General features: G+C 65.4%; 209 protein-coding genes, 1 other RNA gene and 2 pseudogenes (1 of these 212 cut by a window edge). 80 read left to right on the top strand and 132 right to left on the bottom strand.

What is annotated here, in order from left to right; all coding sequences use genetic code 11:
- A protein-coding gene (locus ACVWW6_RS15840; RefSeq protein ID WP_060910280.1) for an AraC family transcriptional regulator crosses the window boundary here: on the top strand, positions 1 to 805 show its 3' portion. It extends 233 nt beyond the left edge of the window; only the last 805 of its 1,038 coding nucleotides appear in the window; the start codon falls outside the window, past its left edge; the stop codon is at positions 803 to 805.
- A gap of 2 nt (positions 806 to 807) precedes the next feature.
- On the opposite strand, the gene ACVWW6_RS15835 is transcribed toward ACVWW6_RS15840, so the two are convergent.
- The gene (locus ACVWW6_RS15835; protein ID WP_011089820.1) at positions 808 to 2,019 is read right to left on the bottom strand and encodes an NnrS family protein; all 1,212 of its coding nucleotides are present in this window, start codon (positions 2,017 to 2,019) and stop codon (positions 808 to 810) included.
- Between the two features lie 130 nt (positions 2,020 to 2,149).
- Between ACVWW6_RS15835 and ACVWW6_RS15830 the strand changes: the two genes are divergently transcribed.
- Positions 2,150 to 2,860, top strand: coding sequence for a Crp/Fnr family transcriptional regulator (locus ACVWW6_RS15830; protein ID WP_011089821.1), 711 nt, complete (start codon positions 2,150 to 2,152; stop codon positions 2,858 to 2,860).
- 120 nt (positions 2,861 to 2,980) lie between these two features.
- On the opposite strand, the gene ACVWW6_RS15825 is transcribed toward ACVWW6_RS15830, so the two are convergent.
- Both ACVWW6_RS15825 and hemN read right to left on the bottom strand, forming a co-directional pair.
- A complete protein-coding gene (locus tag ACVWW6_RS15825) occupies positions 2,981 to 3,178 on the bottom strand; it encodes a DUF1858 domain-containing protein (RefSeq protein ID WP_011089822.1) in 198 nt (65 codons plus the stop codon).
- Between the two features lie 257 nt (positions 3,179 to 3,435).
- Entirely contained in the window at positions 3,436 to 4,788 is a 1,353-nt protein-coding gene (gene hemN / locus ACVWW6_RS15820) for an oxygen-independent coproporphyrinogen III oxidase (RefSeq protein WP_028173044.1), read from the bottom strand.
- Between the two features lie 203 nt (positions 4,789 to 4,991).
- Between hemN and ACVWW6_RS15815 the strand changes: the two genes are divergently transcribed.
- The 4 genes and pseudogenes from ACVWW6_RS15815 to ACVWW6_RS15800 all read left to right on the top strand — a co-directional run bounded on the left by ACVWW6_RS15815 (position 4,992) and on the right by ACVWW6_RS15800 (position 8,243).
- A complete protein-coding gene (locus ACVWW6_RS15815) occupies positions 4,992 to 5,192 on the top strand; it encodes a hypothetical protein (RefSeq protein WP_028173043.1) in 201 nt (66 codons plus the stop codon).
- A 25-nt stretch (positions 5,193 to 5,217) separates the two neighbouring features.
- Positions 5,218 to 5,682 (top strand): annotated as a pseudogene (locus tag ACVWW6_RS15810) (copper chaperone PCu(A)C); the annotation flags it as partial.
- Between the two features lie 534 nt (positions 5,683 to 6,216).
- The gene (gene nirK / locus ACVWW6_RS15805) at positions 6,217 to 7,311 is read left to right on the top strand and encodes a copper-containing nitrite reductase (protein ID WP_028173042.1); all 1,095 of its coding nucleotides are present in this window, start codon (positions 6,217 to 6,219) and stop codon (positions 7,309 to 7,311) included.
- A 53-nt stretch (positions 7,312 to 7,364) separates the two neighbouring features.
- Entirely contained in the window at positions 7,365 to 8,243 is an 879-nt protein-coding gene (locus tag ACVWW6_RS15800) for an SUMF1/EgtB/PvdO family nonheme iron enzyme (RefSeq protein WP_456680990.1), read from the top strand.
- A 74-nt stretch (positions 8,244 to 8,317) separates the two neighbouring features.
- Here ACVWW6_RS15800 and ACVWW6_RS15795 read toward each other — a convergent pair whose 3' ends face one another.
- From ACVWW6_RS15795 to ACVWW6_RS15785, 3 genes are read right to left on the bottom strand one after another with little or no spacing between them, the layout of a single operon-like run.
- Positions 8,318 to 8,953 carry a GNAT family N-acetyltransferase gene (locus tag ACVWW6_RS15795; protein ID WP_404523820.1) on the bottom strand — a complete coding sequence of 212 codons (636 nt, stop codon included), beginning with the start codon at positions 8,951 to 8,953 and terminating at the stop codon, positions 8,318 to 8,320.
- Positions 8,954 to 8,975: 22 nt separating this feature from the next.
- A complete protein-coding gene (locus ACVWW6_RS15790; RefSeq protein ID WP_011089829.1) occupies positions 8,976 to 9,626 on the bottom strand; it encodes a 3-oxoacid CoA-transferase subunit B in 651 nt (216 codons plus the stop codon).
- 16 nt (positions 9,627 to 9,642) lie between these two features.
- Positions 9,643 to 10,350 (bottom strand): CoA transferase subunit A, encoded by a 708-nt coding sequence (locus ACVWW6_RS15785; RefSeq protein ID WP_011089830.1) that lies wholly within the window; start codon positions 10,348 to 10,350, stop codon positions 9,643 to 9,645.
- Positions 10,351 to 10,653: 303 nt separating this feature from the next.
- On the opposite strand from ACVWW6_RS15785, the gene ACVWW6_RS15780 reads away from it, so the two are divergent.
- The gene (locus tag ACVWW6_RS15780) at positions 10,654 to 12,582 is read left to right on the top strand and encodes an AsmA family protein (protein WP_028173039.1); all 1,929 of its coding nucleotides are present in this window, start codon (positions 10,654 to 10,656) and stop codon (positions 12,580 to 12,582) included.
- A gap of 26 nt (positions 12,583 to 12,608) precedes the next feature.
- Here the strand turns inward: ACVWW6_RS15780 and dctA are convergent, their stop codons facing one another.
- Both dctA and ACVWW6_RS15770 read right to left on the bottom strand, forming a co-directional pair.
- Entirely contained in the window at positions 12,609 to 13,994 is a 1,386-nt protein-coding gene (dctA, locus tag ACVWW6_RS15775; protein ID WP_456680989.1) for a C4-dicarboxylate transporter DctA, read from the bottom strand.
- A gap of 48 nt (positions 13,995 to 14,042) precedes the next feature.
- Positions 14,043 to 15,116: a 4-oxalomesaconate tautomerase gene (locus ACVWW6_RS15770; protein WP_456680988.1), complete on the bottom strand. Its 1,074-nt coding sequence runs from the start codon at positions 15,114 to 15,116 to the stop codon at positions 14,043 to 14,045.
- Between the two features lie 116 nt (positions 15,117 to 15,232).
- Between ACVWW6_RS15770 and ACVWW6_RS15765 the strand changes: the two genes are divergently transcribed.
- The 5 genes from ACVWW6_RS15765 to ACVWW6_RS15745 all read left to right on the top strand — a co-directional run bounded on the left by ACVWW6_RS15765 (position 15,233) and on the right by ACVWW6_RS15745 (position 20,911).
- Entirely contained in the window at positions 15,233 to 16,192 is a 960-nt protein-coding gene (locus ACVWW6_RS15765; protein WP_060910272.1) for a LysR family transcriptional regulator, read from the top strand.
- Between the two features lie 412 nt (positions 16,193 to 16,604).
- Entirely contained in the window at positions 16,605 to 17,990 is a 1,386-nt protein-coding gene (locus ACVWW6_RS15760; RefSeq protein ID WP_011089836.1) for an ABC transporter substrate-binding protein, read from the top strand.
- A 95-nt stretch (positions 17,991 to 18,085) separates the two neighbouring features.
- Complete coding sequence (locus tag ACVWW6_RS15755; RefSeq protein WP_092186871.1) at positions 18,086 to 18,958, top strand: carbohydrate ABC transporter permease; 873 nt, start codon at positions 18,086 to 18,088, stop codon at positions 18,956 to 18,958.
- The gene (locus ACVWW6_RS15750; RefSeq protein WP_011089838.1) at positions 18,955 to 19,806 is read left to right on the top strand and encodes a carbohydrate ABC transporter permease; all 852 of its coding nucleotides are present in this window, start codon (positions 18,955 to 18,957) and stop codon (positions 19,804 to 19,806) included. The genes ACVWW6_RS15755 and ACVWW6_RS15750 overlap by 4 nt, the downstream gene beginning before the upstream one ends.
- A gap of 64 nt (positions 19,807 to 19,870) precedes the next feature.
- Entirely contained in the window at positions 19,871 to 20,911 is a 1,041-nt protein-coding gene (locus ACVWW6_RS15745) for a hypothetical protein (protein ID WP_456680987.1), read from the top strand.
- On the opposite strand, the gene ACVWW6_RS15740 is transcribed toward ACVWW6_RS15745, so the two are convergent.
- From ACVWW6_RS15740 to ACVWW6_RS15720, 5 genes are read right to left on the bottom strand one after another with little or no spacing between them, the layout of a single operon-like run.
- On the bottom strand, positions 20,844 to 21,656 hold the full coding sequence (locus tag ACVWW6_RS15740; RefSeq protein ID WP_161536533.1) for an ABC transporter permease: 813 nt from the start codon (positions 21,654 to 21,656) through the stop codon (positions 20,844 to 20,846). The two genes, ACVWW6_RS15745 and ACVWW6_RS15740, sit on opposite strands and share 68 nt — an antisense overlap.
- Positions 21,657 to 21,660: 4 nt before the next feature.
- A complete protein-coding gene (locus ACVWW6_RS15735) occupies positions 21,661 to 22,575 on the bottom strand; it encodes an ABC transporter permease (protein ID WP_456680986.1) in 915 nt (304 codons plus the stop codon).
- Positions 22,572 to 23,744 (bottom strand): ABC transporter ATP-binding protein, encoded by a 1,173-nt coding sequence (locus tag ACVWW6_RS15730; RefSeq protein ID WP_456680985.1) that lies wholly within the window; start codon positions 23,742 to 23,744, stop codon positions 22,572 to 22,574. The genes ACVWW6_RS15735 and ACVWW6_RS15730 overlap by 4 nt, the downstream gene beginning before the upstream one ends.
- A 30-nt stretch (positions 23,745 to 23,774) precedes the next feature.
- Positions 23,775 to 25,274, bottom strand: coding sequence for a glycerol-3-phosphate dehydrogenase (locus ACVWW6_RS15725; protein WP_039186983.1), 1,500 nt, complete (start codon positions 25,272 to 25,274; stop codon positions 23,775 to 23,777).
- Between the two features lie 39 nt (positions 25,275 to 25,313).
- Positions 25,314 to 28,001, bottom strand: coding sequence for a sensor domain-containing protein (locus tag ACVWW6_RS15720; RefSeq protein WP_011089844.1), 2,688 nt, complete (start codon positions 27,999 to 28,001; stop codon positions 25,314 to 25,316).
- Between the two features lie 202 nt (positions 28,002 to 28,203).
- On the opposite strand from ACVWW6_RS15720, the gene ACVWW6_RS15715 reads away from it, so the two are divergent.
- On the top strand, positions 28,204 to 29,307 hold the full coding sequence (locus ACVWW6_RS15715; protein WP_028173029.1) for an NAD(P)/FAD-dependent oxidoreductase: 1,104 nt from the start codon (positions 28,204 to 28,206) through the stop codon (positions 29,305 to 29,307).
- A 222-nt stretch (positions 29,308 to 29,529) separates the two neighbouring features.
- On the opposite strand, the gene ACVWW6_RS15710 is transcribed toward ACVWW6_RS15715, so the two are convergent.
- Positions 29,530 to 29,712, bottom strand: a complete 183-nt coding sequence (locus tag ACVWW6_RS15710; RefSeq protein ID WP_008131172.1) for a YdcH family protein — start codon at positions 29,710 to 29,712, stop codon at positions 29,530 to 29,532.
- A 328-nt stretch (positions 29,713 to 30,040) separates the two neighbouring features.
- Here ACVWW6_RS15710 and ACVWW6_RS15705 point away from each other — a divergent pair, with 328 nt between their 5' ends.
- The 3 genes from ACVWW6_RS15705 to ACVWW6_RS15695 all read left to right on the top strand — a co-directional run bounded on the left by ACVWW6_RS15705 (position 30,041) and on the right by ACVWW6_RS15695 (position 30,862).
- A complete protein-coding gene (locus ACVWW6_RS15705) occupies positions 30,041 to 30,247 on the top strand; it encodes a YdcH family protein (protein ID WP_011089847.1) in 207 nt (68 codons plus the stop codon).
- Between the two features lie 128 nt (positions 30,248 to 30,375).
- Positions 30,376 to 30,588 carry a hypothetical protein gene (locus ACVWW6_RS15700; RefSeq protein ID WP_027545542.1) on the top strand — a complete coding sequence of 71 codons (213 nt, stop codon included), beginning with the start codon at positions 30,376 to 30,378 and terminating at the stop codon, positions 30,586 to 30,588.
- A gap of 22 nt (positions 30,589 to 30,610) precedes the next feature.
- A complete protein-coding gene (locus ACVWW6_RS15695) occupies positions 30,611 to 30,862 on the top strand; it encodes a hypothetical protein (RefSeq protein ID WP_161536535.1) in 252 nt (83 codons plus the stop codon).
- A 108-nt stretch (positions 30,863 to 30,970) separates the two neighbouring features.
- On the opposite strand, the gene ACVWW6_RS15690 is transcribed toward ACVWW6_RS15695, so the two are convergent.
- On the bottom strand, positions 30,971 to 31,678 hold the full coding sequence (locus tag ACVWW6_RS15690; protein ID WP_456680984.1) for a GGDEF domain-containing protein: 708 nt from the start codon (positions 31,676 to 31,678) through the stop codon (positions 30,971 to 30,973).
- Between the two features lie 142 nt (positions 31,679 to 31,820).
- On the opposite strand from ACVWW6_RS15690, the gene purE reads away from it, so the two are divergent.
- Both purE and ACVWW6_RS15680 read left to right on the top strand, forming a co-directional pair.
- Positions 31,821 to 32,309 (top strand): 5-(carboxyamino)imidazole ribonucleotide mutase, encoded by a 489-nt coding sequence (gene purE / locus ACVWW6_RS15685; RefSeq protein WP_011089851.1) that lies wholly within the window; start codon positions 31,821 to 31,823, stop codon positions 32,307 to 32,309.
- Positions 32,306 to 33,412: a 5-(carboxyamino)imidazole ribonucleotide synthase gene (locus tag ACVWW6_RS15680; RefSeq protein ID WP_011089852.1), complete on the top strand. Its 1,107-nt coding sequence runs from the start codon at positions 32,306 to 32,308 to the stop codon at positions 33,410 to 33,412. The genes purE and ACVWW6_RS15680 overlap by 4 nt, the downstream gene beginning before the upstream one ends.
- A 96-nt stretch (positions 33,413 to 33,508) precedes the next feature.
- Here the strand turns inward: ACVWW6_RS15680 and aqpZ are convergent, their stop codons facing one another.
- Positions 33,509 to 34,231, bottom strand: coding sequence for an aquaporin Z (gene aqpZ, locus ACVWW6_RS15675; RefSeq protein ID WP_011089853.1), 723 nt, complete (start codon positions 34,229 to 34,231; stop codon positions 33,509 to 33,511).
- 261 nt (positions 34,232 to 34,492) lie between these two features.
- Here aqpZ and rpsU point away from each other — a divergent pair, with 261 nt between their 5' ends.
- A complete protein-coding gene (rpsU, locus tag ACVWW6_RS15670) occupies positions 34,493 to 34,789 on the top strand; it encodes a 30S ribosomal protein S21 (protein WP_011089854.1) in 297 nt (98 codons plus the stop codon).
- A 237-nt stretch (positions 34,790 to 35,026) separates the two neighbouring features.
- A complete protein-coding gene (locus ACVWW6_RS15665) occupies positions 35,027 to 35,677 on the top strand; it encodes a tetratricopeptide repeat protein (protein WP_456680983.1) in 651 nt (216 codons plus the stop codon).
- A 21-nt stretch (positions 35,678 to 35,698) separates the two neighbouring features.
- Here ACVWW6_RS15665 and ACVWW6_RS15660 read toward each other — a convergent pair whose 3' ends face one another.
- From ACVWW6_RS15660 to ACVWW6_RS15605, 12 genes are all read right to left on the bottom strand, one after another.
- Positions 35,699 to 36,604 (bottom strand): hypothetical protein, encoded by a 906-nt coding sequence (locus tag ACVWW6_RS15660; protein WP_456680982.1) that lies wholly within the window; start codon positions 36,602 to 36,604, stop codon positions 35,699 to 35,701.
- 94 nt (positions 36,605 to 36,698) lie between these two features.
- Positions 36,699 to 36,983: a cupin domain-containing protein gene (locus ACVWW6_RS15655; protein WP_028173024.1), complete on the bottom strand. Its 285-nt coding sequence runs from the start codon at positions 36,981 to 36,983 to the stop codon at positions 36,699 to 36,701.
- Between the two features lie 90 nt (positions 36,984 to 37,073).
- Positions 37,074 to 38,171, bottom strand: a complete 1,098-nt coding sequence (locus tag ACVWW6_RS15650) for a calcium:proton antiporter (RefSeq protein ID WP_456680981.1) — start codon at positions 38,169 to 38,171, stop codon at positions 37,074 to 37,076.
- A 49-nt stretch (positions 38,172 to 38,220) separates the two neighbouring features.
- A complete protein-coding gene (locus tag ACVWW6_RS15645; protein ID WP_271552406.1) occupies positions 38,221 to 39,642 on the bottom strand; it encodes a sodium:proton antiporter in 1,422 nt (473 codons plus the stop codon).
- A 10-nt stretch (positions 39,643 to 39,652) separates the two neighbouring features.
- A complete protein-coding gene (locus ACVWW6_RS15640) occupies positions 39,653 to 40,450 on the bottom strand; it encodes an alpha/beta hydrolase (protein ID WP_271552405.1) in 798 nt (265 codons plus the stop codon).
- A gap of 22 nt (positions 40,451 to 40,472) precedes the next feature.
- Positions 40,473 to 40,643: a hypothetical protein gene (locus tag ACVWW6_RS15635; RefSeq protein WP_165448174.1), complete on the bottom strand. Its 171-nt coding sequence runs from the start codon at positions 40,641 to 40,643 to the stop codon at positions 40,473 to 40,475.
- A gap of 19 nt (positions 40,644 to 40,662) precedes the next feature.
- On the bottom strand, positions 40,663 to 42,060 hold the full coding sequence (locus tag ACVWW6_RS15630; RefSeq protein ID WP_456680980.1) for an NAD(P)(+) transhydrogenase (Re/Si-specific) subunit beta: 1,398 nt from the start codon (positions 42,058 to 42,060) through the stop codon (positions 40,663 to 40,665).
- A 39-nt stretch (positions 42,061 to 42,099) separates the two neighbouring features.
- Entirely contained in the window at positions 42,100 to 42,417 is a 318-nt protein-coding gene (locus ACVWW6_RS15625) for a proton-translocating transhydrogenase family protein (protein WP_011089862.1), read from the bottom strand.
- An 11-nt stretch (positions 42,418 to 42,428) separates the two neighbouring features.
- Positions 42,429 to 43,556 carry a Re/Si-specific NAD(P)(+) transhydrogenase subunit alpha gene (locus ACVWW6_RS15620; RefSeq protein ID WP_456680979.1) on the bottom strand — a complete coding sequence of 376 codons (1,128 nt, stop codon included), beginning with the start codon at positions 43,554 to 43,556 and terminating at the stop codon, positions 42,429 to 42,431.
- Between the two features lie 137 nt (positions 43,557 to 43,693).
- Entirely contained in the window at positions 43,694 to 43,846 is a 153-nt protein-coding gene (locus ACVWW6_RS15615) for an aa3-type cytochrome c oxidase subunit IV (RefSeq protein WP_008136857.1), read from the bottom strand.
- A gap of 141 nt (positions 43,847 to 43,987) precedes the next feature.
- A complete protein-coding gene (locus ACVWW6_RS15610; protein WP_456680978.1) occupies positions 43,988 to 46,954 on the bottom strand; it encodes a cell division protein in 2,967 nt (988 codons plus the stop codon).
- A gap of 149 nt (positions 46,955 to 47,103) precedes the next feature.
- Positions 47,104 to 49,086: a M3 family oligoendopeptidase gene (locus ACVWW6_RS15605; protein WP_456680977.1), complete on the bottom strand. Its 1,983-nt coding sequence runs from the start codon at positions 49,084 to 49,086 to the stop codon at positions 47,104 to 47,106.
- 127 nt (positions 49,087 to 49,213) lie between these two features.
- Here ACVWW6_RS15605 and ACVWW6_RS15600 point away from each other — a divergent pair, with 127 nt between their 5' ends.
- The 3 genes from ACVWW6_RS15600 to ACVWW6_RS15590 all read left to right on the top strand — a co-directional run bounded on the left by ACVWW6_RS15600 (position 49,214) and on the right by ACVWW6_RS15590 (position 55,157).
- A complete protein-coding gene (locus ACVWW6_RS15600; RefSeq protein WP_011089866.1) occupies positions 49,214 to 50,713 on the top strand; it encodes a sigma-54-dependent transcriptional regulator in 1,500 nt (499 codons plus the stop codon).
- A 347-nt stretch (positions 50,714 to 51,060) separates the two neighbouring features.
- Positions 51,061 to 53,268 carry a L,D-transpeptidase scaffold domain-containing protein gene (locus ACVWW6_RS15595; RefSeq protein WP_456680976.1) on the top strand — a complete coding sequence of 736 codons (2,208 nt, stop codon included), beginning with the start codon at positions 51,061 to 51,063 and terminating at the stop codon, positions 53,266 to 53,268.
- A gap of 272 nt (positions 53,269 to 53,540) precedes the next feature.
- A complete protein-coding gene (locus tag ACVWW6_RS15590; RefSeq protein WP_456680975.1) occupies positions 53,541 to 55,157 on the top strand; it encodes a DUF882 domain-containing protein in 1,617 nt (538 codons plus the stop codon).
- Between the two features lie 848 nt (positions 55,158 to 56,005).
- Here the strand turns inward: ACVWW6_RS15590 and ACVWW6_RS15585 are convergent.
- The 3 genes from ACVWW6_RS15585 to ACVWW6_RS15575 all read right to left on the bottom strand — a co-directional run bounded on the left by ACVWW6_RS15585 (position 56,006) and on the right by ACVWW6_RS15575 (position 57,434).
- Complete coding sequence (locus ACVWW6_RS15585; protein ID WP_271552397.1) at positions 56,006 to 56,431, bottom strand: DUF1801 domain-containing protein; 426 nt, start codon at positions 56,429 to 56,431, stop codon at positions 56,006 to 56,008.
- 179 nt (positions 56,432 to 56,610) lie between these two features.
- The gene (locus ACVWW6_RS15580; protein WP_008136868.1) at positions 56,611 to 56,883 is read right to left on the bottom strand and encodes a DUF2312 domain-containing protein; all 273 of its coding nucleotides are present in this window, start codon (positions 56,881 to 56,883) and stop codon (positions 56,611 to 56,613) included.
- Between the two features lie 245 nt (positions 56,884 to 57,128).
- Positions 57,129 to 57,434 (bottom strand): DUF1244 domain-containing protein, encoded by a 306-nt coding sequence (locus ACVWW6_RS15575; RefSeq protein WP_404523837.1) that lies wholly within the window; start codon positions 57,432 to 57,434, stop codon positions 57,129 to 57,131.
- 166 nt (positions 57,435 to 57,600) lie between these two features.
- Between ACVWW6_RS15575 and ACVWW6_RS15570 the strand changes: the two genes are divergently transcribed.
- Together ACVWW6_RS15570 and pyk are read left to right on the top strand one after the other, a co-directional pair.
- Positions 57,601 to 58,200 carry a DUF1036 domain-containing protein gene (locus tag ACVWW6_RS15570; RefSeq protein ID WP_060910255.1) on the top strand — a complete coding sequence of 200 codons (600 nt, stop codon included), beginning with the start codon at positions 57,601 to 57,603 and terminating at the stop codon, positions 58,198 to 58,200.
- The gene (pyk, locus tag ACVWW6_RS15565; protein WP_011089873.1) at positions 58,197 to 59,633 is read left to right on the top strand and encodes a pyruvate kinase; all 1,437 of its coding nucleotides are present in this window, start codon (positions 58,197 to 58,199) and stop codon (positions 59,631 to 59,633) included. Before ACVWW6_RS15570 ends, pyk begins: the two co-directional genes overlap by 4 nt.
- 151 nt (positions 59,634 to 59,784) lie before the next feature.
- On the opposite strand, the gene ACVWW6_RS15560 is transcribed toward pyk, so the two are convergent.
- Complete coding sequence (locus ACVWW6_RS15560; RefSeq protein ID WP_008136878.1) at positions 59,785 to 60,465, bottom strand: TetR/AcrR family transcriptional regulator; 681 nt, start codon at positions 60,463 to 60,465, stop codon at positions 59,785 to 59,787.
- A 287-nt stretch (positions 60,466 to 60,752) separates the two neighbouring features.
- Here ACVWW6_RS15560 and ACVWW6_RS15555 point away from each other — a divergent pair, with 287 nt between their 5' ends.
- The gene (locus ACVWW6_RS15555; RefSeq protein WP_060910254.1) at positions 60,753 to 62,240 is read left to right on the top strand and encodes a hypothetical protein; all 1,488 of its coding nucleotides are present in this window, start codon (positions 60,753 to 60,755) and stop codon (positions 62,238 to 62,240) included.
- 338 nt (positions 62,241 to 62,578) lie between these two features.
- On the opposite strand, the gene ACVWW6_RS15550 is transcribed toward ACVWW6_RS15555, so the two are convergent.
- Entirely contained in the window at positions 62,579 to 62,743 is a 165-nt protein-coding gene (locus tag ACVWW6_RS15550; protein WP_028173014.1) for a Flp family type IVb pilin, read from the bottom strand.
- Positions 62,744 to 63,031: 288 nt separating this feature from the next.
- On the opposite strand from ACVWW6_RS15550, the gene ACVWW6_RS15545 reads away from it, so the two are divergent.
- Positions 63,032 to 64,516, top strand: coding sequence for a hypothetical protein (locus ACVWW6_RS15545; RefSeq protein WP_456680974.1), 1,485 nt, complete (start codon positions 63,032 to 63,034; stop codon positions 64,514 to 64,516).
- A 96-nt stretch (positions 64,517 to 64,612) separates the two neighbouring features.
- Here the strand turns inward: ACVWW6_RS15545 and ACVWW6_RS15540 are convergent, their stop codons facing one another.
- Complete coding sequence (locus ACVWW6_RS15540) at positions 64,613 to 64,939, bottom strand: BA14K family protein (RefSeq protein WP_028173012.1); 327 nt, start codon at positions 64,937 to 64,939, stop codon at positions 64,613 to 64,615.
- A gap of 255 nt (positions 64,940 to 65,194) precedes the next feature.
- Here ACVWW6_RS15540 and ACVWW6_RS15535 point away from each other — a divergent pair, with 255 nt between their 5' ends.
- A complete protein-coding gene (locus ACVWW6_RS15535) occupies positions 65,195 to 66,064 on the top strand; it encodes an alpha/beta fold hydrolase (RefSeq protein WP_456680973.1) in 870 nt (289 codons plus the stop codon).
- A 187-nt stretch (positions 66,065 to 66,251) separates the two neighbouring features.
- Here the strand turns inward: ACVWW6_RS15535 and ACVWW6_RS15530 are convergent, their stop codons facing one another.
- From ACVWW6_RS15530 to tolQ, 11 genes and pseudogenes are all read right to left on the bottom strand, one after another.
- Positions 66,252 to 66,641 carry a DUF3052 domain-containing protein gene (locus ACVWW6_RS15530; RefSeq protein ID WP_231166636.1) on the bottom strand — a complete coding sequence of 130 codons (390 nt, stop codon included), beginning with the start codon at positions 66,639 to 66,641 and terminating at the stop codon, positions 66,252 to 66,254.
- Between the two features lie 40 nt (positions 66,642 to 66,681).
- Positions 66,682 to 68,604: an ATP-dependent zinc metalloprotease FtsH gene (gene ftsH / locus ACVWW6_RS15525; protein WP_011089881.1), complete on the bottom strand. Its 1,923-nt coding sequence runs from the start codon at positions 68,602 to 68,604 to the stop codon at positions 66,682 to 66,684.
- 242 nt (positions 68,605 to 68,846) lie between these two features.
- Positions 68,847 to 69,932, bottom strand: coding sequence for a tRNA lysidine(34) synthetase TilS (gene tilS / locus ACVWW6_RS15520; RefSeq protein ID WP_456680972.1), 1,086 nt, complete (start codon positions 69,930 to 69,932; stop codon positions 68,847 to 68,849).
- An 82-nt stretch (positions 69,933 to 70,014) separates the two neighbouring features.
- On the bottom strand, positions 70,015 to 71,061 hold the full coding sequence (ybgF, locus tag ACVWW6_RS15515; protein WP_456680971.1) for a tol-pal system protein YbgF: 1,047 nt from the start codon (positions 71,059 to 71,061) through the stop codon (positions 70,015 to 70,017).
- A gap of 189 nt (positions 71,062 to 71,250) precedes the next feature.
- Positions 71,251 to 71,739 (bottom strand): peptidoglycan-associated lipoprotein Pal, encoded by a 489-nt coding sequence (gene pal, locus ACVWW6_RS15510; RefSeq protein WP_028173008.1) that lies wholly within the window; start codon positions 71,737 to 71,739, stop codon positions 71,251 to 71,253.
- Positions 71,740 to 72,008: 269 nt separating this feature from the next.
- Positions 72,009 to 72,734, bottom strand: coding sequence for an N-acyl amino acid synthase FeeM domain-containing protein (locus ACVWW6_RS15505; RefSeq protein ID WP_161536551.1), 726 nt, complete (start codon positions 72,732 to 72,734; stop codon positions 72,009 to 72,011).
- A gap of 181 nt (positions 72,735 to 72,915) precedes the next feature.
- Positions 72,916 to 75,246 carry a putative bifunctional diguanylate cyclase/phosphodiesterase gene (locus ACVWW6_RS15500; protein ID WP_028173007.1) on the bottom strand — a complete coding sequence of 777 codons (2,331 nt, stop codon included), beginning with the start codon at positions 75,244 to 75,246 and terminating at the stop codon, positions 72,916 to 72,918.
- Between the two features lie 236 nt (positions 75,247 to 75,482).
- Positions 75,483 to 76,847: a Tol-Pal system beta propeller repeat protein TolB gene (gene tolB / locus ACVWW6_RS15495; protein WP_028173006.1), complete on the bottom strand. Its 1,365-nt coding sequence runs from the start codon at positions 76,845 to 76,847 to the stop codon at positions 75,483 to 75,485.
- A gap of 23 nt (positions 76,848 to 76,870) precedes the next feature.
- Positions 76,871 to 77,832 (bottom strand): annotated as a pseudogene (locus ACVWW6_RS15490) (cell envelope integrity protein TolA).
- Positions 77,833 to 77,835: 3 nt separating this feature from the next.
- Complete coding sequence (tolR, locus tag ACVWW6_RS15485; RefSeq protein ID WP_028173005.1) at positions 77,836 to 78,285, bottom strand: protein TolR; 450 nt, start codon at positions 78,283 to 78,285, stop codon at positions 77,836 to 77,838.
- 43 nt (positions 78,286 to 78,328) lie between these two features.
- Entirely contained in the window at positions 78,329 to 79,045 is a 717-nt protein-coding gene (gene tolQ / locus ACVWW6_RS15480) for a protein TolQ (RefSeq protein ID WP_018641591.1), read from the bottom strand.
- A 659-nt stretch (positions 79,046 to 79,704) separates the two neighbouring features.
- Between tolQ and ggt the strand changes: the two genes are divergently transcribed.
- Positions 79,705 to 81,411, top strand: a complete 1,707-nt coding sequence (ggt, locus tag ACVWW6_RS15475; RefSeq protein ID WP_456680970.1) for a gamma-glutamyltransferase — start codon at positions 79,705 to 79,707, stop codon at positions 81,409 to 81,411.
- Positions 81,412 to 81,481: 70 nt separating this feature from the next.
- Here ggt and ACVWW6_RS15470 read toward each other — a convergent pair whose 3' ends face one another.
- The 10 genes from ACVWW6_RS15470 to ACVWW6_RS15425 all read right to left on the bottom strand — a co-directional run bounded on the left by ACVWW6_RS15470 (position 81,482) and on the right by ACVWW6_RS15425 (position 86,884).
- The gene (locus ACVWW6_RS15470) at positions 81,482 to 82,192 is read right to left on the bottom strand and encodes an SDR family NAD(P)-dependent oxidoreductase (RefSeq protein WP_456680969.1); all 711 of its coding nucleotides are present in this window, start codon (positions 82,190 to 82,192) and stop codon (positions 81,482 to 81,484) included.
- Positions 82,193 to 82,217: 25 nt separating this feature from the next.
- Entirely contained in the window at positions 82,218 to 82,985 is a 768-nt protein-coding gene (locus ACVWW6_RS15465) for a serine O-acetyltransferase (RefSeq protein ID WP_456680968.1), read from the bottom strand.
- A gap of 52 nt (positions 82,986 to 83,037) precedes the next feature.
- Positions 83,038 to 83,187: a hypothetical protein gene (locus ACVWW6_RS15460; protein ID WP_456680967.1), complete on the bottom strand. Its 150-nt coding sequence runs from the start codon at positions 83,185 to 83,187 to the stop codon at positions 83,038 to 83,040.
- A complete protein-coding gene (locus ACVWW6_RS15455; RefSeq protein ID WP_231166635.1) occupies positions 83,184 to 83,438 on the bottom strand; it encodes a hypothetical protein in 255 nt (84 codons plus the stop codon). Before ACVWW6_RS15455 ends, ACVWW6_RS15460 begins: the two co-directional genes overlap by 4 nt.
- 70 nt (positions 83,439 to 83,508) lie before the next feature.
- Complete coding sequence (locus tag ACVWW6_RS15450; RefSeq protein ID WP_456680966.1) at positions 83,509 to 83,694, bottom strand: hypothetical protein; 186 nt, start codon at positions 83,692 to 83,694, stop codon at positions 83,509 to 83,511.
- A 235-nt stretch (positions 83,695 to 83,929) separates the two neighbouring features.
- Complete coding sequence (locus ACVWW6_RS15445; RefSeq protein WP_028173002.1) at positions 83,930 to 84,415, bottom strand: DUF2852 domain-containing protein; 486 nt, start codon at positions 84,413 to 84,415, stop codon at positions 83,930 to 83,932.
- Between the two features lie 121 nt (positions 84,416 to 84,536).
- Positions 84,537 to 85,277: a TetR/AcrR family transcriptional regulator gene (locus ACVWW6_RS15440; RefSeq protein WP_456680965.1), complete on the bottom strand. Its 741-nt coding sequence runs from the start codon at positions 85,275 to 85,277 to the stop codon at positions 84,537 to 84,539.
- Positions 85,278 to 85,442: 165 nt separating this feature from the next.
- On the bottom strand, positions 85,443 to 85,805 hold the full coding sequence (locus ACVWW6_RS15435) for a hypothetical protein (protein WP_011089897.1): 363 nt from the start codon (positions 85,803 to 85,805) through the stop codon (positions 85,443 to 85,445).
- 65 nt (positions 85,806 to 85,870) lie between these two features.
- Positions 85,871 to 86,275, bottom strand: a complete 405-nt coding sequence (locus tag ACVWW6_RS15430; RefSeq protein WP_456680964.1) for a YciI family protein — start codon at positions 86,273 to 86,275, stop codon at positions 85,871 to 85,873.
- Positions 86,276 to 86,518: 243 nt separating this feature from the next.
- On the bottom strand, positions 86,519 to 86,884 hold the full coding sequence (locus ACVWW6_RS15425; RefSeq protein ID WP_028173001.1) for a nuclear transport factor 2 family protein: 366 nt from the start codon (positions 86,882 to 86,884) through the stop codon (positions 86,519 to 86,521).
- A 219-nt stretch (positions 86,885 to 87,103) separates the two neighbouring features.
- On the opposite strand from ACVWW6_RS15425, the gene ACVWW6_RS15420 reads away from it, so the two are divergent.
- The 4 genes from ACVWW6_RS15420 (at position 87,104) to ACVWW6_RS15405 (ending at position 89,874) form a co-directional block, all read left to right on the top strand.
- Positions 87,104 to 87,892, top strand: a complete 789-nt coding sequence (locus ACVWW6_RS15420; RefSeq protein ID WP_304548251.1) for an SDR family NAD(P)-dependent oxidoreductase — start codon at positions 87,104 to 87,106, stop codon at positions 87,890 to 87,892.
- A 126-nt stretch (positions 87,893 to 88,018) separates the two neighbouring features.
- Positions 88,019 to 88,456, top strand: a complete 438-nt coding sequence (locus tag ACVWW6_RS15415; protein ID WP_011089901.1) for a hypothetical protein — start codon at positions 88,019 to 88,021, stop codon at positions 88,454 to 88,456.
- Positions 88,457 to 88,729: 273 nt separating this feature from the next.
- Positions 88,730 to 89,074 (top strand): hypothetical protein, encoded by a 345-nt coding sequence (locus ACVWW6_RS15410; protein WP_028172999.1) that lies wholly within the window; start codon positions 88,730 to 88,732, stop codon positions 89,072 to 89,074.
- A gap of 449 nt (positions 89,075 to 89,523) precedes the next feature.
- Entirely contained in the window at positions 89,524 to 89,874 is a 351-nt protein-coding gene (locus tag ACVWW6_RS15405; RefSeq protein WP_028172998.1) for a hypothetical protein, read from the top strand.
- Between the two features lie 101 nt (positions 89,875 to 89,975).
- Here the strand turns inward: ACVWW6_RS15405 and ACVWW6_RS15400 are convergent, their stop codons facing one another.
- From ACVWW6_RS15400 to ACVWW6_RS15385, 4 genes are all read right to left on the bottom strand, one after another.
- Positions 89,976 to 90,389 carry a VOC family protein gene (locus ACVWW6_RS15400; RefSeq protein ID WP_011089903.1) on the bottom strand — a complete coding sequence of 138 codons (414 nt, stop codon included), beginning with the start codon at positions 90,387 to 90,389 and terminating at the stop codon, positions 89,976 to 89,978.
- Positions 90,390 to 90,424: 35 nt separating this feature from the next.
- On the bottom strand, positions 90,425 to 90,964 hold the full coding sequence (gene kdpF / locus ACVWW6_RS15395) for a K(+)-transporting ATPase subunit F (protein WP_456680963.1): 540 nt from the start codon (positions 90,962 to 90,964) through the stop codon (positions 90,425 to 90,427).
- 166 nt (positions 90,965 to 91,130) lie between these two features.
- Positions 91,131 to 92,432: an RNA polymerase sigma factor gene (locus ACVWW6_RS15390; protein WP_456680962.1), complete on the bottom strand. Its 1,302-nt coding sequence runs from the start codon at positions 92,430 to 92,432 to the stop codon at positions 91,131 to 91,133.
- On the bottom strand, positions 92,429 to 92,797 hold the full coding sequence (locus ACVWW6_RS15385) for a YciI family protein (RefSeq protein WP_011089906.1): 369 nt from the start codon (positions 92,795 to 92,797) through the stop codon (positions 92,429 to 92,431). Before ACVWW6_RS15385 ends, ACVWW6_RS15390 begins: the two co-directional genes overlap by 4 nt.
- A 144-nt stretch (positions 92,798 to 92,941) precedes the next feature.
- Between ACVWW6_RS15385 and ACVWW6_RS15380 the strand changes: the two genes are divergently transcribed.
- Both ACVWW6_RS15380 and ACVWW6_RS15375 read left to right on the top strand, forming a co-directional pair.
- Positions 92,942 to 93,907, top strand: coding sequence for a 2-hydroxyacid dehydrogenase (locus ACVWW6_RS15380; protein WP_011089907.1), 966 nt, complete (start codon positions 92,942 to 92,944; stop codon positions 93,905 to 93,907).
- Positions 93,908 to 94,191: 284 nt separating this feature from the next.
- Entirely contained in the window at positions 94,192 to 96,159 is a 1,968-nt protein-coding gene (locus ACVWW6_RS15375) for a cache domain-containing protein (RefSeq protein ID WP_456680961.1), read from the top strand.
- Positions 96,160 to 96,358: 199 nt separating this feature from the next.
- Here the strand turns inward: ACVWW6_RS15375 and ACVWW6_RS15370 are convergent, their stop codons facing one another.
- A complete protein-coding gene (locus ACVWW6_RS15370; protein WP_456680960.1) occupies positions 96,359 to 97,021 on the bottom strand; it encodes a TetR/AcrR family transcriptional regulator in 663 nt (220 codons plus the stop codon).
- Between the two features lie 107 nt (positions 97,022 to 97,128).
- Here ACVWW6_RS15370 and ACVWW6_RS15365 point away from each other — a divergent pair, with 107 nt between their 5' ends.
- Complete coding sequence (locus ACVWW6_RS15365) at positions 97,129 to 97,773, top strand: glutathione binding-like protein (RefSeq protein WP_011089910.1); 645 nt, start codon at positions 97,129 to 97,131, stop codon at positions 97,771 to 97,773.
- Positions 97,774 to 97,824: 51 nt separating this feature from the next.
- Here ACVWW6_RS15365 and ACVWW6_RS15360 read toward each other — a convergent pair whose 3' ends face one another.
- The 8 genes from ACVWW6_RS15360 to ACVWW6_RS15325 form a co-directional block, all read right to left on the bottom strand.
- Positions 97,825 to 99,129 (bottom strand): TRAP transporter large permease, encoded by a 1,305-nt coding sequence (locus ACVWW6_RS15360; protein ID WP_011089911.1) that lies wholly within the window; start codon positions 99,127 to 99,129, stop codon positions 97,825 to 97,827.
- Between the two features lie 31 nt (positions 99,130 to 99,160).
- Positions 99,161 to 99,754 (bottom strand): TRAP transporter small permease subunit, encoded by a 594-nt coding sequence (locus ACVWW6_RS15355; protein ID WP_028172992.1) that lies wholly within the window; start codon positions 99,752 to 99,754, stop codon positions 99,161 to 99,163.
- 8 nt (positions 99,755 to 99,762) lie between these two features.
- Positions 99,763 to 100,761 (bottom strand): TRAP transporter substrate-binding protein, encoded by a 999-nt coding sequence (locus ACVWW6_RS15350; protein WP_271552346.1) that lies wholly within the window; start codon positions 100,759 to 100,761, stop codon positions 99,763 to 99,765.
- A gap of 30 nt (positions 100,762 to 100,791) precedes the next feature.
- A complete protein-coding gene (locus ACVWW6_RS15345) occupies positions 100,792 to 102,450 on the bottom strand; it encodes a hydantoinase B/oxoprolinase family protein (RefSeq protein ID WP_456680959.1) in 1,659 nt (552 codons plus the stop codon).
- 2 nt (positions 102,451 to 102,452) lie between these two features.
- Positions 102,453 to 104,537, bottom strand: coding sequence for a hydantoinase/oxoprolinase family protein (locus ACVWW6_RS15340; RefSeq protein WP_304566462.1), 2,085 nt, complete (start codon positions 104,535 to 104,537; stop codon positions 102,453 to 102,455).
- Positions 104,538 to 104,677: 140 nt separating this feature from the next.
- Positions 104,678 to 105,499, bottom strand: a complete 822-nt coding sequence (locus ACVWW6_RS15335; RefSeq protein WP_011089916.1) for an NAD-dependent protein deacetylase — start codon at positions 105,497 to 105,499, stop codon at positions 104,678 to 104,680.
- Between the two features lie 146 nt (positions 105,500 to 105,645).
- On the bottom strand, positions 105,646 to 106,050 hold the full coding sequence (locus ACVWW6_RS15330; protein WP_011089917.1) for a hypothetical protein: 405 nt from the start codon (positions 106,048 to 106,050) through the stop codon (positions 105,646 to 105,648).
- A gap of 45 nt (positions 106,051 to 106,095) precedes the next feature.
- Positions 106,096 to 106,875: a sensor histidine kinase gene (locus tag ACVWW6_RS15325; RefSeq protein WP_060910231.1), complete on the bottom strand. Its 780-nt coding sequence runs from the start codon at positions 106,873 to 106,875 to the stop codon at positions 106,096 to 106,098.
- 745 nt (positions 106,876 to 107,620) lie between these two features.
- On the opposite strand from ACVWW6_RS15325, the gene ACVWW6_RS15320 reads away from it, so the two are divergent.
- Positions 107,621 to 107,881, top strand: coding sequence for a DUF1488 domain-containing protein (locus ACVWW6_RS15320; RefSeq protein ID WP_456680958.1), 261 nt, complete (start codon positions 107,621 to 107,623; stop codon positions 107,879 to 107,881).
- Between the two features lie 53 nt (positions 107,882 to 107,934).
- On the opposite strand, the gene ACVWW6_RS15315 is transcribed toward ACVWW6_RS15320, so the two are convergent.
- Positions 107,935 to 108,771, bottom strand: a complete 837-nt coding sequence (locus ACVWW6_RS15315) for an SDR family oxidoreductase (RefSeq protein ID WP_456680957.1) — start codon at positions 108,769 to 108,771, stop codon at positions 107,935 to 107,937.
- A gap of 73 nt (positions 108,772 to 108,844) precedes the next feature.
- Positions 108,845 to 110,164: a solute carrier family 23 protein gene (locus ACVWW6_RS15310; protein WP_060910229.1), complete on the bottom strand. Its 1,320-nt coding sequence runs from the start codon at positions 110,162 to 110,164 to the stop codon at positions 108,845 to 108,847.
- 140 nt (positions 110,165 to 110,304) lie between these two features.
- On the opposite strand from ACVWW6_RS15310, the gene ACVWW6_RS15305 reads away from it, so the two are divergent.
- Positions 110,305 to 111,633, top strand: coding sequence for a dicarboxylate/amino acid:cation symporter (locus ACVWW6_RS15305; RefSeq protein WP_304566463.1), 1,329 nt, complete (start codon positions 110,305 to 110,307; stop codon positions 111,631 to 111,633).
- Positions 111,634 to 111,825: 192 nt separating this feature from the next.
- On the opposite strand, the gene ACVWW6_RS15300 is transcribed toward ACVWW6_RS15305, so the two are convergent.
- The 10 genes from ACVWW6_RS15300 to ACVWW6_RS15255 form a co-directional block, all read right to left on the bottom strand.
- Positions 111,826 to 113,439: an ABC-F family ATP-binding cassette domain-containing protein gene (locus ACVWW6_RS15300; protein ID WP_456680956.1), complete on the bottom strand. Its 1,614-nt coding sequence runs from the start codon at positions 113,437 to 113,439 to the stop codon at positions 111,826 to 111,828.
- Between the two features lie 163 nt (positions 113,440 to 113,602).
- Entirely contained in the window at positions 113,603 to 113,950 is a 348-nt protein-coding gene (locus ACVWW6_RS15295) for a RidA family protein (protein WP_027545617.1), read from the bottom strand.
- A gap of 15 nt (positions 113,951 to 113,965) precedes the next feature.
- Positions 113,966 to 115,087, bottom strand: coding sequence for an NAD(P)/FAD-dependent oxidoreductase (locus tag ACVWW6_RS15290; RefSeq protein ID WP_456680955.1), 1,122 nt, complete (start codon positions 115,085 to 115,087; stop codon positions 113,966 to 113,968).
- Positions 115,084 to 116,502 carry an FAD/NAD(P)-dependent oxidoreductase gene (locus ACVWW6_RS15285; protein WP_456680954.1) on the bottom strand — a complete coding sequence of 473 codons (1,419 nt, stop codon included), beginning with the start codon at positions 116,500 to 116,502 and terminating at the stop codon, positions 115,084 to 115,086. The genes ACVWW6_RS15290 and ACVWW6_RS15285 overlap by 4 nt, the downstream gene beginning before the upstream one ends.
- Positions 116,499 to 116,795 (bottom strand): (2Fe-2S)-binding protein, encoded by a 297-nt coding sequence (locus ACVWW6_RS15280; RefSeq protein ID WP_011089927.1) that lies wholly within the window; start codon positions 116,793 to 116,795, stop codon positions 116,499 to 116,501. Before ACVWW6_RS15280 ends, ACVWW6_RS15285 begins: the two co-directional genes overlap by 4 nt.
- Before the next feature lie 27 nt (positions 116,796 to 116,822).
- Complete coding sequence (locus ACVWW6_RS15275) at positions 116,823 to 117,959, bottom strand: NAD(P)/FAD-dependent oxidoreductase (RefSeq protein WP_404523865.1); 1,137 nt, start codon at positions 117,957 to 117,959, stop codon at positions 116,823 to 116,825.
- An 8-nt stretch (positions 117,960 to 117,967) separates the two neighbouring features.
- Positions 117,968 to 118,774 carry an ABC transporter permease gene (locus ACVWW6_RS15270; protein WP_011089929.1) on the bottom strand — a complete coding sequence of 269 codons (807 nt, stop codon included), beginning with the start codon at positions 118,772 to 118,774 and terminating at the stop codon, positions 117,968 to 117,970.
- Positions 118,771 to 119,670, bottom strand: a complete 900-nt coding sequence (locus ACVWW6_RS15265; RefSeq protein ID WP_011089930.1) for an ABC transporter permease — start codon at positions 119,668 to 119,670, stop codon at positions 118,771 to 118,773. Before ACVWW6_RS15265 ends, ACVWW6_RS15270 begins: the two co-directional genes overlap by 4 nt.
- Positions 119,667 to 120,704 carry an ABC transporter ATP-binding protein gene (locus ACVWW6_RS15260; RefSeq protein ID WP_060910221.1) on the bottom strand — a complete coding sequence of 346 codons (1,038 nt, stop codon included), beginning with the start codon at positions 120,702 to 120,704 and terminating at the stop codon, positions 119,667 to 119,669. Before ACVWW6_RS15260 ends, ACVWW6_RS15265 begins: the two co-directional genes overlap by 4 nt.
- 23 nt (positions 120,705 to 120,727) lie before the next feature.
- Complete coding sequence (locus tag ACVWW6_RS15255) at positions 120,728 to 121,762, bottom strand: ABC transporter substrate-binding protein (protein ID WP_271552329.1); 1,035 nt, start codon at positions 121,760 to 121,762, stop codon at positions 120,728 to 120,730.
- 276 nt (positions 121,763 to 122,038) lie between these two features.
- Between ACVWW6_RS15255 and ACVWW6_RS15250 the strand changes: the two genes are divergently transcribed.
- Positions 122,039 to 122,938: a LysR substrate-binding domain-containing protein gene (locus ACVWW6_RS15250; RefSeq protein WP_011089933.1), complete on the top strand. Its 900-nt coding sequence runs from the start codon at positions 122,039 to 122,041 to the stop codon at positions 122,936 to 122,938.
- A gap of 193 nt (positions 122,939 to 123,131) precedes the next feature.
- Here the strand turns inward: ACVWW6_RS15250 and ACVWW6_RS15245 are convergent, their stop codons facing one another.
- From ACVWW6_RS15245 to ACVWW6_RS15205, 9 genes are read right to left on the bottom strand one after another with little or no spacing between them, the layout of a single operon-like run.
- The gene (locus ACVWW6_RS15245) at positions 123,132 to 124,505 is read right to left on the bottom strand and encodes an amidohydrolase family protein (RefSeq protein WP_456680953.1); all 1,374 of its coding nucleotides are present in this window, start codon (positions 124,503 to 124,505) and stop codon (positions 123,132 to 123,134) included.
- Positions 124,502 to 126,085 carry an ABC transporter substrate-binding protein gene (locus ACVWW6_RS15240; protein WP_456680952.1) on the bottom strand — a complete coding sequence of 528 codons (1,584 nt, stop codon included), beginning with the start codon at positions 126,083 to 126,085 and terminating at the stop codon, positions 124,502 to 124,504. The genes ACVWW6_RS15245 and ACVWW6_RS15240 overlap by 4 nt, the downstream gene beginning before the upstream one ends.
- A gap of 22 nt (positions 126,086 to 126,107) precedes the next feature.
- Complete coding sequence (locus ACVWW6_RS15235) at positions 126,108 to 126,764, bottom strand: aspartate/glutamate racemase family protein (protein ID WP_028172975.1); 657 nt, start codon at positions 126,762 to 126,764, stop codon at positions 126,108 to 126,110.
- Between the two features lie 8 nt (positions 126,765 to 126,772).
- The gene (locus tag ACVWW6_RS15230; RefSeq protein ID WP_028172974.1) at positions 126,773 to 127,657 is read right to left on the bottom strand and encodes a polysaccharide deacetylase family protein; all 885 of its coding nucleotides are present in this window, start codon (positions 127,655 to 127,657) and stop codon (positions 126,773 to 126,775) included.
- Positions 127,644 to 128,459, bottom strand: coding sequence for an ABC transporter substrate-binding protein (locus ACVWW6_RS15225; protein WP_028172973.1), 816 nt, complete (start codon positions 128,457 to 128,459; stop codon positions 127,644 to 127,646). The genes ACVWW6_RS15230 and ACVWW6_RS15225 overlap by 14 nt, the downstream gene beginning before the upstream one ends.
- A 16-nt stretch (positions 128,460 to 128,475) precedes the next feature.
- Complete coding sequence (locus ACVWW6_RS15220; protein WP_456680951.1) at positions 128,476 to 129,240, bottom strand: amino acid ABC transporter ATP-binding protein; 765 nt, start codon at positions 129,238 to 129,240, stop codon at positions 128,476 to 128,478.
- Positions 129,237 to 130,094, bottom strand: a complete 858-nt coding sequence (locus tag ACVWW6_RS15215) for an amino acid ABC transporter permease (protein ID WP_161536578.1) — start codon at positions 130,092 to 130,094, stop codon at positions 129,237 to 129,239. Before ACVWW6_RS15215 ends, ACVWW6_RS15220 begins: the two co-directional genes overlap by 4 nt.
- Positions 130,091 to 130,918 (bottom strand): ABC transporter substrate-binding protein, encoded by an 828-nt coding sequence (locus ACVWW6_RS15210; protein ID WP_456680950.1) that lies wholly within the window; start codon positions 130,916 to 130,918, stop codon positions 130,091 to 130,093. The genes ACVWW6_RS15215 and ACVWW6_RS15210 overlap by 4 nt, the downstream gene beginning before the upstream one ends.
- A gap of 32 nt (positions 130,919 to 130,950) precedes the next feature.
- Positions 130,951 to 131,907, bottom strand: a complete 957-nt coding sequence (locus tag ACVWW6_RS15205) for an N-carbamoyl-D-amino-acid hydrolase (protein WP_074077758.1) — start codon at positions 131,905 to 131,907, stop codon at positions 130,951 to 130,953.
- A gap of 151 nt (positions 131,908 to 132,058) precedes the next feature.
- Here ACVWW6_RS15205 and ACVWW6_RS15200 point away from each other — a divergent pair, with 151 nt between their 5' ends.
- Both ACVWW6_RS15200 and ACVWW6_RS15195 read left to right on the top strand, forming a co-directional pair.
- On the top strand, positions 132,059 to 132,985 hold the full coding sequence (locus tag ACVWW6_RS15200; RefSeq protein ID WP_271552319.1) for a LysR family transcriptional regulator: 927 nt from the start codon (positions 132,059 to 132,061) through the stop codon (positions 132,983 to 132,985).
- A 43-nt stretch (positions 132,986 to 133,028) separates the two neighbouring features.
- The gene (locus tag ACVWW6_RS15195) at positions 133,029 to 133,748 is read left to right on the top strand and encodes a type 1 glutamine amidotransferase (RefSeq protein ID WP_456680949.1); all 720 of its coding nucleotides are present in this window, start codon (positions 133,029 to 133,031) and stop codon (positions 133,746 to 133,748) included.
- A 118-nt stretch (positions 133,749 to 133,866) separates the two neighbouring features.
- Here the strand turns inward: ACVWW6_RS15195 and ACVWW6_RS15190 are convergent, their stop codons facing one another.
- From ACVWW6_RS15190 to ACVWW6_RS15155, 8 genes are all read right to left on the bottom strand, one after another.
- Positions 133,867 to 134,334: a nuclear transport factor 2 family protein gene (locus ACVWW6_RS15190; protein WP_011089945.1), complete on the bottom strand. Its 468-nt coding sequence runs from the start codon at positions 134,332 to 134,334 to the stop codon at positions 133,867 to 133,869.
- A gap of 79 nt (positions 134,335 to 134,413) precedes the next feature.
- Positions 134,414 to 134,818: a tol-pal system-associated acyl-CoA thioesterase gene (gene ybgC / locus ACVWW6_RS15185; RefSeq protein ID WP_246740660.1), complete on the bottom strand. Its 405-nt coding sequence runs from the start codon at positions 134,816 to 134,818 to the stop codon at positions 134,414 to 134,416.
- A gap of 114 nt (positions 134,819 to 134,932) precedes the next feature.
- Positions 134,933 to 135,850, bottom strand: coding sequence for a metallophosphoesterase (locus ACVWW6_RS15180; RefSeq protein ID WP_060909132.1), 918 nt, complete (start codon positions 135,848 to 135,850; stop codon positions 134,933 to 134,935).
- A gap of 85 nt (positions 135,851 to 135,935) precedes the next feature.
- Positions 135,936 to 136,805, bottom strand: coding sequence for a DUF6869 domain-containing protein (locus tag ACVWW6_RS15175; protein ID WP_456680948.1), 870 nt, complete (start codon positions 136,803 to 136,805; stop codon positions 135,936 to 135,938).
- A 93-nt stretch (positions 136,806 to 136,898) separates the two neighbouring features.
- On the bottom strand, positions 136,899 to 137,930 hold the full coding sequence (gene ruvB / locus ACVWW6_RS15170) for a Holliday junction branch migration DNA helicase RuvB (protein ID WP_171901310.1): 1,032 nt from the start codon (positions 137,928 to 137,930) through the stop codon (positions 136,899 to 136,901).
- Between the two features lie 20 nt (positions 137,931 to 137,950).
- Complete coding sequence (ruvA, locus tag ACVWW6_RS15165; RefSeq protein ID WP_011084352.1) at positions 137,951 to 138,568, bottom strand: Holliday junction branch migration protein RuvA; 618 nt, start codon at positions 138,566 to 138,568, stop codon at positions 137,951 to 137,953.
- Between the two features lie 185 nt (positions 138,569 to 138,753).
- Positions 138,754 to 139,281 (bottom strand): crossover junction endodeoxyribonuclease RuvC, encoded by a 528-nt coding sequence (gene ruvC, locus ACVWW6_RS15160; protein ID WP_011084351.1) that lies wholly within the window; start codon positions 139,279 to 139,281, stop codon positions 138,754 to 138,756.
- Positions 139,282 to 139,520: 239 nt separating this feature from the next.
- The gene (locus ACVWW6_RS15155; RefSeq protein WP_011084350.1) at positions 139,521 to 140,267 is read right to left on the bottom strand and encodes a YebC/PmpR family DNA-binding transcriptional regulator; all 747 of its coding nucleotides are present in this window, start codon (positions 140,265 to 140,267) and stop codon (positions 139,521 to 139,523) included.
- Positions 140,268 to 140,472: 205 nt separating this feature from the next.
- On the opposite strand from ACVWW6_RS15155, the gene ACVWW6_RS15150 reads away from it, so the two are divergent.
- The 5 genes from ACVWW6_RS15150 (at position 140,473) to ACVWW6_RS15130 (ending at position 148,299) form a co-directional block, all read left to right on the top strand.
- Positions 140,473 to 142,221, top strand: a complete 1,749-nt coding sequence (locus tag ACVWW6_RS15150; protein WP_456680947.1) for a methyl-accepting chemotaxis protein — start codon at positions 140,473 to 140,475, stop codon at positions 142,219 to 142,221.
- Between the two features lie 119 nt (positions 142,222 to 142,340).
- Positions 142,341 to 143,765, top strand: a complete 1,425-nt coding sequence (locus ACVWW6_RS15145; RefSeq protein ID WP_404524296.1) for a methyl-accepting chemotaxis protein — start codon at positions 142,341 to 142,343, stop codon at positions 143,763 to 143,765.
- A gap of 552 nt (positions 143,766 to 144,317) precedes the next feature.
- Positions 144,318 to 144,782, top strand: a complete 465-nt coding sequence (locus ACVWW6_RS15140) for a (2Fe-2S)-binding protein (RefSeq protein ID WP_404524297.1) — start codon at positions 144,318 to 144,320, stop codon at positions 144,780 to 144,782.
- 8 nt (positions 144,783 to 144,790) lie between these two features.
- Positions 144,791 to 146,959: a xanthine dehydrogenase family protein molybdopterin-binding subunit gene (locus ACVWW6_RS15135; protein WP_404524298.1), complete on the top strand. Its 2,169-nt coding sequence runs from the start codon at positions 144,791 to 144,793 to the stop codon at positions 146,957 to 146,959.
- On the top strand, positions 146,956 to 148,299 hold the full coding sequence (locus ACVWW6_RS15130) for a c-type cytochrome (protein WP_456680946.1): 1,344 nt from the start codon (positions 146,956 to 146,958) through the stop codon (positions 148,297 to 148,299). Before ACVWW6_RS15135 ends, ACVWW6_RS15130 begins: the two co-directional genes overlap by 4 nt.
- Positions 148,300 to 148,507: 208 nt before the next feature.
- On the opposite strand, the gene ACVWW6_RS15125 is transcribed toward ACVWW6_RS15130, so the two are convergent.
- The 5 genes from ACVWW6_RS15125 to ACVWW6_RS15105 form a co-directional block, all read right to left on the bottom strand.
- Positions 148,508 to 149,332 carry a TIGR00282 family metallophosphoesterase gene (locus ACVWW6_RS15125; protein ID WP_028173440.1) on the bottom strand — a complete coding sequence of 275 codons (825 nt, stop codon included), beginning with the start codon at positions 149,330 to 149,332 and terminating at the stop codon, positions 148,508 to 148,510.
- A complete protein-coding gene (locus ACVWW6_RS15120; protein WP_028173441.1) occupies positions 149,310 to 149,906 on the bottom strand; it encodes a 5-formyltetrahydrofolate cyclo-ligase in 597 nt (198 codons plus the stop codon). The genes ACVWW6_RS15125 and ACVWW6_RS15120 overlap by 23 nt, the downstream gene beginning before the upstream one ends.
- Positions 149,907 to 150,113: 207 nt before the next feature.
- Positions 150,114 to 150,274, bottom strand: a non-coding RNA gene (gene ssrS / locus ACVWW6_RS15115) — 6S RNA.
- Positions 150,275 to 150,548: 274 nt separating this feature from the next.
- On the bottom strand, positions 150,549 to 150,932 hold the full coding sequence (locus ACVWW6_RS15110) for a cell division protein ZapA (protein WP_028173442.1): 384 nt from the start codon (positions 150,930 to 150,932) through the stop codon (positions 150,549 to 150,551).
- On the bottom strand, positions 150,929 to 151,249 hold the full coding sequence (locus tag ACVWW6_RS15105; RefSeq protein ID WP_020608063.1) for a DUF4164 domain-containing protein: 321 nt from the start codon (positions 151,247 to 151,249) through the stop codon (positions 150,929 to 150,931). The genes ACVWW6_RS15110 and ACVWW6_RS15105 overlap by 4 nt, the downstream gene beginning before the upstream one ends.
- Positions 151,250 to 151,615: 366 nt before the next feature.
- On the opposite strand from ACVWW6_RS15105, the gene tkt reads away from it, so the two are divergent.
- From tkt to ACVWW6_RS15065, 8 genes are all read left to right on the top strand, one after another.
- The gene (gene tkt, locus ACVWW6_RS15100; protein WP_404524300.1) at positions 151,616 to 153,631 is read left to right on the top strand and encodes a transketolase; all 2,016 of its coding nucleotides are present in this window, start codon (positions 151,616 to 151,618) and stop codon (positions 153,629 to 153,631) included.
- 149 nt (positions 153,632 to 153,780) lie between these two features.
- Positions 153,781 to 154,788: a type I glyceraldehyde-3-phosphate dehydrogenase gene (gene gap, locus ACVWW6_RS15095; protein ID WP_028173444.1), complete on the top strand. Its 1,008-nt coding sequence runs from the start codon at positions 153,781 to 153,783 to the stop codon at positions 154,786 to 154,788.
- A gap of 139 nt (positions 154,789 to 154,927) precedes the next feature.
- A complete protein-coding gene (locus ACVWW6_RS15090) occupies positions 154,928 to 156,124 on the top strand; it encodes a phosphoglycerate kinase (RefSeq protein ID WP_456680945.1) in 1,197 nt (398 codons plus the stop codon).
- A gap of 54 nt (positions 156,125 to 156,178) precedes the next feature.
- The gene (gene fba, locus ACVWW6_RS15085) at positions 156,179 to 157,246 is read left to right on the top strand and encodes a class II fructose-bisphosphate aldolase (RefSeq protein WP_456680944.1); all 1,068 of its coding nucleotides are present in this window, start codon (positions 156,179 to 156,181) and stop codon (positions 157,244 to 157,246) included.
- A gap of 240 nt (positions 157,247 to 157,486) precedes the next feature.
- Positions 157,487 to 158,512, top strand: a complete 1,026-nt coding sequence (locus tag ACVWW6_RS15080; protein WP_060909144.1) for a class I fructose-bisphosphate aldolase — start codon at positions 157,487 to 157,489, stop codon at positions 158,510 to 158,512.
- Between the two features lie 3 nt (positions 158,513 to 158,515).
- Positions 158,516 to 159,202 (top strand): thiamine phosphate synthase, encoded by a 687-nt coding sequence (locus ACVWW6_RS15075; RefSeq protein WP_456680943.1) that lies wholly within the window; start codon positions 158,516 to 158,518, stop codon positions 159,200 to 159,202.
- Between the two features lie 8 nt (positions 159,203 to 159,210).
- Positions 159,211 to 160,275: a tetratricopeptide repeat protein gene (locus tag ACVWW6_RS15070; protein ID WP_211433871.1), complete on the top strand. Its 1,065-nt coding sequence runs from the start codon at positions 159,211 to 159,213 to the stop codon at positions 160,273 to 160,275.
- A 98-nt stretch (positions 160,276 to 160,373) separates the two neighbouring features.
- Positions 160,374 to 161,165 carry an inositol monophosphatase family protein gene (locus tag ACVWW6_RS15065; RefSeq protein WP_028173448.1) on the top strand — a complete coding sequence of 264 codons (792 nt, stop codon included), beginning with the start codon at positions 160,374 to 160,376 and terminating at the stop codon, positions 161,163 to 161,165.
- Positions 161,166 to 161,297: 132 nt separating this feature from the next.
- Here the strand turns inward: ACVWW6_RS15065 and ACVWW6_RS15060 are convergent, their stop codons facing one another.
- From ACVWW6_RS15060 to ACVWW6_RS15040, 5 genes are all read right to left on the bottom strand, one after another.
- Entirely contained in the window at positions 161,298 to 164,450 is a 3,153-nt protein-coding gene (locus ACVWW6_RS15060) for a multidrug efflux RND transporter permease subunit (RefSeq protein ID WP_304550862.1), read from the bottom strand.
- 6 nt (positions 164,451 to 164,456) lie between these two features.
- Positions 164,457 to 165,650, bottom strand: a complete 1,194-nt coding sequence (locus tag ACVWW6_RS15055; RefSeq protein WP_304550861.1) for an efflux RND transporter periplasmic adaptor subunit — start codon at positions 165,648 to 165,650, stop codon at positions 164,457 to 164,459.
- A 420-nt stretch (positions 165,651 to 166,070) separates the two neighbouring features.
- The gene (locus tag ACVWW6_RS15050; RefSeq protein WP_028173451.1) at positions 166,071 to 166,478 is read right to left on the bottom strand and encodes a hypothetical protein; all 408 of its coding nucleotides are present in this window, start codon (positions 166,476 to 166,478) and stop codon (positions 166,071 to 166,073) included.
- Positions 166,479 to 166,826: 348 nt separating this feature from the next.
- Complete coding sequence (locus ACVWW6_RS15045; RefSeq protein WP_304550860.1) at positions 166,827 to 167,867, bottom strand: SAM-dependent methyltransferase; 1,041 nt, start codon at positions 167,865 to 167,867, stop codon at positions 166,827 to 166,829.
- Positions 167,864 to 168,016, bottom strand: a complete 153-nt coding sequence (locus tag ACVWW6_RS15040) for a hypothetical protein (RefSeq protein WP_162494056.1) — start codon at positions 168,014 to 168,016, stop codon at positions 167,864 to 167,866. The genes ACVWW6_RS15045 and ACVWW6_RS15040 overlap by 4 nt, the downstream gene beginning before the upstream one ends.
- A 185-nt stretch (positions 168,017 to 168,201) precedes the next feature.
- Between ACVWW6_RS15040 and ACVWW6_RS15035 the strand changes: the two genes are divergently transcribed.
- From ACVWW6_RS15035 to ACVWW6_RS15025, 3 genes are all read left to right on the top strand, one after another.
- Positions 168,202 to 169,221 (top strand): hypothetical protein, encoded by a 1,020-nt coding sequence (locus ACVWW6_RS15035; RefSeq protein WP_038965387.1) that lies wholly within the window; start codon positions 168,202 to 168,204, stop codon positions 169,219 to 169,221.
- A 4-nt stretch (positions 169,222 to 169,225) separates the two neighbouring features.
- Positions 169,226 to 170,254 (top strand): peptidoglycan -binding protein, encoded by a 1,029-nt coding sequence (locus ACVWW6_RS15030; protein WP_011084326.1) that lies wholly within the window; start codon positions 169,226 to 169,228, stop codon positions 170,252 to 170,254.
- Positions 170,255 to 170,381: 127 nt separating this feature from the next.
- Entirely contained in the window at positions 170,382 to 170,828 is a 447-nt protein-coding gene (locus ACVWW6_RS15025; protein WP_304550859.1) for a GNAT family N-acetyltransferase, read from the top strand.
- 196 nt (positions 170,829 to 171,024) lie between these two features.
- Here ACVWW6_RS15025 and ACVWW6_RS15020 read toward each other — a convergent pair whose 3' ends face one another.
- Positions 171,025 to 172,875, bottom strand: coding sequence for an ABC transporter ATP-binding protein/permease (locus ACVWW6_RS15020; RefSeq protein ID WP_271552292.1), 1,851 nt, complete (start codon positions 172,873 to 172,875; stop codon positions 171,025 to 171,027).
- Between the two features lie 201 nt (positions 172,876 to 173,076).
- On the opposite strand from ACVWW6_RS15020, the gene rpmE reads away from it, so the two are divergent.
- Entirely contained in the window at positions 173,077 to 173,304 is a 228-nt protein-coding gene (gene rpmE, locus ACVWW6_RS15015) for a 50S ribosomal protein L31 (RefSeq protein ID WP_011084323.1), read from the top strand.
- Between the two features lie 208 nt (positions 173,305 to 173,512).
- Here the strand turns inward: rpmE and rcdA are convergent, their stop codons facing one another.
- Complete coding sequence (gene rcdA / locus ACVWW6_RS15010; RefSeq protein ID WP_011084322.1) at positions 173,513 to 174,022, bottom strand: protease adaptor protein RcdA; 510 nt, start codon at positions 174,020 to 174,022, stop codon at positions 173,513 to 173,515.
- Positions 174,023 to 174,584: 562 nt separating this feature from the next.
- On the bottom strand, positions 174,585 to 174,776 hold the full coding sequence (locus ACVWW6_RS15005; protein WP_011084320.1) for a DUF1192 domain-containing protein: 192 nt from the start codon (positions 174,774 to 174,776) through the stop codon (positions 174,585 to 174,587).
- A 113-nt stretch (positions 174,777 to 174,889) separates the two neighbouring features.
- Here ACVWW6_RS15005 and ACVWW6_RS15000 point away from each other — a divergent pair, with 113 nt between their 5' ends.
- Positions 174,890 to 175,888 (top strand): NAD(P)H-quinone oxidoreductase, encoded by a 999-nt coding sequence (locus tag ACVWW6_RS15000; RefSeq protein ID WP_027544195.1) that lies wholly within the window; start codon positions 174,890 to 174,892, stop codon positions 175,886 to 175,888.
- A gap of 139 nt (positions 175,889 to 176,027) precedes the next feature.
- Positions 176,028 to 178,904 carry an EAL domain-containing protein gene (locus tag ACVWW6_RS14995; protein ID WP_028173457.1) on the top strand — a complete coding sequence of 959 codons (2,877 nt, stop codon included), beginning with the start codon at positions 176,028 to 176,030 and terminating at the stop codon, positions 178,902 to 178,904.
- A gap of 42 nt (positions 178,905 to 178,946) precedes the next feature.
- On the opposite strand, the gene ACVWW6_RS14990 is transcribed toward ACVWW6_RS14995, so the two are convergent.
- Entirely contained in the window at positions 178,947 to 179,213 is a 267-nt protein-coding gene (locus ACVWW6_RS14990; protein WP_028173458.1) for a DUF7662 domain-containing protein, read from the bottom strand.
- A 153-nt stretch (positions 179,214 to 179,366) separates the two neighbouring features.
- Here ACVWW6_RS14990 and ACVWW6_RS14985 point away from each other — a divergent pair, with 153 nt between their 5' ends.
- Positions 179,367 to 180,863 carry a sensor domain-containing diguanylate cyclase gene (locus ACVWW6_RS14985; protein ID WP_456680942.1) on the top strand — a complete coding sequence of 499 codons (1,497 nt, stop codon included), beginning with the start codon at positions 179,367 to 179,369 and terminating at the stop codon, positions 180,861 to 180,863.
- Between the two features lie 133 nt (positions 180,864 to 180,996).
- Here the strand turns inward: ACVWW6_RS14985 and ACVWW6_RS14980 are convergent, their stop codons facing one another.
- A complete protein-coding gene (locus tag ACVWW6_RS14980) occupies positions 180,997 to 181,872 on the bottom strand; it encodes a UTP--glucose-1-phosphate uridylyltransferase (RefSeq protein WP_011084315.1) in 876 nt (291 codons plus the stop codon).
- A 203-nt stretch (positions 181,873 to 182,075) separates the two neighbouring features.
- On the opposite strand from ACVWW6_RS14980, the gene ACVWW6_RS14975 reads away from it, so the two are divergent.
- Together ACVWW6_RS14975 and ACVWW6_RS14970 are read left to right on the top strand one after the other, a co-directional pair.
- Positions 182,076 to 183,458: a lytic murein transglycosylase gene (locus tag ACVWW6_RS14975; RefSeq protein WP_456680941.1), complete on the top strand. Its 1,383-nt coding sequence runs from the start codon at positions 182,076 to 182,078 to the stop codon at positions 183,456 to 183,458.
- Positions 183,459 to 183,639: 181 nt separating this feature from the next.
- Entirely contained in the window at positions 183,640 to 185,349 is a 1,710-nt protein-coding gene (locus ACVWW6_RS14970) for an SGNH/GDSL hydrolase family protein (protein WP_456680940.1), read from the top strand.
- A gap of 68 nt (positions 185,350 to 185,417) precedes the next feature.
- Here the strand turns inward: ACVWW6_RS14970 and ACVWW6_RS14965 are convergent, their stop codons facing one another.
- Complete coding sequence (locus tag ACVWW6_RS14965; RefSeq protein WP_060909155.1) at positions 185,418 to 185,792, bottom strand: CsbD family protein; 375 nt, start codon at positions 185,790 to 185,792, stop codon at positions 185,418 to 185,420.
- 72 nt (positions 185,793 to 185,864) lie between these two features.
- Positions 185,865 to 186,602, bottom strand: coding sequence for an SDR family NAD(P)-dependent oxidoreductase (locus tag ACVWW6_RS14960; protein WP_404524315.1), 738 nt, complete (start codon positions 186,600 to 186,602; stop codon positions 185,865 to 185,867).
- A 99-nt stretch (positions 186,603 to 186,701) separates the two neighbouring features.
- Here ACVWW6_RS14960 and ACVWW6_RS14955 point away from each other — a divergent pair, with 99 nt between their 5' ends.
- Together ACVWW6_RS14955 and ACVWW6_RS14950 are read left to right on the top strand one after the other, a co-directional pair.
- Entirely contained in the window at positions 186,702 to 187,481 is a 780-nt protein-coding gene (locus tag ACVWW6_RS14955) for an SDR family NAD(P)-dependent oxidoreductase (protein WP_456680939.1), read from the top strand.
- A 98-nt stretch (positions 187,482 to 187,579) separates the two neighbouring features.
- Positions 187,580 to 188,467, top strand: a complete 888-nt coding sequence (locus ACVWW6_RS14950) for a TauD/TfdA dioxygenase family protein (RefSeq protein WP_304550853.1) — start codon at positions 187,580 to 187,582, stop codon at positions 188,465 to 188,467.
- Between the two features lie 162 nt (positions 188,468 to 188,629).
- Here ACVWW6_RS14950 and ACVWW6_RS14945 read toward each other — a convergent pair whose 3' ends face one another.
- Entirely contained in the window at positions 188,630 to 189,274 is a 645-nt protein-coding gene (locus tag ACVWW6_RS14945; protein WP_011084308.1) for a YqgE/AlgH family protein, read from the bottom strand.
- A 142-nt stretch (positions 189,275 to 189,416) separates the two neighbouring features.
- On the opposite strand from ACVWW6_RS14945, the gene ACVWW6_RS14940 reads away from it, so the two are divergent.
- The 3 genes from ACVWW6_RS14940 to ACVWW6_RS14930 all read left to right on the top strand — a co-directional run bounded on the left by ACVWW6_RS14940 (position 189,417) and on the right by ACVWW6_RS14930 (position 192,885).
- The gene (locus tag ACVWW6_RS14940) at positions 189,417 to 190,259 is read left to right on the top strand and encodes a protein-disulfide reductase DsbD domain-containing protein (protein ID WP_011084307.1); all 843 of its coding nucleotides are present in this window, start codon (positions 189,417 to 189,419) and stop codon (positions 190,257 to 190,259) included.
- A 246-nt stretch (positions 190,260 to 190,505) separates the two neighbouring features.
- Positions 190,506 to 191,873, top strand: a complete 1,368-nt coding sequence (locus ACVWW6_RS14935) for a flippase (RefSeq protein WP_456683158.1) — start codon at positions 190,506 to 190,508, stop codon at positions 191,871 to 191,873.
- A gap of 187 nt (positions 191,874 to 192,060) precedes the next feature.
- Positions 192,061 to 192,885, top strand: a complete 825-nt coding sequence (locus ACVWW6_RS14930) for a sulfite exporter TauE/SafE family protein (RefSeq protein WP_011084305.1) — start codon at positions 192,061 to 192,063, stop codon at positions 192,883 to 192,885.
- Positions 192,886 to 193,012: 127 nt separating this feature from the next.
- Here the strand turns inward: ACVWW6_RS14930 and ACVWW6_RS14925 are convergent, their stop codons facing one another.
- The 12 genes from ACVWW6_RS14925 to cysG all read right to left on the bottom strand — a co-directional run bounded on the left by ACVWW6_RS14925 (position 193,013) and on the right by cysG (position 204,365).
- The gene (locus ACVWW6_RS14925) at positions 193,013 to 193,801 is read right to left on the bottom strand and encodes a 3-hydroxybutyrate dehydrogenase (RefSeq protein WP_011084304.1); all 789 of its coding nucleotides are present in this window, start codon (positions 193,799 to 193,801) and stop codon (positions 193,013 to 193,015) included.
- Position 193,802: 1 nt separating this feature from the next.
- Complete coding sequence (locus tag ACVWW6_RS14920; RefSeq protein WP_028173469.1) at positions 193,803 to 194,981, bottom strand: DUF3734 domain-containing protein; 1,179 nt, start codon at positions 194,979 to 194,981, stop codon at positions 193,803 to 193,805.
- 78 nt (positions 194,982 to 195,059) lie between these two features.
- Positions 195,060 to 195,563 (bottom strand): CAP domain-containing protein, encoded by a 504-nt coding sequence (locus tag ACVWW6_RS14915; protein ID WP_456680938.1) that lies wholly within the window; start codon positions 195,561 to 195,563, stop codon positions 195,060 to 195,062.
- Between the two features lie 208 nt (positions 195,564 to 195,771).
- Positions 195,772 to 196,806: a sulfate/molybdate ABC transporter ATP-binding protein gene (locus ACVWW6_RS14910; RefSeq protein WP_028173471.1), complete on the bottom strand. Its 1,035-nt coding sequence runs from the start codon at positions 196,804 to 196,806 to the stop codon at positions 195,772 to 195,774.
- A complete protein-coding gene (gene cysW, locus ACVWW6_RS14905; RefSeq protein ID WP_456680937.1) occupies positions 196,796 to 197,707 on the bottom strand; it encodes a sulfate ABC transporter permease subunit CysW in 912 nt (303 codons plus the stop codon). The genes ACVWW6_RS14910 and cysW overlap by 11 nt, the downstream gene beginning before the upstream one ends.
- Positions 197,708 to 197,718: 11 nt before the next feature.
- Positions 197,719 to 198,525, bottom strand: a complete 807-nt coding sequence (gene cysT / locus ACVWW6_RS14900) for a sulfate ABC transporter permease subunit CysT (RefSeq protein ID WP_028173473.1) — start codon at positions 198,523 to 198,525, stop codon at positions 197,719 to 197,721.
- A gap of 70 nt (positions 198,526 to 198,595) precedes the next feature.
- Positions 198,596 to 199,597 (bottom strand): sulfate ABC transporter substrate-binding protein, encoded by a 1,002-nt coding sequence (locus ACVWW6_RS14895; RefSeq protein ID WP_456680936.1) that lies wholly within the window; start codon positions 199,595 to 199,597, stop codon positions 198,596 to 198,598.
- A gap of 124 nt (positions 199,598 to 199,721) precedes the next feature.
- Complete coding sequence (locus ACVWW6_RS14890) at positions 199,722 to 200,453, bottom strand: phosphoadenylyl-sulfate reductase (RefSeq protein ID WP_456680935.1); 732 nt, start codon at positions 200,451 to 200,453, stop codon at positions 199,722 to 199,724.
- Positions 200,450 to 200,965 carry a DUF934 domain-containing protein gene (locus ACVWW6_RS14885; protein ID WP_011084296.1) on the bottom strand — a complete coding sequence of 172 codons (516 nt, stop codon included), beginning with the start codon at positions 200,963 to 200,965 and terminating at the stop codon, positions 200,450 to 200,452. Before ACVWW6_RS14885 ends, ACVWW6_RS14890 begins: the two co-directional genes overlap by 4 nt.
- A complete protein-coding gene (locus ACVWW6_RS14880; protein ID WP_456680934.1) occupies positions 200,952 to 202,607 on the bottom strand; it encodes a nitrite/sulfite reductase in 1,656 nt (551 codons plus the stop codon). Before ACVWW6_RS14880 ends, ACVWW6_RS14885 begins: the two co-directional genes overlap by 14 nt.
- 28 nt (positions 202,608 to 202,635) lie before the next feature.
- Positions 202,636 to 202,944, bottom strand: a complete 309-nt coding sequence (locus ACVWW6_RS14875; RefSeq protein WP_011084294.1) for a DUF2849 domain-containing protein — start codon at positions 202,942 to 202,944, stop codon at positions 202,636 to 202,638.
- Entirely contained in the window at positions 202,941 to 204,365 is a 1,425-nt protein-coding gene (gene cysG / locus ACVWW6_RS14870; RefSeq protein ID WP_456680933.1) for a siroheme synthase CysG, read from the bottom strand. The genes ACVWW6_RS14875 and cysG overlap by 4 nt, the downstream gene beginning before the upstream one ends.
- Positions 204,366 to 204,610: 245 nt before the next feature.
- On the opposite strand from cysG, the gene cysD reads away from it, so the two are divergent.
- From cysD to ACVWW6_RS14850, 4 genes are all read left to right on the top strand, one after another.
- Entirely contained in the window at positions 204,611 to 205,405 is a 795-nt protein-coding gene (gene cysD / locus ACVWW6_RS14865) for a sulfate adenylyltransferase subunit CysD (RefSeq protein WP_011084292.1), read from the top strand.
- Between the two features lie 20 nt (positions 205,406 to 205,425).
- The gene (cysC, locus tag ACVWW6_RS14860; RefSeq protein WP_011084291.1) at positions 205,426 to 207,342 is read left to right on the top strand and encodes an adenylyl-sulfate kinase; all 1,917 of its coding nucleotides are present in this window, start codon (positions 205,426 to 205,428) and stop codon (positions 207,340 to 207,342) included.
- Positions 207,343 to 207,890: 548 nt separating this feature from the next.
- Positions 207,891 to 210,056: a malate synthase G gene (locus tag ACVWW6_RS14855; RefSeq protein WP_304550846.1), complete on the top strand. Its 2,166-nt coding sequence runs from the start codon at positions 207,891 to 207,893 to the stop codon at positions 210,054 to 210,056.
- Positions 210,057 to 210,186: 130 nt separating this feature from the next.
- Positions 210,187 to 210,387: a CsbD family protein gene (locus tag ACVWW6_RS14850; RefSeq protein ID WP_027544225.1), complete on the top strand. Its 201-nt coding sequence runs from the start codon at positions 210,187 to 210,189 to the stop codon at positions 210,385 to 210,387.
- A gap of 75 nt (positions 210,388 to 210,462) precedes the next feature.
- On the opposite strand, the gene ACVWW6_RS14845 is transcribed toward ACVWW6_RS14850, so the two are convergent.
- Positions 210,463 to 210,618, bottom strand: a complete 156-nt coding sequence (locus ACVWW6_RS14845) for a Thivi_2564 family membrane protein (RefSeq protein ID WP_011084288.1) — start codon at positions 210,616 to 210,618, stop codon at positions 210,463 to 210,465.
- A 272-nt stretch (positions 210,619 to 210,890) separates the two neighbouring features.
- On the opposite strand from ACVWW6_RS14845, the gene ACVWW6_RS14840 reads away from it, so the two are divergent.
- On the top strand, positions 210,891 to 212,984 hold the full coding sequence (locus tag ACVWW6_RS14840; RefSeq protein WP_304550845.1) for a methyl-accepting chemotaxis protein: 2,094 nt from the start codon (positions 210,891 to 210,893) through the stop codon (positions 212,982 to 212,984).
- A gap of 262 nt (positions 212,985 to 213,246) precedes the next feature.
- On the top strand, positions 213,247 to 215,340 hold the full coding sequence (locus tag ACVWW6_RS14835) for a methyl-accepting chemotaxis protein (RefSeq protein WP_456680932.1): 2,094 nt from the start codon (positions 213,247 to 213,249) through the stop codon (positions 215,338 to 215,340).
- Positions 215,341 to 215,704: 364 nt separating this feature from the next.
- On the opposite strand, the gene ACVWW6_RS14830 is transcribed toward ACVWW6_RS14835, so the two are convergent.
- Together ACVWW6_RS14830 and ACVWW6_RS14825 are read right to left on the bottom strand one after the other, a co-directional pair.
- Positions 215,705 to 216,355: a DUF2865 domain-containing protein gene (locus ACVWW6_RS14830; RefSeq protein ID WP_028173482.1), complete on the bottom strand. Its 651-nt coding sequence runs from the start codon at positions 216,353 to 216,355 to the stop codon at positions 215,705 to 215,707.
- Positions 216,356 to 216,372: 17 nt separating this feature from the next.
- Positions 216,373 to 217,173, bottom strand: a complete 801-nt coding sequence (locus ACVWW6_RS14825; protein WP_456680931.1) for a L,D-transpeptidase — start codon at positions 217,171 to 217,173, stop codon at positions 216,373 to 216,375.
- A gap of 207 nt (positions 217,174 to 217,380) precedes the next feature.
- Here ACVWW6_RS14825 and ACVWW6_RS14820 point away from each other — a divergent pair, with 207 nt between their 5' ends.
- The 6 genes from ACVWW6_RS14820 (at position 217,381) to ACVWW6_RS14795 (ending at position 222,037) form a co-directional block, all read left to right on the top strand.
- Positions 217,381 to 218,493, top strand: a complete 1,113-nt coding sequence (locus ACVWW6_RS14820) for an AI-2E family transporter (RefSeq protein ID WP_028173484.1) — start codon at positions 217,381 to 217,383, stop codon at positions 218,491 to 218,493.
- 77 nt (positions 218,494 to 218,570) lie between these two features.
- Complete coding sequence (locus ACVWW6_RS14815) at positions 218,571 to 218,942, top strand: DUF883 family protein (RefSeq protein ID WP_028173485.1); 372 nt, start codon at positions 218,571 to 218,573, stop codon at positions 218,940 to 218,942.
- A gap of 77 nt (positions 218,943 to 219,019) precedes the next feature.
- Positions 219,020 to 219,475, top strand: a complete 456-nt coding sequence (locus ACVWW6_RS14810) for a hypothetical protein (protein WP_028173486.1) — start codon at positions 219,020 to 219,022, stop codon at positions 219,473 to 219,475.
- 257 nt (positions 219,476 to 219,732) lie between these two features.
- Entirely contained in the window at positions 219,733 to 220,875 is a 1,143-nt protein-coding gene (locus tag ACVWW6_RS14805; RefSeq protein ID WP_028173487.1) for an OpgC domain-containing protein, read from the top strand.
- Positions 220,876 to 220,959: 84 nt separating this feature from the next.
- Positions 220,960 to 221,568 carry a TetR/AcrR family transcriptional regulator gene (locus ACVWW6_RS14800; protein WP_161537176.1) on the top strand — a complete coding sequence of 203 codons (609 nt, stop codon included), beginning with the start codon at positions 220,960 to 220,962 and terminating at the stop codon, positions 221,566 to 221,568.
- Between the two features lie 109 nt (positions 221,569 to 221,677).
- Positions 221,678 to 222,037 carry a RidA family protein gene (locus ACVWW6_RS14795; RefSeq protein WP_011084278.1) on the top strand — a complete coding sequence of 120 codons (360 nt, stop codon included), beginning with the start codon at positions 221,678 to 221,680 and terminating at the stop codon, positions 222,035 to 222,037.
- 13 nt (positions 222,038 to 222,050) lie between these two features.
- Here ACVWW6_RS14795 and ACVWW6_RS14790 read toward each other — a convergent pair whose 3' ends face one another.
- Together ACVWW6_RS14790 and ureG are read right to left on the bottom strand one after the other, a co-directional pair.
- Positions 222,051 to 223,709: a CHASE domain-containing protein gene (locus ACVWW6_RS14790; protein WP_028173490.1), complete on the bottom strand. Its 1,659-nt coding sequence runs from the start codon at positions 223,707 to 223,709 to the stop codon at positions 222,051 to 222,053.
- A gap of 298 nt (positions 223,710 to 224,007) precedes the next feature.
- Positions 224,008 to 224,631, bottom strand: coding sequence for an urease accessory protein UreG (gene ureG / locus ACVWW6_RS14785; protein ID WP_028173491.1), 624 nt, complete (start codon positions 224,629 to 224,631; stop codon positions 224,008 to 224,010).
- Positions 224,632 to 224,724 lie beyond the last annotated feature (93 nt).

Below are 224,724 nucleotides of genomic sequence, written 5' to 3'. Positions count from 1 at the left end.
CTTCGGCGCGGTCGGCCTGATCGTGCGCGAACAGGCGACCGTCGGCGAAGCGATCGAGGCGTTTTCGCGTTTCATCCATATCCATCATGACGGCATGCGGCTTGACGTTGCACGCAACAAGCAGACCGTGACCGTCGCACTGCATCTGCGCGGACGGCAGCCGAGCGCGCCGCGCCAGTCGATCGACATGGCGCTCGGCAGCGTCCACCGCATCATCCAGTCGCTGTTCGGTCATGACTGGCGGCCGCAGGAGGTGCATCTGCATTATCCGCCGCCGCACGACCGCAAGCGCTACCGCGACTTCTTCGGCTGCCGCGTGACGTTCAACGCCGAGGACGACGCGATCCTGCTGTCGGTGCACGACATGGAGCGCCGGATCCCGAGCGCGCATCCGCTGATCGCGAGCTATCTGCGCAAGCGGATCGAGGCGATCGAGACGCGTCCGGCAAGCTGGGAGGAGAAGGTCGACGAGGTCGTGCGCCTGCTGCTCGCCAGCGGCGACTGCACGGTCGAGCGCGTGGCCGAGCATCTCGCCTGCACCCGCCGCACTATCCACCGCCACCTCGCCGCGTCAGGCACCAGCTTCTCGGCCATCCTCGACGCGCAGCGCGCCGATCTCGTCGTCAAATTGATCGACGACCCCGGCCGGCCGCTGGCCGATATCGCCGCGCAGCTCGGCTTCTCCGCGCAAAGCGCGATGGCCCGCTGGTTCCGCGGCCGCTTCGGCTGCACCATCACCGCATGGCGCAAGGGCGTGCGCCCGTTGGCCAAGCCGGCCGACGTGCCTTCGGCATCCGCGGCTTAGCTCTATCGTGCCGGAGCGGGCAGGCCCATGATGGCCAGTGCGCGCCGGCTGCTGCCGGCGAGCAGCGGGCCGAACGCAATCGCAAAGCCGAGGAAGGCGACGACCCAGCCGCAGGCGGCAATGTGCAGCAGTGCATCGGCATGCGCAGGCCACACCACGGCAGCAACCCGCGCCAGCGCCGCGGCGATGATCGCGACGTAGATACCTTGTGTCGCCGGCGAGGCCGTCAGGGTCTGTCCGGTGTGGCCGAGGCTCGCACGCGTCATCACCGCGAGCGTCATCGTTCCGGCAGCGCCCGCCATCCAGGCGTGAATCCCCGCGCTCGGCGGCAACGCACCGAACACGGCCAACGCATGCAGGAGGAAACCGAGCGGCACGAAGACATAGCCGACATGCAGGATCAGGAGCAGCCGCTCGCGCGAGGTGCGGTCGCCGGCCCAGCGCGCAAGCCGCACCAGATGCAGCACGCCGACGAGCGCCATCGCGGCACCGGTCACCACATTCAACGGCGCCACGATCCACGAGATCAGCGCCAACGCGCTCAATGCGATCACCGCGCCATCGAAGCGGCCGAACGGGACCGGCAGGCGGCCGGGATTGAACTTGACCAGCCAGTTGCGGGTGAAGCTCGGAATGATGCGGCCTCCGATCAGCGCGATCAGCAGCACGACCACGCCGATGCCGACGCGGATGCTGACATCGGCCGCGCCCGCGTAGTGCGCTTCGAGATGAAAGCCGACATTGCCGGTGAGCAGCACGAGCACCAGGATCACCACGGGAAGGTTGCGCCAATTGCCGCCCGCGATGATCTCGCGCGTCGCGGCGGCGACGACCAGCGCCAGGAACGCGGCATCGACGACAAGCGCGAACGCCCAGCCGACCTCGGCGGACAGCGTCACCGCGAGGCGGCCGGCCAGCCACACCGCCAGCAACGCGCCCAGCGACGTGCCCTGGATCGGCAGCCGCCCGGTCCAGTTCGGGATCGCCGTAAACAGGAACCCGGTGATGACCGCCGGCAGGAAGCCATAGAGCATCTCGTGGACGTGCCAGTCGCGCGGCGCGAAGGCCGACGTCACCGACAATTCGCCGTAGAACATCGGCAGCCAGGCCAGGATCGAGAGCCCTGCCTGGATGGCGGCGAGCAGGAAAAAGGGCCGAAAGCTGTTCGCGAACAGCGGCCAGCCCGCAAAGTTGCGGGATCGGGCGCCAGCCATGGGGGCAACTCCTGTAAATTCAGACCGTTGCTTGGAAAAATACTGCCGCCCCGGCCGGCGGGTTTTGCGCTATCGCAAACTACCGGACGATTGCAGGTGCCATCACACTCCAGAGCGCCAAGGAGGCAGAATGGCCAAGGTCGACACATCGCTGGTTGCGCATTTGCCGCTGTTTGCCGGGGTCACGCCGGAAGCCCTGGACGAGATCCTGCGCGAGGCCCGCTCGGCGCGCTATCCCAAGAACAGCGCCATCTTCGAGCAGGGCGCAGACGCGCAGTCCTTCTTCCTGCTGCTGCACGGCCATGTCCGCGCGGCCAAGACCACGCCGACCGGCGAGCAGATCGTGGTGCGCTACGTCGCGCCCGGCGAGACTTTCGGGCTCGCAATGGCGATCGGAGCCGGGCGCTACCCCGCGACTGCGATGGCTGTCGACGACAGCGTGGTGCTGATCTGGCCGACCTCGGCCTGGCCGCGGCTGGTCGAGCGGTTTCCGGCGCTCGCCGCCAACACGCTCCAGACCGTCGGCACGCGGCTCCAGGAGAGCCACACCCGCATCCTGGAAATGTCGACCCAGCAAGTCGAACAACGCATCGCGCATGCGCTGCTGCGCCTCGCCAAGCAATCCGGCAAGAAGCTCGACCACGGCATCGAGATCGACTTCCCGATCAGCCGCCAGGACATCGCGCAGATGACCGGCACCACGCTGCACACCGTGAGCCGCATCCTGAGCGGCTGGGAACAGCAGGGCCTCGTCGAGAGCGGCCGCCAGCGCATCATCCTGCGCGAACCGCACAGGATCGTCGTGCTGGCGGAGCGGAGTCCCGACAGCGGCGCGCCATGAGGGCTGCGCCGGCAGGTTCACCCTGCTCCCGAAGATTGGGGTGAGAGCCGCTTTCGCTTACGGCGAAAGCGCTCCCTCACCCGGGAATCCGCACGCGGCCCGCGCGAATTCCAGACCGTCTCACGCCGGCACGCAGTCGCAGAGCGCGGCGAGGAATTTGTCGCGGTCGATGCCGTGCTCGCGGCAGGCGTCTTCCACCGTGTGGAAGGTTGCGATCGGGCAGCCGACGCAGGCCAGCCTGAAAGCAAGAAACACGCGGATCGTGTGCGGCGCCGTGCGCATGATGTCATCGACCAGATCGTCGGATCCAAAAGGCATGGACAACTCCGTTCCGAAACGACGATAGCGGAGCGGGCTGTGGTTTCTTTGTTGGAGCGCAAGCTGTTGCCAGTTCCTCGGCTCGTCATTCCGGGGCGCGCCATCGAACCCGGGTTTACCCGAGTTCGGAAGACTCTAAGATCCAAGTCGGCAACAGCCGACTTGGATGGCGCGAACCCGGAATCCATCGGGCAGCAAGCTGTGCGGTGAAATGGATTCCGGGTTCGCGCCAAGCGGCGCGCCCCGGAATGACGCAGCTACACCGCCCGGCTGTGCAGCTGCTTGCCGGGATCCAGATGCGCGTCGAACGCAGCGGCGACGCTGCGGACCAGGAAGCGCGAGTCGTTCGCGACCGCGAGCCGGTCGCCGTCCAGCCTCACGACGCCGTCAGAAATCAGCGGTTTCAGACGCGACGCCGATTTGAGCATCGCCTCGGGCTCTGCGCCGTGGCGCGCGCAGATATCACCGAGATCGGCGCTGAACTCGCACATGATGCGCTCGATGATGTCGGCGCGCAGCCGGTCGTCGTCGGTGAGCCCATAGCCCTTCGCGGTGGCGAGGCGGCCGGCGCCGATGCTCTGCGCATAGGCGCCGATCTGCACCTCGTTCTGGACGTAACCCTGCGGCAGATGTCCGATGGCGCTCGCGCCGAAGCCGAGCAGGACCTCGCCTTGGTCGGTGGTATAGCCCTGGAAATTGCGCCGCAGCGTCCGCTCCTCGAAGGCCACGGCCATGGAATCGTCGGGTCGCGCGAAATGATCGAGCCCGATCTGCACGTAACCGGCCTCCTTCAGGGCATTCGCGATCGCACAGGCCTGGTCGTGACGCGCCGGGCCGTCGGGCAGCGCGCCCTGGTTGATCATGCGCTGGTGCTTCTTGAAATCGGGCACGTGAGCGTAGCCGAACACCGAGAAGCGATCGGGCGCGAGCAAGAGGCTGCGCCGCACCGTGTCCAGGCACGAGGCGACGGTCTGATGCGGCAGCCCGTAGATCAGGTCGAAATTGATTCCCGCGATGCCGGCATGCCGGAGCATGTCGACGACGGCAGCCGTCTGCTCGAAGCTCTGGATGCGGTTGATCGCACGCTGCACGATGGGGTCGAAACTCTGCACCCCCAGGCTGGCGCGATTGACGCCGGACAGCCGCATGGCCTCGACCATATCGGCGGTCAGCGTGCGGGGATCGATCTCGACGGCAATCTCGGCCGATGGCAGTACGAAGAACGCCTGGCGCATCGCCGCCATCAACTCGGCAAAAGCCTCGGGCGCCATGATCGTCGGCGTACCGCCGCCGAAATGGATATGCTCGACCTTGATGCGGCGACCGATGGTCTCGGCGACCAGCGCGATCTCACTGCGCAGCGTCCGCTGGTAGGCCGCAATCAGATCGTCGCGCCGGACGATCTGGGTATGGCAGCCGCAATACCAGCACATCTCGCGGCAGAACGGCACGTGCAGATAGAGTGACGCGCTGGCACCGGCCGGGAGCTCGGACAGCCAGCGGGCGTAGGTACCGGCGTCGATGACCGGCGAGAAGTGCGGCGCGGTCGGATAGCTCGTGTAGCGAGGCAGTCTTTCTTCGCCGTAGCTCACTGCGAGATCAGCTCTCATATCTTACCCATTCGTAAATTTCGGCCGCTTGCGGAGCCGCGGCAAATCACGGAATGCATTCAGCTAACCCGGATTTGCGGAAGCGACCTTGCGCTCGCGCAAAGTCGGACCGGGGCACCGCAAACATTGCGCTCGCGCAAAGCGCAGCGGACGGTTCCGCGCAATGATCACGGGCAATTCGCACGGCATCCGGAGCGTTTGCCATGAGGCTTCTCGCACTCGAACTGATTTTCTCCCTGCTCGACGTCCGCGGCCATATCCCGCGTTTCGACGACTTCCGGCCGGTTCCGGCCTCGCCGGCCCCGGCCGGTATCGTGCACACGCTGGCCGCCGTAATCGCCGTCCTCGCCGTCCTGTCGCTGGCGATCTGGGCCGCGGTCTGGGTTGCCATTCATTTGCTATAGCCGCGTCTTCGCGAAGGCCTCGATCATGATCTCATCCAAACGCGCATTTGCCGGCGCGGTCGCCCTGACATGCCTTGTCTGGCCGCCCGCCTTCGCCGCCGACACGACCAGCGGCGATCTCGTCATCACCAAGGCCTGGAGCCGGGCGACGCCCGGGGGAGCCAAGGTCGCCGGCGGCTATCTGACGATCGAGAACAGGGGCCACGCGCCGGAGCGGTTGCAGACCGCATCGGCCGCCCATGCGCTTCGAACCGAAATCCACGAAATGGCCGTCAACAACGGCGTCATGACCATGCGCCCGCTCATCGACGGGCTCGTCATCGCCCCCGGACAAATCGTTGAACTTGCCCCCGGCGGCGGACACCTGATGTTCATCGGCCTCGATGCTCCACTTCGTGTCGGCGACCAGGTACCGGTGACGCTGTCGTTCGAGCATGCCGGCGAAGTGAAAGTGACGCTCGACGTACAGGCTATCGGCGCGCAGGCGCCGGAGAAAACAGAGCGCACGGAGATCGCGCAGCCCGTGCACCACCCGGAGCCGGCGGCGGCCGCTCCGCCCGCGATGGTTTCCGAAGCCGACGAAAGTTTCTTCACCCATCTTCATGCCGAGAAGGCCATGGCGAACGTCACGGTCTCGCCCGGTCGTGCCGGTCCGGTCGAGATCGCAATCCAGCTCGAAGATGCGAACGAGTTGCCGCTGAGCGCCGACGCCGTTGCGGTCACGCTCGGCAACCCCGAGCACGGCGTGGCGCCGATGACGGCAAACGCCGAACGCGTCGGCAACGATCAGTGGAGAGTCAGGATGTCGGCGCCGCTGTCTGGCCGATGGTCGCTGGGCCTCGACATCCGCATCACGCCGTCGGACGCGGTCAACGTGGTGTCGCCGATCCTGCTCCGTTGAAGGATCTAAGTACTGTTGCGGAGGCGAATCCGGCGAAAGCTTGTTGCAGCGCAAACACTCTTGCCGTAACAGGCGCACACTGCATCCCGTCATCAAAACCATTTCAGATGAAGGATGCTTCCGATGTTCACCCGCAGAGCCGCATTGATCAGCGCCGCCGCGACCGCCCTGATGCTGGCGACACCCGCGCTGGCCGCCGACGATCTCAAACTGCCGCGCCAGAAAGTGGAGCTGGTGGCCCCGCCGTTCGTGCATGCGCACGAGCAGGCGACCAAGCAGGGCCCCAAGATCGTGGAGTTCAAGCTCACGATCGAGGAGAAGAAGGTCGTCATCGACGAGAAGGGTACCACCTTCCAGGCGATGACCTTCAACGGCTCGATGCCGGGCCCGCTGATGGTGGTGCATGAAGGCGACTACGTCGAAACGACGCTGGTCAATCCCGCGACCAACACCATGCCGCACAACATCGACTTTCACTCCGCGACCGGCGCGCTCGGCGGCGGCGCGCTCACCCTGATCAATCCCGGCGAGCAGGTCGTGCTGCGCTGGAAGGCGACCAAGACCGGCGTGTTCGTCTATCACTGCGCGCCGGGCGGCCCGATGATCCCTTGGCACGTCGTCTCCGGCATGAACGGCGCCGTGATGGTGCTGCCGCGCGACGGACTGAACGACGGCAAGGGCCACGCGCTGAAATACGACAAGGTCTACTATGTCGGCGAGCAGGACATGTACGTGCCGCGCGACGAGAAGGGCAATTTCAAGTCCTATGACTCGCCGGGCGAAGCCTTCACCGACACCGAAGAGGTGATGAAGAAGCTGATCCCATCCCATGTCGTGTTCAACGGCAAGGTCGGCGCGCTTACCGGCAAGAATGCGCTCACCGCCAATGTCGGCGAGAACGTGCTGATCGTGCACTCGCAGGCCAATCGCGACAGCCGCCCGCATCTGATCGGCGGCCATGGCGACTATGTCTGGGAGACCGGCAAATTCGGCAATGCACCCGAGGTCGGTCTGGAGACCTGGTTCATCCGCGGCGGCTCGGCAGGGGCTGCGATGTACAAGTTCATGCAGCCCGGCATCTACGCCTATGTCACGCACAACCTGATCGAGGCCGCCGACCTCGGCGCCACCGCGCACTTCAAGGTCGAAGGCAAGTGGAACGACGATCTGATGACCCAGGTGAAGGCGCCTGCGGAAATCCCGGCCAACACCAACTAGACGCGACAAGGGGCCGGTGGATCACCGGCCCCTTCTTCCTTTCGGGGGACAACATGCTGATCGCATTCAAGCTGAAACTGGTCCTGGCTTGCGCGGCCGGACTCGCAGGACCGATCGCGGTGGCGCCGCTGGTCTCGGACATGGCGGTCCGCGGCACGGCGACGGAGCCCGCGATCGTCAAGATCGCGCCGGGCAATCTGTCCTATCGCGAGGCGGGCGATTTCACGCGGGGCGGGCAGCAGGCGGAAGCGCCGCTGCGCGCGATGCGGTTCACGAGGCCGCTGCACGTCATGCGGCATCAGGTTTCGTCATCCGACTACCAGCTTTGCGTGCAGGACGGCGCCTGCCGCGCTCTCGATCGTGACGTGGCGATCGCCACAGATCGCCCCGCGGTGCAGGTGAGCTGGCACGACGCACAGGCCTATGCGGGCTGGCTCTCGCACCGGACCGGCAAGACGTGGCGCCTGCCGAGCGACGCGGAATGGGCGTTTGCGGCGGGCTCGCGCTTCAAGGACGATGGCGCGCCGGTGGACGCGGACAATCCTTCGAAGCGCTGGATCAGCCGCTATGAGCGGGAATCCGAACGCGACCTCTCCGACACGACGGCTTATCCGTTCGGCAAGTTCGGCGTGAACGAGCACGGCATCGAAGATCTCGCCGGCAACGTCTGGGAGTGGACCTCGACCTGCTTCGTGCGCTCGCGGACCGACGCGGCCGGCAATGCCGGCCGGGCGACCGTGAATTGCGGCGTGCGCATCGCGGAAGGCGCCCACCGCGCCTATGTCACCGATTTCATCCGCGACGCCCGCGCCGGCGGCTGCGCGCAGGGCGTGCCGCCCGCCAATCTCGGCTTCCGCCTGGTGCGCGAGGAGCCGTCGTGGGTCGCGAGCGTGTCGGCGCGGTGGAGCAAGACGTGGGCGGCGAGGTCGTAGCCGCGAAGGCGGGCAATCCGGTATTCCAAGCCTTCGCGGAGCATGACAGTGTCGAATGCGGAGACCAAGCGCGCTTAAATCGCGCGCGCAAACATGCGAAATCCCGGTGCGCCGATGATCGCCTCGAAAGCGGTATCACGCTTCTCCTCCGCAAGGACAAAGCCGGCCTTGGCGTAGGCGCGTTCAGCGGGCACGTTGCCGATCAGGAACGAGATCGTCGCCCGTCGAAACCCAGCCGCGCGCCCCTGATCCAGCGCGTGCGCGATCAGTGCCTGCACGAGGCCCCGGCCGCCATATGCAGGATCGGTTGCGACATGCTCGATCATCCAATCGCCCTCGCCGCCTTGAACCCAGCAGCCGCGCGCATAGCCACCGCGCTGGCGGATCGCTTCCAGCTCCGACGCGGCGAGCCCGATCGCGGCTGCGACTTCCTCGATCGCGCGCCAGGCCGCAGGACCGGTGCCGGCCGCTGGCACGGCGCATAGCGCCGCGCCCGGCGCACCATCAACCTCGGCAATCCAATACTGCGAGACATGCCACATCGACACCGCGCGCGTGGCCGCGACGCGCGCGATGAAATCGAGGCATTCCGCTTCCGGCCAGCCGAGCGCGACGTCGAACCAGCCGCGCGGCCGGTAGCCACGCATCGATCGCAGGATGGTTTGTGCGATGAAACCGGCGTCTTCGGGACGCGCAGACCGTATCGTCATGCGCGCCCTCTCTGCGACGACCTTATGTGTTCTTCAGCGCGACGCGGAATTCGGCCTCGGTCTTGGCCTTGACCTCGTCGAGCGAGACGCCGTCGGCGAGCTCGATCAGCGCCATGCCGCCGTCGCCGTGCTTGTCGATGGTGAAGACGGCGAGATCAGTGACGACCATGTCGACCACGCGCTCGCCGGTCAGCGGCAAATTGCACTTCTTCAGGAGCTTCGAGCCGTCCTTGGCGGAATGCTCCATCACAACGACGACGCGCTTGACGCCGGCGACGAGATCCATCGCGCCGCCCATGCCCTTGACCATCTTGCCGGGGATCATCCAGTTGGCGAGATCGCCGTTCTGGGCCACCTGCATGGCGCCGAGGATCGACAGATCCATGTGGCCGCCGCGGATCATGCCGAAGGAATCCGCGCTCGAGAAATACGAGGTCGAGGGCAGCTCGCTCACGGTCTGCTTGCCGGCATTGATGAGGTCGGCATCCACCTCGTCCTCATAGGGGAACGGGCCCATGCCGAGCATGCCGTTCTCGCTCTGGAGGCTGACGTCGACACCATCGGGGATGAAGTTCGAGACCAGCGTCGGGATGCCGATGCCGAGATTGACGTAGTAGCCGTCACGCAGTTCCTTGGCGGCGCGCGCAGCCATCTGTTCACGGGTCCAGGCCATGTGAGTCTCCTGACGCTTAAGCGGCGGTGCGCGGGCGGGTGTTGCGGAATTCGATGCGCTTCTTGGCCGTACCGACCTCGACGATGCGCTTCACGAAAATGCCGGGCGTGTGGATGTGGTCGGGATTGAGTTCACCGGCCGGAACCAGATGCTCGACCTCGGCCACCGTGATCTTGGCGGCGGTCGCCATCATCGGGTTAAAGTTGCGCGCGGTCTTGCGGTAAATGAGGTTGCCGGCGGTATCGCCCTTCCAGGCGTGCACGATGGCGAGGTCGGCGAACAGGCCGCGCTCCATCAGATACTTCTCGCCGTCGAACTCCTTCACTTCCTTGCCTTCGGCGATCAGCGTGCCGACGCCGGTCTTGGTGTAGAAGGCCGGGATTCCGGCGCCGCCGGCGCGGATGCGTTCGGCCAGCGTGCCCTGCGGGTTGAATTCGAGTTCCAGCTCGCCGGCGAGGAACTGCTGGGCGAACAGCTTGTTCTCGCCGACATAGGACGAGATCATCTTCTTGATCTGCCGGGTTTCCAGCAGGCGGCTGAGCCCGATGCCGTCGACGCCGGCATTGTTGGAGACGACCGTCAGCCCCTTGACGCCGGACTCCCGGATCGCGTCCGACAGCTCCTCGGCGATGCCGCAGAGGCCGAAGCCGCCCGACATGATCATCATGTTGTCTTTCAAAATGCCGTCGAGAGCCGACTTGGCGTCGGGATAGACCTTGTTCATGCAAAAACCTCGACTGAACCTTCGGCTTGCGGGCGTCGCGCCTTATTGGCGGCGATTATTAGGCGAAATCGTCCGAAGCCGTCAATGATACGGGGTTCTCCGCTCCGCGGGGCGGTGGTAGAAGCTGCCCACGCCGTGGGCAGGATCGCCCCCGGCCTTGAAAGCGACAAGAAAACCCATCAAGTTGCGGCACTTAACATAACAGGACTTGTGACGTAACAAGGCTTGGGCGTGGGGCGCGCGGGTTTCCCGGCCCGCCCCTTTGGCTCCAACGACCAACCCGATCAGGACACGCCATTGACCATGGCCCAAGGAATGAAGCGCCTCGGGACGCCGATCGCGGCGCTGCTCGGCGTCGCGCTGATCGCCCTGATCGCGACCTCCTGGCTCATCAACCGCGACGCGCTGCGCAAGGCCGTGGAAGCGCAGATCCGCGACGTCACCGGGCTCGAGCTCAGTGTCGCAGGCCCCATCGACATCTCGGTGCTGCCGGCGAGCTACATCTCCTTCCATGACGTCGGCCTGAAGGGCGGCGGCACCAGCGACCCCGCGCTCCGTGTCGACGTGCTCACCGCCAATCTGCGGCTGCTGCCGCTGCTGCTGCAACGGTTCGAGATCGCCGACCTGACGCTGCTGCGGCCGCGCATCCATGTCAGCCTGAAGCCGGACGGCGAGAGCAACTGGACGCCCTTCATCCAGACCATTGCGCGCACCATGAAGCCCGGCGCCGAAAATCAGGTCTCGTTCTCCGAGATCCGGATCCAGGACGGCGTGCTCAATTACGAGGACGCCGCCACGCACGCCACCGAGCAGTTCGACGACATCGACCTGTCGCTGGCCTGGCCCTCGATCTCGCGCTCCTTCGCCGCGACCGGCCAGTTCGACTGGCGCGGCGAACGCGTCGACGGCTCGATCAGCTTCGCCGACTTCGTCGCCGCCCTCTCCGGCGACCGTTCCGGCGTGAAGGCGCGGATCGCCAGCGCCCCGCTCAAGCTCGCCTTCGACGGCAGCGTCGCCAACCGCACCAGCCCGATGATGGAAGGCACGCTCACGATCGACAGCCCGTCCTTGCGCAACGCGCTGCGCTGGACCGGCCAGCCGCAGCCCGGCAGCGGCGGCTTCGGCCGTTTCGCGCTGAAGGCACGCGCCAATGTCGTCGGCGCCTCGATCGCGCTTACCAACGTCAATGTCGAGCTCGACGGCAACGCCGCCGAGGGCGTCATGACCTACGCCAACAACGGCCGGCAGACGCTCCAGGCGACGCTCGCCGCCGACGCGCTCGACTTCACGCCCTATATCTCGACCTTCCGCCTGCTCGCGAGCGGCGCGCGCGACTGGAACAGGCAGCTGTTCGATCTCAACGGGCTCTCGACCACCGACCTCGACATGCGCCTGTCGGCGGCGCGGCTGACGGTCGGGCCGTCGAAGCTCGGCCGCACCGCGATCGGTGCCAATTTGCGCAACGGCACGCTGGCGCTCTCGGTGGGCGAGGCCCAGGTCTATGGCGGTATCGCCAAGGGCTCGTTCGGCATCGCGCGCGCCGACACCGTCGCCGACATAAAGGCGCAATTCCAGTTCACCGACGTCGACCTCCAGGCCTGCGCCTCCGAACTGTTCGGCCTCAACAAGCTGTCTGGCCGCGGCAACATCAACGTCTCCCTCGTTGCCTCCGGCTCGAGCCCGTTCGGCCTCGTGCAGTCGCTCGATGGCAGCGCCACCGTCACCGGGCATGACGGCGCGATCTCGGGCTTCAATGCCGAACAGCTCCTGAAGCGGCTGGAGCGCCGGCCGCTGTCCGGTGGCGGCAATTTCCGCAACGGCTCGACGCCTTACGACAATCTCACCATCGCGGTGAAATTCTCCGACGGGGTCGCCACCGCCGAGGACATCCGCGTCGAAGGACCGGCGGCGAAGATCACGATGACCGGCACCGCCTCGGTGCCGACGCGCGAATACGACATGAAGGGCGTGGCGAGCCTCAACAGCGCCTCGGGCTTCGAATTGCCCTTCGTGGTGCAGGGCCCCTGGGATGATCCCCTGATCTTTCCCGATCCGGAAAGCCTGATCCGCCGCTCGCCCGCGTCCGCGCCCCTGCTCGACATGCTCAAGGACCGCAAGGCGGGCGACGCCGTGCGCTCCGCGATCGAGCGCATCACCGGCACCGCCAAGCGTCCCGCCCCGGCAGACTCGCCGACGGCGGAGAACGCCAAGGAAAACGCCAAGTCCAACTAGAGTGATCGGCGTCGCTCTCTTCGGGTTCAAGCGGCCGATTGCGTCGTCGAAATCCAGCTCTCGTTCTCCTGCACCACGGTTGCTCCGCCGATCGCCGTCCCCGCCCCGACCTCGCGCGTGACGCTCTGCCCCAGTTCACGGGCCAATACTTCGCGATCACAGGCATCCTCCCACAGCGAAATGGTGATGGCCGCGACACAGTTGCTGATCATGCTGGTCAGCGCCCGCGCTTCCGACATGAAGCGGTCGATGCCGACGAGCAGCGCCACGCCGGTCACGGGCAGATCCGGCATGACGGAGAGGGTCGCGACAAGCGCAACGAAGCCGCTGCCGGTGACACCTGCCGCCCCTTTGGACGTCAGCAGCATCAGGCCGAGCATCGCCGCGATCTGCCCCCACGACAGATGAATGTCGCAGGCTTGCGCGATGAAGATGGACGCCAGGGTGAGGTAAATGGCGCTGCCGTCCAGATTGAAGGAATAGCCCAACGGCAACACGAGCCCTGACACGCCTTTCCGGCATCCGAGCTGCTCCAGCTTGCGCAGCGCGCCCGGCAGCGCCGGCTCCGACGACGACGTGCCGAGCACGATCAGCAGCTCTTCTTTGAAGTAGCGGATCGTCTTCCACAGGCTGAAGCCGTTCAGCCGCGCCAGCGTCCCAAGCACGACGACCACGAAGACAGAGCAGGCGATATAGAAGGTCAGAATCAGCAGTCCGAGCGAGCCGATCGATCGGATGCCGTAGCGCCCCACGGTGAACGCCATGGCCCCAAAGGCACCGAGCGGAGCGAGCTTCATGATGAAGCCGAAGGACACAAACAGCACTTGTGAGAACGACTCGACCGCTTTCGCCACCACAACGCCGCCATCGCCGGCACGGCTCAGGCCAAAGGCGATCAGGATGGAGACGAGCAACACCGGCAGCACTTCGCCATCGGCGAACGCTCCAAAGAAGGAGTGCGGGATGATGTGCAGCATGAAGTCCGCAAATCCGGTCGCACCTGCCTGCTTGGTAAATTTCGCGGCCACCGACGGATCCAGCGTATTGACGGACACATGCATGCCAACGCCCGGCTGGATCTGTGACACGGCGATCAGCCCGGCCAGCAACGCGAGCACGGTCAGCAGGTAGAACAGCGCCATGGATTTCACCAGCGCGCGGCCGACCTCGCGGGAATCGCTGATGCTGTTGATGCCGCTCACGATGGTGCAGAATACGATCGGCGCGATCATCATCTTGACCAGCTTGACGAAGCCGTCGCCAAAGGGCTTCAGCGCGGCGCCGAATTCGGGCCAGAAATGGCCCGTGAAGACACCCAGCATGAGACCGATCAGCACCTGGACGTAGAGAATCCGGTAGAACGGCTTTCGCGGCTCGCTGCTCGCGGACCCAGCCGGCGCTCGCATCTGCATTCTCGTTTCTCCCTTGTGTTATTCTTGAGGTTTAAAAGCAGCCCGGCTTCAGGCCGCCAGCACCAAATGAGGCACGTGCGATCGACGGGCGAAGACGTGGCCCTCGAAGATTCGCCGGGCCGTCCGCAGCACCCGGGCAACCGGGCCGGGCTCCAGCCGAACCACGAGCTGGCCGGAGGGATGGGCGAGGGTGATCGGCACCGGCGGCGCCATGGGTCCGACCATCTCTGCCGCGATCGTCCCGGGCGTGACGCATGCCGTCGCGATCGCGACAGCGCCGGTCACCGCCAGCGCGTTATGGCAGTCATGCGGCATGAAATACCTGGTGCTCAACGTCGCCTCGCCTCCGCGCGCAATCAGAACCGGCTTCGGAATCACCATTGTCGCGGAATTTGGAAAGCCCATCCGGCATCCGGCCTCGATGCGCAAAGTTTCGAGGCGCGCGCGAAAGCCGCCGTCGGCGAAGTCCGAGGGAGCCTCACGGCCGGTCCACCCCAGATCCGCCGCGCGGACCAGCATAACGGGCATCGCCGCGTCGATGCAGGTCACATCGATCCCTTCGATGCGATCGACCGGTCGTCCGGTGGGCAGGAGACGACCAGTGCTTGCGCCGGCCGCGTCGGGGAACGACAGCTCGATCGGCGCGGCCGTTCCCGGTACGCCGTCGATCCGCGCCTCGCCGTCGTAAGTCACGCGCCCTGCGGGGGTCGGAACGGTCGCGTCAATCAGCTTGCCGGTGTTAACATTGTGGATCCGCACATGGGTGCGATCCGCGGCGGCGGCGACCAGGCCGGCTTCGATTGCGAATGGCCCCACCCCCGCGAGCATGTTTCCGCAGTTCGGGGAGGTATCGACGATGCCTTCACGAACACGCACCTGGGCGAACAGGTAGTCGACATCGGCGCCTGGCACCGATGCCGGTCCAACGATCGCGACCTTGTTGATAACGGCATTGCCGCCGCCGATCCCGTCGATTCCAAGATCGTGCCCCCCTCCCATCACAGATAGCAGGATCGCGTCGCGCAGTTTGGGGTCGGCCGGAAGATCGCGGGCCAGGAAGAACGGCCCGCGCGAGGTGCCCCCGCGCATGACCACACAGGGAATGGCAATCTGATCGTTCATGGAGCTGTTCCGTTCGCGACAACTTCGCTCGATCCGGAGCATCCCTCGACAGAACTCTTTTGTGAAATGCAAATATCTGATGTATTATTCCGATTATCGATACAATTGAGCTTGCCATGAACGCAGAACTTCTCGACCTCAAGGCGTTCATCACCGTGGCGGAGACGGGAAGCTTCGTGCGCACCGCCAGGGCGCTGAACCTGTCGCAGCCGGCGCTGAGCCGACGCATTCAGAAGCTGGAAGAAAGCCTCGGTGCGCCGCTGCTCGAACGCTCGACGCGTCACGTCAATCTCACCATGACCGGCCGTGATTTCCTGCCGAAGGTGCGCCGCCTCATCGACGAGTTCGAGACCTCGGTGCTCGCCATCCACGATATCGGCGCGCGAAGTTCGGGCCTGGTCTCGGTGGCTGCGGTGCCGACAGCGGTGTTCTACTTCCTGCCGCGTGCGATCGGCCGGTTTGCCGAAACGTATCCACGCATTCGCATCCGGATTCTGGACATCGGTGCCAATGAAGGATTGGAAGCGGTCGCGCGCGGAGAAGCCGACTTCGGCATCAATTTCATCGGTGCTTCGCATGCCGAGATCGAATTCGAGAAACTGGTTGAGGATCCCTTCGTCCTGGCCTGCCGTCATGACCATCCGTTGGCATCACGCAAACGGGTCAGCTGGTCAGAGATTGTGTCACACCGGGTCATCACCGTCGGTCGCAACAGCGGCAATCGCGCGCTGATCGACAATGCGCTCGCGCGACACGGCCTGCAGCTGAACTGGTCCTATGAGGTCGCTCACCTCTCCGGTTCGCTTGGCCTCGTCGAAGCGGGACTCGGCATCGCGGTGCTGCCGAAGCTTGCGACGCCCGCCGCCGGTCACCCCATCATTCACACCGTTCGGTTGATCGAGCCGGAGGTGTCGCGGACGATCGGAATCGTGCGCAGGCACGGGGCGACGCTATCTCCTCACGCGAGCCAGTTTCTCAAGATGCTTCTCGAGGCGTGGCACACGCCTTCCGGGACGCGCGGGCAAGACAAGCCGAAGCCCCGATCCGCTCAGGCAAACTCGATTCGGCGGGCCTGAAGAGGAAACGCTAATAGGTCGGCAGCGCAGCGCTGCAAGACCGTTCCCCTGTCGAACCGGAAGTTCCTCGGATCAGCCCCGCCGTGTTTTCAGAGGCATTTTGCGTCCTCCGGCCGCAGCACCATAGCGTGGCCAGCCGACTGCGTTGCGTTCAGTCCTCATACCGCTTACAAGGCCGGGCTTCGCCAGTCGCGAGCAGGTACGGATGCACATGGTCAGGCGATCAGAACGCAGAACCCGAATTGATTGCCGCTAATTGATGCGGCGATTGGATCGATGCGCACGTTAATCATCTCCACAGGCGCCGTCCCCACGACCTAGGTCTGACAACATGCCGCTAGATCGGCTGACGGCCATGCGCTAGTGTTTTATACGACCGGTTAAAAACACCGGCCGTTTGAGGGAGAAAAACGTGAGATCCAAGGTTATTGGCGCAGTCACACTGGCGGTCGCTGCGGCCGGGCTGTTCGCAGCCGCTGCACCCGCATTTGCGCAGCAGAAGACGATTACGGTCTGGTGGGGCAAGGGCTTCTACCGCTCCGAAGACGACGCGCTGATCGAGACGATCAAGAAGTTCGAAGCCAAGACCGGCATCAAGGTCGAATTGTCGCAGTACGCGATTCAGGACATGATTCCGAAGACGGTCGCCGCGCTCGATGCCGGCACCGTGCCCGATGTTGCCTATTCCGACTCTTATGACGTGCAGGCGCAGGGCAAGTGGGCCTATGAGGGCAAGCTCGAGGACCTCACCGATGTCATGGAGCCGATCAAGGATCGGTTCGTGCAGAACACGCTGGATGCGTCGATCCTCTATAACGACGTCACCAAGAAGAAGGCCTATTACGGCTTCCCGCTGAAGCAGCAGAGCATGCACGTCCAGATCTGGAACGACATGCTGGAGAAGGCCGGCTTCAAGCTCGCCGACATCCCGACCGACTGGGAAGGCTACTGGTCGTTCTGGTGCGACAAGGTGCAGCCGGGGATCCGCAAGGCCACCGGCCAGCGCATCTACGCCGTCGGCCAGCCGATGGGCGTGGAATCCACCGACGCCTTCCAGTCGTTCTACACCTTCATGGACGCCTACCACGTCAAGCTGGTCGACGACGACGGCAAGCTGCTGGTCGACGATCCCAAGGTCCGCGAGAACCTGATCAAGGCGATGAAGGACTACACCGACACCTACATCAAGGGCTGCACCCCGCCCTCGTCCACGACCTGGAAGGACCCGGACAACAACGTCGCCTTCCACAACAAGACCATCGTGATGACCCACAACTTCACGATCTCGATCGCGGCGAAGTGGTACGAGGACTCCCAGAACCAGGCGCTCACGCCCGAGCAGCGCGAGGCCGGCAAGAAGGCCTATGAGCAGGACATCGTCACGGCGTCCTTCCCGAAGGCGCCTGACGGGTCGACCATCCGCTACCGCTCCGACGTCAAGACTGGGCTGGTCTTCACCGCGGCCAAGAACAAGGCCGAGGCCAAGCAGTTCATCAGCTTCCTGCTCCAGGAAGACAACGTCCGTCCCTATATCGAGGGCGCGCTCGGCCGCTGGTTCCCGGTGACCAAGGAAAGCCAGGCCAGCCCGTTCTGGCAGGCCGACAAGCACCGCAAGGCGGTCTACGCCCAGTTCACCGGCGGCACCGCCGCGTTCGACTTCACCAAGAACTGGAAGTTCACGATCCTCAACAACGAGAACGTGTGGGCCAAGGCGATGAACCGGGTCGTCAGCGAGAAGGTCCCGGTCGACAAGGCCGTCGACGAACTGATCGCCCGCATCAAGCAGGTCGCGGGTTAATTCATCCTTTCCCTCTCCCCGCTTTGCGGGGAGAGGTATAAGAACAACACCGGCCGCGTTTCGCGGCCGGCAACTCTTTGAAGAGTCCGAAAAGAATGGCGATCACGCTCTCTGGCGATCAGGCAATCCCCGCGCCGCCCTTGTCGTCGCGGCTGACCCCGGCGCAGGTCTGGGGCATCGCGCTGCTCGCGCCCTATCTGCTGGTTTTCCTCGCCTTCGTCGTCTATCCCGTCTGCTACGGGCTGTGGCTGGCGCGGGCGCCGGCGAACTATGTCGCGCTCTACAACGACCCGATCTTCGCGCGCGCCGCGGTCAACACGCTGATCTTCCTGGTCATCGGCATCAACATCAAGATGCTGATCGCGCTGTTCCTGTCCGGCTTCTTCGCCCAGCAGCGCACCTGGATCAAATGGCTCTCGGTGATCTTCATCCTGCCGTGGGCGGTGCCGTCGATCCCGACCATCCTGTCCGTGCGCTTCATGCTCAATCCCGAATGGGGCGTGATCAACCACCTCATCTTCTCGTTCACCGGTGACGACGGCCCGAACTGGCTGAACGACCCGACGGTGGCGCTGACCATGGCGATCGGCGTCCACATCTGGAAGTCGCTGCCGTTCTGGACGCTGATCCTGATCACCGGACGCCTTGCGATACCGCACGATCTGTTCGAGGCCGCCGAGGTGGATGGCGCGAGCTGGTGGCAGAAGTTCCGCTTCATCACCTGGCCGTCGATGCAGACGCTCTACATCACCTGCACGCTGCTTTCGATGATCTGGACGCTCGGCGATTTCAACAGCGTCTACCTCCTCACCGGCGGTGGCCCGGCCGACCTCACGCATGTGCTGGCGACGCTCGGCATCCGCTATCTCCGGCTCGACCAGCTCTCGCTGGCAATGGCATCGATCGTCTGTGCGATGCCGTTCGTCCTGCCGCTCGTGTACTTCATGATGAAACGGTTGTCGCGATGAAGCTTCCCTCCTTGCGCGAAGTCGCGACCGAAGCGCGGTTGCTGCTGATCGGCATTCCCGTCTTCATCTGGACGATGGTGCCGATCTATCACATGTTCCTGTTCGCGATCTCCCCGAAGGAGGACGCGTTCTCGGGCAAGCTGTGGCCCGACCATCCGACGCTGCACAACTTCGAGATCGTGTTCAAGCAGCAGCACTACTTCCTGCGCGACTTCTATGTGCAGTTCTGGAACTCGCTGGTGATCGCGGCGTCGGTCGGCGTGCTGACGCTGTTCATCGCCACCGCCGCCGCGTTCTCGATCTCGCGGCTGCGGGTGCCCGGTGGGCGCATCGTGATGAACCTGGCGCTCTTCACCTATTTCATCCCCGCGGCGTTCCTCGCCGTTCCGATGTACCGCACCATGGGTAATTACGGCCTCCTGAACAATCACTGGTCGCTGATCCTGGCCATGGTGACGATCGCCAGCCCTTACGCGATCTGGGTGCTGAAGCAGGCCTCCGACAAGCTGCCGGTCGAGCTGGATGAAGCCGCCGTGATGGACGGCGCGACGACGCTCCAGATCTTCCGGCTGGTCTATCTGCCGCTGATGATGCCCTCGCTGGTCGCAATCGGCACCTATGCGGTGCTGCTCGCCTGGAACGAATATCTCTACGCGTTCCTGCTGCTCTCCAACGACCGCGAGATCACGCTGCCCGTCGCGCTCGGCAACTTCCTCGCCGCCGACGATTCGCCGTGGGAGCTGTTGATGACCACCGGCTTCATCTACGCGCTGCCACCGGCAGCGATCTACTACGCCTTCCGCCGCTACATGGTGGGCGGGCTCACCGCGGGTGCAGTGAAGTCCTGACGCGACAGGACGCATCCGGTCGCCGCAAGCAGCGCGTTCGAGCGACAACGTGGACAATTGAAGATTGTCCACGCCTGCTCTAACCTCGGAGCCCTGTCACGGGCTCGTCATCATGCGCGGCAACGACGCGATCCATCTCGGCCTGATGCTGCTCGCGCTCGCGGCAGCCTATCTGGTGCCGTTTGAGCTGTTGCTGCTGGCCTATGTCGTGCTCGGCCCGGCGCATTATTTCACCGAGATATCCTGGCTGCATGACCGCAGCTACTATCTGCCTCACCGCGGGATTGCCGTAGCCTTGGCAATCGTCGCCGTGGTCGCGGCGCTGATCGACAACGCCTCGTGGTTCGGCTTCGCGATGTGGGGCGCGCTGATCGTCTGCGCCATGCTGGCGGCGACCACATCCGCGGTCGAGAGCATGCTGCTGTTCATGGCGGCGATCGCCCTGTCCGCGATCATGTATTCGAGCGGATCGTCGCTCGCCGTGATCGGCATCCTGATCCCGACGCTCGTTCACGTCTCGCTGTTCACGCTGATCTTCATGGTGCTCGGCGCCTATCGGTCCGGCAGCCGCGTGCAGGCCACGCTGGTGGTCGTCTACCTCGCCGCAATTGCCACGATCCTGCTGCTGCCGCAGACCGCCGAAATCCGGATCGCGAGCTTTGCCCGGGTCGGCCAGGATTATTTCGGCAATGTCGGCCCGGCCCTGGGCCGGCTGTTCGGTGTGCCCGGCCTCGTCCTCGACACCAGGCTGACCAGCCTGCTCGCCTTCGTCTACACCTATCACTACCTCAACTGGTTCATCAAAGCCGACGTGATCCGTTGGACCGAGGTGCCGAAGGCCCGGCTGGCGGCGATGGCCGCCGCCAGCGCTGCATCCACCGCGCTTTATTTCTACGACTATGCGTTCGGCTTCACCTTCCTGCTGGCGCTGAGCCTGATCCACATCCTGCTCGAGTTTCCGCTCGACAGCCTCGCGCTGCGCCAGCTCGGCGCCGCAATACAAGGCTCGGCGCGTGGATGGCACGCTGCACGAACGGCTACAGCGGCGCCGCGCTCTCGCCCTGCGAGCTCGACAGCTTCGAAGCGAGCGAAGCAATCACGATGACGACCGCGATCAGGCCGATCACCAGCGTGCAGATCGCGTTGATCTCGGGCTTCACGCCAAGGCGCACCTCGGAATAGATCCGGATCGGCAAGGTGGCCGAGCCCGGACCGGTGGTGAAGCTCGCGATCACGAGATCATCAAGCGACAGCGTGAAGGCCAGCATCCAGCCGGCGACGATCGCGGGTGCGATCAACGGCAGCGTGACGGCCGCGAACGCGCGCACCGGATTGCAGCCGAGGTCCATCGCCGCCTCTTCCAGCGAGCGGTCCAGCGAGCCGAGGCGGGACTGCACGACCACGGCGACGAAGCACATCGTCAGCGTGGTATGGGCGATCGTCACCGTCCAGAAGCCGCGCTCGGCGTTCAGCGCGACGAACAAGAGCAGCAGCGACAGTCCGGTGATCACCTCCGGCATCACCAGCGGCGCATAAAGCATGCCGGAGAACAGTGTCCGGCCGCGGAACCTCTCGCCGCGCGACAGCGCCACGGCGGCGAGCGTGCCGAGCAGCGTGGCGATGCTCGCCGAGGAGACCGCGACCCGCAGGCTCATCCAGGCCGCCTCGATCATCGCGCGGTCATTGAAGAACTCGTGATACCAGCGCAGCGACCAGCCGCCCCACACCGTCACCAGCCGCGAGGCGTTGAAGGAATAGATGACGAGAATGAGGATCGGCAGATAGAGGAACGCCAGCCCCAGCGCGAGCGAGGCGATATTGAAGCGGGACAGGCGAGAGACCTTGCGCATCGGCTCACCGCCCCTGTTCCAGTTGTCGCTTCTGCAGCCGTTCGTACAGCAACAGCGGCACCAGCAGCACCACCAGCAGCACGATGGCCGCTGCGGAAGCGACCGGCCAGTCCTTGTTGGTGAAGAATTCGAGCCACAGGGTCTGGCCGATCATCAGCGAATTGGAGCCGGCCAGGAGGTCCGGAATCACGAACTCGCCGACGATGGGGATGAAGCACAAGAGCACGCCGGCGCCGACGCCGGGCAGCGACAGCGGGAAGGTGACGAGCCAGAACACCTGCCAGGGCGGCGCGCCGAGATCGGAGGCCGCCTCCTCCAGCGCCGGCTCCATCTTGGCGAGCGTGGCATAGAGCGGCAGGATCATGAATGGAAGATAAGAGTAGACGATGCCGATATACATCGCGGTATCGGTGGAGAGCCACACCACCGGCTGGCTGACCAGATGCAGCGCGAGCAGGATCTGGTTGAGCAGGCCGTCGTGCTGGAGGATGTTGATCCAGGCATAGATGCGGATCAGGAACGAGGTCCAGAACGGCACGATCACCAGCACCATCGCCACCGCCTGCCAGCGCTTCGGCAACCGCGCCATGCCATAGGCGATGGGATAGCCGATCAGGAGCAGCAGCGCCGTCGCCGTGACCGCGACGGTCAGGCTGCGCACATAGGCGTACACATAGATGTCGTCGGAACCGAGCAGCCTGAAATTGTCGAGCGACAGCGCGGCAAAGGCCGCCTTGAGCGATTCCCATCCCGCCGCCAGGTCAAACACCGGCTCGTAGGGCGGCTGCGCGATCGCGGTCTGCGACAGGCTGATCTTCAGCACGAAGGCGAACGGCACCAGGAAGAACAGCACCATCCAGACATAGGGGGCGATCGCGGCGAAGCGCGCCGGCCTCGCGAAGATCCGGCGTCCGCTCATGACGGCAGCACCACGCAGTCGTCGGGCGTGAACCAGGCGACCACGTGCTGGTTCAGGCTGTAGGCGTCGACGTCGAGGCGCGCGCTGTTGGCGACGGACGCCTGCACCATCCCGCCGGTGTCGAGCTTCACCTTGTAGGTGGTGGTGCCGCCGAGATAGCAGATGTCGGCGATCACGCCGTCCAGCCGGTTGATCGCCGTTTCATAACCTGCCTCGCTCACCGGGCCGCGGCGCGACAGCTTGACCTTCTCGGGACGGATCGCAACCGACAATTTTCCCGCGCCGACCGGCTCCCGCGGCTCGGCCACCACCAGCGTCCCCGCATCACGCGTGCCGACGACCAGACGATGGCCGTCGCGCAATCTGGACTCGGCGTCGAACAGATTGATGTCGCCGACGAACTCCGCGATCCAGCGCGAACGCGGCGCCTCGTAGAGCTCGCGGGGGCTCGCGACCTGGGCGAGCTTGCCGACCTTCATCACCCCGATCCGGCTCGCCATCGTCATCGCCTCTTCCTGATCGTGGGTGACGATGATGAAGGTCATGCCGAGCCGGCGCTGGAGCTCCATCAACTCGCCTTGCGTGCTCTCGCGCAGCTTCTTGTCCAGCGCGGCGAGCGGCTCGTCGAGCAGCAACAATTGCGGCCGGCGTGCCAAAGCGCGGGCCAGCGCCACGCGCTGGCGCTGGCCGCCGGAGAGCTGGTCGGGCTTGCGCTTCTCCAGGCCCTCGAGCTTCACCAATGCGAGCATCTCCGCAACGCGCGTGGCGATGTCGGCGCGCGCCAAGCCGGCGCGCTTCAGGCCGAAGGCGATGTTGTCGCGCACCGAGAGGTGCGGAAACAACGCGTAGTTCTGGAACATCATGTTGATCGGACGCTCATGCGGCAGCGCCTGCGCGATGTCCTTGCCGCCAAGCAGGATACGCCCCTCATCCGGCGCCTCGAAGCCGGCGAGCATGCGCAACAGCGTGGTCTTGCCGCAGCCGCTAGGCCCGAGCAGCGCGAAAAACTCGCCGGCCTTGATGTCGAGCGAGACACCGTCCACGGCCCGGAACGTCCCGAACGTCTTGGCGACGCCCTCGATGCGCAGCAACGGCTGACCTGCTACGGGAAATGCAGCTCCAGCGGCCGTATCCGCCGCGACGTCCGTTCCGGGCAACTCTTCCGCCATGGTCCCTGCCAACCCCGATTCCGCCGCACGCTAGCGGCCGATCGGCCTTTGCTCAACCGGTTCGGGGCGATCGTTCACATCCGCCATGAACGCGGCAAGCCGATCACGATCGGCCTTGGGCATGGTCAGACCGAGCTTGGAGCGACGCCACAAGACGTCCTCTGGAAAACGCGCCCATTCGTGGCTCATCAGATAACGCACCTCGGCGCCGGTCAGCTCAGGGCCAAAGGTTGGGCCAAGCTCATCGCGGCTCTTCACATCCCCCAGCACGACCGGCAGTCGCGAGCCGTAGGCCGCGACCAGGCGTTGGGCCTCCGGCTCCGAGAGAAAGCGCCAGCGATCGCGTGCGAGGTCGACTTCGGTGTCGAAACGGTCCCAGGCGAAATCGCCGCCGGGGAGTACCGCCCCGGCGGTCCAGGGCGGCGACATCGGATAGAACGGCGTCAGCCGCGTCACCCCCCGCTCCGCACGCAGGCGCGAAGTAGTGACATCGCCGCCAAACATCGTGATCAGCGGCGCCTTGCGCCGGCGCGCATGGAACAGCGCCGTGCCGTCGCGTCCTCGCGCGGACGCCAGCGTCAGGTTGACGCCCGAGACCGTCCGGACCACGTCGGTCGGGGCGACGCGCTCGCGGAAATAGCGGCTGGCCGCTTCGCAGAGATAGCTGACGTCGGCGCCCGGCATCGCGACGATCGCAGGATCGCCGGTGAAAGCGTGCGTGACCGTGCCGATCAGCGTGAAATCGCGCTCGAGGGGCCGGGCGAAGATCAGCCGTCCATCATTGTTCTGGAAGACGTAGACGTTCTCGGAATCGAACAGCCGCGGCACGATGATCTGGCTCATCTGCATCGCGGCCATGGCGGGCTGCGGCTCCCGCAGCACGGTATCCGCCACCATCGACGTCCAGCCACCGGTGGCGTTGGCCAGCGCCCGCGCCGTGATCGTGCGGCGGTGGCCGCGATCGACCACCGCGAGGCGCCATGTGTCGGTTCTGTCAGCGCGCACGCAGCGTGCCCCGGTATGGATCGCGGCGCCGCGTTCGGCGGCATCCAGCGCCGTGAGCACCACCAGGCGGGAATCGTCAACGACACAGTCCGAATATTCGAACGCCGTGCCGAACGGACGCTTCAGCGCGTTGCCGACCGGATGATGCGTAATGTCGAGGGTCGCTGATGGCGGCAGGCCACCCCGGTTCGTGAGGCCGTCATAAACATACAGGCCGGCCCGCAGCAGCCATGGCGGACGCTCCTCGGAATGGGCGGGAATCACGAAGCGCATCGGCCGGACCAGATGCGGCGCGATCCGGAGCCAGATCCGGCGCTCGGCGAGCGCCCGGCGCACCCGCCAGAACCCGCGGCGCTCCAGCACCGACAGATCGCCATGAATCAGCCGCGGCGTCGCCGACGAGGCGGCGCCGCCGAGATCGCCCTGTTCGAACAGAATGACCCGCAGGCCGCGGCCGGCCGCATCGCGCGCGAGGCTGACACCGTTCAGGCCGCCGCCGATGATCGCAAGGTCGTAATCCGCCATGAAGCCGTCGAGAGCGAGCGAAACGAAGCGCTCCCATCACTAGCCGGTCTTGAGCGCAAGCTCCATGGCTTCGGCGCGGCCGACGAGGCCGGCATACTTCCCGATCGGCAGTGGCTTGCCGAGCAGGTAGCCCTGCACGCCGTCGCAGCCCTCCTTGGCGAGGAAGGCGAGCTGGTCGAGCGTCTCGACGCCCTCGGCGATGATGGACATTTCGAGGCCGTGGCCGAGATCGATGACGGCGCGCACGATCGCCGCCGATTGCGGGTTGCGGCCGAGATTGATGATGAAGGCGCGGTCGATCTTGATCTTGTCGAACGGAAACGCCTGGAGATAGCTCAGCGAGGAATAGCCGCTGCCGAAATCGTCCATGGAGATGCGCACGCCGAGCGCCTTCAGCCGGCGCAGCAGCGCCAGGCCCCGGTCGAAATCCTCGATCAGCACGCCCTCGGTGATCTCGAGCTCGAGCCGGCCGGGCGCCAGGCCGGTTTCGATCAGGATCGAATGGACCAGCCCGACCACGTCGCCGTGCATGAACTGCGCCGGCGACAGATTGACCGCGACCTGGAGCGGCTTCGGCCAGGACGCCGCCTCGCGGCAGGCCTCGCGCAGGATCCACTCGCCCATCTCGACGATCAGGCCGCTCTCCTCGGCGATCGGGATGAATTCGGCCGGCGAGACCTGGCCACGCACCGGATGCTGCCAGCGCGCCAGCGCCTCGAAGCCGATGATCTCGCTCTCGGCGACGCTATGGCCGGCGGCCCCCTGCGGCTGGAAGGCGAGCGAGAGCTCGCCGTTCTTGATCGCCATCGACAGGTCCTGATGCAGCACGCGGCGATCGCGGATCTGCTGGTCCATCTCCGGCTGGTAGAGGCTGATCGTGCCGCGCGATTTCTGCTTGGCGCGGAACAGCGCCGCACCGGCATTGGCGAGCAACGAGGCGCCGTCGGCGCCATTGTGCGGGAAAATCGACATGCCGGTGGTGGCGCCGGCACGGACTGGCCGGCCGTCGATCTGGAATTCCCGCGCGACGGCTTCGCCGAGCTGCTGCGCCAGCGCAAGACCCGCCTCCGGCTGCTTGCCGTCGATGATCAGGCCGAACTCGTCGCCGGACAGGCGCGCCACCACGCCGCCGCGCGCGGAATCCTGGAGCCGCTGGGCCACCTCGATCAGGAGCTTGTCGCCGAGCGCATGGCCGAAGACGTCGTTGACCTCCTTGAGGCCGTCGAGATCAACGCAGAGGACGGCGAACTCCTCGCCGGTGCCTTCGCAGGCCTCGATCATCTGAGTCAGCGCCTGCAGGAAGGCGGCACGGTTCGGCAGATCGGTGAGGCCGTCGTGATAGGCCATGTGCGCCATGCGCGACTCGGTCTGCCGGCGGTCGGTGACGTCTTCGTGGGTCTTGATCAGGTATTGCGGCTCGCCGGCATCGCTGAGCACGGTGGCGCGCCGGGTCAGGAACAGCCGCAGGCCGTCCTTGGTGGAGATCGGGTGCTCCTCGGTGATCATCCCGCGCTTCTTGATCGCAGCCTCGTCGCGCGCGATGATCAGCTTGGCTTCCTTGGGATTGAAGATGTCGGACGCGGTCAGGCCCGTGGCTTCCTCGCGCCTGCGGTTGAGGATCGTCTCGGCGCTGCGGTTGGCGAGCAGATAGCGGCCGTCCTTGACCTGCTCGACGATCAGCGCCACCGGGATGTTGTCGACGACGAGCTCGAGGAATTTCTTGGTGCTCTCCAGCTCCTGCGACAGTGAGCGGCGGTCGGTGATGTCCTCGAACACGAGCATCAGGAATTCGGGCTTGTTGTTCTCGTTGCGGACCACGATCCGGATCGAGGCAACCATGCGCCGTTCACCGCCGCGGTCGACCTCGAACTCATTACGGAACTGGCCGTCCGGCGAATTGAGCGCCGCCCGGTCGGTCGCCTCGATGCTGGCCGCTGAGACGGGGGCAAACAGCTCGCGCGCGTTCTTGCCGACGACCTGGTCCCGCGTAAACCCCCAGAACCGCTCATAGGCGGTGTTGGCGAAGATGTAGCAGCCGTCCTCGATGTTCTTCGCGGCAACGCAGGCCGGCACGTTGTCGAGCACCGTTTCCAGGAACTGCTTGGTCGAGGCGAGCTGCCGCGACAGCCTGCGCTCCTCGCTGACGTCGAGATGCGTCGCCACCGAGCCGCCGTTCGGCAGCACGAAGTATTTTACCAGGATGGCCCGGCCGTCAGGCAGTTCGGTGATCAGACCGTTGCCGCTTGCCGCCTTCTCGTAGAATTCCTTATCGGAGACGCCACCAAGGACCCCGCGCTTGCGCCGCAGCTCGAGGATGTCGTGGCCGTTCATGTCGGCCCACAGATCCGACCGTGACAGGCCATAGATCTCGAGATAGCGGTCATTGCAGAAGATGACGCGCCGCTGCGCATCGGTCATCACCACGCCCTGGTTGAGATTGTTCATGGCGGAGGAGACGAAGGCGTTGCGCCGCAGCTGCAGCCGCCTGGTCCGGCGCAGCGCGGAGTGGATCCACAACGCGATTGCCACCAGGAACGCACAGACGACGATGCCCCCGATCAGGGCTTCCCAGATCAGGTTGGGATCGAGGTTGTCGAGCGAGCTCGGCGGGGCGAAGCTGTCCGACAGCGCAAAGGCACGCGCAGGCGCGACCGTGCCGGCCAGGCACACGACGGCCTGCACAGCAATCAGAATCGTGCTGTCCGCGTGCCAGTTCTTCTCAGCCATCAGCCACCCGCGATTTCAACGTCGGATTGTCTGGCTTCACGGGTTTGGATCGGGTAAACGCCTGTACGCGCAACAGAAAAATGTCACGTTAAATACGGCAATTGCCCTGACATGATAAATGCTTCCTTAACGGAAAATGACCCCGCGCCCTCGTTCCCGGGCTTGATGCCACCGGCGCTTCCAGCGGACCTCCTGCACAACCATGGATAGGGTCGACTGCATCGTCATCGGAGCCGGCGTGGTCGGGCTCGCGGTGGCTCGAAAGCTGGCCCAGGCCGGGCGCGAGGTCATCGTGCTCGAGGAAGCCGAGGCCATCGGCACCATCACCTCCTCGCGCAACAGCGAGGTGATCCATGCCGGCATCTACTACCGCGCCGGAAGCTGGATGGCGCGCATGTGCGTCAACGGCAAGCACGCGCTCTACCGCTACTGCGGCGAGCGCGGCATCCCGCACAAGAATTGCGGCAAGCTGATCGTCGCGACCAATGCGAAGGAAACCGAGAAGCTGCAATCGATCAAGGCGCACGCCGAGGCCAATGGCGTGCTCGACATGCAGTTGCTCACGGGCGAGGCCGCACGCGCGCTGGAGCCGGCGCTCGCCTGCGACGCCGCGCTGCTCTCGCCCTCGACCGGCATCATCGACAGCCACGCCTACATGCTCTCGCTGCGCGGCGAGGCCGAGGAAGCCGGCGCGGCCTTCGCGTTTCACACCCCGCTGATCCGTGCCAAGGCGGCCGCCGGCGTGATCGAGGTCGAGGCCGGCGGCGCGGCACCGATGGCGCTGCAATGCAGCCTCCTCGTCAACGCTGCGGGCCTCGCGGCGACAACGGTGGCGCGCAATATCGACGGCATGCCGCTGGACCGGATTCCGCCGGCCTATCTGGCCAAGGGAAATTACTTCAGCTGCAACGCCAAGGCGCCGTTCTCGCACCTGATCTATCCGGTGCCCGAGCCCGGCGGCCTCGGCGTGCATCTGACGCTGGACATGGCGGGGCAGGCCCGTTTCGGCCCTGACGTCGAGTGGATCGAGACGATCAACTACGAGGTCGATCCGTCACGCGCCGAGCGCTTCTATCCGGCGATCCGGAGATACTGGCCGACGCTGCCTGACGGCGCGTTGATGCCGAGCTATTCGGGCATCCGCCCGAAGATCGTGCCGCCGGCGGTCGCCACGCAGGATTTCCTGATGCAGGGTCCGCGCGATCACGGCGTGGCAGGCCTGATCAACCTGTTCGGCATCGAATCGCCGGGACTGACGTCCTCGCTCGCGATCGCCGATCACGTCGCCGAGCTCGCAAATATCTGAAGCGTCTTCAAGCGAAGCGGATACCACTTCGCGCAAAGAAGAAAACGCGTCCAAACAAGAAGCCGGAGCCATTTCCGTTCCGATTCCGTCGAAACGGAAATAGCTCCGGACGCCGCGCAAATGCCCTTGCGCGGCTTCGCATCTTCCAACAGGGATGAGCGCAACAGCACTCACCCCTGCCTGAAGGGGTACGATCAAACTTTACGCTGAATACGGGGTTTACTAGTGAAGCGTGTCGCCAGTGTGCTTCAGACGCTCGATCTGGTCCTTGACCATCAACTTCCGGCGCTTCAACTCAACAATTTGCAGGTCGTCTGTTGAAAGGTGCACGAGAGCTTCGTGCAATTCGTTTTCGAGAGTTTTATGCTTCCGTTCCAATTCAACCAGATGTGCCTGAATTGTCATTCGAAACCTCCTCGGTAGGGGTGACCTTGGATTCGATCCGGACGACGAAGTGTACATCACCGATTCGTTCTGTCGATGGATATCCGTCGTCGCCGTGTCATTTTTGAAAATTCATATGTAACGAAGCGTGAGTAAGGAACCGCGCTGGGAAAAATCCATGATATCAATGCGCTTGCGCAGCGCCGCAGCGAACCGTTGAAATATCTTGCGAGAGATCGGTGAGCGACGGCCCGAGATCGCTTGCGGTCACGGCGCGCAAGGACGATAATTTCCACAGGGCATCCACAGCCTTAATCTCACGACTATCGGTTTTTCGGCCACCGCAGACATGACCCATGAAGACGAGAGCGAACTCGAAGCCGAGCTCGCCCGGTTGCAGCAGGAACACCGAGATCTCGACGCGGCGATCGATGCACTGCATCAATCGCCTGCCCCCGACCTATTGCGGTTACAGCGGCTGAAGAAGCGCAAGCTGTTGTTGCGCGACCGCATCGCCTTCATCGAAGACCAGATCACGCCCGACATCATCGCCTGATCCCCAGCGGGCTTTTCGCGGCGGGGCGAGCCGGGTGAATCCTCTTGACTCCAAAAGAACAAAATAGGAACATTCAGGCGCCAGACGCCCCCAGGAAACGCCCAAGGAACCTAGCAAGGACAACGCAGATGTCGGCAACCGCCCTTTTGGACAACAGCCATTATGAACAGGCCTGCGATCAGGCGATCGCGATGTGCGACGGCAATCTGCGCAGCACCATCAAGGCGCTGATCATGGCCAACGAATATCTGGAGGCGGAGCTCGAGGAATTGCAGGCGGCGATTTCAGCCGGCTGCATTCCGGAGACCTCTCGCAGCAAGGCGCGGAGCAGCGCCGCCTGATGTTGATGATCGGAGCAACGCCATGTCGGACGTCACCTACTACGTTGCAATGCCCTTCCTGATCGATGACGACGGATCGCCGGTCGCGGGCGCCGCGGAGGAATGTCAGTCCTCGACGGCCGCACTGCGGCGCGCCGAAATTCTGGCGCGCGGTGCCGGCCACATCGGCGCGGTCGCATTTTGCCGCAGCGGCGATCCCATGACCGGCGAATTCGGCGACGCGACGCTGCTGCGCAAGTTCGGCACCGTGCCGGAAGATCTGGCCACGTTGTAGGGCATTTATTGTTTGAGCATGATCTCCGCGCAAACGCGTTTCGCATTTGTCGCGAGGAAGATCGCTGCACACTTTGCGCTAGCGCGGCCCTTCGGGTCCGGATCATGCTCAGTTGCTGACCAGCCTGATCCGCGGCTCGTGCCGCCGGCGCGCCTTGCGCACATACATTGCGGCATCCGCCTCCTCCAAGGCGCGGCCTGCGTCGGAATGCGCCCCCAGCAACGCGACGCCGGCGGAGGCGCCCGCGGTCACATTCTGGCTGCGGAAGACGAAGGATAATTCGTCGATCGCCTGCTCGAAGGCCGCGGCCTTCGCCTTGGCATCGGTCTCGTTGAGATTCCACAGCAGCAGCGCGAACTCGTCGCCGCCGAGCCGGCCGACCACGTCGGAGGCGCGGACCTGCCGCGTCAGCGCGCCGACGATCGCCTTGAGCACCTCGTCGCCGGCGGCGTGGCCGAAGGAATCGTTGATCGGCTTCAGCCGATCGACATCGAGCACGATCAGCGCGCCGGTGGCGCGATAGCGCTTCATGTAGGCGATGGCGCGCGTGAGCTCGCGCTCGAAGCCGCGCCGGTTCGGAATCTCGAGCAGGAAATCGGTGTCGGCGGCAGCTTCCAGTTCCGCGACCCGCCGCTCCGCCGCCTTGAGCTTGCTCCGCAGCCCGCGGATGATCTTTGCACTATCCTTGGTGCCATCAAGCGACGCTCCGCGCCGCGGCGGCTTGGCCGGACGCTTGGTGGCAGATTTGGACCGGCCGGCGCTGATTTTCCGGCCCTTTTTGGCCTTCGCAGCGCTCGCCCTTTTTGGTTTCTTCATGGGCATCCTGCTCAATGAAGGCTTGCGGGGATTCACCAAGACAGGATAGTGCATTCCCTTCTCCTTGCCACCGCCTTGCGAGCCGCCGGCCGGAACCGTTAATCTGGCCTATGTTTCTGTTTTCCCGAGCACAATTAACGTCATGACCGCGCCGATCGCCATCATCATGGGAAGCCAGTCGGACTGGGACACGATGCGGCATGCCGCCGACACGCTCGAGGCGCTCGGCGTTGCCGCCGAGACCCGCATCGTTTCGGCACACCGCACCCCCGACCGGCTGGTCGCTTTCGCCAAGGGCGCCAAGGCGGCGGGTTACAAGATCATCATCGCCGGCGCGGGCGGCGCTGCACATTTGCCGGGCATGGCGGCGGCACTGACGGAGCTCCCGGTCTTCGGTGTTCCCGTCGAATCGAAGACGCTCAAGGGCGTCGATTCGCTCTATTCGATCGTGCAGATGCCCGCGGGCATCCCGGTCGGCACCCTTGCCATCGGCAAGGCCGGCGCGATCAACGCGGCGCTGCTTGCTGCCGCCGTGCTGGCGCTGTCCGACCCAGCCTTGTCCGACCGCCTCGCCGCCTGGCGCAAGGCACAGACCGAGGCGGTCGCTGAGCGCCCGGAGGACAAGGCGTGACTGACGCAAAGCAGGTGAAGCTGAAGCCCGGCGACACCATCGGAATCCTCGGCGGCGGACAATTGGGGCGGATGCTGGCCATGGCCGCGGCACGGCTCGGACTGCGCTGCCAGGTGTTCTCGCCCGATCCGGACTCGCCGGCCTTCGACGTCGTGCTGAACGCGACCTGCGCCGAATATGCTGACGTCGAGGCGCTCGAGCTGTTCGCCAACGACGTCGACGTCATCACCTACGAATTCGAGAACGTCCCGGCGGCCGCCGCGATGGTGCTGGACGCGCGCCGCCCGGTGTTGCCCAACCGCAAGATCCTGGAGACCACCCAGGACCGGCTCGCCGAGAAGGATTTCGTGACGCGGCTCGGCATCGGCACCGCAGCCTATGCCGACGTCACCTCCGTCCCCTCGTTGCGCGAGGCGATTTTAAGGATCGGTCTTCCGGCCGTGCTGAAGACCCGCCGCTTCGGCTATGACGGCAAGGGCCAGGCCATCATCCGCGCGGGCGACGACATCGCCAAGGTCTGGACCAGCCTCGCCACCAAATCGGCGATCCTGGAGGCCTTCGTGCCGTACGAGCGCGAGATCTCCGTGATCGCCGCGCGCTCGGTCGCGGGCCAGGTGGAATGTTTCGACGTCACCGAGAACGAGCACCGCGACCACATCCTGAAGATATCGCGCGCGCCCGCGCCGATCCCGGACGCGCTCGCCGAAGAGGCGCGCAGCATCGCAAGCAAGATCGCAAGCGCACTCGACTATGTCGGCGTGCTGGCGGTGGAGATGTTCGTGCTCGCCAATGGCACCGGACCAAAGGTGTTGGTCAACGAGATCGCCCCGCGCGTGCACAATTCCGGACACTGGACACTCGACGGCGCCTCCGTCTCGCAATTCGAGCAGCACATCCGCGCCATTGCCGGCTGGCCGCTCGGCAAGCCGGTGCGCCACGGCGAGATCGTCACCATGACCAATCTGATCGGCGACGAGATCAACGATTACGAGAAGTGGCTGAGCGTTCCGGGCGCGACCATCCACATCTATGGCAAGGGCGCACCGCGCCCCGGCCGCAAGATGGGCCATGTCACCGAGGTCCGGCCGCCCCGGGACAAGTGACGGGACCGCGGCAACCGCCGCGATCCCTTGCCGATTGGATTTTGTTTTGACGCGTTGTCTTGACGCGAACCGGTATCCACTTCGCTCGAAAACGCTCTAGGCCGCCTTCGCGCCTGCGACGACGCCGGTGGGCTCCTCGCTGAGCCAGCGATAGATCACCCCGCCAAGCGCGCCGCCGATCAGTGGCGCGACCCAGAACAGCCAGAGCTGCGCCATCGCCCAGCCGCCGACGAACAGCGCGGGGCCCGTGCTGCGCGCCGGGTTCACCGACGTGTTGGTGACGGGAATGCTGACGAGATGGATCATCACCAGCGCAAGCCCGATCGCGAGCGGCGCGAAGCCCGCGGGCGCGCGGCCATGGGTGGCACCCATGATGATGAACAGGAACATCATGGTCATCACCACCTCGGTGAGGAAGCAGGCCATCATGCTGTACTGGCCGGGCGAATGCGCGTCGTACCCGTTCGACGCGAAGCCCTTGGTGACGTCGAAGCCTGGGGCGCCGCTGGCGATGATGTAGAGCAGTTCGGCGGCAACGATCGCACCGCAGACCTGCGCAATCACGTAAGGCAGGATCTGTCCGGCCGGAAAGCGCCCGCCGGCGGCAAGGCCGACCGTGACGGCCGGATTGAGATGACAGCCCGAGATGTGACCGATCGCGTAGGCCATGGTGACGACGCTTAAGCCGAAAGCCAGGGACACGCCGACCAGGCCGATTCCGACCTGCGGGAAACCGGCCGCGATCACCGCGCTGCCACAACCTGCGAATGTGAGCCAAAAGGTGCCGATGGCCTCGGCAGCATATTTCTTCATATCCATGTGTCGTCCCCTCATTTCAAAGTTTCCGGAACAAAGCTCCGGTCGCCGCCCCGCCAAAGGCACCAAATCTCCCAAATCGGGGCCGCACAGAGGTATTTTCGCCCCATTTAATGGCTGAACTTGGCCCGAAAACCCGCTTGGCTGGTGGACATCCAGGGTTTTGTCTGATACATCCGCGCGCTCAAGGCTAAGGGCTTGTGCGTTTTGCCATCCCCTTTGACTTACCAGAATTCAAATCCGATCCACTGAAGAGGATGCCGCGTGCAGGTTCTCGTTCGCGATAACAATGTCGATCAAGCCCTCAAGGCGCTGAAGAAGAAGATGCAGCGCGAGGGTATTTTCCGCGAGATGAAGCTCCGCGGTCACTACGAAAAGCCCTCTGAGAAGAAGGCCCGCGAAAAGGCCGAAGCCGTGCGCCGCGCGCGCAAGCTGGCCCGCAAGAAGCTCCAGCGTGAAGGCCTGCTGCCGATGAAGCCGAAGCCGGTGTTCGGCGCTGGCGCCGGTGGTGAGCGCGGCGGCCGTGGCGGCCCGGGTGCTGGTCCGCGCGGACCGCGCTGATTTGCCGAATTTGTAAGACCTCAGTTTTCGATAACGCGGGCCGCTGGCCCGCGTTATTGTTTGTGAGCGGTGCCTTTCTGGGACGGGGCACTACCGATGCGGCGCTAAAGCGCGACGAGGTTGGTCGTCGCGCTTTAGATTGTTGTTTGAGCATGATCTTTTCGGAAAACCGCGGCGCACTTTGCGCTGACGCGGCCCTTCGGGTCCGGATCATGCTCTAGCGCGAGCGAACCGTAGATGGCCTCCCCTTTCCCCGAGCGTGGCTTGGCGCGACTGCGCCAGATCTGGCAGCAACCGTTCGCACTGGCCTTGATGGGGATCGCACTATGCGGCTGCTCCTTCGATCTGGGATCGCTGATGCCGGAGAAGGAAAAGCCGCAGGAGGCCCCCAAGGCGGCGGCCGCCACGGAGAGCGCGGTCAGCCCTGGCAACGTCACTGAGGCCCAGACCCACACCGCAAAGGCCCAAGCCCTGGCCAAGTCAGGCGAGACGGCAGCAGCGCTCGACGAATTCAATCGCGCGGTCGGGCTCGATCCCTACAACGCGCAGGCGCTGTATGGTCGCGCGCTGATCTACCAGGGCAACAACCAGCACGATTTCGCCGTCGCCGATTTCACCGCCGCGAGCGGGCTCAACCCGCAAAAGGCCGAGCCCCTGCTCGGCCGCGCCATCAGCCATCTCGCCCTAGGCAAGATCAAGGAGGCTACGGCCGATCTCGACGAGGCTTCCGAGGCCGATCCGCACAATGCCCAGGTCTGGACCGCGCGCGGGCAGGCCTATGAGCGGCTGGGTGACAAGGCCAAGGCGGCAGCGTCCTACACCAAGGCGGTCGCACTTCGTCCACGCGACGATACCGCCCGCAGCGGCCTCGCCCGCGTCGGCCGCTGACAGCGCGGCGCAAGGGCCGTCTTAGTCGGGGGTGGCGCTCTTCGGCAGAACGGCGTGGAACATCGACTTGACGCCGGACAGCATCTCGTCGGCGACATTGGTCTTCTTCGGCCGCGGCACGGACACACCGGCATCGGCATCGGCACGCAGATCGAGCGGAGGCGCGATCACCGGCACGGGAATGTCAGCCGGCGGCGTGATCCGATTCGGGTCGTCATTGCCGACCGAGGCCGTGTAGGACGGCGATGAACCGCCATTGCCATACGGCTCGGGCGAGGGCGTGGACACCGTGATCGGCGGCGGCAGCGGACGGACCGCGGACGGCTCCGTCGTGACGACACGCGGGGCCTCGGGGACGCGGGGGGCCTCGCGCACCGCGGGCTCGGGGGTCCGCTCGACCGGCTTGGTCTCGGCGGCTTTGGCTTCGGCAGCCTTGCCCTCAGGCGACTTGCGAAGACGCTCGATGGCGGCACGCGCCAGATCGTTGGCGTCGGGGGCCGCAGCCGGGGACGCCGCCGCCGGCGCAGAATTGGCCTCCACCACCGGGGCGGTAGCTGCCGGGATCGACTTCGCGGCCGCTTTCTCGCGCGCCGGGGGGCGGCCATGCGAGGTGGTGTCGGCGGGAGCGACGTCCGCAGCCTTGGTCTCAGGCTTGTCGGCGGGCTTCTCGGCCGCAGCCTTGTCCGTCGCAGTCTTCTCGGAAACGCTCTTTTCGGAGACACCCTTGGCCTTGACGCCGGGCGCCGGCAGGTTGGCGACGTCGGCGGGCTTCCCGTTCTTGCCAGCCTCGGCGGGTGCCACCACGGCCGTAGGGGTATCGGCCGCCGGCTTGGCGTTGATGTAGTGATTAACGATGTACGCCCCGATGATCGTCGCGAGCACCGAGGGGAAAATATCCATCGAGATTTTAGCGAGGTATTTCAGCATTTCTCGGCCACTCCCCGCGCGATCTGATGCGGGAACTTTGGGGCATTGTAAGGGATCAACTGCGACGGATCGATGGCAAACGGTAACGCCGGACTTACAGCTTCAGCTCGATCTCAAGGAACACGATCTCAGTTGAGGTTTCGTTAAGTACGTCGTGTTGGACGCCGGCTTTGCGGAAGTAGGATTTTCCGGCCGCAAGCTGCGCCTTGGAACGCTCGCCGCCGGGGGCCACGATGGTCATTTCGCCGGCGACGATGGGAACAATCACATAGTCCATCCCGTGGGTGTGATGCCCGGTCGCGCTGCCCGGGGCGAGCCGCCATTCGGTCACCCGGACCTCTTCGTTGTCGATCTGAACCTCGGACTTGGCGGCAAGCATCGGGAACTCCTTCAGGCATGATCCGGAAAAGTGTGGGGCGGTTTTCCGGAAAGACCATGCTCAAACAATAACCAGAAGCGCGACCGCGCTTCAGGGCACGAAAACCATGAACACGTAGACGACAAATACCACCATATGGACCAGCCCGAACAGGACATTGGTCCTGCCCGTGCCGAAGGTCAGCATGCTCAAAAAGAAGGTCAGGAGCAAAAGGACGCTGCCCTGGGCGCTGAGGCCGAGTTCGAGCTCCTTGTCGAAGGCGTAGGTAGCGATGCCGACGGCCGGGATGGTGAGACCGATGGTCGCCAGCGAGGAGCCGAGGGCGAGGTTGATGCTCTTCTGGAGATCGTTCTTGCGGGCCGCCGCAATGGCCGAGACACCTTCGGGCATCAGGATCAGGAGCGCGACCAGAAGGCCGGCAAAGGCCGGCGGCGCGCCGATCCTGGCGGCGACGGCATCGACCACGAGCGAGAATTTCTTGGCCAGCAGCACGACTGCCAGGAGCGAGACCAGGAGCAGCCCCACGGTGAGCGCGAGCGCCCCGGCCGACGGGTGCGCCTCCCCGCCCTCGCCCTCCGCCCGTTCATGAACGAAGTAGTCCTTGTGCAGGACGGTCTGGGTGTAGAGAAACACCGCGTAGAGCGCGAGCGTCACCACGTCGACGAAGCCGAGCTGAACCGCCGAATAGACCGGGCCCGGCGTGGTGGTGGTGTAATTCGGCATGATCAGCGTGATGGTCGCGAGTGCGAACAGGACGCTGAGATAGACGTTGGCCCCGGAGAGCTGAAAACCCTGCTCGCGATAGCGCAGGCCGCCGATAAAGATGCAGAGCCCGACGAGACCGTTGCAGACGATCATGACCACGGCGAACACGGTGTCGCGCGCCAGTTCCGGCGCCGGCTTGTCGCCCAGCATGATCGTGGTGATCAGGGCCACCTCGATGATGGTCACCGAGAGCGTCAGCACCAGCGTGCCATAGGGCTCGCCGACCCGTTCGGCGATCACTTCGGCATGATGAACGGCGGCGAACACCGTGCCGAACAGGATGACCAGAAGGACGATGGCGAAGACGAGCCCGCCCAGCGAGAGCGTGAAGACGTAGCCCGTCGCACTGACGGCCGCAAACAACAGCACGGCCAGCGCCGGGAAGATCCAGGCCGACCGTGGCATCGGATTATGCGCGCTCATCCACCAGCTCCAGTTGTAGATCCGAGCAGTAGCAAATCGGCCGGCAGATTCAATGCCAGTGCAGGAGCGGTGCGACCGGCAGGACGGTCAGCAGCAGGAACAGCGGGATCAGCACGGCGCCGGCGCGCAGGAGATAGCCGAAGAAGCTCGGCATCTCGACGCCGTTTTCGCGGGCGATGCTGGCGACCATGAAGTTCGGCGCATTGCCGATATAGGTGAGCGCCCCCATGTAGACCGCGCCCATGGAGATGGAGGCGAGCGTGCCCGAGAGCGCATGCATCAGCACCTGCGGGTCGCCGCCGGCGAGCTCGAAGAACAGCAGATAGGTCGGCGCATTGTCGAGGAACGCCGACATCACACCCGTGAACCAGAAATAGGCGACCTCGCGCGGCGTTCCGTCCGGTGCCGTGACGGCGGACAAAAGCCAGGCGAAGGCGCCGTGGTGCCCGGCATCGAGCATGGCAATGACCGGGATGATGGCGACAAAGATGCCCGCGAACAGCTTTGCGACTTCGCGGATCGGCTCCCAGGTGAAGCCGTTGGCCTGCCTGTGCTCGTCCGGCGTCAGCCACACCGACAGCGCCGCAATGGCCAGCAGTGCCACGTTGCGGGCGATGTCTTCCAGCTCCAGCCTGGTTCCGAGAATGTCGAAGGCAATGCCGGGCTTCCACATCGCCGAGGCCAGCAGGCTCGCGACGATGGCTGCAATCAGCACGAGGTTGACGAGGCCGCGAATCCGCAGCGGCTTCGCGGGGCCCGCGTCTTCCTGCAACGGCTCGCTACGGAAGCGCCAGACGTCGATGACGACGAAGATCGCCAGCAACAATCCGGCAACGATCGTCGTCTGCAGCCAGATGTTCCGCGTGGTCCAGAAGAAGTCGACGCCGTGCAGGAAGCCGACGAACAGCGGGGGATCGCCGAGCGGGCTCAGCGCGCCGCCGACATTGGCGACCAGGATGATGAAGAAGATGACGACATGAGCGTTGCGGCGCCGCGGCCGGTTGGCCCGGATCAGGGGGCGGATCAGGATCATCGCCGCCCCGGTGGTGCCGACGACGCTCGCCATCAGCGTGCCGAGCGCGAGGATGCCGGCATTCGCCGCCGGCGTGCCCCTGATGTCGCCCGTGATGAGAATGCCGCCGGCCACGACATAGAGCGAGAACAGCAGCACGATGAAGCCGAGATATTCGGCGAGCATGGCGTGGACGAGTGCGGCCAGCGTCGCCATGCCTCCTGCGAGCCAGACCAGCGAGCCGAGCGCCAGCAGTGACCAGGCCGCGGCGATCTTGCCGTAATGGTGGTGCCAGAACTTTGCAAACAGCAGCGGCCCGAGCGCGATCGACAGCAGGAGACCGGCAAAGGGCAGTGCATAGGGCCAGCGCATCGCCGCGCCGTCGAGTTCCGTCGCGGCCCATGCCTGCTGCGGCAACAGCGCGAGGATCGCAGCGACGGACAGGTCGCCGCGCAGCATCACGAGCCGTCTAGGAAGCAATGAAGCGCTTTGCTGTTTCAATCGCACCGAAAGCATCAAGATTGTCGTGTCCGCCGCCCGCAAAGCGAACGAACTGCTTCGGTTCATGCGCGAGCGCAAACAGACGCTCTCCGAACACGATCGGAATGGCAAGGTCATTGGTGCCATGCATCACCAATAGCGGCACCGTGACGCGCGCAATTCGCTCGTCGGAGCGAAACTGATCGCGCATCAGGAGGCGGACCGGAGCGAAGCGGAACAGCGCGGCGCCGACCTCAACCGTCGAGGTGTACGGCGCCTCCAGGACCAGTTTGCGGACCGGATGTTCGGAGGCGATGGCGACCGCAACGCCCGTTCCGAGCGAAAAGCCCCAGGAGACGATTCGTTCCGCCGCGTAGCGCGCCGTCGTGAAGGCGTAGGCGGCCGCGGCATCGCGCAGCAGGCCCTCCTCGCTCGGCGCGCCGGAGGAGCCGGCATAGCCGCGATAGGACAGCGCGACGAGGCCGGTGCCGTCGGCGGTCATCGCCTTGAAGCGGCTGACGCCGCCCGCGAGAAAATCGCCGTTGCCCGGAAAATACAGAATCACGGGGCGGCCGGGCCTGGCCGGCACGTGCCAGACGATGACTTTCTCGGCATCGGACGTGGTCAGGACGTGCTCTTCCGCCTCGGGCAGGCCGGCGGCATCCGGAGCGGTGCGACCGACGGGTGGGATCGGAAACAGCATCTCGCGCTGCCGGACATACAGCACGACGAGACCGGCGCAATAGACGGCCGCGAGCAGGATGGCGATCCACTTGACGATGGTCATGATGATGCGGCCGGTCTCCGGCTCAGGGCTTGCGCCGGCTCCGCAGCAATTTCATGACGTCGAGCCGGATGCTCGCGGGAACGTCGCGGCAGCCGCACGCCGCCGCATGCGCGGCGTGCCATTTGACGCGCTGCTCGCGCGTCGCTTTGGGTGGCATGCGATGGGACCGGTGCCATTCCTTGTTGATGGCCACGATCCGCTTCCCTCGCGGGCTACATCGCCTTGACGATGTTCTCGGTGACCTTCTTGGCGTCGCCGAGCAGCATCATGGTGTTGTCGCGGTAGAACAGCGGATTGTCGATGCCGGCATAGCCCGAGGCCAGCGAGCGCTTGATGAACATCACGGTGCCGGCCTTCCAGACCTGGAGCACGGGCATGCCGTAGATCGGGGAGGTCTTGTCCTCTTCGGCCGCCGGGTTGGTGACGTCGTTGGCGCCGATCACGAAGGCGATATCGGCCTGCGCGAACTCGGAGTTGATGTCCTCGAGCTCGAACACCTCGTCATAGGGCACGTTGGCTTCGGCCAGCAGCACGTTCATGTGGCCGGGCATGCGGCCGGCCACGGGGTGAATGGCGTATTTCACCTCGACGCCTTCCTTCTTCAGCATGTCGGCCATTTCGCGCAGCGCGTGCTGGGCCTGCGCCACCGCCATGCCGTAGCCGGGCACGATGATGACCTTGGAGGCGTTCTTCATGATGAAGGCCGCGTCATCCGCCGAGCCGAGCTTGGCGGGCTTCTGCTCGCCTGTCGCCCCGCCGGCGGCAGCCGTCTCGCCGCCGAAGCCGCCGAGAATGACCGAGATGAAGGACCGGTTCATCGCGTGGCACATGATGTAGGACAGGATCGCACCGGAGGAGCCGACCAGCGCGCCGGTGATGATCAGCGCGGAGTTGCCGAGGGTGAAGCCGATGCCGGCCGCGGCCCAGCCGGAGTAGGAGTTCAGCATCGAGATCACGACCGGCATGTCGGCGCCGCCGATCGGGATGATCATGAGCACGCCGAGCGCCAGCGCGAGGATAACGATCATCCAGAAGTCGAACGCGCTGCCGGTCAGCACGAGACCGACGATGAAGAACACCAGCGCCACGGCGAGCGCGATGTTGATGATGTGGCGGAACGGCAGGATGATCGGTGCACCGCTCATCCGCGCGGACAGCTTCAGGAACGCGATCACCGAACCGGTGAAGGTCAGCGCGCCGATGGCGACGCCGAGCGACATTTCAACGAGGCTCTGGCCATGGATGTTGCCGGGCGTGCCAATGTCGAACGCTTCAGGCGCGTAGAACGCGCCGGCAGCGACCAGCACCGCGGCCATGCCGACCAGCGAGTGGAAGGCAGCGACCAGTTCCGGCATCGAGGTCATCGGCACGCGGCGCGCGATGACCGCGCCGATGGCGCCGCCGATGGCGATGCCGACGATGACCAGCACCCAGGCCAGGCCGTCAGCCGGCGGATGGTTGGCGAGCGTGGTGGCGACCGCGATCGCCATGCCGATCATGCCGAACAAATTGCCCTGGCGCGAAGAGGCCGGGCTCGACAATCCCCGCAGCGACAGGATGAACAGCACCCCCGCCACGAGATACAAGAATGCAGAGAGATTGGCGTTCATCTCAGGTCCCCATTGATCCCTTCAGCCCGAGGTGGCCGCTTACTTCGACTTCTTCTTGTACATCGCCAGCATGCGCTGGGTGACAAGGAAGCCGCCGAAGATGTTCACGCAGGCGAAGATCAGCGCCACGAAGCCGAAGGCGCGTGCCCAGCCCGAGCCGCTCGAGACGTTCGCGACGCCGCCGGCGAGCAGCGCACCGACCACGATCACCGAGGAGATCGCGTTGGTCACGCTCATCAGCGGCGTATGCAATGCCGGCGTCACCGACCACACCACGAAATAGCCGACGAAGACGGCGAGAACGAAGATCGACAGCCGGAAGACGAAGGGGTCGACGACCTGTGCTGCATGCTCCATGGCGGCTCTCCTTAGACCTTCGGCTGGAAGTTCGGGTGGATGACAGCGCCGTCCTTGGTCAGCGCGGTCGCCTTGACGAGTTCGTCGTCCCAGTTCACGGCGAGCTTCTTCTCCTTCTTGTCGACCATGGTCTCGATGAAGGAGAACAGATTGCGCGCGTAGAGGCTGGAGGCCGAGGCCGCGACGCGGCCTGCGACATTGGTGTAGCCGACGATCTTGATGCCATCGAGGTCGACGACCTCACCGGCCCTGGCGCCTTCGACATTGCCGCCGCGCTCGACGGCGAGATCGACCAGCACCGAACCCGGCTTCATCGACTTGACCATCTCGCCCGAGACGAGCATGGGCGCCGGCCGGCCCGGAATCAGCGCCGTGGTGATCACGATGTCCTGCTTCTTGATGTGCTCGGCGGTGAGCGCGGCCTGCTTGGCCTGGTACTCCTTGGACATTTCCTTGGCGTAGCCGCCCGCGGTCTGCGCGTTCTTGAACTCCTCGTCCTCGACGGCGAGGAACTTGGCGCCGAGCGATTCCACCTGCTCTTTCGTCGCGGGCCGTACGTCGGTCGCAGTGACGATGGCGCCGAGGCGGCGCGCGGTCGCGATCGCCTGGAGGCCGGCGACGCCGACGCCCATCACGAACACTTTCGCGGCGGGCACGGTGCCGGCGGCGGTCATCATCATCGGGAAGGCGCGGCCGAAGGCTTCGGCGCCCTCGATCACGGCGCGGTAGCCGGCAAGGTTGGCCTGCGAGGACAGCACGTCCATCACCTGCGCGCGCGTGATGCGCGGCATCAATTCCATCGCGAATGCGGAAACGCCGGCATCGGCCATCGCCTTCAGCGCGGCATCGTTACCGTAGGGGTCCATGATGGCGATGACGAGCGCCCCACGCTTGTATTGCGCAAGCTCCGATGCCTCGGGGCGCTTCACCTTGATGATGATGTCGGCGTCCTTCAGCGCATCGGCGCTGACGGTGGCACCTACGGCGGTGAATTCGGAATCCGGCAGCCCCGACTTGAGGCCGGCGCCCGGCTCGACGGCGATCTCGGCGCCGAGCGCTTTGAACTTCTTCACCGTATCAGGCGAAGCGGCAACGCGCGGCTCCGACGGATCGATTTCCTTGGCAACGGCGATCTTCATAGGCCCTCCGGCGGCGCGGGAAAAAGCGCGCACGCAAACTTAGCGTCACTCCCGCAACGTTGGATACCGGTTTTGGCACCGGTTTGAATGCAAATTTTATGGGCACCGACGGCGCTGTCGGTGCGGCAGACGATGGATCAGGTGAGGAAGATCGCCATCAGGATCACGATGAGCGCGACCGAGGCCGTGCCGTATTTCACCAGCTTGATGAAGCCCTCATAGGTCTGCTCGTGGGCAACGTAGTCGTTGCCGTCGGCAGTGGTGTACGCCACTTCGCTATGGTCAGCCATGGATTGTCCCCAGTCGAAAGTCGAATTCTGGGGCTGGGATACCTTAATCTTTCGGGCAGGGCAACGGCAGGCAAGCGCGGTTTTCCCGCAAATCAGGTCATTTGGAATTCCGATTGCCGGGAATTCGGGCTCTCGCGCCGCTCAGCCCTGATCGATCATTGTGGCGGTGACACTCACGGTCGGTCGCCGGGGCTCCGGAAGACCGAGCGCCGCGCGGACCGCGTCGATCGCCTTCTCGCCCGCCTCGGTAAATCGCGCCATGCGCGGATCCGTACCGGGACCGACCGCCACGGAATGGTCGCCGGCCAGGAAGCCATGGGTCATGTGGAACCCCAGCGCGCGATAGACCTCGAACTGCTCCTCCGAGAAGAACTGATCGCCGGTGGTCTCGTGGGGGAAGGTGTCGTTCCGCCGCGCATAGTCGCGGATGTAGTCGTTCTCGTCGCTGGAGAGCGAGGACTTGATATAGACGAGATAGCCCTTGTCATCGCCGCCATAGTCGATGCTGCCGATCGCCACATGGACGTGCGGGGCCTCGTCCGCGGCGCCGGAGGACGCTTGTGCGGACTTCCTGTCGGCGTTCTCCGCCATGATGGCGCGCGTGCGGTCGCGGATTGGCGTCCAGGGCAGATCGATCCGGACCCCGAGGTCGATGCGGGCATAGCGCTGCAGCTTCATCAGCGAGGAGAAATTCATCGGCGCGTCGGCTTCCGCGTCGACCGCGACGATCACCTTGCAGCGCCGGCGCAGCAGCTCGTAGACGCCGAGATTTTCGATGTGGCCGCCGTCGGTGAGATAAACGCCGTCGCTGTTCTCGTAGAGACGGCCCGAGATTTCCGACCACAGGAACAGCGGCGTGGAGCGGCGCTGCGGCCGGGCTGTGGCCTCGACATAGCGCGGGTTGTTCAGCCAGTAGCCCAGCCGCACGTTCAACAGCGCAAGGGTCGGCGTCAGCGCCTTGATCGAGTTCGAGCCCATATTCGACGACGCCGCCGCCCCCGATATCGCCATGGCGGTGGCAAGGTCGAGGCTTTGCTCCAGACGCTCGACCGCCGGCGTCCTGGCGTACCGCGTCGCCTCGCTGCCGACATAGAGCGGCGAGAAGACGAAGAAGTCCGCATTGCGGCCGCGCCGGTTGGCGAAGTCCGATCCCTGGATGTTGAGCGCCGTGTTGATGAGATGATAGGGCGCCCGCAGCTTCGGCGCGGCCGGCCGATCGGTCGTCGTGGCACCGTCGTCCGCGACCACGAAAAGCTCGCTCAACTTCATGCGATCGAGCGGCTTGAAATCGCGCCCCTGGTCGAGGCTCGCCTCGGCGCGCGCGATATTGCCGTCTGCCGAGCGGCCGGGGTCGAACAGGAAAGCCTTGCTCAGCCGATCGCGGTACAGGCGGTGCAGTGAATTCGCATTCGGCGTCAGGGACCAGGAGATCGCAAACAGCAGCATGCCGACGAGCGTGTACAGGATCACCACGGGCAGGCTGTGCGCGTAGCCGGAGCCTCGATCCGTCCAATCGAATTGTCTTGCGACATTGCCCGCGGCAAATGCGAGCCACGCCGGAACGTGGGATACCGGCGTCAACCAGTCCGTTGTCGCCGTCGCTGCGGCAGCCTTTGGCGTGATCTCGGCCGAGAGGGTGCCGGCAGCAGCGTCGAACTCGATCTTGCCCGACAGGTTTGCGGACGCGGGCACAGTCGATTTGTTGGCGGCGAGACAGCCCTTCTGCGCAATAACGGTCAGGGGCGCCTGGCATTTTTCGATCGGATCGTTGGCGATGCCCCAATAGGACAGATAGAGATAGGCGACCCAGATGATCAGCGGCAGCGCCAATCCGGCGATCCACAGCGCGACCTTGGCGATGATCGCGAGCACCAGCGAGCCCCATTGCGAGGATACGCTGTTGCCCTTCAGGAATTCGGCGAACTGCTGCCTGAAGGCCGTGACGAATATGCCGATCGGCGCGGCGATCGCGGCGAGCGATTTGATCCAGGTGACGGCGACGCCGCCGACCGGCCCGCCGATCGTGTTGCTGTCGACGACATCGAACATCTGCAACAGCATGAAGGGCTGGAACTCGAAGAACGCGATCACGGCAAGCAGCACCAGGAAGGTCGCGCCGGCGGTCGGCCAATGCGAGCGAAACTCCTGGCGGTTCTCGGGACTTGCAAACGACTGCTTGAGCGCCCAGCCGAAGAACAGGCCGATGCCGATGATCGCCGTTGCCAGCGTCAGCGCGAAATTCCTGATCTGAAGGACGCGGGCGAAGTCGCACGCGATGCCAAGCAGGAACGCGATGCCCGCGGCATAGGTCAGGAAGACGGTTGGGCCGGTGCCCCGTTCCGCGCGTGAGAGCAGATAGGCAATTCCGCCGCAGGCAAGCAGCACCAGCGCAACGATCGCGCCGATGGCGGCGAAACCGAAACGGTCCGCGATCCAGCCGAAATGGTGCAGCTCACATTGCGGCGAAGCGCCGTCGGCAAGATCGACACCGAAGAAGTTCGCGACCGTCAGGCAGCTCCGCAGCGGGGTCGACCAGATGGTAACGGCGGCGAGCAGCAGCACCGCCGGCAGCGTCAGCCCGATATTGGCGATCAGGCCGCGCGCCACGATCGCAATCCCGGTCAGGAGATCGCGGAAGCCGGCCGGGACCAGGTAGTTGGAATAATTCCTGATGTGCCCGACCGACGGCGTGTCGCTGATCTCGCTGGCGGTCACGGTTTCCCCGGTCGGCCGCTCGCCGAACACGAAACGCCCTGTCACCGTCATGGTCGTGCTGAGCGAGGTGCCGATGTAGCCGCCACCCGATACGGTGGAGAGATAGTCGATCCGTCCGATCAGATCGTGGTGGTTCAGGGCCTGGAGCACGCCGAGACACATGGCCGAGGAGCGGATGCCGCCGCCCGACAAGGCGAGCCCGACGACGTCGAGCATCTGGCAGGCGACGATACCGTCGGGGTCGATTTGCCGCGCCTCCTCGCGGCGCGTGTTGATGGCCTCGATCTCGTCGCGCACGATCTGCTGATGCTTCTCGCACCAGGGCGTTTCCTCCTCGAAGGCTGCGGCGTTCCGTGCTGCGCCAGGTCGCGGGACCTGTCCCTGGTCGGGCATGCGAGCCTCTCCCGAGCAACAAAAAGCGATCGGCAATCAAGAGTTGAAAAAATACATCAAGTATCTACAGGATTAGTCTCGCCTCCGGCGCGAACGTTCAACGCCGGCGCGGGAACCCGAGGCGGCCAGGCGCCCGCGCGCCCGACGCCTCAGCCCATCGCCTCCAGCTCGTCGATCATCCCGGCAATGACCGAAAGGCCGCCGTCCCAGAATTTGGGATCCTTGGCATCGAGCCCGAACGGCCGCAGCAGCTCGGAATAGTGCTTGGTGCCGCCGGCGGCGAGCATATCGAGATAGCGCTCGGCAAAGCCCTCGGCCGCGTTCTCGTAGACCGCGTAGAGCGAGTTCACCAGACAATCGCCGAAGGCATAGGCATAGACGTAGAACGGCGAATGGATGAAGTGCGGAATGTACATCCAGTAGTTCTCGTAGCCGGCCTTGATCTCGATCGCCGGCCCCAGGCTCTCGCCCTGCACCGACAGCCAGATCTCGCCGAGCCGCGTCGCGGTGAGCTCGCCGTTCTTGCGCTCGGTGTGGACCGCGCGCTCGAAGGAATAGAAGGCGATCTGCCGGACCACGGTGTTGATCATGTCCTCGACCTTGCCGGCGAGCAGCGCCTGGCGCTGCCTGGCGCTCTTGGTCTGCGCCAGGAGCCGCCTGAAGGTCAGCATCTCGCCGAACACGCTCGCGGTCTCCGCCAGCGTCAGCGGCGTCGGCGCCATCAGCGCGCCGTTCTTGGCCGCCAGCACCTGATGCACGCCATGGCCGAGCTCGTGGGCGAGCGTCATCACGTCGCGCGGCTTGCCCTGGTAGTTCATCAGCACGTAGGGGTGCGCCGACGGCGTGGTCGGATGCGAGAACGCGCCCGGCGCCTTGCCCGGACGCACCGGCGCGTCGATCCAGCGGTCGGTGAAGAAGCGCTCGGCGATGTCGGCCATTTTGGGCGAGAAGCCGCGATAGGCCGTCAGCACCATGTTGCGCGCATCAGGCCAGCCGATGACGTCCGTCGCCGCAAACGGCAGCGGCGCGTTGCGGTCCCAATAGGCCAGCCGCTTCTTGCCGAACCACTTTGCCTTCAGCGCGTAATAGCGATGCGACAGCTTTGGATAGGCCGCGCGCACCGAGGCCACCAGCGCATCCACCACCTCGCGCTCGACGCGGTTGTTCAGGTGGCGGGAATCCGCGACGTCCTTGAAGCCGCGCCAGCGGTCGGAGATGTCCTTGTCCTTGGCCAGCGTGTTGGTGATCAGCGCGAAAGTGCGCTCATTGGCCTTGAAGGTCTTCGCCAGCGCCTCCGCCGCGGTTTTGCGCTTGGCGCCGTCGCGGTCCTGCAACAAATTGAGCGTCGGCTCGATCGCGAGCTCCTTAGGCCCGACCTTGAAGCGCAGGCCGGAGATGGTCTGGTCGAACAGCCGGTTGAAGGCGGAATAGCCGGTCTGCGCCTTCTCCAGGAAAAGCTGCTCGAGCTTGTCGTCGAGCTGATAGGGCTTCTCCTTGCGCAGATCCTCGATCCAGGGACGGTAATGTGCGAGCTCCGGCGCCTGCATCGCACGGGTCAAAATATCGTCATCGACACGATTGAGCTCGAGCGCGAAGAACAGAAGATGGGTGGACGCCGCCGTCAGCCGCTCGGAGACATCGCCGTAAAACTTTGAAATCTTGGGATCAACGCTGTCGCCGGCATGGACGAGACCGGCATAGGAGCCGAGACGGCCGGCGAGATCGTCGATCGCCTCATAGCGTCGCACGGCCTCGGCGAGCCATTTTCCGCCATCTTCATTTGCTGTCCCTGTCGCGAGCTTGCCTTTGTAGTCGGTCTCGAACGCGACGCAATCGGCATCCATCCTTTCGAGATCGCGCGCCACTTCCGGCGCGTCGATCCCGGAATAGAGATCGGCGAGGTTCCATTCCGGAAGCCTGCCGGTCTTGCTCGCAGGCTTGGCGAGTGAAGACTTGGCAAGCGAAGACTTGGCGAGTGAAGACTTGGCGAGTGACGACTTGGAGGGCTTTGCCTTGACGATGGCTTTCTTGGCGGCGGATGTCCTGGTGTTCGGCTTGCGGAGAGCGGGTTTGCTGGGAGCGGGCTTCTTCAAGGCAGACTTTCCGAGAGCGGACTTGGAGCGCGAATTCATTTTGTGGGAAACCTGTGTTCAACAAGCGCGACGGCGGGCGGGGGCATCAAGGTTTAAGAGTGCGTTAATCGGCTTCGGCCAGAGTGCCCCGATTCGAGACAGATAGTAGTAGCGTGCGGGGAACACCATGGCTGCCAGTATTTTGATCGCCGACGACGACGCTGTAGCCCGCCGGCTGATCGAGAACATGGTGCAGAAATGCGGCTATGAGACGGTCGTCGTGGACTCCGGCGATGCCGCGATCGCCGCCCTCACCGCCCCCGATGCACCCGCTATCGACGGCGTCATCCTCGATCTCGTGATGCCCGGCCTCGACGGCATGGGCGTACTGGCGAAGATCCGCGAAGCCGGCCTCAGCGTGCCCGTCATCGTGCAGACCGCCCATGGCGGCATCGACAACGTGATCTCGGCGATGCGCGCCGGTGCTGCTGATTTCGTGGTCAAGCCGGTCGGCATGGAGCGGCTCCAGGTCTCGCTTCGCAACGCGCTCAACGCCTCCGCGCTGAAGGGCGAACTACAGCGCATCCGTCACAGCCGCGAGGGCCGGCTGACCTTCTCCGACATCATCACCCGCGCCGAGGCGATGGCCGGCGTGATGCGCACCGCGCAGAAGGCGGCGAACTCCTCGATCCCGGTGCTGATCGAGGGCGAGTCCGGCGTCGGCAAGGAGATGTTCGCGCGCGCCATCCATGGCAGCGGCGAGCGCAAGGCCAAGCCGTTCGTCGCGGTCAATTGCGGCGCGATCCCCGACAACCTCGTCGAGTCCATCCTGTTCGGCCACGAGAAGGGCGCCTTCACCGGCGCCACCGAACGCCACACCGGCAAGTTCGTCGAGGCCCACGGCGGCACGCTGTTTCTGGACGAGGTCAGCGAGCTGCCGCTGGCTGCGCAGGTCAAGCTGCTGCGCGCGCTCCAGGAAGGCGCGGTCGAGGCCGTCGGCGGCCGCAAGCCGGTGAAGGTCGATGTCCGCATCATCTCGGCAACCAATCGCAGGCTGCTGGAACGGGTGAAGCAGGGACATTTCCGCGAAGACCTGTTCTATCGCCTGCACGTGCTGCCGCTGACGATCCCCTCGCTGCGGACCCGGCGCGAGGACATCCCGCATCTGCTCCGGCATTTCCTGGCGCGCTTTGCCGCCGAGGAGAACCGCACCATCACCGGCATCAGCGGCGAGGCCGTGGCGCATCTCGCCCAGCTCGACTGGCCGGGCAACATCCGCCAGCTCGAAAATGCGGTGTACCGCGCCGTGGTGATGAGCGAGGGCGACCAGCTTGGCCTTGGCGATTTCCCGCTGCTCGCCTCGCAGCCGTATCCCGCAACCGAGATTCCGACCGCGCCGCTGATGCTCGAACCGATCGCGGCGCCTTCCGTTGTGTCGTCGGGTAGCGAAATACCGATTGCGCCGCTCCCCTCGGTGGGAACTCTTCCCATGCTGACCGCGACCGGCGACGTCCGCCCTCTGGAGGACATGGAGAACGAGATCATCCGCTTCGCGATCTCGCATTACCGCGGGCAGATGTCCGAGGTCGCCCGCCGCCTCAAAATCGGCCGGTCCACGCTCTACCGAAAACTCGACGAGGCCGGGGTTCCCGGACATGGCGGGAAAAGCGGCGAGGAGACGCACTGAGCCTCATGCGAACGGAGGTTCGCGCGACGGCGCGAGGCGACTGTAAGCCGTTCGCATGACGACAGAATTCGACTGCGATTTGAACCGTGACCTGGAAGTGACAGACAGAGGGAAAAGCGCGCGGCAGAGGCGCACAATCCGTTGCCAAGAGGCTCCCTTGAAGTCAGTTTGTCGTGAGTTGTCCCGGGTAGCGCTGGCTGCAAAATCGGGGCCTGTATATCGTCTGCGTATGAATCGTTGCGTGCAGGCGTGCAACTTTCGAGAGGCCGGCGCGGTTTAGCCGAAGCTCAATTAGGCGATAACGAAGCTGTTCCACGAGGGACAGTTCACCCGAGGGGTGCGACACAATGCGTGACTGTTTGAACCACCGTGCAGGCTTTGACCGTGTCTTGATGACGGTCGCAGCAACCTTCCTCACGGTGTCGGCCAGCTCGGCCCTGGCGCAGGATCAGGCGCGCAGCAGCGCCGCCGAGCTCGCGATCGAAGCCGCGATCCCGCGCCCCGAGCCCGCCAACGTCCCGCCCCCGACTGCCTCCGACATCAAGCTCGACGCCACCGCCACGGTCCAGGACTCCGCGAAGGAGCCGGCCAAGGAACCCGTGAAGGCCGAAGCCGCTCCCGCGCCGGACAAGGTTGAGACGAAGCCGTCCGACGTCGCCACCACGCCCGCCACCGAGGCGCCGAAGAGCGAGACGGTTAAAACGGAGCCCGCGACGACCGAGCCCGCCAAATCTGAACCAGCAAAGGCCGACACTGCGACGACCGCGCCGGCCGCGCCTGCGGCTCCCGCCACCGCAGCGGCTCCTGCCGCCGAGCCGGTCAAGGCCGCGAGCAGCGTGCCCGCCGCCGACCAGCCGGTCGCCGACAAGCTGAAGGATATCATCGGCGCCAAGACCTCGCGCCATTTCGACCGCAAGAACGAGCGCGCGGCGATCGAGAAGTTCTACGGCGCCCGTGACTTCGCGCCGGTGTGGACGCAAGCCGGCAGCCTGACCGCCGCGGCCAAGGGCGTGATCGCGCGGCTGAAGGATGCAGCCTCCGACGGCCTCAATCCGGCCGATTATCCGGTGCCGGATTTCGCCGCCGCCACGACCCCCGATGCGCTCGCCGACGCCGAGCTCAAGCTCACCGCCAGCATGTTCGACTATGCGCGCCAAGCGCAGAGCGGCCGCATGCACTGGTCGCAGGTCAGCGCCGACATCCTCTATCCCGAGCATCCGGTCGATCCGAGCGAGGTGCTCGCCAAGGTCACGACCGCGGCTGACGCCTCCGCGGCGCTCGACAGCTACAACCCGCCGCAGAAGCTCTACAAGGAACTGAAGGCGAAGCTCGCGGAGCTCCGCGGCCAGGGCAACGGCCCGGTGATCGAGATCGCCGACGGCCCGGCGTTGAAATACACCCCCGCCGGCAAGAAGCAGGCTGAAATCGTCGTCGAGGATCCGCGCGTGCCGCAGCTTCGCAGCAAGCTCGGCATCACCGAGAATGCGAGCGACACCCGCTATGACGCCACGGTCGCGGAAGCCGTGCGCAAATTCCAGAACAGCGCCGAGATCAAGGCGACCGGCATCCTCGACGACAAGACGATCAAGGCGCTCAACACCCCGAAGCGCGACAAGCAGATCGACACGGTGCTGGTGAACATGGAGCGCTGGCGCTGGCTGCCGCGCGACCTCGGCGTGCCCTCGCTGGGCGATGCCTATGTCATCCTCAACATTCCCGACTACACGCTGAAGGTGATGCAGCGCGGCCAGCAGGTCTGGACCACCCGCGTCGTCACCGGCAAGCCGGGCCAGCACGCGACGCCCCTGCTCACCGAAACGATGAAGTACATCACGGTCAACCCGACCTGGAACGTGCCGCCGTCGATCGTCTACAACGAATACCTGCCGGCGCTTCAGCAGGACCCGACCGTGCTTCAGCGCATGGGACTCAAGCTCGAACAGAACCGCGACGGCTCCGTGCACATCTCGCAGCCGCCGGGTGAAGCCAACGCGCTCGGCCGCATCCGCTTCAACTTCCCGAACAAGTTCCTGGTCTATCAGCACGACACGCCGGACAAGAACCTGTTCGCCAAGGAAGACCGCGCCTTCAGCCACGGCTGCATGCGTGTGCAGAACCCGGATCAGTACGCCTCCGTTCTGCTCAACATCGCTATGCCGAACGAGAAGTACACGCCGGAGCGCGTGCGCAGCATGTACGGCAAGAGCGAGATCGATCTGAAATTCCCGACCCCGATTCCGGTCAACATCACCTATCAGACCGCGTTCGTGGACGATGCCGGCAAGCTGCAATTCCGCAAGGACGTCTACGGCCGCGACTCGACCATGATCAACATCCTGAAGAACAGTCGCGGCAAGGATCTCGAGAATATCGTCGCGCACTCCCAGCCGAGCTATTCGCGCCCGGCAACGACGCTGCCCTCGGGCGTGGCAGTGGCCAACAATGGCGGCGGCTTCGGCTCGTCCGGTCCGAACTTCTTCGAGCGGCTGTTCGGCGCCCCGACCCCGCCGCCAGCTCCGGTCGGCCGCAGGCCGCAGCGGGTGTTTACCCGCTGAGCCGGGCCCGGCCGCTCGTTTCCTGAAATTCTGCAATAAAATCAACGCCCCCGTCCCCTGGATGGGGGCGTTTCACGTTAACCATTCTCGACCCGGGCCCCGGGCAGCGGGCGTTTTTTTGCCACACTCAACCGGTTAGGTTTGTATTCTGACTTGGTTTGGGGGCGGGAAGGTCAACCTCGGATTAACCTTCTCGCTTTAATAAAGCGTTCATCCTCTTTCTCGCGCTAACGGGGTTGGCGGGAGAGTCCATTTGAACGCTCGTCGACTGGGTGGGCTCATACGTGCTGACTGGTCTTGCACGCCAATTCGCTGTGCTGTCGTTGTCCCATGCGGGAGTGAAGGCCGGATCCCGGATCGGCCTTGCTGCCGTGTTGCTGCTTGCTGCCGCGGGTTCGGTCCATAATGCCGCCGCGCTGAACGAGACCAAGACGCTCTCCTTCCACCACACCCATTCCGGCGAAGACCTCACCGTCACCTTCAAGCGCGACGGCCGCTACGACGACGCGTCGCTGAAGCAGCTCAACCACTTCCTCCGCGACTGGCGCACCCAGGACGAGACGGTCATGGACCGTCACCTGTTCGACATCCTCTGGGAAGTCTATCGCGACGTCGACGGCAAGCAGCCGATCCAGATCATCTCCTCCTACCGCTCCCCCGCCACCAACGCGATGCTCCGCCGCCGTTCCTCCGGTGTGGCGCGCTTCAGCCAGCACATGCTGGGGCATGCGATGGACTTCTACATTCCGGGCGTGCCGCTGGAGCAGATCCGTTTCGCCGGCCTGCGCCTCCAGCGCGGCGGTGTCGGCTTCTATCCGACCTCCGGCTCGCCCTTCGTGCATCTGGACACCGGCAGCATCCGGCACTGGCCGCGCATGACGCATGACCAGCTCGCCCGCGTCTTCCCGGACGGAAAGACGGTGCATCTGCCGACCGACGGCACGCCGCTGAAGGGCTATGAGCTCGCCAAGGCCGAGATCGAGCGCCGCGGCAACGGTGACGACGGTGCCAGCAAGCCGAACTTCTTTGCCGCCCTGTTCAAGAGCAAGTCGGCGCCGGCAGCCAGCAGCAGCGACGAGGATGACGAGGGCGCACCAGCCCCGGCCGCCAAGCCCGTGGCGCCCACCGTGGTCGCCGCTGCGGCCAAGCCGGCCGATCCGGTGCCGACGCCGCGCGCCAAGCCGCAGGTCGCCGCCACGCTCCAGCTCGCCTCGGCCGATGCGCAGATCGTTGCGCCGCCCAAGCCGAAGCCGGCGCCCGTGGCTGACAAGCCGGCGGCCGGCAAGCCTGAAACCCCGGCCGACATCATCAATGCCCGCGGCTTCTGGGACACTCCGGCGACGCCGCAGCAGGCGACACCGGCGCAGATCGCCGCGCTGAAGGCCCGCCAGGCGCTTGCCGCCGCGACCGATCCGCAGCCCACCGCCAGCGTCTCCAACGCAACTCTTCAGGCGCTGGCTTACGCACCGGCCGCCTCCCCGGTCGATCGCGCCAACGTCGTTGCCGCTTCCGCGCCGATCCCGCGCTCGGCCCGTCCCGCCGCCGCGTCCCGCAGCGGCGCCCAGGCAACCGAGATCAACACGGTGGTCGGCAAGAGCGTCGACGGCATGGTCGCAACCGCGACCCGGCTCTCCGCGGCCAAGGGCGAGAGCATCTGGCTCAAGATCGTGATGCTGTCGCCGAGCGCCAGCCGCGCGATGTCGGTGACGCTGATGGGTGAGCTCGATATGACCGCGCTGCGCGGCTATTTCGTCAAGCCGCAGGCCGTGATCGCCATGGGCTTCACCGACGATCCGATGCAGGGCCTGTCCTGCGACAGCTTCTCGGGCAGCGCCACCGCGAAGCTCGAGACGACCTCCTTCGTCGTGCGCACCGCCGCGTTGCGCTGAGGCGGTATTTCCACGAACACAATGTCGTGGCCCGGATGGTGCGCGCGCACTGGGTTCACTTGTCCGTGACGACAGATGAACGGATTTTGCCCAAGCCTGGTGCGCATATGCACTAAGGAGGATTCCCCCACTTCCAACGGGTAATCACCCGGTATCGCTGCGCATTCCAAACGCGCATCGTGGCAATGCGCGAAAAACCCGGAAGGGAGCGTGCGATGTCAGTTCCATGCAAGTCTGAGCTCAGCCTTCTGAACCAGGACGAGCGCGAAGTCATATTGAATACGCACCATCCCGTGGGGTTGGAGAGATGGGGCGCGATGGACTTGAGGGCCTTCGCGACCGGCTACGGGATCTGCGCGACAGGGAGCGTACATTGTCGCGGCATCGACGCCGCGAAACAAAGGGGACGACCGACCCGCGCGGCAAGAGTTTCTCCGGAACGGCAGAGCACGCAAACCGGCGCCAATCGGTCTTCGCTGCCGCCATCAAGCGCGTCAAGAACGAGCTGAGGCGCATCCGAAAGTTTGAGGCACGACGGGAGCTCGGGGAAGCGGCGCGACGGGCGCTGGCACTTCGTCGGGCACGTCAGTTTTCCCGACCGCAGACGACCCCAACTTCGCATGACGGCATGCGGTCCATCCCAAGCCGTCGCCGGATCAAGAAACTTCCACCGGTAAAAATCGGAAGGGTCTCGCAGGCCAACAAGCGGGCGCAGGCCCGACGAGACTCCAAACGCGGACGCGGCAATTGAGACGAGACCGACAATCCTGCCGATAGAGGCTGCGCGCCGGACCGGCGCAACGGCGTGCTCGCCATGTCCAAGACTATAGTGTCGAAACCCGCAGCTTCTATCTCGCTTTCCTGACCCGCCGATCCAGATGATACGTCAGCGCCAGCGAGAGACAGACGGTGAGCTGCTGCTTCGGAAGCGCGCCGGATACCGGCAACAGCAACGCCCTCGTCTGCCGATACTCGAACTGATCGGGAAAGCGCTCGCGGAACGTATCGACCAGCGTCGTCCTGCAGTTGACGAGAATGGCGGCGCGATCGGAGTCCTTCACGCGCCCGAGCCGGATCGTAGAGCCGCTGCCGGTCTCATCGGTCAGATAAGCGGGTTCGCCCCATTTCAGCGTTTCGGTGAGCGGGCCGACGTCCTCATGCGCCGCAGCGGTCGCGAAGATCAGCGCACGCACCTGAAGCAGCCGCTTGCCGATCGGCGCCGGAAGAGCGTCGAAGGCACGGCTCACCTCGCGCGGTAGCGGCGGCGCAGTCACGGCGTTTCCCTCGATGGACCCACGACACTGGTGTCGTCCTGGCGAAAGCCAGGACCCATACCGCGGAATCTATCGATGAGGTACCAATCCCGCACGACGATAATGCAACTGCCGGCCTTCGCAATAACCACGGCCTGTGGCTATGGGTCCTGGCTCTCGCCAGGACGACAGTACAGACCTCAGATCATTCCCAGCGCCTGCATGTAGGTCTCGAGAATGGTCTCGGCCTCGGCGCGCTCGTTGGGATCCTGCTTGCGCATCCGCACGATGGTGCGCAGCGCCTTGACGTCGTAGCCGTTGCCCTTGCTCTCGGCATAGACGTCACGAATGTCGTCGGAGATCGCCTTCTTCTCTTCCTCCAGCCGCTCGATGCGCTCGATGATGGATTTGAGCTGGTCCTTGGCAAATTTCGTCGCGGGCTCGTCGTCGCGGACGGCGGCGGAGGTGGCCATCTTGGTACTCCCAATGAAACTGGCAAAACGAGGTGACGCCGGCATCCGTCACCGCGCGTGCTGCCTGAACCCTTAGGGTTCGTGCCCCCCGCGTTCAAGCAAGCATCGCGCTCGTCCACAGCGCGCCCACAGGAGATGAGAAGATACTGGAGATTGTCGTCATTCCGGGGCGCCCGAAGGGCGAACCCGGAATCTCGAGATTCCGGGTTCGATGCTGCGCATCGCCCCGGAATGACGGAGAAAGACTAGTGCCCGTGAGGGTGGACCTTCTTCATCGCCTCGATCTGCTCGGGCGTGGCCGTGCCCTGGTGCTTCGCCTTCCAGGTCTCATAGGGCATGCCGTAGACGGCCTCCCGGCTCTCGTCCTTGCTCAAGGCGACGCCCTGGGCGTCGGCTGCGTCCTTGAGCCAGTTGGACAGGCAGTTGCGGCAGAAGCCTGCCAGATTCATCAGGTCGATATTCTGGACGTCGGTCCGCGTCTTCAAATGGTCGACCAGGCGCCGGAAAGCGGCCGCTTCGAGTTCCGTTCTGGTTTTGTCGTCGATTGCCATCACTGAATCCCTTGGCTACCCCTGATGTCGTCACCCTTACGGGATCAGGTGGGGTCCTGTCACAGATTTTGCCATATCGCGGCGCAAACGGGCCCCGGGCCGCCTCTCGCGGCAGTTCCCCGGCCCTACGCCAAATCGTCAATCATCTGGTATACGTTCCGCGACAATGATCGCCGAATCTCCCCGTTCCCCGTTTCGCCTGCTCGCCCGGTTGGTCCCGGTGCTGGTGGTTGGCCTGCTGTGCCTCTGGGCCAGCCCGGCCGCCGCCGATTTCCGGCTCTGCAACAACACCTCGAGCCGGGTCGGCATTGCGCTCGGCTACAAGGACGCCGAGGGCTGGACCACAGAGGGTTGGTGGAACATCTCCTCCCGCTCCTGCGAGACCCTGCTGCGGGGAACGCTGGTCGCCCGCTACTATTACATCTACGCGATCGACTATGACCGCGGCGGCGAATGGTCGGGCCAGGCCTTCATGTGCTCGCGCGACAAGGAATTCACCATCCGCGGCACCGAGGATTGCCTGGCGCGCGGCTATGACCGCACCGGCTATTTCGAGGTCGATACCGGCGAGCAGCGCGCCTGGACGGTGCAGCTCACCGATGCCAACGAGCAGCCGGCACAGCCGCGCGTGCCTGGCATGCCCGGCCCGGTTGGCCCGGGTGGCGGCGTTCCGGGTTTGCCCAATGGCCCGCCCGGTGCTACGCCCCCGGGCTCGCCCGGCCTGCCACCGGCCGCAGCTCCCCCTCCGCCTGGGAATAAGCCATGAGGCGTCTTCGCCGTATCAAGATTCTCGCGACCCTTGGACCTGCCTCTTCGGACCTCGCGATGATTCGCCGCCTGTTCGAGGCCGGCGCCGACCTGTTCCGCATCAACATGAGCCACACCCCGCATGACAAGATGCGGGAGCTGGTGGCGACGATCCGCAATGTCGAGAGCAGCTACGGCCGGCCGATCGGCATCCTGGTCGACCTTCAGGGACCGAAGCTCAGGCTCGGCGCCTTCGCCGAAGGCTCGGTCCAGCTCCAGAACGGCCAGACCTTCACGCTCGATTCCGACAAGGCGCCGGGCGATGCCACGCGCGTCAATCTCCCGCATCCGGAGATCCTCGCCGCGCTGCGGCCCGGCCATGCGCTGCTGCTGGATGACGGCAAGGTCCGGCTGATCGCGGAGGAGACCTCGAAAGAGCACGCGGTGACGCGCGTCGTGGTCGGCGGACGGATGTCCGACCGCAAGGGCGTCAGCCTGCCCGACACCGACCTGCCGGTCTCGGCGATGACGCCGAAGGACCGCGCCGACCTCGAGGCGGCGCTGGTCACCGGCGTCGACTGGATCGCGCTGTCCTTCGTGCAGCGCGCCGACGACGTGATCGAGGCCAAGAAGATGATCCGCGGCCGCGCCGCGGTCATGGCCAAGATCGAGAAGCCGCAGGCGATCGACCGCCTCGCCGACATCATCGAGGCCTCCGACGCGCTGATGGTGGCGCGCGGCGATCTCGGTGTCGAGCTGCCGCTGGAGCGCGTGCCGAGCCTCCAGAAGCAGATGACGCGCATGGCGCGCCGCGCCGGCAAGCCGGTGGTGATCGCGACCCAGATGCTGGAATCGATGATCCAGTCGCCGGTGCCGACCCGCGCCGAGGTCTCCGACGTCGCCACCGCCGTCTATGAAGGCGCCGACGCCATCATGCTGTCGGCGGAATCGGCGGCAGGCAAATTCCCGGTCGAGGCGGTCTCGACCATGAACCGCATCGGCGAAGAGGTCGAGCGCGACCCGATTTATCGGTCCGTGCTCACCGCGCAGCGCCCCGCGCCGGAATCCACCGCCGGCGACGCCATCGCCGACGCCGCCCGCCAGATCGCCGAGACGCTCGACCTGCCGGCCCTGATCTGCTGGACCAGCTCGGGCTCGACCGCGGTGCGCGTCGCGCGCGAGCGGCCGAAGCCGCCGATCGTGGCGATCACGCCGAACATCGCGGCCGGACGCCGGCTGGCGGTGGTCTGGGGCGTGCATTGCGTGGTGGCGGAAGACGCGCGCGACCAGGACGACATGGTGAGCCGCGCCGGCCAGATCGCGTTCCGCGACGGCTTCGTCCGCGCCGGCCAGCGCGTGATCATCGTCGCCGGCGTGCCGCTCGGCATTCCCGGCACCACCAACATGGTGCGCATCGCCTCCGTCGGCCCCGAGGGCGGCGCGGATATCTAGGTCCGCGGGCGCCCGGCAAGCAAAAACGTCGAAAACAACCCCATGCACAGTAGCCGGCCTGTCCGGCGTGCCTGCTCGGGTTTTTCGAAAAGGCGCGCTCTGACAACGGCCTGAGCGCGATCAGGCCCCCGGCCTTGGTCGCGCCCTCGATTCAGGCCCCGACCAGCGCTTTCGTGGTCGGGAGCAGCGTCTGCTGCACCACCAGGCCGCGGGCGCGGGCGTCCATGACGCCGACGGCGCGCAGCGCAAGCAGCGTCACGGTCTGCACCGCATCGCGCATCTTGACGGGATCTTCGAGATTGTCAGGCGCGAGCGGCCCGACCAAGGCCTCATGCAGCGCACCGAGCAGCGCGGTGGCGGCCAGCGCGGTGTCCTGCGCCGGCAGGTGACCGGCGCGCACGGCCGCATCGATCCGGCCTGCGATCTCGCCCGCGATCTCGCGCCGGCTGGCAAGCCGGGAGGCGCTGACATCGACATCGACCGGCTCGGCCAGGATGCCCCAGGCCAGCCTGCGCTGCGACAGGGTATGGACCGCCACCGTGGTGACGGCGGCAGCCAGCGCCGAGGACGGGCCTGGCGCGGCATCGGCCGCCCGGCGGATCGCCGCGAGCTCGTCGCGGGAGACCTCGGCGATCAATTCGGAGATCAACTCGGCCTTGGAGGGGAAGTAGCGGTAGACCGTGCCGGCCGCGACATTGGCCCGAACCGCGACCGGCGCGATCTGCACCGCCGCCATCCCGCCTTCCGCCGCAGCCTCCCGCGCCGCCGCCAAGATCGCACTGCGCCGGGCCGCAAGGCGCTTAACCACTTGATGCGTCCGCCGATAAACCATGGCGCGCTTCCTGTCCCACACGCCTGCCGCACGCCCTGCGGCCGAACGCTTCGTCACTCAATCGCTGCAAATCGCCCCGCAAGGACTGAACAACTATTCAGGACGAATGACAAGGAGCAAATGCGGATACGGGCGCCACGCAACTCCGAGGCGCACACGAGCAGGTAGTAAACGCATCCTTGCACCGCGTGGCGGCGGCGAACCGGCCCGGTTTACCCCAACTTAAAAGCGCTCATGCTCAGGTGCGGACCTGCTGTTGTGCGTGGTCGTTCAACCCCGAGAGTCCAATGTCGGTTTCCGTTACAAGCAGCGTTCCCGTCCGCAGCGTTGCGCGCTGGCTCGTGCCGCTCTGCATCGGCGCCGGTGTGTACCTGTTCTTCCTCGGCGTCGGCGACATCATGCTGCGGGATTCCGATACGCTGTGGCAGATCAAGATCGGACAGTGGATTCTCGAACATCGTGCGCTGCCCACCACCGACATCTATTCGTTCACGCGCGCCGGTGAGCCCTGGATCTCCAGCTCCTGGCTGTCGCAAGTCCTGTTCGCGCTGGTTTACGAGCCGTCAAACTGGTCGGGCGTGGTTATCCTGACATCGCTTGCAATCGGAGCGACCGCGGCGATCTTCGTTCACCTGCTTGAGCCTTATCTGGAGCCGGCGCGCGCCTTTCTGCTCGTCACCCCGCTCCTCTTCATGTCGATGGGGCATTTCCTCGCCCGCCCGCACATGCTGGCCCTGCCGGTCATGGTGGCCTTTGTCGGCGGGCTGCTCGCAGCCGCCGACCGGCGCACCGCGCCCTCCTGGCTGTTGCTGCCCTTGATGGCGCTGTGGGCCAATCTTCACGGCGGCTTCGTCATGGGGCTGGCGCTGATCGGGGCCATCGGCCTCGATGCGCTCGCATCCGCCGATCGCAAGGATCGATTTGCGCTGGCGGCGCGCTGGGCCGTGTTCGGGCTTGCTGCGCTTGCCGCAGCCTGCTGCACGCCCTATGGCTGGAACACGCTTCTCGCATCGACGAAGATCCTCAGCCTCGGCAAGCTGCTCTCGATGATCTGGGAATGGATGCCCGCCGACTTCAGCTCGCTCGATCTGTTTGGAGCCAGCCTGCTCGGATTGATCGCCATCGGCTACTACAGCGGGCTGGTGCTGTCCTGGACCCGTATTCTTCTGCTGCTCGGCCTGGTCTGGGCGGCCCTCAATCACGTCAGAAACATCGAGGCCTTTGCGCTGTTGACGCCGCTGGTGCTGGCGAAGCCGTTCGCCGAGCAATTGGGCGTGACGAGAGCGGTCGCGCTGAGGGCGGCAGACGCCCGGTCCTCCTTTGCAGTGAGCGCAATCGCTGCGCTCGCGATCGTCGCGGCCGGCTGGAGCATCACGCGGTCCTATGCCACGCCGTACCGGTATGCCTTCATCGGCAATCAGTCCCCCGCGGCCGCGGTCGACGTGCTCGAGCGGCGGCACGCGCAGCGGATCTTCAGCACCGCTCCGATCGGCGGCTATCTGATCACCCGCAACATCAAGACCTTCATCGATGGCCGCGCCGAGCTGTATGGCGAGCAGTTCGTGCTCGACTACTTCGACGCCGTCGAGGGCAAGAACGTCGAGACGCTCCTGCGCCTGCTCGATACCTACCGGATCGACGCGACGCTGCTGAACCCCACGGTGCCCGCCTCGAGGATCATGGACCATCTGCCGGGCTGGAAGCGGCTCTATGCGGATGACGTCGCCGTGGTTCACGTCCGCGACGACACACCGCTCCCCTCCCCGTCACGGTGAGCCACGAACCAAAGCGCGACGAGATTGGAGTGAATCGTCATCGCGCCTTGGCGTGTTGCTAGAGCATGAACTCTCTGGAATACCGCCGCACATTTTAGGCAAACGCGGCCCTGCGGGTCCGGATCACGCTCCAGGCCGCCAGCTCTCGCGGCCTTGCGCGGACGCTTCGCCGCGTCCTTGTGGTGGCTGGCCCCGCACCATGAGGGCCAGACACCCCGCAGCAAGACCAAAACGCGACCTCGTCCATTAACCAGCGGTCCCCGGCTGCAAAGCTCCCCGCACAAAAGAAAAGAGCCTCGTCTCGGACGAGGCTCTTTCAACTCTCAATTTGTCCGGCCTTACTTGAGGCTGGTCGAGATCGAGGTGAACTTGGTGTTCAGCGTGCTGCCGAGGTTGTTGACGACGGTGATGATCGCCAGCGCGATGCCGGCAGCGATCAGGCCGTATTCAATGGCAGTGGCGCCGGATTCATCCTTCACAAAGCGCGCAACGAGGTTCTTCATAGAGTGCTCCCACAAAAGTACACGAGGCTACAACTGGTCTGGTCTCTTCGGCTTCCCAGCGCCGCCCGACCATGGAACCGAACGTAGAGGCAAAGAATTGCGCCGCAGTTAATTCGACTGCGTAAACACTGAGCGGTTTGCGTGTATTCGTCGATGGTAAACCGAAATCTAAAACAACCCGTTAAATCATCCGGACGTGACGCCGACCCGGCCCCGATTTACCCGAAGTTATGACCGCCGTGGTCCACTGCCGCCGAACCGACAAGAACAACAGGACGACGAGGCGGAATGTCCCTTTCCTTTGCCAACAGCATCGCGATGCAGGGCCGCGCGCGAGCCCTGGTGCCGCTGTGCGTCGGTGCCGGCGCCTATCTGTTCTTCCTCTATGTCGGCGACACGCTGCTTCAGGACTCCGACTCGTTCTGGCAGATCAAGGTCGGGCAATGGATCCTCGATCACGGCGCCGTGCCCACCACGGATTTCTATTCCTTCACGCGGACCGGCGCGCCGTGGATTTCGACGTCGTGGCTGTCGCAAGTGCTGCTCGCCTTCTCCCATGCGCAATGGGACTGGGCGGGTCCCGTCATCCTCACCGCGATGGCGACCGCACTCACGGCCGCAATCTTCGTCTATCTGCTCGACGCGCAGATCGAGGCACCGCGGGCAGTGCTGTTTGCGATGCTGGCGCTGCTGCTGTCGTTGCACCACGTCCTGGCGCGCCCGCATATTCTGGCGCTGCCGGTCATGGTGGCGTGGGTCGGCCTGCTGATGGCGGCCGCCGACCGCAGGCGTGCGCCGTCCTGGTATTGGCTGCCGCTGATGGCGCTCTGGGCGAACCTGCATGGCGGCTTCGTGCTCGGCCTGGCGCTGATCGGTCCGATCTCGCTCGAGGCCGTCGAGCATGCCGAGAAGGGACAACGGCTCCGACTGTTCATGCGCTGGGTGCTGTTCGGCATCGGCGCAGTGATCGCGAGCTGCTGCACGCCGTACGGCTGGAAGACGCTGCTGGGCGCGACCAACATCCTCAGCCTCGGCGAGCTGCTGTCGCTGATCTTCGAATGGATGCCGGCGAACTTTACCACGTTCACCTCGTTCGAAGGCGCGCTGCTCGGCCTGATCGCCTTCGGCTATTATCGCGGCCTGGTGCTCTCGGCGCCGAGGATCTTTTTGATCCTGTTCCTGACCTGGAGCGCGCTGACCCATGTCAGGAGCATCGAGGCCTTTGCCTTCCTGGTGCCGCTGGTGCTGGCGAAGCCGCTCGGCGAGTTGGTCCCGCGCCCGCAGCCGGACTCCACCGGCACCGACCGCTGGCCGGCCCACTATGTCACCGCGCTTGGCGCGCTGATGATCGTGGCCGCAGGCTGGACCTCGACCTCGCTCTACATGGGGCACCACCGCTTCACCTTCACGATGACGCAGACGCCGGTTGCCGCCGTCGACCTGCTCGAGCAGCGTAAGGTCCAGCGCATCTTCAACGCCTATCAGTTCGGCGGCTATCTGATCTCGCGCGATATCCCCGTCTACGTCGACGGCCGCGCCGAGCTCTATGGCGAGAAATTCGTGATGAACTTCTTCAAGGCGACCGAGGGCAAGAAGCCCGAGCTGCTTCCGCGCCTGCTGGATGAGTACAAGATCGACGCGACGCTATTGGTCGCCGATGCGCCCGGCCCCCAGATCCTCGACCAGCTCAAGGGCTGGAAGCGGATCTATGCCGACGACATCGCGGTGATCCATGTGCGGGACGACAGCGCGGCCGCGAAATCGTCGAAGTGAGGATGCGACTCCAGCTTCATCCCGGCGGCATCTTGCATGGAGTCCTCCGGCCAACCGGCCGGAGGTCCAATTGATCCGGTGATTTGCCGCTTTGCCTTACCTGCAGGGATGGCGGTTGCCGTCCAGACCGAGATAGGTGCCCGTCGCCGGATCGAAGGACCGGTAACGCTCGGAGCAAGAACGGGAAGCGGCGCCGTCCGCGCGAGCCATGGCGCTGTCGGCGCCTTGCGCGGGAGCCGCGCCGTCCGGCAACTCGAGGCCCAGCCGGCCCGCCGGCGTCAGCGTGCCATTCAGATTGCGATTGGGGTTCTCCGCTTCGTACGTGTCCGGATGACTGCTCGCAAAACCGGATTGCGCGTAGGCGGTGGTTGCAGTCAGGGCCGACAACACAGCCACGGCAGCGAGGATCTTAAGTCCAGTCATAGTCGATCTCCATCATTGGCCGGTGCATCGTGCGGCCGGTGCGGCAGGAGGTGGGCCGACATGGTGTGCTGGACAAGCTCGCCGTGATGGCGGACTCGCCACCAGGCGCGATCTGGTCGTTCAAATACGGAAAGCGTCGTTTGTTTGTGGAACGCGAGGGAGGGACGAAAGCCCGCGCCCTGGTTTTTGTCTTGGAACGTGACGCCGCCACTTTGTCATGCGCTAATGTCCGGTGGACGAACAGGAAGACGTGTCATGATGTTTCGCAAACTCCTCACCGCCCTTCTCGTCATGGTCTCGATCAATGCTGCGCATGCGGCGCCGCAATGGCTGAGCCTGCCGCCGACGCCGACCTTGCCCAAGGCGGCGCAGAGCGGCTTCGCGCCCGTCAACGGCATCAAGGTCTGGTACGCCGTGTTCGGCCGCGGGGAGCCCGTGCTGTTGCTGCATGGCGGCCTCGCCAACGCCAACTACTGGGGTCACCAGGTCCGTGCGCTGCAACGGCGCTATCAGGTCATCGTCATGGAGAGCCGCGGGCACGGGCGCAGCAGCCGCAACCAGGAGCCCTATGGCTACGATGTGATGGCCTCGGACGTGGTCGGGCTGCTCGACCATCTCAAGATCAGGAAGGCCGCGATCGTCGGCTGGAGCGACGGCGCGATCATCGGCCTCGACATCGCGATGAAGCACCCGGAGCGGGTCACCAAGCTGTTCGCTTTCGCGGCCAACTCGGATCCGTCGGGCGTTGCCGATATCGCGTCAAGCGACGTCTTCAACGCCTACATCGCCAGGGCCGGCGAGGAGTACAAGCGTCTCTCGCCGACTCCGACGGAGTACAAGAGCTTCGTCGCGGAGATTACCAAGATGTGGGAGAGCCAGCCGAAATGGACGGCGTCGGATCTCGCGGCGATCAAGGTCCCGACCTGGATCGTGGATGGCGATCACGACGAGGCGATCAAGCGCGAGAACACCGAGTTCATGGCGGCGAACATCCCGGGCGCCGGCCTGCTGATCCAGCCGGAGGTCAGTCACTTCTCGTTTCTGCAGGATCCGGAGCAGTTCAACGACGATGTGCTGCGCTTTCTCGAGCGGCGCGGCGAGAGGGCGGGAGCCGCGGCGAAGTGAAATATCGTAGGGTGGGCAAAGCGAAGCGTGCCCACGACTTCTGTCTCGCTTGCCGATAGGTGGTGGGCACGGCGCAAAAGGCGCCTTTGCCCACCCTACGGGACTTGAACAGCGGCGATCGCCCAGCCTTCACCGCCTCATACTCCGGAATCAGAATGGGCACGGCGCGTGCGCGCCTTTGCCCAGCCTACTTCTTCGCCGGGCGGTCCTTCACGGGGATCACGAGCTTGAGGCCGGACCAGACGTCGTCGACGGCGCAGACCTTGATGTCGACGAGGCCGTTCGCGAGGGCGGTCTCGCGCACCAGCGTTTCCGTCACGTCAGTCGCGACGCCCGAGGCCTTCTTCGGCCATGACGCCCAGATCATCCCATCAGGTGCGATCGCCTTGCGGTAGCTGCGCAGCTTGACCGCAAAGCCTTTGGCTTCGGTCGCGAAGACATGCACCATGTCGAGCGGCGCCTTGGCGGTCTTTGCGATCTTCACGTCATCGGGCAATTCACCGACGACATCGCGATAGGCCGACGAAAGGCCGTCCACGAAAATACAAAAGCCCGGCTTGATGCCGAGCTTTTGCACTAACGGTTTGCCGGAATAGCCGGCCACGACGCGAGAGGCGTTACGCCTGCGGTTGCGGCTCCAGGCCCGGATCCGGATCGGGCCGCGGGCGCGACTTGCCGGCCGGGGGCACGGCGGAGGCGCGCGGCGTGGTCGGCTCGAGCACGGACTCGCGGTTCGGCTTCTTGCCCTTGAGCAGATCGACGATCTCGTCGCCGGAGAGCGTCTCGAACTCGAGCAGGCCCTTGGCCAGCGCCTCAAGATCACCGTGCTTCTCGGTGAGGATGCGGGTGGCTTCCTTGTAGCCTTCCTCGACCAGGCGCCGGATCTCGGAGTCGATCTTCTGGACGGTCGCCTCAGAAGCGTTCTGCGTGCGCGACACCGACATGCCCAGGAACACCTCGTCCTGGTTCTCGCCGTAGGAGACCGTGCCGAGCTCTTCCGAGAGGCCCCAGCGCGTCACCATCATGCGGGCGAGGCGCGTGGCCTGCTCGATGTCGGAGGCGGCGCCCGAGGTGACCTTCTCGCGGCCGAAGATCAGCTCTTCGGCGACGCGGCCGCCCATCATGATGGCGAGGCGCGAGGTCATCTGCTCCAGCGACATCGACAGCTTGTCGCGCTCGGGCAGCTGCATGACCATACCCAGCGCACGGCCGCGCGGGATGATCGTCGCCTTGTGGATCGGATCGGTCGCGGGCACGTTGAGGCCGACGATGGCGTGGCCGCCCTCGTGATAGGCCGTCAAGAGCTTCTCTTCCTCGGTCATGACGAGCGACTTGCGCTCGGCGCCCATCATCACCTTGTCCTTGGCCTCCTCGAACTCGGCCTGGGTCACCATCCGCTTGTTGCGGCGGGCGGCGGTGAGCGCAGCTTCGTTGACGAGGTTCATCAGGTCGGCGCCGGAGAAGCCCGGGGTGCCGCGCGCGATGGTCTTGAGGTTGATATCCGGCGCCAGCGGCACCTTGCGAACGTGAACCTTGAGGATCTGCTCGCGGCCGACGACGTCCGGATTCGGCACCACGACCTGGCGGTCGAAGCGGCCGGGACGCAGCAGCGCGGGATCGAGCACGTCGGGACGGTTGGTGGCGGCGATCAGGATCACGCCCTCGTTCGCCTCGAAGCCGTCCATCTCGACCAGCAGCTGGTTCAGCGTCTGCTCGCGCTCGTCATTGCCGCCGCCGAGACCGGCGCCACGGTGACGACCGACGGCGTCGATTTCGTCGATGAAGATGATGCAGGGGGCGTTCTTCTTGGCCTGCTCGAACATGTCGCGGACGCGGCTCGCGCCGACGCCGACGAACATCTCGACGAAGTCAGAACCCGAAATGGTGAAGAACGGCACGTTGGCTTCGCCCGCGACCGCACGCGCGATCAGGGTCTTACCGGTGCCGGGAGGGCCAACCAGCAGCACGCCGCGCGGAATGCGGCCGCCGAGGCGCTGGAATTTGCCGGGGTCGCGCAGGAATTCGACGATCTCCTGCAGGTCCTGCTTGGCTTCGTCCACGCCGGCGACGTCCTCGAAGGTGACGCGGCCATGCGCTTCAGTGAGCATCTTCGCACGCGACTTGCCAAAGCCCATCGCCTTGCCGGCGCCGCCCTGCATCTGCCGCGACAGGAAGATCCACACGCCGATCAGCGCGATGAAGGGCAGCCAGGAGACCAGCAGCGAGACGAACCAGGGCACGTTGTCGCCCGGCGGCTTCGCGGTGATCTGGACCTTGCTGTCATAGAGGCGCTTGACCAGCGTCGGGTCGTTCGGCGCATAGGTCTGGAAGCTGGAGCCGTTAGTGAAGGTGCCGTGGATGTCAGGCCCCTGGATCACGACGTCGCGCACATTGCCGCGGTCAACCTCGCTCAGGAGCTGGGAGAAGGCGATGTCCTGCGAGGAGGCGCGCTGACCCGGATTTTGGAAGAGCGTGAACAACGCCAACAGCAGCAAGACAATGATGACCCAGAGGGCGAAATTGCGCAGATTGGCGTTCATCGATCTTCCTTCGTGGTCGCGCGGATCGCGGCCTGAATCCTTGGGCAGTACGAGGAAATCCCCAAGGAATCCTCTCGGTTAGACGCATACAATTTAGGTGCCGCCCCGGTCGCTGCCAAGGGAACGAGATGGGACTATTTATCCCATCTTAGGGCGATTCCCGCTGAAATAATGGCGACCTACCCGGGGTTTTTCCTGCCTGGTTAAGGTGACCTGACGGCGCTGCCTCGAAACAGCCGGTGTCATGATCCGCCTCTATCGCCCTTGCGCCGCCGGGCCGGCGCCGGCGCGATCTGGATACGCCCGCCGGCAAGGCTGATCAAGGCTCCCGCAAGGGTCTGCTTCAGGACCGGCCGGCCATTTGCGGCTGCGCGGGGAGCTGCGGCCATACCAGCAGCGATCGCCTGATCGAGCGCGGCCAGGAGGGTTTCGACCTTGCCGAGTTCCGCCGGCCCCTCGTGCCCGAGCGCGTTGATGGCCCGAAGCAGCATCCGCAGCCGGACCTCCTCCGGCAGGGTGGCGAATGCGCCGGCCTCAAAGCTTCGCATATCCGGCCCATGCGGCGCATCGTCGCGATCCCTCAAGCGAAGGAAGCGCTCGGCCCCGTCCGTCAGCACCTCCACCGCCGCATTGGCGCGCGCCAGCCTGCCTGCGAGCCGCGCCAGATTGCGGGCGTCGCCGCCCTCGGCCGCAAGCTGCGGCAACAGCGCGCGCAGCCGCGGCCGGGTGAAGGCGGTGTCGCGGTTGGTGGGATCATCGGCAAAGCCGATCTTCGCGCGCTTCAGGGTCGCGATCAGCTGCGCCTTCGGGACGTCGAGCAGCGGGCGCGCCAGCACGATGCCGTCGCGCTCCGTGAGGCGCGCCATCGCCGACAGCCCGGCAAGTCCGCTGCCGCGGACGAGGCGCATCAACAGCGTCTCGGCCTGGTCGTCGCGGGTGTGGGCGGTCAGCACATGGCTCGCACCGGCGCTGCGCGCGGCCTGCATGAGCAGGCGGTAGCGGGCCTCGCGCGCGGCCGCGGGCAATCCCGTCTTCGGCTTGGCGCCGCGCCAGCGCAGGGTCCGGTGCGGCAGGCCGAGCTCGGTGGCGAGCCGCTTCACCTCGCGCGCCTCGCGCGCCGCCTCGGCCCGCAGGCCATGATCGACGGTGACGACGGTGAGACGCGGGCCGCGCGCAAGGCTGCGCTGCCAGCGCGCGGCGAGCCACATCAGCGCGATCGAGTCGGGCCCGCCGGACACCGCGAGCACCAGTGCGGGCGCACTTTTCAACTCGGCGAAGAGCTGCTTCGCCTCGCGCGCGGAGATCGGAGAATTGTCGTCGTCTGACATGACGCTGCCCAGCAATCGCCAGCGGATGGACCGACTGTTTAGCGCAGCACCATCCGCGTTGTCAGCGATCAACGCCGCGTGGTCAGCACTTCACCCGCTTCTGCTCGCGGTCGACGGCGGCTTTGACGCCGGCGGAGGCGCGCGGATATTTGCGGCCGACCTCGCCGAAGGCGGCGCAGGCGGCCTCCTTCTCCTTCAGCGCGGCCAGCGACTGGCCGAGCCGCAGCAGCGCATCCGGCGCCTTGGCCGACTTCTCGTATTTGGTGGTGACGGCGAGGAAGGCTTCCGCGGAGTCGCGATATTGCTGGCGCTGGAAGTAGCTCTCGCCGAGCCAGTATTGCGCGTCGCCGAGCAGCGGGTCGCTCGGATATTTCTGCGCGAAGTTCTTCATGGTCTGCTCGGCGAGCGCATAGTCCTTGCGCTGCATGTAGCCGATGCCGAGGTCGAACTCGTCGCGCGGCGTCGCCGACGGCGGCAGGGTGGTCAGGCCGGTGCCGGCGGCTGGCGCAGGAGAGCCCTGTTGGGCCGGCGGATAGCCGGGCTGGGCTGCCGGCGGCACGCCCTGCTGATAGCGCGGGCTGGTGTTGGCGAGATCGAGCGGCTCGCCGGCGTTGCGCCCTCCGGGCGCACCGCCAGGGGCTCCCGCCGGCATCGGCTGCTGGCCGCCGCCGAGCGCGCGCGGCGCGCCGGGCGCGCTCGGATTCTGGCCCGGGTCAAAGGCATCGCCGCGGCGGCGCGTGCCGGGGGCACCGGGCGCCGGCTGCTCCTGAACGATCGGCGCGGGAGACGCGATCTGCGGCTGCTCGTAATTCGGCTGGGCGGGTTGCGGCTGCTGCTGGCGATAGGCCGGCGCAGCCTGCGCGGGCGGCACGGCGGCGACATTGGGCTGCACCGGCGCCTGTCCGGGCGCAGCTTGCGCACCGCCTTCGATCGCCCGCAGGCGCTCTTCGAGCTGGCGGTTGCGGTATTGCAGTTCTTCGTTCTGGCCGGTGAGCTGGCGCAGCTGGTTCTCCAGCCGCTCGATCCGCATCTCGGGGTCATCGTCCGACTGCGCGAAGACAGGCGAGCACAAGGAGAGCAGCGCGGCGGTCGCCACGGTGCCGGTAAAGACCTTAAATCTGGATGACATCTTGCCCTGACGACGAAAGCGAAATGGCCTGCGACGGAACATTCGACGCGCCACACATTGAAGGGGAGTACGCCAAAAATGTGACTGGCACCACGGGGTTTCTGTCACAGATCGCTGAAACGAAACCGGCGCCCGTGAGGGCGCCGGCATAATCGAATTCTGAAGATGAACGGCGCCTGACTCGAAGCGTCAGGAGCTCGCGTTCAGCACGGTGACGGCGCGGCGGTTCTGCGACCAGCAGGAGATGTCGTTACAGACGGCCACCGGCCGCTCCTTGCCGTAGGAGATCGTGCGCATGCGGTTCGGATCGATGCCGCGCGAGGCGAGGAACGAACGCACCGACTGGGCTCTGCGGGCGCCGAGCGCGATGTTGTATTCGCGGGTGCCGCGCTCGTCGGCATGACCTTCGATGGTGAAGGAGTAGCGCGGATAGGTCTGCAGCCACTGCGCCTGCTTCTCCAGGGTCACGATCGCCTGCGGGGTCAGATCGGTCTGGTCGCTTTCGAAGAACACGCGGTCGCCCACGTTGACGACGAAGTCCTGCTGGCTGCCCGGCGTCGCCGCGTTGGCCATCGCATCCGCAGCAGAGTTCTTGTTGGCGCAGGCGCCCATCGACAGCGCGACGGCAAGCACCGCGGCCAGCTTCAATCCCTGGAGGATACGCATAGGATGTTTCATTCCGGAGCCTCCACGCTCGCGTTAGTCCACTGCTGTCCGGTCTACAGGGGGTTGGTTAAGCGAACGTTCCGTCAACCTTGATGGGATGTTGCCAGAGCCGGTCAAATGCCCCCCACCGGCGAAAAGCACCCGTCATGGTTAATGGGTTGTAAATGTGGCGCGAGGGTGAAAGCAAGCCGCGTTCACCGGCAAAATCGCTGGCTTTGCTTGAATTTTGGGCCTGAGCCCGGGAAATCCCGGAGCGCCTTCGTCAGGCGGCCCGCCGGGAATCAGGCGTGAGCGGCATCCGGCACCCGCAGCGCCTGCTGCGGCGCCTGGCGCTGCGCGCTGCGCCCGAACAGCATCCGCCGCTCGAAGGCGGTGGACCGCATGATCGGATAACGCTCGAACACCTTCTTGCGGAAGGTCGGGAAATCCGCCGCCATCAGTCCGAACGGCTTGGTGAGACCGGGAACCAGCCTCGGCTCGGCAATGGTCTCGTGCAGAAACACCCGCCGGTAGAAGGCCTGATGCTCGGGACGCACGATCGCAAGGCCAAGATCGGCATTGAAATGCTCGCAGGCCATGTAGGCGAGCCGGGTCGTCAGGTAGGGCAATTCCGGAACCCGCTTCACCTGGTCGGGATCGGCGACAAACCGCGTGGGGTCGATCATGACCTCGCCGCGATCGAGTCGCGGCAGCAGGATCTCGGGAAAGACATCGGCCGAGGTCGACTGCCGCCACTCCGATGTCAGCACGCTGATGCGCACGGAGCTGCAAAGCTCGCCGTGCAGATAGACGCCGAAGGTCCACGCGTTCGGCAATTCGTCATACTGGTCGGTGACGCGCGCGTCCGCGGATTCCTTGACGGCACCTTCGCGCAGATAGGCGCGGTAGCGGAGATTGTAGATCTTCTCCTTCTCCGCGACCGTGTCGGCGAGATGATAATCGACGTCAGTCAGGAGCTCGGCGCCCCGTCCTACAGCCGAAATGATCGCTCTGGCTGAGGACTGCATTCCAACTCCTTACCCACCACCGCTCACCGCATGCGCGCGGGAACAACCTCCACGCGCGTGATGATTTATTAACAGCTTCTTAACAACGAAGCAAAGCAATCGAAGTGTTAGGGTTAATCCCCCCGTAGCACTACGGTGCCGGGCAACAGACTGAAACGACGGGAAATTCTCGGACGCGGACTTAAGCGAAGGAGCGCGAGCCGACGACCTGGAGCAGGGCTTCGTCGCGCCGTCCATGCGAGGCGTTGAGGAGCTGGCGCATCCGCACGGCGGGCACCGGGCGGCTGAACAGATAGCCCTGCGCCTCGGAGACGGTGCCGTCGGCGCTGATCAGCTCGAGCTGCTCGTTGGTCTCGATGCCCTCGACCACGACCGCCATGCCGAGGTCGGCGGACAGCCGCGCCACGCCGCGCAACAGCGTCAGCGGCCGGTCGGTGTCGATGCCTTCGAGGAAGGAGCGGTCGATCTTCACCTTCTGCATCGGGAAATTGTGCAGGTAGCTGAGGCTCGAATAGCCGGTGCCGAAATCGTCGAGCGAGATGCGCACGCCGAGCGCATGCAGCTGCGAGAGGATGTCGTGGGTGAGCTGGGTGTTGCGCAGCAGCGAGGACTCGGTGATCTCGATCTCCAGCCGATGCGCCGGCAGGCCCGAGACCTCCAGCGCGTAGCGAATTTCGCTCAGCACGTCGCGCTGGTGGAATTGCTGCGGCGAGAAGTTGACGGCGACGCTGACGCCCTCGGGCCACTTCATGCATTCCATGCAGGCGCGGCGCAGTATCCAGCGGCCGAGATCGACGATCAGGCCCATGTCCTCGGCGACCGGGATGATGTCGACCGGCGAGACCGTGCCGCGCACCGGATGATTCCAGCGCAGCAGCGCCTCGCATGTGGTGATCTTGCCGGACTTGAGATTGACCAGCGGCTGGTAGAACAGCTCGAACTCCTCGTTGGCGAGCGCCTTGCGCAGGTCGAGCTCGAGGATGCGGCGGGCCTCGACGGTCGCCGCCATCTCGTCGCGGAAGAAGCAGAAGGTGCCGCGGCCGTCGGCCTTGGCGCGGTACAGCGCCATGTCGGCGTTCTTGAGCAGCGTATCGGCGCTGATGCCGTCCGGCGAGGTCAGCGCGATGCCGACGCTGGCGCCGATCTCGACCAGATGATTGTCGATGCGGTAGCGCTCGCTCAGCCGCTCGACGATGCGGCGGGCGAGGCTCGCGGCATCCTCGGGCGAGCTGATGTCCTGCTGGAACACGACGAACTCGTCGCCGCCGAAGCGGGCGACGAAATCCTCCGGCCGCAGCATCTCGCGCAGGCGGTTGGCGACCGCACATAGCAGCTGGTCGCCGCAGGGATGCCCCAGCGTGTCATTGACCTGCTTGAACTGGTCGAGGTCGACGAACAGCAGTGCGGAGAGCCGCTCGGCATGGTGCGAAATCGCCAGCAGCCGCTCGATTTCGTCGCGGAAGGAGACCCGGTTGGGCAGCGCCGTGAGCTCGTCATAGCGGGCGAGATGGCTGATCCGGGCTTCCGCGTTGGTGCGTTCGGTGATGTCTTCCAGCAGCAGCACGGTGCCGCCGCCGGTCATCGGCTGGAACGTCCAGGCGAGCGAGCGGCCCCGCGCGGGATTGGGATCCGCGGTGGCGATCTCGCGGATTCGCGCGTGCTCGATCTCGGCCAGGATCTGGTTGCCGCTCTCCGCCGAGATGGAGCCTGCGGCGACGCAGGCCGACACGATATCGACGGCGGTGGCGCCGCGCTTGACCAGATCCTCGGGCAAGCTCATCAGCTCGCCGAAACGATGGTTCATCACCGCAAGGCGCCCGTCGGCGCGAAACATGCACAGCCCGTGCGGCATGTTGTTGAGCGCGGTATCGAACTGGCTCGCCAGCGCGGATTCGCGGAAGCTCGAGGTCAGCGCCTTGACGAAGATCGCGTGCAGGCTGAGGTTGATGTTCTTCAGGCCGATGAAGAAGAACACGAGCAGGATCGCAAGACCGATGTGGTAGAATCCGCCATGCAGCAGCAGGGCGAGCGACATCGGACCGCAGGCGAGCGCGACGTGCCACTGGATCACCCGGGGCTGGCCGTAATTGCGGGCGGCGCCGCCGGCGGTGTAGCCGATGCCGATGGCGACACAGAGCATGTCGGCGACCGGATCCTCGTTGTTGTAGATGACGACGAAGGCCCATATGCCGAGCACCGCCGCATAGCTGAGCGCGCCGATCCAGTAACGCGGCTCCAGATGCTTTGCCTCTTCGAATGACAGTCCCTGCGTCCGGTTTTCGTATCCGCGCATCTGGAATGCGCGCGCGGTGCCGATGGCGATCAGGAGAAACGCGATCGGCCACAGCCAGACGTCGCCGGTCTTCAGCGCAGTCATCACCGCGGCCACGGCCGCGGAGGCCGAGCCCAGGAAAATCGCCCAGAAATTCTGCACCATAGAGTTGATGAGAGCGGCGTAGAGTATCGGCTCCAGCTCGTCTCGATCGCTCTGCTTCTGGTCGGCCAGTTGCATCGGCTTGTTACGCGTCCTGTTTGGAGCGTACTTTTACTCAGCCCAGGTGAAGCTTTCCTGAGGGAACATCGTTAAAGTCGGGTTGTTTTTCGGCAATAGCGAACCGATTTTCGCTGAAATATCAAGCAACTAGGCAAGCGTTGCCGAGCGCAAGGTGAAGGAAAGCTTGCCGCGCGCGCAGAACCCGAAAAAATCGGCGTGATTTTTCGAAAAGATCGCGCGTCCAAACGCGCGATCTATTGACCAGCCGTCGACGACAACAGCGGCGACCATGCCGGGTCGGAGGCGAAGCCCGGCGTCGGCACCTTCAGCTCGTTGCGGCCGGAAATGTCGACGCTGTACAGCGACGGTCCGCCGCTGCCGCCGGGATCGCGGAAGAACATCAGCACGCGGCCGTTCGGCGAGAAGGTCGGGCCCTCGTTGTGGAAGCCGGAGGTGAGCAACCGCTCGCCGCTGCCGTCCGGCTTCATGACGCCGATCGAGAACTGTCCGCCGCCCTGCCTGGTGAAGGCGATGTAGTCGCCGCGCGGCGACCACACCGGCGTCGAATAGGTGGCGTTGGTGTCGTCCTTGGAGAAGGAGATGCGCTGCGCAGCTCCCCCGCCCGCGGCCATGACGTAGATCTGCGACCGGCCACCGCGATCGGACTCGAAGCAGATGCGGGTGCCGTCCGGCGAGTAAGACGGAGACGTGTCGATCGCCGGCGTGTCGGTGAGACGCGTGGTCGAGCGCGAACGCAGATCCATCACGAACAGGTTGGAGTTGCCGCCCTGTTGCAGGCTCATGATGACGCGCTGGCCGTCCGGCGAGAAGCGCGGCGCAAAGGTCATGCCGGGGAAGTTCCCGACGATCTCGCGCTGGCCGGTCTCGATGTTGAAGAGATAGACCTTCGGATCGCCCTGGCCGAACTCCATGTAGGTGATCTCTTGCGAGTTCGGCGAGAAGCGCGGCGTCAGCACGAGGTCGGAGCCGCGGGTCAGATAGCGCACATTGGCGCCGTCCTGGTCCATCATGGCGAGCCGCTTGACGCGGCGCTCCTTCGGCCCGGTCTCGTCCACGAAAACCACGCGGCTGTCGAAATAGCCCTTCTCGCCGGTCATCCGCTCGTAGATCTGGTCGGAGATGATATGGGCGATGCGGCGCCAGTATTCCGGCGAGGTGAAGTATTGCTGGCCGGCAAGCTGCTGGCCGGAGACCACGTCCCAGAGGCGGAATTCGGCCTTCAGCCTTCCGTCCGGCTGCCGCGTCATGCGGCCGGTGACCAGCGCCTGGGCGTTGATGGTCTTCCAGTTCTGGAATTGCGGCGCGACGTCGATGTTGCTGATGCGCTCGATGAACGCGGCCTGGTCGATCGGCGCGAACAGGCCAGAGCGCTTCAGATTGTTGGTGATGACCTGCGTGACACCGTTGCCGACGTCGCCGTCCGACGGTGAGCCCGGCAGGAAGTTGGTGATCGCGATCGGGACCGGCTGGAATTCGGTGGGATCGATGCGGAGCCGCGGCTGGCCCTGAGCGAACGCATGTCCGCCCCCAAGCATCGCAAGTCCCGACCCGGTCAGGGTCATGAAGCGGCGGCGGGTGATCGATCGAGCGTCATTCATTGCAAAATTCTTTTGTTCGGATGTCACAACATGTCTTTCAGGCCGAAAGTCATCGGGATGAGCTTCCAGCTCTCGTACTGCTGCTTCGGCATGAACGAATAGACCTGACATTGCACGATGGCGCGCTTGGCGCTCTCGGCCACCGCCTGGGCAATCGACCGCGACGGTCCTCTCACCGCAACCACGATGGGCTCGGACGCCAGCGATCCGTCGATCTTCATGGGAATGTCGATGTCGGCTTCGTATTGATCGGCGTCCTGCCCGTTATAGGTGGGCGTGAAGCAGCGCTTGACTGCGCCCTGGAACGCACCTCGCCAGGTCGCAACGTTGTTGGCGGCAGTCCCGGTCGTCGATCCCAGCGACGCCGACGCATTCAGCGCCGTTCCAGCGAGTTCATGCCGGGTCGCAGCGCGCTTGTCGAGGTCGCGCTGGATCTGCGCGGGATCGAAGCTGCGCTCCTTGGGCTTCGGCTGCTGCTGCGGCTGCACCGCCGCGACCTTCTGCTCCACGGGCTTGGGCGGCGGCTTCTTCGTTTCCAGCTTCTTCTGCAGCTCGGCGATCGGATCTTCCTTGGCCGGATCAGGCTTCTTTTCCTGCGGCTTCGGTTCTTCCTTCGGCTTCGCCTCGGCGACGGGCTTGGGCGGCTCGGGCTTCTTCTCGACCGGTTTCTCGACGGGCTTCGGCGGCGGCTCGGGCGTCGCGTTGGTCTTGATCAGCTCTTTCTTCTCGGTGACCTTCCCGACGGCGTCCTCTTCGGGCTTGGGCTCGGCGATCTTCTCGACCTTGGGCTTCGGCTTGTCCTTCTCGCCGGTCTTCTGCCCCGACATCATCTTCGCGAGCTGATCGGAGGAGATGATGTCGATCGGGAGCGACTCTTCCGGCGCGACGTAGGCCCTGCTGCTAAAGGTGACCAGCCCCCATCCAAGCACGAGGACATATGGAGGGCAATCGACGCAACGAGTGTCTTGTCGACGTTCACCTTCACGGCTTACCCCTGGTCCGCTTCCGTGACGAGCGCCAGCTTCTTGAACCCCGCACCGGACAACAGGCCCATCACCCTGGCCACCGTGCCGTAATCCGCCTTCTTGTCGGCGCGCAGATAGATGCGTTCCTCGAGACCGCCGCGCGCGTCCGTGATCGCCTTCAGCTTCGGCACCAGCTCGTTGATCGCGATCTCGGCGTCGTTGATGAACACCTTGCCCTTGATGTCGACCGACATCTGGATTGGCTTCTGATCGTTCTGCTCGAGGCTCTTGGCCTGGGTCTGCGGCAGGTCGAGCGGCACGCCGACCGTGAGCAGCGGCGCCGACACCATGAAAATGATGAGCAGCACCAGCATCACGTCGACCATCGGCGTGACGTTGATCTCGGCCATGACCGGCTTGCGCCGGCTGCGGCGGCCGCCGCCTCCGGACGAACTCGCGACGTTCATGCCCATGGTCTGGTGCCCAAATTGCCCTTCACACTATACATGCCGTCCGTCAGCCCCGCTCGTCGATCTGACGCGACAGAATGGCTGAAAATTCATCGGCGAAGCCTTCGAGCCGCTGGGCCTGCCGGTTCACCTCGGAGGTGAACTTATTGTAGAAAATAGTGGCAGGAATGGCGGCGATAAGGCCGACGGCGGTCGCAAACAGCGCCTCGGCGATACCGGGGGCGACCACCGCCAGGGAGGTATTTTTCGACGCCGCGATCGACTGGAAGCTCGACATGATGCCCCAGACCGTGCCGAACAGGCCGACGAAGGGGCCGGCGGAGCCGACGGTGGCGAGCACCAGCAGCCGGCGCTCCAGGCGCTCGACCTCGCGTGCGATCGAGACGTTCATCACCTTGTCGATGCGCATCTGAAGGCCCGCCACCGAGCGGGCGTGGCTCTCGAACGAGCGCTTCCACTCGCGCATCGCCGCCACGAAGCAGGCCGCCATCGAATGCGTCGGCTTGGCCGAGAGGGTGCGATAGAGCTCCTCGATCGACTCGCCGGACCAGAAGGCCTGCTCGAAACGGTCCATCGAGCGGCGGGTACGGGCAAACAGGAAGATCTTGTCGATGGCGATCGCCCAGACCCAGACCGAGCAGGACAAAAGTCCCAGCATCACCGCTTTCACGATCCAGTGAGCCTGCCAGAACAGCGCGATCAGCGACACGTCCGCGGAAGCGGCAACCGGAAGGGCTGACTGAGCCACGTCGGCCGGATTCATAAGCTGTATCCTCTCAAGGCGATCGTTACCCGATGTTCCGTGGCAGCAAATGACCGCCGGTTCCCCAACTGCCGCGCTAGAACCGGCGCGGCCGGCAAGCCCGCTCAAAGCCTTGTCTTTCTGGGGTGCAGGGGGCTCGTCCAAAGCCGGCCGCCTGCATTCCCTGCCAAGATGTCAAAACTATGGGCCTCGACGACGGCTATGGGCGCGATTGTCCACCCTTACCAGAGCCCGGCGATAGTTAATGCGGGGTTACCGGAGCTGAATTTGGCTGCCGGAAAGGCAGGCGGCACAGACGGTTGGCCGTTTTGCTGCGGGACATGGCGGTACATGGCGGCCGACGGACCGGAGCCAGGTGCCACTGGCGAGGCCGGTTCCCTCCCCCCCCCAAGGCGATCCCAAGGCGGGAGGGAGCGCAATGGGACTCTTGGCGCTACGACACTGCACAGCGGACGCCCCTTCTGGAACCTCCTCCCCTGCCCAGCCCGAAATCGCAGAAGGCATAGCGTGCGCCACAGCTACACCACGTCCACATGCTCCATCTCGCATCTCACGGCGGGCACGAGCTGACAGGCTGAGTTCGCTGACAATAATATGCCGGCATCACCGGCCAGCCCGAGGAGCGTCCCTTGCCAAAACCACAATCCAATGTGCGGTGGATGGCCGCAGCGATCGTATCGGTCAGCCTCGTCACATTCGGCGCCGTGCGTGCGGCGTCGGTCGCGCCGGTCGCCGCGCAAAACGGCATGGTGGTGTCCGCGCAGCATCTGGCGACCCAGGTGGGTGTCGATGTGCTCAGGCGCGGCGGCAATGCCGTCGATGCCGCCGTGGCCGTCGGCTATGCCCTGGCCGTCGTCTATCCGGCCGCCGGCAATCTCGGTGGTGGCGGCTTCATGACGATCCAGCTCGCCGACGGCCGCAAGACCTTCCTCGATTTCCGCGAGACGGCGCCCAAGGGCGCGACTGCGAACATGTATCTCGACAAGGACGGCAACGTCATCAAGGGCCTTTCGACCAAGGGGCATCTGGCTGTCGGCGTGCCAGGATCCGTCTCGGGGATGGAATATGCGCGCGAAAAGTACGGCACCATGAAGCGCGCCGACCTGCTCGCCCCAGCGATCCAGCTCGCCGAGCAGGGCTTTGCGCTGGACCAGGGCGATATCGACCTGTTGCGTACCGCCACCGCGGATTTTCGAGACGATCCCGCAACGGCCGCCATCTTCCTCAACAAAGGTCAGCCGTTCCAGGTGGGTGAGAGGCTGATGCAGCCGGAGCTCGCCAAGACATTGCGCGAGATCAGCAGCAAGGGCACCGACGGTTTCTACAAGGGATGGGTCGGCAGCGCCATCGTGGCATCGAGCGAGGCCGGCAAGGGCCTGCTGACGCAGGACGACCTCGACGGCTACAAGACGCGCGAGCTCGCACCTGTCGAATGCGACTATCGCGGCTATCACGTGATTTCCGCGCCGCCACCAAGCTCGGGCGGCGTCGTCATCTGCGAGATCCTGAATATCCTGGAGGGCTATCCTCTGAAGGAGCTGGGCTACCATTCCGCGCAGGCCGTGCACGTGCAGATCGAGGCCATGCGGCATGCTTACGTGGACCGCAACAGCTATCTCGGCGATCCGGATTTCGTGAAGAATCCGCTCGACCGCCTCCTCGACAAGAATTACGCGACCAGGATCCGCGACGTGATCGATCCGAACAAGGCCGGGATATCCAAGGAGATCAAGCCGGGCGTCGCGCCGCACGAGGGCAGCAACACAACGCATTATTCAATCGCCGACAAGGACGGCAACGCGGTATCGGTCACGTACACGCTGAACGATTGGTTCGGCGCCAAGGTGACGGCGGCCAAGACCGGCGTGCTGCTGAACGACGAAATGGACGACTTCACCGCCAAGGTCGGGGTGCCGAACCTTTATGGCCTGGTGCAGGGCGAGGCGAATGCCATCGCTCCGGGGAAGCGGCCGCTGTCCTCGATGAGCCCGACCATCGTCACCAAGGACGGCAAGACCGTCATGGTGGTGGGCACGCCCGGCGGCAGCCGCATCATCACGGCCGTGCTGCAGACCATGATCAACGCGATCGATTACGGCATGAACGCCCAGGAAGCCGTCGACATGCCGCGCATCCACCAGCAATGGCTGCCGGACCTGACCAATGTCGAGGACTATGCGCTGTCGCCGGACACGCGCAAGATTCTGGAGGTCATGGGCCACAAATTCGGGCCGCCGCAACCGGCGAACCACCTCGCGGTGATCATCGTCGGCGCGCCGTCGCTTAACGGCGAGCAAGTCGGTAACAATCGCTACTACGGGGCGAACGATCCACGCCGCAACAGTGGACTGGCGGACGGGTATTGATCGTCTACGCCACCCCTAAGACGGTCATACGCGGGCACTGACGGGGTAGAAATGGTCGAGGGCCGCCCCCTCACCACTTCTCCTTCGAGGTCCGCACATCGAGCTCGAACGACCAGGCGCGTTCGGGCTGGCGGTAGAGGAACGCGAAGCCATCGACGATGCCTTCGATGTCGATCAGGCTGTCTTCGCGGCTCGCCGCATCGGGAAAGCGCGAAAAAATCTTGTCGCCGGCGATCGCACCGTCGACCACGACGTGGCCGACATGGATACCGTCGCCCGCATATTCCTTGGCCATGGCCTGCGCCAGCGTGCGCAGGCCGGCCTTGGACGCGTTGAAGGCGCCGTAGCCGGCGCGGCCGCGCAGCGAGGCGCTGGCGCCGGTGAAGAGCAGCGTGCCCGCCTTCTTCGGCACCATGCGACGCACCGCCTCGCGGCCGAACAGGAAGCCGCCGAAGCACACGACGCGCCAGGCCTGCTCGAAATAGTCGGCGTCCATCTCGATGATCCTGCCGGGCGTATTGTTGCCGGCGTTGTAGATGGCGAGATCGAGGTCTTCGCCGGCGGCATCAAACAGAGCGACAACGTCGCTCTCGCTGGTCGCGTCCGCGACGATGGGCACGGCCGCTCCGCCCGCCTTGATGATGTCGCCTGCAACCGCCTGCAACGCGGACAGCGTGCGGCCCGCGACGATCACCTTGAGCCCGTCGGTCGCAAAGCGCTTGCAGAGCCGGGCCCCGAGCCCGCGGTCCGGGCCGACACCGATCACGATTGCGGTCTTCATGGGGTGGCTCCGTACAATGATGGGATCAGGCCGCCGAGGCAGGTTCGGGGCAGTTGGTCGGCCGCGCGGGATTGCCGACGGCCGTGCAGCCAGCAGGAACGTCTGACGTCACGAGCGCGTCGGCGCCGATCTTGGCGAAATCGCCGATGCTGATGTCGCCGAGGATGGTCGCACCGCCGCCGATATAGACGCCGCGGCCGATCCGCGGCGAGCGCGTCGGCAGCTCACTGCCGCGGCCGATGCTGACGTTCTGGAGGATGGTGACCTCGTCGCCGATCACGACGTTGGCACCGATCACGATGCCGGTGGCGTGGTCGAGATAGACTGACGATCCGATGCTGGCGGCCGGATGAATGCTGACCTGCAGCGCATTCGACGCTTCGTTCTGGAACAGCAGCGCCGCGTCGCGATGGTCATGGTGCCAGAGCCAGTTCGAGACGCGCCAGGCTTGCAGCGCGACATAGCCCTTGAAATGCAGCAGTGGCGGCAACAGGTCGGCGATGGCGGGATCATGGATCGCGATCGCCTGCAAGTCACGGCCGGCCACCTCGATCAGATCGGGCGAGCCGCGAAAGGCATCGAAGGAAAAGGCCGAGAAGCGCGCGCGCTCGGCTGCGCTGCCGCCGAGCCGGCGTCCGATCAGATCGGACAAGGCCGCGGCGAAATCATCATGAGCGAGAATGGTGCCGGCAAGCGCCTTGCCGAAGACGGGATCGGCATCCGCCGCGCGCTGCGCCTCGCCGCGGACCCGTTGCCAGAGGCCGTCGCTCGCCATGATCGCAGCCTCCGCCATCGCCGCCTCCGGTGCGCCCTTCGTTTGTGCAGGCGAATATAGGCGGTCCGGATCAAGGCGCCAGTGATGCCGGGGGGACGTAACGCCGCTCGGGGGCGCGGCCCGACCGCGCCCGCTTGCGCAGGCACAGCGCATACAGCCAGCCGCCGCCTGCGGCGAGGGCCGGCAGGACGTAAAGCGCGAAATCGCGGAGCAGGATCATGGGGCAAGGTCCGCTGTCGCAAACTTAACGGCGCGCCGCAGCGCGAACGCGGCAAGCTCGTAGAGGGCGCAGCTGAGAAAGATCTTCCAGGCATCGGTGGTCACGAGGTCCTGATAGGACTTGATCTCCGTCGGCCAGTGGTTGAGGAACGCGATCGCGAGCGGCACTGAGACGCCGAATCGATCGAACAGCGCAGACGCGCGCTCGAGAAGCGCGAGCCGCTGCCTGATCTCCTTACGTTCGGCGTTCATCATGGTCGGCCCTGTTGGCGCGCGGCAAGTGCGCTGTCAGGGCTTGGTCGGGCTTGGCGCGAATCGGGTTCTACCGGTCCTGCACATGTGCGTGATCAACGCCACATAGCGAATGCCGGCCGGGACACAGGCGAAAATGGCAGTCGGGATCGGCCGCGCAGCTGCCATAGACGACGCCGATGTAGCCCAGCACTGCGAAGGCGGTCACGCCAATGAGCAGGCGGGTCCAGAGGTCCATGATGCTGTCGTCCAACATGAGAAGCGCCGCCCGGTGAGACGGGACGCGCAAGTCTTGGTGTCGGATGAGCAGGTCTGGGTTCTGGCGGCTCGTAGCCAAGCAGTGGCTCGGTCTACTCCCTCTCCCCGCAAGCGGGGCGAGGTGAAAGCGCCCCCAAAAACCAAACCGCCCGCCTGCGGGATGCGCAGGCGGGCGGCTCGGGGCCATCAGGACTTTGGGGGCATGCGCCTGAAGGCTTTGAGAGGTGTCCGGATCAACCCTGCTGCTGGTCGGTCGGCGGCGGGGTCGGACGCGTCTTGTGCTGGGCCATGAACTGGTCGAACTCTTCCTTGTCCTTGGCGTGACGCAGACGGTCGAGGAAGTTCTTGAATTCGACCTGCTCCTCTTCGAGCCGCTGCAGCGTCTCGGTGCGGTATTCGTCGAAGGCGCGGTTGCCGCTCGAGGGCGGGCCGAAGCCAAAGCCGAAGCCGCGGCGCTCCATACGGCCGCGCATGCGGTCCATCTTGTACTGCATCCGCTCCATCTTGTTCTGCCAGCGATCCTGGTGGCTCCAGCAACCCATTTTTCTGCTCCCGAGTGTGAAAAAGAGAAGGGCAAGTCCGATCGGCCACCAGATGATGAAGCCGAGGATGGTCACGGCGATCCAGCCGGGATGCCAAGGCGTGTCGAGCATATGGGGGCGCTCATAGTGTTGGTCCGAGGGGCCGCGCCATCGATTGACATCAGCGGTGTAGGCCATTTCCCATCTCCATGACGGCATCTGCGCCGTTGTGAATGTAAATAACATTTACATAGCTAGACCATCCCGCGATTTTGTCAAGCCGGCCACCCGACAGGCCTGGCGAATTATTTGCGCAATTTTATTTCGGCTTGCCCCAGGGGCCGCCCGGCGGCACGCCAGAACCGGAGGATGCCTCCGAAGGCACCGGCGGCGGCTCGGCGCCTTTCGCGGGCGGACGGCGGTCGGTCGGGAAGCCGAGACCGCGCAGATAGATCAGCACCTCGGCCTCTAGCAGCTCGTCCGGCGACATCGGCAGTTTTCGTCGCGCAGCATCACCACGCGAGAACAGCGAGGCCACGCCATGCGCCATCGACCAGATGTGCAGCGCCATCATCATCGCCGGCGGCCGCGGCGTGCCGGGAGGTGCAAGTGCCGCAAGGCGCTCCGCCGCGGCGCGAATGATGTTGAAAGCACGCTCGCTCGCGGCCTGGAGCGCCGGGTTGGCATCGACCGGCAGGCCGGACTCGAACATCGCGTTGTAGAACGCCGGCTCCTCGCGGGCGAAGGCAAGATAGGCCCTGCCGACCCGCTCGAACGCCGTGACCGTATCGGGCCGCCCGTCGTCCCAGGCCGCGGTCAAGCGCGCCTCGAACTGCTCGAAGCCGCGCTGGGCGATCGAGGACAACAGTTCGTCACGGTCGCGGAAATGCCGGTACGGCGCCGCCGCGCTGACGCCGGCCATGCGCGCCGCATCGGCGAAGGTGAAGCCGGCCGCGCCCTTCTCGGCAATCAACCCGAGGGCCGCCTGCAACAGGGCTTCCTTCAGATTGCCGTGGTGGTAGCCGCGCTCGGCGCGGCGCGTCTCCTTGCGCCAGCTCATGTGAACGAGCTTTACATGAGCCGGGCGTGAAGGTCACTAGCGCAAGCTGGATTTGGTGAACCCGTATTTCCACCGTCATTCCGGGGCGGCTCGAAAGAGCCGAACCCGGAATCTCGAGATTCCGGGTTCGCGCGCTCGCGCGCGCCCCGGAATGACGGCGGGGCCCTAACCGCCCGGGATCGGCAGCACCGGCATGATCTCGACGCGCTCGCCGGGGAAGATCGCGAAGTGCGGGTGGTTCTCGAACATCTTCGCGGCCGCTTCATGGGACGCGGCGCGGACCACGGTGAAGGCGCCCATCTCGTTGGCGATGTCGGCGATGCCCTTGTCATCGACCCGCTTGGTCTTGCCGAGCGGACCGCCCATCGCCTGGATCGCGCCTTGATGCTTCTCGGCCCAACCCTTCCAGGCCGCGATGCCCTCCAGTTCCTTCGCCTTGCGCTCGGCGTCTGACATCGCGTTCCATGCAGCCCATTTCGGGCTGGTCTTGCTGCCGAGGAATACGGCGAGATAAGTGTCGGTGCTCATTGGTTCTCTCCTTTGTTGATGACTTTGTTGATGACGGCCGCGAATTCCAATCGCGCCCGCTCTGGCTAGTTCTTCAGACCGTCGAAGCCGGCGGCCGCGGCCTGCACGTCCGGCGGAAAGTCGGCCATCTCCTGCACCTGCCGGATCTCAATGACTTCATTGGCCGCGGCCGGGCACTGCTTCGCCCACCCGATCGCCTCGGCACGCGAGGCGACCTCGATCATCCAGTAGCCGCCCAGCACTTCCTTGGCTTCAGTGAAGGGTCCGTCGGTCACAACAGGCTCGCCAGTCGCAAACGACACGCGCGCGCCCATCGCGGGCGGATGCAGGCCGTCGAGCGTGATCAGGACGCCGGCGTCATTCAGCGCCTCGTTGTAGCGCATCATCGCGGCGACGCGCTCGGGATCGAGTTGCACGTCCGGCGGCGCGGTCTCGTAGCCGAGCGGGATCATCAGCATCATGAATCGCATGGGCAGTTCCTTGCTTACCTGGTCCTTCCGGGATGCGCCGCGAGGCGCAGGCCCGGAATCTGTTCATCGACAATCTCTGCGGTCCGATGGATTGCGGCCTCAGCCCTGCGGGCTGCCCCGGAATGACGGGCGAGATGAGCGGGCCGAACCAGCCCGCGCTTCCCTGTAAGACGAATGCCTTGCTATGGAATCGACACCGTGGCGGAAAATTATTCCGGAGGTCATGCCTCGGAAGTTCCTGCCTCAGCGCGGCTGCGGCAGGAACCGGCCGTCCTGGAAGGCGGCGCCGAAATAGACCTCGACGCGGCGGATCCGGCCGCCGGCGAAGCTGAGGAACTCGGTGTTGCGAAAGCTCCTGCCATCGGTCGCCAGGCAGCGATAGGTGACGAAAGCCTCGTCGCCGACGACGAAGATGCGCTCGATCTCGTGGCGCGCGATCCAGCCGGTGTCCCGCCAGCAGCGTTCGAAATAGGTCGCCTTGTCGAGGTCGTCGTCGAACGGGCTGGTGAAGCGGAAGTCGTCGGCGAGCGCCTCGCTCACCCGTTGCCGGTCATTGGCGAGATAGGCGGCGAAGAGGTCTCGGATCAGGCGGGCGTGGTCGTCAGGCATGGATCGGTCTCCTCGGCAGACGTCGCTTAGAAGACGATGCAGCGGCGGCCGCGCCGACATCGCGCCAGGCGTTCCGCCGGCAGAACGCAAGAATATGTCGAGTGGTTCTCGTCCGGATCGATGGGCATCGCCAGGGCCTTTCTCGTCGGGACCAAAGCGAAGTAAAAGGGACCGGCCCTCGCGTGGGAACAGCCTTTCGAACACAGGACAGATTAGCAAATGCCGCAGGCCCCGCAAAAAGTCGCCCTCGTCACCGGAGCCGCGCGCGGCATCGGGCTTGCGACCGCGAAGAAGTTCCTTGGCGAGGGCTGGCGCGTGGCGCTGCTCGACATCGAGGGGGAGCTGCTCGGCCGCGCCGTCGCCGAGATTGGCCAAGGCGAGGCGACGCTCGCGCTGACCTGCGATGTCTCCGACGCGGCGGCGGTCGGCGCCGCGATGACGACGATCGAGCGGCGGTTCGGCCGGCTCGACGCGCTCGTCAACAATGCCGGGATCGCCGTGTTCGCGCCGCTGATGGAGACGCCGGATGCCGACTGGCGCCGCGTGCTCGAGGTCAACCTCACCGGCCCGTTCCTCTGCACTAAGGCCGCGGTGCCCTTGATGCGCGACAGCGACGGCGGCGCCATCGTCAACATCACCTCGATCTCGGCGGTGCGTGCCTCGACCTTGCGCTCGGCCTACGGCACCAGCAAGGCGGGGCTCGCGCACCTGACCAAGCAGCTCGCGGTCGAGCTCGCCTCGCTCAACATCCGCGTCAACGCGGTCGCGCCGGGGCCGGTCGACACCGCGATGGCCAAGCAGGTGCACACCAAGGAGATCCGCGCCGACTATCACGACGCCATTCCGCTCAACCGCTACGGCCTCGAGGAGGAACTCGCGGAAGCGATCTATTTCCTGTGCTCGGAACGCGCGAGCTACATCACCGGTCAAATTTTGGCCGTTGATGGCGGCTTCGATGCAGCGGGTATCGGCCTGCCCACGTTGCGCGGCCAGCGCCGCAACGGGTAGGCACAGGATTTGTAGGGTGGACAAAGGCGCGACGCGCCGTGCCCATCACCGTCTCCGGATTTGGGTGCCATTGTTGGGCGCGCGACGCTTTGCCCGCCCGACGACGTCGAATGTGCGGAGAGTACGATGCAACGTGCCGTTTTGGTCAAAGCCCTAATGCTCGCGACCGCCCTGCTCGCCTCCGCACCGGTTGCCGCCGAAATCCGCATCATCCAATCACCCGGCGGACGGGTCGGGCCGTTCCTCGACCTATTCGAGAAGGTGCGCGAGAGCGGCGAGCGCGTGGTGATCGACGGTCCCTGCCTGTCCGCCTGCACGCTGGTGCTGAGCATCGTGCCGGGCGAGCGCATCTGTGTCACCAAACGCGCCGTGCTCGGCTTCCATGCCGCGCGTTCGGTCGACCGGCGCGGGCGCTTCTATGCCGAGCCGGAAGCCTCCGACGCGGTGCTCCAAGCCTATCCGGGGCCGGTGCGCGACTGGATCAGCCACCGCGGCGGCCTCACCTCACGGTTGCTGCTGTTGAAGGGGCGCGACCTCGCCGCGATCTATCCGCGCTGCCGGTGAGGACTTGGCGGTCACCAGCCGCGTGACCAGGTTGCGTCCGCCGCTGTCCGACGATTGAGCAGTTTTGCAGAATTTCGACTTTCCGGACGCCGAATCCGCTCAACCGCTTCGCAATGCCTGCACAATTTACGCGGTTTCCAGCCTTTCCCTGCAGTCTATGATGGTCGCGGCTCAGACTGAGACCGCGGCGGCGTCACGATCTCAGCAGTGGTCACGGACGAGGATGGTGCCGTTTTTTTCAAGATTGCTCATTTTTAAAAGGGGTCGCACGCTATGCAGCCCATCGATTTTCGCTACCGCCTGTCGGACCGGGGACGGATCGTCCTTGGCCAACTGAGCGCCGAGGAAACCGTCGAATTCGAACTGCTGACGCGGCGCGACCGCGAGGGCCTGATGGACCTGCCGTCCGAACTGCGGCTGCTCGAGCTCTACGTGAAGTATATCGGCTCGGGCGCAGAAGCCGCACTCGCGCCGACGGAACCCGCCCGGCACGACATCGCGCCGCTACGACCGAGGAGACCGCCGCCCTCGCGGACGGCGCGGCCGCGCAACTACGTCGTTTCGATGATTGTGATCGCAAGCGTCAGCTTCACGCTCATCGCATTGCTTGTGAGCTAATGGCGCTCGTGAGCTAGCACGCAAGCGCGCCGGCGAAATTACGCCGGTCATGCGGTCGCCGGGTTCTAGAAGAACCTCTGGATCATCTGCGCCAATTCCATGCTCGCGCAGATAAGCATACCCCAAAGTGCAAAATTGATCTGTAGCGCCGCTGCCATCGGTCGCTCCCCTTGTAAGTACGCCCATCCCAGTTTGTAGAATTTATGAAGGAATGATTAGCGATTTTGACAGGCAGTTCACAGCCTATTATTGCGCCAGTTGTTGTGCGATGCGGTCCCGATCATTTCACGAAGCGGCCCCACTGCTCTCGCAAAGTCATGCGAATCGAGACTCCATATTCCTATCCGGCCATGCCGGCCAGTTCGTTTCCCTTAGGTTCCATTTAACCGACGCGATGCAAAATCCCTCACGCGGATTTTGTGTGTCGCGTACCGCACTGAGGGTTCGGCATGATGCGACACGGCTTCGTCTTGCTTACTTTTTGCGCAGCGCTCATGGGCTGCGCGGCGGCGCCGGCGCAGGAGCGTCGTCCGATCGCATGGGACGGCCTCGGACAGAACCCGAACCGGCCACCCGTCACAAAGCGGCGCGCAGCGAACCCCGCACCCACGCAGGAAAATCCCAATCAGGAACGGGAAAGAGTGCTCGGGACCTTGCGCCCCTACTCCGAAGCGTGGTGGGCGGTCCATGACGAAATCGAAGCGGAGAATGACAGGCAGCTCGGCACGAAGCTCGTGATCTGCCCTCGCTGCGTCCAGTCGCCGTCCCCCGGCGAGGACGTGACCGGATCGGTCCGTTGAAACAGCAAACGGCCGATCCGGCTATGACGTGACCGCCTTGGGCGCGCCCCTTACCCGCAACGATCGAGGGAGGGGCGCCGCGTGCCAGGCGGTCGCGCCCGTCACATTCCCTCCGCCGGGCAGTTCACCATCCAGGGGATGCCGAACTTGTCGACGCACATGCCAAACCCCTTGGCCCAGAACGTCTTGCTGAACGGCATGGTGACGGTGCCACCGTCGGCGAGCGCGTTGAACTTGCGCTCGGCGTCCGCGACGTCGGCGATCGTCAGCGAGATCGAGAAGCCCTGCGGCTTCTGGACATGCTCGGGCGGCGCGTCGGAGGCCATCAGCACGCTGCCGCCGGGCAACGACATCCGCGCATGCATGATCGTCTTCTCGCGGCCGGGGGCGGCCGGCATGTCCGGCGGCGCGTCCGAGACGCGCATCATCGCGTCGATCTTGCCGCCGAGAACCTTGGCGTAGAAGTTGAACGCCGCTTCGCAGGTGTCCTGATAGAACAGATATGGATTGAGCATCGCTTCTCTCCTTTTCTTTCCCTGGGCTGTGAGGCTCATTGTTTCTCGGTGAGCTTCTTCAGGCTGACGAGGCCGGCCTCGAAATCCTTGCCGATCATGCTGTCCATGTTGATGAAGACCTGCATCACCTTGGACATGAAGGGCGCCGGACCGTACATCGCCCATGTGACCAGTGTAGCATCGCCTTGCGGCACAAAGGTGAACTCGGCGGTGTTGTGGCCTTCGAAGGGACGCTCGAAATCGAGCTTGATGCGGAGCTTCGACGGCGTGCTCGCCTCGAGGATCTCCATGTGGCCGGCGCCGACGTTGTTGTTCCCGTCCCAGGCATAGGTCGCGCCCTTGCCCCGCGCTGTTCCGCCGAACGTCCGCTTCATGGCGGGATCGCGGTTCTCATAGGGCGACCAGCTGGTCCAGAAGTGGAAGTCGGCGACCACCGGATAGATGGCATCGGCCGGCGCCTTCACGGCGAGCGAACGCTCGACGCGAAAGGTGTCAGGCTTGGTGAAGGCGAAGACGAGGACGCCCGCTAGTCCGACCGCGAGCACGATGGCGATGATGGCAATGGCTTTCAGCATGAATGGCTCCCTGGATACGGGATTAAGACGAAGGGAGGAGGCTGAGGCCGACAATTCGAAATGAGATTTTTTGGATCGTCATTCCGGGGCGGTCCGCAGGACCGAACCCGGAATCTCGAGATTCCGGGTTCGATGCTTCGCATCGCCCCGGAATGACGGCAAGCCGTCATTTCGCCTTCGCACCCTGCCTGGCGCTCCCGTTGCTGCTCTTCGGCTGGCTGTCCCGGATCAGGCGATCGATGTGCATGCGGATATGGGCGGCTTCCGCCGAAGTGTTGGCGAGCGCGATGGCGCGGTCGAAGGCGATGCGGGCTTCGTCATTGCGGCCGAGCTGCATCAGGAAGGCGCCGCGCACGCCGTGGAAATGGAAGTAGTTGCCAAGCTTTGGTGCCAGCGGCTCGATCAGGTCGAGCGCGGCTTGCGGCCCGCGCACCTTGGACACCGCGACCGCGCGATTGAGCGTCACCACCGGCGACGGCTGCGCCAGTTCCAGCGCGCCATAGAGCAGGTCGATCTGGGCCCAGTCGGTCTCCTCCGGCGTCGCCGCACGGGCATGCAACGCGGCGATTGCGGCCTGAATCTGGTAGGGCCCGCTGCGGCGATGGCGCATCGCCTTGTCGATCAGCGCCAGCCCTTCCGCGATCATGGAGCCGTTCCACAGGGAGCGATCCTGGTCCTCCAGCAAGATCAGCGAACCGTCGTCCGCAAACCGCGCGGCGCTGCGCGCATGCTGCAACAGCAGCAATGCCGCCAGCCCCATGATCTCCGGCTCGCTCTGGAACAGCCGCAGGAGCAGCCGCGCCAGCCGGATCGCCTCCTCGCAGAGCGGCTTTCTGATCTCGGCGGTGTCGCCGCTCGCCGAATAACCCTCGTTGAAGATCAGGTAGATCATCGCCGCGACGCCCGCGAGCCGCTCGGAGCGTTCGATCGGGCCGGGCGTTTCGAAAGGCGTCTCGGCCTCCGCGACCTTCGCCTTGGCGCGCGTGATGCGCTGCTCCATCGCCGCCTCCGAGACCAGGAAAGCGCGCGCGATCTGCTTCACCGTGAGACCGGAGACGATGCGCAAGGCGAGCGCGATCTGCTGCGTCGCCGGCAATTGCGGGTGGCAGCAGATGAACATCAGCCGCAAAATGTCGTCGCGATAATGCGAGCCGTCGAGCCGCTCGGCGAGCGCGCCCTCGGCATCGTCGAGATCGGAGATCGCCTGATCGTCCTCGGGCAGCGGCTGCTGCTTGCGGGCGCGCCGCACCTCGTCGATCGCGACATTGCGGCCGACCATGATCAGCCAGGCCGCGGGATCGCGCGGCGGGCCGTTCTGCGGCCAGGTCTTGAGCGCGCGCAGGCAGGCGTTCTGGAAAGCCTCCTCGGCGGTGTCGAGATCGCGGAAATAGCGCAGCAGCGCGCCGACCGCCTGGGGTCGCGCCGAAGTCAGCGCGGTCTCGATCCAGGCGGTATCAGTCTCGCTCACGTCAAATTTCCTCCGGGCCTGAACACGCCGACGGGACGCACCTCATAGGCGCCGCCGGGGTTGGCGGCGCCGAGGTCCCGCGCGACGTCGAGCGCATCGTCGAGGTTCTTGCAGTCGACGATGTAGAAGCCGAGCAACTGCTCCTTGGTCTCGGCATAGGGGCCGTCGAGCACCAGCGGCGGGTCCTCTTTACGCAGCGTCGCCGCCGCGGTGGTCGGCAACAGCCGCGCCACCGGACCGAGCCGGCCTTGGCTCGTGAGCTTCTCCTGCACCACGGCGAGCTTCTTCATCACCGCCTCGTCCTGGTCCTTGCTCCAGGAGCCGACGAAGTCCTCGTCATGATAGCAAAGGATCGCATAAAGCATGGGCAGCACCTTCCCTGACCTCTTGTTGTAAAGACGATCCACTATGCCCCGCCCCGACAGGGCTGCGGAAAAAATTTGCAAGAAAAATCCGGCAGATCGTGCCAAGGAGAGCCCTCAAAATCGGAACACGACGAGGCACTTCGAATGACCAAAGGCACACTGGCCGTCCTGATCAACAGCACGCAGCAGAACTGGCTGCCGGAGCGCTGGAAGGCCCGGTTCGATTCGGTCTGCGGAGGCCGCCGCGTGGTGCTGCTGCCGGATACGGCGCTCGATCCGGCCGAGGTGCATTATGCCGCGGTGTGGAAGCCGGTGCCCGGCGATCTCGGCTCGTTCCCCAATCTGCGCGCGATCTTCAATCTCGGCGCCGGCGTCGATGCCCTGATGGCGGACAAGAGCCTGCCCGACGTGCCGCTGGTTCGCGTCGCCGTGCCCGACCTGACCAATCGCATGACCGAATACGTCGTGCTTCACGTGCTGATGCACCACCGCCAGGAGCTGTATTTGCGGCAGTCGCAGCGCGAGAAGCGCTGGGAGCCGAAATATCAGTGGCCGGCAAGCGCAGTCACGGTCGGCGTCATGGGACTGGGCACGCTGGGTGCGGACGCGGCCGACGTGCTGCGGCGGCTCGGCTTCCGCGTCGCTGGCTGGAGCCGCAGCCCGCGCACGATCGAGGGCGTCGAGTGCTTCCATGGCACCGCCGGAATCGATGCGTTCCTGCGCGCGACCGACATCCTGGTCTCGCTGTTGCCGCTGACACCGGACACGCACGGCATCCTCAACCGCGACGTCTTCACAAAGCTCAACCGCAAGAGCCCGCTCGGCGCCCCCGTGCTGATCAATGCCGGCCGCGGCGGCTTGCAGAACGAAGCCGACATCCTGGCCTGTCTCGACGACGGCACGCTGGGCGCCGCCTCGCTCGACGTCTTCGTGCAGGAGCCGCAGCCGAAAGACAGCCGCTTCTGGACCCATCCCAAGGTGCTGCTGACCCCGCACAACGCCGCGGACACCGACGCGGAAGCGATCTCGGCCTATGTCGCCGAGCAGATCGCACGGTTCGAGGCCGGCGGCGCGCTGGAGAACGTGGTGGACCGGACGCGGGGGTATTAGGGCCGCACGCGGCCGCCTCACCCTCGGCGTCGTCCTGGCGAAAGCCAGGAACCCAATACCCCAGGGAGCAGTCGTGGTGCGAAGTGGCAACCACGAATCTTCGCCAAACTACGTCCGGTGGTTATGGGTCCTGGCTTTCGCCAGGACGACATCGGAGTTTTTGACACGCGCCCACCGTTTCACCCGCCCCCCACAACCACCCCGCTCAGCCGGTATTCCGTTCACCCTCTCTTAGCGAGAAGTTGATAAGCGTTGTTAACCAACGCTCAAGGAACGAGTCGGACATGCAGACGAGCCTCGGCCTCAGGATGCGGATCACGGTTGCGCTGGCGGTGACGGCGGCGGCGACCGCGCTGTTTGCCGTGCTGGGCGCGATGTGGATCATCGCCGGCATCATCGACCGCGCCGACCAGCGCGAACTGCGCAGCCACTACGACGCCCTGCAATCGCGCATCGCCGAGGAATCGCACCGCGCCGCCGCGATGAGCGCCGTGGTGGCCGCGATGCCGGCGACGCAGGAGGCGATCGCGAAGCAGGACCGCGAGGCGCTGGTGCGCCTGTTCGGACCGGTGTTCACTGCGATCAAATCCGACTACGGCGTCGACCAGTTCCAGTTCCACGTGCCGCCGGCGACGTCCTACCTGCGCGTGCACCAGCCGGCCAAGTTCGGCGACGACCTCTCCGGCTTCCGCAAGACCGTCGTCGTCGCCAACCAGGACCGCAAGGTCGTGGTCGGGCTCGAGGGCGGCGTGGCCGGGCTCGGCATCCGCGGCGTGGTGCCAATCGCGCAAGGGGCTACGCATCTCGGCACGGTCGAATTCGGCCTGACCTTCGGACAGCCGTTCCTCGACGATTTCAAGACCAACCGCCATGTCGACATCGCCTTCCATCTCGCCGACGGTTCGGGCTTCAAGCTGTTCGGGGGCACGCTGAAGGGAAAGAGCTTCTTCGATACGGCCGATTACGGCCGTGCCGCCGAGGGCGGCTTCACGGTGCGACAAGCCAGGCTCGACACCACGCCGGTCGCCGCGCTGCTCGGACCGATCAGGGACTTTTCCGGCAAGCCGCTCGGCGCGGTCGAGCTCGTGATGGACAATGCCGATTACGAGGCTTCCGCCGATCGCGCCTGGCTGCTGGCGATCGGGATCGCCGCGCTCGGGCTCGTGCTCGCGGCGATCGTCGGCTATCTCATCGCCCGCAGCATCTCGCGCCCGATCCTGTCGATCACGAACGTGATGCGCGAGCTCGCGGACGGACGTCTCGATGTCGCCGTGCCCACCAGCAAGGCGAATGACGAGGTGGGCGCGATGGTGAAGGCGGTCGCGGTGTTCCGCGACAATGCGGTGAATTTTGACAAGCTCCAGGCCGAGCAGCTCGAGGCCAAGGCGCAGTCCGAGGCGGAGAAGCGGCGCGCCTTCGCCGCGCTCGCCGACAATTTCGAGGCCAGCATCCGCGAGGTCGTCACCACGGTGTCCGCGGCCGCGGTCGAGATGGAGCACACCGCGCGCTCGATGTCCGCCATCGTCGAGCAGTCGCGCGAGCAGACCCGCACGGTGTCGTCGGCCTCGGCGCTGGCCTCCGAGAACGTGCAGACGGTCGCGGCTGCCGCGGAAGAATTGTCCTCGTCGATGACCGAGATCAGCCGGCGGCTCGCCCACGCGACCGAGGTGGTCGGCAAGGCCGCGAGCGACGGACGGCAATCGAATGCGCGCGTGCAGAGCCTGGCGGATGCCGCGCAGAAAATCGGCGACGTGGTCTCCTTCATCAATGGCATTGCGGGCCAGACCAATCTGCTGGCGCTCAACGCGACGATCGAAGCGGCGCGCGCGGGCGAAGCCGGTCGCGGCTTTGCCGTCGTCGCCTCCGAAGTGAAGGCGCTGGCGACCCAGACCGCGAAAGCAACCGAGGAGATCGGCGCGCAGGTCACCGCGGTACAAGGAGAGACCACCGGCGCGGTCGACGGCATCCAGTCGATCTGTGCGACGATCCAGCAGGTCGACGAAATCTCGGCCGCGATTGCCGCCGCCGTCGGGCAACAGGGCACCGCGACGCAGGAGATCGCACAGAACGTCCAGCAGGCCGCCGCCCGCACCGGCGAAGTCTCGCAGAACATCTCCGGCGTCACCGCCGGCATCGCAGCGACCGGAACGGCGGCCGAGGAAGTGCTGGGCTCCGCGATCGAGCTGTCGAAGCAGTCGCAACGGCTGCGCGACGAGGTCGATCGTTTCCTGGCGCATATCCGGGCGGCGTAGTCGAGCGCGAGATCGCGCTACATTCTCGCTGTCGTCCCCGCGAAGGCGGGGACCCATAACCCCAGGGAGAAGTTGCAGCGCGAGACTGATAACCCCGAGTCTTCGCCAAACCACTCCCTGTGGCTATGGGTCCCGGATCGGCGCTCCGCTCTAGACAACGCTACGCGTTGTCGGGAGCTGCGCTTGTCCGGGACGACAGCTAGGGTCTGACCCCCGCCATCACATCGATCGCGCCCTTCACGATTGCTTCCAGATCTTTCCGCGAGACACGCGCGCGCGAGCGGATGGCGATCGAGTGTACCGTCGCTGATGCAAGCTGGGCCAGAACGGCCGGGTCGGCGCTCTCCGGCAGTTCGCCCTTCTCCTTGGCGCGGCGGAAGCAATTCGCAAACGCCTTGTCGAGCTCGGCGAGACCGTCGAGCACCATGGCGCGGATGTCGGGATCACCGACCGCTTCGGACGCCGCCGTCACCACCGTGAAGCAGCCGCGCGGGCCCGTTTCGCCGGACAGATAGATGTTCAGCGCGGAGGCGAAGATGCGCTCCAGCCGCTGGCGCAGCGGCATCTCCTCGCGAAAGATCGCGGCCATGGATGCCCGCGCGTCCTCGCGGTAGCGCTGGTAGCTCTTGATATAGAGCTCGCGCTTGTCGCCGAAGGCCCCGTAGAGACTCGGCCGGTTCATGCCTGTGGCCTCGCTGAGATCGTCGAGCGAAGTCGCGGCAAAGCCCTGCCTGCGGAATAGGTCGAGCGCCTTGCCGAGCGCGACATCGGGCTCATAGGCCCGCGGACGGCCGCGGCGCTTAGGTTCGCCGCGGCGCTCGGGCTCATTGGCAGCAGTTGGCGGCTTCGATTTTTGTACCATTTCGCAAATTAATCCTTGACCGCCGATATATTATGCAACACAGTACAAAAATCAATCTGGCCAGGTTGAGCGATACCCGAAAGAGGAACTGCCCAAGGAGGCTACAGATGGATCTCTATTTCTCGCCGCTCGCCTGCTCGATGGCGACCCGCGTCGCGCTGTACGAAGCCGGCGCCGAGGCGAATTACCTCGAAGTCGATCCGCCGACCAAGAGGGTGCTGAAGGACGGCACCGATTTCCGCACCGTCAACCCGATCGGCCTCGTGCCGACGCTGCGCACCGACGAGGGCGTGGTGCTGACCGAGAACGCGGCGATCCTGCAATATGTCGCGGACCGCTTCCCGCAATCCGGCCTCGGCGCGAGCGCGGGCATCGAGCGCACCCGACTGCACCAGTGGCTCTGCTTCATCGGCACCGAACTGCACAAGGGGCTGTTCATTCCCGTGCTCGACCGCAAGGCGCCGCAGGAGACGAAGGCCTACGCGCTGGAGAAGAACCTGTCGCGGCTCGATTATCTCGACAACTACCTTGAGGGACGCGACTTCCTGCTCGACCATTTCAGCGTGGCCGACGCCTATCTCGTCACGGTCATCAACTGGACTATGGCGACGCCGCCGATCGAGCTCGCCAAATGGCCGAACGTGAAGGCCTATTACGAACGCCTGCGCCAGCGGCCGTCGGTGGCGAAGGCGATCGCGGAGGAGTTCGAGTTGTACAAGGCCGAACAGGCGCGGAAGAAGGCGGCGGCGTAAGCTTCGTGAATCAAGACGCCGTCCCGGCTATGTCGCCGGGGCGGCGCAAATCTATCCGTACAGCACCCGCGGCAGGATCGTGACGATCCCGGGCCACAGCGTCAGCAGCAGCACGAAGCCGACCATGATCATGAGATACGGCATCGTGACGCGCGCGATGTAGCCGAGGCCGTCTTCGGTCAGGCCCTGGATCACGAACAGGTTGAAGCCGACCGGCGGGGTGATCTGCGCCATCTCGACCGCGAGCACGAGGAAGATGCCGAACCAGATCTCGTCGAAACCTGCGCCCTTCACGATCGGCAGCACGATCGGCAGCGTCATCACGATCATCGAGAAGCCATCGAGAAAGCAGCCGAGGATCAGGTAGAAGATGATCAGCACCACGATCAGCATGAAGGGCGACAGGCCGAGGCCCTTGACGAAGGCGGCCACCGCCTGAGGAATGCCGAGGAAGGCTGCGGCATTGCCGAGGATCGAGGCGCCGAGCACGATCAGCGCGATCATCGAGCAGGTCACGACCGAGCCGATCAGCACGTCGCGCATCACCTGCTGCGACATCGAGCCTTGCGCCCAGGCCACCAGCCCCGCCCCGAGCACCCCGACGGCGGCGGCCTCCGAGGGCGTGGCGAGCCCGCCATACATCGAGCCGAGCACGCAGGCGATCAGGAACAGCGCCGGCGCGAGATCCTTGAGCGCCGCAAAACGCTCGCCCCACGGCACCTGCGAGAGTTTTGCTTCCGTCTCCGGCACCATCGAGGGCTTGAGGGTCGTGTGCAGCATCACCCAGCCCATGAAGGTCGCCGCCAGCAGCAGGCCGGGCAGCACGCCGGCCGTAAAGAGCTTGAGAATGGAGACGTCACCGAGCACGCCGTAGATGATCATGATGTTGGACGGCGGGATCAGGAAGCCGAGCGTGCCGGCGCCTGCGAGCGAGCCGATCGCGATGTCGCGCGAATAGCCGCGGCGCAAGAGCTCGTTGAGCGACATGCGGCCGATCACCTGCGTGGTCGCCGCGGACGAGCCGGAGATCGCCGCGAAGATGGTGCAGCCGATCACGTTCACATGCAGCAGCCGGCCCGGCAGCAGACCGGCCCAGGGCGCAAGTCCCTGGAACAGCGAGCGCGACAGGCGGGTGCGGAACAACAATTCGCCCATCAGGATGAACAGCGGCAGCGCCAGCAGCTCCTGCGTGGTCAGAATGTTCCAGGCGTATTGCGGCAGCAGCTTGTCGAGCGGAATCGAGCGGAACATCGCCAGCAGCAGCGTGGCGGTGAGCGCGAGCGTGAGACCGATCCAGACACCGCCTGCCAGCAGCGCGAACAGGATCCCAAACAGGGCGACGACTTCGATGGTCATGCGATCTTGAATCCGGGTGCGGGCAAAACGATCATTCGACGGGCGAGGCCTTCATGCGGTGATCCTCGAGCGGCAGGCCGAGGATGGCCTGGATCGCGCGCGCCAGGAACTGGAGCGTAAGCAGCAGCATGCCGAAGGTGACGACGGCTTCCGGAAACCACAGCGGCGTGTCGCTCGAGGTCGAGACCTGGCCGCGCACATAGGCGCCGTAGGCGAACTTCGCCATCGCGGAGGTCAGGAACGCCATGAAGGCGAAGCCGGCGGCGGCCGAGAGGATTTCGATCGCACGTTGGAACGGTGCGGGGACGTTCTTCAGCAGCAGCACCACGCGGATGTGGCCGCCGACGCGCAGGGTCATGGCGGCGCCGAAGGTGAAGGACGCCGCCATCAGGTAGGAGGAATATTCCCACGCGATCGAGATGGTCGGCGGGAAGAACGGCAGGAAGTTCGAGAGGAAGCGGGTTGCGACCTCGCACAGCATCAACAGCGTCAGCGTCAGCAGACAGCCGCCGCCGATCCAGCCGTCGAGCCGGCCGAGACGGTCGATGCCGTCGAGCAGGATGCGCAGCGGCGCGGGCGCCGCTGCATTGAGGCTTTGCGGTGCTGCGGGCGAAACGCTGACCATGGCTTGGCTCAGCGCTTCATTTCAGCGAGATAGGCCCGCACCGGCTTGTCGGCCGCCGGCACGCGCTTGAGGAAGGCGTCGAGCTGCGGCGCGGTCTTGGCCCGGATGTCCGTCATCATCGCCTCCGAGACCGGGATCACCTCCATGCCGCCTTCCTTGAGGCGGTTGAGACTGTCGACGTCGGCCTTGAGCGAGTTCGCCCAGAAACCCGGCTCCATCTTCGCGGCGGTATCCGCGACGAGCTTCTGCTGATCCGCGCTGAGCGCCTTCCACGAGTCGAGATTGACCGTGAGCATCTGCGACGACCAGACGTGGTTGGTCGGGTAGATGTACTTCAGAAACTCCCAGAACTTGCCGTCGACGCCCGACACCGCCGAGGTGGAGACGCCCGAGACCGCCCCCGACGCCAGCGCGGGGATCGTCTCGCCCCAGGGGATCATCACCGGCGCCATGCCGACCACCGCCAGCATGTCGACGGCGTTCTTGTCGGGCACGCGGATCTTGATGTTCTTCAGGCCCTCGAGGTCGGCGACCTTGACCTTGAGATGCAGGTACTGCGTCGGCCACGGCACGATGTAGAGGATCTTCTGGTTGTTGCGCGCGGCGACCTTCTCGTATTCGGGCCGCACATATTTGTGCAGCACCTTGAGCTCGTCCATCGAGCTGCACAGGAAGGGGATGCTCTCGACGCCCATGAAGGGCTCATCGCCGACCTGCTGGATGTTGAGAACGTCGGCGAGCGGCACGAGGCCATCGCGCACGGCGCGCAAGTGCTCGGGGCCCTTGAAGCCGAGCTGGCCGCCGGCCTTCACGGTGATCGCGACCGAGCCGCCGGTCTGCTTCTTCACCTCCTCGGCGAACGCCATCGCGTTCTGGGTGTGGAAATTGCCGTCGGGCCAGACCGTCGACATGTCCCAGCTTGTCGTTGCGGCCCGCGCGCGGGTCGAGATGTGGCCGGCGGCGAGCAGCGTCGCTGCGCCCGCAGTGAAGTTCCGTCGCGTGATCATTGAGCCCCTCCGTTCACGACGCCTGACGCGTCACCGCGTGTACCCATAAACCGCAACCGCGTTGTCCGCAGACACGAGGCCGCTTTCGATGTCGTCGTTGACGGCCGCGCGCGGCCGCTCGGCCGGATCGCCGATGCCGGCGCCGCCGGGCGTCAGCACCACCAGCCGGTCGTCCGGCGGCACCTGCTGAAAGCCCTTGCCACGCAGCTTCTTGCCGGATTTCAGGCCGACATAGCCGGCCTCGCCGTTCCGGCCGCCGTCGCGGCCGCGCGGCGGATGATCGATACGATCGAACGCTGCCAGAATGTCGAACGGCGCGTCGACGCCGCTGCCGACCTCGATGATCTGGCCGAGGCCGCCGCGGGTGCGCCCTGCTCCGCCGGAATCCGGGCGCAGCTCCTTGCGCCAGAAGATCAGCGGCGTCTGTGTTTCCGCGATCTCGACCGGCGTGCCGCGCACGCCGCTGGGATAGGCGGTGGCCGACAGGCCGTCCTTGCCGAAGCGCGCACCGGTGCCGCCATTGCTGGTGACCGCCATCGAGAACCCGTAATTGCCGCCGACGCCCGAACGGGTCTGTCCGCGCACATTGAGATTCCACAGGCATGAGGTGCCTTCCGCCGGTACGCGCTCGGGAATGATCTGGCGCAGGCAGCCGAACACGACGTCGGGCAGCATCTGGCCGATGATGTGGCGCGAGGCGACCGGCGCAGGCTTCGGCGCATTGAGGATCGCGCCAGGGGGAGCCGACACCGTCAACGGCGAGAGCGAGCCGGCATTGTTCGGGATCTGCGAGGCGACGACGCAGCCGAGGCCGAACACGGTGTAGGCCGTGGTGTAGGACAGAGGCACATTGATGCCGAACTTCGAGGCGGCCGAGGTGCCGTCGAAATCGACGTGAATGCCCGCGTCCGAGATCGTCAGCGTCGCCGCCAGCGTGACCGGTGCGTCATAGCCGTCGACGACCATGGTGTTGCGCCAGCTTCCCTTCGGCAGCTTGGCGATCTCGGCCAGCACGGCCTCGCGCGAGCGGTCGCAGATGTAGTCGCCGAGCTCGTCCAGCGTGTCGATGCCGAACTCGGTCATCATCTCGACCAGGCGCTCGCAGCCGACGTCGTTGCAGCCCGCGAGCGAATAGGTGTCGCCCTCGGTGTCGATCGGCAGCCGCGTGTTGGTGCGGATCATCGCCATCAGCGTCTCGTTGACGACGCCCTGGTCGATCAGCTTCAGCATGGGGATGTAGAGCCCCTCCATGAACACGTCGGTGGCATCGGGCCCGAAGCCGATGCCGCCGATGTCCATGAGATGGCTGGTGCAGGAGAACAGCGCGACCGGCTGGCCGTCCTTGAAGCACGGTGTGGTGACGACGAAGTCGTTGAGGTGGCCGGTGCCCATCCAGGGATCGTTGGTGATGTAGGCGTCCCCCTCCTTCATCGTCTCGATCGGGAAGCGGTCGATGAAGTGCTTGACCGATTCCGCCATCGAGTTGACGTGACCGGGCGTGCCGGTGACCGCCTGCGCCAACATCCGCCCCTTGAGGTCGAACACGCCGGCGGAGAGATCGCCGCATTCGCGCACGATCGGGCTGAACGCGGTGCGGAGCAGCACCTGCGCCTGCTCCTCGACCACGGCGATCAGCCGGTGCCACATGATCTGAAGGTCGATCAGGCTCGCGCCATTTGCCTTGCTCATGATCAAGCTGCCTTCCGTTCCATGACGATGCTGCCGGCACCGTCGATATGGGCGTCAAAACTGTTGGAGACGAAGGTCGAGGTCTCATCCTCCGCGATCACCGCGGGGCCGGCAATCGTCGCCCCCGGCGCCATGTCCTCGCGGCGATAGAGCGGGATCTCGATCACCTCTCCGGCCCGGCCGTCGAAGAATTTCCGGCTGCCGGACGCCTTGCCCGCAGGCATGCGTGCGACGGAAGCGACGACGGACGGATTGCGCGCATCGGTGGTCGCGAGCACCGACCAGCTCAGGACCTCGATCGCAGCGCCCGGAATCGACCGCTCGAACATGGAGGAATAATCCGCCTCGAACTTCTGGCGCAGCCCGGCGAGATCGGCTGAATTCAGCGGCCGGTTCGGCAGCTCGACGCTGATCTCGTGGCCCTGGCCGACATAGCGCATGAAGGCCGCGCGGCGTTCGCGCACCGGCGCACCGGCAGCACCAGGCTCGACTAGCGCACGCGCCTCGGTCGCCATCTCCTGCAAGAGGTCGGAGACCGCCTTGGTGTCGAAATCGTCGAGCCGGACGTGACGGCTGCGCACCAGTTCGTAAGCGATGGGCGCCGCCAAAAATCCGACCGCCGAGCCGACGCCGGCGTTCGACGGCACGATCACCCGGGAGACACCAATCTTCTCGGCGACACGCGCCGCATGCAGCGGTGCGGCACCGCCGAAGGCGATCAGCGTATGCTGGCCGACCACGGCGCCACGCTCGACCGCGTGCACGCGTGCCGCACTCGCCATGTTCTCGCAGACGACCTCATGCACGGCATAGGCCGCGGTTTCCGCCGACAGGCCCAGCGGCTCGCCGACGCTGCGGAGCAGCGCCTGCTTCGAGAGTTCGGGGTCGAGCTTGATCGTGCCCCCCGCGAAGGCGTCGGGATCGATCATGCCAAGAGCGACGTCCGCATCGGTTACGGCCGGGCGCTGGCCGCCGCGGCCGTAGCAGGCGGGCCCAGGCTCCGACGACGCGCTCTCGGGGCCGACGGTGACGCGCTTCATCGCGTCGACATGGGCGATCGAACCGCCACCGGCGCCGATCTCGACCATCTCGATCACGGGGATGCGAACCGGCAGGCCGGAGCCTTTCAGGAAGCGCGCAGCGCGATCGACCTCGAACACGCGCGAGGTCTCGGGCTGGTATTTCTCGATCAGGCAGATCTTGGCCGTGGTGCCGCCCATGTCGAAGGAGAGCACCTTGCTCTCGCCGAGACGCGCAGCGATCTGCGCCGCGAAGATCGCGCCGCCGGCGGGACCGGATTCGACGAGGCGCACCGGAAAGCGCCGCGCCGTCTCGATCGAGGTGACGCCGCCGCCGGACGTGACGAGATAGATGGCGCCGCGGAACTGCTCGACCTGCAGGGCATCGGCCATGCGGGCGAGATAGCCGTCGATCAGCGGTTGCACATAGGCATTCGCGACCGCGGTGGACGTGCGCTCATATTCGCGGATCTCCGGACACACGGCCGATGACACCGTCACGGAAACGCCGGGCATCTCCTCGCTGAGGATCGCGGCTGCGCGGCGCTCATGCTCGGGATTGGCGTAGGAGTGCAGGAAGGCGATTGCGACGCTCTCGACCTTCAATTCACGCAATTTTGGCGCGAGTGCGCGCACCGACGCTTCGTCGAGCGGGAGGCGGATGGCGCCGTGCGCGTCGATGCGCTCGGGCACGGTGAAGCGCAGACTGCGCGGCGCCAGCGGCCTCGGCTTGTCGATGGTGAGGTCGTATTGGTCGTAGCGGCTCTCGGTGCCGATATCGAGCACGTCGCGAAAGCCGTCGGTCGCGATCAGCGCCGTCTTGGCGCCGCGGCGCTCGATGATGGCGTTGGTCGCGAGCGTGGTGCCGTGAATGAAGACGTCGATGTCGCTGATATGGGCGCGCGCATCGGCGAGAATGAGACGCATCCCGTCCAACACCGCCTGTTCGGGCCGCTGCGGCGTCGTCAGCACCTTGCGCGTCTTGCGCACCTCGCCCATGTCCAGAACGATGTCGGTGAACGTGCCACCGATATCGACGGCAAGCCGCACCTCGGCTCCCTCAAGCATTCCAAATTCTCCGGCTGATCGTCAAGACTGGGGACAAAAACGCAGCAATTTCCGTGCCATCAGGCATGCCGGCAACGCCGCGCCCGGCTATTCTGCTTGGCACCCATGCAATAGGCAAGGCGTGTTCGCCCCGCACGCGATCAGAGCAGGAATGCAAGCGCCGCTTCGCAGCGCTCCTCGACCTTGAGCGTCAGGAGATCGTCGGCGCGGGTGCGCCCGAGATTGACCGCGGCGATCGGGATCTGCCGCTGCGCGGCAGCCTGCACGAAGCGGAAACCGGAATAGACCATCAGCGAGGAGCCGACGATCAGCATCGCGTCAGCCTGCGACAGATGGTCCTGCGCGGTGGCGACGACGTCGCGCGGCACGTTCTCGCCGAAGAACACGACGTCGGGCTTGAGGATGCCGCCGCAGGCTTCGCAGGCGGGCACCTTGAACGACGAAAAATCCGCGTGCTCCAGATCGGCATCGCCATCAGGCGCATCCGAGGCATCGAGCGCGAGCCATTCTGCGTTGGCGCGGCCAAGCGTATCCTGGAATTCGCTCCGCGGCGTCTTCGCCCCGCAGCCCATGCAGCGGACCAGATCGAGCCGACCATGCAGGTCGATCACCTGCCTGTGGCCGGCGGATTGATGCAGCCGGTCGACATTCTGGGTCAGCAGCATCCCGCACCGCCCGTTCGCCTCGAGCCGGGCCAGCGCATGGTGCGCATCGTTCGGCCTCGCCTGACCGAACCGCCGCCAGCCGATCAGGCTGCGTGCCCAATAGCGCCGGCGCGTGTGCTCCTCCGACATGAAGGCCTGGAAATTGACCGGCTGGGTCCGCTTCCAGTTGCCATGGCTGTCGCGATAATCGGGAATGCCCGAATTGGTGCTGCAGCCGGCGCCGGTCAGCACGAACAGACGTTGGTGCCGGGCGACGAAATCCTGGAGCGATTGGTTTGCCAGCGGAGCATTTGACATGGCGCAGATGTAGTCCGCGCCGCGACATTTTGCCAGATCACTCCCGGACCGGCGGATCGAAGCCGGCGACGGCTTGATCCGCGCCGGAGAAATGCCGGCGGCGAATGCTCGCGCACCCGTTTGTTCTGCCCCGAACACATCACCCGTCAGATCTTGCTGGGATCGGTGTCATGCCTGTGCTTGTGAAGAAACCGGGCTATCTGCCCACGGAGCGCCGCCGTGTCCAACAATGTTCCGACCGATCCGGCGGTGTCGAAGATCTCCCGCTGAAGCGTCGTCGGCAGGGAATTCCATTGCATGATGACGGCCGCGCCGAGACACCGCAAGACACGCTCTTCCTCCGCCGCCAGGGCTGCGCCGCGCAGTCGCTCCGTCCCCCCGGCGTTCACTGCATCCACGTATTGGTCCGCGAGGACCTGCTCGTTGTCCGCGCGCGATGCAAGGCTGTCCTGCAGTTTCTCGAATTTGCGGGTATCATCCTTGCCGGGCGAACTCCTGGCCAGTTCGCCGTACGCGGCCGCTCTTGCACGATACTGTAGAAATTTGAACATGCCACCTCCTTTCGTTGAAAGTCTCGGCGTATTTCAGCCTGCCGGCTAGGCCGGCATCGGGACACTCAGAGAAGCCAATGGAGCGTCGAACGTGTACGCGAAGCCCCTCTCCGCGTAGGTCAATTGCACGTCGCCCTGGAGTTCGCGACCCAGCGTCTCGATCAATCGCGTTCCGAAGCTGCGCTTTGCGCGTGACTGGATCACCGGACCATTCTTCTCGATCCAGGTCAGGCGCAAGCGTTGCGTCTGCGGATCGATCGTCCAGTGGAGATCGACGCACCCCTTTGGAGCGGAAAAGGCTCCATACTTCGTGGCGTTCGTGCAAAGCTCATTGAGCGTCATCGCGACCGCGACCACGGCACCCGAATTGATCCGGAGATCGGGCCCCGAAATCGAGAACTTCGATTCAGCAGGATCGTCGAAAGCTTCGACGGCGCTGCGGACGACCGCCCCGAGGTCGGCGCTCGACCAGCTCGCCCGCACGAGGAGATCGTGCGCCCGGCCAAGCGCGAGCAGCCGCCCCGCGATCGCCTGCTGTGCGTGCGCCAAGCCTTGCTCGCCGCGCAAGCTCTGGGAGACAATGGCCGAGACGGTCGCGAGCGTGTTCTTGATGCGGTGGTGCAGCTCTTCAAGGATCAGCTTTTGCAGCTTCTCGGACGTCTCTCGCTCCCTGGCGTCGATGCCCGCCCTGGCAAGCAGGCCCCTCGTGTTGATCTCGGCCTGGGCAAGGAGAAGCCGCAGGCTGACATTCTCTGCCGCCAGAGCATCCTCGTGCGATTCTCCGCCGCCGAGGTGCTGGCCCGTGCGGAGATCGATCTCGAGCATTGGCGACTGTGTCACGAGGGTTGCTGCCGGACCTGGTTTCAGTGGAACGTTCCGTCACGAAGGCGGGATTTCAGCGGCGTCGTGATCTTGCTTGGGCGCCTTCGCTGGCGAGAAATAGGCGTGGATTTCAGCGGCATTTACAAGAATTGCTGCCCTGCGCATTGCCGCCATGCGCTTGTCTCCCGACGGCATCTCGCGAGCTCGACGGAGGGCGTCGATCGCCCTCGAGTTCAGCTCGCAACCCAACGACGGCTGAATTGAATCCGATGAGGTACTTGCCTGATCCGACGGCGAAGGCGCGCCGAAGCCGACTACCATTGAATCAACATCGAAACGGCGATCACCAGCACGAAGAAGATGGGCAGCAAGACCGGAGGTACGAGCCACTCGCGAAGGATGAATCCGGGGGAAACCGACATATTGACCGCCTCTTGGTCGCGGCGGGAGCGCAATGCTCTCAGTCACCGATAACGGCCGAGGGGCGAGCGGTGATCGACGGGATATAGTCACCTTTCGCCGAATAGCGAGGCTTGCGACGAACTATTTGTCGCGAGCAGCATCGAACCGGGTTGTATCCCTGTCGCCAGATCATCATTTGAAAGAGGCGCAACCGGTTCGCTCTTGTCAGGTCTCGACGAAACGTCCGTGTACCTGACGTACGCAAGCCGAGCGTCGGCCACCCAGCGTGCCCCCGGCTCAAACGGCGTGAAGGCGCACGGCACCTGCAACCTGATCGGCCCGAACCATGATTGATTTTCCAAATCACAGTCGCTCATATGACCGGACACGCCATGCCGTGCGGTTCTGGGGATACGACAGCGCCATCGAAGCCTCGTTCTTCATCGATGAAGGCGCGTTGAAGCAGATTCAACCGGGCGCCCATGCCACCGAATCGGGATTCCTGAACGCGTTCGACTGCAATCGCGACTTGATATGTGCCACCGCGGCCAGGAAGTATGTGCGCGGCAGCAGAGGCTCCTACGACCTGCTCGCAGGAGATTTCTGAAGCGATCGGCACGAGGGTGAAGAGTTCGTGGCTTCGTCCGTGAGCCCACGTTTCTAGCTTGCCCAGTTCTCGCGAAACTCGGGGAACATGGTCAGGCCCCCGCAGGCATAGATCGTCTGCCCGGTGATGTAGCTCGCATCGTCTGAAGCAAGGAAGGCGAACACGGCGGCGATCTCTTCCGGCGTGCCGACGCGGCCGAGCGGAATATGGCTGGTGACGACGCCGCGCTTTTCCGGGTCGCCCGTCCAGGCCGCGTTGATCGGCGTGTCGATCGCGCCCGGACCTACCGCATTGACACGGATGCCGTGCTTCGCGAATTCGAGCGCCAGCGTGCGCGTGAGGTTGGCCAGGCCGCCCTTGCTGATCGAATAAGCGAGATAGCCGGGCTTCGGAATGATCTGGTGGACGCTGGAGCAATTGATGATGCTGCCGCCTCCGCCGCGTGCGACGAAATGCGCCAGCGCCTTCTGCGCGCAGAGCACGGCACCGTTGAGATTGACGTCGATGATGCGGCGATAGGTTTCGACGTCGAGCGCATCGCTCGGCGATTCCCGCTGGAAGCCGGCATTGTTGACGAGACAGTCGAGGCGCTTCCAGCGCGCCAGGATGGTCTCGAACATCGCGGCGATGTCCTGCTCGCTGCCGATGTCAGCCTGGACGATGACATGATCGAGCCTGCCGTGGCCGCGGTCGCCCGATGCCGTCCGCGCGAGCGCGAGCGTCTCTTCGGCCTTCCCAGGGTGATCGAAATAGTTGATGGCGACGGTCGCGCCTTCCTGGGCGAGCCGGACGGCAACGGCACGGCCGATGCCTTGCGAGGCGCCGGTCACCAGCGCGTATTGGCCAACGAGGCGCGAGGGAAAGGGGATCGAGCGGTCGGTCTGTGGCATGAGCTTTCTCCGGAGTGCCTCATCATCGACGGAAACGACGTTTTGTTCCATCACACCAGCGCAGCCCTGGGATTCATTCCGCGTGTTGCGCGAGGGAAGAGGTGAGGATCTGATAGAGGATGATGGCGCCGAAAGTCGCGGTTCCGATCCCGCCGATCGTGAACGCGCCGAATTTGAGCGTGAGGTCGCCCGCGCCCGCGGTCAGCGCCACGGCGACGGTAATCAGGTTCGCAGGATTGGCGAAGTCGACCTTGTTCTCGACCCAGATCCGCCCGGCCATCGCCGCGATCAATCCGAACAGCACGATCGAGAGGCCGCCGATGACGGGACCCGGGATCGACAGGATCAGCGCGCCGAATTTCGGCGAGAAGCCGAGCAGGATCGACACCGTGGCCGCCAAGGCAAACAGCAGCGTCGAATAGACCTTCGTCGCCGCCATGACGCCGATGTTCTCGGCATAGGTGGTGACGCCGGTGCCTCCGCCGCAGGCTGCGACGATCGTGGCCAGGCTGTCGGCGAACAGGGCGCGGCCGAGATAGGCATCGAGGCTGCGGCCTGTCATGGCACCGACGGCCTTGATGTGCCCGAGGTTCTCGGCGACGAGGATGACCGCAACCGGCGCGATCAGGAAGATCGCATCGGCCTGGAAGGTCGGCGTGGTGAATTTCGGCAGGCCGAGCCACGACGCGGCCGAGAGCTGTGCGAAGTCGATCGGCTTGCCGAAGCCGAGGCCGTTCGCGAACAGAAAATACAAGAGATATCCGCCGATCGCCCCGAGGATGATCGGCAGGCGGCGCCACAGGCCTGGAGCTGCAACGGCGACCACGCCGATGATGAGAACGGTCGCAAGCCCGATCCAGGTGTCGAACGCATTGGCGCTCACCGCCTTGACCGCGACCGGCGCGAGGTTGAGACCGATCGCGGCGACCACGGCGCCGGTGACGGCCGGCGGCATCAGGCGCTCGACCCAGCCGACGCCCGACCACATCACGATCAGCGCAATCGCGCCGTAGAGCACCCCGGCTCCGACGATGCCGCCGAGCGCAACGGAGATGTTCGGGTTCGGCCCCTGCCCGGCATAGCCCGTGGCGGCGAGGACGACGGCGATGAAGGCGAAGCTCGATCCGAGATAGCTCGGCACGCGTCCGGCGACGATGACGAAGAAGATCAACGTGCCGACGCCGGAGAACAGGACCGCAACATTGGGATCGAACCCCATCAGCAGCGGCGCGATGATCGTCGAGCCCGACATCGCCACGCAATGCTGCAGACCGGAGACGATGGTCTGGCCCCATGACAGCCGCTCCTCCGGCATGATCACGCCCGAGGTCTTGAGTTTCCAGCGCGGAAAATAGCCCTGCGTCTGCTCGTCCGAGCCTGTCGTGGTTGTCATGCTCCCCCCCGTTGCGGTGCAGCGATTGATCTTCGTGCGATCCGACAAAAATGTGATTGTCGCTTCTGCGGCGGCCATCACATGATGCGAGTCATGCAAGATTCAAATCTTGCAAAATCAATGCGTTCCGGGCTCATCATATGACACAGATCGCGATCCAGCCAGCCATCCGTCGCCGGCATCAGCCCTGGTACAAGATCCTCTACATCCAGGTGCTGATCGCGATCGTGCTCGGAGTGCTCATCGGCTATTTCTATCCCGATTTCGGCAAGGAGCTGAAGCCGCTCGGCGACGGCTTCATCGCGCTGATCAAGATGATGATCGCGCCGGTGATCTTCTGCACCGTGGTGCACGGCATCTCCTCGATGGGCGATCTCAAGCGTGTCGGCCGGGTCGGGCTGAAGTCGCTGATCTATTTCGAATCGGTCTCGACCGTCGCGCTCGCGGTCGGCCTTTTGGTCGGCGAGGTGCTCCAGCCCGGACACGGCTTCAACATCGATCCCGCCACGATCGACCCGAAATCGGTCGCGACCTACGTCACCAAGGCCAAGGAGGAAGGCATCGTCGCCCATCTGATGGCGATCATCCCCGACAGCTATGTGGGCGCCATCGCACGCGGCGATTTACTCCAGGTGCTGCTGATCTCGATCCTCTCGGGCTTCGCCATCGCCTTCCTCGGCAAGGCCGGCGAGCCGATCGCGGATGCGATCGACAAGGCCGCGAAGATGTTCTTCGGCATCATCCGCATCATCGTGCGCGTCGCTCCCGTTGGCGCGTTCGGTGCGATGGCGTTCACCGTCGGCGCCTACGGCCTCGGCTCGCTGCTCAACCTCGCCGCGCTGATCGGCACGTTCTATCTCACCAGCATCCTGTTCGTGCTGATCGTGTTGGGCGCAATCGCCCGGCTCGCCGGCTTCTCGATCCTGCGCTTCATCGCCTACATCAAGGACGAGCTGCTGATCGTGCTCGGCACGTCGTCGTCAGAGACTGTGCTGCCGCAGATGATCCAGAAGATGGAGCATCTCGGCGCCTCCCGCTCCGTGGTCGGCCTCGTCATCCCGACCGGCTACAGCTTCAACCTCGACGGCACCAACATCTACATGACGCTGGCAACGCTGTTTCTGGCGCAGGCGACCAACACGCATCTGACGATCTGGCAGGAGCTCGGCATCCTCGGCATCGCCATGATCACCTCGAAGGGCGCCTCGGGAGTGACCGGCGCCGGCTTCATCACGCTCGCCGCGACGCTCTCGATCGTGCCAGACATCCCGATCCAGTCCATCGCGATCCTGGTCGGCATCGACAAGTTCATGAGCGAGTGCCGCGCGCTGACCAATCTGATCGGCAACGGCGTCGCCTGCGTCGTCATCAGCATCTCCGAGGGCGAGCTCGACCGCGACGCGCTGCACGAGACCATGGCCCATCCGCTGGAGATCGGCGAGGCGCTGGAACCGGGCGGCGGCGCGTAAAGCGACACAGATCGACGGCAGGAGCAACCCGGTTCCGACGCGGTAGTTTCCCGGAGTGGAAAAGTGGTGAGATACGCGTCACAACAATGGCATTGCGATTACCGATTGATAGTCAATCTTTCCGCCCGACGCGCTGGGGGCAGGGCGTCGGGCTTTTGAAAATCTCCGCGATATCCGGACGGCGAGGCGGGATCAGAGGATCCGGCCATCGGCGCCAGGCACCTCGGCGGCCAAATCGAGCCGCCGCGTAATCCTTATCGCCCGCAAGAATGCCTCGTCATGACTGACGACAAGCAACGCGCCATCATAGGCCCGCAAGCCCGCTTCGACGGCTTCGATGGACGCGATATCCAGATGGTTGGTCGGCTCGTCCAGGATCAGCAGTGAGGGCGGCGTCGCCCCGCCGAACACGCAAGCAAGACCGGCACGAAGCAGCTGTCCGCCGCTCAGGCTCCCGGCGATCTGCAAGGCAGCGTCGGCGCGAAACATGAAGCGCGCAAGGGCGGCATGGCACGCATTCATGCCCGCCTCTGGATTGAGGCGCCTGAAATTGTCCAGGATCGAGATCGCGGGATCGAGCAGGCTGACCGTCTGGTCGAACAGCGCGAACTCGGGCTTGACCCTCACCGTGCCCACGAGGGGGCACATCTCGCCGGCAATGAGCTTCAGTAGCGTCGTCTTGCCTGAACCATTTGGCCCGACCACCGCCACACGCTCCGGCCCGACGATCGTGAACGACAGATCCCGCAGGATCGCGCGCTCCGGACGATAGCCGGCGCTGACCCGATCGAGCCAAACCACCTCCCTCCCCGCCGGCAGGTTTGTCGACGGCAATCTCACGGACAACGGCTGGAGAATCTCGATGCGCCGGCGCGCCGTGTCGACGGCCTCGAGCGCTTCCGCGCGCCGCCGCTCGGCAACTTGCGCCGTCTTTCCGCCGGTGTCCTCGCTGCGATCCTTGCGCGCGCCGGCCAGGATGCGCGGCATGTCGCCCTTGGCACGCTTCTTCCTGCCGCCGCTGTCCTTGCGCGCCTTCCTCTCCACAGCCTCCTGCGCCTTGCCGTCGATCTCGGACAGCCGCTTCTCGGCATAAGCAAGGTCGTGCCTGACGGCAGCGAGCTCGACGGCCTTCTGCTCGCGGTACCTGCTCCAATTGCCGCCGTATCGCGTTGCTCCGAGCGACGTCAACTCGACGATCGCGTCCATGGTTTCGAGCAGGCCCCGATCGTGGCTGACGACGATCGCGCCGCCGCGCCAAGCGGCGAGGAGATCGATCACGGCCTTGCGCCCGTCCCGGTCGAGGTTGTTGGTGGGCTCATCCAGCAGCAGGAAGTCGGGCTCGGCGAACACCAGCGCGGCAAGACGAACCCGCGTCGTCTGGCCGCCGGACAGGCAGGACAGCTCCGTATCGGGGGCAAGATCGAACCCGACGCGCGCCAGCGCGGACGCGAGCCGTGCTTCGAGAGTCCAGTCGATCGCAGCGATGTCGTCGGCGGAGGCATCGCCCCGCGCCGCACAGCGCAGCAGCTTCAGCGCTTCCCGCACGCCGAACAGATCGGCCACGGTCGCGCCCGCGCGCAGTTGAACGTCCTGGCGCAGCAGGCCGACGGTTCCGTTGGTCAGAATGCGCCCCGACGTGGGAACATGTTCCCGGCAAATCGACGCCAGCAGCGTCGATTTTCCGACGCCGTTGCGGCCGACGAGACCGGTTCGCTCGGCCGCGAATGTCAGATCGATATTGGAAAAAAGAGAACGGCCGTCAGGCGTGGACAGCGACAGGTTCGACAGGATGATGGAAGCAGGCATGAAATTCCCCGTGAGCAAGGCGGATCGGCGTTGCGGTCGGGGTGAAATCCATGGCTGCGAAGTTCCTGATCGAGATGCCTCTAACTAGTCCGGAAGGCGAGCAAGATCAAGCCAAGGGGACGACAGCGCGTCGTGCGCTGCCGTCCCCCGTCGGCGGATGCCGTCAACCCTTGAGGGCGGTGACCACGACTTCGATCAACGCGCTGCCGCCGAGATCGGCGACGCCGACGGTGGCGCGGGTCGGCAGATTGTCGCCGAAGAACTCGGTCCAGGCCGCGTCCATCTCCTTCTTCTTGGAAAGATCCGTGACGAAAATCGAGGCGCTGACGACGCGGCTCTTGTCGGTGCCGGCCTCTTTCAGATAGCCGGCGATCTTGCCGAGAATATTGCGGGTCTGATCGCCCATCGAGACCGACGTGTCGTCGGCGATGGTGCCGCCGAGGAAGACGAAGCCGTTGGCCTCGACGGCGCGGTGCATGATGGGCGTGCGGATGCTGCGGGTGATGCTCATGATGTCCTCTTGTTGCTAGAGCGTGGAAGGGTGGAAGCGGTCGATGCCGAGATCACCGATGCGTGTCTGGGTGCCACCGTTGACGATCAGCTCCGCCATCACGGCGCCGGCGCCGGGACCGAGCTGGAAGCCGTGCAGCGAGAAGCCGAACTGGTGATAGAGACCCTTGTGCCGCGAACTCGGCCCGAACACGGGGATGTCGTCCTTCATCTTGGCCTCGATGCCGGCCCAGGCACGAACGATCGTCGCGCTGCGCATCACCGGAAACAGCTCGAACACGGTGCGCGCGCTGATCGCGAGGCTCTTCCAGTCCAGCACCGTCTCATTGCGGTCCTGATAGGGCGTCGCGAGATGCCCGCCGCCGATCAGCACGGTGCCGTTCGAGAACTGCTTGAAGGACAGCTTGCGGCCACGCAGGATCACGACGGGATCGATGAAGCGCGGCACGCGCGAGGTGATCATCAGCATCGGGGCCACGGTTTCGACCGGCACCGGTTCGCCGAGCGCGGCGGCGATCTTTCCAGCCCAGGCGCCGGCTGCGTTGACCAGCACCGGCGCGGCATAGGTGTCGGAGCCGACATCGACGTACCAGAGGCCGTCGCTGTAGCGGATGTTGCTGGCCGCCACGCCCTCGCGCACGGTCGCGCCGAGCTGTTCGGCCTTGCGGCGGAACGCGGTCGTCGTTTGCGCAGGATTGGCCGCGCCGTCACGGCGCGAGACCACGCCACCGGGACAGGTCTCGGCCACCGCAGGCACCAGCCGCCGCAGCTCAGTGGCGTCGATCAGCTCTTCATGGGTGAAGCCGAGCGCATTGAGCTCGGCGACGCGCGCGCGGCAGACCGCGAGCTCTTCCTCGTTCTCGGCGACCAGCACCTGGCCGTGGCTCTCGAAGCTGCAATCGTCGTCGAGGAGGTCGGTGATCCTCTCCCAGATCCCCATCGAGCGGATCGAGAGCGGGATCTCCGGGACGTGCCGCGCAAGCTGGCGCACGCCGCCGGCATTGACGCCGGAAGCATGCCGGCCGGCATAGTCCTTCTCGATCAGCACCGGCTTCAGGCCGGCAAGGCACAGATGCAGCGCAGTCGAGCATCCGTGGATGCCGCCGCCGACGACGATCGCATCCACGTTTCCAGTCATCCGCGCACCACGGCCTTGACGTCGTCCTCGGTCTTGGGAACGGCGGCAAGCTCGGCGAGCGTGATCGGCTTGACCGGCGCGCGCAGCCGGTAATAGCCGATCTCCTGCGGGCTTTTACCCCGCGCCTGCGCCATCAGCTCGGTGACGGTGAGGCCGCAGAGCCGGCCCTGGCACGGGCCCATGCCAGTGCGGCGATAGGCCTTGAGCTGGTTCGGCCCGGTCGCGCCGATCGCGACGGAATCGAGAACATCCTTCGCGGTCACCTCCTCGCAGCGGCAGACGATAGTATCGCCCGAGGGAATGCGGAACTGCGGCGCCGGGCGGAACAGCGTGTCGAGGAAAGCGCGGCCGCGCTCCGCCTTGGCGAGAGCGGCGCGGAGCGTCGCCATCGATGCGAGCTTCGCGGCAGCCGCGGGCGCCAACGCTTCCACCGCCGCGCGCGCCGCGATGCGGCCGCGGACCACGGCGGCATTGGCACCGCCGATGCCGGCGCCGTCGCCGGCGATCGCGATGCCGGCGACCGACGATGAGCCGTTCGCATCGAGCACCGGCGACCAGCACAATTGCAGTTCGTCCCAGCGATGCTCGACACCGGCCGCCATCGCCAGATTGACGTTGGGTACGACGCCCTGATGCAGCAGCAGAAGATCGACCGCAAGCGTCTCGCGCTTGCCGCCGGCGACATAGCTCACATTGGCAAGCTGGCTGTCACCCGACGCGGTGAGCTCCGTGACGCCTGTGACGACCTGCACCTTCGCCTTCACCTCGCGCATCATCGACAGGCCCTTGGCGAAATAGGGCGAGGTCAGGAAGGCGAAGGCGTGCGGCAGCGCCGCGAAATAATTGCCGCGCTCGGTGGTGTCGAGGATGCGGTCGATGCGGCCGCCAAGCCGCAAGATCTGCGCGGCGAGCAGCCAGAGCAGCGGCCCCTGCCCCGCGATCACGGTGCGGCCATCGGGCACCAGCGCCGATGACTTCAGCATGGTCTGCGCGGCACCCGCGGTCATCACGCCCGGCAACGTCCAGCCGGGAATCGGGAACGGACGCTCCAGCGCGCCGGTCGCCAGGATCACGCGCTTTGCCTTGACGAAGGCCGAAGCACCACCGACGGAGACGGCGATGTCGAGATTGCGGTCGAGGCTCCAGACCATCGCACGCTGAATCACTTCCGCATTGCTCGCGCGCAGTGACTGCACGAGATCGGCTCCGACCCAATAATCGGCGCCGAGCTGGTTGCGGTCGGTCACGGGTGTCGAGGAGATCGCACGAAATACCTGACCGCCGGGGCCGATATTCTCGTCGAGCAGCAGCGTCGACAGGCCGGCCTCGGCCGATGTCGCGGCGGCGGCGAGGCCGGCGGGCCCGGCGCCAATCACCACGACGTCGTAATCTTCGCGCTTGGGAGCCACAGTCATCGTCCGATCTCCCGCTTGCCCTTCTGGATCTCGATCTGCATGCCCTCGGCAACGGGCACGATGCAGCCCTGCCGGTTGCCGACCCCGTCGATGGTGACGAGGCAGTCGAAGCACACGCCCATCATGCAGTAAGGCAGACGCGGCGCGCCGCTCACCGCGGTGGAACGCCGTGCATCCTGGCCGGAGGCCAATAGCGCGGCGGAGACGGTGTCGCCCTGGCGCGCCGCGACGGCAACGCCATCGACGAAGATCTGCACTTGCGGGCGTTTGTCCTGTTCGGATCGTCTAAACATGGGATGCCTCTTGGCTCCTTGATATCTCTAGTAGCCGCTGTTGTTCGCAGCGCCATCGCCGCCAAAACGGCTCGCGGAGAACGCGCCGACCAGCTCCGGCTCGAGCGCGCCCTGCGCCACCATGCGCGCGATCTCGAAGGCGTGGTTGGAGGCGAGCGTCACGCCGGAATGGCAGCAGGCGACGAAGGCGCCGGGATGCGTTTCCGACTGGTCGTAGATCGGAAAGCCGTCCTGCGGCATGACGCGGATGCCGGCCCAGCTTCTGATAACGTTGAGCCGCGACAGATGCGGGAACATGCGCTGCGCGCGATCGGTCATCACCGCGCTGATCGAATGCTTCAGCGTGCGATCGTCCAGCTCGTCCTCCTTGCTGTCGCCGATCATCACCGTGCCCTCGTCGGTCTGGCGGATCGTGGTCAGCGGATGCGGCAGGAACGGCATGGTGCGTTCGGTCACCACGATCTGGCCGCGGGTCGGGCCCATCGGCGCGTAGAGGCCGACCATCGGCGCGAGCGTCTGGTTGGCATTGCCCGCGGCAAGCACGACCTTGGCGGCACGAAGCTCGCCTTTCGGCGTGGTCAGGCGGAATTCGCCGCCGCTCTTGCTGATCGCCGAAACCGGCCGCTCCGGAAGATAATCGATGCCGAACGCCATAAAGCCGGTGTGGAAGGCGCGGAACGTGCGCAGCGAATTGACGTGGCCGTCGAGCGGACAATAGCTGCCACCGGAAACCTCCGGCCCGATCAGCGGCAGCGCCTTCTTCACCTCGGACGCCGGCAGCATCTCCATCTTGTAGTCGGCGGCGCCGACCTGGTTGTGCATGCGCTTGACGAGCTCGGTGCGCTGGCCGAATTCGTCCTCGCCGAGGGTGAGATGGAAGCCGCCATTTTGTTGCAGCGAGACATCGAGGCCGGTCTGCTGCTTCAGCTCGGAGGCAAGCCGGCCCCATGCCTGCGACGCCTGCACGGTCCACACCGTATAGGCCGGCATGCCCAGGCCCTTGCTCTGCACCCAGACCAGCGCAAAATTGGCGCGCGAGGCGCGCTTGGTGATGTCGCCTTCGTCGAGCACGGCGACCTTCTTGCCGAGCCGGCCGAGGCCCCAGGCAATGGCGGAGCCGAGCAACCCGCCGCCGACGACGGCGACGTCGTATTCTCCTGACATGAGTTCTCCTATCGTCCCGTATCGCCCTTGCCGGCGAGCACACGGTCGAGCCCGTAGAAGCGGTCGAGCAGAATGAGGGCGGTCATGGTGATCGCGATCACGCAGGCCGAGACCGACGTCACCAGCGGATCGATGTTGTCCTGGATATAAAGGAACATGCGCACCGGCAACGTCTCGGTACCGGGCGCCGCGAGGAAGACGGTCATGGTGAGATCGTCAAAGGACTGGATGAAGGCCAGCGCCCAGCCGCTGATGACGCCGGGCAGGATCAGCGGCAAGGTCACGCGGCGGAACAGCGTCCAGCCGCCGGCGCCGAGCGAGACCGCCGCCATCTCGACCGAAAGATCCATGCCGGTCGCGGCCGCAAGCGTCAGCCGCAGCGCGAACGGAAACACGATGATGACATGCGCGATGATCAGCGCCGCGAAGCTACCGCCGAGGCCAGCCGAGGTGAAGAAGCGCAGGAAGGCGATGCCGAGCACGACATGCGGGATCATCAGCGGCGACAGGAACAGCGCTGCCAGCGCATCGCGGCCGCGGAAGCGATAGCGCGCGATCGCGAGCGCCGCGGGCACCGCGAACAACAGCGCCACGAGGGACGACAGCGCGCCGAGCCCGAGGCTGACCCAGAAGGCGTGGATGAATTCAGGATAGTTCGCGATGGTCCTGAACCAGCGCAGCGAAAAGCCGTTGGTCGGCAGCGACAGGAAGCCTTCGGGCGTGAAGGCGACGAGGCAGACCACCAGGATCGGCGCCACCATGACGATGACGAAGACGGTGTGGAAGATCAGCGCCAGCGGGCCGTTCCGTCTCATCGGAACACCTCCGCGTAGCGTCGCTCGATCAGCGCATTGCTGCCGACGACGATCAAGACCAGCGCAACCAGCAGCAGCGTCGCGACCGCCGCACCGAGCGGCCAGTTCAGCGTGTTCAGGAACTCGTCATAGGCCAGCGTCGCGGCAACCTTGAGCCGACGGCCGCCGATGATCGCGGGCGTCGCAAAGGCGCTGGCCGAGAGCGAGAACACGATGATCGCGCCCGACAGCACGCCCGGCATGATCTGCGGCATGATGATGCGGCGAATAGTGGTGATCGGACCTGCGCCAAGCGACATCGCGGCGTTCTCGATCTGCGGATCGAGCCGCTGAAGCGCGGCCCACACCGACAGCACCATGAACGGCATCATCACATGCGCCAGCGCGATCACCATGCCGGTCTCGGTGAACATGAAGGGAATCGGTGCACGGATCAGCCCGGCCGACATCAGGAGCTTGTTGACGAGCCCGTTGTTGCCGCCGAACAGCAGCGCCCAGCCGAGCGTCCTCGCCACCACGGAGATCAGCAGCGGTCCGAGGATGACGAGCAGGAAGAAGCTCTTCCAGCGTCCGCTCATGCGGTTGAGAATGTAGGCTTCGGGCGCACCTAGCAGGGCCGTGAGGAGAGTCGTCAGGATCGCGATGCGAAACGTCCGCCAGAACATTTCGGCGTAGTAGGGATCGGTCGCGATCTCGTGCCAGTTCTTCAGGATGAAGACCGGCTCAATGCCCTTGTACTGGCCCCAATCGTGAAACGACAGCATCACGGTCATCGCGAGCGGAATCAGCAGCACGCCGACGAACAGCATCAAGGCGGGCGCGGAGAGTACCCATGGCGCGCGTGCGATGCGCGCATCGGCGGCCCCCGGCGGAGCCGTGTCTGCGACCGCGCTCATGCGGCAGCTCCGCGCACGCTCATGTCCTCAGGCCGCCAGGCAAGACGAACGGTCTCGCCTTCGGCCGGCTGTGACTGGCCGTCATTCTGGCGGATCACGATGGCAGGACCGCATTCGCTGTCGCACTGGAACAGCCAGTGATTGCCCTGGAAAATGCGCGTGACGATCTTTGCGCTGAGGCCCGCATCGCCAAAACCGATCCGCTCGGGCCGAATGCTGACGGTGACGGGACCGCTGAGGCCAACTGGTGCCGGCGCGCTCCAGGAGCCCGCCACCAGCTTCGCGGGCGCCGTGGCCCGATCGATCGTCGCGGCAAAGTCGTTGGTCTTGCCGAGAAACTGCGAGACGAAGGCCGAGGCCGGCTTCTCATAGGTCTCCTGCGGCGTGCCGATCTGCTCGATCTTGCCCTGGCTCATCACCACGATGCGGTCGGACAGCGACATCGCCTCGTTCTGGTCGTGCGTGACCAGGATCGTGGTGGTGCCGATGGTGCGCTGGATCTGGCGCAGCTCGATCTGCATCTCCTCGCGCAGCTTGGCATCGAGGTTCGACAGCGGCTCGTCGAGCAGCAGCACGCTCGGCTTGATCACCAGCGCACGCGCCAGCGCCACGCGCTGCTGCTGGCCGCCGGACATGCGGCGCGGATGGCGATCCTCGTAGCCGGCGAGGCCGACCATCGCGAGCGCGGCGCGAACGCGCTCGGCCCTTTCGGCGCGCGGCACCTTGCGCATCTCGAGGCCGAAGGCGACGTTCTCCGCCGCGGTCATGTGCGGAAACAGCGCGTAGCTCTGGAACACGATGCCGAGGCCACGCCTGGCCGGATGGATCGCGGTCAGGTCCTTGCCCTCGAGGCGAATCGCGCCGCGCGTGGGATCGAGGAAGCCCGCGATCATCTGCAGGGTCGTGGTCTTGCCGCAGCCGGACGGGCCGAGGAAGGAGATGAACTCCCCCTTCCCCACCGACAGACTGAAGTCATCGACCACAGTCTGTGCTCCGAACTGCTTGGCGACCCGATCGAGCTCGAGATAGGCCATGACGCTGTCTCCGCCGCGAACGATCAGCGTTCGACTTCGCGATTCCAGCGCTTGGTCCACTCCTCGCGCTTCTCGTTGATGACCGTCCAGTCCGGATTATAGAGCTTTGCCGCGCGCTCGCCGATCGGCGCCATCTTGCCGAGCTCCGGCGGGATCGCCAGCGATTTCAGCACCGGGCCATAGCCGTAATCCTTGAGCATCACGAGCTGGATTTTTGGATCGAGCAACATCTTGACGAAGCTGGACGCGAGCGGCGAAGCGTTCGGCTTGGTGATCGGACAGGCCGTCGTCAGCAGCGTCGCCGCGCCTTCCTTGGGATAGACGAAGTCGACGGGGAAGCCGGTGTTGGCGAAGCTCTGCACACGGCCGGTGCCCCACACCGCGATCACGGCCTGGCCGGACTGGAACAGCTCGGTCATCTTGCCCGGCGACGGCTCATAGGCGAGCACGTTCGGATTGATCTGCTCCTTGAAGATCTTGAAGCCGGAATCGACGTTGGACTCGCCGCCGCCGTTCATCTTCGACAGCATCACCAGCGCTTCGAGGCCGTAGGTGTTGTTGATCGGCGGAATGACGAGCTGCTTGGCGTACTTCGTATCCTTCAGGTCGTTCCACGAGGTCGGCGGCGCCCAGCCTTTCTCGGCAAACACCTTGGTGTTGTACATCAGCCCGGTCGCGACGATGCCGATCGCTACAGCGCGATCGTCCTTGAAGCGGGCGGTGTCGTAGAGATCGGTGGGCAGGCCCTCGAGCTTGCCGCAGAAGCCGAGCTGGATCGCCTGGTACATCGGGCCGTCATCGACGATGGCGACGTCGATCTGCTGGTTGCCCTTCTGCGCCTGAAGCTTGGCCAGCGTGTCGGTGGAGTTGCCGGCGACGTATTCGACCTTGACGCCGTTCTCCTTCTCGAAGGCCGGGATCACCTCGTCGCGAATGGTCTTCTCGAACGAGCCGCCATAGCCGGCGACATAGAGCGTTCTCTGCTGGGCCGAGGCGGCCGAAGAGGCGGCAACGAGAGCCGCGATGCTGACCGCTGTCAGAAGGCGAAAAGTCTTCATGTGGACCGATCTCCAATACCGGAATGAGGTGACGCGCCGACGTGTCTCGCTGACTGAAGCGCCTTCCGCATCTCCTTCCGCGCAAATTCCTCCCCGATCAGGGCTCCGGCCCCCGTTCGGCGGGTTTTGGCGCGATCTGGAGGTCCAAACCCCTCCAATCTGCCGAAAAAGCGGGCTGTCTCCAGTCCTGATGAAAAAGATCGCAAACCTATACTTCCATCGTCCAATGAATAATGGCACCCTCTGCATGCCTAAATGTTATGAATGGAATTTGGTATGGCGCGGATCAATTCGCGGCAGGTGGAGGCCTTCCGCGCGACGATGCTGACCGGCAGCGTGACCGAGGCGGCGGCGCTGATGACCGTGACGCAACCGGCGGTCAGCCGGTTGCTGCGCGACCTCCAGGCGCTGTTGAAAATGGAGCTGTTCGAGCGGCGCGGTACCGGCCTGGTGCCGACTGCCGCGGCGATGGCGCTTTACACCGAGGTGGAGCGCTCCTTCGTCGGACTCGAACGCATCACTGCCGCGGCCGAAGAAATCCGCGGCCGCCGCACCGGGTCGTTGCGGATCGCCGCGCTGCCGGCGCTCTCGAACGGCTATCTGCCGCGGCTCGCCGGGCATTTCCTGAAGGAGCGCCCCAACCTCAACCTCGCCTTCTTCGGGGTGATCTCGCCGATCGTGGTCGACTGGGTGCTGAACAATCAATGCGACATCGGCTTTGCCGAGGTGCCGATCGCCCATTCCGGCCTGCCGAGTCTGCGGCTGCCGGCGCTGGCGCGCGTCGCAGTGCTACCGACCGGTCATCGCCTCGCGGAGAAAGAGGTGCTGGAGCCGCGCGATTTCGAGGGCGAGACGTTCATCTCGCTGTCGGCGGGATCGTCGAGCCGGCACCTCGTCGACCAGGTCTTCCATCGCCATGATGTCCGCCGCGTGCTGCGGGTGGAGACCACGCTGTCGGAGATCATGTGCGGCATGGTGTCGTCAGGACTTGGCGTCGCGATCTGCGATCCCTTCACCGCGCAGGAATTCTCCACCCGCGGCGTCGTGGTGCGCCGCTTCCTGCCGCGCATCGACTTCGAATTCTCCGCGGTCTTTCCGGCGCAGCGCAGCCCCTCGCCGGTGGCGCTGGATCTGGTCGAGACCATGCGCAAGTCGCTCGCGGAGTTCGAGGATTAGAATGCCCTTGGATTGAATCGATTTGGCTACAGGCTCGCTGCAACCTCTCCCGCTTGCGGTGGAGGTCGGCGCGAAGCGCCGGGTGGGGGCTCTCTCCGCATCGGGAGTGTCCCCGGTTGGAGAGAACCCTCTCCCCTGCCCTCTCCCGCAAGCGGGAGAGGGAGCGCACCGTCTTCGTAGCACCGGCAGCCTCTCAGCCGTTGAACGCCGCCTGCGCCTCCGGCAGGTCCCAGATCTTGCCGATCGCAGCGCTGCCGGCGGCGGTGATCGCCGCTTCGTCGGCGCCGAGATAGCGGCCGCCATCAACTAGCACGCGGCCGTCGACCATGACCTGATCGATATTGGCGCGGTTGGCGAGCGCGATCAGCGCGCGACGCGGATCGAACAGCGGCTGGAGATGCGGATGGGTGAGATCGACCACCGTGAGGTCGGCGGTCGCGCCCGGCTCGATCCGGCCGAGGTCCGGCCGCTTGACGACGTCGGCGGCGACCGCCGTGTTCGCTTCGATCAACTCCGGTGAATTGGCGACATCGGCGCGCTGGGACGTGATCTTGGAGATCAGCGAGGCCGCATTGAGTTCGCCGAGCAGATCCATGTTGTAGCCGTCGGTGCCGACCACGGTGCGCACGCCGTGCTCGGCGAAGCGGCTGAAGGCGGCGGTGACGCCGGCACGCGCGAACACGCGCGGGCAATTCAGCACGGTCATGCCGCGCGCGGCCATCAGCTTGAGATCGTCGTCGGTGCTGAACATGCAATGCGCCGCCATCAGGTCGGGCGCGAGCAGGCCGAGCCAGTCCAGATACTCCGCCGGCGTGCGGCCGCCATAGCGCTTGCCGATGGTCTCGACCTCGCCGCGGCTCTGCGCCATGTGCGTCGTGATCGGCACGCCGAGCTCGCGCGCCCGCGCCGCGCAGGCCTTGAGCAGATCGGGGCCGCAGGTGTCGGTGGCGTGCGGGCTCATCGCGAGGCTGATGCGGCCGTCGCCGCGATTGTTCCAGCGCTGATAGAGCGCATCCCACGTCGCCATGTCGGCGGCACCGTCATCGCCGGAGTACTGAACCACACCATCCGGACCCGCCTTGGCGTCGGAGGTGGAGAACAGATAGGGCGCGCCGTAGAAGCGGATGCCCATCTCTTCCGCCGCGTCGAACATCTCGGGGATCGAATTGCGGAACGGCTCCATCACCGTGGTGGCGCCGCCCTTGAGGAGCTGGAGGATGCCGAGCCGTGCGACCGCCATGCGCTCTTCCGCCGACAGGATATCCGCACCGCGCTTGGTGAGCGGCAGCAGCACCGTGTAGACGATGCTTTGATTGTTCTTGCGACCGTTGCCGTCCTCGCTGTGGCTGCGCGCCACGGCTTCGGAGAAGCAGTGATTGTGCAGGTTCAACAGGCCCGGCAGCACGAAGCGGCCGGGCCTGTCGTAGACCTCGTCCGCGCTCGGCTTGTCGCGCGTGACCGCGGCGATCTTCTTGCCTTCGACCAGGACCCAATGGTCGCGCAGCACATCCTGCGCGCCGTCTTTCCGTGACAGCACATAGCTGCCGAAGATTGCGATCGTGCTCATGCGGGGCGTACGTTCCAGAAGACGGCGGTGCCGTCGAGAATGCCGGTGATGGCCTTGCGATAGGCGGTCGGCTGCTTGTACAGGCCGATCGGAATATAGGGGATTTCCTCGAACGCCACCGCCTGGATCTCGCGGCAGATGCGCTGCTGCTCGGCGAGCTCGGAGGCCGCCAGCCACTGGCTGCGCAAGGCCCCCATCTTCTCGCTCGCGTACCAGCCGGCGACTTTGCCTTCGCCGCGGATGTTGGTGTTGCCGGCCGGATTGAGCCAGTCGATGCCCTGCCAGTTGCCGACCGCCGCGCTCCAGCCACCCTGCGGAAGCGGGTCCTTCTTGAGCTGGCGCTGCAACACGACGGCGAAATCAAGCCCGGCATATTCGACGTTCATGCCGGCCTTGCGCAAGGAGTCCACGGCGATCTCGCCGAGCGGCTTCTGCGCCAGCGAGTTGGTGGGGACGAGCAGGACGATCTTCTCGCCATTGTAGCCGGCGGCCTTCAGATCCGCCTTCACCTTGGCGTAGTCGCGCGGGCCGCGGAAGACGTCGAGACCGACCTCGCTCGCCATCGGCGTGCCCGGAGCGAAATAGCCGATGGGCGACACCTGGAAGGCCGGATCGGTGCCGGCGACCGCCGTCATGAAGGCAGACTGGTCGATCGCGCCCAGCAGCGCGCGGCGGACGGCGGGATTGTCGAACGGCGGCTGGAGATGATTGAGGCGCAGCATGCAGGCATAGCCGCGGGGATCGAGGATGCGCGTGTCGATATCGCCGGCGGCCTTGATGATCGGCAACAGGTCGTGCGGCGTGGTCTCCTGCCAGTCCTGCTCGCCGGTCTGGAGCGCGGCGACGCCGGTGCCGGCATCGGGCGTCGTGGTCCAGACCACGCGGTCGTAATGCACGATCTTCGGGCCAGCCGTCCAATCCGGCTTGCCGTCGGTGCGCGGTTGGTAGCGCTCGAACTTGGCATAGGCATTGCGGGCGCCCTGCACGCGCTCGTCGGCGAGGTAGCGGAACGGGCCACTGCCGATGACCTCGGTGAGCGGCTTGAACGGGTCCTGACTCGCCAGCCGCTCCGGCATCATGAAGCAGGCGTTGATCGCGGCCTTGCCGAGCGCCTGCGGCAGCAACGGGAACGGTCGCTTGAGGCGGAAGCGGATGGTGCGGTCATCGGCGGCGGAGAGCTCGGCGGTCGCCTCCATCAGCTCGCCGCCAAAGCCGTCGCGCGCCGCCCAGCGGCGGATGCTGGCGACGCAGTCGCGGGCGAGCACACGCTCGCCGTCATGCCAGAACAGGCCGTCGCGCAAGCTGAGGTCCCACTGCAGCCCGTCGGCGGAGATGGTGTGGCCCGACAGCATCTGCGGCGAGACCTGGAGCGAGGAGCTCATGCCGTAGAGCGTGTCGTAGACCATGAAGCCGTGGTTTCGGGACACTTGCGCGGTCGAATAGATGGGGTCGACAAAGGCGAGGTCGATGACGGGAATGAAGCGCAGCGTGGACTGAGATTCAGCGCGGACGATGCCCGGCAGCGACAGCGCCGGCATTGCAGCGGCGGCCTTGAGGAGCGAGCGGCGGGAGACGGGCATTACGAAGGGCTCCTGAAGGATATTACGTGTTCAACAAGACCGCGCCGATCGCAGCGGCCACCGCCTGCTGCGCCGGCTCGACCACGGGCACGCCGATCGCATCCGCGATTGCCGCGCGGTGGGAAGCCATGCCGGCGCAGCCCATCACCACGACATCGGCGCGGCATTGGGTGACCAATGCGCGGCCGGCGTCGATCAACCGGCCGCGGATGTCGGCGCCTGCCGTCTCCGCCGCGCTCGCGCCGACCGACCAGCTTCCGGCATAGCGGCTGTCGACGCCCATCACGCGCGCCATGCGCTGCTGGCGGCGGATGCTCGACGGCGACAGGGCGATGACACCGAAACGTTCGCCCAGCATCAGCGCGCGAAAGATGCCGCATTCGGCGATACCCAGCACCGGGCGGCCACCGGCCGCCTCACGCACCGCATGCAGGCCGGGATCGCTGAAGCAGGCGAGCACGAAGGCATCCGCATCGTCGCGCGACACACGGTTCACCAGCGGCATGACGACGCTGTCGGCGTCGCGCTGCGAGCTGATGCCGGGCGGCCCCTCGGCAAGGCCCACGACCTCGATGTCAGGCCCGCCGGCGATGCGCAGCGGCGCGACCGCGTCGTCGATCGCCGCCGTCACCGACGCCGAGGAGTTGGGGTTGATGACGAGGATGCGGCGGCGGGTCATGCTACTGCTCAGCGGTTGCCGGCTTCGTGGCGCAGGAAGTTTTCCGCGATCTTCTCACCGGTGGTGATCCAGACGTCGGGGCAGGACTTTGCGTAGGTCAGGAACTCGCGCAGCAGGCGCAGTCGCATCGGACGGCCGCTGCATTGCGGATGCAGCACCGTCGTCACCATCGCGCCCCAGTCGCGGACCTCATCCAGCTCGTCCTTCCACATCGAGAGCACATGCTCCTTGGGGAAGATCGAGCGCGGGCTGAAGCGCGCGGACAGGCCGTGCATCCAGTCGTCATAGCTCGCGGTCACCGGCAGCTCGATCGTGCCTGGCTTGCCGTCGGCGAGACGATGACGATAGGGCCTGACGTCGTCGCGGAACGAGGACGTATAGACGATGCCATGACGCACCAGCGCGACGCGCAGCTCCTCGGTGAACTCGCCGTAAGGCGCGCGATAGCCGGTCGGCCTGACGCCGAGCCGGCGCTTCAGCGCCTCGAAGCCACGCTCCAGCTCCTCCTCGATCCAGGGATCGCCGGGATCGGGCAACAGATGATGATAGCCGTGATGGCCGATCTCGTGGCCGGCCTTGAGGATGGATTCGGCCATCGCCGGATGCGCATCGACCGACCATCCCGTGACGAAGAACGTCGCCTTGAGATCGAGCTGGTCGAGCAGCTCCAGAAGTTTCGGCGTGCCGACGCGCGCCTCATAGCCGCCATAGCTCATGGTGATGAGCCGCTGGGCGTGCACGGCGTCTTTGCTGGTCCATGCGCTCTCAGCATCCACGTCGAACGACAGGAACATCGCCGACTTGTACGGCTTCGGCCAGGGATATTCGGGCGCGGGATCCGCGGTGTTGGCCGGGACGAGCGGGATGCTCTTGAGTGCCTTACTGTCCAGCATTGATGGTCGCCTTCTCTATTGCGTTATCGCTCAGTTTCCACTTCGCCAGCAGCGTACGATAGGTGCCGTCGGCGATCAGCGCATCTAGTGCCTCGACCATCGCCTGCTGAAGTGCCTTTTCCTTGACCGGCAGCGCGATGCCCGTGAACTGCGTCGCGAAGGGATCGCCGACCGGCGCATAGGTGCCCGGCTCGAGATCCATCAGATAGGGCAGCGTCTCGTTGCCCTGCACAGCGGCATCGATACGGCCCTGCCTGAGCTGCGTGCGCGCATCGGCCGAGCCGTCCGTGCCGACGAACTGGATCGGATTGCTGCCGCAGTTCTTCTGGCTCCACTTGTCGATCTCTGCGGGAAACATGGTCCGGCGGCTGGCGCCGACCTTCTTGCCGCAGAGCGCAGCCATGTCCTTGAACTCGGACGCGCGGGACTGCTGCACGAAGAATTTTGGGCCGCTGCGCAAATAATCGACGAAGGACGCGATCTCGTGCCGGCTCGCATAGTCGGTGAAACCGGACAGGATGGCATCCACCCGCCCCGTCGAAATCGACGGCATGAATTCGGCAAAGCTGGTCTCGGTCCATTCGATCTTGACGCCGAGCTTGCGGCCCATCGCCTCGCCGAGATCGATGTCGAATCCGGACAGCGCATTGGTGGCGGGATCGCGGAACTCCATCGGCGGATAGTTCGGCACCAGCGCCACCTTGAGGCTGCCGCGCTTTGCGATGTCAGGCGGCAGCTCGATCGCCAACGCCGAAACAGTCATAGCGCCCAAGAACGCCGCCGCAACCAAAAGCCTCTTCATCACCACACCCCCAATGTCAGATCACAGCCGAAAGAAATGCCTTGGTGCGCTCCTCGCGCGGCGCGCCCAACACGTCGGAGGCGCGCCCCTGCTCGACGATCGCGCCCTGGTCCATGTAGACGACGCGGTCGGCGACCTCGCGGGCGAAGCCAAGCTCATGCGTCACCACCATCATGGTCATGCCGCTCTTCGCCAGCTCCTTCATGACCGCGAGCACCTCGCCGACGAGCTCGGGATCGAGCGCGCTGGTCGGCTCGTCGAACAGCATCAGCATCGGCTTCATGGCGAGCGCCCGCGCAATCGCCACACGCTGCTGCTGGCCGCCGGAGAGCTGCGCGGGATACGCGTTCGCCTTGGCGGCAAGTCCGACGCGACGGAGCAGCTCGAGCGCCTCGGCGCGCACCTCATCCGGCTTGCGCCCCTGAACCTGGGTCGGGCCCTCGGTGATGTTCTCCAGCGCGGTCTTGTGCGGAAACAAATTGAAGCGCTGGAACACCATGCCGGTCTTCAGCCGCTGCCGCCCGATCTCCCGCTCGGTCAGCCGATGGAGCCGCCCGCCCTGCTCGCGCACACCCAGAAGCTCGCCGTCGAGCCAGATGCCGCCGGCATCGATCGCGGCGAGCTGGTTGATGCAACGGAGCAGCGTGGTCTTGCCCGATCCGGAGGCGCCGATCAGACACATCACCTCGCCGGGCCGGACGTCGAGCGAGACGTTTCTGAGAGCCTGAAACTCTCCAAAATTCTTGCTGACGGAGCGGATCGCGACGAGGGGGTTTGTCATCGCGCCAGCCGCAATGTGCCGCGTGCAAAACGGCGTTCGAGCAGCATCTGAAGCGGGGTCAGGATCGAGACCACGAGCAGGTACCAGAGCCCGGCGACGATCAAGAGCTCGATGACACGGGAATTCGCGTAGTAGATGTTCTCGGCGTTATGCAGCAGCTCCGGATACTGGATGACGCTCGCGAGCGAGGTCGCCTTCACCATGCCGATGAACTCGTTGCCGAGCGGCGGGATCACCACGCGCATCGCCTGCGGCAGCACGATCCGCCGCAGCGCGCGCAGCCGCCCCATGCCGATCGCCTGCGCTGCCTCATATTGTCCGATGTCGACCGACAGCATGCCGGCGCGCATCACTTCGGAGGTGTAGGCGCCCTGGTTGATGCCGAGCCCGAGCAGCGCGGCGAGGAACGGCGTCATGACGTCGACGGCGCGCGCGCTCCACAGGCCGGGAATGCCGATGGTCGGAAACACCAGTGCGAGGTTGAACCAGAGCAGCAGTTGCAGGATCAGCGGCGTGCCGCGAAACAGCCAGGTGTAGCCGGCGGCCACCGTCTTCAGCACCGGGTTGGGCGACAGCCGCATGATCGCCACGACGATGCCGAGCACGATCCCGAGCATCATCGCCAGCACCGCCATCACCATAGTGTTGACGATGCCTTCGAGGATCACCTTCACAGTCAGGAAGCGGCTGACATAGGACCATTCGATCTGGCCGTTCGCAAACGCGCGCACGATCACCGCCAGCACCAGCACGATCAGGGCTGCGCTGAGCCAGCGGAACCAGTGCGGCTCGCGCGCGATCCGCATCCCCGACAAATCAGGGAAACCCTCCGCGAGTGCCGGCGCCGGCTTCATTGCGGCGCCGCGTTCAGCATGGGCTGGGCGACCGCGTTCGCGCCAAGGCCCCATTTGTCGAGAACGGCCTTGTAGGCGCCGTCGGCGATCATGGCCGTGAGCTTCTCGGTCACCACCTCGCGCAGGGCCGCATCGTCCTTGCGGAACATGATGCCTTGATAACCCTTGGCGAAGGCCTCACCGACAATGCGGTATTTGCCGGGCTCCTGCGTCTGCGCGTAAGGCAGCGTCTCGCTGCCCTGCACGGCGGCGTCGATGCGGCCCTGCTTGAGCTGGTTGCGGACGTCGATCGAGTTCTCGCCCGGCACGTACTGGATCGCCGGCTTGCCGGCCGCCTCGCAGTTCTGCTTGCTCCACTTCTCGATCTCGACCGGGAAGCTGGTGCTGCGGGTGGTGCCGACCTTCTTGCCGCAGAGATCGGTCGCCGCCTTCGCCTCGCTCTCCGCCATCACGAAGAACTGCGGGCCGGTCTGGAGGTAATCGACGAAATCGGCGGTCTCGCGCCGCGAGGCGCGGTCCGAGATGCCGGAGATGATGAAATCGGCGCGCTTGGTCTGGAGCGAGGGGATCAACTCGGCGAACGGCGTCTCGCTCCAAACGATCTTGAGGCCGCCGAGCCGCTTGGCGAGCTCGTTCGCAAGATCGATGTCGAGCCCGACCAGCTCGTTGGTCACAGGGTCGCGATATTCCATCGGCGCGTAGGTGGAGTTGACCGTGAGCTTCAACGCGCCCGCCTGCTTGATCTCCGCCGGAAGCTCGGCCGCCTGCGCCGACGTCACGGCAGCCAAGGCTGCTAGGCTGAGAAAATGCGAGAGGCGTGTCATGTCAGCTCCTTTGCTAACGCCGTGCCATTTGGTCAGTCCGCATCGAGAACGGCCGGCTCGATGACGCCGGCGCGTTCGGTGATCACCCTGTATTGCTCCGGCCGCCGGTGGGCGGCGAAATTGAACATCTTGTCCTTGCCCTGGCGGCAGAGGTCGAGATCGATGTCGGCGACGACCACCTCGTCCGCCAGCGTCTGGGCCTGCGCGACGATGCGACCATTGGGATCGACGATGCAGGAGCCGCCGATCAGCCCGGAGCCGTCCTCCTCGCCCGCCTTCGCCACCGAGATCGCCCAGGTCGCGTTCATGTAGGCATTGGCCTGCGTCACCAGCGTCGAATGGAAGGTGCGCAAGGCACCGTCTTCGGTGGCGCCACCATTCGGATCGTAGGCAGCGGAATTGTAGCCGATGCAGACGAGCTCGACGCCCTGCAGGCCGAGCACGCGCCAGGATTCCGGCCAGCGGCGATCGTTGCAGATCATCATGCCCATGATGGCGTGGGCCCAGGCCGAACCGGCCCGGAAGGCGGGAAAACCGAGATCGCCATATTCGAAATAGCGCTTCTCCAGCTGCTGGTAGCGCGCACCCGGCCGCGGCTCGACCGAGCCCGGCAGATGCACCTTGCGATAGCGGCCGAGAATCTCGCCGTCACGATCGACCAGGATGGCGCAATTGTAGCGGCGGCCGTCCGGCGTCAGCTCGGCATAGCCGACATAAAAACCGACACGGAGCGCACGTGCGCGGTCGAACAGCTTGGCCACCGCCGGGTTGGGCATGCCGCGCTCGAAATATTGGTCGAGCGCCTCGCCCTCCAGCAGCCAGCGCGGAAAGAACGTGGTGAAGGCAAGCTCTGGAAACACCACGAGGCTGGCGCCGCGGCCGGCGGCCTCCTCCAGCAGCGCGAGCATGCGCGAGAGCGTATGCTCACGCGAGTCTGCTTTCTGCGTCGGGCCCATCTGGGCGGCGGCGGCGCGAAGGACACGAACCAAGATTGCCTCCAATCTGTGCGCAGTGCCGCCTCAATGGGCGAATGAACCCCTTGATGCGACGTGCAAATCCGCCGCCATTACGCGGAAGCGGGGCTGCAAAATCAATTCGTTCTGCTATGATGTTTTGGCCCTGAGTATAATCGGCAGTGATATGAACCTGCGTCAGCTCGAGATCCTGCGTGCCGTCATCCGCCACCGCACCACGGTGGCGGCGGCGGATGAGCTGGCACTGTCGCAGCCCGCGGTCAGCAACGCGCTGAAGACCATGGAGGCGCAGGCGGGTTTCGCGCTGTTCGAGCGCGTCAACAACCGGCTGTTTCCGACCGCCGAGGCGATGGCGCTCTACAAGGAGAGCGAGGCGATCTTCGCGCTGCACGCAAAACTCGAGAACCGCGTGCGCGATCTGCGCGAGAACCGGTCCGGACATCTTGCGATCGTGGCGACGCCGCCGCTTGCCTACAGCATCATCCCGTCCGCGCTGTCGGGCTTCCTGCGCCGCCGCCCGGAGACGCGCGTCTTCTTCGACGTGCGGCGCTACGAGGGCATCATCGAGGGCGTGCTCAGCCGTGTCGCCGAGCTCGGCTTCGCGCTCGGGCTGACGCATCATCCCGGCATCGCACACGAGGTGGTGCACACCGGCGAGATGGTCTGCGTGCTGCCGCCGCGGCATCCGCTCGCCGACCGGCCCGTGATCTCGGCCGCGGATCTGTCCGGCCTGCCCTTCATCGGGCTCGAGCGCGGCACACGCCTAGGCGAGGCCGTGCGCGACAGTTTTGCGCGGGCCGGCGCGCCATTCCGGCCGACCGTCGAGGTGCGCTACTGCAACACCGCCTGCGTGCTCGCTGCCGCCGGCGTCGGTGCCGCGGTGGTCGATCCGTTCTCGCCGCGGCAGAACGGCGGCAATGGCCTCGTCGTCCGGCCGTTCACGCCGACGACCCATGCGGTCGCCTACATGCTCTGGTCGGAAGCCGAGCCGCTATCACGCCTCGCCAAGGCCTTTCTGAGCGAGGTGCGGAAGCAGAGCGCGCTGCTGGAGGGCCCAGCGCCACACCAGCAACATGGGGCAGAAAGCGACTGAGCATCGCAACCTTTGACCTTGTCCTTTTGACCTTGGGGGGCACATGGCACGCATCACCATCATCGAGACCGGGCAGGTCCCGCAAGAATATCGCGAGCAGCACGGCTCGTTTCCCGACATGTTCGCGCGCATGGTCCGCGCCGAGGATCCGACGGCCACGGTCGACGTGGTCAGCATCCCGAATGGCGATGCACTTCCCGATCCAGGCAAGCTCGAAGCCGTGCTGATCACCGGCGCGGCCGCCGGCGTCTATGACGGGCTCGACTGGATCGCGTCGCTGGAAGATTTCGTGCGTACGGCTTACGCCAACAAGACGCCGATGGTCGGCGTGTGCTTCGGCCATCAATTGATCGCGCAGGCCCTGGGCGGCACCGTGCGCAAGTCGGAGAAAGGCTGGGGCATCGGCCGGCACGTCTATCAGGTGCTGCCCGAGAACGGCGTCGTCGAAGGCGAAGCGGTCGCGATCGCCGCCTCACATCAGGACCAGGTGGTCGAGCCGCCGACCGACGCGCTGACGATCCTCTCGTCCGAGTTCACCCCGCATGCCGGCCTGCTCTACGCCAACGGCGCGACGCTGACCGTGCAGCCGCATCCGGAGTTCGACGTGGAGTTCGCGCAAGTGTGCTGCGAGCTGCGCGACGGCAAGGCGCCGGATGACGTCGTCGCCACGGCGCGCGCGTCGCTGGCGCAGCCGCTGGACAACGCGAAGCTCGGTGGGGCGATTACGCGGTTTCTGGCGCGCAAATCTCTCCCCACATCCTGAGGAGCGCGCTCGCGCGCGTCTCGAAGGATGAAGGCCCGGATGCAGCAGCAGGGCCTGCCTGGTTCGAGACGCCGCTTCGCGGCTCCTCACCATGAGGATTGAGAGTTGCTTGCGCGGCTCAGAACGGATCCGTCCCCAACCCCGCCACATCCGCCGGCCGCGGCCCCGGCGCGGGCCAATGAAACCGGCGGTCCTTCTCTGCAATCATGATGTCGTTGATCGACGCCTCGCGCCGCTTCATCAGGCCGTGCTCGTCGAACTCCCATTGCTCGTTGCCGTAGGAGCGATACCACTGGCCGCTCGCGTCGTGCCATTCGTACTGGAAGCGCACCGCGATGCGGTTGCCGTCGAAGGCCCAGAGGTCCTTGATCAGGCGGTAGTCGTGCTCCTTCTCCCATTTGCGGGTGAGGAAGGCGACGATGGCCTCGCGGCCCTGGAACACCTCGGAGCGGTTACGCCAGCGGCTGTCCTCGGTATAGGCGAGCGAGACACGTACCGGATCGCGCGAATTCCAGGCGTCCTCGGCCATGCGGGCCTTTTGCGCAGCGGTCTCGCGGGTAAAGGGGGGAAGCGGCGGACGCGACATGGTGGCCTCATCGGTTGGTCGGGGCCGCAAATCTATCGCCGCAGCCGGCGGAGTCGAGTGGCCATCACCAATCGGGCGATCACGAAATCAGATCAGCCTTCATCAGCGTGCGGATCGACTTCGGGATCGGCTGGGCACGGCCGCCGCTGATGAAGGCGACGCGCACTTCGGCCTTGACCAGCACGTCCTCGCCGCGCCGGACCTCCTGTGCGAGCATGATGGAGGCGCCTTTCACCGCGATCGGCCAGGTCACGACGTCGAGCACGTCGTCCATCCGCGCGGGCTTGAGGAAATCCAGGTGCATCGAGCGCACCACGAAGGCGAAGCCGGAGTCCTCCGTCGCGGGCTGCTCGAACAGCGCCTGCTGCTCGGCGCCCATCAGCCGCAGATGGTTGGTCCGCCCCCGTTCCATGAAGCGCAGATAATTGGCGTGATAGACGATGCCGGAGAAATCCGTGTCCTCGTAGTAGACGCGGACCTGCATGTGGTGGCGGCCGTCGCGGATCTCGCCGTCGAGATGGGCAGTCACGTCGCGAGCCTCTTTGCTTTTTGCAACCAGCCGGTTTTGCGCAAAAACAGCCGGCCGTGCAAGCGCGGGTTACGCCACCGCCGGCCCCGTCCTTCCCAGCGTCACCTCGACGATCTCCGGCGGCACGCCGACACGGAGCGGCATGAAGCTGCAACCGAGCCCGCCGGAGATGATGACGTCGCATTTCAGCCTGACATGACCATAGGCGAGCCGGAGGCCGTGCTGCCGCGGAACGGCGGGCGACCAGCCGAGCAGGCGAACCTGGCCGCCATGGGTGTGGCCGGACAGTTGCAGCGCGACGCGCGCGGGCACGCGCGGCGCGATGTTGGGCTCGTGCGCGAGCAGGATGATTGGCGCATCGTCCGTGACCTTGGCGAGCGTCGCGGTGAGATCGTCGGCACCGAAGCGCCCCGTGCTCCGGAAGCGCCGCGCCGGCAGAAAAGCGAGTTGATCGCCGAGGCCGGCGAGCCAGAACGGGCGGCCGTCCTTGGTGAGGCGCACGGCGTCGTTCTCGTAGACGGGAATGCCGGCCGCCTCGAGCGCACGATGCGCCACCGTCGGGCCATGCCCGGCCTGCTGCACGGCCGTGTCCACCCAATAATCGTGATTACCCATGACGGCGTGGACGCCGAGCGGCGCCTTCAGGCCCGCGAGCACCCTGGCCCATTCCTTCGCGGGAATGATGCGCGTGACCTGGTGAAGACCGGCGACATAGTCGCCGAGCAGCACGACGAGGTCGGCGTTCAAACCATTGGCGCGGTCGACGATGGCCTCGATCCGCTCCAGCGACATCCAGGGATCGCAGGCATGGACGTCGGCGATCACAGCGATCTTGAGCGGCAGATCCGCCGGCCATTGCCGCGGGGTCGGATGATAGCGGGTGACGCCGAGCCGGTGGGGCTCGATACCGACGCCGTAGGCGGCGGTCGAGAAGCCGAGAGCGGACAGGCCGCCGAAGGAACGGATGAGATGACGGCGCGTGATCATGGAAGCCCGCTTCTGCTACGGCGTCTTGATGCGGTCCGATTGAAGCGGAATTGGGGTACTCTTGTGCAGACCGTCTGCACAAGCGCTACCATCGGCTCTCGCCGATAAGCGCATCCAGCCGCGCCTTCAATTCGTCGGGCGCGCGGTAGTACCAGACGCCGCCGAGCAGGTCGCGAAAACGTGCGTCGGCGCGCGCCTCGCGCTCGATGCGGTCGATCGTCCCGGCGCTGATCACGTCTTCGAGGGGACCGGCGGCCAGCAGCGACAGCAGCACCGGGTTGGACTCGATCTTGAGGATCTCCAGGATCAGGTCGATCATCCTGTCGGGATCGTCCTCGCGCAGGTCGCGCTCGAAATCCATGATCGCGAACAGATTGTCGTCCTGGTCGCGCTCGGATCTGGAATATTGCTCGACCCAGGCGCGCGCGAGCTCGGCAACCGACATGTTGGCGCAATCGAGCGGCTCGCGCGGCGTGCGCTGCGCCAGATGGTCGGCATGCCACGCCTCGCGATCGGCCAGGCTTGCAATACGCGACATCAAGGGATCGTCGGGACCGACATGCACGCCGCCCAGCAGCCAGCGCAGCCTGTCATTGTGCGCGGCTTCCTGCTCGACACGCGCCATCATCTCCTTGCCATGCGCATAGAATAGCGCCAGCAGGAACTTGTCGTTCAGCTGCATCACCGTCGGCTTGTCGGCCTCGGTCTTGAGCACATCGAGCACGAGATCAAGCGCGGCTTGCGGCCGGCGATGCGGCAGATGGTCGAAATAGACCTTGATGGCCCAGATGCTGCCGACCTGGTCGCGACGGCTGACGCGCTGAAGCGCGCACCACATCGATGCCAGCTCGCCAAGCGGCATCGAATCCAGCAACGCCTCGGTTTCGTCAGGCGTGCGCAGCTGCGGCGCGGCCGCGATGGTCTTGAGCAGCCTCGTGTCGTCCGTCGGCTCCATTCCTTCCCACTCCAGTCCGTGTGCGGCGATCCCGTTCGCCGCGCGTTCGGATTAGTGCTGGGATGGAACCTGCGGGTTCATCGACTTCGGCGATCAGTCGTCGCTTTCGTCGGTGCCGAACAGGCCGAACTGCGCCGCATCGCGATTGGGTTCGGCGAGACCGAGATGGCGGAAGGCGTGCGAGGTGAGCAGGCGGCCGCGCGGGGTGCGCTGGAGATAGCCGCACTGGATCAGATAGGGCTCGATGATGTCCTCGATCGCATCGCGCGGCTCGGAGAGCGCTGCGGCCATCGTCTCGACACCGACGGGACCGCCGCCATAGTTCATCGCGATGGTGGTGAGGTAGCGGCGGTCCATGGCGTCCAGGCCCGCGGCGTCGACCTCGAGCGCGCTCAGCGCGTGATCGGCGATCTTGCGATCGATCGTTTCGGCATCCGCGGCGGAAGCAAAATCGCGCACGCGCCGGAGCAGGCGCCCGGCGATGCGCGGCGTGCCGCGGGCGCGGCGCGCGATCTCGTTGGCGCCGTCCGCGCTCATGCCGACGTTCAGCACGCGCGCGCCACGGCTGACGATGCTTTCGAGCTCCTCGATCGTGTAGAAATTGAGCCGGACCGGAATGCCGAAACGGTCACGCAAGGGATTGGTGAGGAGGCCCGCACGCGTGGTGGCGCCGACGAGGGTGAACTTCGACAGCTCGATCTTCACCGAGCGCGCCGCCGGGCCCTCGCCGATGATGAGGTCGAGCTGAAAATCCTCCATCGCGGGATAGAGCACCTCTTCCACCGCCGGGCTGAGGCGATGGATCTCGTCGATGAAGAGCACGTCGCGCTCTTCGAGGTTGGTCAGCAGGGCGGCGAGATCGCCGGCCTTGGCAATCACGGGACCCGACGTGGCGCGAAAGCCGACGCCGAGCTCCTTGGCTACGATCTGCGCCAGCGTGGTCTTGCCGAGGCCGGGGGGCCCGACGAACAGCACATGATCCAGCGCCTCGCCGCGCTTGCGCGCCGCCTCGATGAAGATCGAGAGGTTCTTGCGCGCCTGCTGCTGGCCGACGAAGTCGGACAGCGATTGCGGGCGCAGCGCGGTATCGCCGACATCGTCGCTGCGGCGCTCTGGCGAGACCATGCGGTTGGCCTTGGGATCGCTCACTTCGCGAGTTCCTTCAGACCGAGGCGAATGAGCTGCGCCGTCTCGGCGCCTTCACCGGCGCTGCGCGAGGCCGACGCGATGGCCGCGGCGGCCTGCGGCTGGCCATAGCCGAGATTGACCAGCGCGGAGATCGCATCCGCCACCGGGCGCGGCGCGCGCTGGTCGTCGACGGCACCGGCAAGATGCACCACGGCGGGATCGACATTGGCGAAGGCCGGCGCCTTGTCCTTCAATTCGGTGACGATGCGCTCGGCGACCTTGGGGCCGACGCCCGGCGTGCGTGCCACCGCGGCCTTGTCGCGCAGCGCAATCGCATTGGCGAGGTCGGAGGGCGCCAGCGTGCCGAGCACCGCGAGCGCGACCTTGGCGCCGACACCCTGCACGGTCTGGAGCAGGCGAAACCATTCACGCTCCTGGTCGGTGCGGAAGCCGAACAGCTTGATCTGGTCCTCGCGGACATAGGTCTCGATCGACAGCACGGCGGCCTCGCCGGGCGACGGCAGATGCTGCAGCGTGCGCGTCGAGCAATGCACCTGGTAGCCGACGCCGCCGACGTCGAGGATGACGAAATCCTCGCCGTAGGAATCGATCAGGCCCTTCAGCTTGCCGATCATGATTGCGCAGCGCTCTTCTTGTTACCTCCCCCCTTGTGGGGGAGGTCGGATCGCCGAAGGCGATCCGGGAGGGGGGTAAGCCACAGACGCCGGCGCCCGGGGCTGCCCCCCTCCCCAACCCTCCCCCACAAGGGGGGAGGGAGAAGAGTGTGCGTGCGGCTCATGTTGCGCCTCATGACTCGAACTTAAACTCCCACCACCTTCAGCCTGAGCGCCGTGCTCTGGCGGTGATGGGCGTGGGTGATGGCGATGGCGAGCGCGTCGGCAGCGTCGGCTGACGGCGGTTCGGCCTTCGGCAGCAATATCTTCAGCATCATCGCGATCTGTTGCTTGTCGGCATGGCCGGCGCCGACCACAGTCTTCTTCACCTGGTTCGGCGCATATTCGGCGACGCTGATGCCGAACATTGCGGGCGCCAGCATGGCGACGCCCCGGGCCTGGCCGAGCTTCAGCGTCGCAACGCCGTCCTTGTTCACAAAAGTCTGCTCGACGGCGGCTTCCATCGGCTTGTGATCGGACAGGACAGAGGCGAGCCCTTCGTGGATCGCGAGCAGGCGGCTGGACAGCGGCAGGTCGTCCGGCGGTTCCACCGAACCGCAGGCGACATAGATCAGGCGGTTGCCCTCAGCCTCGATCACGCCCCAGCCGGTACGGCGCAGGCCAGGGTCGATGCCGATGATGCGAACGGGGCCACGAATCGGGAGCGCAGTCATGGGCCAGTGATAGCGGCTGGCTGCGGCGGGGGAAACAGAAACAGAACGGAAGTAACAGGGGAAGTGTCGCTCTTCGCCTCTCCCCGCTTGCGGGGAGAGGCCGGAATGCGCGCGAAGCGCGGATTCCGGGTGAGGGGACTCTCCACGAGTCCCTCTATCACCGCCGACGCCGAAACAGCCCCTCACCCCAACCCTCTCCCCGCAGAGCGGGGCGAGGGCGCGCACCGTTCGTGTGTCCCCTACCCGCCCATCTTGGCAACAAGCGCGTCCGACACCTCGAAATTGGCGTAGACGTTCTGGACGTCGTCGTGCTCGTTGAGCAGGTCCATCAGCTTGAGCAGCTTCTCGCCGGTCTCGTCATCGACGGCGACCGTGTTCTGCGGCTTCCAGATCAGCGCGGCCTTGCGCGGCTCGCCGAACTTGGCTTCCAGCGCCTTGGCGACGTCGCGATAGCCTTCGGTCGAGGCGTAGATCTCGTGTCCGCCTTCGCCGGAGACGACGTCGTCTGCGCCGGCCTCGATCGCGGCATCGAGCACCGCGTCGTCGGAAGCGACGCTGCGGTCGTATTCGATGATGCCGGTGCGGTCGAACATGAAGGAGACCGAACCGGTTTCGCCGAGATTGCCGCCCGACTTGGTGAAGAAGGAGCGGATGTCGGAGGCGGCGCGGTTGCGGTTGTCGGTCAGCGCCTCGACGATGACGGCGACGCCGCCGGGGCCATAGCCCTCGTAGCGGATCTCGTCATAGTTCTCGCCGTCGCTGCCGAGCGCCTTCTTGATGGCGCGCTCGATATTGTCCTTCGGCATGTTCTCCGCGCGCGCGGCGATCACGGCGGCGCGGAGGCGCGGGTTCATGGCGGGGTCGGGCGTGCCGAGCTTGGCGGCGACGGTGATTTCCCGCGCCAGCTTGCCGAACAGCTTCGACTTCTGGGCATCCTGCCGCCCCTTGCGGTGCATGATGTTCTTGAATTGGGAATGTCCGGCCATGCGTGGTCTCGTAAAGGAATCGTGCGCCTAAGGTGAGCGTGGGAAGCGCGGCCTTATAGGCCGCCAACCCACCGGAATGAAAGAGGCTCTACGACTTTAAGGTAACACCGTAGTGGCCCTTGCCCAGATGTCAGGCATCGTTAACCCTGACTTCATTCCGGCCTGCGAAAATAGCGTACGACCGTCCCCCGACAAGAGAGACCTGATGGCGTTCGGACTATTTCGGAAGCCTCTGCCGGACATGGCTGCGCCCGCGGCCGCCCCGCAGGCTGCGGCGCCGCCGGCCCATTCCGAGCCCGGCCCGGCCGCTGAGAGCGATTCTGCCAGGGAAATCCTGGAACTGCTGGAACTCGAGCTGGGCGCGATGATTCGCCAGCTCGAGCGCGCCGCCAATTCGGTGGCCGGCGGCGCCGAAGCGACCGCCACGACGCTTGCGGCCATCCGCGACCGGACCGACGCCCTGACCGGCCGCACCAACGCCTCACAGTCGACCGCATCCACCTTCGCCCATGCCGCCGACAAGTTCACCCAGTCCGCGCTGGGCATCGGCGCGCAGGTTCGCGCGGCCGGCAAGCTCGCCGACGAGGCCAGTGCCGCGGCGCAGGAAGCCCGCGCCAATGTCGACCGACTGCGCGAGTCCTCCGCCGCCATTGGCAACGTCGTCAATCTGATCGCGCAGATCGCGCGGCAGACGACGCTGCTCGCGCTCAACTCGACCATCGAGGCCGCGCGCGCGGGCGCTGCGGGCAAGGGCTTTGCGGTCGTCGCGACCGAAGTGAAAGCGCTCGCGGTGCAGACCCAGAGCGCGACGGAAGAGATCACCAAAAAGATCGACGCGCTCCAGCGCGACGCCGCCGGCTCCGCCGATGCCGTGCACCGCATTTCGCAGGCGATCGAGGCGATCCGCCCGGTATTCGAAACCGTCAACGGCGCGGTCGCCGAGCAGAACGCCACCACGAGCGAAGTCTCCGGCAATGCCGCCAGCGCCTCCGAGTTCATCGTCTCGGTCGGCCAGAGCGCGGCCGAGATCGATGCCGCGACCAAGGCGGCCGAGACCCATGGCGAGAACGTCGCCAGCGCCGGCAAGGCGGTCACCACCTTCGCACAGAAGCTGAAATCGCGCTGCGCGGTGCTGCTGCGCCAGAGCGAGCACGACGACCGCCGCAAGACCGAGCGCCTGCCCTGCCATCTCAAATTCGAGAGCGCGCGCGGCGTGATGCCGGTCTACGAGATCGCGATGGACGGCGTGCTGATCGGCGGTGCGGATGCAGGCCGGCTGGCGCCGCAGGCGATGATCGAAGGCACGCTCGAAGCCGTCGGCGCCTGCCGCCTGCGCGTCGTCGAGCAGTCCAAGGCCGGAGCCCGCGCGCATTTCGTCAATCCCGATGCCGAGCTCCGCGAGAAGATCGAAGACCGGCTGTGGTCGATCCACGAGGAGAACACGGAGTTCGTCACCCGCGCCATGGAAGCGGGCAACGCGCTGACCCAAATCTTCGAGCAGGCGGTTGCACGCGGCGAGGTCAGGATCGACGACCTCTTCGACACCGACTATGTGGAGATCGCAGGCACCAATCCACAGCAATACCGCACCAGATATCTGGACTGGGCCGACCGCGCACTGCCGCCGTTCCAGGAAGCGTTTCTCGCCAAGGAACCGCGCATGGCGTTCTGCGCCATGGTCGACCGCAACGGCTTCCTGCCGGTGCACAACAAGATCTATTCGCATCCGCAGCGGCCGGGCGACGCCGCCTGGAACACGGCCAACAGCCGCAACCGGCGCATCTTCAACGATCCGGCGGGGCTCGCGGCCGCGCGCAACCTGCGCTCGTACCTGGTCCAGAGTTATGCGCGCGACATGGGCAACGGGAATACGGTGATGATGCGCGAAATCGACGTCCCGATCCGCGTGCAGGGCCGGCACTGGGGCGGATTCCGCACAGCTTACAAGCTGTAGTGCCCGCTCTCGTGCACTCCTGGGCAAGACGCCGCTCGCGAATCATCCTCTAAGGTCGAAACTGGAATGGGAATGCCGCCGAGAGCCAATCCACGGCTCTGACTGGAGAAAACCCGTACATGTCTCTGGCACAACTTGCAGTATTGGACACCGGGTCGAACCGGACGCTGGCTGAACGCCTGATCGACCAGCTCGCCGACCGCATCGGCGGTCTCGGCGTGGAGCTCGCCGACATCGCGGGCAACGTCCAGGAAGTCGCCAACCGGGTCGCGAACCAGTCGGAACGGTTCCATCACCTCCAGGAGACGGCGGAGACGATGGTCTCGGCCAACCACGACATCGCCAATGCGTCGCAGGCGGTGCAAACGACGACGTCCGCGGCGGTCGGCGAGATCGCGCAGTCGCGCAGCGCGGTCGATACCGCCGTCAGCCACATCTCCGAGCTTGTCGCCGCCGTTGGGCGGATCGAGGCGCGCCTGAGCGCGGTCGGCTCGGCGCTGGCGCAGGTGGCCAAGGTGTCCGGCTCGATCGAGGCGATCGCGAAGCAGACCAACCTGCTTGCGCTGAACGCAACCATCGAAGCCGCGCGCGCCGGCAATGCCGGCCGCGGCTTCGCGGTGGTCGCGAGCGAGGTGAAGAACCTCGCGGAAGCCACCCGCCAGGCGACGCACCAGATCTCCGACACCGTGCGCGATCTCGACGGCCAGATCGAAGGCCTGATCGGCGAGAGCAGCGACGCCTCGCAGCGCGCGAAGACCGCCGGCGAAGGCGCCCAGCAGATCTCCAGCATCATCTCGCGCGTCCAGCAGGGCTTCGCCTCCGTGGAAGCGGAGATCGACAGCGTCGCGCGCGCGGCGACCTCCAATCTCGGCCATTGCGACACCGTCATCAGCGAGCTCAACGAGCTCGCCAAGGGCGTCGACCTCTCCTCGCGCGACCTCAAATACGCCGACGAGCGGGTGGCCAAGCTGCTCGACACCTCCGAAGGCCTGATCGCGATGATCGCCGACAGCGGCGTGGAGACGTCGGACGCGCCGCTGATCCGCGCGGTCGTCGAGACCGCCAAGCGGATCTCGGCCGAGTTCGAGGCCGCGATCGATCGCGGCGAGATCACGCTCGACCAGCTCATGGACGAGCAGTACCGTGAGATTCCCGGCACCGATCCAAAGCAGTATCTCACCAGCTACGTCGACTTCACCGATCGCGTGCTGCCCGCCATCCAGGACCCGATCCAGAAAGCCGATCCCCGCATCGTGTTCTGCGTCGCCTGGGCTAAGGGCGGCTACCTGCCGACCCACAATCCGAACTACCGCCTGCCACAGGGCAAGGACCCGGTCTGGAACAACGCCAATTGTCGCAACCGCCGCCTGTTCACCGATCGCGCGGTGAAGAAGGTCGCTGCGAACACCAAGCCGTTCCTGCTCCAGACCTACCGCCGCGACATGGGCGGCGGGCAGTTCGTGCTGATGAAGGATCTGTCCTCGCCGATCATGATCCGCGGCAGGCACTGGGGGGCTTTCCGGATGGGCTTCCGGCACGGCTGAAGGATCTCGCGACGGCCGCTCCTGCGACCTTCAATCAAAAACCTGAAAAACAACCCCATGCACAGTAGCCGGGGCGCGCGGAATCAATTGCTTAGCGTCTGGTGAGATGAGGCTCTCGTGGCGCCCTGACGGAGGTGCGTCGAGAAGCGCCTAGTGCGGCCATTGCTCCGTCGGGCAAACCAGGAGCATGATGTCATCATCGCGCACGTCGGCCATCCGGCCATTGGCCGTTGCAATTGATCCCGTGCACCGTGCTCGCCGTCGCCCGCTTTTCCCAATCGCACGAATTTCGTGATCGCATGATTTTGCGCATTCGCACGGTCATCCGCGGCGATTCACGGCGCGCGCGGCGAAAATGCGCCAAAACATGACGATTATCATATCAATGAGCCGCCGCACAAATTCGTGAACGTCATGGCCTGACGCGTCAGTCGCGCAAATATGCATTGCCGGGAATTTCGACGCTTCATCGTTTCGCGTCGTTATGATTATGGTCGCGCGGAAATTCGCCGAATTGATCGCCGCAAGCGATCGTCGAGCAAGGGGATGCATATGGCAACAGTTCTCACCATCAATGGCGAAACGAAATCCTTCGACGCGCCGCCGGAAATGCCGCTGCTGTGGGTGCTGCGCGACATCCTCGGGATGACCGGCACCAAGTTCGGCTGCGGCATCGCGCAATGCGGCGCCTGCACGGTGCATGTCGACGGCAAGGCGGTGCGCTCCTGCGTGCTGCCGGTGAGCGCGGTCCAGAACCGCGCCATCACCACCATCGAGCATATCGGCAGCACGCCTGCGGGCGCGAAGGTGCAGAAGGCTTGGCTCGATGCCGAAGTGATCCAGTGCGGTTACTGCCAGTCCGGCCAGATCATGTCGGCCGCGGCACTGCTCGCGGCAACGCCCAACCCAGACGATTCCGACATCGACGCCGCCATGGCCGGCAACATCTGCCGCTGCGGCACCTATGTGCGAATCCGCGAGGCCATCAAGCAGGCGGCCTCCGGCCGTCAGTCGTGAGGTCCGCCATGAATGCACACAACAACGTCTCCCGCCGCACGCTCCTGACCGGCGGCCTCGCCACCGGTTTCCTGCTCGCCTTCCACCTGCCGCTGCGCGCCGCCGTCAACGAGCCGGTGCAGCCGAAGGATACGACCGACGGCAAGTTCGCGCCCAACGCCTTCATCCGCATCGACCCTGAAGGTGCGACCACGCTGGTGATGCCGCAGGTCGAGATGGGGCAGGGAATCTACACCGCGATCTCGATGATCCTGGCGGAAGAGCTCGACGCGGATTGGTCGAAAGTCCAACTGCTGCACGCACCGGCCAACGAGAAGCTCTACGGCAATCCGATCTTCATCATTCAGGCGACCGGTGGCTCCACATCGGTCCGGGCATTCTGGAAGCCGCTGCGTGAAGCCGGCGCCAGCGCGCGTGCCATGCTGGTGCAGGCTGCAGCTGCGCAATGGAACGTCGATCCCGCCAGTTGCACGACGTCGAAGGGCGAGGTGACCCACAAGGCGAGCGGCCGGACGCTCTCCTATGGCGCGCTTGCGGCTGCCGCGAGCGGCCAGACGCCGCCCAAGGACGTCCCGCTCAAGGACCCCAAGGATTTCGTCTATATCGGCCAGCCGTTCAAGCGGCTCGATACACCCGAGAAGGTCAACGGCAAGGCCGTCTACGGCATCGACGCCATCGTGCCGAACATGAAGTTCGCAACGCTGGCGCAGTGCCCGGTTTTCGGCGGCAAGGTCGGCAAGGTCGATGATCGTGCCGCGAAGAAGATTCCGGGCGTGCGAAAGATCGTCGTGCTCGACGATCTCGTCGCCGTCGTCGGCGATCACATGTGGGCGGCGAAAAAAGGCCTGGATGCGCTCGACATCACGTGGAACGAGGGACCGAACGCAAAGCTCAATTCGAAAGCGATTTGGGACGATTTGCGCGCCGCCAGCGCAAAGGACGGCGTGGTCGCCAGATCCACCGGCGACATCGCCAAGGGCCTCGCGAGCGGCGAAAAACTCGAAGCTTCGTTCGAGCTGCCGTTTCTCGCCCACGCAACGATGGAGCCGTTGAACGCCACGGTGCATTGCACGCCCGATTCCTGCGAAATCTGGACCGGAACGCAGATCATGGCGCGCGTGCAGTCGGAGGCGGCAAAGGCGGCCGGGCTCCCGGTCGAGAAGGTGACCGTCAACCAGCACCTGCTGGGCGGCGGCTTCGGCCGCAAGCTCGAGCCTGACATGGTGGTCGCGGCCGTTCGCATCGCCAAGGAGGTCGACGGGCCGGTCAAGGTCGTGTGGACCCGCGAGGAGGACATTCAGCACGACGTCTATCGACCGGTCTATCGCGATACGATCGCAGCGACCTTGTCGGCCGGCAAGATCGTCGGCTGGAAATACAAGATTGCCGGCGCTGCGATCATCGCGCGCTGGCTGCCGCCGGCCTTCCAGAAGGGCATCGATATCGACGCGATCGACAGCGCCACCGACGTGCCCTACGACATCCCGAATGTCCACGTCGAATATGTGCGGGCCGAACCGCCGGCGATACCAACGGGGTTCTGGCGCGGGGTCGGGCCCAACAACAACGTGTTCGCGGTCGAATGCTTCATCGACGAACTGGCGCGCAAGGCGGGCAAGGACCCGGTCGAGTTTCGCCGTGGAATGCTGGCCAATCAACCGCGCTTCCTGTCCGTCCTCAATCTTGCGGCAGAGAAAGCCAATTGGGGTCAACCCTTGCCGGCGCGCGTCGGGCGCGGCGTGTGCCTGCAGCCGTCTTTCGGGAGTTTCATCGCAACCGTTGTGGAGGCTGAGGTCGACGAGCAAGGCGAGATCAATCTACGCCGTGCGACCTCGGTGGTGGATACCGGCATCGCCGTCAATCCCGATACGATCGTGGCTCAGGTCGAGGGCGGGCTGATCTTCGGCCTTACCGCCGCGCTCTACGGCGAGATCACCATCGAAAAGGGGCGCGTCCAGCAATCCAACTTCAACGACTACCGGATGCTGCGGATCCATCAGACGCCCAAGATCGAGGTTCACGTCGTCAAGAGCGGCGAGGCACCCGGCGGAATTGGCGAGACCGGCACGACGGCGGGGCCACCGGCGCTGCGCAACGCGATTTACGCCGCAACCGGCGTGGCGCTGCGGCGCCTGCCGATCGACCGGAAACTGCTGGCTGCGGGGAAGAAGGCATGAGCGGCACGATGCGTATCCTCACAAGTATCGTTGTGATCGCCATCGTCGCGGTGGCGCTTGGCGTCTTCCTCATCCGCGGGCCCGGCCCGCTCGACTTTGCCGGCGGCACGAAAGTGGCGCTGGCGGATTACCGCGCCGGAAAGCCGACCGGCGTGCCGGCAAAGCTGGAGAAAGCGAGCCTGGTCGAACGCGGCGAATATCTGGCGAAGGCCGCCGACTGCATGGTCTGCCACACCAAGCCGGGCGAGGAGGACTATTCCGGCGGGCTCGCCTTCAAGCTGCCGTTCGGCACGCTCTATTCGACCAACATCACGCCGGACAAGGACACCGGCATCGGCAATTACAGCGACCAGGATTTTCTGAACGCGGTCCAGCACGGCAAACGCAATGACGGCGCGCGGCTCTATCCGGCGATGCCGTACACGTCCTACACCTTCATGACCGACGAGGACGTGCTCGCGGTGAAAGCGTATCTGTTCAGCCTGCCGGCGGTGCGCGCCAAGGCGCCCGACAACACGCTGTCGTTCCCGTTCAACCAGCGCTGGGCGATGATCTTCTGGTCGGCCGTGTTCAATCCGGACACGCGCTTTGCGCCGGATACGTCGAAGAGCCCGGAATGGAATCGCGGGGCATATCTCGCCGAAGCGCTGGCGCATTGCGGCGAGTGCCACACGCCGCGCAATCTCGGCTTCGCGCTGGATAACCGCAAGAAGTTCGCCGGCGCTATCACGGCGGGCTGGCGCGCCTTCAACATCTCGTCGGACAAGGCGACAGGTCTCGGCAACTGGAGCGACGCGGATCTGATCTCGTATCTGTCGCTCGGCCATGCGCCGGGCCACGGCTCGGCCTCGGGTCCGATGGGTGAAGCCGTCGACCACAGCTTCAGCCAGTTCGCCCCCGAAGACATAAGCAGCATCGTTGCTTACCTGCGCAGCGTGCCGCCGCAGCCCTCGCCCGACCTCCCCGCCACCACGGCGCCGGTCGCGCCCGCCTCGCACAAGGACGGCGTGACGGCCGACGCCCGCGGCAAGAAGGTGTTCGCCAGCGCCTGCGCCAGCTGCCACGGCTGGAGCGGCGAGAGCCCGGTGTCGCCGATGGCGACACTCACCGGCACCTGGGCCGTCAACGACCCCACCGCCACCAACGTCGCGCAGATCGTGATCTCAGGCACCAGGCGGCATACGCCGGATGGTGCGCTATCGATGCCGGCGTTCGGCAACGCCTACACCGACGACGAGATCGCGGCGGTGGCGAACTATGTGACGGCGCGGTTCGGTGCGAAGGGCTCGAAGCTGACGGCGAAGGACGTCGCGGAGCTGCGAGGGCAGACGGCGGAGTAGCGCGCAGCCATCCGCGGCGGAGATTGATGCGCAATCGCGCGCATCAATTTCCGCCGTCGTCCCGGACAAGCGAAGCGCAGATCCGGGACCCATACCCACAGGGAGTAGTTTGGCGAAGACTTGGAGTGGGAGCTGTGCCCCACACTTCTCCCTGGGGTTATGGGTCCCGGCCTTTCGCCGGGACGACAGCGAGTGTGTAGCGCGACCGTCAGCTCAACCAGAACCTCGGTGTCGCCGGCTCCAGCCGGCCGCCCACGCGCACCGGCGCGATCCGCAGCGCGAGGCCCGTTGCATCGTCGGTCTCGATCGCAACGCCGCTGAGCGTCGCCACTCCGGCCGCCGGCTCGAACCGGCCGGAGGGAATCCCCGACGTGAACCGGCGCAGCGGTTCTTCCTTCTGCATGCCGATGATGGAATCGTAGTCGCCGGTCATGCCGGCATCCGTCATGTAGGCGGTGCCGCCGTTGAGGATCTGGTGATCGGCGGTCGGCACATGGGTGTGGGTGCCGACGACGAGGCTGGCGCGGCCGTCGCAGAAGAAGCCGATGCCCTGCTTCTCGCTGCTCGCCTCGCAATGGAAATCGACGACGATCGCATCCGCTGCAACGCCGAGCGGACAGGCGCCGAGCTCGCGCTCCAGCGCCGCAAAGGGATCGTCGAACGGAGTCATGAAGACGCGGCCCAAAGCATTGACGACGAGCGCATGCTTGCCGTTCTTGGTCTCGACCAGCGCCGCGCCGCGGCCGGGCGTGCCGCGCGGATAGTTCGCGGGCCGCACCAGGCGGTCGGCGCGCTCGATGAACACCAGGGCCTCGCGCTGGTCCCAGGAGTGATTGCCGAGCGTCACCGCGTCGGCGCCGGCATCGAGAAACTCCTGATAGATCGCTTCGGTGATGCCGAAGCCGCCGGCGGAATTTTCGCCGTTGACGACGACGAAATCGAGCGACCAGTCCTTGACCATGCCGGGCAGATATTCGGCGATGGCCGTGCGCCCCGCACGGCCGACGACATCACCCACGAAGAGAATGCGCAACTTCAGAACTCCGGAAATCGAACACGTCCGATTCCGTTAGCACATAATCCAGCGCGACGTCGTGGGATAGTGCCGGAACCGCCTCGATCTCCTGCGCGGCAAACGCAAGCCCGATGCCGACGATTTGCTTGGTCTTGCGCAAGTGAGCGAAGGTGAAGTCGTAATGCCCGGCACCATAACCGATGCGGTGGCCGAGCCGGTCGAAGGCCGCGAGCGGCGTCAGCATGATGTCGGGGATGACTTCGCTTGCTGCCGGCGACGGCTCGGGAATGCCGAGCGGGCCGAGCATCAGCCGGTCGTTCGGATGAAAGATACGGAAGACCAGCGACTGGCCGCGCGCGGTGACACAGGGCAGCGCCAGCCTTGCGCCCTCCTCGGCGAGCTTCCTCAAGAGCGGCATCGGGTCGATCTCGCTGCGGATCGGCGAATAGCCGGAGACGATGCTGCCGGGCAGCAGCTTGAACGGCAGCCCGCGCTTGGCGAGCTTGGTGGCAGCGGCGGCGCGCTTCTTCTCGCTCAGCGCGTCGCGTTTGGCGAGGGCTTTGGCACGGAGCTCGGCTTTCGAATTGGACATGCGCGCTTTCCCCCGAAGGCAGAGCCTCGCTCCGCTGTCATCACCCGCGAAAGCGGGTGATCCAGTATTCCAGAGACGCGAGTTGCAAGAACCGAGACGCCGCGGCGTACTGGATGCCCGCCTTCGCGGGCATGACACCGAGACTCAATTGAACCGCAAGCGTGTCGGGGACGCAATTTCGACAAGCACAAACCAAGCAAACAAAAGTGCGAAGCCGCGGACGCCGTTGAAGCACTCGATCCCGGAGTTCCCTACGAAAGTAGGTGGGCACCATATGTCCGGGCCCACGGGCCCGGCCAGGGACAGTTCCCTAAAGGATCGATAAGGCCCCGGGGATATATGGCTCCGGACGCGCGTCGCAGCCTCGCCTTTGCAATGTAACAACGATACTGACGAACCGCCAGCCCGCCGACGGGCTGCCGAGCTTCGGTGCAATGAAATCAGTCCTTCCTGCCGCCACGGCGGAAGTGCGCTCCCTCCCCCGCTTGCGGGGGAGGGTTGGGGAGAGGGTGTCTCCGCACTGAGATTCCCCAAGAGGTGAGAGCCCTCACCCGGCGCTTCGCGCCGACCTCTCCCGCAAGCGGGAGAGGTTGAGCCCGCGGTTACATCGAGCGGACCAACTGATCGAGTCTTCCGCGGTCCCTACCCGATCGCGATGCCGCCTCCGACGGTCCGGTTCAGGACCTGGGTCGACTTCTCGATGCGCTCAGCAGCAGCGTTCAGCGCGTTGACCACCGCGGTCTGCGTCATCCTGGCGCGCTCGACGGCGGCATTGCGGAAATCCCGCAGCTCGGTCAATTCCTGCTCCATGGTGCGGACGCGGTTGCCGGCGTCGACCAGCTCGTCGCAGACGGTCAGTGCCGCCATCACCGTAAGCCTGGCATCGCCGATCTCGCCGAATTTTCCGCGCAGCGACTGAATCCGCGTCTCCAGGCTTTCGGCGAGCTTGAGCAGCCGCACCTCCTGGCCCTCCTCGCAGGCCATGCGGTATTGCCGGCCGTTGATGGTGACGTTGATGTGGCTCATCCATCCTCTCCGGTATCGAGCACCGAGCGTATCGTGACGATCGCGGAATCCAGCCGATCGGAGATCTCGCGATTGGTGCGCTCGAGCTTGCGCGCCTTCACCAGCGCGCCGTCGAGCTCATCGGCAAGCCGCGAGCGGTCCGCGCCGAGCGCCTGGATTCGCGCGGCGAGTTCGTTCTCGTCGCGATCGGCATCGCGTCGCCGCTCAACCGCGCTTTCGAGCGCGTCGAGCGCCGCCATGAGCCTGCGGGTCGCGATCTCGATCTCGACGGCGGAGGACTCCGTCATGGCGGAACTGTTGGATACGCGATCGTTCATGCGGTCAGCGGCGGACCTTGGTGGCCTTTGCATCGGGGCTTGCCGCCCGGCAAAAGACTCGGTTCGGCAAGCGGTTAGAAGCAGAAATTTACGTGGCAAGCTAGCCCAGCGCAATGTCGCCGCGAAACTATGCACTGCTAGATCGGCCCTCGGCATGGCGGCCGGCTGGTTCCAGATCTGCATGATCCGCGGCTGCGGCTTTTCCGGATCATGCCGCAGGCAACTTTTGCGGCCAAACCGGCGTTTGATTGCCTTGGACTCCCGGAACCGAGATGCTATCCAGCCCCCAACCTCCCGTGACCGCCAGGCTCGATCCAGCGCGGCGCACACGGCCATCAAGCACCTCATTCCAGACGGATTTTCATCATGATGCAGCTCGATGCCACCCGTATGGCCCATACGCAGGTCGACCACTCCCGTATGGCCAACGCGATCCGCGGCCTTTCGATGGACGCTGTCGAGAAGGCGAAATCGGGCCATCCCGGCCTGCCGATGGGCGCCGCCGACATCGCCACGGTGCTGTTCACGCAGTTCCTGAAATTCGACGCCGCCGCGCCCGCCTGGCCGGACCGCGACCGCTTCGTGCTGTCGGCCGGCCACGGCTCGATGCTGCTCTATTCGCTGCTGTACCTGACCGGCAATGCCGACATGACGCTGGACCAGCTCAAGCAATTCCGCCAGCTCGGCGGGCTGACGCCTGGCCACCCGGAGAACTTCCACACCAAGGGCATCGAGACCACCACCGGTCCGCTCGGCCAGGGCATCTCGACCGCGGTCGGCATGGCGCTCGCCGAGAAGATGCTCGCCGCCGAGTTCGGCAAGAAGATCGTCGATCACCACACCTTCGTGCTCGCCTCCGACGGCGACCTGATGGAAGGCGTGTCGCAGGAAGCGATCGCGATGGCCGGGCACTGGAAGCTCAACAAGCTGATCGTGCTCTACGACGACAACGGCATCTCGATCGACGGCCCGACCTCGATCGCCGATTCCGTCGACCAGGTGAAGCGCTTCAAGTCCGCCGGCTGGGCCGCCGAGAAGATCGACGGCCACGACCAGGCCGCCATCACAGCGGCCATCACGCGCGCGAAGAAATCCAACAAGCCGACGCTGATCGCCTGCCGCACCACCATCGGCTTCGGCGCGCCGCACAAGGCCGGCACGTCGAAGGTGCACGGCGAGGCGCTCGGCGCCGAGGAGCTCAAGGCCGCCAAGGAAAATCTCGGCATCTCGCTCGAGCCGTTCTCGGTGCCCGACGACGTGCTGAAAGCCTGGCGCGCGGCCGGCAGCCGCGGCGCTGCGGCTCGGCAGGAATGGGAAGGACGGCTCGGCGAGCTCGGCAGCCGCAAGCGCGCCGAGTTCGAGCGCCGCCTGCGCCATGAGCGTCCGGCCTCGCTCGCAAAGGCGGTGCGCGCGTACAAGAAGGAGCTGCTGGAAAAGCCGCTGGTTGCGGCCACCCGCAAATCCTCGGAAGCGGTGATCGAAGTCATTGCCGGCGCGATGCCGATGGAATTCCTCGCAGGCTCCGCCGACCTCACCGGTTCCAACAACAACAAGGCGAAGTCGGCGACCGCCTTCTCGGCCAAGACGCCGAAGGGCCGCTTCATCCATTACGGCATCCGCGAGCACGGCATGGCCGCCGCGATGAACGGCATCTTCCTGCACGGCGGCTTCGCGCCGAACGGCGCGACCTTCCTGGTGTTCACCGATTATGCGCGTCCGGCGATGCGCCTTGCCGCGCTGATGGGCACCGGTGTGGTCTACGTGATGACGCACGATTCCATCGGCCTCGGCGAAGACGGCCCGACCCATCAGCCGGTCGAGCATCTGGCCGCGCTTCGCGCCATTCCAAACATGCGCGTGTTCCGTCCCTGCGACTCGATCGAGGTCGCCGAGTGTTGGGAGCTCGCGCTCAACCGCATCGACGGCCCGACGGTGCTGGCGCTGACGCGGCAGAACCTGCCGCAGCTCCGCACCACCGCGCCGAACGACAATCCTTGCGCGGCCGGTGCCTACGAGCTGGTTCCGGCGCAGGGCGAAGCCAAGGCGACGCTGTTCGCCTCCGGCTCCGAGGTCGAAATCGCGGTCGCCGCCCAGAAGCAGCTCGCCGAGCGCGGCATCCCGTCACGGGTGGTGTCGGTGCCCTCGCTCGAGCTTTTGTTAGCGCAACCAGAAGCCAAGCGCGCCGAGATCATCGGCAACGCGCCGGTGAAGGTCGCGATCGAGGCCGCGGTGCGCTGGGGCTGGGATGCTGTGATCGGCCAGGATGGCGAATTTGTCGGCATGCATTCGTTCGGCGCGAGCGCGCCGGCGAAGGACCTGTACAAGCATTTCGGCATTACCGCCGAGGCTGCGGTTAACGCCGTGCTGAAGCGCGTATCCTGAGAGTTGAGCTTGCCAAAAAAAAGGACTACGTAACGTCCCATATGATCAAGCACCGCCCGGCCGAACCGGGCGTCCGCCCTAAAAAACCCTCGCTGACGCGTTAGCCGCGCGTCCGGCGGGATGACAACGGTCATTGAAGGAGACGAAAGATGGCAGTCCGCGTTGGAATCAACGGTTTTGGTCGTATCGGCCGCAACGTCCTGCGGGCGATTGCAGAGTCCGGCCGCAAGGATATCGAGGTGGTCGGCATCAACGACCTCGGCCCGGTCGAGACCAATGCCCATCTGCTCCGTTTCGACAGCGTTCACGGCCGCTTCCCCGGCACCGTCACCGTCGACGGCGATTCGATCAGCCTCGGAGGCGGCAAGATCAAGGTGACCGCCGAGCGCGATCCCTCGAAGCTGCCCTGGAAGGATCTCGGCGTCGACATCGCGCTCGAATGCACCGGCATCTTCACCTCGAAGGACAAGGCCTCCGCACATCTGACCGCCGGCGCCAAGCGCGTGCTGGTCTCCGCGCCCGCCGACGGCGCCGACGCCACCATCGTCTACGGCGTCAACCACGACACGCTGACCAGGGATCACCTGGTCGTCTCCAACGGTTCCTGCACGACGAACTGCCTCGCGCCGGTCGCCAAGGTCCTGAACGATCTCGTCGGCATCGAGACCGGCTTCATGACCACGATCCACGCCTATACCGGCGACCAGCCGACGCTCGACACCATGCACAAGGATCTCTATCGCGGCCGCGCGGCGGCGATGTCGATGATCCCGACCTCGACCGGCGCCGCCAAGGCGATCGGCCTCGTGCTGCCGGAACTGAAGGGCAAGCTCGACGGCGTCGCGATCCGCGTGCCGACCCCGAACGTCTCGGTCGTCGACCTCAAGATCATTGCCAAGCGCGCCACCGACGTGAAGGAAATCAACGCGGCGATGAAGCGCGCCTCCGAGCAGCAGCTCAAGGGCATCCTCGGCTACACCAATGCGCCGAACGTCTCGATCGACTTCAACCACGATCCGCACTCCTCGACCTTCCACGAGGACCAGACCAAGGTGCAGAACGGCACGCTGGTGCGCGTGATGTCCTGGTACGACAACGAGTGGGGCTTCTCGAACCGCATGGCCGACACCGCGGTCGCGATCGCGAAGGTGATCTAACTCCGCAGCGGTTTCGTCATTCCGGGATGGTCCGTAAGGACCAGACCCGGAATCTCGAGATTCTCAGGTGCGCAACTGCGCACCAGGGTTCGCGCTAAGCGCGCCCCGGAATGACAGTCCAAATGGTTGAGGCCATCCCATGGCGAACAAATTCCGCACCCTCGACGACGTCGACGTGAAGGGCAAACGCGTGCTGCTGCGCGTCGACCTCAACGTGCCCATGGAGAACGGGCGCGTCACCGACGCAACCCGGCTCGAGCGCGTCGCGCCGACCATCACCGAGCTCGCCGACAAGGGCGGCAAGGTGATCCTGCTCGCGCATTTCGGCCGGCCGAAGGGACGCGATGCCAAGGAGTCGCTCAAGCCCATCACCGAGGCGCTGTCGAAGGTCCTGAACAAGCCCGTCGCGTTTGCCGACGACTGCATCGGCGAGCCCGCGGCCACGGCCGTGGCGGCACTCAAGGACGGCGACATCCTGTGCCTGGAAAACACCCGCTTCCACAAGGAAGAGGAAAAGAACGATCCCGCCTTCGTCGCGGAACTGGCCAGGCTCGGCGACATCTGGGTCAATGACGCGTTCTCGGCCGCGCACCGCGCCCACGCCTCGACCGAAGGCCTCGGCCACAAGCTGCCGGCCTATGCCGGCCGCACCATGCAGGCCGAGCTCGATGCGCTGGAGAAGGCGCTGGGCTCGCCGACCAAGCCGGTCATCGCGATCATCGGCGGCGCCAAGGTCTCGACCAAGATCGACCTGCTCGAAAACCTCGTCAGCAAGGTCGACGCGCTGGTGATCGGCGGCGGCATGGCCAACACCTTCCTGCACGCCCAGGGCGTCGGCATCGGCAAGTCGCTGGCCGAGAAGGATCTCGCGCCGACCGCGCTGCGCATCATCGAGAAGGCGGAAGCCGCCAACTGCGCCATCATCCTGCCGGTCGACGCCACCGTCGCCTATCATTTCGCGGCCAACGCGCCGTCCCACGCCTACGGCCTCGATGCGATCCCGGCCGACGGCATGATCCTCGACGTCGGCCCGCAATCGGTCGCGCGCGTGCACGCGGCGATCGACGACGCGGCGACGCTGGTCTGGAACGGGCCGCTCGGCGCCTTCGAGATGCAGCCGTTCGACCGCGGCACGGTCGCGGCCGCCAAGCACGCCGCCGAGCGTACCAAGGCGAAAAAGTTGATCTCGATCGCGGGCGGCGGCGACACCGTCGCGGCCCTCAACCAGGCCCACGTGGCCGGTGACTTCACCTATGTCTCGACCGCCGGTGGCGCATTTCTTGAATGGATGGAAGGCAAGCCACTGCCCGGCGTCGAGGTCCTGCGCATCAAGTAGTCAGTCGACAAGCAGCTAGCGGGCCCTGAAGGCCCAAACCGGAGAAAAAGACACATGGCTCGGATCACGTTACGTCAATTGCTCGACCATGCGGCTGAGAACGATTACGGCGTACCGGCCTTCAACATCAACAACATGGAGCAGGCGCTGGCGATCATGGACGCCGCCAACCAGGTCGATGCGCCCGTCATCATCCAGGCCTCGCGCGGTGCGCGCTCCTACGCCAACGACGTCATGCTCAAGCACATGATGGACGCGGTGACCGAGATCTATCCGCACATCCCGGTCTGCGTGCATCTCGACCACGGCAACGAGCCGGCGACCTGCATGACCGCGATCCAGGCCGGCTTCACCTCGGTGATGATGGACGGCTCGCTCAAGGCCGACGGCAAGACCCCCGGCGACTGGGGCTACAATGTCGGCGTCACCAAGACCGTGACCGACATGGCCCATCTCGGCGGCATCTCGGTCGAGGGCGAGCTCGGCGTGCTCGGCTCGCTCGAGACCGGCATGGGCGACAAGGAAGACGGCCACGGCGCCGAAGGCAAGCTCAGCCACGACCAGCTCCTGACCAATCCGGACGAGGCCGTGAAGTTCGTGCAGGAGACCAGGGTCGACGCGCTCGCGATCGCGATGGGGACTTCGCACGGTGCTTACAAATTTACCCGCAAGCCGGACGGCGACATCCTCGCCATGAAGGTGATCGAGGAGATCCACCGCAAGCTGCCGAACACGCACCTCGTCATGCACGGCTCGTCGTCGGTGCCGCAGGACCTCCAGGACATCATCAACACCTATGGCGGCAAGATGAAGCCGACCTGGGGCGTGCCTGTTGCCGAGATCCAGCGCGGCATCAAGAACGGCGTGCGCAAGATCAACATCGACACCGACAACCGGATGGCGATGACCGGCCAGATCCGGAAGGTGCTGAAGGACAATCCGGAAGAGTTCGACCCGCGCAAGTACCTGAAGCCGGCGATGGAAGCGATGACCAAGCTGTGCAAGCAGCGGCTCCAGGAGTTCAACACCGCCGGCCAGGCCTCCAAGATCAAGAAGGTCCTGACCACCGCCGAGATGGCCAAGCGCTACGCCAAGGGCGAGCTCGACCCCCGCGTCGCGTAGCGATCGCGCGGTGGCGTAAGGCCTCCGGACTCACCCTCCCCGTCATTCCGGGACACGCGAAGCGTGGGCCCGGAATCCATAACCACAGCCTGGGGTTATGGATTCCGGGCCTGCGCCTTTCGGCGCATCCCGGAATGACAGAGAACCCCCTTACCCCTGCGACGAACGTTAACTCGGCATTTGCCCGAGAACGGTCTATTTTCACGGGCAAGGGCAGAATCGTTTTGGGAGGACCTCTCGATGGATCTGACTGAGCTCAACAGGATCGCGACCGCCATGGTCGCGCCCGGCAAGGGCATCCTTGCGGCCGACGAATCCTCCGGCACCATCAAGAAGCGCTTCGACGCGATCGGCGTGGAATCGACGGAATCGAACCGGCGCGACTACCGCGAGATGCTGTTCCGATCCAGGGAAGCCATGAGCCAGTACATCTCCGGCGTGATCCTCTATGACGAGACGATCTGGCAGGATGCGAAGGACGGCACGCCGCTGGTGAAGCTGATCGAGAGTAGCGGCGCCATCCCGGGCATCAAGGTCGACGAAGGCACGCAGGCCCTGCCGATGTGCCCCGGCGAGCTCGTCACCGTCGGGCTCGACAAGCTCGCCGAGCGGCTGAAGAAATATTACGAGCGCGGCGCGCGCTTCGCCAAATGGCGCGCGGTGATCGACATCGGCAGCGGCATTCCTTCGATGACGGCGATCAGCGTCAACGCCCACGCGCTGGCGCGCTATGCGGCGCTGTGCCAGGCCGCGCAGATCGTGCCGATCGTCGAGCCGGAAGTGCTGATGGATGGCGATCACGACATCGACCGCTGCTACGAGGTCACGCAGCGCGTGCTCAACAAGACGTTTCAGGAATTGCGCGTGCAGCGCGTCGCGCTCGAAGGCATGGTGCTGAAACCGAACATGGCGATCTCAGGCAAGAAGTGCGCGAAGCAGGCCCCCGTCGAGGAGGTCGCGGAGAAGACGATACGGCTGCTCAAGGCCTGTGTGCCGGCGGCGGTGCCCGGCATCGCCTTCCTCTCCGGCGGCCAGTCGGACGAAGAGGCAACCGCGCATCTCAACGCCATGCACAAGCTCGGCCCGCTGCCCTGGGGCCTGACCTTCTCCTACGGCCGCGCGCTTCAGGCCGCGCCGCAGAAGGCCTGGTCCGGCAAGGCCGAGAACGTCGCGGCCGGCCAGCGCGCCTTCAGCCATCGTGCACGAATGAACGGCCTCGCCTCCAAAGGCGAATGGCAAAGCAGCCTGGAAAAGAAAGCGGCCTAGACCTTGTCGAACAAATCGCCTCCGCCGCGCCCGGCGCCGCGCCTTTATCTCGCGACGCCTGTTGTCGATGACCCAGCTTCGCTCGTCGCCGAGTTGCCGGGCCTGCTCGCGGCCGCCGACGTCGCGGCCGTGCTGGTGCGGCTGAAGGAGACCGACCACCGCACCATGATCTCGTGGATCAAGGCACTCGCGCCGCCGGTCCAGAAGGCCGGCGCCGCGCTGCTGATCGACGGCCATGCCGAACTGGTCGCGCGCGGCGGTGCCGACGGCGCGCACCTGCCCGGCATCGCCGCGCTGAAAGAGGCGCTGCCATCGCTCAAGCCCGATCGCATCGCCGGCGTCGGCGGGCTGACGACACGGCACCATTCCATGGATGCGGGCGAAATTGGCGCGGACTATTTGCTGTTCGGCGAGCCCGATGCAAAGGGCCAGCGTCCGTCGTCCGAGGCGATCGCCGAGCGGCTGGACTGGTGGGCCGAGCTGTTCGAGCCGCCCTGCGTCGGCTTTGCGACCTCGCTGGAAGAGGCCTACGACTTCGCCGCCAGCGGCGCCGATTTCGTGCTGGTCGGCGAGTTCGTCTGGGCCGATCCGCGCGGGGCCAAGGCCGCACTGATCGAGGCCGACGCCACGATCAAGAAGGCCCATGCGGCTGCGCTCGCAAGCCAAAATCCCGCGGGCGAGCACGGCTAGCGCCCGACATGAAGCTCCCGCGCATCACCATCCTGGCCACGCTGCTGCTCACGGTGCCCGCGGCAGCGCAACTCCAGATCACGCCGCCGGCCACGACGCCGAGCCCGCCGGCCGAGAAGCAGAAAGCCAAGCCGCCCGCGCCCCCCAAGAAGAAGGAGGCCGCGCCGGCACCGAAGCCGTCCGCCTCCCCCAAGCCGGCGCTGCCCGCGACCGTGATCCCGGCGCCTCCGACCGACAATTCCAATGTCGACCTGGTGTTCGGCGCCTACCAGCGCGGCCAGTACAAGACCGCGTTCGAGCTCGCCACCGCCCGCGCCCAGGCGGGCGATCCCAAGGCGATGACCATGCTGGGCGAGCTCTATTCCAACGCCATGGGCATCAAGCGCGACTACGCCAAGGCGCTCGAATGGTACAAGCGTGCGTCCGACGCCGGTGACCGCGAGGCGATGTTCGCGCTCGCCATGATGCGCATCGCCGGCCGCGGCGGCCCGGTCGACAAGGGCGAGGCGGTGAAGCTGATGGCCTCCGCCGCCAAGCTCGGCGAGCCCAAGGCGGCCTATAACCTCGCTTTGCTCTATCTCGACGGCCAGACCCTGCCGCAGGACGTCAAGCGTTCCGCCGAGCTGCTGCGGCAGGCGGCGGACGCCGGCCTGCCCGAGGCGCAATACGCGCTGGCGACCTTCTACAAGGAAGGCACCGGCGTGCCGAAGGACCCGGAACGCGCGGTGCGACTGCTCCAGGCGGCGTCGCTGACCGACAATGTCGATGCCGAGGTCGAATACGCCATCGCGCTGTTCAACGGCACCGGCACGCCGAAGAACCAGCCGGCGGCCGTAGCCCTGCTCCGCAAGGCGTCCCGCCAGGGCAGCGCGATCGCGCAGAATCGGCTGGCCTGGGTGCTGATCAACGGCATGGGCACGCCCGTGGACAAGGTCGAGGGGTTCAAATGGCACCTGGTGGCCAAGACCGGCGGCAAGGGCGATCCGGAGCTCGACAAGCAATTGTCCGATCTGCCGGCCGAGGACCGGGCCAAGGCCGAGGCCGCCGCCAGGAAATGGCTCGGCGCCAAATGACCTGACGCAATGACTTGACGTTGGGCCCCCCACAGGGCACCCAATCCCCCAAACAGGCGCGTTTTCGCGCCATTTCCCCCGATCAAGACCGGAAGCTCATGCTGTATTCCGCCACTATCAACGTCATGGTCAAGGCCGCGCGCCGCGCCGGCCGCAGCCTCAAACGCGATCTCGGCGAGATCGAGCATCTGCAGGTCTCGCTCAAGGGGCCGGCGAATTTCGTCTCGCTCGCCGACAAGCGCGCCGAGGAGATCCTCTACCAGGACCTCGCCAAGGCGCGGCCCGGCTACGGCTTCATCGGCGAGGAAGGCGGCACCCGCGAGGGCACCGACAAGAGCCACACCTGGATCGTCGATCCGCTCGACGGCACCACCAACTTCCTGCACGGCATCCCGCAATTCGCGATCTCGATCGGCCTCGCCCGCGAGGGTACGATCATCGCCGGCGTGATCTACAACCCCGCCAATGACGAGCTCTACATCGCCGAGCGCGGCAAGGGCGCCTTCCTCAACGACCAGCGCCTGCGCGTGGCCGGCCGCCGCCAGCTCAACGAATGCGTGGTGGCCTGCGGCCTGCCCCATATCGGCCGCGGCGACCACGAGGAATTCCGCCGCGAGATGACCGCGATCCAGGACCGCGTCGCGGGCCTGCGCCGCTTCGGCGCCGCCTCCCTCGACCTCGCCTTCGTCGCCGCCGGCCGCCTCGACGGCTACTGGGAGCGCAACCTGCAATCCTGGGACATCGCCGCCGGCATGATCATGGTGCGCGAGGCAGGCGGCACGGTGAGCGACATCGACACGACAGGCGATGCGCTGGTGACCGGGCATGTGGTGTGCGGGAACGAGTTCGTGCACGGGGAGCTGGTGAAGATTTTGCGGAAGCCTGCGTAGCGCGCCGCCCCCTCCACGTCGTCATTCCGGGGCGCGCCTCTTGGCGCGAGCCCGGAATCCATTGATCCGAGTCAATGGTGGCGCGATGGATTCCGGGTTCGCGCGATGCGCGCCCCGGAATGACAGTTTTCCCTATAGCTTCACCGGCGCCGGCGGCCCGTAGGCCTCGCCCTCCGCCGCCACCTTCTCCCGATCACCCGCCAGCACGCGCTGCACGGAGACGAAGAACACCGGCACCATCAGCAGCGCCAGGATCACCACCGCGATCATGCCGCCCATGACGATGCTGCCGAGCGCCTGCTGGCTGGCGCCGCCGGCGCCGTGGGCGATGGCCATCGGCAGCACGCCGCAGATGAAGGCAAGGCCGGTCATCAGGATCGGGCGGAAGCGCAGGCGGCAGGCCTCGATGGTCGCGTCCACCAGCGGCTTGCCTTCTTTGCGCAGATCCTTGGCGAACTCGATGATCAGGATCGCGTCCTTGGCCGCGAGCCCGATGATGGTGATCAGGCCGACGGTGAAATAGACGTCGTTGGGCAGGCCGCGCAGCATCGCCGCGATCACGGCGCCGACGATGCCGAGCGGCACGGTGAGCAGCACCGCGAGCGGAATGGTCCAGCTCTCGTAGAGCGCGGCGAGGCACAGGAACACCACGAACACCGAGAGCGCGAGCAGGAACGGCGCCTGCGAGCCCGACAGCTTCTCCTGGAGCGACTGGCCGGTCCATTCATAGCCGAAGCCGCGCGGCAGCTTGCCGGCAAGGCGCTCCATCTCGGCGATGGCGTCGCCCGAGGTAAAGCCGGGCCTGGCCTCACCGGAGATGCGCACCGCCGGGTAGTAGTTGAAGCCGGCGATCTGTGTCGGGCCGCGTGCCCACTCCACCGTGGTGAACGACGAGAACGGCACGAGCTGGCCGCGGCTGTTCTTGACGTTGTAGTTGAGGATGTCCTCGGTGCGCATGCGGTCGCGGGCGTCGGCCTGCACCACGACGCGCTGCATGCGACCGCGGTTCGGGAAGTCGTTGATGTAGTTCGAGCCGAGATTGGTCGAGATGGTGTTGTTGATGTCCTCGAAGGTGACGCCGAAGGCGCCGGCCTTCTCGCGATCGATCACGAGATTGACCACGCCCGCCTCGGGCAGGCCCTCGACATAGACTTTCTGCAGCACCGGGCTCGCATTGGCTTCCGCGATGAGCTGGTCGGCGGCGCGCATCAGTGCCGGATAGCCCTTCTGGCCGCGGTCCTGGAGACGGAACGAGAAGCCCGAGGAGTTGCCGAGATTGTCGATCGGCGGCGGCTGCAGCGCGGAGATCTTCGCATCGCGGATCGACGACGACAGATCGCGGTTGATGTCGGCAACGATCGCGGCGGCCGACTCCTTCGGCCCACGCTCCGACCAGTCCTTCAAGGTGATGAAGGCCTGCGCGGTGTTCATGCCCTGACCGGAGAAGCTGAAGCCGGTGAGGAAGGTGACGTTGTCGACGCCCGGCCGCTGCGCCAGATATTTTTCCACCTTCTCGATCACGGCTTCGGTGCGGGCGTAGGACGAATCCGACGGCGTCTGCACGTCGGTGGTGACGAAGCCCTGGTCGTCGACGGGCAGGAAGCCGCCTGGCAGGTTGACGAAGGCCCAGGACAGGCCGACGAGCAGCGCGACATAGACCAGCATCAGCCGGCCGGTGCGCTTCAGCGAGAAGCCGACGGTGCGGGAATAGCCTTCCTTGCCGCCTTCGAGCATGCGGTTGAACCAGCCGAACACGCCCTTCTTGGCGTGGCCGTGACCGGCCGCGACGGGCTTGAGCAGGGTCGCGCACAGCGCCGGCGTCAGCGACAGCGCGAGGAAGGCGGAGAAGCCGATCGCGGCCACCATGGTCACCGAGAACTGGCGGTAGATGATGCCGACCGAACCGGGGAAGAACGCCATCGGCACGAACACCGCCATCAGCACCAGCGTGATGCCGATGATGGCGCCTGATATCTGCGACATCGCCTTGCGCGTCGCCTCCTTCGGCGGCAGCCCCTCCTCGCTCATGATGCGCTCGACGTTCTCGACCACGACGATGGCGTCGTCGACGAGGATGCCCACGGCGAGCACCATGCCGAACATCGAGAGCATGTTGATGGAGTAGCCGGCGAGCAGCAACGTGGTGCAGGCGCCCAGGAGCGCCACCGGCACCACGATGGTCGGAATGATGGTGTAGCGGATGTTCTGCAAGAACAAGAACATCACCACGAACACCAGCACCACGGCTTCGACCAGCGTCGACAGCACCTTCTTGATCGAGGCCTCGACCACGGGCGTGATGTTGTAGGGGATCTCGTAGGAGATGTTGGCCGGGAAGAAGCGCGACAGCTCCTTCATCTTCTCTTCGACCGCGCTCGCGGTCGCCAGCGCATTGCCGGTCGGCGACATCAGCACGGACAGGCCCGCGGTCGGCTTGCCGTTCAGGCGCGTATTGAACTGGTAGCTGAGGCCGCCGACCTCGATGCGCGCGACGTCGCGCAGGCGCACGGTCGAACCGTCGGCATTGGCGCGCAGGATGATGGCGCCGAATTCATCGGGGGACGAGAGCTGGCCCTTGACCAGCACCAGCGCGGAGGTGCGCTGGGTCGACGTCGACGGCTCGGCGCCGATGCTGCCCGAGGCGACCTGCGCATTCTGCGCCGATATCGCCTTGTTGACGTCCTCGGCGGTCAGTCCATAGCCGACGAGCTTGGCCGGATCGACCCAGACGCGAAGCGAGCGCTCGGTCGAATACAGCGTGGCGCGGCCGACGCCGGGGATGCGGCGGATCTCGCCGAGCACGTTGCGGATCATGAAGTCGCCGAGGCCGACCTCGTCGAGGCTGCCGTCGGTCGAGTTCAGCGTGATGATCTGGAGCACCGCGCTCGAGGCTTCCTCGATCAGAATGCCCTGCTGGATCACCGCGCGCGGCAGCCGCGCCTCGACGCGCTTGATGCGGTTCTGCACCTCCACGGACGCCGCGCTGGTATCCGTGCCGGGCTGGAAATTGGCGATGATCTCGACCTGGCCGAGCGAGTCGCTGGTCGATTCGAAATTGAGGATGCCGGAGGCGCCGTTGAGCTCCTCCTCGATCAGGCGCGTGACGCTGTTGTAGAGGTTCTCCGGCGAGGCGCCGGGATAGCTGGTCGAGATCGAGATCGAGGGCGGCGCGATGATCGGGTATTGCGCGATCGGCAGCAGCGGCACCGAGATCGCGCCGATCAGACAGATGAACAGCGCCACGACCCAGGCGAAGATCGGCCTGTCGATGAAGAAACTCGCCATGGCACGTTACCGCGTCAGCTTCTGGGCGTGACGGTTGTCCGCGGTCGCGTCCGCCTCCGACCAGGATTGCGGCTTGACCTTGTCGCCGGCCGCGAACTTCTGGAAGCCTTCGACCACGACCTTGTCGCCGGCCTTGAGGCCGTCGGTGACGAACCAGATGCCGTCCTGCACCGAGCCGGTGCGCACCGGCTGCACCGCGATGCGGTTGTCATCCTTGACGACGAACACCTCGCTGCCGCCGCCGCCATTGCGCTGGATCGCCTGCTGCGGCACCGCGATGGCGTCGCTATCGAGGCCCTGGTCGAGGCGGACGCGGACATACATGCCCGGCAACAGCTCGCGCTTCGGATTGCGGAACTCGCCGCGCAGCGTCACCTGGCCGGTATGGGCGTCGACCTTGGCTTCAGAGAACAGCAGCTTGCCGTCGAGCGAATAAAGGGTGTTGTCGTCGAGCACGAGGCGCACCTTGACGGCATCGGCCTCGATGCGATCGAGATCGCCGCTCTCGAAGGCGCGGCGGAGCTGGTTGAGCTCGTTCACCGACTGGGTGAAGTCGGCATAGATCGGATCGAGCTGCTGGATGGTGGCGAGGTTGGTCTCGTTCTGCACGGCGAGCGCGCCTTCGCTGACGAGCGCTGCACCAACCACGCCGTCGATCGGCGCGCGCACGGTGGCATAGTCGAGATTGAGCTTGGCACGCGCGAGGTCGGCCTTGCGGCCCTCGACCTCGGCATGGGCCTGGCGTTCGGCGGCAACCGCCTTCTCGTTCTCGGCTTCGGGCGCTGCACGCTGGCTGGTGAGCGTGGCGATACGGTGCGCCTGCTGCTTGGCCTGCATCAACCCGGCTTCGGCCTTGGCGACCGCCGCCTCGTTGGCCATCACCTCGACCTCGAACGGACGCGGATCGATGCGATAGAGCGCATCGCCCGCCTTGACCTCGCTGCCCTGGCGGAACAGGCGCTCGACCACGATGCCGGAGACGCGCGGCCGCACATCGGAGACGCGCGTCGGCGCGATGCGGCCGGGCAATTCGCGCACCACGGCGCGGGCTTGCTGCTTGACGACGACGATGCTGACGTCAGGATCGGCAGGCTGGGCGGCGGACACGGCCGAGCTGGATTCCTCGCAAGCGGCGAGCAGCGGCGCAAAGGCCGCGAGCATCATTGCAACGCATGCCGATCGCGCACGAAGTCCTGACATGAAGTTAAGTGCCCCGATGTTGTTGAAACTGGTCACGCTCCGCGCGGGCCCGTTCTGGGCAAATCACGCGCGGCTGATGTCGTCAAAATAGAATGCGCCTGCTGCGATGCAACGCGTGGCGCGGGCGGCCCAATGTCACATGACCTATCGTGCTGAGTTCAGGTCACTTTCCGGCTCTCACCGGATTGTGAGTCGAGTTCCATCGCCGCGCGCTGCGACAGAACATCGCAATCAAACGTTTCGAGCCGGGACGTGCGTTCACGAGGGCGCAAACGACATTCAGCTACTGACGGCCAAGCGGAAGTTTTGCGATCAATCAAAGCATCACCGCTCGTGACCCGAAGCGGTCCTGCACGCGGATGGCGCGTCGTCGCATGCGCCATCCGCTCCCACAATAGATCTCTTGCGAAGAAACGAGCCTTAAGCCTTCAGGTCGGTGATCCGCATAATCGCGACCACACTCCCGTCGTTGTACGCCTGTTCTTTTGTTTCCTTGTTGCAGGTCCAGACAAAATTCTTCTTGCCCGTAAAGGTCTTTCCCTCCTGCTCAAGCCGAAGCTCCCCTTCGGTGACATGGCAGACCATGGCATTCATCATCGGGGGGCCCATGGTCTTCGACCCCGGCTGCATAATGATATCGCGCATTGAGACGGTCTTAAAACCTGGGATCAGGGATGGTGTTTCGCCTTCATATTCACGCACCACGACACCTGGCCAAGGCGTCGTATCCTTGTAGCTTGTGGCTTGAGCGGCCGCTGGCTTGACCATGGCAGCCGAAACTGCAGCCAACCCGATTCCCAGTGCGGACCTTCGATTGACCTTGCTCATTGCTTTCCTCCCGACATTACGCGAACGAGCCGCCGCAAACGCAGCGGGCAAAGTTCGTGGTGAACGGTGGTGCGAAACCGAAAAAAGGAACGGTCTCTAAGAGGAGTGTGCCTGCCGATAGCACCCGTGCTCTCGTTTGCCCGGACGGTGATTTCGGCACGTCCCGCTTCAAGGGGCAGTGACATTCTACGTCACCTGACGCATCCGGGAAACAGGTGGCGTCGCACGAAGACACTGCGGCCCCCTAGGAATGTCCGGAATTGGCCCCAATTCGGACCTCGGATGAGGTCCGCCATCGCGCCGCTATGGGGGCACAGCGGACCTCATGCATGCGCTGGGCACGCGGGACTATGAGACCCCCTCATCCGCCGCCGTCATCCGGTAGTGGCTGACGCCCCATTCCGTTCCGCCGGCGTAGCCGAACAGGCCCGATGTCGCGAGGAAGAACCAGCGCCAGCGTCGCATCCACAAGGCGGTCTCGTCGCCATGGACGTTGCGCAAGGAAGCCTCGATCGCGTCGCGATGGGCATCGAAATTGGCGAGCCAGTCGTTGGCGGTGCGCTGATAATGCGTGCCGCTCCAGCACCATTCCTTCTCGACCGTGAAGATGTCGTCGAATTGCCTGACGAGGTGATGGCTCGCCATCACCCCGCCGGTGAAGACGTGCTGCGCAATCCAGTCCTCGCGATTGGCCCGGTCGAACAGATGGGAGCCGGAGCGATGGGTGACGATGTGCATGAACAGGCGCCCCTCGGGCGCGAGCCATGACCGCAGGCGCGTCATCAGCTTGCGCCAGTTCATCACGTGCTCGAACATCTCGACCGAGACGATGCGGTCGAACTGGCCCTCGGGCGCGAACACGTTCATGTCGGCGGTGACCACGCGCAGGTTCGAAAGCCCGCGCAGCCGCGCCTGCTCCTCGACATAGGCCCGCTGGCCTTGCGAGTTCGACACCGCCGTCACCTTGGCATGCGGAAACTGCCGCGCCGTCCAGAGCGACAGCGAGCCCCACCCGCAGCCGAGCTCGAGGATGGTCTGCCCGTCGGCGAGACCGGCATGCGCGACGGTCTGGCGCAGCGCCTCCTCTTCCGCCTCCCGCAGGGTGGTCGCATCGGTCGTGTAGAAGCAGGACGAGTATTTGCGGTTGGGGCCGAGCGCCTGCGCGATGAAGGATGCGGGCGCCTCGTCGTGCCCGGCATTGGCGGCATCGATGTCCTCGGCGATCGGCCGCAGCATCATCCGCCCGGCGAAGGCGACCTCGTCGTCCGCGCCGAGGGCGGAGATGCGGGTCGCCGTCCGCGAGCACAGACGCTGGATCGCGGCGCGGATCACGACATCAGGCAGCGGCACGCGTTCGGCAGTCCCGATGATCGCGGAAACGACGCTCATGCGGCCACTCCCCTGGTCATGTCTGGTTCGGGACGCGGAAGAAGCAACGGGCAGGTTCGGGCGTTGCCGCCCGGCCGGATGCAGGCGAACGCCATCAGGACCGCGAGCAACGGCGCGATGACGTCCAGTCCCCCGAGATCCGTCACCATGCAAAAAATCCGACCTAAGCCTGCGGATTGCCGAAGTTTTGCAAAATACGTCCTTATCAAAGCGCGGTTTCGGCTTTGGGTTCCGGAAGCTCTCCACGGAATCCGCGCATCCGGCGCTTTTTTTGGGCTGGCGCTGTGCCATAGTGCGCGCCGCAAGCAAGCTTTCGTAACGGATGATACCGGACATGCCGTCAGGCGCCTCGCCCCGCTCCCCCATGGACATCGAATACACCAAGCTATCCTCGCCCAGCGTCTTCCTGGTGCGGATGCTGGTCTTCCTGGTGCTCTGCGCGCTGGTGGGCGTGGTGCTCTACAAGCAGATCATCCAGGCCTTCTTCGCCAATCCGGGCCTCAACGCCCTGATCGGGGCGGTGCTGTTCATCGGCATCGTGCTGGCCTTCCGCCAGGTCATCCGGCTCTACCCAGAGGTGTCCTGGGTCAATAATTTCCGCATCGCCGATCCCGGCCTCGCGCCGGCCCGGCACCCCAAGCTGCTGGCGCCGATGGCCATGATCCTGGGCGGCGAGCGCACCGGGCGGATGACGATCACCCAGACCACGATGCGGCACCTGCTCGATTCGATCGCGACCCGCCTCGACGAGGCCCGGGACATCTCCCGCTACATGACCGGCCTGCTCGTCTTCCTCGGCCTGCTCGGCACCTTCTGGGGCCTGATCGAGACCGTCGGCTCGGTCGGCAAGGTGATCGACGGGCTCAAGGTCGGCGGCGATTCCGGGGCGCTGTTCGACACGCTGAAGGAGGGCCTCGCCGCCCCGCTCGGCGGCATGGGCATCTCGTTCTCGAGCTCCCTGTTCGGCCTCGCCGGCTCGCTGATCCTCGGCTTCCTCGACCTGCAATCGAGCCAGGCCCAGAACCGCTTCTACACCGACCTCGAGGACTGGCTCGCCACCACCGTGCGCGAATATGGCCGCGGCGAAGTGACCGTGGCCGCCACCGGCGGGGGTGTTGCCAGCGGCGAGCTTCAGGCGGCCGTCGAGCGGCTGCGCTCCGTGCTGGAGGAAGGCAGCGCCAGCCGCGGCACCACGGCGGCGATGGCGAGCCTTGCCGAAGCCATCCAGGCGCTGGTCTCGCACATGCGCACCGAGCAGCAGATGATCCGCGAATGGGCCGACGGCCAGGGCGAGCAGAACCGCGAGATCCGCCGCCTGCTGGAGCGGCTCGCGCGCCAGCCCGAGAAGGGTTAGCGACATGGCTCTAGCGCGCGGCCGCCGCAGCGACGGCGCCTTCAACTACTGGCCCGGCTTCGTCGACGCGCTGTCGACGCTGGTGCTGTCGATCGTGTTCCTGCTGTCGGTGTTCCTGGTCGTGCAGTTCTTCCTGTCGCAGGAGGTGAGCGGCAAGGACAAGGCGCTGGAGCAGCTCAACGCCAAGATCGCCCAGCTCAACGAGCTGCTCTCGCTGGAGAAGCTCGGCAAGCTCACGCTCGACGACCAGGTCTCGCAATTGAAGGCCGGCCTCGCCTCGGCGGAGTCCGAGCGCGACCGCATCAAGGGCCTCTATGACGGCCTGGCTGCCGCCGGCAACGACGCGCAGGGCAAGTCCACCGAACTCGGCAAGGCGCTGGACTCGGAGAAGGCGGTCTCGGCGCGGGCGCTGGCGCAGATCGAGGTGCTGAACCAGCAGATCAGCGCGCTGCGGCGGCAGCTCGCCGCGCTGGAAGAGGCGCTCGATGCCAGCGAGAAGCGCGACAAGGAATCGCAGAACCGGATCGCGGATCTCGGTTCTCGCTTGAACGTCGCCCTGGCGCAGCGCGTGCAGGAATTGTCGCGCTACCGCTCGGAGTTCTTCGGCCGCCTGCGCGCCATCCTCGGCAACCGCCCCGACATCCGCGTCGTCGGCGACCGCTTCGTGTTCCAGTCCGAGGTGTTCTTCGACACGGGCCAGGCGACGCTCCTGCCCGAGGGGCGCGCCGAGCTCGACACGGTGGCGAACGCGCTGATCGAGCTCGACAAGAAGATCCCGGCCGAGATCGCCTGGGTGCTGCGCGTCGACGGCCATACCGACGTGCGCCCGGTGAGCGGTGCGAGCTTCAAGTCGAACTGGGACCTGTCCGCGGCGCGCGCGATCTCGGTGGTGCAGTACCTGATCTCGCTCGGCGTGCCGGCCCAGCGCCTCGTCGCCGCCGGCTTCGGTGAATTCCAGCCGCTCGACACCGCCAACACGGAGGACGCCTACAAGCGCAACCGCCGCATCGAGCTGAAGCTGACGGAGCGGTAGTGGTGTTTCTTGGGGCAGTCATTCCGGGGCGATGCGACGCATCGAACCCGGAATCTCGAAGTTCTCAGGTGCGCAATTGCGCACCGGGGTTCGCGCTGCGCGCGCCCCGGAACGACGGTGTGTATTGATGAGCGCCCTCCACCTCCGCCCCTATCGCGCCGAGGACGAGGCTGCCGCCATCGACCTCTGGCATCGCACCTGGCAGCAGGCCTATCCGCAGATCGACTTCGCGGCGCGGCTGGACTGGTGGCGCGAGCGCTGGCGCAAGGATCTGGTGCCGAAGGCCTCGATCGTGGTTGCGGAAGCGGACGGCGCGCTGACCGGCTTCGTCACCATCGACGGCGAGGGCTATCTCGACCAGCTCGTGGTCGATCCCGCATCCTGGGGCTCGGATGCCGCGCGGCTGCTGGTGGAGGAAGCCAAGCGCCTGTCACCTTCTGGCGTCACGCTGCTCGTCAACAAGGACAACACGCGCGCCATCCGCTTCTACGAGCGCAACGGCTTTGCGCATGCCGGCGATGAGGTGAACCCGACCTCGGGACGGCCGGTGCTGAAGATGGTGTGGAGGCCGTAGGCGCGCGCCAATCTCTCCGGCGTCGTCCCGGCGAAGGCCGGGACCCATACCGCGTGATCTATCGATAGGCGCAGGTGACCGTACCGTGAGAGGACTCTTCACTACGAGTCTTCGACAAACTTCTTCTTGGGGTTATGGGTCCCGGCCTTCGCCGGGACGACACCGAATTTAGGGCAGCCGGCGGGTGTCTCGCTCGTCACGCCCCCTCGAACTGCAGCCTCGCGAGCCTCGCATAGAGCCCGTTCGCAGCCACCAGCTCGGCATGCGTGCCCTGCTCGACGATCTTGCCCTGGTCCATCACCAGGATGCGGTCGCAGGAGAGCACGGTGGCAAGCCTGTGGGCGATCACCAGCGTGGTGCGGTGCTTCATCAGCTCTTCGAGTGCGGTCTGAACCAGCGTCTCGCTTTCGGCGTCGAGCGCGGAGGTGGCTTCATCGAGCAGCAGCAGCGGCGCATCGCGCAGGATCGCGCGCGCGATCGCGATGCGCTGGCGCTGGCCGCCGGACAGCGTCACGCCGCGCTCGCCGAGCGGCGTGTCGAAACCTTCGGGCAGGCGGCGGATGAACTCGGCGGCATGCGCGAGCTCGGCGGCGCGCTCGACCTCGGCATCGGTCGCATCGGGCCGGCCGAAGCGGATGTTCTCGCGGGCACTCGCGGCAAACACGTTCGATTCCTGCGGCACCAGCGCGATGCGGGAACGGAAATCACGGGGATCGGCGGACCTGACCGGCACGCCGTCGAGCGAGATCGCGCCGCTGCGCGGATCGTAGAAGCGCAGCAGCAGATGAAAGATCGTGCTCTTGCCGGCGCCGGAGGGACCGACGATCGCGACCTTCTCGCCGGGGCGCACGGTGAACGACACGGCGTCGAGCACCTTGACGTCGAGCCGTGCCGGATAGGCGAAGCTGACCTGGTCGAACCCGACCTCGCCGCGCGCCGGCACCGGCAGCGCGCGCGGTGAGGCGGGCGCCTTGATGTCGGGCTGCACATGCAGGATCTCGAACAGCCGCTCGGCAGCGCCTGAGGCCGCCGAGACTTCGCCCCAGACCTCGCTGAGCTGGCCGAGGCCGGCGGCCGCGAACGCGGCATAAAGCACGAACTGGCCGAGCCGGCCCGGCGAGATCGCGCCGGTCAGCACGTCATGCGAGCCGATCCAGAGGATCGCGACCACGCTTGCGAACACGATGAAGATGATGATGGCGGTGAGCACGGCGCGCGCCTGCGTCGAGGTGCGCGCGGCTTCATAGGCTTGCTCGACCTCGCCGCCGAAGCGCTTCGCAGCCAACCCTTCGCTGGTATAGGCCTGCACGGTGCGGATCGCGCCGACCAGCTCGCCCGCATAGGCGGAGGCCTCGGCGAGCGTGTCCTGCGCATTGCGCGACAGACGCCGCACCCAGCGCCCGAAGGCGACCAGCGGCAGCACGATCAGGGGAATGGCCAGCAGCACGAAGCCCGACAGCTTCGGGCTGGTGATGACCATCATCGCCACCGCGCCGAAGAACATCATCAGGTTGCGCAGCGCGATCGACACCGAGGCGCCGACGGCGGATTTGAGCTGGGTGGTGTCGGCGGTGAGCCGCGAAATCAATTCGCCGCTGCGCGCGGAATCGAAGAAGGCGGGCGACAGCGACAGCAAATGAGCGAAGACATCGCGCCTGAGGTCGGCGACGATGCGCTCGCCGATCGTCATCACGAGGTAGTAGCGCGCGGCGCTCGCCAGCGCGAGCACGGCGACGACCGCGATCATCACCGAGAAGTAGCTGTTGATCAGCTCGATGCCCTCAGGCGTCAGGCCGAAATCGATCATCCGGCGCACCGCGACCGGCACCAGCAGCGTGGTCAGCGCGGCGATCGTGAGCGCGACGAAGGCGAGCGCGGCCCGGCCGCGATAGCGGGCCACATAGGGCGCGAGCGCGAGCAGCGGCCGCAGCTTGGCGCGGCCCTTGGCGGGCTGCTCGATCAGCTCGGCTTCGATGGACGGGGCCTCAGGCGGCGCGGCATCGCGCTCGTCGCGGTACTGGTCGTCAAGCCGTTCCACAGCGCTCATGAGATCGGACCCAGGGAGACAGATGTGCTCCACATAGGCCGGTGCGGGGGGAGTGGCAAATCCGGGATGTCCCTTAGGGGACGGCCCGGTTCTCCTTTGCCCACAATGGCTTGTTTTGAAGGGTCCGCTGGGGTATAGAGCCGGCCAAATCCGTCATTCGATAGCCACTCAAGCAAGGCGCAGGTCGCCCTAGGAATTGCCATGAAAGCCGAAATTCATCCGGATTATCATACGATTAAGGTCGTGATGACCGACGGAACCGAGTACCTGACCCGCTCCACCTGGGGCAAGGAAGGCGACACGCTGAACCTCGACATCGACCCGAAGTCGCACCCGGCCTGGACCGGCGGCAACGCCCAGATCATGGATCGCGGCGGCCGCGTCTCGCGCTTCCAGAAGAAGTTCTCGGGTTTCCTCAAGAAGGATTGATCCGGCCGTTTCGGCCGCGACGAAAAACGCCCCCGGGAGACCGGGGGCGTTTTTGTTTTTTCCGGCTGTCATTCCGGGGCGCGACGAAGTCGCGAGCTATGATGCGCAATTGCGCATCTGAGAATCCATAACCACGGTCGGGAGTATGGATTCCGGGCCCGCGCCAAGAGGCGCGTCCCGGAATGACGACCGAGATTGTCGATAGAGCTTACCGCTCGAACGCGGCCTTCAGCGCGTTGAGGTGCGGCACCAGCGGGTTGCCGATCGCGATGTGCTCGGCCGGCGGGGTGTGGATGGTGGTGTCGAGGCGGCGCACGCGGGTCTGCAGGCTCATCGAGCGATGGATCAGATCCTGCAGCTGCGAGGGCAGCTTCTCGATGGTGTCGGCGGGACCGGGATCGGCCGCGCTGAGCTTGACCTTGGTCTTCTCGCGGTTGGCCTGGACCAGCGTCATCTCGCCTTCCTTCACCGCGCGGTGCAGCAGCAGCCAGGAGGCGAGCTGCATCAGGCGGGTGGTGAGGCGCATGCTCTCGGTCGCATAGGTGAGGCTGACGGCGCGATCGAGTGCCTTGGCCTCGGTGCGGCCGGCGCCGTCGAGATAGGCTGCGGTCTCTTCGACGAGGTCCATGCCCTCGCGGAACAGCGTGCCGAACGCAGCCGAATTGGTGAACCGCTCGCTGAGTTGAACGAGAGCGCCGTCGGCTTGCAAACGTTCCATGGTTAACGCCCCTTACGCAACTGTTTACCTGTCCGGCTTTGCGCCGGCTTTATGATGAACAAATCATTGCGCGGGCGGGACGCGGAGTCCAGCGACAAGCTCGGATATGGTTTCCGCGGGTCTTTCCTCGGAATTCAACCGCAACGAGACGCAAAAAAGAGCCGCCGGAAGACCGGCGGCTTTGAAAGTTGATAACAGGGAGGCGTCAAACAGAGTGGACAGGAGCCACTCGGTGTCCAAACGAGGACAGTTCCAGTCATAAAGCCGAAAGCTTAATCGACGGTAAACGAGCGAATTTTTTGAGGGTTCGTTAGCCATGTCGGTCAGTGGCCGAGTGCACTGCGGAACAAACTCTCCGTCGTCATTCCGGGGCGCGCGCAGCGCGAGCCCGGAATCCATAACCAAAGGGAAAAGGGAGATGGAGTTGCCCGGCTCTACCCACCTGCCCGTTTCAACGGCCTGTGGTTATGGATTCCGGGCTCGGCGCTATCGCGCCGCCCCGGAATGACGACGAGGAGAGTTCGGGCGCCACGTCCTGGACACGAGAGTGGAGCGACAGCCGCTACGACTTGAAAATGCTGTTCGCCGCGTCGCGCGAGGCGCGCTTCTTGGCGGCGGCTTCCTCCAGCCTTGCGATCTCGGTCTTGAGCAGGGCGACGCGCTCGGTCAGTTCCTCCACGGACAACAGTGAGAGATCCTGTCCGATTTCATGCGTGATCTTCTTGCGCGGGCGGTCGTCGTCTTCCGTCGCCATGATCGTTCCTCCTGCGTTCGCACCGGGCACACGGGCGAGGCGGTTGCCAGTTCGGACCGCGCTGGCTAAGCAATGGCCTCGTTTCCTCCCGCACCTTTGCTCAAGGACACATCATGGACAAGCTGCCCGCGCAAATGACCGTGGTCGCCATCTCCAAGCCCGGCGGACCGGAGGTGCTGGTGCCGGAACAACGGGCCCTGCCGCAGCCCGGTCCCGACGAGATCCTGGTCAAGGTGCAGGCCGCCGGCGTCAACCGGCCCGACGTGGCGCAGCGCTCCGGCGCCTATCCGCCGCCGCCCGGCGCCAGCGACCTGCCGGGCCTTGAGATCGCGGGTGAAGTCGTCGCCGTCGGCAGCAATGCCAAGCGGCACAAGATCGGCGACAAGGTGATGTCGCTGGTCGCCGGCGGGGGCTATGCGCAGTACTGCATCGCTCAGGACGCCCAGGCGATGAGCGTGCCGCCGGCGCTGTCGATCAAGGAAGCCGGCGCGCTGCCGGAAACCCTGATGACGGTCTGGCACAATGTGTTCGAGCGCGGCGGCCTCAAGGCCGGCGAGACGCTGCTGATCCATGGCGGCTCCTCCGGCATCGGCACCATGGCGATCCAGCTTGCGAAGGCGTTCGGCGCGAAGGTGTTCGTCACCGTCGGCTCGCAGGACAAGATCGATGCCTGCCTCAAGCTCGGGGCCGACCGCGCCATCAACTACAAGACCGAAGACTTCGTCGCCGTGGTGAAGGCGGAGACCGGCAATGCCGGCGTCAACCTGATCCTCGACATGGTCGCCGGCGAGTATGTGGACCGCAACTACGACGCTGCCGCGGTTGACGGCCGCATCGTCCAGATCGCGACCCTCAACGGCCCCAAGGTCAGCGTCAACATCGCCAAGGTCATGGTCAAGCGCCTGACGCATACCGGCTCGACGCTGCGCCCCCGTAGTAATGCGGACAAGGCGGCGATGGTGGCCGCGATCGAGGCGAAAGTGATGCCGCTTCTGCGCGAAGGCCGGGTCAAACCGGTGATGGACAGCGCTTTCCCGCTGGAAAAGGCGGCCGATGCCCACCGGCGCATGGAGACGAGCGCACATATTGGCAAAATTGTGTTGGAGGCCTAGGCCTCTGACCCATAGGGGACGCCGGAAACCCTTTGATTTTCCTTGCTTTCGTGGCATCTATCGCGACGCACCGAACCAATTCCGTCCGGTCTGAAATCGCCTTGCACACGAAGTTTGCGTCGAACGCGGAGAACTGACCTTGCGTCTGATCAGGTGCCTCGCGCCCATCGCGCTGGGCCTCATGATTCTTGTCGCCGCGCTTCCGGCGCGCGCGCTCGACGCCGTCAGCGTCCGCGGTGACGCGCCCGCGATCGACCTCACCGGCGTGCTCGAGCATCAGCGCAGCGATGCCGACCGCATCCAGGTCTCGACCGCGCCCGGCACCGACGGCATCGTCCGCCGCATCGAGGTGCGCGCCCGCGAGGGCGGCCAGAACTGGGTGGTGTTCGCGCTCGCCAACAACACCGACGACCAGCTCGACCGCCTGATCGTCGCCCCGCATTACCGCATCGTCTCCTCGGGGCTGCTGTGGCCCGACCTCGGCCTGTCGCGCATCGCGACCATCACGCCCTCGACCGGCGACCGGCCGGAGCGGCAGGAAAGCCCGACCGCCGACGTCTTCCGCGTCACGCTCGACCCCGGCGCCGTCATCACCTTCGTCGCGGAGCTGCGCACCGACAAGCTGCCGCAGCTCTATCTGTGGGAGCCGGAAGCCTACAAGGACAAGGTCAATTCCTTCACGCTCTACCAGGGCATCGTGATCGGCATTTCGGGGCTGCTGGCGCTCGTTCTCACCATTCTGTTCGTGGTGAAGGGCAGCATCATGTTCCCGGCGGCAGCGGCGCTGGCCTGGGCCGTGCTGGTCTATATCGGCGTCGATTTCGGCTTCTGGGGCAAGGTGCTCGACATGTCGAACAACGCCGAGCGCATCTGGCGCGCGGCGGGTGAAGCGATCCTGGCGGCGACGCTGCTGGTGTTCCTGTTCGCCTATCTCAACCTCAGTCGATGGCATGTGCGCTATTCGCATATCACGGTGGGCTGGCTCGCCTTCCTCGGCTCGCTGGTCGCACTGGCGCTGTTCGACCCGGCGGTGGCCTCCGGCATCGCGCGCATCTCGCTGGTGCTGATCGCCTTCGCCGGCTTCGCCCTGATCGTCTATCTCTCCACCCACGGCTTCGACCGCGCGGTGCTCTTGATCCCGACCTGGTTCCTCCTGGTGGTCTGGGTGGTCGCGGCCGGCATGACGGTGGCGGGCTCCGTCACCAACGACATCGTCGGCCCGGCGCTGCTCGGCGGCCTCGTCCTGATCGTGATGCTGATCGGCTTCACGGTGATGCAGCACGCCTTCGCCGGCGGCGGCGCCACCACCGGCGTCGTCTCCGACATCGAGCGGCGCGCACTGGCACTCGCCGGTTCCGGCGATTTGATCTGGGACTGGGACGTCTCCGCCGACAAGGTCTTCACCAGCCCCGAGACCGAAGCCCTGCTCGGCCTCAAGCGCGGCACGCTGGAAGGCCCGGCGGCGTCCTGGCTGGAAGTGCTGCATCCGCTCGACCAGGACCGTTTCCGCGCCGCGCTCGACAGCGTGCTCGACCAGCGCCGCGGCCGCCTGGTGCAGGACTTCCGCCTGCGCACGCCGGACGGTCATTTCATGTGGTTCGCGCTGAAGGCGCGTCCCGTGGTCGGCTCCGACGGCGAGGTCTCGCGCGTGGTCGGCACGCTCACCGACGTCACCGAGCTGCGCAATGCCGAGGAGCGCCTGCTGCACGATTCCGTGCATGACAACCTCACCGGCCTGCCCAACCGCAAGCTGTTCATGGACCGGCTGGGTGCGGTCGCGCATTTCGCCAAGACCATGCCGACGCTGCGGCCGACGCTGATGGTGATCGACCTCGACCGCTTCAAGCAGGTCAACGATTCCGTCGGCATCGCGGTCGGCGATTCCATCCTGCTGACGCTGGCCCGCCGCCTCACCCGCATCCTGAAGCCGCAGGACACGCTGGCGCGGCTCGCCGGCGACCAGTTCGGCCTGATCCTGCTCTCGGAGCAGGATCCCGCCCGCATCACCGCCTTCGCCGAGACCATCCGCAAGACCATCCGTGCGCCGATCGCCTTCAACGAGCGCGAGATTTTTCTCACGGCCTCGATCGGGCTCGCACTTTCCGATCCTCAGACGCAATTGACGGACGAGATCATCAAGGATGCCGAGCTGGCGATGTATCACTCCAAGCGCATCGGCGGCGACCGCATCGACGTCTACAAGCCGGCGATGCGCGCCCGCAAGACCGACCGCCTGACGCTGGAAAGCGAGCTGCGCCGCGCCATCGAGCGGCAGGAGCTCACCATCCTCTACCAGCCGATCGTCCGGCTGGAGGACCGCTCGGTCGCGGGCTTCGAGGCGCTGGCGCGCTGGGACCACCCCAAGCTCGGGCGCATGGCGCCGTCGGAATTCATCACCATCGCCGAAGAGACCGGCCTGATCGTCGACCTCGGCATGTTCGTGCTCGACCAGACCGCAAAGCAGCTCTCTATCTGGCAGCGCGCGATGCGCTCGCGCGAGCCGATCTTCGCCTCCGTCAACGTCTCCTCGCGGCAATTGCTGCGCCACGACCTGATCCACGACATCCGCACCGTGCTGTCGCGCTCGTCGGTGGCGCGCGGCACGCTGAAGCTGGAATTGACGGAATCGCTGGTGATGGAGAACCCGGAGCACGCGGCGCAGATGCTGACGCGGATCCGCGAGCTCGGCACCGGGCTGTCGCTCGACGATTTCGGCACCGGCCATTCCTCGCTGGCCTATCTCCAGCGATTCCCGTTCGACACCATCAAGATCGACCAGTCGTTCGTGCGCACCACCAACCGCGGCACCCGTCCGGTGATCCTGAAGTCGATCATCGCGCTCGCGCACGATCTCGGCATGGACGTGGTCGCCGAAGGCGCAGAGACCGATTCCGACGCGGTCGAGCTCTACCAGATGGGCTGTGAATACGCGCAGGGCTTCGCCTTCGGCGAGCCGATGGACGCCGATGCGGCGATGCGCCTGCTGACGGAAGTGCGGCTGGAAGCGGCGAGCTGAACTCGCGACTCGCGCGCCACATCAACCTCGAGGTCGGCAGCTTCACCGCCGCCGGTCGTTCTTCTTCTTTTTCGTGAACCTGACGCTCGCGCCGTCCGGCATCCGTGTCGCCACGAACCCGGCGGCGAGGCAGGCCTCGCGCTGCGGCATCTGGATGTCGGGGCTGCGCAGGCTGTCCCACCACGAGGCGCGATTCGCCGCACGCGGCAGGGCCGCGCCGATGATCTCCTCGATCTGTTCAAAGCTCAGCACGAATTCGTCCTGCTTCTGCCGCAGCAGATAGTCGCGCAACGCGTCGTAGTCGTTCACCGTCGTCCTCTCGTCCGAAGCCGGATTTGCCCGATCGGGCCTGCCCAAAACCGTGAGCCGCATCAACCGTTTCTTAACTCATTGCGGCAGTGCCGTCCTACCTTAAACACTACTCAAGCTTTCGGGCGCATCCACTAGGATCGGGAGCAAACGATGCTGTCTGGATGGCGCGAAGTCACGGCCCGCCGGCCGTGGCGGATCTCGGCGAAATTGCTGATCATATCGTCCGTCGTGACGGTGATCGGCTTTTCCGCCATCTGCGTCAACGTCATGCTCGACATGCGCCGCGGCGAGGAGGCGCTCGCCCGCCAGACGCTGGAAAACCTGGCGACGACCATCGAGTCCGACGTCAGCCGCAACATCGAGATCTACGACCTGTCGCTGAAGGCGGTCGCCAACAACATGCTGCTGCCCGAGCTCGCGAAGGTCTCCAAGACGGTCCGCCACCTCATCCTGTTCGACCATGCGACCACGGCACGGCATTTCGGCGCGATCCAGGTGTTCGATGCCGAGGGCAGGCTGACCATCGACGCTTCCACGCTCGATCCCCTGCCGGAGAGCCGGAGCGAGGAGGTCTACTTCAGGGTTCATCACGACAATCCGGAAGCGGGCCTCTTCATCAGCCGGCCGATGCTGTTCCGCGGCACCTATTCCATCGTGCTCAGCCGGCGCATCAGCGACACCGACGGCGGCTTCCTCGGCGTCGTCGCCGGCTCGATCCGCTTCAGCTATTTCCACGAATTGTTCGAGCGCCTGAGCCTCGACCCTGAAGACACCATCACCGTGCTCAGGCGCGACCGCACCATCATCATGCGGCGGCCGTTCGATCTCGACGTGATTGGCAAGAACCTCGGCACGCGGCCGGACTGGAAATCGGAAAACCTCCAGGTCGGAGGCTCCTTTGCGGGCAAGGGCCCGGTCGACGCGACCCCGCGGCTCTATGTCCGCAGCGGCGGGTCCAGTCCGCTGTTCGTGGTGGCCGGCAAGCCGCTGAGCGCCGTGTTCGCGCTGTGGCAGAAGGAAGCTTATCGCATCGGCGCCGTGGTGCTGGCGCTTGCACTGTTCGTGCTGGGATCGACGCTCGTGCTCGCACGCGAGATCGACCGACGCGCCGAGGCCGAGCGCAAGCTCGAGGAGATGGCAACGACCGACGCGCTCACCGGCCTGAAGAACCGCCGCAAGTTCGATGCTGTCATCGATGTCGAATGGCGGCGCGCGATGCGCCAGAAGACGCCGGTCGCGCTCCTGATGATCGATGCCGATCACTTCAAGGCCTACAACGACACGTTCGGCCACCAGGCCGGCGACCAGCTGCTGGTCGGCATCGCCATCTGCATTTCCGATTCGGTGAGCCGCGCCGGCGACTGCGCCGCGCGCTATGGCGGCGAGGAATTCGCCGTGCTGCTGCCGAACACCTCCGCCACCGAAGCCTTCGGGATCGCCGAGGCGATCCGCGGCAAGGTGCAGGGCTGGTCCGACGATGCGGCGACCTCGACGGTCTCCTGCGGCATCGCCAGTCTCGTCCCCGCCGCCGGCATGGACTGGTCGATCCTGGTCGCCGCCGCCGACAAGGCGCTCTATGCCGCGAAGGCGGGCGGGCGTAACCAGTCCGTGGTCGCGAGCTTGCCGAAGCTGTCGCTGGTGGCGTGATCTAGGCTGTCATTCCGGGGCGGCTCGAAGAGCCGAACCCGGAATCTCGAGATCCCCCGGTGCGCAATTGCGCACCTGAGGTCTGGTCCTTCGGACCATCCCGGGATGACATCGAAGGCGTCCGCCTTCGATGTCACTGCCCCAGATACTTCTTCATCTCCGCGATCAACCCGTCGCGCAGCTCGGGGCGCTTCAGGCCGTAGGCGATGTTGGCGCGGAGGAAGCCGGGCTTGGAGCCGCAATCATGGCGCTCGCCCTCGAACTCGACGCCGTAGAATTTCTGCGACCTGGCGAGGCCGATCATGGCGTCGGTGAGCTGGATCTCGCCGCCGGCGCCGCGCTCCTGGGTCTCCAGGATCTTGAAGATCTCCGGCTGGAGGATGTAGCGGCCGGTGATGGAGAGGTTGGAGGGCGCGGTGCCCTTGGCCGGCTTCTCGACCATGCCGTCGACCTCGAACATCTTGCCGGTGCGCTTGCCGACGCCGCAGATGCCGTATTGATGGGTGAGATGGTCGGGCACTGCCTCGACCGCGATCAGGTTGGATTTGTCGCCGAGCGAGGACGCCGTCTCGATCATCTGCTTCAGGCAGCCGGGCGTGTTGAGCACGAGCTCGTCGGGCAGCACGACCGCGAACGGCTCGTTGCCGACGATGTCGCGGGCGCACCAGACCGCGTGACCGAGACCAAGCGGCGCCTGCTGGCGGGTGAAGCTGACGGCGCCGGCTTCCGGCTGGTTCTGCGCCAGGATCTCCTGCTCGGCCTTCTTGCCGCGCGCAGCCAGCGTCGCGTCGAGCTCGAACATCTTGTCGAAATGATCTTCGATGACATTCTTGTTGCGGCCGGTGACGAAGATGAAGTGCTCGATGCCGGCTTCCCTCGCCTCGTCATAGACGTACTGGATCAGCGGCTTATCGACGATGGTCAGCATTTCCTTCGGCATCGCCTTGGTGGCGGGCAGGACGCGGGTGCCGAGGCCGGCGACGGGGAATACGGCTTTGCGGATTTTCATGGGATCGATCGAATACCTGAGGACGTGAACGGAGCAATGTGATCTTGCTAGCTTGTTTGCAACCGCTAACAAAGGCGGATGTGGGGCCTCGCCGTTACAGAGTTGAGAAAAAGGCCGACACCAAAATTTCATCTTTGTTAAGCTATTGGCAACCGCAACCGGGCCTCCTGATGGCGGATTTTTGGCCTGACAGGTGGGACATGATGCAATCAGTGGCAGGACTGGCAGAACGTGCTGGATCCGTGACCAGCGTGGCGTTGGTTGCGGCTGCCTTGCTGTTGCCGGCTTGCGCGCAGGCACAGGCGCAGAACGGCCTGTCGAACCTGTTCGGCGGTATTTTCTCCGGCTCGAACCCTGCTCCCTCGCAAGCCCCGCCAGGTCCCGGCGGCGCGCAACCCTGGAGCGGCGAGGACGGCGCTTCCGGCCATCCGCTGATGACGGCGGCCGCGATCCGCGAGGCCGCCTCCAATTTCAACAATTGCGTTGCGGGGATGTGGCCCGATGCCGCACGCCGCAACATCACCCAGGAAAATTTTCAGCGCTTCACCGCAGGGCTCGCGCCCGACCTGCGCATCATGGACCTGATGGACTCGCAACCGGAGTTCACCAAGTCGATCTGGGACTATCTCGACATTCTCGTGAACGACAACCGCCTCGCCAAGGGCCGCGAGGTGCTCGCCAAGTACAAGGCGCAGTTCGACGCCACCGAAAAGGCCACTGGCGTCGATCGCTACATCATCGCCTCGATCTGGGGCATCGAGTCCAATTACTCGACGCAGATGGGCGACCGCAGCGTGCTGCAATCGACCGCGACGCTCGCCTGCATCGGCCGCCGCCAGGCTTATTTCAAGGACGAATTCCTCTCCGCACTGGAGATCCTCAATCGCGGCGATCTCAGGCCCGAGCAGATGCGCGGCTCCTGGGCCGGCGCCTTCGGCCCGACCCAGTTCATGCCGACCGCGTTCAAGCGCTTTGCCGTGGACGGCGATGGCGACGGACGGCGCGACGTCGTCGACAATCCCACCGACCTGATCGCTTCCACCGCCAACAACCTGAAGAAGGACGGCTGGCAGGCCGGCCAGACCTGGGGCTTCGAGGTCGTGGTGCCCCAGGGCTTCAATTACATGCTGGCGGACCGCGCCAAGGCGATGACGATCGCGCAGTGGGAAAAGCTCGGCCTCAAGCGCGCGACGGGCCAGCCCTTCCCGCACCCGGCGGAGAAAGCCTATCTGCTGGCGCCGGCGGGCGCGCAGGGGCCGGGCTTCCTGATGCTTCAGAACTACCGGGTCATCATGAAGTACAACCCGGCCGAGGCCTATGCGCTGGCGATCGGCCATTTCGCCGACCGCCTGCGTGGGGGGCAGCCCTTCGTGCAGCCCTGGCCGCGGCAGGAACGGGAGCTGGCCCGCACGGAACGGCTGGAACTCCAGCAATTGCTGGCCCAGCGCGGCTTCTACAAGGGCACCCCGGACGGCCAGTTCGGCGGCCAGACCCGGGAGGCCTTGCGCAACTTCCAGGCCTCGATCGGGGTCCCCGCGGACGGTTTTGCGTCCTCCGACGTGCTGGAACGGCTGCGCGGACGGTGAAATCGCGCCGAAAGTAACCCTGAACAGGGATTTTGCGTGCCGGCCTTGACGGGGGCGGCGGTTCCCCGGTGTATGGCCAAAGAATCTGCGAGAGAATCTGCAATAGAATCTGCCCGTTTGGCGCCTGATTCCGTTATTATATCGAGCCACTTCCAGACCCGTTGCGGGTGCCCGAGATCGCATGTCGAAGAAGTCCCTGTTCAAGGCGCTGACCGAGACCGGCCCGCTGATCGCGCTGGGGACGGCGCTTGCGATTCTGGTATCGGTCGCAGGACCCGCCTCGGCGCAGTTCTTCAACTTCCCCGGCTTCGGCGGCCCGCCGCAGCGTTCGGCCCCGCCGCCGCGTCAAGGCGGAGGTGGCGGCTGGTTCGGCGGCGACTTCTTCGCACCGTTCCAGCAGCAACAACCGCAGGCCCCGCGCCAGGATTTCTCGCGCGCGCCGGCACCTAGCAAGCGTGACACCATTGCCGACAAGAACGTGCTGGTGATCGGCGACGCCATGGCGGACTGGCTCGCCTACGGCCTGGAAGACGCCTACAGCGAGCAGCCCGACATGGGCGTGATCCGCAAGCACAAGACCACGTCCGGCCTGATCAAGTACCAGCCGAAGGGCGAACCCTCGGACTGGGCGGCTGCTGCCAAGGGCATCCTCGAGACCGAGAAGCCTGACGTCATCGTCGTCATGCTCGGCCTCAACGATCGTATCTCGATCCGCGAGCCGGTGACTGAGAAATCCGACAAGGCTTCGGACAAGGACAAGAAGAACGACAAGGGCGCGCGCGCCAAGCCGCAAGGAAAGCCTGACGCGAAACCCGGCGACGCCAAGCCCGACACCGCGGCGAAGCCGGACGACAAGCCGGCCGATGCCGACCTGCCGCAGGATGACGCCGACAACGCCGACGCGCCGCAGGTCGCTGCTCCCGAGAAGACCGCACGCAACCCGAACGGCCTCTACGAATTCCGCGACGACCGCTGGGTCGAGCTCTACGCCAAGAAGATCGAGGAGCTGGCCAACGTCCTGAAAGCCAAGGGCGTGCCGGTGCTCTGGGTCGGCCTGCCCGCGATCCGCGGCCCCAAGGGCACGGCGGACATGCTGTTCCTGGATTCGCTCTATCGCGAGGGCGCGGCCAAGGCCGGCATCACCTATGTCGATGTCTGGGACGGCTTCGTCGACGAAGCCGGCCGCTTCCTCCAGAAGGGTCCTGACTTCGAGGGCCAGATCCGTCAGCTCCGCACCTATGACGGCGTCTTTTTCACCAAGCCCGGCGCGCGCAAGCTGGCGCACTATGTCGAGCGCGAGATCACGCGCCTGCTCGCAGGCCGCTCCGGCCCGATCGCGCTGCCGAGCGAGCCGGCAACGCCCGACACCAGCGTCGAGCCCGGCAAGCCCGCGCCGCGCCCGCTCGCCGGCCCGATCGTGCCGCTGGTCGCGGCCTCGATCTCGACCGATCAATTGCTGGGCGGCCCGGGCTCGCGTCCCGCTGCCGTCGATGCGCTCGCTGCCAAGACGATGGTGAAAGGCGAGCCGCTGACGGCCCCCGCAGGCCGTGCCGACGATTATGCCTGGCCGCGCCGCGAAGTCGGCCGCGAGCAGGCCAAGGGCGATACGCCGATGGCCACGACGACGCCCGACGGCGGCGCTGCTGCTCCCGGCGCGCCGGGCGCGGCGGCTGCTGCGATCGCGCCGCCAAAGCTCGCACCGAAGAAACCGCCGGTGGTGCAGCAGCCGGCCCAGGCGACGCCGTCGTTCCGTGATTTCTTCGGCTTCGGCTCGCCGCAGCCGGCACCGCGTCAGCTGGCGCCGGCACCAGGGCCGCGCAATCCAGCCCAAAACCCCGCGATCCCGCGTCCGCCGGGCAATGTCGGCCGATCGGCGGAAGTGATCCGGTAGCTGGATTTCTGATGTGATGCGATTCCGGGCGCGCGAAGCGCGAGCCCGGAATGACGAGGCGGGGTGGCTCAGCCGTAATAGCGCCAGCGCGGCGCCGGGCGGCGTGCCGGCCGTGACATCAGCAGCGCGAGCGCGAAGCCGATGCCGCCAGCGACGAGCAGTGCGCCGAGCGGATTGTCCTGCACCTTCCTGGCAATCGCCTGCGAACCATCGCGAAAGGTCTCGCCGCTGTTGTCGTAGGCATCCTTGGCGTAGCCGGCCGCGGTCTCGCTGGCCTCACGCACGGCGTCCTTGGCCTGGCCGTAGAGATTCTGCACGGTGCCGGCAGCCTCGCGCGCCTTGCCCGACGCCTGTGTCTGCGCATCGCCCGCCAGATCTCCGACTGCGCCTTCCGCGCGGCCGGCGAATTCCTTGGCCGATCCAACAATTCGATCCTTGTCCATGTGCTCCTCCTCGGGGGTCAGCCGGAGTAACCGATCAGGCGCAGCGCAGTTCCAATCGCCTAGAGCAATCGCCTAGAGAATGAGTCCGCCATCGACGACCAGCGTCTGGCCGATGATGTAGGACGACAGCGGCGATGCCAGAAACAGCGCCGCGCCCGCCATGTCAGCCGGCGTGCCCAATCGCCGCAGGGGAATGCGCGACAAGGCACCTTCGAGCCGCTTGGGATTGTCGGTCGTGACCTTCGTCATCTTGGTATCGACGAGGCCGGGCGCGATTCCGTTGACGCGAATGCCGTCCTCGGCCCAGGCCTCCCCTAGCGTGCGCGTCAATCCGACCGCACCGGTCTTCGAGGCGTTGTAGGCGGGATTGCCCATGGTGGAATGATAGGCCGCGGTCGAGGACACCATGATCAGCGCGCCCTTCGCATCCCGCAACATGGAATGAAACCGCGTCGCGCACGCCATCAGGCTCATCAGATTGACCTCGACGACCTTGCGGAAGCCGGTCATCTCGAACTCGCCGCGGCGATAGATCACAGCGCCTTGCGCAAGCACGAGGATGTCGAGACGATCGAAGGACGGCTTGAAGGCTTCGATCGCAGCGGGATTGCTGACGTCGAGCTGCGCGTAAGCAAGGCCGGTGAGATCGGAGCCTTCCTCAGCCGAATATTCCGTTGCGTGAGCACGCGTGCCGCAGACCGCGACATGCGCGCCCCTGGCGCGAAAGGCTTGCGCGATGCCGTTGCCGATTCCGCTGGAACCGCCGACGACCAGCACCTGCTTGCCCGAAAAATCCAGCTCGTTCGCCATCGCGACCTCCCCTTTTATTTTGCTTGTTTGACCTGTCTGCGGATCGATGCCAGCCTTGTCAATCTCATAACAAGAAACAGAGGGACGCGAGGAAACAGCATGTCCGAATTCAAACAGCTGAGCCGGTCCGTGAAGGGCCTGACCGCTCTCGTCACTGGTGCGGCCAGCGGAATGGGGCGCGCGACGGCGCGCGTGTTCGCCGCCGAGGGTGCGAACGTCGCGGTGACCGATTACGACGAGCAAGGCGCGATAGTCGTCGCGAAGGAGATCGCAGCGAGCGGCGGGTCGGCGAAGGCCTGGAAGCTCGATGTCGCCGACGGCGGCGAGATCAAGCGCGTGGTCCATGACGTTGCAGCGCATTTCGGCGGGCTCGACATCGTCGTCAACAATGCCGGCATCTCCGTGCGCGTCGCGATCGATGACGAGACGTACGACGATGCCTGGGCCAGGGGCATCGCCGTGATGCTGACGGCGCATCCGCGCATCATCCGCGCCGCGCTGCCTCACTTGCGCAAATCGAAGAGCCCGCGCATCGTCAACATTGCCTCGACCGAGGCGCTCGGCGCCACCGCGCTGCACAGTCCCTATTCGGCGGCGAAGGGCGGCGTGGCGAGCCTGACCCGCTCGCTCGCGGTCGAGCTCGGCCGCGAAGGCATCACCGTCAACTGCATCTGCCCGGGTCCGATCCGCACCGCGATCACCGACCGTATCTCGGAAGAGCACAAGACCATCTACGCCAAGCGTCGGACGGCACTCGGCCGCTACGGCGATCCCGAGGAGGTCGCGCACATGACGCTGAGCCTGTGCCTGCCGGCCGCGTCGTTCCTGACCGGCGCGGTGATCCCGGTCGACGGCGGCCTGATGGCGCGCAACGCGTAAGAGGTATGCTGAGCAAGCGTTGACATCTGCGGTTGCCGGAGTAGCTTTTTTGTCAACAGAGCGGGAGCAACCGCTCGCGGTCCGCGGGAGAAAACGCCATGACGATCGCCATCCGGCAGCTTCAGACGCATTTTGTCGGCGAGGTTTCCGGCCTCGATTTGCGAAAGCCGCTCACGCCGGGCGAGGCCCGCGAGGTCGAGTCCGCCATGGACAAATACGCGGTGCTCGTTTTCCACGACCAGGACATCACCGACGAGCAGCAAATGGCTTTCGCGCTGAACTTCGGCCAGCGCGAGGACGCGCGCGGCGGCACGGTCACCAAGGAGAAGGACTACCGGCTGCAATCCGGCCTGAACGACGTCTCCAATCTCGGCAAGGACGGCAAGCCGCTGGCCAAGGACAGCCGCACGCACCTGTTCAATCTCGGCAACTGCCTCTGGCACTCCGACAGCTCGTTCCGTCCCATTCCCGCAAAATTCTCGCTACTGTCGGCGCGCGTCGTGAACCCGACGGGCGGCAACACCGAATTCGCGGACATGCGCGCCGCCTATGACGCGCTCGACGACGAGACCAAGGCGGAAATCGAGGACCTCGTCTGCGAGCACTCGCTGATGTATTCGCGCGGCTCGCTCGGCTTCACCGAGTACACCGACGAAGAGAAGCAGATGTTCAAGCCGGTGCTGCAACGCCTCGTGCGCACCCATCCCGTCCACCGCCGCAAGTCGCTGTATCTCTCGTCGCATGCCGGCAAGATCGTCAGCATGAGCGTGCCGGAGGGACGGCTGCTGTTGCGCGATCTCAACGAGCACGCGACACAGGCCGAGTTCGTCTACGTCCACAAATGGAAGCTGCATGACCTTGTGATGTGGGACAACCGCCAGACCATGCACCGCGTCCGCCGCTACGACCAGTCCCAGCCCCGCGACATGCGCCGCGCGACGGTGGCGGGGACGGAGCCGACGGTGCAGCAGCAGGCGGCGGAGTAGGCGCTACTCAGCAATCGGTGTCGTCGCCCGGCTTGACCGGGCGATCCAGTATTCCAGAGGCAGCAGTGATAGAATCGAGAAGCAGCGGCGTACTGGATGCCCCGGTCAAGCCGGGGCATGACAGCGGAGGCTGAGGCACGACAGCCGACGACGGCACACCAGCTACGCGTGCCCTGCCTCGTTCGAGAGCATGCCGGGATCGATGCCGATCTTGCGGAGCGCGCGGCCGTATTTTTCGTCGACGTCGTCGCCGAAGATCAGGTCCGCATCCGCATCGCAATGCAGCCAGCCGTTGCTCTGGATCTCGGTCTCGAGCTGGCCCGGCGCCCAGCCGGCATAGCCGAGCGCGAGGATGGCGTGCTTGGGGCCGGAGCCGTTGGCGATCGCGCGCAGGATATCGACGGTTGCGGTGAGGCAGACGCCGTCGTCGATCCGGAGCGTCGCGTTCTCGATGTAGAAATCGCTGGAATGCAGCACGAAGCCGCGCCCGGTATCGACCGGGCCGCCGCGCAGCACCTTCATGCTTTCGGCGTTCTCCGGCAGCTTGATGTGCTCGCCCTTCCTGATGATGCCGAGCTGCTCCAACAGCTCGGGGAAGTCGATGCTGCCGGCGGGATGGTTGACGATGATGCCCATCGCGCCTTCGGCCGAATGGGCGCAGAGATAGATCACCGAGCGCTCGAAGCGCGCATCGCCCATCACGGGCATGGCGATCAGGAGGCGGCCGTCGAGGTAGCCGGCCGAACTGGGGGGCGCGGGACCCGTGCTGCGGGTGCTTTCGCCCGTCCTCTTGCCTGTGGGAGCCATCGGTGAAGCACTCCGGTTTCAATTCCTATCCTGATGTTGGGCCCGGCCGCTGTCAAATCAAGGCTTGCAGAGACTTGATTCGAGTGCATCCATCACAAGCAATTCAATGGTTTGACCCGGGTTGCCCCTGTAAAGACGTACCATGCTCACAAGAGTTCCCCTGCGTGCGGCGATCGGCGTCGCGACAACCCTGCTTGCGTCGTCACTGGCCCTCGCAGCCCGCGCCGACGACGCCTCGCCCTGGCAGCGCGACGGACATTCCGCGGTGCGCCTATTGGCGGGATCACGCAGCGGCGCCGTGCTGCTCGGCGGTATTGCCTTCCAGCTCCAGCCGGGCTGGAAGACGTACTGGCGTACGCCCGGGGATTCCGGCGTACCGCCGCGGTTCGACTTCTCGAAATCGGAGAATGTCGAGGCTGTGACGATCATGTGGCCGGCGCCGCTGAAGTTCGACGACGGCGCGGGCGGCCATTCGATCGGCTATCACGACCAGATCGTGCTGCCCTTGCGCATCGTCGCCAAGGCCGCCGACAAGCCGGTGACCTTGCGCGCCGAGATCAACTACGCGGTGTGCGAAAAGCTCTGCATTCCCGTCGAGGCCAGCGCCGAGCTCGGCTTCAACAGCGTCGCCTCGACCGAGGACGCCAACCTGCGTGCAGCGCTCGACACCGTGCCGAAGCCCGCCAATATCGGCGACCCCAATCCGCTGACCATTCGCGACGTCAAGCGCGACGGGCCCAAGAACGTGGTGGTCGACGTCGTCGCGCCGGCGGATGCGCGCAAGGTCAATCTGTTCGTCGAAGGGCCGACGCCGGATTGGTCGCTGCCGATTCCCGCGCCGGTCGAGCCCAGCCCGCCCGGCGTGAAACGCTTTTCCTTCGAGCTAGACGGACTGCCACCGGGCGCCAAGCCCGAGGGCGCCGCGCTGAAGTTTACGCTGGTCGGGCCGGAGAAGTCGTACGAGTTCAACACGAATTTGGAGTGATGGTCATCCTGGACAAGCGTAGCGAAGCGGAGCGCCGATCCAGGACCCATTACCCCTGGGAGCAGTCGTGACGCGAAGCTGCTAACCCCGGGCCTTCGCCAAACTTCTCCCTGGGGTAATGGGTCCTGGCTTTCGCCAGGACGACGACGGAAAGCACCCAACCGAATCTTAACGAATGGTTGCTAATTCCCAAGGCTGCTGCAGCAAGGCTGCCGCGGCATGCGGAACGCCCTGGGGATTTTCGAATTGGCCGTGATGGATGCAGAACCTGCAGCGGGCGGACCGGCCGGGCTGATCGCGCGGCTGCGGGCTAGGCTCTCGGGCGGATCGAGCGAAGCGTCGCTGACGCGGCGGCTGGCCGGCACCATCTTCATCATCCGCGTCATCAGCGCGGGCCTTGCCTATTTTTCGCAGGTCCTGCTCGCGCGCTGGATGGGCACGTCCGACTACGGCATCTACGTCTATGTCTGGACCTGGGTGCTGCTGCTCGGCAGCATGATGGATTTCGGCATCTCGGCCTCCGCACAGAAGATCATTCCGGAGTATCGCACCGGCGGCGAGCATGCGCTGCTGCGCGGCTTTCTCTCCGGCAGCCGCTGGCTGACCTTTGCCGCCTCCACGCTGGTGTCGCTCGGCCTCGCCGGCGTCGTCAAGCTGACGTCGCCCTGGATCGATCCGGCCGAGGCGCTGCCGCTCTACATCGGCTGCATGACGCTGCCCGCCTTCGTCGTCGCCAACACCCAGGACGGCATCGCCCGCTCGCATGACTGGATGCAGCTCGGCCTGATGCCGCAATTCATCATCCGCCAGGCGCTGATCATCGGCATCACGGCTTCTGCCTTCCTGCTCGGCTATCATATCGGCGCGGTCGCCGCGATGGTCGCGAGCCTGGGCGCGGTGTGGATCGCGATGACCGGGCAGATGGTGGTGCTGAACCGCAAGCTCGCCGGCCATATCGAGCCCGGGCCGAAGGCCTATGACATCGGCGGCTGGCTCGCCGTCTCGCTGCCGATCCTGCTGGTGGAAAGCTTCTACCTGCTGCTGTCCTACACCGACGTGCTGGTGCTTCAGCAGTTCCGTCCCTCCGACGAGGTCGGCGTCTACTTCGCGGTGGTGAAGACGCTGGCACTGGTCTCGTTCATCCACTACGCGATGTCGGCGACGACCGCGCACCGCTTCGCCGAATACAATGCGCTCGGGGACAAAGCGCGCCTGTCGGCCTATGTCGCACATGCCATCAACTGGACGTTCTGGCCGTCGCTGGCGGCGACCATCCTGCTGCTCGCGTTCGGCAAGCCGCTGCTCTGGCTGTTCGGGCCGCAATTCACGGTCGGCTACGACATCATGTTCGTCGCCGCGATCGGGCTGGTCGTGCGCGCCGCCATCGGCCCGGTGGAGCGGCTGCTCAACATGCTCGGGCAGCAGAAGATCTGCGCGCTGGCCTATGCGCTGGCCTTCGTGATGAACGTCGTGCTCTGCGTCGCGCTGGTGCCGCGCTTCGGCGGCCATGGCGCCGCGGCCGCGACCTCGATCTCGCTCAGCTTCGAGACGGTGCTGCTGTTCTGGATCGTGCGGCAGCGCCTCGGCCTGCACGTTCTGGCGTTTGGAAAATAGCCGCTCGCCTGCCCTGCCCCTTGGGGAACGCCTATTGCGTAACGGGCTCGGAAACGAGGCGAAACGACTGCCATTCGCCGGTCGGTAGCATGATTTTTCTTATTTGATCCAAGAGGTTGCTTCCCAGGGAAAATTTATTCTACGTCATATTGCCCAACTGACGAGATAAACCTAAGATTCCCCAACCATGATTGATCCGCTTTACGTCGCCTCGGGTTTTGGCGTCGGCCTGCTTGTCGGGATGACCGGCGTGGGTGGCGGCTCGTTGATGACACCGCTGCTGATCCTGCTGTTCGGCGTCCATCCGTCCACCGCTGTCGGCACCGACCTGCTTTATGCCGCCGCCACCAAGACCGGCGGCAGCGTGGTGCATGGCTGGTCGCGCAGCGTGCACTGGCCGGCGGTGCTGCGGCTCGCCTGCGGCAGCCTCCCGGCAAGCGCGCTGACGCTGCTCGTGCTGTGGCAGCTCGATCTCAGGAGCGATGCCGAGCGCAGCCTCGTCAATCTGGTGCTGTGCTTCGCCCTGCTGCTAACCGCAACGTCCCTGATCTTCCGCAAGGCGATCATGGAACGCTACCGCAGAAAGCGGGAGCGCGTCGACGAGCGCACCACGGCGATTGCGACCGTGGTCACGGGAATCGTGCTCGGTGTGCTGGTGTCGATTTCGTCCGTCGGCGCCGGCGCGGTCGGCGTGACCGTGCTGCTGCTACTCTACCCGCGCCTGCCGATGGCGACCATCGTCGGCTCCGACATCGCCCATGCGGTGCCGCTGACGCTGGTCGCGGGCATCGGACATTGGGCGCTTGGTGACGTCGATTGGGGGCTGATGGGGGTGCTGCTGCTGGGCTCGCTGCCCGGCATCATCGTCGGCAGCTTCAGCGCGACGCGCGTCCCCGAGACGGTGCTGCGCCTGACGCTTGCCAGCGTGCTGTTCGTGGTCGCCAGCAAGATCATGTTTGCGGAGCTGAACCTGTCATCCGCGTTCGTGACGGCGCTGGCCTGGACGCATTGAACGGAAACGTCGTGCGAGAACTCGTAGGGCGGGCAAAGCCAAGCGTGCCCACCGCCTTTCGTCAATCTGAGAAAGTATGGCGGGCACGGCGCTGACGCGCCTTTGCCCACCCTACGGCATCGAGTGCCTACTCCGCCGTCCAGCCGCCGTCGATCGAGAGGTTGGTGCCGGTGATCTGCGCGGCATCGTCGCTGCACAGGAACAGCGCCAGTGCGGCGACCTGCTCGGAGGTGACGAACTCCTTGGTCGGCTGGGCGTCGAGCAGCACGTCGTTGATGACCTGCTCACGCGTGAGATTGCGCGCCTTCATCGTGTCGGGGATCTGCTTCTCGACCAGCGGCGTCCAGACATAGCCGGGGCTGATGCAGTTGCAGGTGATCTTGTGGGTCGCGACTTCCAGCGCCACGGTCTTGGTAAGACCGGCGATGCCGTGCTTGGCCGAGACGTAGGCCGACTTGAAGGGCGAGGCGACCAGCGAGTGCGCCGACGCCGTGTTGATGATGCGACCCCAGCCCTTCTTCTTCATGCCGGGCACCGCGGCGCGAATGGCATGGAAGGCCGAGGACAGGTTGATCGCGATGATCTGGTCCCATTTCTCCGGCGGGAATTCCTCGATCGGCGAGACGAACTGGATGCCGGCATTGTTGACGAGGACGTCGACCGAGCCGAAGGTCTTCTCGCCGAGCGCGATCATCCCGGCGATCTCGGCCGGCTTGGTCATGTCGGCGGGCGAGTAGATCGCCTTCCCGCCGAAGTCCGCCTCGATCTTCGCACGTTCCTTCTCGATGTCCTCGGCCGAGCCGAAGCCGTTGATGACGACGTTGGCACCGGCCGCCGCGAAGGCACGCGCATAGGCGAGCCCGATACCGCTGGTCGATCCGGTCACGACGGCGTTCTTGCCTGACAGACTACCCATTCTATTCGCTCCTTTTTGCCGGGGGCGCGGAGACGTCCCCCGTGAGATCGTAGGTCACCATGGTCTCGCCGGATTGCGGCTGATCGAGCCTGTCCTTGTGGCGCATCGACAGATGCACGTCGCGCACGCCGGCTTCCCAATGCTCGACCATGGCCACGTGCGAGAAATCATAGTCCTTGGACGAGGATTCGTAGTTCTTGCTGCGGTAGATCAGGTGCACCACGGTGACCGTGCTCTCACGAGATGCCTTCGCAAGGAATTCGACGGAAGGGTCGTTCTTGAGATAATCGGGCAATTTGGAAATCAGGTCGCGCACCGCCCTGCGGGCGTTGTGGATCTGCTTGTTCTTGTCGGTGTTCATCCGCGTGCGGCTGGAGAAGCGGATGTCCTTCTCGCGCTCGGTGGCCTCTAACAGCGAATTCGGCAGGTCGCCGCGGGCGCTGAACAGGTCGACCTGGAAGATCAGCATGTCGCGAGCCAATTCGGCATCGAGCACGTAATCGAGCGGCGTGTTGGAGGCGATGCCGCCGTCCCAGTAATGCTCGCCGTCGATGACGACGGACGGAAAGCCCGGCGGCAGCGCGCCGGAGGCCATGATGTGCTCGGGACCGATCTTCTTGCCGAGTTTCTTGAACTCGTAATTGTCGAAATATTTGAAGTTGCCGGAGGTGACGCCGACGGCGCCGACGGAGAAGCGCGTCTTGAGGTCGTTGATGCGGTCGAAATCGACCAGCCGCTCCAGCGTCTTCTTCAGGGGCGACGTGTCGTAGTAGCTTTCCGCCTCGGGATGGCCCGGCGGCCACATCGGCGCGGGCGGGACGCGCGGGACGAAGAAGCCGGGTACGCCGAAGGTCGCGATCAGCGCGGCGCTGGTGGAGTTGAACAGCTCGCGGCTGTGGTCGCTCTTGCCGATCGGCTTCCACGGCACCGGCGCCGAGACCATCTCCCAGAATTCCTTCATCCGCTTGACGCGGGTGTGGCCCTCATTGCCGGCGATGATAGCGGCGTTGACCGCCCCGATGGAGATGCCGGCGACCCATTCGGGCTCGAAGCCATAGCCGCACAGCGCCTGATAGGCGCCGGCCTGATAGGAGCCGAGCGCACCGCCGCCCTGCAACACCAGGACACGTTGCGCATTTGCGGGGACGCTGGCGGTTTCCGGGCTGGTATGATCTGTCATGCGGGAACAATAGCAGATGGCGAGCGACCGTGGCGACACTTCGCCGCGGCGTCAATGCATCCCGGGATCAAGTCTGGCTTATCGGGGATCCGTCGAGGCCAGGATCATGGTCCAGAACACCTTGTACTTGGTGCCTGGAGCATAGCCCGCCGCGATGCCCAATTTTGTGACACCGCCCTTGAGCATGTTCGCCCGGTGCGGGGGCGAGTCGCGCCAGCCGGAAAACGCTTCCGCCAACGTATGATAGCCGGCCGAGACGTTCTCGACCGCCACGCTGGCCGGATAGCCGCCGGCACTGAGGCGCTTGGCCAGGGGCGCGCGAACGTCATGGTCCATCTTGTTGGCCGCCGCCATCGCCTGGGACTGGGATTCGGCGAGCCGCATCAAGTCGGGGTCGATCACGACGGTGCCGAGCCCATTGTTCTGGCGGTATTGCGAGATCATCACCGCGGCCGCCGGCGCGTCGAGCTTGGCGCCCGGGGTCGCCATATCGGCATACATCGACGGCTGCTGGACCGGTGCTTCGTTGCCGGCACAGCCGGCGAGCAGCAAAGTAATGAGTATTGCGGCCGCAGCGCGCATGAATCGGGGCCCCCAAATGAAGGGCCGTTGTTGCATACCAACCGTGGCTGAAAGGTGAATTTTGAGGAAAATCGACCAAGTCGTTCCGGGGCGATGCGAAGCATCGAACTAGGGTGCGCAATTGCGCACCTGAGAATCTCGAGATTCCCCGGTGCGCAACTGCGCACCTGAGGTCTGGTCCTTCGGACCATCCCGGAATGACGAGGCGTTAACCCGCAAATATCCGGTAGCGGCGGGGCTCGAGGCCGACCCTGTCTCCGGCGCGGAGTTCCTTGTCGCGGGGAGCGTCGATCTCGATGGTTTCGCCGCCGAACAGCGCCACCTCGGCCCGCTGCACCGGGCCAAAATTCCGGACATGCCGCACGGCGCCCTCGAAGGCGCCACTGCCGGGCGGACCGACCAGCATGTCATGTCGCCGCACGAACAGTCGTGACGCGCCAGGCGCAAGTCCGTCCGCCGCAAGCCGGAGCGGCCGCTCGCCGAGCCGGACCACGCCGTCGTCAATCCTGACCGGGAGCTCGATGGATTCGCCGATGAAGCCGTGGACAAAAGCAGTCGCCGGGCTTTCATAGACGTCTTCGGGCGAGCCGATCTGCTCGATCCTGCCCTTGTCCATCACCACGACGCGGTTGGCGACTTCCAGCGCCTCCTCCTGGTCATGGGTGACGAAGATCGAGGTGACGTTGATCTCGTGATGCAGCGAGCGCAGCCATTTGCGCAGTTCTTTCCGCACCTTCGCATCGAGCGCGCCGAACGGCTCGTCGAGCAACAGGATGCGCGGCTCGATCGCGAGCGCGCGGGCGAGCGCGATGCGCTGGCGCTGGCCGCCGGAGAGCTGGCTCGGATAGCGGTCGGCAAGCCAGTCGAGCTGCACGAGATCGAGCAGCTCCTTCACCCGGGCGCGGATCCTGGCTTCCTCTTTCCGGACCGCGCGCGGCTGCACGCGCAGGCCGAAGGCGACATTCTCGAACACCGTCATGTGGCGGAACAGCGCATAGTGCTGGAACACGAAGCCGACGTGCCGCTCACGCGCGCCCTGCGCCAGCGCGTCCTCGCCGTTGAAGGAGACCTCGCCCGAGTCGGGCCAGTCGAGGCCGGCGATGATGCGCAGCAGCGTGGTCTTGCCGGAGCCCGAAGGCCCGAGCAGCGCCAGCAGCTCGCCATTGTCGACCTTGAGGTTGACGCCATCGAGGGCGGCAAAGCTGCCGAACTTCTTGACGAGATTCCTGACTTCAATGGTCACTTGCGTCCTGTCCTTCGTCCAGATGACGTTCGAGAACGGTCTTTGCGATCAGCGTGATCAGCGCCAGCATCGCCAGCAGCGAGGCGATCGCGAACGCGGCGACGAACTGGTACTCGTTGTAGAGGATCTCGACCAGCAGCGGCATGGTGTTGGTCTCGCCGCGAATGTGGCCCGACACGACCGACACCGCACCGAACTCGCCCATCGCGCGCGCGTTGCAGAGCAGGACGCCGTAGAGCACGCCCCATTTGATGTTCGGCAGCGTGACGCGGAAGAAGGTTTGCAGGCCCGAGGCGCCGAGCGAGATCGCGGCTTCCTCTTCCTGCGTGCCCTGCTCCTGCATCAGGGGGATCAGCGCGCGCGCCACGAAGGGGAAGGTCACGAAGGTGGTCGCGAGCGCAATGCCGGGCACAGCGAACAGGATCTGGATGTCGTGATCCCTAAGCCAGGCGCCGAAATAGCCCTGCGCGCCGAACAGCAGCACGAAGACGAGACCCGAGATCACCGGGCTCACCGAGAACGGCAGGTCGATCAGCGTGATCAGGAAGGTCTTGCCGCTGAACTCGAACTTGGCGATGGCCCAGGCGGCGACGAGGCCGAATACGAGATTGAGGCCGACCGAGATCGCTGCGACGATCAACGTCAGCTTGATCGCTGACAACGCCTCCGGGTCGGCGAGCGCGGAAAGATAGGCCAGAATGCCTCTCGAGAACGCCTGCGCGAACACGACGACCAGCGGCAGCACGACGAAGACGGAGAGGAACAGCACCGCCAGCGTGATGATGGCGATGCGCACCGCGCGCGGTTCGGTGCGAAGGTTGTCCTGCGCGGCCGCCGCATGCGCGCGCGCCCTGGCGTCCGAGGCCGAGAGCGAGACGGAATCTGCCATCTGCATCGTCATCGCATCCGCCCTCAGCGCGCCGGGATCCGGCTCTGCGCCCAGCGCTGGAGCCGGTTGACGGCGAAGATAATGACGAAGGAGACGACGAGCATGACCACCGCAATGGCGGTCGCATCGGCGTAGCGGAATTCGGAGAGCCGGATCACGATCAGCAATGGCGCGATCTCGGAGACGTTCGGCAAATTGCCGGCGATGAAGATCACCGAACCGTATTCACCGACCGCACGGGCGAAGGCGAGCGCGAGGCCCGTGAGCAGCGCCGGCGCGAGCGAGGGCAGGATCACGCGGATGATGGTCTGCCAGCGGCTCGCGCCCAGGCTGCCCGCGGCCTCCTCGATCTCGGGGTCGAGATCCTGGAGCACCGGCTGCACGGTGCGCACCACGAAGGGGATGCCGATGAAGATCATGGCGACAAAGATGCCGACCGGCGTGAACGCCACCTTGATGCCGAGCGCGGCGAGCGGCGCGCCCAGCCAGCCCTTCTCGGCAAACAGCGCGGTCAGCGCGACGCCGGCGACCGCCGTCGGCAGCGCGAACGGCACGTCGACGATGGCGTCGAACAGGCGCCGGCCGGGAAACCGGTAGCGCACCAACGCCCAGACGATGATGCTGCCCATGACCAGATTGACGCAGGCCGCCGCGAAGGCGAGCCCAAACGAGACCCGCAGCGCATTCAGGGTGCGGCGGCTGGAGAGGATGTTCCAGAACTGCTCGGGGCTCAGCTCGAGCGATTTCAGGAACAGGCCGGCGAGTGGAATCAGGATGATGATGGATAGCCAGGAAAGCGTCAGCCCCATGGTGAGACCGAAGCCCGGCAATGTCCGGCGTCGTGCTGCTACAACTGCGCTCACCAGGCCCCCTGCTACAGCCTCTTAAGACAGCGCCCGATCAGTTCTTGTAGATCTGATCGAAAATGCCGCCGTCGGCAAAATGTTCCTTCTGCGCCTTGGTCCAGCCGCCGAAAACGTCGTCGATCGTGAACAGCTCGACCTTGGCGAACGAGTTTTCATACTTTTTGGCGATCTCGGCATCGCGCGGACGGTAGAAATTGCGCGCGGCGATCTCCTGGCCTTCTCTGGTGTACCAGTACTGAAGGTAGGCATCGGCGGCGTTGCGGGTGCCCTTTTTGTCGGCAACCTTGTCGACGATCGCGACCGGCGGCTCGGCCAGGATCGATAGCGGCGGCGCCACGATCTCGAATTTTTGGGGACCGAATTCCTTGAGCGCGAGATAGGCCTCGTTCTCCCAGGCGAGCAGCACGTCGCCGACGCCGCGCTCGACGAAGGTCACGGTGGCGCCGCGCGCGCCGGTATCGAGCACCGGCACCTGCTGGTAGAGCTTTCCGACGAAGTCCTTGGCCTTGTCGGTTGATCCGTATTTCTTTTGCGCAAAGCCCCAGGCCGCCAGATAATTCCAGCGCGCGCCGCCCGACGTCTTCGGATTGGGCGTGATCACGGCGACGCCCGGCTTGAGCAGGTCGTCCCAGTCCTTGATGCCCTTCGGATTGCCCTTGCGCACCAGGAACACGATGGTGGACGTGTAGGGTGATGAATTCTGCGGCAGACGCTTCTGCCAGTCGGCCGTAATGAGGCCCTTGCTCGCGATCGCATTGATGTCATAGGCGAGCGCGAGCGTCACCACATCGGCCTGCAATCCGTCGATCACCGCGCGCGCCTGCGATCCGCTGCCGCCATGCGACTGCTTGATCTCGACGCTCTTGCCGGTTTCCTTCTGATAGGCGTTCACGAACGCCTTGTTGAACTCGCCATAGAGCTCGCGCGTCGGATCGTACGACACGTTCAGAAGATTGATGTCAGCAGCGAGAGCCGAGCTTGCCAAGAAGCCTGTCGCCAGGAGGCCTGCCGCGAGCAGAACGATACGGCGCATCATGTCCATCTCCATTCACCTCAGCGACGTCGATGTCGCCGATGGCACACGGGCATAACTCGGGACAAACCGCTCCTAAGTCAACGGAACCGGATTTTCTTGTTCGCGGCGTCGCAGCCTGACTGTGCTACGAAGTCTTCATCGTGTGGATGCCGCATTCTGTCTTGGCCCGGCCGCGCCAGCGACCGGCGCGCACATCCTCGCCTTCGGCCGTTCTGCTGGTGCAAGGCATACACCCAACCGACAGGAAACCGGAGGCGGCCAGTGGATGACGCGGCAATTTGGCGCGGACGAAAATCGCCTCGAGTTCCTCGCGCGAAACGTTGGCGAAGGGGTTGAACTTCAACCGCGCGCCGTCGTCCTCGACCACCGGAATGTCGGCCCGCGCATTGCCCTGGAAGCGCTTGCGGCCGTTGATCCAGGCGTCGAACGGCTTCAGCGCGCGCGCCAGCGGCTCCACCTTGCGGATGCGGCAGCAGGCGTCGGGATCGGAGAACCAGAGGTCGCGGTCGGGATCCTCGCGCGACAGCGTCTCCTCCGCCGGCTTGATCGAGCGGACGTCCTTGAGGCCCAGCGTCGCGATCAGCATGTCTCGATAGGCGAGCGTCTCCTCGAACAGCCAGCCGGTGTCGAGGAAGATCACGGGGATCGACGGATCGACGTCCGCCATCACCTTCAGAAGCGTCGCCGATTCCGTGCCGAAGGACGACACCAGCGCAAGCTTGTCGCGGCCGACTGCCTTCAGGGCCGCGGCGATGACCTCCGCGGGCGAGGCATCGCGCAAGGCGCGATCGAGGTCCGCGGCCGAGGGCAGCGCGGAAACGGACACCGGAGATACCTGAGGCGCGATTGCGTTCACGTGCCGACACCTTCGGAGTGACGCAACTGCATGCGCCGGTGCAGCGCCGTGATCCGGCCGTCGCCGGTCGGCTGGTAGAACACCGAATAACGCTTTGCGGTCTGCATGAAGGCTTCCGCGTCGGCCTGCTTCTTGACCTCGAAGGAATCGAAGCCCGCCCGCAGCATGAACACGAACTGGTCGCGCAGCACCTGCCCGGTGGCACGCAGCTCGCCGCGATAGTTGTAGCGCTCGCGCAGCAGCCGCGCCTGACTGTAGGCGCGTCCGTCGCGGAAGCTCGGGAACACCAGCGCAACGGCGGCGACCTTGCCGAGATACGGCACGAGCTCGTCGATGTCGCGGTTGTTCGGCCAGATCACGCCGACCTTGCCGGCACGCTTGAGCAACGCATCGGCCTCACCGACGAAACGCTCGGCCGGCACCAGGATGTCGCCGCCCTCCGGCAGCGGCGTGTCGACCGCCAGCTTGACGAAGCTGTCGTCGACGATTTTTCCGCCATTAACGAGTGGCATAGACACGCTCCTTGAAGGGTTCGACGCCAAGGCGCTTCACCGTGTCGATGAACAGCTCCTCCGGGCGCTCGCGCAGCGCGAGATAGGCTTCCACGATGTCCTCGACGACGTCGGCGACCTCGTCGAACTTGACGCCGGGGCCGATCAGATTGCCGAGCGCGGCGCCCTCGTCGGCGCGGCCGCCGATGGTGATCTGATAGACCTCCTCGCCGTTCTTCTCGACGCCGAGAATGCCGATATGGCCGACATGGTGGTGGCCGCAGGCATTGATGCAGCCGGAGATGTTGATGTGGAGCCGGCCGATCAAATTGGCCAGCTCGTGATTGGCGAAGCGCCGCGTCAGCTCCTGCGCGATCGGGATCGAGCGCGCATTCGCCAGCGAGCAATAGTCGAGCCCCGGGCAGGCGATGATGTCGGTGATCAGATTGACGTTCGGGGTCGCCAGCCCGAGCTTGTCGAGCGCTTTCCACAGCGCCGGCAGGTCGCGCTTGGCGACATGCGGCAGCGCCAGGTTCTGCTCGTGACCGACGCGGATTTCGCCGAAGGAATATCTGTCGGCGAGATCGGCGAGCGCATCCATCTGCTCGGCGGTGGCATCACCCGGAGGTGCGCCGATCGGCTTCAGCGAGATCGTGACGATGGAATAGCCCGGGTTCTTGTGCGGGGCGACGGAGTTCTTGCGCCACGCCTCGAAATCGGGGTCGGCCGCGGCCTGCCGCAGCTCGTCCGGCATGTGCGGCAGCTTCTCGTAAGCGGGATAGATGAAGCGCGAGCGGATGTCCTCGATCACCTCGTCGTCGATCTGGAGCGAGGAGTTGCGGATGTGCTGCCACTCCTCCTCGACCTCGCGGGAGAATTTCTCGATGCCGAGCTCGTGCACCAGGATCTTGATCCGGGCCTTGTAGATGTTGTCGCGGCGTCCGTACTGATTGTAGACGCGCAGGATGGCCTCGATGTAGCTCAAGAGATCGCGGCCGTGCACGAAGTGCTTGATGGTCTTGCCGATGAACGGCGTGCGGCCGAGACCGCCGCCGACCAAGACCTCGAAGCCGGTTTCGCCCTTCTCGTTCTTGATCAGGCGCAGGCCGATATCGTGGACCTTGATCGCGGCACGGTCGTGGTCCGACGCGGTGATCGCGATCTTGAACTTGCGCGGCAGGAACGAGAATTCCGGATGCAGCGTGGTGTGCTGGCGGATCAGCTCCGACCAGATGCGGGGATCCTCGATCTCACCGGGCGCGACGCCGGCCCACTGGTCCGAGGTGACGTTGCGCATGTTGTTGCCGGAGGTCTGCATCGCGTGGATCCCGACCTCGGCGAGATCGGCCAGAGCGTCCGGCAGGTCCGACAGCTTGATCCAGTTGAACTGGATGTTCTGGCGCGTGGTAAAATGGCCGTAGCCGCGGTCGTATTTGCGCGCGACATGGGCAAGCGCCCGCAACTGGTTCGACGCCAGCGTGCCGTAGGGAATCGCGACGCGAAACATGTAGGCGTGGAGTTGCAGATAGACGCCGTTCTGCAAGCGCAGCATCTTGAATTCGTCTTCGGTGAGCTCGCCCGAGAGACGGCGCTGCACCTGGTCGCGGAATTCCGAGACGCGCTCGTTGACCAGCGTGCGGTCGATTTCGTCGTAAGCGTACATGGAGAATGCCTTACAGCTCTGCCAACATTCAGACGGGCAAGCCGATCGTCACGCCATCGCGGCGAATCTGCTCACGCAGATTACCCGGCAGGATCTTGCCGGCCTCGTCGACTTGCACCGGCGCGATATAGGGGCCGATCGCGCCGACGTCATCGGCCACGGCCTCGGCGAGCAACGCTTTCGCTTCGTCCGAGTTTCGCACGATCGCGGCATCCGTCAGTTCCACGGACCAGCCCCTGGCAGCCGTGCGATAGACGACGACGCCGTCCCAGGTCCGGTTGGCGGTCACGACGGAGGGACCCGTAATTTTCAGCTTTTGTTGCAGAGGAGAGGTCATTCGGCAGCATCCAATAGGTCGGAGATGATTTGCTTGGGTGTCTGGGGGCGAAGCGAGCCGGCATGCCGGACCACGTCGCCGATGATGAGGATGGCAGGACCGCCATGGGTCCGCCGCACGAGCTCGGGAAGATCGCGCAGCGTGCCGATCGCGCCTTGCGCATCGGGCCGCGTGACGCGGGCGAACACGCCGACCGGCGTTTCGGGCGAGCGGCCGGCGGCGAACAGGCCTGCGCGCACGGCCGGCGCCGCGGTCATGCCCATGTAGACCACGACGGTCATCTTGGTGTCGGTGAGCGTCGACCAGTCCACGGCTTCCGCATCGCGCGCCTTGTGCGCGGTGAGGAAGGTGATGCGGGTCGCTTCATGACGATAGGTGAGCGGCACCTCGAAATCGGCGGCGCCGCCGAGCCCGGCGGTGATGCCGGGAATGATCGAATAGGCAACGCCCGCCGAGCGCAGCGCTTCGACCTCTTCGCCGCCGCGGCCGAACACGAAGGGATCGCCGCCCTTCAGCCGCACCACGCGCTGACCTGACTGCGCGGCCTCGATCATGCGCGTGTTGATGGCGTCCTGGCCGACGCCGGGCTTGCCGACGCGGCGGCCGACCGCAACGCGCGTCGTGTCGCGGCGGATGCGATCGAGAATTTCGGACGAGACCAGCTCGTCATGGAAGACGATGTCGGCGTCCTGGAGCGCGCGCAGCGCCTTGATAGTGAGAAGATCGGGATCGCCCGGGCCGGCGCCGACCAGCGCAACGGAGCCTTCCGGCTTGTCGGCGCGCGCGAACGCGGCGGGATCGGCAATGGCCTTGAGCGCCGCGTCCGCCTCGCCCTTGCGGCCGGCGAGCACGGAGGCGCCGATGGGGCCGTCGATGACGCGCTCCCAGAAGCGGCGGCGCAGCGGAAACTCGGCAATGCGCTCGTTGATGGACTTACGGAAGCCGCCGATGAACTCGGCGAGCTCGCCAATGCGCGCCGGCAGCAGCGCCTCAATCTTCTCGCGCACGCGTCGCGCCACCACCGGAGAGGTGCCGCCGGTGCCGACCGCGACCACGACATCGCCGCGATCGACGATGGCCGGGAAGATGAAGCTGGAATGCTCGAGATCGTCCATGACGTTGACCGGCAGGCCGAGCGCCTTCGCCCGCGCCGACATCGCAATGCCGACATCGCCCGCCCCGGCGCAGACGATCGCGATGACGCCTGAGAGATCGGCGATGAGCGGATCGCCGGTCGCGATGTCGACGCGCGCCGCGTCCTCGGAGCTAAGGCCCATGTCCTGATTGCCGTCGATCGCATGCACGCGGACGCGCGCATCGGCCGCAGTGAGCACGCGCAGCTTGGCGCGCAAAAGCTCACCCGCACCGATGAGGACCACCGGACCGGCCTTGAGATCGAGGAACACCGGCAAGAACCGCATACGATACTCGCTTCCCCCACATCCGGGGTTGACTGGAATTATTTTCTATATATGTGTCGTTTCGAGCGCGCAAAGAGAAAATTTTTTCTTCTCTCCTGCGCTGCAACTATAGAATTTTCGCCTCCAAACGCAAAGTGGCAGAGATGCATCTTCTCAAGGACGATTCCGCAGCTGTCGGAGTGAGCAGCCCCGCCCTCACCGGGCGCTCGGGCTCGCAAGAATTTTCTGCTGATGTTGCGCCCAGCATGGACCATCTGGACCAGCTCGAGGCGCAGAGCATCTACATTTTCCGCGAGGCCTTCGCCCGTCTGAAGAAGATCGCCCTGCTGTGGTCGCTCGGCAAGGACTCCAACGTCATGATCTGGCTGGCGCGCAAGGCGTTCTTCGGCCGCATGCCGTTCCCGGCCCTCCATGTCGACACCGGCAAGAAGTTTCCGGAGATGTATCGCTTCCGCGATCATTACGGGAAGGAGTGGGATCTCGACCTACGCGTCGAGCCCTGCCCGCCCATCGATGCCGTCGACCCAACGCTGCCGCCGGCCGCCCGTTCCGCTGCGCGCAAGACCGAAGGCCTCAAGATGGCACTCGGCAAATACGGCTTCGACGGCCTGATCGCCGGCATCCGCCGCGACGAGGAGGCCACCCGCGCCAAGGAGCGCGTGTTCTCGCCGCGCGGTCTCGAAGGCAATTGGGACGTGCGCGACCAGCCGCCTGAGTTCTGGGATCATTTCAACGCCTCGCCGCCGCAAGGCGCGCATTTGCGCATCCATCCGATCCTGCATTGGACCGAGGCCGACATCTGGGCCTACACCAAGCGCGAGAACATCCCGATCATCCCGCTCTATCTGTCGCAAAACGGCAAGCGCTACCGCTCGCTGGGCGATCAGGACATCACCAATCCGGTGAATTCGACTGCGTCGACCATCGAGGAGATCCTGGTCGAGCTCGAGCAGACCAAGGTGCCGGAGCGCGCGGGACGCGCGCTCGACCACGAGACCGAAGACGCCTTCGAGCGTCTGCGCGTCGCCGGCTATCTCTGACCTCAGGACGCAACGCGGCCATGAACATGATCGTCACCCCCGCTTCGCCCGCGACCCCGAACGGCACCACGCGCCCGCAGGTCCGCATCGTCATCGTCGGCCATGTCGACCACGGCAAGTCGACGCTGGTCGGCCGCCTCCTGCACGAGACCGGCAGCCTGCCCGACGGCAAGCTGGAGATGCTGAAGGCCGTCAGCGCGCGGCGCGGCATGCCGTTCGAATGGTCGTTCCTGCTCGACGCGCTCCAGACCGAGCGCGACCAGGGCATCACCATCGACACCACGCAGATCCGCTTCCGCACCAATTCGCGCGACATCGTGCTGATCGACGCGCCCGGCCATGCCGAATTCCTGCGCAACATGATCACCGGCGCCTCGCAGGCCGACGGCGCGGTGCTGATCATCGACGCGCTCGAGGGCGTGCGCGACCAGACCAGGCGGCACGGCTATCTCCTGCATCTGCTCGGCGTGAAGCAGGTTGCGATCGTCGTCAACAAGATGGACCGCGTGGATTTCTCCGCCGATCGCTTCCAGGCGATCAGCGACGAGATTTCCGCGCATCTCAACGGCCTCGGCGTGACGCCGACGGCCGTGATCCCGATCTCCGCGCGCGACGGTGATGGCGTCGCGACGCGCACCGACCGCATCGGCTGGTACAAGGGACCGACCGTGGTCGAGGCGCTGGACCAGCTCGAGCCGGCGCGCCCGCTGGAAGCGCTGGCGCTGCGGCTGCCGGTGCAGGCGATCTACAAGTTCGACGACCGCCGCATCGTGGCGGGCCGCATCGAATCCGGCAGCCTGGTTGCCGGCGACGAGATCGTGATCATGCCGGCCGGCAAGATCGCCAAGATCAAGACGGTCGAGAGCTGGCCGGCGACGCCGATTGCCGGACGGCAGGGCGCGGGCCGCTCGGTCGGCATCACGCTCGACCGCGAATTGTTCATCGAGCGCGGCGACATCGTCGCGCATGCGGGCAGTGCCCCGCGCGAGACGCGCCGCTTGCGCGCGCGCATCTTCTGGCTGCACGACAAGCCGCTGGCCAAGGGCGACCAGCTCCTGGTCCGCTGCGGGCCGAAGGAAAGCCGCGCCACCGTGGTGGCGATCGAGAAGGCGGTCGACCCGGGCGAATTGTCGAGCGTCGAGAACAAGGCGATCGGCCGCAACCATGTCGGCGAGATCGACATCTCTCTTTCGAATCCGATCGCCACCGATCCCTACACCGAGAATCCGCGCACCGGACGTCTGGTGATCGAGGTCTCCGGGCGCATCGCCGGCGGCGGTCTCGTGCTGTCGGTCGATGCCGGCCAGCGCGCCGTGCCGGTCGACATCGTGCCGGTGGAATCGGCGCTCCGCCCCGACGAGCGCTCTGCGCGCTATCAGCACAACGGCGCCGTGGTCTGGCTCACCGGCCTGCCGGCCTCCGGCAAGTCGACGCTGGCGAAGGCGCTGGAGCGGCGGCTGTTCACCAATGGCGGCTCGCCGATCCTGCTCGACGGCGACACGCTGCGGGCCGGACTCAACAACGATCTCGGCTTCTCCGCGTCCGACCGCAGCGAGAACATCCGCCGTCTCGCCGAGGTCGCGACGCATCTCGCCCGCAACGGCCACATCGCGATCGTCGCCGCCGTCTCGCCCGCTCGCGAGGACCGCGCCACCGCGCGCCGCATCGCCGACACCGCGTTCCGCGAGATCCATGTCGCGACACCGGCCGGCGTCTGCGAGGAGCGCGATCCGAAGGGCCATTACAAGAAGGCCCGCGCCGGCGCGCTGGCGTCGTTCACCGGCATCGGCAACGACTACGAGACGCCGCAAGCGGCCGAGCTCGTGATCGACACGTCGACACGGACGGTCACTGAAGCCGCCGACGAGATCGAACAGATGCTGAAGACCACCGGCGTGCTGTTCGACGAAGTCGTGGATCTCGCCGCGAATATTTGAGGCGCCGATTATCGCGAGTGTGCTTGCTGCCTCCGCGCATGCAGTGCGTTCCCTCCCCCCCTTGCGGTCAGGGCAATCGCATATGGTGTGCACGATGCGGCGGCATCGGCACTGGGCTCCCTCTCCCGCTTGCGGGGGAGGGTTGGGGTGGGGGTGTCTCCGCGTCGGGATTGTTGGGGATTGCGGATGACATCCCTGCGTGGCGAGAGCCCTCACCCGCCGCGCTCTGCGAGCGCGTCGGCCTCTCCCGCAAGCGGGAGAGGCGGAGCAAGCCCGCGGAAAATCCTCGTGAAATCCATATGCGATTGCCCTGCCCCTTGCGGGGGAGGGAGCGCAGTTGTGCGCTTGGCGCCCAGCCGGGCTCAAGCGTTTGTAAAACGAGCCGGCCCGCCCACCGCTTCTTGACATTTTGACAACCCCCCAGGGGTCTTCTCACCGCCCCGATTTTGGGGCTAATAGGTCCCGAAAGCCGCCCCCTGTGGGCGCATTTTGCTGCTGTCGGGTCAAAAGCAGCCAAAAAACAGCCATTTCCAACAAGAAAGCCCATCATGAAACGCGTCGACGCCCACGGATTGAAGATCGCTCCTGTTCTGTTTGACTTCATCGCCAAGGAAGCGGCCCCGAAAACGGGGATCGCGCCGGATGCGTTCTGGGCCGGGGTTGCCGCCATCATCAAGGACCTTGGGCCGAAGAACCGGGCGCTGCTGGCGTTGCGCGACACGCTGCAGGCCAAGATCGACGACTGGCATCGCGCCAACAAGGGCAAGGCGTTCGACCTCAATGCCTATACCGCCTTCCTGAAGGAGATCGGCTATCTCGTCCCGGAGCCGGCGACGCAGAAGGTCGAGACCGCCAATGTGGACGAGGAGATCGGCAAGATCTGCGGCCCGCAGCTCGTCGTCCCCCTCACCAATGCGCGCTATGCGCTGAACGCGGCGAACGCCCGCTGGGGCTCGCTCTATGACGCCTTCTACGGCACCGACGCGATCCCCCACGATCCGTCCGAGAGCGGCAAGGGTTACAACAAGGCGCGCGGCGACAAGGTGATCGCGAAGGCCAAGGCCTTCCTCGACGCCGCCGTGCCGCTCGCGACCGGCAGCCACACCGACGTCACCGCCTACAGCATCGTCGCGGGCCAGCTCGCGGTGAAGCTGAAGAGCGGCAATGCAACCGCGCTGAAGAACGCCGCGCAGTTCGCCGGCTTCCAGGGCGATGCGGCCGCGCCGAGCGCGGTGCTGCTCGTCAACAACGGCCTGCATGTCGAGGTGACGATCAACCGCAACAGCGCGATCGGCAAGGACGATCCCGCCGGCGTCGCCGACATGGTCATGGAGGCCGCGGTCTCGACCATTCTCGACATGGAGGACTCGGTTGCCGCGGTCGACGCCGAGGACAAGGTGCTGGTCTACCGCAACACGCTCGGCCTGATGAACGGCACGCTCTCGGCCGACTTCGAGAAGGGCGGCAAGACGCTGACCCGTTCGCTCAACGCCGACCGCAGCTACAAGACGCCGGACGGCAAGGGCGAAGTGAAATTGCACGGCCGCAGCCTGCTGCTGATGCGCAATTGCGGTCACCACATGTTCACCGACGCGGTGCTGGACGAACAGGGCGAGGAGGTCCCGGAGGGCCTGCTCGACGCCGCCGTCTCCGGCCTGCTTGCGATCCACGACCTCAAGGGCAACTCGAAGGTCAAGAACAGCCGCACGGGATCTGCCTATATCGTCAAGCCGAAGATGCACGGCCCGGACGAGGTGTCGTTCACGTGCGAGATTTTCGACCGCGTCGAGAAGATGCTCGGCCTGCCGGAGAATACGCTCAAGGTCGGCATCATGGACGAGGAGCGGCGCACCACCGTCAACCTCAAGGCCTGCATCCAGCGCGCCTCCAAGCGCATCATGTTCATCAACACCGGCTTCCTCGACCGCACCGGCGACGAGATCCACACCTCGATGGAAGCGGGCCCCATGATCCGCAAGAACGAGATGAAGGCGCAGGCCTGGATCAAGGCCTACGAGGACTGGAACGTCGACATGGGCCTGATCGACGGCCTTCCCGGCCACGCCCAGATCGGCAAGGGCATGTGGGCCGCGCCCGACAAGATGGCGGACATGCTTGCGCAGAAGCTCGCCCATCCGCAGGCCGGCGCCACCACCGCCTGGGTCCCCTCGCCGACCGCCGCGACGCTGCACGCGCTGCACTACCACCAGGTCAACGTCATCGCGCGCCAGGAGGAACTGACCAAGGGCGGACCGCGCGCGAAGCTGTCCGACATCCTCACCATTCCGGTGTCGAAGTCGAACTGGGCGCCCGACGACGTCAAGCAGGAGATCGACAACAACTGCCAGGGCATCCTCGGCTATGTCGTGCGCTGGATCGACCAGGGCGTCGGCTGCTCCAAGGTGCCCGACATCCACGACGTCGGCCTGATGGAAGACCGCGCCACCTTGCGCATCTCCAGCCAGCACCTCGCCAACTGGCTGCACCAGGGCGTGATCACCGAGGCGCAGGTGATGGAATCGCTGAAGCGCATGGCCGTCGTCGTCGACAAGCAGAACGCAGGCGATGCGATCTACAAGCCGATGGCGCCCGCCTTCGACGGCGTCGCTTTCAAGGCCGCCTGCGACCTGATCTTCAAGGGCCGCGAGCAGCCGAACGGCTACACCGAGTACATCCTCACCGCGCGCCGCCGCGAGGCGAAGGCGGCGGGCTAGGCCCGGTCACCGAAATGTCAAAAGCCCCGGCGCGAGCCGGGGCTTTTTTGTTGGGCGAAACGTCGCGGCGCGAGGAGGAACGGCTGCGCACCGCTCGCGTTGTCGGGCCATCAACCAACGGGAGATGGTCATGGATTGGAACCGCATCGAAGGAAACTGGAAGCAGTTCAAGGGATCGGCCAAGGAGAAGTGGGCCAAGCTCACCGACGACGACCTCAAACTGATCGAGGGTCGTCGCGAGCAGCTCGAAGGCCGGCTGCAGGAACGTTACGGCAAGGCCAAGGACCAGGTTCGTCAGGACGTCGACGACTGGCTCAAGACGCTGCACTAGCGTGCTCGGGAACGCAGACCAAGCCCCGGCTTTCGCCGGGGCTTTTCATTTCGAAGCATCGTAGCGGCGCGCCCGCTAGAATACCGTGAGATATTTCAACAGCGACACCACACCAATGATGATGACGACCACGCGCGCGATCTGCTTGGCGCGGCCGTCCATCGGCAACATGTTGATGAGATAGAGCACGAGAATGACGACGAGAAAGGTGACGAGTACGCCGACCAGCATCGCGAGGCCCCCTTCAGGCAGATTGCTAACGATAACCTAACGCCTGTCTCGCGCGACGGTTCCACCCGGGCAACCCATTGCAACTTCTAGTAAATGCGTACTTCTACCGGCAGGCCGGCTGCCTAAAACTTTACCCTTTTCCTTTCAGATGCAGAAACCGTTTGAGCCCCTGAAGCGCAAACGGCGTGCGATTGCCGATCTGCCGCGCCCCCGTTTGCCGATGTTGCCGGGCGTCTTCACGAAATTTGCAATGGGAATTTGGGGGGACTTCGATGCTCTATCGTCTGACCGTATCCGCGCTGCTGAAGGCGGTGATCGCGATCACGTCGGTCTGTGTGGTGATCGCGCTCTCGCTCACCGCCTATGAATCCTGGGATCGCCTCAAGACCGCCAACCGCATTTCGCAGATCGCCGACGCTTCCGCCGATCTGTTCAAGGCGATGCACAATCTGCGCACCGACCGCTCGACCACCAACCGGCTCCTGAACGCGACCGAGCCGATGGATTCCGAGATCGAGAAGTATTTGCGTGCGCTGCGCGATGCGCAGATGCCAGCGATGGCACATGCGCTGGAGCTGCTGCCGAACATCGACTTCTCGCAATCAGGCACGCTGGTGCCGGAGCTCGCGCGCCTCAACAAGCTGCTGATCGAGGAGCAGAAGCAGTTCTGGGAGGACGTGGCCAAGCCCAAGGACCAGCGCCGCGCGGGCCTGCCGAAGGAGTATATGGAGACGACGCAGGGCCTGCTCGAGACGCTCGACAAGCTCTCGAACGTCCTCGCCGCCACCGTCAACCACCAGGACGCCGTGATCGACCAGCTGCTGTCGATCAAGCAGAACGCCTGGCTGCTGCGCAACACCGCGGGCGAAGCCTCGCTGATCGTCTCGATCGGTCTTGCCGCCGGCAAGATCACCCCCGAAGCCCGGTACAACTACACCCAACATGTCGGCGGCACGTCGGCGATGTGGAAGGCGCTGGAATTGACGACCTCGGGCATGCAGTTGCCGCCGGCGCTTGCCTCCGCCCTGGCCGCGGCGAAGACCGCCTATTTCGAGCCGCAATATCTCGCGCTGCGAGACCGTCTCGCGGACACGCTGGTCAAGGGCGAGAAAGCCGAGATGACCGCCAACCAGTGGAGCCCGGTCACCGTCGGCCGTCTCTCCAGCGCGGTCGCGGTGGCGGAAGCCGCTCTCGATGCCGCGAAGAGCCATACGCTGGAACAGCGCTCCGCAGCTCAACGCGCACTCGTCATGCAGCTCGCACTTCTGGCGCTCGCCGTCGGCCTCGCCGTCGGTGCCATCATGCTGGTCAACCGCCGCGTCATCCATCCGCTCAACACCATGCGCGATGCCATGCTGAAGGTCGCCGGCGGCGACCTTGCCGTGGACAGCGGCTATCTCGACCGCAAGGACGAGATCGGCGCGCTCGCCGGCGCGCTGGAGGCGTTCAAGCAGCAAGCGACCGACAAACTCAAGATCGAGGAGCAGGAGCGCGCGCGCAATGCGGGCGCTTCGGCCCGCCAGCGCGCGATCGAGGTCTATGTCGGCGAGTTCGAGGGCGCGGTGCGCAAGACGCTCGGCGAATTGAGCGAGGCCTCCGGCAAGATGCGCAAGACCTCGGGCGATCTGTCCGCGGTGTCGCGCCAGACCAACGACCGCGTGCAGATCGCCGGCAAGGCCTCCAACGACGCCTCCATGAGCGTCGACAGCGTGGCGGCCGCCGCCGAGGAGCTCTCGGCCTCGATCAACGACATCAGCCAGCAGGCGGCCCATGCCGCGGGTATCGCCGGCCGCGCCGTCACCCAGGCGCGCGAAACCGACGGCACCGTGCAGGGCCTGGCAAAATCCGCCGGACGCATCGGCGAGGTCGTCGGCCTCATCAACACCATTGCGGCGCAGACCAATTTGCTGGCGCTCAACGCCACGATCGAGGCGGCGCGCGCCGGCGAAGCCGGCCGCGGCTTTGCCGTGGTCGCCTCCGAGGTGAAGTCGCTGGCGAGCCAGACGGCCAAGGCCACCGAGGAAATCTCCGAGCAGATCGCCGACATCCAGCGGGTGGCCGGCGACGCCATCAACGCGATCCAGACCATCGGCGGCATCATCGGCGAGGTGAACGAGGTCGCGACCGCGATCGCGGCCGCCGTGCAGGAGCAGGGTGCGGCGACGCAGGAGATCACCCGCAGCACGCAATTTGCGGCGCAGGGCACCAGGAACGTCTCCGACAACATCACCGGCGTCAGAGCCGATGCGGATGCCGCCGCAGCCGCCGCGGACAACGTCAAACACGCCTCCGAGACGCTGGAGAGCCAGAGCCGCCAGCTCGGCGAGGACGTCACTGGCTTCCTTGGCAAGATCCGCGCGGCTTAGGCTTCATAGGCGCGTGGCCGGCCACACACCCCGATGTCGTCCTGGCTTTCGCCAGGACGACGATGGTGGGTGCCAACCCTCAATGCCCCAGTAATTTTACGGCAGCACCACTGTCTAAGTTTTTACCCTTTTCGGGCCAAATGCGCCTCAAGCGCCTGCCGCAAGGCAGGTGCTTCTGTCACGTGCAACCCTTTGGTCCTTCGAAGTTCGTGGAGGCTGCCGTTCGGGGCCACGAACTTCGAAACGCGTACCGGGGTGTCCGATGCTCAACCGCCTGACCGTATCCGCACTGCTGAAGGCGGTAATCCTGTCCACCGCATTCGTCGTCGTGATCGGCTTCTCGATCAGCGCATGGAGCTCATGGGGCCGGCTGCAAGCCGCCAACCGGATCGTCGCGGTCTCGGCCGCATCGGCAGAAGTGTTCAAGGCGATGGCGAACATCCGTGCCGACCGTTCGACCAGCAGCCGCCAGCTCACCTCGGACGTCCAGTTGGACCAGGACATCGAAAGATATATCCGCGGAATCCGCGACATCCTGATGCCGGCGCTGGCGCGCGCCACCGAGATTCTTCCCTCCATCGACTTGCCGCAGGGCGAGACGATGGTGTCGGACCTCGGCCGGCTGAACAAGGTGTTGCTTGAGAAACAGGCGGAATTCTGGACCGAAGTCGCCAAGCCCAAGGCTTCGCGCCGCGCCGCACTCGCCAAGGAATATACCGACGCCGAGGATGGACTGATGGCGATCCTCGAAAAGCTGGCGCCGATGCTCGGCGCGAGCGTCAATCATCAGGACGCGGTCATCGACCAGCTCCTGATGATCAAGCAGATGGCCTGGCTCTTGCGCCTGAGTGCCGGCGAGTCCTCGCTGATCGTCGGCAACGCGCTCGGCACCGGCAAGATCACGCCCGAGCTTCAGCTCGCCTATACCAAATTCGTTGGCGGCACCGATACGGCCTGGAATGCGATCGAGCTCGCCACGGTCGGCATGCAATTGCCGCCAGCGCTCGCCGCGGCCATGGCGAACGCCAAGGCGGTTTATTTCGATCCGCAATACGCCTCCACGCGCGACGGCATCATTGCCGCGGTCGCCAAGGGCGAGAAACCGTCGATGACGGCTAACCAGTGGAGCCCCTATTCGGTTGGCCGTATGGCGAGCGCGATCAAGCTCGCCGACGCCGCGCTCGAGGCGGCCAAGGACCATTCCGCGGCCCAGCGCGCGACCGCGGTGCAATCGCTGATCGTCAATACCGCCCTGCTCCTCGCCGCGATCGTCCTGACCGGCGCCGCGATGCTCGCGGTCAGCCGCCGCGTGATCACGCCGCTGCACCGGATTCGCGACGCCATGCTCAAGGTCGCCGGCGGTGACCTTGCCGTCGACAGCGGCTATCTCGACCGTCACGACGAGATCGGCTCGCTTGCGGGAGCGCTGGAGACGTTCAGGCAGCAAGCGACCGACAAGCTCAAGATCGAGGAGCAGGAGCGCGAGCGCAACGCCGGCGCCGCCGCGCGCCAGCGCGCGATGGAGAGCTATGTCGGCGAGTTCGAGGGCGTGGTGCGCAAGTCGCTGGGCGAGCTGAGCGAGGCCTCCGGCGAGATGCGCAAGACCGCGGGCGACCTTTCCGCGGTGTCGCGCCAGACCAATGAGCGCGTCGAGGTCGCCGGCAAGGCGTCCAACGACGCCTCCACCAGCGTGGACAGTGTCGCGGCGGCCGCCGAGGAGCTCTCGGCCTCGATCAACGACATCAGCCAGCAGGCGGCCCATGCCGCCGGCATCGCCAGCCGGGCCGTCAACCAGGCCCGCGAAACCGACGGCACCGTTCAGGGGCTGGCGCAGTCCGCAGGGCGGATCGGCGAGGTCGTCGGGCTGATCAACACCATCGCGGCGCAGACCAATTTGCTGGCGCTCAATGCCACGATCGAGGCCGCGCGCGCCGGCGAGGCCGGCCGCGGCTTTGCCGTGGTCGCATCCGAGGTGAAGTCGCTGGCGAGCCAGACGGCGAAGGCGACCGAAGAGATCTCCGGGCAGATCGCCGACATCCAGAAGGTCGCGGGCGACGCCATCAACGCGATCCAGGCCATCGGCGGCATCATCGGCGAGGTCAACGAGGTCGCCACCGCCATCGCCGCCGCCGTTCAGGAGCAGGGTGCGGCGACGCAGGAGATCACTCGCAGCACGCAATATGCAGCGCAGGGCACCAAGAACGTCTCCGACAACATCACCGGCGTGAAGGCCGACGCCGACACCGCCGCCGGCGCCGCTGACAACGTCAAGCAGGCGTCGGAAACGCTGGAGACGCAGAGCCGCCAGCTCGGCCAGCAGGTCAGCGACTTCCTGGGCAAGATCCGCGCGGCGTAGGGCTGCGGGTTGGAGAGAAAGCCGTAGCCGCTCCTTCGGTGTCGTCCCGGCCTAGTCGCAATCGCGCACGGGGGGGCCGGGACCCAGCCACACGGAGAAGTTAGGATGCGAGCTGGCAACTCCGAGTCTTCGCCAAACCACGCCCTGTGGCTATGGATCCCGGATCTAGGCGCGCTTTGGGCGCGCTTGTCCGGGACGACAGCGGAGATTGGGGCACGGGCATTGCATCACGCGAGATGTCGTCCTGGCGAAAGCCAGGACCCATAATCACCGGCCACCGCAATGGGCAGGCTGGTGGTTATCTGCGTGCCGCCAAACTCGCATTCGGGGTAATGGGTCCTGGCTTTCGCCAGGACGACAGGGGCTACTCCTTCGCCACCACCGGCACCTGGCGGAATCTGGCGCGGACCGAGTCCGGCAGCGGGGAGAAGTTCATCGCGACTCCGCGGCGATCGCCAGCGTTGCGGCTGGCGACCACCAGGCCATCCGCGCCCGCGACGATGTCACCCTTGCGCAGGGTGGGGTCGTCCTCGACCTTGATCTGGGCGAGGCCGACCGGATCCTTGCCGTTGCAGGTGCAACCCGACACGATCTCGTTGCGATAGCGGAACGCGTTCGGCAGATCGGAATAGGATTTTCCGCCCTCGGTCGTGGCGTCGTCGATGTTGCTGCCATAGACCAGCGATGTTTCCGAGGTCGGGCAGAAGCTCTTGCAGGACTGCGCCTTGCTCTCGGCATCGTTTCCTTGCGCCGGGAAATAACGGCCATCGCAGCCGCGGACGCAATAGGCGGCGCCACCGCCGTAGGACGCCCGCTGCCGCGGCGTGTCGTAGCGCGGCATGTCGTCATTGGGAAACGGCATCCGGATCTCCGGCGGCGGGCGCATCCGGAAGCCACCGAACAGCGCCGAGAAGAAATCCTCCGCATGCGCCGGCGTCAGCGCGAGGCCGAAAGATGCGGCGGCGAAGAACGCCGCGGCGCCACCGGCCAGTTTGCTGATCGAACGTCTCTTCATGCGATCTCACCCAACTCTCAGTTCACGGCCGACGTCGAGATGTTCAGGGCCTGCCGGCCCGAGGGCAGCGTCGTCGCCGCGGGGCGCTTGCGCCAAGAATCACTCCCCCTGTCGCCGCCCTTCGCCATCAGCGGCGCGTTCTTCGGCAGCACCACGACCCTGGCGCCGATATTGACGCGGCTGAACAGATCGGTGACGTCTTCGTTGGTCAAGCGGATGCAGCCGGAAGAGACGAACTTACCGATGGTGGTGGGATCGTTGGTGCCGTGGATGCGGTATTCGCTCGAACCCAGATACATCGCGCGCGCGCCGAGCGGATTGCCGGGACCGCCGGCGACGAAGCGCGGCAGATAGGGCTGGCGCGCGATCATCTCGGCCGGCGGATGCCAGTCCGGCCATTCCGCCTTGCGGCTGATGCTCTGGACGCCCGACCAGGTGAAGCCCTCGCGGCCGACGCCGACGCCGTAGCGGATCGCCCGGCCGTTGCCGAGCACGTAATAGAGGTATGTATTGCCGGTATCGATCACGAGCGTGCCGGCCGGCTCGCTGCGGTCGAAGCTGACGACCTGCTTGCGCAGCCGATCGGGCAACTGGGCATCCTCGTCGGCCGTCTGCGCGGGCTCGCTGACATAGCCCTGCGAATAGCTTGGACCTTGTTGATACGCTTGCGGTTGCATCGGATACGCCCGCGGTTGCATCGGCGCATAGCCCAGCGTCTGCGCATTTGCGCTACCGAAGGACACCAGAGCGGTTGCGAAGGCAAAAGCGGCGGCGGCGCGCGGCGAGAAGCTGCGACGGACTAAAGAGACCTTTGTCATGTGCTGCCCCATTGGGTGCGTGCATCTCAGGTGATGCGGCTTGCCAACAAACGCAGCCGGGCCGACTCAAGTTCCGCCGCCTTCTGCGGCGTCGACGTCACAGTCAAGCGAGCGCAACTTCACGAAGCCGCGATGGAACCGCAGCACCCCTCCGGCGTTTCCTGATGACCAATGGGCGCCCGGACACCTCCGTGCGGGAGAGAAATTGTGCGCGTCCTTCCCAGTGAACGTCTGATTTCCGGCAACGGCGAAGGCGCCCCACTCCCCGACAGCCATAGCGAGCTGCCGCCGGTCATTCGCCGCACCGAGTTCGTCGCCTACGCCCTCGCCGGCCTGCTCCTGATCGCCGTGATCGGGGTGCTGTATTTCGCCAAGGCGTTCTTCCTTCCGGTGGTGATGGCTGTCGTCGCCGGTACCATGCTCTCGCCGGCCGCAAGCTTTCTGGAACGGCGGGGCGTGCCGCGCGCGCTTGGCGCCGTGCTGATCGTGACCGCGGTGACGACGGTGGTCGCCTTCGTCGTCGCGCTGATTGCCGTGCCCGCAATGGAATGGAGCTCGCGCCTGCCGGAGCTGGGCGCGCAGTTGAAGGAGAAGCTGCACGTTTTCGACCGGCCGCTGGCGCTGTGGAAGGAGCTGCAAACCATGGTCGGCGGCTCAGAGGGGCTGCCAAGCCTGCCGCTGCCGAAGGCCGAATGGGTCCAGCCGACGCTGGAATTCCTCTCGCCCACCTTCGCCGAATTCCTGCTGTTCTTCGCCACCCTGATCCTGTTCATCGCGAGCTGGCGCGACCTGCGGCGGGCGCTGATCATGAATTTCGGCGACCGCGACGCGCGGCTGCGCACGCTGCGGATTCTCAACGAGATCGAGGTTCACCTCGGCAACTACCTGTTGACCGTCACCGTCATCAATATCGGCGTGGGCGTCGCGACCGGCATTATCTGCGCGATCACCGGCATGCCGAATCCGGCCGGGCTCGGCGCACTTGCGGCGGCGCTCAACTTCATCCCGATCATAGGACCGATCGCGATGTTCATCGTCCTGATCGTGGTGGGGCTCGTCGCCTTCCCGACGCTGGGCGGCGGACTGATGGCGGGGCTCGCCTTCGGCGGCATCACCTTCCTGGAGGGACACTTCGTCACGCCGACCATCATCGGTCGCAGGTTGTCGCTGAACGCACTCGCCGTCTTCATCGCGCTGGCCTTCTGGACCTGGCTGTGGGGACCAATGGGCGCGTTTCTGTCGTCGCCGCTCCTGATCGTGGGACTCATCCTTAAGGAGCATCTGTTGCCGGAGAATTCGCCGCAGCTCCCGCAGGCGTGACGGGCTCCCGCGAACGGAACTTCCGTCACGACGAAACGTTTTCCGCCCATCTCACCGCCAACAGTTCGGAGTTTGCGATGTCAATAGCCGACGGCGAAACCAGGATGAGAGACTGGATCGACAAAGCCACCGCAGAACGCCTCGAGAAGGATGTAGCAGCCGTGAAAAACGATATCGCCGCCCTCACCGACCAGATTACCGACGCGCTCAATACCTTCGCCAATTCGGCCGGAAAACAGGCCCGGCGCGGCTACAAGCAAGCGCGCGAGAACATGGATTCGACACTCGACGACATGTCCGAGCGCAGCAGCGCGATGATGGGCGCGGCGCAGGATGCCTATGGCTCGATCGAGGAGACGCTGGAAGACGCCATCACCGCGCGGCCGCTCGCGACCGTCGGTATCGCGCTCGGCATCGGCTTCCTGATCGGCGCCGCCTGGCGCCGGTAAAGCGCGGGACGGACCCTGGGATCGCGGCGGCGCGCGGCCGCCGCCTCAGGCTTGTGGGGGGATTGAGGAGCAAGGGCATGTTTCAGCGCATTATCGACGGCATCAGCGCCTCGACCGGGACGACGGTCCGTCTGACATCGCTCGCCGCAGCCGCCGCATTCGCGCTCTTCATCACGACGTGCTTTCTTTGCGCGGCCGCGTTCATCTCGGTGCTGGATAAGTACGGCCCGGTGCAGGCATGCCTCGCCGGCGCCGGCATCTTCTTCCTGCTGACGCTCACCGCCGCGGGCACCTATTGGGGCTACAAGCGCGAGGTGCAGAAGCGCGCCCAAATCGCGGCCGAGCGCGCCGCGAAGTCGGCGGCCGCGAGCATGCTGGCCGATCCCATGCTGCTCGCCACGGGACTCCAGATCGTTCGCGCCATCGGGGTCAGGCGACTGTTGCCGATCCTGGCGATCGCCGGCGTCGCACTCGGAATCATGGCGAGTAGGACCAGCGTCTCCGACGAGGCATCGGCTGAACCTGCCGAGTAACGGTCCGGGCGCGCGGACTGCGAATCTCACACCGCCAGAGGTCGCCGGCTTCGGAAGCGCGAGCTGCTGCGAAGCAGATCGTCTTTGCAAAAATTGCGTGCCAGGCGGGGTCAAGGGCGGACACGCGAGCGCACCGGCGCGCCCTGCGTAATTTTTCGCCAGTCGGGACAAACCGGCCCTCCTCACGCAAACGCTACTCGGATAGGCAGGCGGTTGCCGGTAAAAGCATCACCCTGATTCCCAAAGCTATTTTACTCATGAAACCGTCCGTCAAGGCGAACCTCGCCGCATTCCATCACGACGCCAGGCTGTATTTGACGCTCGGCATCGCCAACTGGTCGGTGTTCGTCGACCACATCCCGAACAACGTCGTCAACCTGCTGACGCTGCGCAATTTCGGCTTCAGCGGCGCCGCCGACCTGTTCGTGTTCGTGGTGGGCTATGGCGTCGCCATCATCCACGGCAGGATGGCGCTGGAGCGCGGCTACGTCGTCGCGGCGACACGCATCTTTCGCCGCGTCTGGCGGCTCTACGCCGCCTATGTCGTGCTGTTCGTGATCTATATCGACACCATCGCCTACGTCGCCTCGCAATCGATGGCGCCGGAGATCATCCACGAATACAACATCTCGGGCATTCTCGAGCACCCTCTGCGAATCCTGGTCCGCGGCCTGGTGCTCCAGGAAGAGCCGCTGAACCTCGACCTGCTGCAACTGATGATCCCGCTGATGGCGTTCTTTCCGCTGGTGCTGTGGGGGCTGCTGCGAGGACCGAACCTGACGCTGGCGGCATCGGTCGCGCTGTACGTCGCGGCGCGCTGGTTCGACTGGAATTTTCGGGTCTATCCGGACCAGGAGTGGACCTTCAATCCGCTGTGCTGGCAGATGCTGATGGTGCTGGGCGGCTGGTTCGCCGTGACAGGCGCACCCGGCCGTGCGCTCCACGGAATGTCCTGGTTGCGGATCCTCGCGGGCGCCTATCTCGTCTTCGCGATGGCCGTCACCCTGATGCGCCACTCGCCGGCACTGTCCGCCTATTTGCCGGACCTGCTGCTCAACAGCATCGCGCCGACCGACAAGGAAAACCTCGCGCCCTATCGCGTGGTCCACTTCCTCGCGCTCGCGTTCATCGCAACCCATCTCATTCCGGCCGATCATCCCGGCCTGAAATGGCGGCCGCTTCAGGCGGTGATCATATGCGGCGAGGAATGGCTCGCGGTGTTCTGCGTCGCGGTGTTCCTCTCCTTCGCCGGCCATCTCATCCTGATCACCGGGCCGAACCTGGTGGCGATGCAGGTCGCGGTGAGCATCGTTGGCTTTGCCGCGATGACCGCGGTCGCCTATTACATCACCTGGTCGAAGCGGCAGGACCTGCCTGCGGCCTTGCGGCAGCAGACCTGACAACATAATCGTGCGATTCTGCTAGGCCGAGACCTGTGGCTGCGCTATGCGGAGGGACTCTGCGTGAGGAGACCGGGCGTGGCGATGGCGAAAGGCGGGGGTGAAGAGGCTGACAGCGCGCCCCGGCGCGGCCGGCCGCGGTCGATCGAGACCACCAACGCCATCCTCGAAAGTGCCTATGCGCTGATGGCCGCGACCGGCCTTGCCGCCACCACCATCGACGCGGTCGCGCGCCACTCCAGCGTCTCCAAGATGACGATCTACAAATGGTGGCCGTCGCGCGAGGCGCTGCTGATCGACGCCTTTCTCCACCATGCCGCGCAGATGCTGCCACTGCCCCCGGTGAGCTCCGGCACGCCCGCGGCACGCGCACGCCGCCATGCCGCGGCCTATGCCGAGGCGCTCCAGGGCGAGTTCGGCAAGGTGCAGCTCGCCGTCATCTCCGAATGCATCTCCAAGACCGGCTCGGCGGAGCTGTTCTACGCACGCTACCTGCAATTCCGCCGCGACGCGCTGGTGGAGATGATCGCCGCAGGCCAGAAGGACGGCAGCGTCCTGGCCGAGGGGGCGCCCGAGGACCTCTACGACGCGATCTATGGCGGCCTGTTCTATCGCTACGTCTTCGGCATCGCCCCGATCACGCCTGGCTACGCGCGCAATCTGGTCGACCTCGTGCTGCGGCCGAAGGGCTAGATCAGGCACTGAAAATGCCCGCCGTCCGTCCCCGACTCAAGTTCCACGCCTTGGTGATTAGAACGCGCGGACATCTCACGTCTTTTCCCGCAGGAGCATCAGTCTCATCATGATCAAACGCATCTTGCCATACGAAGGATTGCTCCACGAAGTGGTCGAGCATGGAGGCGTGCTTTACATCGGCGGAATCGTCGCCGAGGACACGAGCCTCGACATGTCAGGTCAGGCAAACGACGTGCTTGGCCAATTGTCGCGTCTGCTGAAGACTCTTGGATCCGACCTGGCCAACGTATTGCAGGTGACCATCTTCGTTACGAATCTCGGCGAGAAGGCTGCGTTCAATGCGGCCTGGAAAGCGCACTTTGCCGAAGCCCATCTGCCGGCACGCGCCGTCGTCGGCGTGGCCGATCTCGGTTCAGGCGTCAAGCTCGAGATGACCGCAATCGCGGCTCGACCGACCTCGAGCTGAAGCGCGCGGAGGTTTATCGCACAGGCCTCACCGGGGCCGAGAGCTTGTCCGTGCGGTCGCGCTCGCTCATGTCGACGACCGTCTCCATCGGAGCAATCAGCTCGTAGACATAGGAGACGTCGGTAAAGTAGCGCTTGGCGGTGCCGCCGAGCGCTTCGGGCGCGACGCGGTCGAGCAGGATCAGGCCGAAATCGGAATCGGGACGGCGCGTCGCCTCGCTGGTGTTGAACTCCTCCCAGCGGAAATGGAAGACCTCGTCGGTCCCCTCGCCCGTCACCGTCCAGTTGGCGGTGATGTGCGGATGCTTGCCGACCAGCGACAGGCCTTCGTCCGAATGCGAGGCGAGCTCGAAGAACAGAAGTGACAGGCTCTGCGCCGCACGCGCGCTCACCGCGATGTCGGGACCGGTGACGGCGATGCGGTCCGCATGCGGAATGGCGCGCGCCTCGAACAGGCCCTTCAACTTGACGCCCTGCCACTGGCTCTCGCTGAGCAGCGAGACCACGTTGGACATGGCGTGGATGCGGCCGATCAGCAGCTCGCGCGCGACGTCGATGTCCGCGCCGTGGCGCAGCGTGCGCGTCACGATCGACTGGATCACCGCCAGGATGTTCTTGACCCGGTGGTTGAGCTCGTCGATGACGGCGGTCAGGCGGCGCTCGAAGCCGATCCGCACCTGGATCTCCCGGCTGAGCCGCAGATTGTTGTAGGCGACATAGCCAAACAGGCCGCACACCATCGCGGTGATCGCAAAGCCGATCGCCGCCACGATGATCGCGGTCTGCTCGGCGCGTCGCGCCGAGTTGGTCTTTGCGTAATAGCCGAGCTGCCAGTCGCGGCCGCCGAAGCTCACGGTGCGCGTCGCCGATGGCGCCGGCCCGTCCGCCGCCGTCATGCGCGTGGAGACGATACCCTGGTCGTTGGCGACGAGCTCGCCGCCGTCCTTGCGCGGGTCCTTGAGCGCGACCGCGAACAACGACATGTCGTCGTTGGTCAGCATCAGTGATGCCAGTTCATAGGAGAATGTGATGAAGCCGACGGGCTCGGTCGCGCCTTCGGGAATGACGGGGGCCGCAACGATGACGCCGACCGGCCCGTTGTTGCGCAGGAGCGGCACCGGGTCGGAGGCGACCGACCTCTTCTCGATCCTGGCCCGGGCGAGCATCGCGCTGCGCACCGGGTCCCGGTCATAGCTGCGGCCGGGCAACCCCTTGGTCTCATCGCTGCGCGGCTCGAGATCCATCAGCACGTCGATCGGCTGGGTGAGGCTTGCGGGATCGATCGGCTTGTCGCCGTAGTCGCGGATCTGCGGCTTCGGGAAGCCGGCGGCCGCGATCGCGGCCTGCGCCGCAGCAAGCTCGTTCGGCTGGAGCCGGGCGACCCAGCCGGCCACCACGAAATCGGTCTTGAAGGCGTAGATCGCCGAGCGCAGCGGCTCCAGCATGTTGGGCTTGAGTACCGATGGCGCGCGGAACAGGCCTGAGGCGACACGCGCGAGCAGCTCGCGCTCGGTCAGCCGGTCCTGCACCAGGCTCGCATGGACGTCGATCGCACGTGCGAGCGCGATCCGGTCCAGCGCCAGCTCCTGGTCGTGGACGCGATAGGCCGCAAGCCCGGAAAGCATGGCTCCGAGCAGAGCGATGAAGCCGATGATGAAACCCAGCCGGACCACGCGACTACTCAGACGGAAGCAGGAGGTCGGCAATAAACACGGAGCATATGAACGCAGCTCGAACGGCCATGTGCCGAAACAGGATGAACCCCGATGGAGGAGATAATGAAGGAGGAGGCATCAGTACGCAACTTGGGTCGCCTGAAAAGCTTAATCCGCCCGGCCGGTCGTCCGGCCGGAATGAATTTGCCCCGGGTACCGGAGGTAATTAATCGCCGTGTCCGAAATTTGTTCCGCGGATACGGTCCTGCCTCAGGCGTTAACGGCGGAAAACCCCTGTGCCAAGTCGTCGCGTCCGTCAGCCGGCCCGTTTCAGGCCGCCTTTGGCCTCGATGAAGCCGACGATGCGGTCGAGCCCCTCGCTCTTCTTCAGGTTGGTCATGACAAAGGGGCGCGTGCCGCGCATGCGCCTGGCGTCCGTCTCCATCTTCTCCAGGGAGGCGCCGACATGGGGCGCAAGATCGATCTTGTTGATGACCAGGAGGTCGGAGCGGGTGATGCCGGGGCCGCCCTTGGACGGGATCTTGTCGCCCGCCGCCACGTCGATGACGTAGATGGTGAGGTCGGCAAGCTCCGGGGAAAAAGTGGCAGCGAGATTGTCGCCGCCGGATTCGATCAGCACGAGGTCGAGGCCGGGGAATTTCGCGCGCATGTCCGCGACCGCCGCGAGGTTCATCGAGGCATCTTCACGGATCGCGGTATGCGGGCAGCCGCCGGTCTCGACACCGGCAATGCGATCCGGCGTCAGCGAGCCCGAGCGCACCAGGAATTCGGCATCCCATTTGGTGTAGATGTCGTTGGTGATCGCCGCGATGTCGTAGCGCTCGCGCATGGTCTTGCAGAGCAGATCCATCAGCGCGGTCTTGCCCGATCCGACCGGACCGCCGACGCCGACACGCAGGGGGCCGTGAGACGTAGCCATTGATTCTTTCCTATCGTCGTCCTGGCGAAAGCCAGGACCCATTACCACCGAAGTTCATTGTCGCGGCGGACTGAGGCCACATCCCTCCATGAC

Source organism: Bradyrhizobium sp. USDA 3311 (genome assembly GCF_054062495.1).
Note: the sequence above shows the minus strand (reverse complement) of the source record. Positions and strands in the feature narration are given on the sequence as shown.

Bases quoted from the DNA above. Each gene is read 5' to 3' on its own strand.
- nirK (WP_028173042.1), top strand. From the start codon at position 6,217: ATGTTCACCCGCAGAGCCGCATTGATCAGCGCCGCCGCGACCGCCCTG.
- ACVWW6_RS15120 (WP_028173441.1), bottom strand. From the start codon at position 149,906: ATGTCCAATTCGAAAGCCGAGCTCCGTGCCAAAGCCCTCGCCAAACGC.
- ACVWW6_RS15280 (WP_011089927.1), bottom strand. From the start codon at position 116,795: ATGTTTAGACGATCCGAACAGGACAAACGCCCGCAAGTGCAGATCTTC.
- ACVWW6_RS15720 (WP_011089844.1), bottom strand. From the start codon at position 28,001: ATGGCTGAGAAGAACTGGCACGCGGACAGCACGATTCTGATTGCTGTG.
- ACVWW6_RS15080 (WP_060909144.1), top strand. From the start codon at position 157,487: ATGGATCTGACTGAGCTCAACAGGATCGCGACCGCCATGGTCGCGCCC.
- ACVWW6_RS14950 (WP_304550853.1), top strand. From the start codon at position 187,580: ATGACGATCGCCATCCGGCAGCTTCAGACGCATTTTGTCGGCGAGGTT.
- ACVWW6_RS14960 (WP_404524315.1), bottom strand. From the start codon at position 186,602: ATGGCGAACGAGCTGGATTTTTCGGGCAAGCAGGTGCTGGTCGTCGGC.
- ACVWW6_RS15540 (WP_028173012.1), bottom strand. From the start codon at position 64,939: ATGACTGGACTTAAGATCCTCGCTGCCGTGGCTGTGTTGTCGGCCCTG.
- ACVWW6_RS14980 (WP_011084315.1), bottom strand. From the start codon at position 181,872: ATGAAAATCCGCAAAGCCGTATTCCCCGTCGCCGGCCTCGGCACCCGC.
- ACVWW6_RS15240 (WP_456680952.1), bottom strand. From the start codon at position 126,085: ATGCCCGTCTCCCGCCGCTCGCTCCTCAAGGCCGCCGCTGCAATGCCG.
- ACVWW6_RS15110 (WP_028173442.1), bottom strand. From the start codon at position 150,932: ATGAGCCACATCAACGTCACCATCAACGGCCGGCAATACCGCATGGCC.
- ACVWW6_RS15665 (WP_456680983.1), top strand. From the start codon at position 35,027: ATGGCCTCCCCTTTCCCCGAGCGTGGCTTGGCGCGACTGCGCCAGATC.
- ACVWW6_RS15360 (WP_011089911.1), bottom strand. From the start codon at position 99,129: ATGACCATCGAAGTCGTCGCCCTGTTTGGGATCCTGTTCGCGCTGCTG.
- ACVWW6_RS14925 (WP_011084304.1), bottom strand. From the start codon at position 193,801: ATGGGTAGTCTGTCAGGCAAGAACGCCGTCGTGACCGGATCGACCAGC.
- ACVWW6_RS15435 (WP_011089897.1), bottom strand. From the start codon at position 85,805: ATGAGCACCGACACTTATCTCGCCGTATTCCTCGGCAGCAAGACCAGC.
- ACVWW6_RS15025 (WP_304550859.1), top strand. From the start codon at position 170,382: ATGAGCGCCCTCCACCTCCGCCCCTATCGCGCCGAGGACGAGGCTGCC.
- ACVWW6_RS15410 (WP_028172999.1), top strand. From the start codon at position 88,730: ATGCAGCCCATCGATTTTCGCTACCGCCTGTCGGACCGGGGACGGATC.
- ACVWW6_RS15000 (WP_027544195.1), top strand. From the start codon at position 174,890: ATGGACAAGCTGCCCGCGCAAATGACCGTGGTCGCCATCTCCAAGCCC.
- ACVWW6_RS15460 (WP_456680967.1), bottom strand. From the start codon at position 83,187: ATGATCCTGCTCCGCGATTTCGCGCTTTACGTCCTGCCGGCCCTCGCC.
- ACVWW6_RS14920 (WP_028173469.1), bottom strand. From the start codon at position 194,981: ATGACAGATCATACCAGCCCGGAAACCGCCAGCGTCCCCGCAAATGCG.
- ACVWW6_RS15175 (WP_456680948.1), bottom strand. From the start codon at position 136,805: ATGGAGCCGACGGACGACACGAGGCTGCTCAAGACCATCGCGGCCGCG.
- tolB (WP_028173006.1), bottom strand. From the start codon at position 76,847: ATGAATGACGCTCGATCGATCACCCGCCGCCGCTTCATGACCCTGACC.
- ACVWW6_RS15210 (WP_456680950.1), bottom strand. From the start codon at position 130,918: ATGACACGCCTCTCGCATTTTCTCAGCCTAGCAGCCTTGGCTGCCGTG.
- cysD (WP_011084292.1), top strand. From the start codon at position 204,611: ATGGACCATCTGGACCAGCTCGAGGCGCAGAGCATCTACATTTTCCGC.
- ACVWW6_RS14825 (WP_456680931.1), bottom strand. From the start codon at position 217,173: ATGACAAAGGTCTCTTTAGTCCGTCGCAGCTTCTCGCCGCGCGCCGCC.
- ACVWW6_RS15725 (WP_039186983.1), bottom strand. From the start codon at position 25,274: ATGGCGGATTACGACCTTGCGATCATCGGCGGCGGCCTGAACGGTGTC.
- ACVWW6_RS15825 (WP_011089822.1), bottom strand. From the start codon at position 3,178: ATGCCTTTTGGATCCGACGATCTGGTCGATGACATCATGCGCACGGCG.
- ACVWW6_RS15155 (WP_011084350.1), bottom strand. From the start codon at position 140,267: ATGGCCGGACATTCCCAATTCAAGAACATCATGCACCGCAAGGGGCGG.
- ACVWW6_RS15295 (WP_027545617.1), bottom strand. From the start codon at position 113,950: ATGAGCATCACCCGCAGCATCCGCACGCCCATCATGCACCGCGCCGTC.
- fba (WP_456680944.1), top strand. From the start codon at position 156,179: ATGGCTCGGATCACGTTACGTCAATTGCTCGACCATGCGGCTGAGAAC.
- ACVWW6_RS15550 (WP_028173014.1), bottom strand. From the start codon at position 62,743: ATGAAGAACCTCGTTGCGCGCTTTGTGAAGGATGAATCCGGCGCCACT.
- pyk (WP_011089873.1), top strand. From the start codon at position 58,197: ATGAGGCGTCTTCGCCGTATCAAGATTCTCGCGACCCTTGGACCTGCC.
- ureG (WP_028173491.1), bottom strand. From the start codon at position 224,631: ATGGCTACGTCTCACGGCCCCCTGCGTGTCGGCGTCGGCGGTCCGGTC.
- ACVWW6_RS15355 (WP_028172992.1), bottom strand. From the start codon at position 99,754: ATGGTCAGCGTTTCGCCCGCAGCACCGCAAAGCCTCAATGCAGCGGCG.
- tilS (WP_456680972.1), bottom strand. From the start codon at position 69,932: ATGTCAGACGACGACAATTCTCCGATCTCCGCGCGCGAGGCGAAGCAG.
- ACVWW6_RS15005 (WP_011084320.1), bottom strand. From the start codon at position 174,776: ATGGCGACGGAAGACGACGACCGCCCGCGCAAGAAGATCACGCATGAA.
- ACVWW6_RS14945 (WP_011084308.1), bottom strand. From the start codon at position 189,274: ATGGCTCCCACAGGCAAGAGGACGGGCGAAAGCACCCGCAGCACGGGT.
- ACVWW6_RS15055 (WP_304550861.1), bottom strand. From the start codon at position 165,650: ATGTCAGGACTTCGTGCGCGATCGGCATGCGTTGCAATGATGCTCGCG.
- ACVWW6_RS15715 (WP_028173029.1), top strand. From the start codon at position 28,204: ATGGATAGGGTCGACTGCATCGTCATCGGAGCCGGCGTGGTCGGGCTC.
- ACVWW6_RS14875 (WP_011084294.1), bottom strand. From the start codon at position 202,944: ATGACCTCTCCTCTGCAACAAAAGCTGAAAATTACGGGTCCCTCCGTC.
- ACVWW6_RS15050 (WP_028173451.1), bottom strand. From the start codon at position 166,478: ATGAGCAAGGTCAATCGAAGGTCCGCACTGGGAATCGGGTTGGCTGCA.
- ACVWW6_RS15630 (WP_456680980.1), bottom strand. From the start codon at position 42,060: ATGAACGCCAATCTCTCTGCATTCTTGTATCTCGTGGCGGGGGTGCTG.
- ACVWW6_RS15625 (WP_011089862.1), bottom strand. From the start codon at position 42,417: ATGGAGCATGCAGCACAGGTCGTCGACCCCTTCGTCTTCCGGCTGTCG.
- ACVWW6_RS15225 (WP_028172973.1), bottom strand. From the start codon at position 128,459: ATGAAGAGGCTTTTGGTTGCGGCGGCGTTCTTGGGCGCTATGACTGTT.
- ruvA (WP_011084352.1), bottom strand. From the start codon at position 138,568: ATGATCGGCAAGCTGAAGGGCCTGATCGATTCCTACGGCGAGGATTTC.
- ACVWW6_RS15780 (WP_028173039.1), top strand. From the start codon at position 10,654: ATGGCCCAAGGAATGAAGCGCCTCGGGACGCCGATCGCGGCGCTGCTC.
- ACVWW6_RS15795 (WP_404523820.1), bottom strand. From the start codon at position 8,953: ATGACGATACGGTCTGCGCGTCCCGAAGACGCCGGTTTCATCGCACAA.
- ACVWW6_RS15070 (WP_211433871.1), top strand. From the start codon at position 159,211: ATGAAGCTCCCGCGCATCACCATCCTGGCCACGCTGCTGCTCACGGTG.
- ACVWW6_RS14970 (WP_456680940.1), top strand. From the start codon at position 183,640: ATGTCGAAGAAGTCCCTGTTCAAGGCGCTGACCGAGACCGGCCCGCTG.
- ACVWW6_RS15500 (WP_028173007.1), bottom strand. From the start codon at position 75,246: ATGCAACTGGCCGACCAGAAGCAGAGCGATCGAGACGAGCTGGAGCCG.
- ACVWW6_RS14795 (WP_011084278.1), top strand. From the start codon at position 221,678: ATGATCAAACGCATCTTGCCATACGAAGGATTGCTCCACGAAGTGGTC.
- ruvC (WP_011084351.1), bottom strand. From the start codon at position 139,281: ATGACTGCGCTCCCGATTCGTGGCCCCGTTCGCATCATCGGCATCGAC.
- ACVWW6_RS14840 (WP_304550845.1), top strand. From the start codon at position 210,891: ATGCTCTATCGTCTGACCGTATCCGCGCTGCTGAAGGCGGTGATCGCG.
- ACVWW6_RS14955 (WP_456680939.1), top strand. From the start codon at position 186,702: ATGTCCGAATTCAAACAGCTGAGCCGGTCCGTGAAGGGCCTGACCGCT.
- cysW (WP_456680937.1), bottom strand. From the start codon at position 197,707: ATGACGATGCAGATGGCAGATTCCGTCTCGCTCTCGGCCTCGGACGCC.
- ACVWW6_RS15545 (WP_456680974.1), top strand. From the start codon at position 63,032: ATGTCCCTTTCCTTTGCCAACAGCATCGCGATGCAGGGCCGCGCGCGA.
- ACVWW6_RS15765 (WP_060910272.1), top strand. From the start codon at position 15,233: ATGAACGCAGAACTTCTCGACCTCAAGGCGTTCATCACCGTGGCGGAG.
- tolR (WP_028173005.1), bottom strand. From the start codon at position 78,285: ATGGGCATGAACGTCGCGAGTTCGTCCGGAGGCGGCGGCCGCCGCAGC.
- ACVWW6_RS15030 (WP_011084326.1), top strand. From the start codon at position 169,226: ATGGCTCTAGCGCGCGGCCGCCGCAGCGACGGCGCCTTCAACTACTGG.
- ACVWW6_RS14885 (WP_011084296.1), bottom strand. From the start codon at position 200,965: ATGCCACTCGTTAATGGCGGAAAAATCGTCGACGACAGCTTCGTCAAG.
- ACVWW6_RS15790 (WP_011089829.1), bottom strand. From the start codon at position 9,626: ATGGCCTGGACCCGTGAACAGATGGCTGCGCGCGCCGCCAAGGAACTG.
- ACVWW6_RS15140 (WP_404524297.1), top strand. From the start codon at position 144,318: ATGGCAACAGTTCTCACCATCAATGGCGAAACGAAATCCTTCGACGCG.
- ACVWW6_RS15365 (WP_011089910.1), top strand. From the start codon at position 97,129: ATGGATCTCTATTTCTCGCCGCTCGCCTGCTCGATGGCGACCCGCGTC.
- ACVWW6_RS15215 (WP_161536578.1), bottom strand. From the start codon at position 130,094: ATGAAGCCGGCGCCGGCACTCGCGGAGGGTTTCCCTGATTTGTCGGGG.
- ACVWW6_RS15060 (WP_304550862.1), bottom strand. From the start codon at position 164,450: ATGGCGAGTTTCTTCATCGACAGGCCGATCTTCGCCTGGGTCGTGGCG.
- ACVWW6_RS15640 (WP_271552405.1), bottom strand. From the start codon at position 40,450: ATGACCATCGTCAAGTGGATCGCCATCCTGCTCGCGGCCGTCTATTGC.
- tkt (WP_404524300.1), top strand. From the start codon at position 151,616: ATGATGCAGCTCGATGCCACCCGTATGGCCCATACGCAGGTCGACCAC.
- ACVWW6_RS15425 (WP_028173001.1), bottom strand. From the start codon at position 86,884: ATGCCTGACGACCACGCCCGCCTGATCCGAGACCTCTTCGCCGCCTAT.
- ACVWW6_RS14895 (WP_456680936.1), bottom strand. From the start codon at position 199,597: ATGATGCGCCGTATCGTTCTGCTCGCGGCAGGCCTCCTGGCGACAGGC.
- ACVWW6_RS15740 (WP_161536533.1), bottom strand. From the start codon at position 21,656: ATGCGCAAGGTCTCTCGCCTGTCCCGCTTCAATATCGCCTCGCTCGCG.
- ACVWW6_RS15535 (WP_456680973.1), top strand. From the start codon at position 65,195: ATGATGTTTCGCAAACTCCTCACCGCCCTTCTCGTCATGGTCTCGATC.
- ACVWW6_RS15200 (WP_271552319.1), top strand. From the start codon at position 132,059: ATGAACCTGCGTCAGCTCGAGATCCTGCGTGCCGTCATCCGCCACCGC.
- ACVWW6_RS14985 (WP_456680942.1), top strand. From the start codon at position 179,367: ATGCTGTCTGGATGGCGCGAAGTCACGGCCCGCCGGCCGTGGCGGATC.
- pal (WP_028173008.1), bottom strand. From the start codon at position 71,739: ATGAAACATCCTATGCGTATCCTCCAGGGATTGAAGCTGGCCGCGGTG.
- rpmE (WP_011084323.1), top strand. From the start codon at position 173,077: ATGAAAGCCGAAATTCATCCGGATTATCATACGATTAAGGTCGTGATG.
- ACVWW6_RS15430 (WP_456680964.1), bottom strand. From the start codon at position 86,275: ATGCGATTCATGATGCTGATGATCCCGCTCGGCTACGAGACCGCGCCG.
- ACVWW6_RS15195 (WP_456680949.1), top strand. From the start codon at position 133,029: ATGGCACGCATCACCATCATCGAGACCGGGCAGGTCCCGCAAGAATAT.
- ACVWW6_RS15420 (WP_304548251.1), top strand. From the start codon at position 87,104: ATGCCGCAGGCCCCGCAAAAAGTCGCCCTCGTCACCGGAGCCGCGCGC.
- ACVWW6_RS15580 (WP_008136868.1), bottom strand. From the start codon at position 56,883: ATGGCCACCTCCGCCGCCGTCCGCGACGACGAGCCCGCGACGAAATTT.
- ACVWW6_RS15705 (WP_011089847.1), top strand. From the start codon at position 30,041: ATGACCCATGAAGACGAGAGCGAACTCGAAGCCGAGCTCGCCCGGTTG.
- ACVWW6_RS15770 (WP_456680988.1), bottom strand. From the start codon at position 15,116: ATGAACGATCAGATTGCCATTCCCTGTGTGGTCATGCGCGGGGGCACC.
- ACVWW6_RS15695 (WP_161536535.1), top strand. From the start codon at position 30,611: ATGTCGGACGTCACCTACTACGTTGCAATGCCCTTCCTGATCGATGAC.
- ACVWW6_RS14855 (WP_304550846.1), top strand. From the start codon at position 207,891: ATGAAACGCGTCGACGCCCACGGATTGAAGATCGCTCCTGTTCTGTTT.
- ACVWW6_RS15320 (WP_456680958.1), top strand. From the start codon at position 107,621: ATGATTGATTTTCCAAATCACAGTCGCTCATATGACCGGACACGCCAT.
- ACVWW6_RS15575 (WP_404523837.1), bottom strand. From the start codon at position 57,434: ATGGCAATCGACGACAAAACCAGAACGGAACTCGAAGCGGCCGCTTTC.
- ACVWW6_RS15235 (WP_028172975.1), bottom strand. From the start codon at position 126,764: ATGACCCGCCGCCGCATCCTCGTCATCAACCCCAACTCCTCGGCGTCG.
- ACVWW6_RS15090 (WP_456680945.1), top strand. From the start codon at position 154,928: ATGGCGAACAAATTCCGCACCCTCGACGACGTCGACGTGAAGGGCAAA.
- ACVWW6_RS14880 (WP_456680934.1), bottom strand. From the start codon at position 202,607: ATGTACGCTTACGACGAAATCGACCGCACGCTGGTCAACGAGCGCGTC.
- rcdA (WP_011084322.1), bottom strand. From the start codon at position 174,022: ATGGAACGTTTGCAAGCCGACGGCGCTCTCGTTCAACTCAGCGAGCGG.
- ACVWW6_RS15310 (WP_060910229.1), bottom strand. From the start codon at position 110,164: ATGACAACCACGACAGGCTCGGACGAGCAGACGCAGGGCTATTTTCCG.
- ACVWW6_RS14940 (WP_011084307.1), top strand. From the start codon at position 189,417: ATGCTCACAAGAGTTCCCCTGCGTGCGGCGATCGGCGTCGCGACAACC.
- ACVWW6_RS15470 (WP_456680969.1), bottom strand. From the start codon at position 82,192: ATGAAGACCGCAATCGTGATCGGTGTCGGCCCGGACCGCGGGCTCGGG.
- ACVWW6_RS15405 (WP_028172998.1), top strand. From the start codon at position 89,524: ATGATGCGACACGGCTTCGTCTTGCTTACTTTTTGCGCAGCGCTCATG.
- ACVWW6_RS15415 (WP_011089901.1), top strand. From the start codon at position 88,019: ATGCAACGTGCCGTTTTGGTCAAAGCCCTAATGCTCGCGACCGCCCTG.
- ACVWW6_RS15785 (WP_011089830.1), bottom strand. From the start codon at position 10,350: ATGAACAAGGTCTATCCCGACGCCAAGTCGGCTCTCGACGGCATTTTG.
- ACVWW6_RS14810 (WP_028173486.1), top strand. From the start codon at position 219,020: ATGTTTCAGCGCATTATCGACGGCATCAGCGCCTCGACCGGGACGACG.
- ACVWW6_RS15650 (WP_456680981.1), bottom strand. From the start codon at position 38,171: ATGAGCGCGCATAATCCGATGCCACGGTCGGCCTGGATCTTCCCGGCG.
- ACVWW6_RS15735 (WP_456680986.1), bottom strand. From the start codon at position 22,575: ATGAGCGGACGCCGGATCTTCGCGAGGCCGGCGCGCTTCGCCGCGATC.
- ACVWW6_RS15230 (WP_028172974.1), bottom strand. From the start codon at position 127,657: ATGCTGGACAGTAAGGCACTCAAGAGCATCCCGCTCGTCCCGGCCAAC.
- ACVWW6_RS15385 (WP_011089906.1), bottom strand. From the start codon at position 92,797: ATGCTTTATGCGATCCTTTGCTATCATGACGAGGACTTCGTCGGCTCC.
- ACVWW6_RS15290 (WP_456680955.1), bottom strand. From the start codon at position 115,087: ATGACTGGAAACGTGGATGCGATCGTCGTCGGCGGCGGCATCCACGGA.
- ACVWW6_RS15645 (WP_271552406.1), bottom strand. From the start codon at position 39,642: ATGCTGCGCGGCGACCTGTCCGTCGCTGCGATCCTCGCGCTGTTGCCG.
- ACVWW6_RS15275 (WP_404523865.1), bottom strand. From the start codon at position 117,959: ATGTCAGGAGAATACGACGTCGCCGTCGTCGGCGGCGGGTTGCTCGGC.
- ACVWW6_RS15380 (WP_011089907.1), top strand. From the start codon at position 92,942: ATGACCAAAGGCACACTGGCCGTCCTGATCAACAGCACGCAGCAGAAC.
- ACVWW6_RS15220 (WP_456680951.1), bottom strand. From the start codon at position 129,240: ATGACAAACCCCCTCGTCGCGATCCGCTCCGTCAGCAAGAATTTTGGA.
- ACVWW6_RS15150 (WP_456680947.1), top strand. From the start codon at position 140,473: ATGGCGTTCGGACTATTTCGGAAGCCTCTGCCGGACATGGCTGCGCCC.
- ACVWW6_RS15445 (WP_028173002.1), bottom strand. From the start codon at position 84,415: ATGGCCTACACCGCTGATGTCAATCGATGGCGCGGCCCCTCGGACCAA.
- ACVWW6_RS15020 (WP_271552292.1), bottom strand. From the start codon at position 172,875: ATGAGCGCTGTGGAACGGCTTGACGACCAGTACCGCGACGAGCGCGAT.
- ACVWW6_RS15335 (WP_011089916.1), bottom strand. From the start codon at position 105,499: ATGTCAAATGCTCCGCTGGCAAACCAATCGCTCCAGGATTTCGTCGCC.
- ACVWW6_RS15660 (WP_456680982.1), bottom strand. From the start codon at position 36,604: ATGCTGAAATACCTCGCTAAAATCTCGATGGATATTTTCCCCTCGGTG.
- ACVWW6_RS15135 (WP_404524298.1), top strand. From the start codon at position 144,791: ATGAATGCACACAACAACGTCTCCCGCCGCACGCTCCTGACCGGCGGC.
- ACVWW6_RS15370 (WP_456680960.1), bottom strand. From the start codon at position 97,021: ATGGTACAAAAATCGAAGCCGCCAACTGCTGCCAATGAGCCCGAGCGC.
- ACVWW6_RS14915 (WP_456680938.1), bottom strand. From the start codon at position 195,563: ATGCGCGCTGCGGCCGCAATACTCATTACTTTGCTGCTCGCCGGCTGT.
- ACVWW6_RS15245 (WP_456680953.1), bottom strand. From the start codon at position 124,505: ATGAGCACGATCGCAATCTTCGGCAGCTATGTGCTGTCACGGAAAGAC.
- ACVWW6_RS15570 (WP_060910255.1), top strand. From the start codon at position 57,601: ATGATCGCCGAATCTCCCCGTTCCCCGTTTCGCCTGCTCGCCCGGTTG.
- ACVWW6_RS14830 (WP_028173482.1), bottom strand. From the start codon at position 216,355: ATGAAGAGACGTTCGATCAGCAAACTGGCCGGTGGCGCCGCGGCGTTC.
- ACVWW6_RS15595 (WP_456680976.1), top strand. From the start codon at position 51,061: ATGCGTGACTGTTTGAACCACCGTGCAGGCTTTGACCGTGTCTTGATG.
- ACVWW6_RS15700 (WP_027545542.1), top strand. From the start codon at position 30,376: ATGTCGGCAACCGCCCTTTTGGACAACAGCCATTATGAACAGGCCTGC.
- ACVWW6_RS15610 (WP_456680978.1), bottom strand. From the start codon at position 46,954: ATGCCCGACCAGGGACAGGTCCCGCGACCTGGCGCAGCACGGAACGCC.
- ACVWW6_RS15375 (WP_456680961.1), top strand. From the start codon at position 94,192: ATGCAGACGAGCCTCGGCCTCAGGATGCGGATCACGGTTGCGCTGGCG.
- ACVWW6_RS14850 (WP_027544225.1), top strand. From the start codon at position 210,187: ATGGATTGGAACCGCATCGAAGGAAACTGGAAGCAGTTCAAGGGATCG.
- ACVWW6_RS15345 (WP_456680959.1), bottom strand. From the start codon at position 102,450: ATGAGCAAGGCAAATGGCGCGAGCCTGATCGACCTTCAGATCATGTGG.
- ACVWW6_RS15400 (WP_011089903.1), bottom strand. From the start codon at position 90,389: ATGCTCAATCCATATCTGTTCTATCAGGACACCTGCGAAGCGGCGTTC.
- ACVWW6_RS15750 (WP_011089838.1), top strand. From the start codon at position 18,955: ATGAAGCTTCCCTCCTTGCGCGAAGTCGCGACCGAAGCGCGGTTGCTG.
- ACVWW6_RS14930 (WP_011084305.1), top strand. From the start codon at position 192,061: ATGATTGATCCGCTTTACGTCGCCTCGGGTTTTGGCGTCGGCCTGCTT.
- ACVWW6_RS15325 (WP_060910231.1), bottom strand. From the start codon at position 106,875: ATGCTCGAGATCGATCTCCGCACGGGCCAGCACCTCGGCGGCGGAGAA.
- ACVWW6_RS14835 (WP_456680932.1), top strand. From the start codon at position 213,247: ATGCTCAACCGCCTGACCGTATCCGCACTGCTGAAGGCGGTAATCCTG.
- ACVWW6_RS15455 (WP_231166635.1), bottom strand. From the start codon at position 83,438: ATGAACGCCGAACGTAAGGAGATCAGGCAGCGGCTCGCGCTTCTCGAG.
- ACVWW6_RS14800 (WP_161537176.1), top strand. From the start codon at position 220,960: ATGGCGAAAGGCGGGGGTGAAGAGGCTGACAGCGCGCCCCGGCGCGGC.
- ACVWW6_RS15655 (WP_028173024.1), bottom strand. From the start codon at position 36,983: ATGCTTGCCGCCAAGTCCGAGGTTCAGATCGACAACGAAGAGGTCCGG.
- ACVWW6_RS14805 (WP_028173487.1), top strand. From the start codon at position 219,733: ATGAAACCGTCCGTCAAGGCGAACCTCGCCGCATTCCATCACGACGCC.
- ACVWW6_RS15040 (WP_162494056.1), bottom strand. From the start codon at position 168,016: ATGGTGACGGATCTCGGGGGACTGGACGTCATCGCGCCGTTGCTCGCG.
- aqpZ (WP_011089853.1), bottom strand. From the start codon at position 34,231: ATGGATATGAAGAAATATGCTGCCGAGGCCATCGGCACCTTTTGGCTC.
- ACVWW6_RS15065 (WP_028173448.1), top strand. From the start codon at position 160,374: ATGCTGTATTCCGCCACTATCAACGTCATGGTCAAGGCCGCGCGCCGC.
- ACVWW6_RS15190 (WP_011089945.1), bottom strand. From the start codon at position 134,334: ATGTCGCGTCCGCCGCTTCCCCCCTTTACCCGCGAGACCGCTGCGCAA.
- ACVWW6_RS15600 (WP_011089866.1), top strand. From the start codon at position 49,214: ATGGCTGCCAGTATTTTGATCGCCGACGACGACGCTGTAGCCCGCCGG.
- ACVWW6_RS15255 (WP_271552329.1), bottom strand. From the start codon at position 121,762: ATGAAGACTTTTCGCCTTCTGACAGCGGTCAGCATCGCGGCTCTCGTT.
- ftsH (WP_011089881.1), bottom strand. From the start codon at position 68,604: ATGAACGCCAATCTGCGCAATTTCGCCCTCTGGGTCATCATTGTCTTG.
- purE (WP_011089851.1), top strand. From the start codon at position 31,821: ATGACCGCGCCGATCGCCATCATCATGGGAAGCCAGTCGGACTGGGAC.
- ACVWW6_RS15260 (WP_060910221.1), bottom strand. From the start codon at position 120,704: ATGGCCTATCTCGAGCTCGATCGGGTCGCCAAGCAGTTCGGAGCACAG.
- ACVWW6_RS15350 (WP_271552346.1), bottom strand. From the start codon at position 100,761: ATGATCACGCGACGGAACTTCACTGCGGGCGCAGCGACGCTGCTCGCC.
- ACVWW6_RS15710 (WP_008131172.1), bottom strand. From the start codon at position 29,712: ATGACAATTCAGGCACATCTGGTTGAATTGGAACGGAAGCATAAAACT.
- ACVWW6_RS15130 (WP_456680946.1), top strand. From the start codon at position 146,956: ATGAGCGGCACGATGCGTATCCTCACAAGTATCGTTGTGATCGCCATC.
- ACVWW6_RS15730 (WP_456680985.1), bottom strand. From the start codon at position 23,744: ATGGCGGAAGAGTTGCCCGGAACGGACGTCGCGGCGGATACGGCCGCT.
- ACVWW6_RS15105 (WP_020608063.1), bottom strand. From the start codon at position 151,249: ATGAACGATCGCGTATCCAACAGTTCCGCCATGACGGAGTCCTCCGCC.
- ACVWW6_RS15560 (WP_008136878.1), bottom strand. From the start codon at position 60,465: ATGGTTTATCGGCGGACGCATCAAGTGGTTAAGCGCCTTGCGGCCCGG.
- ACVWW6_RS15450 (WP_456680966.1), bottom strand. From the start codon at position 83,694: ATGTTGGACGACAGCATCATGGACCTCTGGACCCGCCTGCTCATTGGC.
- ACVWW6_RS15830 (WP_011089821.1), top strand. From the start codon at position 2,150: ATGGCCAAGGTCGACACATCGCTGGTTGCGCATTTGCCGCTGTTTGCC.
- ACVWW6_RS15045 (WP_304550860.1), bottom strand. From the start codon at position 167,867: ATGAGCGTCGTTTCCGCGATCATCGGGACTGCCGAACGCGTGCCGCTG.
- ACVWW6_RS15615 (WP_008136857.1), bottom strand. From the start codon at position 43,846: ATGGCTGACCATAGCGAAGTGGCGTACACCACTGCCGACGGCAACGAC.
- ACVWW6_RS15340 (WP_304566462.1), bottom strand. From the start codon at position 104,537: ATGCTTGAGGGAGCCGAGGTGCGGCTTGCCGTCGATATCGGTGGCACG.
- ACVWW6_RS15835 (WP_011089820.1), bottom strand. From the start codon at position 2,019: ATGGCTGGCGCCCGATCCCGCAACTTTGCGGGCTGGCCGCTGTTCGCG.
- ACVWW6_RS15605 (WP_456680977.1), bottom strand. From the start codon at position 49,086: ATGAATTCGCGCTCCAAGTCCGCTCTCGGAAAGTCTGCCTTGAAGAAG.
- ggt (WP_456680970.1), top strand. From the start codon at position 79,705: ATGGCCGCAGCGATCGTATCGGTCAGCCTCGTCACATTCGGCGCCGTG.
- ACVWW6_RS15555 (WP_060910254.1), top strand. From the start codon at position 60,753: ATGTCGGTTTCCGTTACAAGCAGCGTTCCCGTCCGCAGCGTTGCGCGC.
- ACVWW6_RS15815 (WP_028173043.1), top strand. From the start codon at position 4,992: ATGAGGCTTCTCGCACTCGAACTGATTTTCTCCCTGCTCGACGTCCGC.
- kdpF (WP_456680963.1), bottom strand. From the start codon at position 90,964: ATGCTGAAAGCCATTGCCATCATCGCCATCGTGCTCGCGGTCGGACTA.
- gap (WP_028173444.1), top strand. From the start codon at position 153,781: ATGGCAGTCCGCGTTGGAATCAACGGTTTTGGTCGTATCGGCCGCAAC.
- ACVWW6_RS14845 (WP_011084288.1), bottom strand. From the start codon at position 210,618: ATGCTGGTCGGCGTACTCGTCACCTTTCTCGTCGTCATTCTCGTGCTC.
- cysG (WP_456680933.1), bottom strand. From the start codon at position 204,365: ATGCGGTTCTTGCCGGTGTTCCTCGATCTCAAGGCCGGTCCGGTGGTC.
- ACVWW6_RS14965 (WP_060909155.1), bottom strand. From the start codon at position 185,792: ATGGACAAGGATCGAATTGTTGGATCGGCCAAGGAATTCGCCGGCCGC.
- ACVWW6_RS14815 (WP_028173485.1), top strand. From the start codon at position 218,571: ATGTCAATAGCCGACGGCGAAACCAGGATGAGAGACTGGATCGACAAA.
- hemN (WP_028173044.1), bottom strand. From the start codon at position 4,788: ATGAGAGCTGATCTCGCAGTGAGCTACGGCGAAGAAAGACTGCCTCGC.
- ACVWW6_RS15315 (WP_456680957.1), bottom strand. From the start codon at position 108,771: ATGCCACAGACCGACCGCTCGATCCCCTTTCCCTCGCGCCTCGTTGGC.
- ACVWW6_RS15035 (WP_038965387.1), top strand. From the start codon at position 168,202: ATGCCGTCAGGCGCCTCGCCCCGCTCCCCCATGGACATCGAATACACC.
- ACVWW6_RS15285 (WP_456680954.1), bottom strand. From the start codon at position 116,502: ATGACTGTGGCTCCCAAGCGCGAAGATTACGACGTCGTGGTGATTGGC.
- cysC (WP_011084291.1), top strand. From the start codon at position 205,426: ATGAACATGATCGTCACCCCCGCTTCGCCCGCGACCCCGAACGGCACC.
- ACVWW6_RS15690 (WP_456680984.1), bottom strand. From the start codon at position 31,678: ATGAAGAAACCAAAAAGGGCGAGCGCTGCGAAGGCCAAAAAGGGCCGG.
- ACVWW6_RS15145 (WP_404524296.1), top strand. From the start codon at position 142,341: ATGTCTCTGGCACAACTTGCAGTATTGGACACCGGGTCGAACCGGACG.
- ruvB (WP_171901310.1), bottom strand. From the start codon at position 137,930: ATGGTCTCGCCAGAGCGCCGCAGCGACGATGTCGGCGATACCGCGCTG.
- ACVWW6_RS15620 (WP_456680979.1), bottom strand. From the start codon at position 43,556: ATGAAGATCGCCGTTGCCAAGGAAATCGATCCGTCGGAGCCGCGCGTT.
- ACVWW6_RS15250 (WP_011089933.1), top strand. From the start codon at position 122,039: ATGGCGCGGATCAATTCGCGGCAGGTGGAGGCCTTCCGCGCGACGATG.
- ACVWW6_RS14975 (WP_456680941.1), top strand. From the start codon at position 182,076: ATGCAATCAGTGGCAGGACTGGCAGAACGTGCTGGATCCGTGACCAGC.
- ybgF (WP_456680971.1), bottom strand. From the start codon at position 71,061: ATGTCATCCAGATTTAAGGTCTTTACCGGCACCGTGGCGACCGCCGCG.
- ACVWW6_RS15755 (WP_092186871.1), top strand. From the start codon at position 18,086: ATGGCGATCACGCTCTCTGGCGATCAGGCAATCCCCGCGCCGCCCTTG.
- ACVWW6_RS15800 (WP_456680990.1), top strand. From the start codon at position 7,365: ATGCTGATCGCATTCAAGCTGAAACTGGTCCTGGCTTGCGCGGCCGGA.
- ACVWW6_RS15270 (WP_011089929.1), bottom strand. From the start codon at position 118,774: ATGAGACGGAACGGCCCGCTGGCGCTGATCTTCCACACCGTCTTCGTC.
- ACVWW6_RS15440 (WP_456680965.1), bottom strand. From the start codon at position 85,277: ATGAGCTGGCGCAAGGAGACGCGCCGCGCCGAGCGCGGCTACCACCAC.
- dctA (WP_456680989.1), bottom strand. From the start codon at position 13,994: ATGCAGATGCGAGCGCCGGCTGGGTCCGCGAGCAGCGAGCCGCGAAAG.
- tolQ (WP_018641591.1), bottom strand. From the start codon at position 79,045: ATGAATCCGGCCGACGTGGCTCAGTCAGCCCTTCCGGTTGCCGCTTCC.
- ACVWW6_RS15330 (WP_011089917.1), bottom strand. From the start codon at position 106,050: ATGTTCAAATTTCTACAGTATCGTGCAAGAGCGGCCGCGTACGGCGAA.
- ACVWW6_RS15305 (WP_304566463.1), top strand. From the start codon at position 110,305: ATGACACAGATCGCGATCCAGCCAGCCATCCGTCGCCGGCATCAGCCC.
- ACVWW6_RS15300 (WP_456680956.1), bottom strand. From the start codon at position 113,439: ATGCCTGCTTCCATCATCCTGTCGAACCTGTCGCTGTCCACGCCTGAC.
- ACVWW6_RS15180 (WP_060909132.1), bottom strand. From the start codon at position 135,850: ATGATCACGCGCCGTCATCTCATCCGTTCCTTCGGCGGCCTGTCCGCT.
- ACVWW6_RS15265 (WP_011089930.1), bottom strand. From the start codon at position 119,670: ATGAGCGCGGTCGCAGACACGGCTCCGCCGGGGGCCGCCGATGCGCGC.
- ybgC (WP_246740660.1), bottom strand. From the start codon at position 134,818: ATGCAGGTCCGCGTCTACTACGAGGACACGGATTTCTCCGGCATCGTC.
- ACVWW6_RS15505 (WP_161536551.1), bottom strand. From the start codon at position 72,734: ATGCAGTCCTCAGCCAGAGCGATCATTTCGGCTGTAGGACGGGGCGCC.
- ACVWW6_RS15465 (WP_456680968.1), bottom strand. From the start codon at position 82,985: ATGGCGGAGGCTGCGATCATGGCGAGCGACGGCCTCTGGCAACGGGTC.